Origin of the sequence: Allobosea sp. MMO-172 (assembly GCF_037147855.1) — a bacterium.
Classification (GTDB): domain Bacteria; phylum Pseudomonadota; class Alphaproteobacteria; order Rhizobiales; family Beijerinckiaceae; genus Allobosea.
This window is the reverse complement of sequence record NZ_JBBCUM010000013.1, coordinates 1-171,827: the sequence shown is the minus strand read 5'-3', so window position 1 is coordinate 171,827 and position 171,827 is coordinate 1. Positions and strand designations below refer to the sequence as shown.

General features: G+C 67.1%; 152 protein-coding genes, 4 tRNA genes, 2 pseudogenes and 2 riboswitches. Of the genes and pseudogenes, 83 read left to right on the top strand and 75 right to left on the bottom strand.

Features of this window, described 5'->3' with window-relative positions; all coding sequences use genetic code 11:
* Positions 1-123: 123 nt before the first annotated feature.
* The 3 genes from WFK61_RS19270 to WFK61_RS19260 form a co-directional block, all read right to left on the bottom strand.
* Positions 124-510, bottom strand: a complete 387-nt coding sequence (locus WFK61_RS19270; RefSeq protein WP_336813698.1) for a porin family protein — start codon at positions 508-510, stop codon at positions 124-126.
* Between the two features lie 139 nt (positions 511-649).
* On the bottom strand, positions 650-1,744 hold the full coding sequence (locus tag WFK61_RS19265; RefSeq protein WP_336813697.1) for a TRAP transporter substrate-binding protein: 1,095 nt from the start codon (positions 1,742-1,744) through the stop codon (positions 650-652).
* Positions 1,745-1,994: 250 nt separating this feature from the next.
* Positions 1,995-3,080, bottom strand: coding sequence for a TRAP transporter substrate-binding protein (locus tag WFK61_RS19260; protein ID WP_336813696.1), 1,086 nt, complete (start codon positions 3,078-3,080; stop codon positions 1,995-1,997).
* Between the two features lie 188 nt (positions 3,081-3,268).
* Here WFK61_RS19260 and WFK61_RS19255 point away from each other — a divergent pair, with 188 nt between their 5' ends.
* The 3 genes from WFK61_RS19255 to WFK61_RS19245 are packed head-to-tail and all read left to right on the top strand — an operon-like array spanning position 3,269 to position 5,629.
* Positions 3,269-3,781 carry a GNAT family N-acetyltransferase gene (locus tag WFK61_RS19255; RefSeq protein WP_336813695.1) on the top strand — a complete coding sequence of 171 codons (513 nt, stop codon included), beginning with the start codon at positions 3,269-3,271 and terminating at the stop codon, positions 3,779-3,781.
* A gap of 22 nt (positions 3,782-3,803) precedes the next feature.
* A complete protein-coding gene (speB, locus tag WFK61_RS19250; protein ID WP_336813694.1) occupies positions 3,804-4,856 on the top strand; it encodes an agmatinase in 1,053 nt (350 codons plus the stop codon).
* A complete protein-coding gene (locus WFK61_RS19245) occupies positions 4,853-5,629 on the top strand; it encodes a hypothetical protein (RefSeq protein ID WP_336813693.1) in 777 nt (258 codons plus the stop codon). The genes speB and WFK61_RS19245 overlap by 4 nt, the downstream gene beginning before the upstream one ends.
* An 18-nt stretch (positions 5,630-5,647) precedes the next feature.
* Here the strand turns inward: WFK61_RS19245 and WFK61_RS19240 are convergent, their stop codons facing one another.
* On the bottom strand, positions 5,648-6,322 hold the full coding sequence (locus tag WFK61_RS19240; RefSeq protein WP_336813692.1) for a spermidine synthase family protein: 675 nt from the start codon (positions 6,320-6,322) through the stop codon (positions 5,648-5,650).
* Positions 6,323-6,501: 179 nt separating this feature from the next.
* On the opposite strand from WFK61_RS19240, the gene WFK61_RS19235 reads away from it, so the two are divergent.
* From WFK61_RS19235 to WFK61_RS19220, 4 genes are all read left to right on the top strand, one after another.
* Entirely contained in the window at positions 6,502-7,704 is a 1,203-nt protein-coding gene (locus tag WFK61_RS19235; RefSeq protein WP_336813691.1) for an MFS transporter, read from the top strand.
* Positions 7,705-7,905: 201 nt separating this feature from the next.
* A complete protein-coding gene (locus WFK61_RS19230; protein WP_336813690.1) occupies positions 7,906-8,679 on the top strand; it encodes a transporter substrate-binding domain-containing protein in 774 nt (257 codons plus the stop codon).
* 65 nt (positions 8,680-8,744) lie between these two features.
* Positions 8,745-9,455 carry an ABC transporter permease gene (locus WFK61_RS19225; protein ID WP_336813689.1) on the top strand — a complete coding sequence of 237 codons (711 nt, stop codon included), beginning with the start codon at positions 8,745-8,747 and terminating at the stop codon, positions 9,453-9,455.
* Positions 9,452-10,168 carry an ABC transporter permease gene (locus WFK61_RS19220; protein WP_336813688.1) on the top strand — a complete coding sequence of 239 codons (717 nt, stop codon included), beginning with the start codon at positions 9,452-9,454 and terminating at the stop codon, positions 10,166-10,168. Before WFK61_RS19225 ends, WFK61_RS19220 begins: the two co-directional genes overlap by 4 nt.
* A gap of 7 nt (positions 10,169-10,175) precedes the next feature.
* On the opposite strand, the gene map is transcribed toward WFK61_RS19220, so the two are convergent.
* Positions 10,176-10,928 carry a type I methionyl aminopeptidase gene (gene map / locus WFK61_RS19215; protein ID WP_336813687.1) on the bottom strand — a complete coding sequence of 251 codons (753 nt, stop codon included), beginning with the start codon at positions 10,926-10,928 and terminating at the stop codon, positions 10,176-10,178.
* Positions 10,929-11,062: 134 nt separating this feature from the next.
* Between map and WFK61_RS19210 the strand changes: the two genes are divergently transcribed.
* Positions 11,063-11,929: an NAD(P)-dependent oxidoreductase gene (locus tag WFK61_RS19210; RefSeq protein WP_336813686.1), complete on the top strand. Its 867-nt coding sequence runs from the start codon at positions 11,063-11,065 to the stop codon at positions 11,927-11,929.
* Between the two features lie 21 nt (positions 11,930-11,950).
* Here WFK61_RS19210 and WFK61_RS19205 read toward each other — a convergent pair whose 3' ends face one another.
* Genes WFK61_RS19205 through solA form a run of 3 tightly spaced genes read right to left on the bottom strand, consistent with a single transcriptional unit; the run spans position 11,951 to position 15,205 of the window.
* Positions 11,951-13,141, bottom strand: a complete 1,191-nt coding sequence (locus tag WFK61_RS19205; RefSeq protein WP_336813685.1) for a multidrug effflux MFS transporter — start codon at positions 13,139-13,141, stop codon at positions 11,951-11,953.
* Entirely contained in the window at positions 13,138-14,040 is a 903-nt protein-coding gene (locus tag WFK61_RS19200) for a DMT family transporter (RefSeq protein WP_336813684.1), read from the bottom strand. The genes WFK61_RS19205 and WFK61_RS19200 overlap by 4 nt, the downstream gene beginning before the upstream one ends.
* A 25-nt stretch (positions 14,041-14,065) precedes the next feature.
* Positions 14,066-15,205: an N-methyl-L-tryptophan oxidase gene (solA, locus tag WFK61_RS19195; protein WP_336813683.1), complete on the bottom strand. Its 1,140-nt coding sequence runs from the start codon at positions 15,203-15,205 to the stop codon at positions 14,066-14,068.
* A 207-nt stretch (positions 15,206-15,412) separates the two neighbouring features.
* On the opposite strand from solA, the gene WFK61_RS19190 reads away from it, so the two are divergent.
* On the top strand, positions 15,413-17,137 hold the full coding sequence (locus WFK61_RS19190; protein ID WP_336813682.1) for a methyl-accepting chemotaxis protein: 1,725 nt from the start codon (positions 15,413-15,415) through the stop codon (positions 17,135-17,137).
* Positions 17,138-17,388: 251 nt separating this feature from the next.
* Here the strand turns inward: WFK61_RS19190 and moaA are convergent, their stop codons facing one another.
* Positions 17,389-18,402, bottom strand: a complete 1,014-nt coding sequence (gene moaA, locus WFK61_RS19185) for a GTP 3',8-cyclase MoaA (RefSeq protein WP_336813704.1) — start codon at positions 18,400-18,402, stop codon at positions 17,389-17,391.
* A 160-nt stretch (positions 18,403-18,562) separates the two neighbouring features.
* On the opposite strand from moaA, the gene WFK61_RS19180 reads away from it, so the two are divergent.
* Entirely contained in the window at positions 18,563-18,925 is a 363-nt protein-coding gene (locus tag WFK61_RS19180) for a gamma-butyrobetaine hydroxylase family protein (RefSeq protein WP_336813681.1), read from the top strand.
* A gap of 10 nt (positions 18,926-18,935) precedes the next feature.
* On the opposite strand, the gene kynU is transcribed toward WFK61_RS19180, so the two are convergent.
* From kynU to WFK61_RS19165, 3 genes are all read right to left on the bottom strand, one after another.
* Positions 18,936-20,192: a kynureninase gene (gene kynU / locus WFK61_RS19175; RefSeq protein ID WP_442896332.1), complete on the bottom strand. Its 1,257-nt coding sequence runs from the start codon at positions 20,190-20,192 to the stop codon at positions 18,936-18,938.
* A 170-nt stretch (positions 20,193-20,362) separates the two neighbouring features.
* Complete coding sequence (locus tag WFK61_RS19170; protein WP_336813679.1) at positions 20,363-20,941, bottom strand: L,D-transpeptidase; 579 nt, start codon at positions 20,939-20,941, stop codon at positions 20,363-20,365.
* 178 nt (positions 20,942-21,119) lie between these two features.
* The gene (locus WFK61_RS19165; protein ID WP_442896331.1) at positions 21,120-22,052 is read right to left on the bottom strand and encodes a lytic transglycosylase domain-containing protein; all 933 of its coding nucleotides are present in this window, start codon (positions 22,050-22,052) and stop codon (positions 21,120-21,122) included.
* Between the two features lie 157 nt (positions 22,053-22,209).
* Between WFK61_RS19165 and WFK61_RS19160 the strand changes: the two genes are divergently transcribed.
* Entirely contained in the window at positions 22,210-23,268 is a 1,059-nt protein-coding gene (locus tag WFK61_RS19160; protein ID WP_336813677.1) for a hypothetical protein, read from the top strand.
* 559 nt (positions 23,269-23,827) lie between these two features.
* Here the strand turns inward: WFK61_RS19160 and WFK61_RS19155 are convergent.
* From WFK61_RS19155 to gph, 3 genes are all read right to left on the bottom strand, one after another.
* Positions 23,828-24,880 (bottom strand): acyltransferase family protein, encoded by a 1,053-nt coding sequence (locus WFK61_RS19155; protein WP_336813676.1) that lies wholly within the window; start codon positions 24,878-24,880, stop codon positions 23,828-23,830.
* Between the two features lie 447 nt (positions 24,881-25,327).
* A tRNA-Val gene (locus tag WFK61_RS19150) sits at positions 25,328-25,402 on the bottom strand.
* Positions 25,403-25,430: 28 nt separating this feature from the next.
* Entirely contained in the window at positions 25,431-26,129 is a 699-nt protein-coding gene (gph, locus tag WFK61_RS19145; protein ID WP_336813675.1) for a phosphoglycolate phosphatase, read from the bottom strand.
* A gap of 168 nt (positions 26,130-26,297) precedes the next feature.
* Between gph and WFK61_RS19140 the strand changes: the two genes are divergently transcribed.
* From WFK61_RS19140 to WFK61_RS19130, 3 genes are all read left to right on the top strand, one after another.
* Positions 26,298-26,654, top strand: a complete 357-nt coding sequence (locus WFK61_RS19140; protein ID WP_336813703.1) for a hypothetical protein — start codon at positions 26,298-26,300, stop codon at positions 26,652-26,654.
* Positions 26,655-26,763: 109 nt separating this feature from the next.
* Entirely contained in the window at positions 26,764-27,465 is a 702-nt protein-coding gene (rpiA, locus tag WFK61_RS19135) for a ribose-5-phosphate isomerase RpiA (protein WP_336813674.1), read from the top strand.
* A 111-nt stretch (positions 27,466-27,576) separates the two neighbouring features.
* Positions 27,577-28,074 (top strand): DUF2059 domain-containing protein, encoded by a 498-nt coding sequence (locus WFK61_RS19130; RefSeq protein ID WP_336813673.1) that lies wholly within the window; start codon positions 27,577-27,579, stop codon positions 28,072-28,074.
* Between the two features lie 85 nt (positions 28,075-28,159).
* On the opposite strand, the gene WFK61_RS19125 is transcribed toward WFK61_RS19130, so the two are convergent.
* Positions 28,160-29,590: an APC family permease gene (locus WFK61_RS19125; RefSeq protein ID WP_336813672.1), complete on the bottom strand. Its 1,431-nt coding sequence runs from the start codon at positions 29,588-29,590 to the stop codon at positions 28,160-28,162.
* Between the two features lie 174 nt (positions 29,591-29,764).
* On the opposite strand from WFK61_RS19125, the gene WFK61_RS19120 reads away from it, so the two are divergent.
* Positions 29,765-30,808 carry an SDR family oxidoreductase gene (locus WFK61_RS19120; protein ID WP_336813671.1) on the top strand — a complete coding sequence of 348 codons (1,044 nt, stop codon included), beginning with the start codon at positions 29,765-29,767 and terminating at the stop codon, positions 30,806-30,808.
* On the opposite strand, the gene WFK61_RS19115 is transcribed toward WFK61_RS19120, so the two are convergent.
* From WFK61_RS19115 to WFK61_RS19105, 3 genes are all read right to left on the bottom strand, one after another.
* A complete protein-coding gene (locus WFK61_RS19115; RefSeq protein WP_336813670.1) occupies positions 30,789-32,288 on the bottom strand; it encodes a tripartite tricarboxylate transporter permease in 1,500 nt (499 codons plus the stop codon). The two genes, WFK61_RS19120 and WFK61_RS19115, sit on opposite strands and share 20 nt — an antisense overlap.
* Positions 32,289-32,301: 13 nt before the next feature.
* Positions 32,302-32,781, bottom strand: coding sequence for a tripartite tricarboxylate transporter TctB family protein (locus WFK61_RS19110; protein WP_336813669.1), 480 nt, complete (start codon positions 32,779-32,781; stop codon positions 32,302-32,304).
* A 99-nt stretch (positions 32,782-32,880) separates the two neighbouring features.
* A complete protein-coding gene (locus WFK61_RS19105; RefSeq protein WP_336813668.1) occupies positions 32,881-33,846 on the bottom strand; it encodes a Bug family tripartite tricarboxylate transporter substrate binding protein in 966 nt (321 codons plus the stop codon).
* Positions 33,847-34,072: 226 nt separating this feature from the next.
* Here WFK61_RS19105 and WFK61_RS19100 point away from each other — a divergent pair, with 226 nt between their 5' ends.
* The 3 genes from WFK61_RS19100 to WFK61_RS19090 all read left to right on the top strand — a co-directional run bounded on the left by WFK61_RS19100 (position 34,073) and on the right by WFK61_RS19090 (position 38,346).
* Positions 34,073-35,344 (top strand): O-antigen ligase family protein, encoded by a 1,272-nt coding sequence (locus WFK61_RS19100; RefSeq protein WP_336813667.1) that lies wholly within the window; start codon positions 34,073-34,075, stop codon positions 35,342-35,344.
* Positions 35,337-36,707: a glutathione-disulfide reductase gene (gene gor / locus WFK61_RS19095; RefSeq protein WP_336813666.1), complete on the top strand. Its 1,371-nt coding sequence runs from the start codon at positions 35,337-35,339 to the stop codon at positions 36,705-36,707. The genes WFK61_RS19100 and gor overlap by 8 nt, the downstream gene beginning before the upstream one ends.
* A 253-nt stretch (positions 36,708-36,960) precedes the next feature.
* Positions 36,961-38,346 carry a class II 3-deoxy-7-phosphoheptulonate synthase gene (locus tag WFK61_RS19090; RefSeq protein WP_336813665.1) on the top strand — a complete coding sequence of 462 codons (1,386 nt, stop codon included), beginning with the start codon at positions 36,961-36,963 and terminating at the stop codon, positions 38,344-38,346.
* An 82-nt stretch (positions 38,347-38,428) separates the two neighbouring features.
* Here the strand turns inward: WFK61_RS19090 and WFK61_RS19085 are convergent, their stop codons facing one another.
* Positions 38,429-39,373 carry an outer membrane protein gene (locus tag WFK61_RS19085; protein WP_336813664.1) on the bottom strand — a complete coding sequence of 315 codons (945 nt, stop codon included), beginning with the start codon at positions 39,371-39,373 and terminating at the stop codon, positions 38,429-38,431.
* A gap of 152 nt (positions 39,374-39,525) precedes the next feature.
* Between WFK61_RS19085 and gltX the strand changes: the two genes are divergently transcribed.
* The gene (gene gltX / locus WFK61_RS19080) at positions 39,526-40,866 is read left to right on the top strand and encodes a glutamate--tRNA ligase (RefSeq protein ID WP_336813663.1); all 1,341 of its coding nucleotides are present in this window, start codon (positions 39,526-39,528) and stop codon (positions 40,864-40,866) included.
* A 122-nt stretch (positions 40,867-40,988) separates the two neighbouring features.
* Here the strand turns inward: gltX and WFK61_RS19075 are convergent, their stop codons facing one another.
* Both WFK61_RS19075 and WFK61_RS19070 read right to left on the bottom strand, forming a co-directional pair.
* The gene (locus WFK61_RS19075) at positions 40,989-42,314 is read right to left on the bottom strand and encodes an MFS transporter (protein ID WP_336813662.1); all 1,326 of its coding nucleotides are present in this window, start codon (positions 42,312-42,314) and stop codon (positions 40,989-40,991) included.
* A 188-nt stretch (positions 42,315-42,502) separates the two neighbouring features.
* Positions 42,503-43,657, bottom strand: a complete 1,155-nt coding sequence (locus WFK61_RS19070) for a DUF2865 domain-containing protein (protein ID WP_336813661.1) — start codon at positions 43,655-43,657, stop codon at positions 42,503-42,505.
* 278 nt (positions 43,658-43,935) lie between these two features.
* Here WFK61_RS19070 and WFK61_RS19065 point away from each other — a divergent pair, with 278 nt between their 5' ends.
* Positions 43,936-44,886: a phosphoribosylaminoimidazolesuccinocarboxamide synthase gene (locus WFK61_RS19065; RefSeq protein ID WP_336813660.1), complete on the top strand. Its 951-nt coding sequence runs from the start codon at positions 43,936-43,938 to the stop codon at positions 44,884-44,886.
* Positions 44,887-45,010: 124 nt separating this feature from the next.
* Here the strand turns inward: WFK61_RS19065 and WFK61_RS19060 are convergent, their stop codons facing one another.
* Both WFK61_RS19060 and WFK61_RS19055 read right to left on the bottom strand, forming a co-directional pair.
* The gene (locus tag WFK61_RS19060) at positions 45,011-45,508 is read right to left on the bottom strand and encodes a MarR family winged helix-turn-helix transcriptional regulator (RefSeq protein ID WP_336813659.1); all 498 of its coding nucleotides are present in this window, start codon (positions 45,506-45,508) and stop codon (positions 45,011-45,013) included.
* Positions 45,509-45,530: 22 nt separating this feature from the next.
* Positions 45,531-46,616 (bottom strand): TRAP transporter substrate-binding protein, encoded by a 1,086-nt coding sequence (locus tag WFK61_RS19055; protein WP_336813658.1) that lies wholly within the window; start codon positions 46,614-46,616, stop codon positions 45,531-45,533.
* 62 nt (positions 46,617-46,678) lie between these two features.
* On the opposite strand from WFK61_RS19055, the gene WFK61_RS19050 reads away from it, so the two are divergent.
* Positions 46,679-47,689: a fumarylacetoacetate hydrolase family protein gene (locus WFK61_RS19050; RefSeq protein ID WP_336813657.1), complete on the top strand. Its 1,011-nt coding sequence runs from the start codon at positions 46,679-46,681 to the stop codon at positions 47,687-47,689.
* An 85-nt stretch (positions 47,690-47,774) separates the two neighbouring features.
* On the top strand, positions 47,775-48,308 hold the full coding sequence (locus tag WFK61_RS19045) for a hypothetical protein (protein ID WP_336813656.1): 534 nt from the start codon (positions 47,775-47,777) through the stop codon (positions 48,306-48,308).
* On the opposite strand, the gene WFK61_RS19040 is transcribed toward WFK61_RS19045, so the two are convergent.
* Positions 48,289-48,903 (bottom strand): GNAT family N-acetyltransferase, encoded by a 615-nt coding sequence (locus tag WFK61_RS19040; RefSeq protein ID WP_336813655.1) that lies wholly within the window; start codon positions 48,901-48,903, stop codon positions 48,289-48,291. The two genes, WFK61_RS19045 and WFK61_RS19040, sit on opposite strands and share 20 nt — an antisense overlap.
* A 111-nt stretch (positions 48,904-49,014) precedes the next feature.
* On the opposite strand from WFK61_RS19040, the gene WFK61_RS19035 reads away from it, so the two are divergent.
* Both WFK61_RS19035 and WFK61_RS19030 read left to right on the top strand, forming a co-directional pair.
* Positions 49,015-49,479 (top strand): CreA family protein, encoded by a 465-nt coding sequence (locus WFK61_RS19035; protein ID WP_336813702.1) that lies wholly within the window; start codon positions 49,015-49,017, stop codon positions 49,477-49,479.
* Positions 49,479-50,156, top strand: coding sequence for a hypothetical protein (locus WFK61_RS19030; protein ID WP_336813654.1), 678 nt, complete (start codon positions 49,479-49,481; stop codon positions 50,154-50,156). Before WFK61_RS19035 ends, WFK61_RS19030 begins: the two co-directional genes overlap by 1 nt.
* Here WFK61_RS19030 and WFK61_RS19025 read toward each other — a convergent pair.
* A complete protein-coding gene (locus tag WFK61_RS19025; protein WP_336813653.1) occupies positions 50,140-50,469 on the bottom strand; it encodes a hypothetical protein in 330 nt (109 codons plus the stop codon). The two genes, WFK61_RS19030 and WFK61_RS19025, sit on opposite strands and share 17 nt — an antisense overlap.
* 329 nt (positions 50,470-50,798) lie before the next feature.
* Between WFK61_RS19025 and cysS the strand changes: the two genes are divergently transcribed.
* From cysS to cimA, 3 genes are all read left to right on the top strand, one after another.
* Positions 50,799-52,259 carry a cysteine--tRNA ligase gene (gene cysS, locus WFK61_RS19020; RefSeq protein WP_336813652.1) on the top strand — a complete coding sequence of 487 codons (1,461 nt, stop codon included), beginning with the start codon at positions 50,799-50,801 and terminating at the stop codon, positions 52,257-52,259.
* Positions 52,256-52,873: a hypothetical protein gene (locus WFK61_RS19015; RefSeq protein WP_336813651.1), complete on the top strand. Its 618-nt coding sequence runs from the start codon at positions 52,256-52,258 to the stop codon at positions 52,871-52,873. Before cysS ends, WFK61_RS19015 begins: the two co-directional genes overlap by 4 nt.
* Positions 52,874-52,976: 103 nt before the next feature.
* On the top strand, positions 52,977-54,575 hold the full coding sequence (gene cimA, locus WFK61_RS19010) for a citramalate synthase (RefSeq protein ID WP_336813650.1): 1,599 nt from the start codon (positions 52,977-52,979) through the stop codon (positions 54,573-54,575).
* Positions 54,576-54,731: 156 nt separating this feature from the next.
* Here cimA and WFK61_RS19005 read toward each other — a convergent pair whose 3' ends face one another.
* Entirely contained in the window at positions 54,732-55,070 is a 339-nt protein-coding gene (locus WFK61_RS19005) for a hypothetical protein (RefSeq protein WP_336813649.1), read from the bottom strand.
* A gap of 166 nt (positions 55,071-55,236) precedes the next feature.
* On the opposite strand from WFK61_RS19005, the gene WFK61_RS19000 reads away from it, so the two are divergent.
* The 4 genes from WFK61_RS19000 to WFK61_RS18985 all read left to right on the top strand — a co-directional run bounded on the left by WFK61_RS19000 (position 55,237) and on the right by WFK61_RS18985 (position 59,658).
* Positions 55,237-57,147, top strand: a complete 1,911-nt coding sequence (locus WFK61_RS19000) for an ABCB family ABC transporter ATP-binding protein/permease (RefSeq protein ID WP_336813648.1) — start codon at positions 55,237-55,239, stop codon at positions 57,145-57,147.
* Between the two features lie 168 nt (positions 57,148-57,315).
* A complete protein-coding gene (locus tag WFK61_RS18995) occupies positions 57,316-57,735 on the top strand; it encodes a hypothetical protein (protein ID WP_336813647.1) in 420 nt (139 codons plus the stop codon).
* Between the two features lie 101 nt (positions 57,736-57,836).
* Positions 57,837-58,595: a phosphatidylserine decarboxylase gene (locus tag WFK61_RS18990; RefSeq protein ID WP_336813646.1), complete on the top strand. Its 759-nt coding sequence runs from the start codon at positions 57,837-57,839 to the stop codon at positions 58,593-58,595.
* Between the two features lie 220 nt (positions 58,596-58,815).
* Entirely contained in the window at positions 58,816-59,658 is an 843-nt protein-coding gene (locus tag WFK61_RS18985) for a CDP-alcohol phosphatidyltransferase family protein (RefSeq protein WP_336813645.1), read from the top strand.
* A gap of 14 nt (positions 59,659-59,672) precedes the next feature.
* Here the strand turns inward: WFK61_RS18985 and WFK61_RS18980 are convergent, their stop codons facing one another.
* Positions 59,673-60,056, bottom strand: a complete 384-nt coding sequence (locus WFK61_RS18980; RefSeq protein ID WP_336813644.1) for a hypothetical protein — start codon at positions 60,054-60,056, stop codon at positions 59,673-59,675.
* 294 nt (positions 60,057-60,350) lie between these two features.
* Here WFK61_RS18980 and WFK61_RS18975 point away from each other — a divergent pair, with 294 nt between their 5' ends.
* The 6 genes from WFK61_RS18975 to WFK61_RS18950 all read left to right on the top strand — a co-directional run bounded on the left by WFK61_RS18975 (position 60,351) and on the right by WFK61_RS18950 (position 65,307).
* Complete coding sequence (locus WFK61_RS18975) at positions 60,351-60,959, top strand: Maf-like protein (RefSeq protein WP_336813643.1); 609 nt, start codon at positions 60,351-60,353, stop codon at positions 60,957-60,959.
* A gap of 82 nt (positions 60,960-61,041) precedes the next feature.
* Complete coding sequence (locus WFK61_RS18970; RefSeq protein ID WP_336813642.1) at positions 61,042-61,863, top strand: SDR family NAD(P)-dependent oxidoreductase; 822 nt, start codon at positions 61,042-61,044, stop codon at positions 61,861-61,863.
* The gene (gene yacG, locus WFK61_RS18965; protein ID WP_336813641.1) at positions 61,856-62,062 is read left to right on the top strand and encodes a DNA gyrase inhibitor YacG; all 207 of its coding nucleotides are present in this window, start codon (positions 61,856-61,858) and stop codon (positions 62,060-62,062) included. The genes WFK61_RS18970 and yacG overlap by 8 nt, the downstream gene beginning before the upstream one ends.
* A gap of 107 nt (positions 62,063-62,169) precedes the next feature.
* Positions 62,170-63,231 carry a Dyp-type peroxidase gene (locus tag WFK61_RS18960; protein ID WP_336813640.1) on the top strand — a complete coding sequence of 354 codons (1,062 nt, stop codon included), beginning with the start codon at positions 62,170-62,172 and terminating at the stop codon, positions 63,229-63,231.
* Positions 63,224-64,030 carry a family 1 encapsulin nanocompartment shell protein gene (locus WFK61_RS18955; protein ID WP_336813639.1) on the top strand — a complete coding sequence of 269 codons (807 nt, stop codon included), beginning with the start codon at positions 63,224-63,226 and terminating at the stop codon, positions 64,028-64,030. Before WFK61_RS18960 ends, WFK61_RS18955 begins: the two co-directional genes overlap by 8 nt.
* A complete protein-coding gene (locus WFK61_RS18950; RefSeq protein WP_336813638.1) occupies positions 64,027-65,307 on the top strand; it encodes an NAD(P)/FAD-dependent oxidoreductase in 1,281 nt (426 codons plus the stop codon). Before WFK61_RS18955 ends, WFK61_RS18950 begins: the two co-directional genes overlap by 4 nt.
* Positions 65,308-65,379: 72 nt before the next feature.
* Here the strand turns inward: WFK61_RS18950 and WFK61_RS18945 are convergent.
* Positions 65,380-65,455 (bottom strand) — tRNA-Phe (locus tag WFK61_RS18945).
* Between the two features lie 166 nt (positions 65,456-65,621).
* Positions 65,622-65,948 (bottom strand): hypothetical protein, encoded by a 327-nt coding sequence (locus WFK61_RS18940; protein ID WP_336813637.1) that lies wholly within the window; start codon positions 65,946-65,948, stop codon positions 65,622-65,624.
* Positions 65,949-66,394: 446 nt separating this feature from the next.
* On the opposite strand from WFK61_RS18940, the gene selD reads away from it, so the two are divergent.
* Positions 66,395-67,468 (top strand): selenide, water dikinase SelD, encoded by a 1,074-nt coding sequence (gene selD, locus WFK61_RS18935; RefSeq protein ID WP_336813636.1) that lies wholly within the window; start codon positions 66,395-66,397, stop codon positions 67,466-67,468.
* Between the two features lie 6 nt (positions 67,469-67,474).
* Here selD and WFK61_RS18930 read toward each other — a convergent pair whose 3' ends face one another.
* From WFK61_RS18930 to WFK61_RS18880, 11 genes and pseudogenes are all read right to left on the bottom strand, one after another.
* Positions 67,475-67,858: a hypothetical protein gene (locus WFK61_RS18930; RefSeq protein ID WP_336813635.1), complete on the bottom strand. Its 384-nt coding sequence runs from the start codon at positions 67,856-67,858 to the stop codon at positions 67,475-67,477.
* Positions 67,845-68,309 carry a hypothetical protein gene (locus tag WFK61_RS18925; RefSeq protein ID WP_336813634.1) on the bottom strand — a complete coding sequence of 155 codons (465 nt, stop codon included), beginning with the start codon at positions 68,307-68,309 and terminating at the stop codon, positions 67,845-67,847. Before WFK61_RS18925 ends, WFK61_RS18930 begins: the two co-directional genes overlap by 14 nt.
* Before the next feature lie 16 nt (positions 68,310-68,325).
* Positions 68,326-68,421: transfer RNA gene (locus WFK61_RS18920), tRNA-Sec, on the bottom strand.
* Between the two features lie 105 nt (positions 68,422-68,526).
* A pseudogene (selB, locus tag WFK61_RS18915) lies at positions 68,527-70,341 on the bottom strand (selenocysteine-specific translation elongation factor); the annotation flags it as partial.
* Complete coding sequence (locus WFK61_RS18910; RefSeq protein ID WP_336813633.1) at positions 70,338-71,087, bottom strand: tetratricopeptide repeat protein; 750 nt, start codon at positions 71,085-71,087, stop codon at positions 70,338-70,340. The pseudogene selB and the gene WFK61_RS18910, both read right to left, overlap by 4 nt.
* Positions 71,074-72,480, bottom strand: a complete 1,407-nt coding sequence (gene selA / locus WFK61_RS18905) for an L-seryl-tRNA(Sec) selenium transferase (RefSeq protein WP_336813632.1) — start codon at positions 72,478-72,480, stop codon at positions 71,074-71,076. Before selA ends, WFK61_RS18910 begins: the two co-directional genes overlap by 14 nt.
* Before the next feature lie 175 nt (positions 72,481-72,655).
* Complete coding sequence (gene fdhE / locus WFK61_RS18900) at positions 72,656-73,576, bottom strand: formate dehydrogenase accessory protein FdhE (protein ID WP_336813631.1); 921 nt, start codon at positions 73,574-73,576, stop codon at positions 72,656-72,658.
* A 70-nt stretch (positions 73,577-73,646) separates the two neighbouring features.
* Positions 73,647-74,342, bottom strand: coding sequence for a formate dehydrogenase subunit gamma (locus tag WFK61_RS18895; RefSeq protein ID WP_336813630.1), 696 nt, complete (start codon positions 74,340-74,342; stop codon positions 73,647-73,649).
* Complete coding sequence (gene fdxH, locus WFK61_RS18890; protein WP_336813629.1) at positions 74,326-75,246, bottom strand: formate dehydrogenase subunit beta; 921 nt, start codon at positions 75,244-75,246, stop codon at positions 74,326-74,328. Before fdxH ends, WFK61_RS18895 begins: the two co-directional genes overlap by 17 nt.
* A gap of 10 nt (positions 75,247-75,256) precedes the next feature.
* On the bottom strand, positions 75,257-78,340 hold the full coding sequence (gene fdnG, locus WFK61_RS18885; protein WP_336813628.1) for a formate dehydrogenase-N subunit alpha: 3,084 nt from the start codon (positions 78,338-78,340) through the stop codon (positions 75,257-75,259).
* Positions 78,341-78,498: 158 nt separating this feature from the next.
* Entirely contained in the window at positions 78,499-79,536 is a 1,038-nt protein-coding gene (locus WFK61_RS18880; RefSeq protein ID WP_336813627.1) for a LacI family DNA-binding transcriptional regulator, read from the bottom strand.
* A 169-nt stretch (positions 79,537-79,705) separates the two neighbouring features.
* Between WFK61_RS18880 and WFK61_RS18875 the strand changes: the two genes are divergently transcribed.
* From WFK61_RS18875 to WFK61_RS18855, 5 genes are read left to right on the top strand one after another with little or no spacing between them, the layout of a single operon-like run.
* On the top strand, positions 79,706-80,983 hold the full coding sequence (locus tag WFK61_RS18875) for an ABC transporter substrate-binding protein (protein WP_336813626.1): 1,278 nt from the start codon (positions 79,706-79,708) through the stop codon (positions 80,981-80,983).
* Between the two features lie 4 nt (positions 80,984-80,987).
* Entirely contained in the window at positions 80,988-82,010 is a 1,023-nt protein-coding gene (locus tag WFK61_RS18870; RefSeq protein WP_442896328.1) for a carbohydrate ABC transporter permease, read from the top strand.
* Positions 82,007-83,059, top strand: a complete 1,053-nt coding sequence (locus tag WFK61_RS18865; RefSeq protein ID WP_336813625.1) for a carbohydrate ABC transporter permease — start codon at positions 82,007-82,009, stop codon at positions 83,057-83,059. Before WFK61_RS18870 ends, WFK61_RS18865 begins: the two co-directional genes overlap by 4 nt.
* On the top strand, positions 83,059-84,126 hold the full coding sequence (locus tag WFK61_RS18860) for an ABC transporter ATP-binding protein (protein WP_336813624.1): 1,068 nt from the start codon (positions 83,059-83,061) through the stop codon (positions 84,124-84,126). Before WFK61_RS18865 ends, WFK61_RS18860 begins: the two co-directional genes overlap by 1 nt.
* Before the next feature lie 20 nt (positions 84,127-84,146).
* Positions 84,147-86,438: a glycoside hydrolase family 31 protein gene (locus tag WFK61_RS18855; protein ID WP_336813623.1), complete on the top strand. Its 2,292-nt coding sequence runs from the start codon at positions 84,147-84,149 to the stop codon at positions 86,436-86,438.
* A 19-nt stretch (positions 86,439-86,457) separates the two neighbouring features.
* Here WFK61_RS18855 and WFK61_RS18850 read toward each other — a convergent pair whose 3' ends face one another.
* From WFK61_RS18850 to WFK61_RS18835, 4 genes are all read right to left on the bottom strand, one after another.
* On the bottom strand, positions 86,458-87,738 hold the full coding sequence (locus WFK61_RS18850) for a TRAP transporter large permease (RefSeq protein WP_336813622.1): 1,281 nt from the start codon (positions 87,736-87,738) through the stop codon (positions 86,458-86,460).
* Entirely contained in the window at positions 87,735-88,304 is a 570-nt protein-coding gene (locus WFK61_RS18845) for a TRAP transporter small permease (protein ID WP_336813621.1), read from the bottom strand. The genes WFK61_RS18850 and WFK61_RS18845 overlap by 4 nt, the downstream gene beginning before the upstream one ends.
* Positions 88,305-88,404: 100 nt before the next feature.
* Positions 88,405-89,418 (bottom strand): TRAP transporter substrate-binding protein, encoded by a 1,014-nt coding sequence (locus WFK61_RS18840; RefSeq protein ID WP_336813620.1) that lies wholly within the window; start codon positions 89,416-89,418, stop codon positions 88,405-88,407.
* Between the two features lie 95 nt (positions 89,419-89,513).
* A complete protein-coding gene (locus tag WFK61_RS18835; protein WP_336813619.1) occupies positions 89,514-90,524 on the bottom strand; it encodes a DctP family TRAP transporter solute-binding subunit in 1,011 nt (336 codons plus the stop codon).
* Positions 90,525-90,656: 132 nt separating this feature from the next.
* On the opposite strand from WFK61_RS18835, the gene WFK61_RS18830 reads away from it, so the two are divergent.
* From WFK61_RS18830 to WFK61_RS18820, 3 genes are all read left to right on the top strand, one after another.
* Complete coding sequence (locus tag WFK61_RS18830; RefSeq protein ID WP_336813618.1) at positions 90,657-91,415, top strand: FadR/GntR family transcriptional regulator; 759 nt, start codon at positions 90,657-90,659, stop codon at positions 91,413-91,415.
* A 2-nt stretch (positions 91,416-91,417) separates the two neighbouring features.
* A complete protein-coding gene (locus tag WFK61_RS18825) occupies positions 91,418-92,182 on the top strand; it encodes an SDR family oxidoreductase (protein WP_336813617.1) in 765 nt (254 codons plus the stop codon).
* 71 nt (positions 92,183-92,253) lie between these two features.
* Positions 92,254-93,453 (top strand): mandelate racemase/muconate lactonizing enzyme family protein, encoded by a 1,200-nt coding sequence (locus tag WFK61_RS18820; RefSeq protein ID WP_336813616.1) that lies wholly within the window; start codon positions 92,254-92,256, stop codon positions 93,451-93,453.
* 73 nt (positions 93,454-93,526) lie between these two features.
* Here the strand turns inward: WFK61_RS18820 and WFK61_RS18815 are convergent, their stop codons facing one another.
* Positions 93,527-94,858 carry a dicarboxylate/amino acid:cation symporter gene (locus tag WFK61_RS18815; protein WP_336813615.1) on the bottom strand — a complete coding sequence of 444 codons (1,332 nt, stop codon included), beginning with the start codon at positions 94,856-94,858 and terminating at the stop codon, positions 93,527-93,529.
* 207 nt (positions 94,859-95,065) lie between these two features.
* Here WFK61_RS18815 and WFK61_RS18810 point away from each other — a divergent pair, with 207 nt between their 5' ends.
* Together WFK61_RS18810 and WFK61_RS18805 are read left to right on the top strand one after the other, a co-directional pair.
* A complete protein-coding gene (locus WFK61_RS18810) occupies positions 95,066-96,886 on the top strand; it encodes a sensor histidine kinase (protein ID WP_336813614.1) in 1,821 nt (606 codons plus the stop codon).
* Positions 96,883-98,250, top strand: coding sequence for a sigma-54-dependent transcriptional regulator (locus WFK61_RS18805; protein ID WP_336813613.1), 1,368 nt, complete (start codon positions 96,883-96,885; stop codon positions 98,248-98,250). The genes WFK61_RS18810 and WFK61_RS18805 overlap by 4 nt, the downstream gene beginning before the upstream one ends.
* A 176-nt stretch (positions 98,251-98,426) precedes the next feature.
* On the opposite strand, the gene WFK61_RS18800 is transcribed toward WFK61_RS18805, so the two are convergent.
* Together WFK61_RS18800 and WFK61_RS18795 are read right to left on the bottom strand one after the other, a co-directional pair.
* Complete coding sequence (locus WFK61_RS18800) at positions 98,427-99,623, bottom strand: mandelate racemase/muconate lactonizing enzyme family protein (RefSeq protein WP_336813612.1); 1,197 nt, start codon at positions 99,621-99,623, stop codon at positions 98,427-98,429.
* Positions 99,620-100,378, bottom strand: a complete 759-nt coding sequence (locus WFK61_RS18795) for a GntR family transcriptional regulator (RefSeq protein WP_336813611.1) — start codon at positions 100,376-100,378, stop codon at positions 99,620-99,622. Before WFK61_RS18795 ends, WFK61_RS18800 begins: the two co-directional genes overlap by 4 nt.
* Positions 100,379-100,457: 79 nt before the next feature.
* Here WFK61_RS18795 and WFK61_RS18790 point away from each other — a divergent pair, with 79 nt between their 5' ends.
* The 9 genes from WFK61_RS18790 (at position 100,458) to WFK61_RS18750 (ending at position 111,100) form a co-directional block, all read left to right on the top strand.
* Positions 100,458-101,489, top strand: a complete 1,032-nt coding sequence (locus WFK61_RS18790; RefSeq protein ID WP_336813610.1) for a succinylglutamate desuccinylase/aspartoacylase family protein — start codon at positions 100,458-100,460, stop codon at positions 101,487-101,489.
* A gap of 56 nt (positions 101,490-101,545) precedes the next feature.
* On the top strand, positions 101,546-103,084 hold the full coding sequence (locus tag WFK61_RS18785) for an ABC transporter substrate-binding protein (protein ID WP_336813609.1): 1,539 nt from the start codon (positions 101,546-101,548) through the stop codon (positions 103,082-103,084).
* Between the two features lie 210 nt (positions 103,085-103,294).
* Positions 103,295-104,239 carry an ABC transporter permease gene (locus WFK61_RS18780; RefSeq protein WP_336813608.1) on the top strand — a complete coding sequence of 315 codons (945 nt, stop codon included), beginning with the start codon at positions 103,295-103,297 and terminating at the stop codon, positions 104,237-104,239.
* A complete protein-coding gene (locus WFK61_RS18775; protein ID WP_336813607.1) occupies positions 104,239-105,087 on the top strand; it encodes an ABC transporter permease in 849 nt (282 codons plus the stop codon). The genes WFK61_RS18780 and WFK61_RS18775 overlap by 1 nt, the downstream gene beginning before the upstream one ends.
* A gap of 18 nt (positions 105,088-105,105) precedes the next feature.
* Positions 105,106-106,593, top strand: a complete 1,488-nt coding sequence (locus tag WFK61_RS18770) for a M81 family metallopeptidase (protein ID WP_336813606.1) — start codon at positions 105,106-105,108, stop codon at positions 106,591-106,593.
* 11 nt (positions 106,594-106,604) lie between these two features.
* Positions 106,605-107,783, top strand: a complete 1,179-nt coding sequence (locus WFK61_RS18765) for a mandelate racemase/muconate lactonizing enzyme family protein (protein WP_336813605.1) — start codon at positions 106,605-106,607, stop codon at positions 107,781-107,783.
* A gap of 35 nt (positions 107,784-107,818) precedes the next feature.
* Positions 107,819-108,030, top strand: a riboswitch (cobalamin riboswitch).
* A 213-nt stretch (positions 108,031-108,243) separates the two neighbouring features.
* Positions 108,244-109,281, top strand: a complete 1,038-nt coding sequence (locus WFK61_RS18760) for an ABC transporter substrate-binding protein (protein WP_336813604.1) — start codon at positions 108,244-108,246, stop codon at positions 109,279-109,281.
* A complete protein-coding gene (locus tag WFK61_RS18755; RefSeq protein WP_336813603.1) occupies positions 109,278-110,321 on the top strand; it encodes a FecCD family ABC transporter permease in 1,044 nt (347 codons plus the stop codon). Before WFK61_RS18760 ends, WFK61_RS18755 begins: the two co-directional genes overlap by 4 nt.
* Positions 110,318-111,100 carry an ABC transporter ATP-binding protein gene (locus WFK61_RS18750; protein WP_336813602.1) on the top strand — a complete coding sequence of 261 codons (783 nt, stop codon included), beginning with the start codon at positions 110,318-110,320 and terminating at the stop codon, positions 111,098-111,100. The genes WFK61_RS18755 and WFK61_RS18750 overlap by 4 nt, the downstream gene beginning before the upstream one ends.
* A 10-nt stretch (positions 111,101-111,110) precedes the next feature.
* Here the strand turns inward: WFK61_RS18750 and ltaE are convergent, their stop codons facing one another.
* The 5 genes from ltaE to WFK61_RS18725 form a co-directional block, all read right to left on the bottom strand.
* Positions 111,111-112,139, bottom strand: coding sequence for a low-specificity L-threonine aldolase (gene ltaE, locus WFK61_RS18745; RefSeq protein ID WP_336813601.1), 1,029 nt, complete (start codon positions 112,137-112,139; stop codon positions 111,111-111,113).
* Between the two features lie 79 nt (positions 112,140-112,218).
* Entirely contained in the window at positions 112,219-113,598 is a 1,380-nt protein-coding gene (locus WFK61_RS18740; RefSeq protein ID WP_336813600.1) for an L-serine ammonia-lyase, read from the bottom strand.
* Positions 113,599-113,797: 199 nt separating this feature from the next.
* The gene (locus WFK61_RS18735; protein WP_336813700.1) at positions 113,798-114,457 is read right to left on the bottom strand and encodes an alpha/beta hydrolase family protein; all 660 of its coding nucleotides are present in this window, start codon (positions 114,455-114,457) and stop codon (positions 113,798-113,800) included.
* Positions 114,454-115,926 carry a protein adenylyltransferase SelO gene (locus WFK61_RS18730; RefSeq protein ID WP_336813599.1) on the bottom strand — a complete coding sequence of 491 codons (1,473 nt, stop codon included), beginning with the start codon at positions 115,924-115,926 and terminating at the stop codon, positions 114,454-114,456. Before WFK61_RS18730 ends, WFK61_RS18735 begins: the two co-directional genes overlap by 4 nt.
* Before the next feature lie 266 nt (positions 115,927-116,192).
* Positions 116,193-116,283: transfer RNA gene (locus WFK61_RS18725), tRNA-Ser, on the bottom strand.
* A gap of 213 nt (positions 116,284-116,496) precedes the next feature.
* Positions 116,497-116,599, top strand: a riboswitch (TPP riboswitch).
* A 78-nt stretch (positions 116,600-116,677) separates the two neighbouring features.
* On the opposite strand from WFK61_RS18725, the gene thiO reads away from it, so the two are divergent.
* From thiO to WFK61_RS18705, 4 genes are read left to right on the top strand one after another with little or no spacing between them, the layout of a single operon-like run.
* Positions 116,678-117,673, top strand: a complete 996-nt coding sequence (thiO, locus tag WFK61_RS18720; RefSeq protein WP_336813699.1) for a glycine oxidase ThiO — start codon at positions 116,678-116,680, stop codon at positions 117,671-117,673.
* On the top strand, positions 117,657-117,854 hold the full coding sequence (gene thiS / locus WFK61_RS18715; RefSeq protein ID WP_336813598.1) for a sulfur carrier protein ThiS: 198 nt from the start codon (positions 117,657-117,659) through the stop codon (positions 117,852-117,854). Before thiO ends, thiS begins: the two co-directional genes overlap by 17 nt.
* 1 nt (position 117,855) lies before the next feature.
* Positions 117,856-118,626, top strand: a complete 771-nt coding sequence (locus tag WFK61_RS18710) for a thiazole synthase (RefSeq protein ID WP_336813597.1) — start codon at positions 117,856-117,858, stop codon at positions 118,624-118,626.
* A 14-nt stretch (positions 118,627-118,640) separates the two neighbouring features.
* Positions 118,641-119,255, top strand: a complete 615-nt coding sequence (locus tag WFK61_RS18705) for a thiamine phosphate synthase (RefSeq protein WP_336813596.1) — start codon at positions 118,641-118,643, stop codon at positions 119,253-119,255.
* 147 nt (positions 119,256-119,402) lie between these two features.
* Here WFK61_RS18705 and WFK61_RS18700 read toward each other — a convergent pair whose 3' ends face one another.
* The 3 genes from WFK61_RS18700 to WFK61_RS18690 all read right to left on the bottom strand — a co-directional run bounded on the left by WFK61_RS18700 (position 119,403) and on the right by WFK61_RS18690 (position 122,595).
* Complete coding sequence (locus tag WFK61_RS18700) at positions 119,403-119,717, bottom strand: Rdx family protein (protein ID WP_336813595.1); 315 nt, start codon at positions 119,715-119,717, stop codon at positions 119,403-119,405.
* Positions 119,718-119,852: 135 nt separating this feature from the next.
* Positions 119,853-121,346 carry a carboxypeptidase M32 gene (locus WFK61_RS18695; RefSeq protein ID WP_336813594.1) on the bottom strand — a complete coding sequence of 498 codons (1,494 nt, stop codon included), beginning with the start codon at positions 121,344-121,346 and terminating at the stop codon, positions 119,853-119,855.
* Positions 121,347-121,503: 157 nt separating this feature from the next.
* Positions 121,504-122,595 (bottom strand): NADH:flavin oxidoreductase/NADH oxidase, encoded by a 1,092-nt coding sequence (locus tag WFK61_RS18690; RefSeq protein WP_336813593.1) that lies wholly within the window; start codon positions 122,593-122,595, stop codon positions 121,504-121,506.
* A gap of 174 nt (positions 122,596-122,769) precedes the next feature.
* On the opposite strand from WFK61_RS18690, the gene WFK61_RS18685 reads away from it, so the two are divergent.
* The 4 genes from WFK61_RS18685 (at position 122,770) to WFK61_RS18670 (ending at position 128,478) form a co-directional block, all read left to right on the top strand.
* The gene (locus WFK61_RS18685; RefSeq protein WP_336813592.1) at positions 122,770-123,561 is read left to right on the top strand and encodes an enoyl-CoA hydratase/isomerase family protein; all 792 of its coding nucleotides are present in this window, start codon (positions 122,770-122,772) and stop codon (positions 123,559-123,561) included.
* Between the two features lie 109 nt (positions 123,562-123,670).
* Positions 123,671-124,141 (top strand): MarR family winged helix-turn-helix transcriptional regulator, encoded by a 471-nt coding sequence (locus tag WFK61_RS18680; protein ID WP_336813591.1) that lies wholly within the window; start codon positions 123,671-123,673, stop codon positions 124,139-124,141.
* Between the two features lie 15 nt (positions 124,142-124,156).
* On the top strand, positions 124,157-125,350 hold the full coding sequence (locus WFK61_RS18675; protein WP_336813590.1) for an efflux RND transporter periplasmic adaptor subunit: 1,194 nt from the start codon (positions 124,157-124,159) through the stop codon (positions 125,348-125,350).
* Positions 125,347-128,478 (top strand): efflux RND transporter permease subunit, encoded by a 3,132-nt coding sequence (locus WFK61_RS18670; protein ID WP_336813589.1) that lies wholly within the window; start codon positions 125,347-125,349, stop codon positions 128,476-128,478. The genes WFK61_RS18675 and WFK61_RS18670 overlap by 4 nt, the downstream gene beginning before the upstream one ends.
* A 591-nt stretch (positions 128,479-129,069) precedes the next feature.
* Here the strand turns inward: WFK61_RS18670 and WFK61_RS18665 are convergent.
* Positions 129,070-129,375, bottom strand: a pseudogene (locus WFK61_RS18665) (winged helix-turn-helix domain-containing protein); the annotation flags it as partial.
* Positions 129,376-129,537: 162 nt separating this feature from the next.
* Between WFK61_RS18665 and WFK61_RS18660 the strand changes: the two are divergent.
* Positions 129,538-129,810, top strand: a complete 273-nt coding sequence (locus tag WFK61_RS18660; protein ID WP_336813588.1) for a hypothetical protein — start codon at positions 129,538-129,540, stop codon at positions 129,808-129,810.
* Between the two features lie 115 nt (positions 129,811-129,925).
* On the top strand, positions 129,926-130,711 hold the full coding sequence (locus tag WFK61_RS18655; protein WP_336813587.1) for an ADYC domain-containing protein: 786 nt from the start codon (positions 129,926-129,928) through the stop codon (positions 130,709-130,711).
* Between the two features lie 56 nt (positions 130,712-130,767).
* Here WFK61_RS18655 and WFK61_RS18650 read toward each other — a convergent pair whose 3' ends face one another.
* Positions 130,768-132,006 carry an aspartate kinase gene (locus WFK61_RS18650; RefSeq protein WP_336813586.1) on the bottom strand — a complete coding sequence of 413 codons (1,239 nt, stop codon included), beginning with the start codon at positions 132,004-132,006 and terminating at the stop codon, positions 130,768-130,770.
* Between the two features lie 134 nt (positions 132,007-132,140).
* On the opposite strand from WFK61_RS18650, the gene ubiG reads away from it, so the two are divergent.
* The gene (gene ubiG / locus WFK61_RS18645) at positions 132,141-132,902 is read left to right on the top strand and encodes a bifunctional 2-polyprenyl-6-hydroxyphenol methylase/3-demethylubiquinol 3-O-methyltransferase UbiG (protein ID WP_336813585.1); all 762 of its coding nucleotides are present in this window, start codon (positions 132,141-132,143) and stop codon (positions 132,900-132,902) included.
* A 224-nt stretch (positions 132,903-133,126) separates the two neighbouring features.
* On the opposite strand, the gene WFK61_RS18640 is transcribed toward ubiG, so the two are convergent.
* Positions 133,127-133,582 carry a MarR family winged helix-turn-helix transcriptional regulator gene (locus WFK61_RS18640; protein WP_336813584.1) on the bottom strand — a complete coding sequence of 152 codons (456 nt, stop codon included), beginning with the start codon at positions 133,580-133,582 and terminating at the stop codon, positions 133,127-133,129.
* Positions 133,583-133,649: 67 nt separating this feature from the next.
* Between WFK61_RS18640 and WFK61_RS18635 the strand changes: the two genes are divergently transcribed.
* Entirely contained in the window at positions 133,650-134,582 is a 933-nt protein-coding gene (locus tag WFK61_RS18635; protein WP_336813583.1) for a PLP-dependent cysteine synthase family protein, read from the top strand.
* A 3-nt stretch (positions 134,583-134,585) separates the two neighbouring features.
* Here the strand turns inward: WFK61_RS18635 and WFK61_RS18630 are convergent, their stop codons facing one another.
* A complete protein-coding gene (locus WFK61_RS18630; protein WP_336813582.1) occupies positions 134,586-134,846 on the bottom strand; it encodes a hypothetical protein in 261 nt (86 codons plus the stop codon).
* Between the two features lie 4 nt (positions 134,847-134,850).
* On the opposite strand from WFK61_RS18630, the gene WFK61_RS18625 reads away from it, so the two are divergent.
* Together WFK61_RS18625 and ccrA are read left to right on the top strand one after the other, a co-directional pair.
* The gene (locus WFK61_RS18625) at positions 134,851-135,039 is read left to right on the top strand and encodes a hypothetical protein (RefSeq protein WP_336813581.1); all 189 of its coding nucleotides are present in this window, start codon (positions 134,851-134,853) and stop codon (positions 135,037-135,039) included.
* A 106-nt stretch (positions 135,040-135,145) separates the two neighbouring features.
* Positions 135,146-136,417 (top strand): crotonyl-CoA carboxylase/reductase, encoded by a 1,272-nt coding sequence (gene ccrA / locus WFK61_RS18620; RefSeq protein WP_336813580.1) that lies wholly within the window; start codon positions 135,146-135,148, stop codon positions 136,415-136,417.
* Between the two features lie 6 nt (positions 136,418-136,423).
* Here the strand turns inward: ccrA and WFK61_RS18615 are convergent, their stop codons facing one another.
* Positions 136,424-137,974 carry a methyl-accepting chemotaxis protein gene (locus tag WFK61_RS18615; RefSeq protein ID WP_336813579.1) on the bottom strand — a complete coding sequence of 517 codons (1,551 nt, stop codon included), beginning with the start codon at positions 137,972-137,974 and terminating at the stop codon, positions 136,424-136,426.
* A gap of 218 nt (positions 137,975-138,192) precedes the next feature.
* On the opposite strand from WFK61_RS18615, the gene WFK61_RS18610 reads away from it, so the two are divergent.
* The 4 genes from WFK61_RS18610 (at position 138,193) to WFK61_RS18595 (ending at position 142,429) form a co-directional block, all read left to right on the top strand.
* Positions 138,193-138,852 carry a glutathione S-transferase family protein gene (locus tag WFK61_RS18610; protein WP_336813578.1) on the top strand — a complete coding sequence of 220 codons (660 nt, stop codon included), beginning with the start codon at positions 138,193-138,195 and terminating at the stop codon, positions 138,850-138,852.
* 102 nt (positions 138,853-138,954) lie between these two features.
* Positions 138,955-139,836 carry a DMT family transporter gene (locus WFK61_RS18605; RefSeq protein ID WP_336813577.1) on the top strand — a complete coding sequence of 294 codons (882 nt, stop codon included), beginning with the start codon at positions 138,955-138,957 and terminating at the stop codon, positions 139,834-139,836.
* An 80-nt stretch (positions 139,837-139,916) separates the two neighbouring features.
* Entirely contained in the window at positions 139,917-141,593 is a 1,677-nt protein-coding gene (locus WFK61_RS18600) for an acyl-CoA dehydrogenase family protein (RefSeq protein ID WP_336813576.1), read from the top strand.
* A 101-nt stretch (positions 141,594-141,694) separates the two neighbouring features.
* Complete coding sequence (locus tag WFK61_RS18595) at positions 141,695-142,429, top strand: SIMPL domain-containing protein (RefSeq protein ID WP_336813575.1); 735 nt, start codon at positions 141,695-141,697, stop codon at positions 142,427-142,429.
* 10 nt (positions 142,430-142,439) lie between these two features.
* Here the strand turns inward: WFK61_RS18595 and WFK61_RS18590 are convergent, their stop codons facing one another.
* From WFK61_RS18590 to WFK61_RS18580, 3 genes are read right to left on the bottom strand one after another with little or no spacing between them, the layout of a single operon-like run.
* A complete protein-coding gene (locus WFK61_RS18590) occupies positions 142,440-143,345 on the bottom strand; it encodes a hypothetical protein (protein ID WP_336813574.1) in 906 nt (301 codons plus the stop codon).
* Entirely contained in the window at positions 143,342-144,382 is a 1,041-nt protein-coding gene (locus tag WFK61_RS18585; RefSeq protein ID WP_336813573.1) for an aspartate carbamoyltransferase, read from the bottom strand. The genes WFK61_RS18590 and WFK61_RS18585 overlap by 4 nt, the downstream gene beginning before the upstream one ends.
* Before the next feature lie 48 nt (positions 144,383-144,430).
* On the bottom strand, positions 144,431-145,948 hold the full coding sequence (locus WFK61_RS18580) for a putative bifunctional diguanylate cyclase/phosphodiesterase (protein WP_336813572.1): 1,518 nt from the start codon (positions 145,946-145,948) through the stop codon (positions 144,431-144,433).
* 148 nt (positions 145,949-146,096) lie between these two features.
* Here WFK61_RS18580 and WFK61_RS18575 point away from each other — a divergent pair, with 148 nt between their 5' ends.
* Entirely contained in the window at positions 146,097-146,927 is an 831-nt protein-coding gene (locus tag WFK61_RS18575; RefSeq protein ID WP_336813571.1) for an MFS transporter, read from the top strand.
* Here WFK61_RS18575 and WFK61_RS18570 read toward each other — a convergent pair.
* The 6 genes from WFK61_RS18570 to WFK61_RS18545 all read right to left on the bottom strand — a co-directional run bounded on the left by WFK61_RS18570 (position 146,917) and on the right by WFK61_RS18545 (position 152,786).
* Positions 146,917-148,041 (bottom strand): zinc-dependent alcohol dehydrogenase family protein, encoded by a 1,125-nt coding sequence (locus WFK61_RS18570; protein ID WP_336813570.1) that lies wholly within the window; start codon positions 148,039-148,041, stop codon positions 146,917-146,919. The two genes, WFK61_RS18575 and WFK61_RS18570, sit on opposite strands and share 11 nt — an antisense overlap.
* A gap of 76 nt (positions 148,042-148,117) precedes the next feature.
* Positions 148,118-148,855, bottom strand: coding sequence for an ABC transporter ATP-binding protein (locus tag WFK61_RS18565; protein ID WP_336813569.1), 738 nt, complete (start codon positions 148,853-148,855; stop codon positions 148,118-148,120).
* An 11-nt stretch (positions 148,856-148,866) separates the two neighbouring features.
* Positions 148,867-149,610, bottom strand: a complete 744-nt coding sequence (locus tag WFK61_RS18560; RefSeq protein ID WP_336813568.1) for an ABC transporter ATP-binding protein — start codon at positions 149,608-149,610, stop codon at positions 148,867-148,869.
* On the bottom strand, positions 149,607-150,611 hold the full coding sequence (locus tag WFK61_RS18555; protein ID WP_336813567.1) for a branched-chain amino acid ABC transporter permease: 1,005 nt from the start codon (positions 150,609-150,611) through the stop codon (positions 149,607-149,609). Before WFK61_RS18555 ends, WFK61_RS18560 begins: the two co-directional genes overlap by 4 nt.
* A complete protein-coding gene (locus WFK61_RS18550; protein ID WP_336813566.1) occupies positions 150,608-151,486 on the bottom strand; it encodes a branched-chain amino acid ABC transporter permease in 879 nt (292 codons plus the stop codon). The genes WFK61_RS18555 and WFK61_RS18550 overlap by 4 nt, the downstream gene beginning before the upstream one ends.
* Positions 151,487-151,649: 163 nt before the next feature.
* Positions 151,650-152,786: an ABC transporter substrate-binding protein gene (locus WFK61_RS18545; protein ID WP_336813565.1), complete on the bottom strand. Its 1,137-nt coding sequence runs from the start codon at positions 152,784-152,786 to the stop codon at positions 151,650-151,652.
* 246 nt (positions 152,787-153,032) lie between these two features.
* Here WFK61_RS18545 and WFK61_RS18540 point away from each other — a divergent pair, with 246 nt between their 5' ends.
* Positions 153,033-154,298: an alkyl sulfatase dimerization domain-containing protein gene (locus tag WFK61_RS18540; RefSeq protein WP_336813564.1), complete on the top strand. Its 1,266-nt coding sequence runs from the start codon at positions 153,033-153,035 to the stop codon at positions 154,296-154,298.
* A 177-nt stretch (positions 154,299-154,475) separates the two neighbouring features.
* On the opposite strand, the gene WFK61_RS18535 is transcribed toward WFK61_RS18540, so the two are convergent.
* On the bottom strand, positions 154,476-154,988 hold the full coding sequence (locus tag WFK61_RS18535) for a DUF4142 domain-containing protein (protein WP_336813563.1): 513 nt from the start codon (positions 154,986-154,988) through the stop codon (positions 154,476-154,478).
* A 147-nt stretch (positions 154,989-155,135) separates the two neighbouring features.
* Between WFK61_RS18535 and WFK61_RS18530 the strand changes: the two genes are divergently transcribed.
* From WFK61_RS18530 to WFK61_RS18505, 6 genes are all read left to right on the top strand, one after another.
* Complete coding sequence (locus tag WFK61_RS18530) at positions 155,136-155,891, top strand: hypothetical protein (RefSeq protein ID WP_336813562.1); 756 nt, start codon at positions 155,136-155,138, stop codon at positions 155,889-155,891.
* Between the two features lie 105 nt (positions 155,892-155,996).
* Positions 155,997-158,009, top strand: a complete 2,013-nt coding sequence (locus WFK61_RS18525; protein WP_336813561.1) for an autotransporter assembly complex protein TamA — start codon at positions 155,997-155,999, stop codon at positions 158,007-158,009.
* Positions 158,009-162,325 (top strand): translocation/assembly module TamB domain-containing protein, encoded by a 4,317-nt coding sequence (locus WFK61_RS18520; RefSeq protein ID WP_336813560.1) that lies wholly within the window; start codon positions 158,009-158,011, stop codon positions 162,323-162,325. Before WFK61_RS18525 ends, WFK61_RS18520 begins: the two co-directional genes overlap by 1 nt.
* A gap of 406 nt (positions 162,326-162,731) precedes the next feature.
* Complete coding sequence (locus WFK61_RS18515; protein ID WP_336813559.1) at positions 162,732-164,210, top strand: porin; 1,479 nt, start codon at positions 162,732-162,734, stop codon at positions 164,208-164,210.
* Between the two features lie 268 nt (positions 164,211-164,478).
* Positions 164,479-166,782 (top strand): OmpA family protein, encoded by a 2,304-nt coding sequence (locus WFK61_RS18510; protein WP_336813558.1) that lies wholly within the window; start codon positions 164,479-164,481, stop codon positions 166,780-166,782.
* 9 nt (positions 166,783-166,791) lie between these two features.
* Positions 166,792-167,559, top strand: a complete 768-nt coding sequence (locus tag WFK61_RS18505) for a hypothetical protein (protein ID WP_336813557.1) — start codon at positions 166,792-166,794, stop codon at positions 167,557-167,559.
* Between the two features lie 171 nt (positions 167,560-167,730).
* Here the strand turns inward: WFK61_RS18505 and WFK61_RS18500 are convergent, their stop codons facing one another.
* The 4 genes from WFK61_RS18500 to WFK61_RS18485 all read right to left on the bottom strand — a co-directional run bounded on the left by WFK61_RS18500 (position 167,731) and on the right by WFK61_RS18485 (position 171,596).
* Positions 167,731-168,624, bottom strand: a complete 894-nt coding sequence (locus WFK61_RS18500; RefSeq protein WP_336813556.1) for an alpha/beta fold hydrolase — start codon at positions 168,622-168,624, stop codon at positions 167,731-167,733.
* Between the two features lie 86 nt (positions 168,625-168,710).
* Entirely contained in the window at positions 168,711-169,136 is a 426-nt protein-coding gene (locus WFK61_RS18495; RefSeq protein ID WP_336813555.1) for a MarR family winged helix-turn-helix transcriptional regulator, read from the bottom strand.
* Between the two features lie 13 nt (positions 169,137-169,149).
* The gene (locus WFK61_RS18490) at positions 169,150-170,445 is read right to left on the bottom strand and encodes an MFS transporter (protein ID WP_336813554.1); all 1,296 of its coding nucleotides are present in this window, start codon (positions 170,443-170,445) and stop codon (positions 169,150-169,152) included.
* Positions 170,442-171,596: an amidohydrolase gene (locus tag WFK61_RS18485; RefSeq protein ID WP_336813553.1), complete on the bottom strand. Its 1,155-nt coding sequence runs from the start codon at positions 171,594-171,596 to the stop codon at positions 170,442-170,444. Before WFK61_RS18485 ends, WFK61_RS18490 begins: the two co-directional genes overlap by 4 nt.
* Positions 171,597-171,827 lie beyond the last annotated feature (231 nt).

The following is a 171,827-nucleotide window of genomic DNA, read 5'->3' as shown; positions in this document are numbered from 1 at the left end:
CAAGCGCCAGAAAAAGCCAATCGTCGCTATCGTCGCCATCATGCGACGCATCATCGTCGTCGCAAACGCAAGGCTCAGAGACGCTAAATACTGAGTTGATGACAAGGGTGGCTCTGGCTGTTTTCAGTAGCGGAAGGGGCCGGAATCGAGCCCGCGATTGACCTGTCCGCGCACGCTCACCACGGAGCGAACCGGGCCGAGCGCGGTCTGGCCACGGCTTTCGAGATAGACCATCCCGTCGGCCCGGCTGCCATAGCCGCTACGGGAACTCTTGCCGAACTCGGCGCGAACGGCCCCGCCAGCCCGCACGCAGAAGGTCGAGCCTTCCAGACGAACGAAGCCGGCGCCGTATTCGGGGCAGGGGCGGGCGGCTGCTGTGCCCGGCTTGGGCGCGGGTTTCGCCAGGGCTTCGTACGGTGCGCCCTTGCGCGGCACTGGCTCGCCGATCGACTGCGCTGTCGCTGCCGTCGCAAGGCCGGTCAGGAACAGGGCAAGGGCGATGCGGAGCATGACGGGATTCCGTGGCGATGGTCGTTGCTACTGAGCCAGCAAGGCGCAGTTGTGGCAAGGCCGGCGTCGCACATACGGCAACAGAAAAACCCCGGCTTGCGCCGGGGTGAGTATCCCTCGCGCGACGGGCTCCGTTGGATCAGAGCTGGTTCGTAATGCGCGAGCGGATCATGAAATTGTCGAAGGTGTATTCGGCGATCTGGAACCAGAGATAGGCATCGCCGCGGAAGGCCGACATCGAATCGTAGATCTTCTTGAAATCCGGATTCTTGGCGGAGGTTTCGGCATAGACCTCCTTCGAGGCCTTCAGGCAGGCTTCGAGGATTTCCGGCGAGAACGGCCGCAATTGCGCGCCGCCGGCGACGAGTCGCTTCAGCGCGGCAGGATTGCGCGCATCGTATTTCGCCTGCATGTCGATATTGGCGTGCGCTGCCGCGGTGGTGAGTAGCGACTTGTAGACCTTCGGCAGCTCGTCCCATTTCTTCGTGTTGATGAAGAAATGCAGCGAGGCGCCGCCTTCCCACCAGCCGGGATAGTAGTAGTAGGGCGCGACCTTGTTGAAGCCGAGCTTCTCGTCATCGGCCGGGCCGACCCATTCGGCTGCGTCGATCGTGCCCTTTTCGAGGGCCGGATAGATGTCGCCGCCGCCGATCTGCTGCGGCACCACGCCGAGCTTGCTCATCACCTGCCCGGCGAAGCCGCCGATGCGCATCTTGATGCCCTGCAGGTCGGCTGGCGTCTTGATCTCCTTGCGGAACCAGCCGCCCATCTGGCAGCCGGTATTGCCGCCCGGCAGCGCATAGATATTGGCCTTCTTGTAGAACTCGTTCAGCAGCTCGTTGCCACCGCCATGGTAGAACCAGGCGTTCTGCTGGCGGGCGTTCAACCCGAACGGCACGGCGGTGCCGAAGGCGAAGGTCGGGTCCTTGCCGACATAGTAATAGGAGGCGGTGTGGCACATCTCGACCGTGCCGTTGGTGACCGCATCCGCCGCCTGCAGGGCCGGCACGATCTCGCCGGCCGCGAAGACCTGAATCTGGAACTTGCCGTCCGTCGCCTCCGAAACCGCTTTTGCCAGCACCTCGGACGCGCCGTAGATCGTGTCGAGCGATTTCGGGAAGGACGATGTGACGCGCCATTTCACTTCGGGCATGGATTGCGCGATTGCCGGGCTCGCTATCGCCCCCGCGGCCGCCCCGGCCCCAGCAACCTTCAAAAAGTGACGACGCTTCATCAAATCCGCCCTCCCTCAAAGGCAATGCGCGCCGGTTTTCCGGTCGTCGCGAACGGCTGAGAGCAAAGCAGGTCTGTTGGCCGACGCAAGAGTCATTTGCATGGCAATCATGCAATTTCGTCATGAGTCGGCGCCGGAGTTTGAATTTCACAGATCGATGATGTGAGAGCCGGGACGTTGCCGGACCCCGAAATGCAACAAGGCCCGGCTTTCGCCGGGCCTTGCATCGTCGAGCGATATCGCGCTGCGCTCAGCGAGCGCGGGTGCGGACCTGGAAGACGTCGAAGCTGAGCTCGGCGACCTGCCACCAGAGATACTGGTCGGAGCGGAAGGCGGCCATGGTCTCGATGGCCTTCTTGAAGTCCGGGTTCTTGGCCGAGATTTCGGCATAGAGCTCGTTCGAGGCCTTGAGGCTCGCTTCCATCACGTCCTGCGGGAACGGGCGCAGTTGCGTGCCGGCCGCGACCAGGCGCTTCAGCGCCGGCGGGTTCACGACGTCGTAGCGCGCGGCCATCTGCGTGTTGGCATAGGTGCAGGCGGCGGTCAGCGCGGCCTGATAGGCCTTCGGCAACGAGTTCCATTTCTCCAGGTTGACGAAGGCATGGACGGTCGGGCCGCCCTCCCAGAAGCCCGGATAGTAATAGTAGGGCGCGACTTTGGCGAAGCCGAGCTTCTCGTCGTCATAGGGGCCGACCCACTCGGCGCCGTCGATCGTGCCCTTCTCGAGCGCCGGGTAGATGTCGCCGCCGCCGAGCTGCTGCGGCACGACGCCGAGCTTCTGCAGGACCGAGCCGGCGATGCCCCCGATGCGCATCTTCAGGCCTTGGAGATCAGCGAGCGACTTGATCTCCTTGCGGAACCAGCCGCCCATCTGCGCGCCGGTATTGCCGCAGGGCAGACCGTAGGCGTTGAACTTCTTGTAGAATTCGTTGAACAGCTCGTTGCCGCCGTTCTGGAACAGCCAAGCGTTCTGCATACGGGCATTGAGTCCGAACGGCACCGAGGCGGCGACGGCGAAGGTCGGATCCTTGCCGACATAGTAATACGAGACGGTATGGGCCATCTCGACGGTGTTGTTCGTGACCGCGTCGAGCGCCTGCAGCGCGGGGACGATTTCGCCGGCCGCGAAGACCTGGATCTGGAATTTGCCGTCGGTCAGCTCGGAGACCATCTTGGCCATGATCTCGGCGCCGGCATAGATCGTGTCGAGCGACTTCGGGAAGCTCGACGCCAGGCGCCACTTGATCTCCGGGTTCGACTGGGCGACGGCCGGCATGGCGACGGCGGTCGCGGCGGCACCGGCCGCAGCGGTCTGGATAAACTGACGACGCTTCATCTAGGGACTCTCCTCGGATGTCTGGCGGGTGCGGGCGTTTCGAAACAGCTTCTGCCGCCCGGCGTTCAGAATCGGGTTGTAGCGAATGGATTTTCGAAGCGCGAGGGATTTCATCGTCGATTCTTGCGACTTTCGGCTAGTTCGCGCCCATGCCTTGGCGCCTCTCTGCACGGGTGGTTAAAGCGGCCATGATCGAGACCGCGAATCTCAGCCTGCGCCGCCCCGAGATCGGCGATCTCGACGCGATCCACGCGATGCGTAGCGAGCCCGACGTCATCCGTTTCCTCGGTGGCCGCCCGCTCAATCGCGAGGAGGCCTGGCATCGCCTGACCCGCATCGTCGGCCACTGGGCCTTGCGCGGCTACGGCATGTTCGCCGTCGTCGAGAAAAGCAGTGGTGCCCTGGTCGGCGAAGTCGGCCTGTTCGACGGCTGCCGGGGCCTTTCTCCCGATTTCGACAATGCGCCAGAGGCCGGATGGATCCTGGCGAGCGCCGCGCATGGCAAGGGCTATGCGGGGGAGGCGGCGGCCGCGGCCCATCGCTGGTTCGCCGCGACCCATGGCGACAGGCGCAGCGTCTGCATCATAGCACCCGAAAACCATGCCTCCTTCCGCGTGGCCCATAAGCTCGGCTACAAGAGCTTCGGACAGGTCGAGTATCAGAACGGGCCGGTGGTGATGCTCGAGCGCATCCCCGGCTGAAGGGCGTGAAGCGGAGGCCGGGATGGATCAGGACAGGCTCGCGAAGCTGCGGCAGCGATATGCCGGCGCCGGAGGCGGCGACATTCACGATCCACATTTCGCGCGGGTGGCCGCGGCCCAGTTCACCGGCGACAAGCGCAAATGGCCCTTCGCCGATGTCGCGACCTTCGTCGGCGCGCCCTATCGTCCCGATGCGCTGACGGCGCCCGCACTCGGCGGCCTCGATGTCGCGATCATCGGCGTGCCCATGGATCTCGGCGTGACCAACCGCGCCGGCGCGCGCCTCGGCCCGCGCGCCGTCCGCGCGATCGAGCGCATGGGGCCGATGGACCATGCGCTCGGCACCGCGCCCTTCACCATGCTCAAGGCGGCCGATATCGGCGACGTGCCGTTCCGCTCGCGCTATTCGCTGGAGAGCTGCCACGAGGATATCGAGGCGGCTTTCAGGACGATCGTCGAGGCCGGCGTCTCGCCGCTCGCCGTGGGCGGCGACCACTCGATCACCTATTCGATCCTGAAGGCCGTTGGCGCCAAGCGGCCGGTCGGCATGGTGCATATCGACGCCCATTGCGACACCTCCGGCCCTTATGAGGGCTCGAAGTTCCATCATGGCGGGCCGTTCCGGCAGGCGGTGCTCGATGGCGTGCTCGATCCCGAGCGCGTGATCCAGATCGGCATCCGCGGCGGCGCCGAATATCTCTGGGAGTTCTCCTACGAGTCCGGCATGACCGTGATCCATGCCAACGAGGTCGACGATCTCGGCCTCGACGCCGTCATCGCCAAGGCGCTAGCCGTCATCGGCGACGGGCCGACCTATGTTTCGTTCGACGTCGATTCGCTTGATCCGGGTTTCGCTCCGGGCACGGGCACGCCGGAAGTCGGCGGCTTGAGCCCGCGTGAGGCGCTGGCGATCCTGCGGGCGCTGAAGGGACGCGACATCGTCGCCGCGGATGTCGTAGAAGTCGCCCCGCAATATGACGCGACCAGCAACACGGCGCAGTGCGCGGCGCAGGTGCTCTTCACCGAGCTCTGCCTGCTGGCTGAAGCGCGCGCTTCGGGAAAAGGAAGACCATGATTCGGATTCGATCGATTGTGCAGGCCGCCGCGCTGGGCGCGCTCTGCCTGCTGGCTCCCGCTGCGCGGGCCGAAGTGCCGGCCAACGGCAAGGCCTATATGGACGCTGCGTACGAATCCGTTGAGTCGCTGTTCAAGCTGTATGATGGCAGGCCGAGCCTGCCGCGGCTGTCGGACCCGGTCGATGGCAAGGTGCTGGCTGATGTCTGGAACGTGCCGGCCATCCTCGGCAAGCCGCCTTATGGCGCTGCCGACCTTCCGATTCTGGCGGAGATCGTCCAGAAGCAGGCCGGCATTCTGCAGGCCTATGCGCTGTTCTCGCCGCCCGGCCGGAAGGAACCTGATCAGGCGGCGAACGCCGTTGAGTTCCAGGATGAATTGACCCGGACGCGCGTCTTCCTGCTTCAGGCGGCGGGCGGGGCGCTTTCGGCGATCAACGACTTCTCCGCCAGGCTGAAGGACGAGGACAAGACCGAAGCCCGCGCAAGAGGGCTGCGGGAGATGCGGGTCGGCCTGCAGGAGATCGTCGTCGGCTCGGCGCTGGCGCTGCGCGCGCCCGAACTGCGCGATGCGAACCGCCAGCTGATCGCGCAGGCCTTCGCCGACAACGCCGCCGGTATTGCTTCCGCCCTGGCTCCGCCGGACCGCAATGCGCTCGTCTCTGCGCTCCAGCAGGTCAGGCCGTCGCTGAAGCCGGAGGCGCAGAAGGCGATCTCGGATTTCGCGACTGCCGTGGCGGCCGCGCCCTGCGAGGGCTTCTGCCTCGTCAACTGAGCCGCGCGGCCGCGGCTTTCAGGGCCGCGTCGCCAGCCAGATCACATGGCGCGCGCCTCCGCCCGTGCGGCGGGCGCGTGCGGTCACCTCCTCGGTGGCGAATCCCGCCTGTCGCAAGCGCCGCGTGAAACCGTGGTCGGATCCTGAGGACCAGACCGCCAGAATGCCGCCCGGCCGCAGCGCGGCCTTGGCGGCGTGGAGCCCCGCCGCCCCATAGAGCTGGTCGTTGCCGGCGACGGTCAGCCCTTCCGGGCCGTTATCGACATCGAGCAGGATCGCGTCGTAACGCCCCTTGCCGGCCGTGATCGCCGTGGCCACGTCGGTCACGCTGACTTGTACGCGGGAATCATCGAGGCAGCCGGCGAAGACCGCGGCCATCGGGCCCCGTGCCCAGGTGACCACGGCTGGAATGAGTTCCGCCACCTCCACTTGCGCATCGTCAGGCAGATGGGCGAGCGCGGCCCGCAGCGTGAAGCCCATGCCGAGCCCGCCGATCAGGATGTGCGGCCGCCGACGCTCCCTCAGCCTGTCGCAGACCAAGGTCGCCAGCGCCTCTTCCGAGCCGCTGAGGCGGCTGTTCATCAGCTCGTTGCTGCCGAGCATGATCGAGAACTCGCTGCCGCGCTGTTTCAGCCGGAGGTCGCCGCTGCCATCCGGCAGGGCTGCCGTATCAAGGGTGGTCCAGGGTATCACGTCGTTCTCACCTGTCTGGGACGCCGCCTTATAGCGCATTCGGCGCGAACGCTCGGAAGCCAAAACGATATGCGTTGATTGCATGAAATATCGCCGCGGGCGTCGTTGATCGTTCGATGGTGCATGGCTATTTCATGTTGCGACGCAGCAATGTCGCTGCCCTTCCGTGAAAGCCCGCTATGACGCTCGCCGCGAATGATCGCAGCCTGGACGCATCCGCGTCCGCCCATGCGCCTGTCTCGACCGGGCTCGTGCTGTTCGCGCTCGCGATGGGTGGCTTCGCCATCGGCACCACCGAGTTCGCCTCGATGAGCCTGCTGCCCTATTTCTCGGCCGGGCTCGGCATCGACGAGTCGACGGCGGGCCATGTCATCAGCATCTATGCGCTCGGCGTGGTCGTCGGCGCGCCCCTGATCGCCGTGCTGGCGGCCCGCATCCCGCGCCGCACGCTGCTGATCGGCCTGATGGGCGTCTTCGCGCTCGGCAATGCGCTGAGCGCGCTCGCCCCGACCTATCACTGGATGCTGGCCTTCCGCTTCCTGAGCGGCCTGCCGCACGGTGCCTATTTCGGCGTCGCGGCGCTGGTCGCGGCCTCGCTCTCGGCGCCGAATCGCCGGGCGCAGTCGGTCGCGCGGGTCATGCTTGGCCTGACGGTCGCGACGATTCTCGGCGTTCCCGTCGCGAGCTGGATGGGGCAGGTGCTGGGTTGGCGATCCGGCTTCGCCATCGTCGCCGGCCTTGCCCTGCTGACGGTCGTACTGATCGCCCTGTTCGCGCCGCGAGACACGGTTCAGCCCAGCGCAAGCCCGTTGCGGGAGCTCGGCGCGCTGAAGCGCCGGCAGGTCTGGCTGACGCTGGCGACCGGCGCGATCGGCTTCGGCGGCCTTTTCGCGGTCTATACCTATGTCGCCTCGGCGCTGATGGCGGTGACCGGGGTCTCGCCCGCCTTCGTCCCGGTTGTGCTCGCGATCTTCGGTCTGGGGCTGACCGCGGGCACGCTCGTCGCCGGCTGGGCTGCCGACCGGGCGCTCGTCCCCGCGACGGCGGCGATGCTGCTCTGGAGCGCCTTCTGGCTGGCGGCCTTTCCCTTCGCCGCCGGCAATATCTGGGCGGTCTCGCTGGTGATCTTCATGATCGGCAGCGGCGGCGGCCTCGGCGCCATGCTCCAGACCCGCCTGATGGACGTCGCCGACGACGCGCAGACTTTGGCGGCGGCACTCAACCACAGCGCCTTCAACACCGCGAATGCCCTCGGCCCCTGGCTCGGCGGTATGGCGATCGCCGCCGGCTTCGGCTGGACTTCGACCGGCTGGGTCGGCGCGGCGCTGGCGCTGGGCGGCCTCGCGATCTGGATCGTCGCGGTGATCGACGCCCGCCGCTGAGCCGGGAGGCGGCCTTTCCGCCTCGGATCGAACCTCTGCTTCTTGGGGCGCGTCGCGGCGACAGCCGCGTGTTTGGGCGTGCAAGCCGCTAAAAGCTGCGCCGCTCCCTCTTGCGAGCGGGGCGAAACTGCGCCCAATCTGTCGCGACAGAACCGGACCGGGACAACAGCAAGACCGGCCGGCTGAATCTGCGGAGGTCCCATGAAGAGTTTCGTTCGTTTCATCGCGGCGGCGGCGTTGACGGTTGCCGGCGCGACAGGGGCGCTCGCCCAGGCCAAGGAGTGGAAGGAGATCCGGATCGGCACGGAAGGCGCCTATCCGCCCTACAACAACCTGAACGCCAAGAAGGAGCTCGAGGGCTTCGAGATCGATTACGGCAACCTGCTCTGCGAGAAGATGAAGGTGAAATGCACCTGGGTCGTGCAGGACTGGGATGGCATCATCCCGGCGCTTCAGGCGAACAAATATGACGTCATCTTCGCCGGCATGAACGCCACCGAGGAGCGCAAGAAGCAGGTCGATTTCACCGCGGTCTACAGCAAGACCCCGATCTGGATGATCGGCCCGAAGAACACCAAGTCGGACGACATCTCGCCGGCCGCCCTCAAGGGCAAGTCGATCGGCGCGCAGGGCTCGACGATCCACGCCAACTATGTCGAGAAGTTCTACAAGGACTCGACCGCGCGCCTCTATCCGACCCAGGAAGAGGCCAATCTCGACCTGCTCAACGGCCGCCTCGACTACATCGTCGCCGACGCGCTCGCGCTGGCCGATTTCCTCAAGGGCAAGGGCAAGGATTGCTGCAAGAAGATCGCCGAGGTGAAGCGCGACGACGCCATCCACGGCGCCGGCGTCGCCGGTGCGGTCCGCAAGTCGGATGCGGCGCTGAAGGACATGATCAGCAAGGCCATCGCCGAGACCATGGCCGACGGCTCGCACAAGAAGCTCGAGGACAAGTGGTTCAAGTACGAGTGATCTGACGCCGCCTGCCGGCCCGTTTCGGGCCGGCAGGCTTTATCTCCTCGCGCGCCGGCACTCCCATGTTCGAAAAATTCGCTCTGCTTGGCTTCGGAGCCGGCGGCTGGGGCTGGGCCCTGCTGCAAGGCGCCGCCAACACCATTTCCGTCGCGCTCGCGACCTTGCCGTTCGGCCTCGCGCTCGGCCTCGTCATCGCGCTGTGGAAGCGTTCCGACTATGTGATCCTGCGCGCGCTGGCGACGATCTACACCACCGTCTTTCGCGGCGTGCCGGAGCTGCTGACGCTCTACATCATCTATTTCGGTATCCAGGTGCTGGTGCAGAAGGTCTGGACCGGCTTCTCGATCCCGCCTTTCGTCGCCGGCATGGTCGCGCTCGGCCTCGTGCTCGCCGCCTTCTCCAGCGAGGTCTGGGTCGGCGCGCTGAACTCGATCCAGAAGGGCCAGCGCGAGGCCGCCGCTGCGCTCGGCCTCTCGAAGGGGCAGGCTTTCCGCCTCGTCGTCTTCCCGCAGCTGATCCGTGTGGCGCTGCCAGGCCTGGGCAATAACTGGATGGTCCTGCTGAAGGAGACCTCGCTGATCTCGGTGATCACGCTGCAGGACATCATGTTCATCGCGACGCGGGCGAATGTCGTGACCAAGGAGCCGTTCCTGTTCTTCGGCACGGCGATGCTGCTCTATTTCTTCTTCTCGCTGGTCTCCGCCTGGGGCATCGAGAAGCTGGAGCAGCGCACCAATCGCGGCCAGGCCGCCTTCGGCGGAGCGACGCGATGAACTGGTGCGAATATCCCGGCGCCTGGCTCGGCAGCGAGGTCCTGCAGAACTACGGCTGCCGCATGGCGAGCGGCCTCTGGGTCACCTTCGAGCTGGTCGCGATCTCGGTCGCCATCGGCTTCTTTCTGGCGCTCGGCCTTGCCGTGACCCGGCTTTACGGCCCGCGCTGGGCGCGCATGGCGGTCAGCGGCTACACCACCTTCCTGCGCGGCACGCCGCTGCTCTGCCAGCTCTTCCTCATCTATTACGGGCTCGGCCAGTTCCGCGAGTTCTGGCAGGATATCGGCCTGTGGTGGTTCTTCCGCGAGCCGTTCTACTGCGCGGCCTTCACCTTCACGATCAACACGGCCGCCTATCAGGCCGAGATTCTGCGCGGCGCCATCCAGTCGGTCCCGCGCGGGCAGTTCGAGGGCGCGCTCTCGCTCGGCCTGCATCGCTGGTCGACCCTGCGCCTCGTCGTGCTGCCGCAGGCGATGATCCTGGCTTTGCGCCCGCTCGGCAACGAGCTGATCGTGATGATCAAGTCGAGCGCGATCGTCTCGCTGGTGACGCTATTCGACCTGATGGGCGCAACGCGGCTGGCTTTTGCCCGCTCTTTCGATCTCACGATCTATCTCTATGCCGCGCTGATCTATCTCGTGCTGGTCGAGATCATCCGCCGCGTCTGGGACAGGCTGGAGATCAGGCTGAGCCGCCACATGGCGCTGCGCTGACCCGGCCTCAGCCGGGCAGCGTCAGCACCACGGCGCCGCGCGGCGTGGCGACGACGGTGTGCTCGTACTGGACGGTGGGCGCGCAAGGGTCGCTGTAGAGCGTCCAGCGGTCACCGTCTGTGTTCTCTGCCCAGTCCGCGCCCAGCGACAGGAACGGCTCGACGGTGAAGACGAGCCCGTTCGTCATCGTCCGGCGCTCGCTGCGGTCGGGCCAGGTCGCGATTTCCGTCGGCTCCTCATGGAGGGAGCGACCGACACCGTGGCTCGCGAGATTGCGCACGAGCGTATAGCCGTTCTTCGCGGCGAAGCGCCCGACAGCCTGTCCGATGCCGGCCAGCGGCTTGCCGGCGCCGACCTGCCCGATGCCGGCCCAGAGCGCCCGCCGGCCGTCGCGGCAGAGGCGGTCGAGCTTCGGCCTGACCGGCGGCACGGCGAAGGACGCGCCGGTATCCGCGAAGAAGCCGTTCTTCTCGGCGGAGACATCGATATTGACGAGATCGCCAGCAAGGATGTGCCGCTCGCCGGGAATGCCGTGGGCGATCTCCTCGTTGACGCTGATGCAGGTCGCACCGGGGAACTCATAGGCCAGTTCCGGGGCAGGGCGCGCGCCATGGCGTTCGAGATAGCCGCGGCCGATCGCATCGAGCTCGGCCGTGGTCATGCCGGGCTCGATCGCCTTGCCCATGACCGCGAGCGTGCGGGCCACGATGCCGCCGATCTCCTTCAGCGCCTGCAATTCGTCGTCGTTGGATATGGTCATGGGTTGGAGCTAAGCCGCCGGCGTCATGCCTGCAAGGGAAAAGCCGCATGGGCGGATGGCGTGCAATCGCCTTCCCCGCCCGGCGCGTGCACGCTAAAGCGGGATCATCTTCGGAGAAATAGCGGGAGTTCGGCATGGCCAAAGTCGCATTCATCGGTCTCGGCGTGATGGGGTTCCCCATGGCCGGCCATCTCAAGGCCAAGGGTCATGAGGTCACCGTCTACAACCGTAACCCGACGAAGGCGCAGGAATGGGTCTCCCGCCATGGCGGCGTCTCGGCGCCGACTCCGGCCGATGCGGCCAAGGGCCAGGAGATCGTGTTCTGCTGCGTCGGCAATGACGACGACCTGCGCTCGGTGACGATCGGCGAGAACGGCGCCTTCGCCGGCATGGAGAAGGGCGCGGTCTTCGTCGACCACACCACGGCCTCCGCCAATGTCGCGCGCGAGCTCTATGAGGCCGCCAAGCAGGGCGGCTTCGGCTTCGTCGATGCGCCCGTCTCCGGCGGGCAGGCCGGTGCCGAGAACGGCGTGCTGACCGTGATGTGCGGCGGCGAGCCCGAGACCTATGCCCGCGTCGAGCCGGTGATCGCGAGCTTCGCGCGCATGTGCAAGTTGATGGGCCCGGCCGGCTCCGGACAGCTCACCAAGATGGTCAACCAGATCTGCATCGCCGGCCTCGTCCAGGGTCTGTCCGAGGGCGTCCATTTCGCCAAGCGCGCCGGGCTCGATGTCGAGACCATGCTCGAGGTCATCTCCAAGGGGGCCGCCGGCTCCTGGCAGATGGAGAACCGCGGCAAGACCATGAACCAGAACAAGTTCGATTTCGGCTTCGCCGTCGACTGGATGCGCAAGGATCTCGGCATCGTCCTCGACGAGGCTCGCCGCAACGGCGCGCAGCTCCCGGTCACCGCGCTGGTCGACCAGTTCTATGCCGAGGTCCAGAAGATGGGCGGCAATCGCTGGGATACGTCCAGCCTGATCGCCCGCCTCGAAGGCTGAGATCGTGCCGGCCCAGCGCGCTCAGGCCGCCGGGTCGGGACGCTTCCGCACGAAATAGACGGCGGCGAGGCCCGCCGTCGTCAGAAGCCAGACGAACAGGTTCATCGATTGCGGCCAGAGCGTCACCAGCCAGCTGATCAGCACGGTGAGTATCGCGCTGAAGCCGAGCTGGGTCGCGCCCAGTAGCCCGGCCGCTGAGCCCGCCAGTTCAGGGCGGGCCGACAGCGCCTCGGCCGTCGCACCGGGGATCGTCATGCCGTTGCCGACCGCGTTCAGGGCCAGCGGCAGGAACAGCGTCAGCGGCGACCACCAGGGCGAGAACGACAGGGCGAGCGCCGCCGCGGTCCCGATGAAGGAGATCACCAGGCCCCGCCGCACCATCGTCTGCGTGCCGATGCGCACTGCCAGCCGCGACATCATGAAATTGCCGACCATGTAGCCGAGCGCGTTCAGGATGAAATAGGTGCCGTAGACGTCCGAGCCGCGCCCCATCGTCTCGACGACGATATAGGGCGTCGCGGCGATGAAGACGAAGAAGGCGGACGAAGCCGACGAGCCCGCCGCGACGTTCAGCATGAAGTCGCGGTTGCGCACCAGTTCCGGAAAGACCCGGAAGATGCCGAGCAGCGAGCTTTGCTGGCCGAGATTGGGCGCCGTCTCCGGCAGGCGCGCCAGCGTGAAGACGAGCACGGCGGCGCCGAACAGCGTCATGAACCAGAAAATCGCGCGCCAGCCGAAGGCGGTCTCGATCTGGCCGCCGAGCCAGGGCGCGATCATCGGCGCCACCACCATCACCATGGTGACGGTGGCGATCTGGCTCGCGGCATGGTCGCGGTCGGCGGTGTCGCGGATGATGGCGCGCGACAGTGCGAAGACCGCGCCACCGCCGGCGCCTTCCAGCACGCGCGCAAGCAGCAGGATATGCGTCGTGGGGGCGAGTGCACCGAGCACCGAGCCCAGCACGAACAGGGCGGTGCCGGCATTGACGCAGGGGCGGCGCCCGAAGCGGTCGGAGAGCGGTCCGATTACCAACTGGGTCAACGCGACGGCGACGAGGAACAGTGTCAGCGTGAGCTGGATCGTGGCGTAGTTCGAGGAAAAATGCCGGGCCAGCGCCGGTGTGGCCGGTGCCAGCAGGTTGAGCGCGATCGGCTGCAGTGCCGAGATCGCGACCAGGATCGCCAGCGTGGGCTTGACCGCAGCCCCGGTCACGCCGCGGGCTTTCGGGTGAGCTTCAGATTGGAATCGGGCCGCACGCGCTGCCTGTGCATGGTGTAGAGCCCGCTGCCGACGATCAGCGCGACGCCGATGAAGGCGAAAAGGTCCGGCACGTCGCCCCAGACGGCATAGCCGAGCACGGTCGCGAAGACGATGATGGCGTAGCGATATTGCGAAATCACGCCGACATCGGTGCGCCGGAAGGCGCTGATGATGAAGAAGGTGCCGACCGTGACGAGGATGGCGGCGAGCGCGACATAGACCGTTTGGATGCGCCAGATCGGCAGCCACTCCTCGGTGAAGCCGTAGGCGACGGCGACGATGCCGACGAGGACCGTCGTGGTCAGCGACACCACGGTGGAGGGCACGTCGTCGCCGATGGTGCGGGTCGTCAGGTCGCGGGCCGCGACGAGGAAGGTGCTGATCACGGCGACGATGGCGGCGGCATTGAAGGATTCGGCGCCCGGCCGCACCACGAAGAGCACGCCGACGAAGCCGACGGTCAGCGCGACCGCCCGCCGCCAGCCGACGGTCTCGATGCGCAGCAGCACCGCCAGCGCCACGATGAGCAGAGGCGAGGCCATGTTGATCGCGGTGAGGTTGGCGAGCGGCATGAGCCCCAGCGACCAGCCGAAGGTCAGCGCGCCGAAGGCCTCCAGAATGCCCCGTTGCAGCACGCGCGGGCGGAAGGCGAGGCGCAGCCGGTCGCCCTCGCGCGCCAGCAGGACGAGCGCGAAACCGACCACGACCGCGAAGCCGGTCCTGAGCGCGATCGCCTGCCCGGCCGGGTAGGTTTCGCGGGCGAGCTTCATGAAGACGTCGTTGACGACGAAAAGCGACATCGCCACGAGCATGAAGATGATGCCGCGGCGGTTTTCGGCTGCACTGGCCAAGATGTTTGATCCGGTTGGGTAGGCTTCAGGCCGGCAGGCGCGACAGCGAGAACGGCTTCAGGTCGAAGGGAGACTGCCCGACGGTCGAGAGGTCGGCGAGAATCTCACCTATCGCGCTCGCGAACTTGAAGCCATGCCCCGAGCAGGCCGAGGCGAAGACCGCCTGCGGCACCCCCGGCACCGTGTCGATGATGAAGCCCTCGTCCGGCGAGACCGTGTAGACGCAGCCCTTCACCGTCAGCGGCTCGCCGGCGGCATCGGGAATGTAGCGCGACAGGCATTCGCGGATGCGGGCGACCTGGTTGTCGCTCGGCGTCCGGTCGGGGTTGCGCGGATCCATCGGCTCGCGCCCGAAATGCGGGCCGCCGAGCTTGAAGCCCGGGTGCTCGTAGAGCGGGAACCCGTAGAAATTGCCTTCCTCGACGCTGAGGATGAAGACCGGGAAGGCGCCTTCGCGGAAGAGCTCCGGCCGGCGCGTCGTGAACCAGCCGATCGCCTGCTTCACCGTGTTGACCTGCTTGGCCAGCGCCGGCACCGCGTCGGCGATCCAGCCGCCCGAGGTGATGACGAGGCGCCCGGCCGAATAGGTGCCGCGCTCGGTGCGCACGATCACGCCGCCCTGCGCCGTGGGCGTCCAGTCGAGCAGGGGCTCGTTGGTGCGGATCTCGGCGCCGCGCGATTGCGCCAGCCCGACATGGGCATAGATCGCCTTCTCCGAGGCGACGAAACCGCCATCCGGCTGCCACAGGCCGATATGCCCTTCCGGCAGCTGGAAGGCCGGGAAGCGCCGCGTCACCTCCGCGCCTTCCAGGACTTCATGGGTCAAGCCGTGGTCGAGGCAGGATTGCAGCGAGGATTCGACCGGCCCGCCGCCTTTCGGGGCGAGGTCGAGCGAACCCGTGACATGGAGCAGCTTCATGCCGGCCTGCTCGCCGGTCTGCGCCCAGAGCTCGTGCGCCCGCTTCACGATCGGCACGTAATGCGAGCCCTCGAAATAGGCGAGGCGGATGATGCGGGTCAGGCCGTGGGACGAACCCATTGCATGGCCGAGATCGAAGCGCTCCAGCCCGAGCACCTTCAGCCCGCGCTGCGCCAGATGCCAGCAGGCGGCGGACCCCATGGCGCCGACACCGGCGACGATGACGTCATAGCTGTGCTGGCTCATGGCTGCCTGTCCCGATGGCGTGTGGGATCCAGCCATACAGGGGCCGGCGGCGGGGGTCCAATGCGTCTCCGGCAAGGGCGACGTGCGGCGGCGTGGAAGCCTTTGTTAACGGGCCGCGACCATAACCGGACGCAAGGCTTGACCTATGGTGAGACTGGGCTGGGGATGCGAGGCAGGATACGACGCTGGCTGGGCGCCGGACATGCGGTGGAGGACATCCCCGCGGCGCTGCTGCCGGTGGCGGAGGCCACGCCCCGGCCCGCCGCGATCCAGCCCTATGACCCCTCCGCCCATGATGCCGTCGACGATATCGAGCGCGACATCCTGCTCGCGATGCAGCGGCTGACGAAGGAGCTGGGCGAGGTCGAGCAGCGCTCGGCCGAATCCGAGAGCGGTTCGCGCACGATCCTTGAGAATGCCGGCAGCATGCGCATGGCCGTCGGTGCCGCGAGTGAGAACGCTTCCGCGCTTGCCGCCGCGACCCATCAGGTCTCGCAGGCGGCCGAGCAGGTCGACGGCGCGATGGTCGATGTCCGCGACAAGCTCGACGCCGCCGTGTCGCGCGCCGGCGAGGCGGCGCTGATGCTGGATGGCCTCGCCGTCGCGACGGGCGAGATCAGGGGCATCGTCGATTCGATCGCCGAGATCGCGCGCCAGACCAATCTTCTCGCGCTCAACGCCGCGATCGAGGCCGCGCGTGCCGGCGAGGCCGGGCGCGGCTTCGGCGTCGTCGCGCATGAAGTGAAATCCCTGTCCGTCGAGGTCAGCGAGGCCGTCGGCCATATTCGCGAGCGGGTCGACCGCTTGACACGAGCCGCCCAGGGTTCGACCGGCATCGTCAACGACACCTTGCAGATCGTGCGCGACGTCAACCCGATCATGGCGACGATCGGGCGCGCTTCGCAGGAGCAGGCGAGCTCGACGGCGGAGCTCTCGCGCAATGCGCGGGAGGCGGCGCTTTTCGTCGAGGGCGTCGCCCGACGCGCCGACGAGATCGACCGCATCGCCCATGAGACGGTTGCGGAAAGCGAGCGCGCCCGGCGGGCGACGCAGAAGGGCAGCCGCCTCGTCGGCAACATGCTCAGGCGCTTCAAGCCGGTGCTGCGCCATTCGGCCTTCGCCGACCGGCGCCGCTTCGACCGCTTCCCGACGGCGCGCAAGGCGCATCTCGTCATCGGCAGCATCGATATTCCAGGCCGGCTGGTCGATCTCGGCCGCGGCGGCGCCTTGCTGGCCGGCTCGTCCCAGGCGCGGTTGCCGACCGGCGGCGCCGGCGTGGTCACGATCGAGGGGCTGCCGCCGCTGCCGTGCCGCATGACCGGCACCAGCGATCTGGGCCTGCACCTCGCCTTCGCCGGCGATGCCGCCGCCGGATGCGGCGCGCTGGCGGGAATGATCGAGGAGATCGAACGCTCCTATCGCCCGCTGATCGAGCGCGCCCAGGATTTCGCCCGCGAACTCGCGAGCGCGATGGAGCAGGCGATCGAGCGCGGGCAGCTCTCGGAGAACGATCTCTTCGATCTGCGCTACGTTCCGGTGCTCGACAGCGAGCCGAGGCAGTATCTCAGCCCCAGCCTGCCGGCGCTGGAAGCCGTGCTACCGCCGTTGCTGGCCGGCACGCTCGCGGCCGATCCGCGTCTGGTCTTCGCCCTGCCGAGCGACCGCAACGGCTATGTGCCGGTTCATCACCCCGCCTGGTCCCAGGCGCCGCGCGCCGGCGATCCCGCCTGGAACGCGGCCTATGCCCGCAACCGGCGCATCATCGACAGCCGCGCGGGCCTCAGCGCCGGCCGTTCGATCCGGCCCTTCCTCGTCCAGCTCAGCCGGCATGAGAGCGAGGACGGCCACAGCGAATTGCTGAGTGAAGTCAACGCGCCGCTGCGCGTCCGCGGGCGTCACTGGGGCGGCGTGCGGATGGGCTATCGGCTCTGAGCGAGCCTTATCGCGCCTGACGGCTTGATCCGGGCCGCTTGCGTCATCCCGCGCGCGCTGCGGCGCACGGTGCCGCTGCGCAGATGCGGGACCGTTCTGCGAAGGGGCGCCTTCTCGTCATGCGGTCCGGTGTCTGCGGCGCATCGCTGCGCGCTGCACCGCGCACGGGATGACAGCGCGCCTTGCGGCCTGTCTCAGCCCGGCGCTCCTCAGGATGAGGGCTCAGATGGACCGAGCCCGTTCCAGCTGGCTCAACCGCCGGTGACGCTCATGTGCCGGCCGACGGCCGGGCCGGAATGGCGGCGGTCGATGATGAAATCGTGCCCCTTCGGCTTGCGCGCGATTGCTTCGTCCATGGCGCGGAAGAGCAGCGCGTCGTCCTGCGAGGCCCGGACCGGCGCGCGCAGGTCGGCGGCGTCCTCCTGCCCCAGGCACATGTAGAGCGTGCCGGTGCAGGTCAGGCGCACGCGGTTGCAGCTCTCGCAGAAATTATGGGTCAGCGGGGTGATGAAGCCGACGAGCCCGCCGGTCTCCTTGACGCGGACATAGCGCGCCGGCCCGCCGGTGCGATAGGGATCGTCGACCAGCGTATACTTGTCCATCAGGCGCCCGCGCACGACCGAGAGCGGCAGGTACTGGTCGACGCGGCCCACCTCGATCTCGCCCATCGGCATGACCTCGATCAGGGTCAGGTCCATGCCGAGCCCGTGCGACCAGAGCATCAGATGCTCGATCTCGTCGTCGTTGACGCCCTTCAGCGCCACCGCGTTGATCTTGACCCGCATGCCGGCCTTACGCGCCGCCTCGATGCCGGCAAGCACGACCTTCAGGTCGCCCCGGCGGGTGATCTCGCGGAACTTGTCGGGATCGAGCGTGTCGATCGAGACGTTGATGCGGCGCACGCCATAGCCGGCGAGCTCGTCGGCATAGCGATGCAAAAGCGAGCCGTTGGTCGTCAGCGTCAATTCGTCCAGCGCGCCCGAGGTGAGATGGCGCGAGAGCGAGCGGAACAGGCTCATGATGTCGCGGCGCACCAGCGGCTCGCCGCCGGTCAGGCGCAGCTTGCGGGTGCCGCGCGCGACGAAGGCGCTGGCGATCCGGTCGAGCTCCTCCAGCGTCAGCAGTTCGTTGCGCGGCAGGAATTTCATGTCCTCGGACATGCAATAGACGCAGCGGAAATCGCAGCGATCCGTCACCGAGATGCGCAGGTAGGAAATCTTGCGGCCGAACGGGTCGACCAAAGGCGACCGCGTCAGCGGCTTCATGTCGTCGAGCAGCACGTCTGCCTCACGTTCCCGCATTGTGGAGCGGCCGGTCCGCGCAGGATGCGGGCGCGCCTTCACATTGCTATAGCATGACATTGGCACTGCGCCCGTGAAGGTCAAGCGCCTGTTCATGGCAGCCTGCGAAGGACGAATACCGCCCATGTCATCCTGGCCGACCGAACTGCGCCTCTCCAAGGACCGCCGGACCCTGCATGTCGCCTTCGAGGACGGAGCGAGCTTCGCATTATCGGCCGAACTTCTGCGCGTCGAAAGCCCCTCCGCCGAGGTCCAGGGCCATCACCCCAGCCAGAAGACGATCGTACCGGGCAAGGCCGAGGTCGAGATCCTCCGGGTCGAGCCGGTCGGCCATTATGCGGTCAGGCTCGGCTTCGACGACATGCACGAGACCGGCATCTACGCCTGGGACTACCTGCGCGAGCTCGGCGAGCAGGGCGAGGAGAAGATGCGCGCCTATCTCGCGGCGCTGGCCGAGAAGGGCCTGTCGCGCGAGCGGAAGCGCTGAGCCGCGCCCGTCAGGTAACAGCGCGACGCTTTGTATAACGCTCGTCGCGCCACAATCCGCCGGTCAGGACCTCGTTGAAGGCCTCGGCGGCGCGCTGTACGTCCGCATAGCCGAGATAGGCTGGCGCGAAGCCGAAGCGCATCGTGTCAGGCGCCCGGAAGTCGCCGATCACGCCGCGCGCGATCAAGGCCTGGATCACGGCAAACCCGTTCTCGAAAGCGATCGAGACCTGGCTGCCGCGCGTGGCAGGGTCGCGCGGCGTCACGATCGTGGCGCCACGGGCGCGGCAGGCAGGTTCGACCAGCTCCATGAACAGATCGGTCAGGGCGAGGCTCTTGGCCCGCAGGGCGGAGAGCGGGACGTCCTCGATCGCGCCGAGCCCGGCATCGAGCACGCGCATCGAAAGGATCGGCTGGGTACCGCAGAGCAGGCGCTGGATGCCGCCGGCCGGCCGATAGCCGCGCTCGAAAGCGAAGGGCGCGGCATGGCCCCACCAACCCGAGAGCGGTTGGGAGAGGGCGTCGTGGTGGCGGGTCGCCGCATAGATGAAGGCCGGCGCGCCGGGGCCGCAGTTCAGGTACTTATAGGTGCAGCCGACCGCGAGATCGGCCTCGGCTCCATCGAGATCGACCGGGATGACCCCTGCGCTGTGGCAGAGGTCCCAGACCACAACCGCTCCCTTGTCATGGACCAATCGGGTCAGTGCCGCCATGTCGCGCAAGGCGCCGGTCTTGTAGTCGACATGGTTGACCAGCACGGCCGCAGTATTCTCGTCGATCAGGTCTTCGATCCGCGCGGCATCGACGCCTTCGAGCTTCAGGACGAGACCCGGCCGCCCGGCGACGACGCCTTCGGCGACATAGAGATCGGTCGGGAAGCTGCCGCCTTCGGCGACGATCGCGTTTCGACCGGGGCGCAGCGCCAGAGCGGCATGCAGGGCCTTGTAGATGTTCACGGAAACCGAGTCGCAGGCCACTGTCTGGCCGGGCGCGGCGCCGATCAGGCGGCCGAGCCGGTCTCCGAGCGTGCCGACCAGTGCGAACCAGCCGGCATCGTTCCAGCTCTTCACCAGCCCTTCCGCCCATTCCTGCCGCATGGCGGCCTCCATGTCGCGGAAGGCGGCGACCGGCGCAGGGCCAAGCGAATTGCCGGCGAGATAGATCATGCCGGCGGGAACATGAAAGCGCTCGCGCAGATGCCGCAGCGGGTCCGCTGCATCGCGCCGCGTCATCTCTTCGGTCAACGCTGCCGTGTCGAGCGATGCCAGGCTCATTCGTACCCCCGCCTTAGCCGTAAGCCGTGCCGGCCGTACCCCTGATACGGAGCCGGCTCGGCAGCCTAGTCAGGCATCGGCGCCGCGTCCAAGCGGTTGACGCCGCGCCAACGAAAAAAGGCCGGCGTCGCCGCCGGCCTTTTCATCGGAACGTTCTTGCAGGCTCAGCGCGCGACGACGACGCGGGTGCCGACCTTGGCGCGTTCGTAAAGATCGATCACGTCCTCGTTGAGCATGCGGATGCAGCCCGAGGAGACCGCCTGGCCGATCGTCTCCGGCTCGTTCGAGCCGTGGATGCGGTAGAGGGTCGAGCCGAGATAGAGCGCGCGGGCGCCCATCGGGTTGTCCGGGCCGCCCGGCATGAAGCGCGGCAGGTCGGGCCGGCGCTTCAGCATCTGGGCCGGCGGCGTCCAGGTCGGCCATTCCTGCTTGCGCGAGATGGTCTGGGTGCCCGCCCAGTCGAAGCCGGGGCGGCCGACGCCGACGCCGTAGCGCATCGCCTTGCCGTCCGGCATCACGTAGTACAGGCGGCGCTCGGCCGAATCGATCACGATCGTGCCCGGGCTGTGCTTCGTCGAGTAGTTGACGACCTCACGCGGAATGGCGGTGGCCTGCGCCTTGGCCGGGTCCACGTACTGGACGAGCGGCTGGCGGGTCAGAGGGTCGATTTCGGCTCGGGCGGCGGAGCCCAGAGCGAGCAGGCCAAGGCCGGCGAGCAAGGCCAGACGGGTGGAGCGGATCATCGGAGGAACCTCGGGCGGGTCGGGACGGCTGGTCGCGAAAATGACGCAGAAAAGTCAACGTCTCCTCAACGTCCTGTCAGCTTCCCCAGGGTCGTGCAATCCAGCCGCAATCACATCGCCGGGAGCGATCGAGCTTTGCCGTGCTGCGTTGCGCGCATGCAACATCGCCTGCGGGCGTTCAGCTCCGCAGCACGACGCAGGCTCCGCGATCGGCCTGAATACGCCGGCATAAGGCGATGGCCTCGGCCCGCGTCGCGGCGGGCAGGCGAACCCGGTAGAAGGCGCGGGTGCCGCGGCTGCGCAGGCGCGTGCCGATCACCATCGGCGGCAGCGCCCCGATGATGGCGCGGTGGCGCGCGCCGGCCCGCTGGAACGTGGCGAGCGCCCGCGCCTTCGAGAAATTGCCGGCAAGCTGCACGCCCCAGGGCGCGAAGGGCGCTTCCGCGATCGCCGGAAGGGCAGGGCGCGACTGCCGGATCGCCACCAGGGTGGGCGCGCAACTCGCTTGCGGATCGCCGGCGCGCGTGGCCGGCGGCATGGGCGGCGAACGCCCGTCGCCATTGGCCCGGTCGATCGCCTCATCCGCCCAGTCTTCCGCAGACCGGCCGGTGATGGCGAGAACGTAGTTCTCGGTCTCGCTCGGCAAGAAGCGCGTCTGCCCGGCCTTGCGCGCGGCAAGCCAGCCCGCGACGCGGTTCGGTCCGCCGTTATAGGCCGCGGCCGCAAGTCCCCAGTTGCCGAAGCGGTCACGCAGCTCCGCCAGGAAATGCGCGGCCTTGGGCACGGCCTGTTCGGGGTCGAAGGGATCGATGAGGCCGCGCTCGCGCGCCGTGCCGGGCATGAACTGCGCGACGCCCTGCGCACCAGCCGGGCTCGTGACGCCCGGTCGGAAGCTCGATTCCTGGAAGATCAGTCGCGTTAGGAAGGCGGCAGGCACGCCCTGCGCCCTAGCCGCATCGTCGATCAGCCGGCAGAGCGCATCCTGGATGCCCGACGAGGCCGGCAGCGGTTCCTCTGCCGCCACAGCCGGAGCAGATTGCAGCGCGACGGCGAGCAGCAGCGTCGCGAGCCCTTTCGGCAAACGGAGCGAGGGAAGGAAGCGGCCGGGCATCATCGGTCTTCTCTGCCATGTTCGGTGGCTTGCGGCCATGTGGCGCGCCTTTCGCGTTGTGACGAGGCGCTGGCCTGTGCGATGAGGACGCCGCGCTGCCGCCGGCTTGCCGGTGGTGGCGCCTCGGTTGAATGGCGCATCGGAGCGGAAGGCCGGAATGGCGAAGGCCTGGATCAAGTGGTCGCGATGGTTCGTGGTGGCGGCAGCCGTCGGCGCCGCCCTGCTCTTTGCCTTCGTCGCGGTGCTCGATCCCTTCGGCATGCGCGTCCATGCCGGGCAGGAGCCGCGGCCGATCATGGATATCAACCAGCGCTTCATGTATCCGCAGCTCGTCCGCTCGGGGCGCTTCGATGCGGCGGTGATCGGCACCTCGACGATGCGCCTGCTCGACCCGCAAGTGCTCTCGCGCGGCCTCGATGCCCGCTTCGCCAATCTGGCGATGAATGCCGCGACGCCCTGGGAGCAGACGCAGATGGCGCGGCTCGTGCGGGAGCATGTCCGGGCACCGAAGCAGCTGATCTGGGGCATCGACATGACCTGGTGCGAGGCGGATGCGACCAGCGAGGCCAAGCGCGTGACGCCGCGCCCGGTGCCGGCCTGGTTCACCCGCGAGGTCGGCTGGAGCGACTGGCCCAGGCTGCTCAACCTGACCAATCTGGAGATCGCCGGCCGGCTCATGGCCCATCGGCTCGGCTGGTCGCCCGAGCGTATCCGCGGCGACGGGTACGAGGTCTTCACGCCGCCGGAGGCGAGCTACGACCTCGCCCGGGCGCGCTGGCACATCTATGAGGGTCGTAACGGCACGGTTTCCGATTTCGCGCCGCTGTCGCCACCCGTTTCGGTCTCTCCGGCCGAGAGTGCGGGCTGGCGTTTCCCGGCCCTGTCATGGCTGGAGGAAAGCATCGCCGCCTTTCCGAAGACGACGCAGGTAATGCTGGTGCTGCCGCCCGCGCATCTGGCGACCTATCCGCGCGAGGGCTCGGCCGGCTGGCAGCGCTATGCCCGCTGCAAGGCGGAGGTTGTCGCGCTCGCTCGCCGCCATGGTGCGACGGTCGTCGACTATGCCCATGCCTCGCCGATCACGACGCAGGACGCCAATTACTGGGACCAGCTGCATTTCCGGCTGGCGGTCGCGGCCCGTTTCGGCGAGGAGCTCGCCCGGATTGGCAAGGGCGGCGCGCCGCAGGACGATGGCGCGGCGGTCGTGCTGCGCTGACATTGCTTGCAGGCGCTGTGGCGTAGCCGACTTCGCGGAATGCCCAAAGCGGCCATCATGGCCGATGTCGTGGCCGGCTCGCCTTTCGTTCTCTTAATCTGCGCGTAACCGGCCCGCGCGGCTCTCTCGGCTAAAGCCCGTTCACTCGCCTCGGAATGGGCCAGCAGAACATGGCACTCGGCGCGATGCGGGCTGGCACCCGCGGGAAGGGAGCGCACCGTTGGGAGGCGGTTGCGTTCCCTTCCCCCCACAGGCTCGCATGGGGAGGGAACAAGCAGCCACTGCACCAGTCGACGATCCGAGCGACGCTGCACGGAGCCTTGCCCGTTGACCCGTCGGTTGAACCACGGTTTCTGGCGGACACGGCGCTCGCTGAGCGCAACAGAGCGCTCGACGGCGCGAAAACTGACCTCAGGGGGATGAAGGCCTTCGGGGCAACACGGCGGTCGCGAACCTGCCTGCCGATGCCGATCGCCGTGGGCTCTGAAAGCCAAGGAACATGGATCACCCGGATCCGAGCTCGTCACGCCATGTCGATCCAATGCTCAACGGACATTCTCTAGGCGGAGGCCATCTTGATATCGTGCTTCGACTCGACCTTAGCTCGCCACCTCTGGCCCGGTCGCTCGATCAGGTAATAAGTCAGAGCAGAGATCGCGATGGTCAGGGCGGATGTCGCAAGAAAATTTGGAAAAGGCGTCAAACTGAAATTTGATACAACAATACCGTTTAGCGGCAAATGAGCCAAGTAAATTCCATAACTCCAAAGACCTAGGTATTGAATCGGTCTGCTGCAAAGGACGGATCTTGATATTATATTATTTGAATCTGTCGTTGAGGTTATAATTATGAACGAAATCGAAGAGAATAAAACAAGGGCGTCGATACGAAGGAATTTAAAGGCACCAGGCTTGATGGCGTATGCGACTAATATCGCAGCCGAAGCAGCCCATGCTGCATAGCTTTGCCATGGCTTCGGATTCCATGTTTGCTTCAATCGGTATGCGAGCATGCCCAGAGAAAAGCTAAATGCGTAAGGGATTGGGCTCCAATGAAGCCTCAATAAGCTCGTTTTATCGCCGCTGAGTGCAGCCAGGAATTGAAAAATCAAGTGCAGCGTTAAAGCTAAAAGCGTGATCAAGCATAAGGTAGGTAAGCGTCTCGCCCAAATCAAAACGGCTGGGATCAGGAGATAGTAAAATATTTCGATAGGAATCGTCCATTCGATTCCAATAATGGAGTTTGCTACCTGTATATCCAAAAAGCTTAGGAACGTCACATGCATAAGAATGCTGTAAGCGCTCGCGCCGCCGCTCCATAAAATACAGACAGATAGCCAGAAAAAATACAGTGGAACTATCCGGCGCAGTCTCTTCACAAGGTAGTATTGGTAGGAGTTGCTGCTCTCAAACGACTGGCTTACAGCGAATCCTGAAATAACGAAAAAGACGTATACGCCGGCGCTGCCGGAATCGGCCAGTCTGCTTCCGATTACGCCAAACGAACGCAGCCCTGCTCCGCCCGTGTGTATCATCACGACAGCGAGTGCAGCAAACGCCCGGAGCCCGGTGATAAAGTTCGTATCTTTGTAGCGCAGCTCCGGCGAATTCATTCTCTGCGCCTTGTCGATCTGAAGTCACTCTCCGTACTTTTACAGGGCAGCTTGGTCAACATGCCGGAGATGCACTCCAGTATCGTTATGCCTCGCTGAGGACAAAGGCATGTCATCAGAATCTTGAGCGAGGCCTTTTCAGGCTCGTTGGCGGCTTCCGCCTGAGCCGCGGTGAGATCGTGGATCGGTTGCTGCGGTCCGGATGGCGAACTCGATTGGGATCTCGTTATAGCGCACCGCCCGCTGAACTCATGGCCGGGCCGGATCCGCTGGGCGCCACGCTCGAATGAGGTCGCTTCGCCTTCGGAGGCTAAGGAAGCCAGTTCCTGCAGTCGGCTTTTTCGTGCGCGGCAAATGTCAGGCGTGGGAACATTGTAGTCGGGTGCCGATCCGAAGTCGGGCATGCCAACCCATTGGAGCGAATAGCGCTTTAATGTCAGGGGGGGATGGTGGGCGATACAGGGATCGAACCTGTGACCCCTCCCGTGTGAAGGGAGTGCTCTACCGCTGAGCTAATCGCCCGGACCCGGCCTCTCCTAGTCGGCGCGCCTCATGCCGTCAAGGACGTGCGGGGAGGAGATTTGAAGACGCGGTCGACCGCATCGGCCAGCTCGTCGAAATGCTGGATGACGAAATCCGGCTCCAGCGTCTCGATCGGCACGTCGGTATAGCCGAAGGGCACGCAGATCGAGGGGATGCCGGCGGCGCGGGCGGTCGCGATATCCGTGCGGGAATCGCCGATCATCACGGCCCGTGCCGGATCGGCCTTCGCGGCCTCGATCGTCAGCGTGAGATGGCGTGGATCGGGCTTGAAATAAGGGAAGCTGTCGCGCCCGGCCACCGCCGCGAAACGGCTGGAGATGCCGAAATGCTCGAGGATCAGCCGCGTATGCAGGATCGGCTTGTTGGTGCAGACCGCGAGTGCGTAGCCTTGCCCGGCGAGCACGTCGAGCGCGCCGAGCACGCCGTCATAGAGATGGCTGCTGCCGGCCGAATCCTCCGCATAGATCACCATGAATTCCTCGAAGAGCCGCTCCAGCTTCTCCGAGTCGAGCGGCTGGCCCGAGGCCTTGAAGCCGCGCTCGATCAGGACGCGCACGCCGGCGCCGACGAGCTCGCGCGCCCGTTCGAGCGGCAACGCTGCCAGGCCTTCGCGCACCAGGATCAGGTTGAGGACGCGCATGATGTCCGGCGCGGTCTCGGCGAGGGTTCCGTCGAGATCGAAAACGACGATCGGGGGCAGACTCATGGTCGAAACCTTCGGGATGATTCGCGCGGGCAGGATTCGGTTAAAGGTCGTCGCGGCCGGGCTGGCAAGTCCCGCGCGTGCGCCTCCCCAAATTTGCCGCGCGAGATGGTATCGTGCGCGCGATTCGTCGCGCGGCCGGCGGCAGGGAAGATCATCATGTCGAATTTCATGGGAAGACGGGCTGGAATCGCAGCGCTGCTGCTTGCGATGGCGGGGCCGGCCTGGGCCGGGCCTTTCGAGTTCGCGCCCGCGCCGCAGACCGATCTCAACCGCGTCTATCGGATCGACAAGGCGACGGGCGAGGTCGGAGCCTGCCAGTTCCAGCTCAAGGAGGGCGGCGTCGGCCTGACCGTCTGCTTCCCGTCGGGCGAGGGGGCAGGTCCCCAGGCGCCGAGCGATTACGGCCTGATGCCGTCGCGCCATGAGAAGGAGGGCGGCATTTTCCGGGTCAATATCCGCACCGGCGAGATGAGCATCTGCTACGTCTTCGACGACAAGACGGTGTGCACGCCCCAGACGAAATGACGCCGGGAGGCCTCCGCGCGCTGGACTCGCTGGCGTCGCCGGGGCAGGAGAGCGCCGTCGTCCGGCTTGGGCGGCAGGCGTTTTCCACAAGCTGAGCCGGACGAACCCCATGAATGCCGACGATCTGAAGAAGCAGGCCGCTGCGCGCGCGCTCGAACTCGTGCGGCCGGGCATGCGGCTCGGTCTCGGCACCGGCTCGACGGCGAAGCATTTCGTCGATCTGCTCGGCGCCAAGGTCGCGGAGGGATTCGAGGTGCTCTGCGTCTCCACCTCCGAGGCGACGCAGGCTCAGGCGGTTTCGCTGGGCATCCCGATGTCGACTCTCGAAGAGACGCCGGAGCTCGATCTCACCGTCGATGGGGCTGACGAGGTCGACCCGCAGCTGCGCCTGATCAAGGGCGGTGGCGCGGCCCTGCTGCGCGAAAAGATCGTCGCGGCCGCTTCCGCGCGCATGATCGTGATCGCCGATGACGGCAAGCTGGTACAGACGCTCGGTCGCTTCCCGCTGCCGATCGAGGTCGTGCCCTTCGGGCTGGAAGCGACGCGCCGGGCTGTGGCTGCCGCCATCGCCGCCTCCGGCGCGGAAGGCCGGCTATCGCTGCGCCAGAAGCCGGACGGCACGACGCTGGTCACCGATGGCGGCCATTACATCCTCGACGCCCATCTCGGCACGATCGAGCGTCCGGAATTGCTGGCGCAGGCGCTGAACATCGTGCCCGGCGTCGTCGAGCACGGCCTGTTCATCGGGCTGGCCGCTGGCGCCATCCTGGCGGGGGCCGATGGCCTCAAGCTCATCGGCAGGATCGAATGATTCCATTCCGGCGCAATCCACGCTAAGGAACGCGCCACAATGACCGGTCCGGCATGGTCGACAGCGCAAACGCGCTTCGGCCATGGCCAGCTGATAAAGGGGTTTCAACGTATGATCCGTCGTTCTCTCGTCCGGGCGGCCTTTGGTCTGGCGCTCGTCTGCGCTGCTCCCGCCTTCGCTCAGGCTCCGGCGCTGACGCCGAGCCACTTGCAGGTGGCGCGCGAGGTCGTCGACGTGACTGGCGTCACGGCGAACATCACGAATATCTTCAACGAGTTCGAGGCGAGCGCGCAGGGCCTGCTCGCGACCCGGCCGGAGGCCAAGAAGGATGCCGATGCCGTCCTCGCGGCCCTGAAGCCGGAAGCCGAGAAGCGCGCCGACGAGATGGCCAAGACGGCGACCGAGATCTTCGCCCGGAAGATGAGCGAGGCGGATCTCAAGGACGTCGCCGCCTTCTTCAAGTCCCCGGTCGGCCAGCGCTACAATGCCTTGCGCCGCGAGGCGATGGACGATCTCCTGACCGTCCTGCAGCCCTGGGTGGTTCAGACCAGCCAGTACCTGTTCGACCGCTTCTCGCAGGAAATGCGCAAGCGCGGCCACAACCTGTGAGCCGACGCGCTACTTGAGCGTCAGGTTATGAGAATGGGCCGGCGAGCGATCGCCGGCCCTTTTTCTTTGGGAGCACCGGCTGCGGTCAGTTCACGGGGCCGCGACCGCCGATATCCTCCATCCGCGGGTCGCCGAGCGCGGTGCCGGTCTTGCGGTTGACGATGACCGTGACCACCCAGAGCAGCACGCCGACGCCGATCAGCACGCCGGCGATCGTGTACTGGACCGAGGCGCGCCCGGTCCACGGCCCAGCCAGGAAGGCGCAGGAGAGGGCACCGATGATCGGCAGGAAGGTGGGCGTGCGGAAATGCGCATGGTCGACCGTGTCCTTGCGCAGCACCAGCACGGCGATGTTCACCACGGTGAAGACGCAGAGCAGCAGCAGCGCGGTCGTGCCGCCGAGCGCCGGCACCTCGCCGACGAAGGTGATCAGCGCAAAGGCGAGCAGGCTGGTGAAGCCGATCGCGACATAGGGCGTGCGCCGCGTCGCATGGACCTTGCCAAGAATGGGCGGCAGCACATGCTCGCGGCTCATGCCATAGACCAGCCGGCTCGCCATCAGCATGTTGATCAGCGCGCTGTTGGCGACCGCGAACATGGTGATGAAGCCGAAGATCCAGATCGGGAAATTCGGCGCGCCGGCCTGCACGACCTTGAGCAGCGGCGTCTCGCCTTCCCCGAGCTGCTCGGGCGGAACGAGCGTGATCGCCGAGACCGAGACCAGTACATAGATCACGCCGGTGATGAACAGGCCGGCGAGCAGGATCTTGGGGAAGATGCGGCTCGGATCCTTGGTCTCCTCGGCCATATTGACCGAGTCCTCGAAGCCGACCATGGCGAAGAAGGCCAGCGTCGTCGCCGCGATGACCGGCCAGAACACGCCGCCATCAGCCGTCGTCTTGAACTGCATGACGCGCGAGACATCGCCCTGTCCGGCCGCGATCGCCATCATGCCGATGGTGATGATGATAAGCAGGCCGGTGAGCTCGACGCAGGTCAGCACGACATTGGCCTTCACGCTCTCGCCGACGCCGCGCAGGTTCACGATCGCGACGATCGCCATGAAACCGAGCCCGATCAGCGTGATGCCGATGCCGCCGGACAAGCCCAGCCCGAAGGCGTTGGACATGTTGGCCGCGAAGGCGCGCGAGGCTGTCGAGGCCGAGGTTATCCCTGAGCACATCACCGCGAAGGCGACGATGAAGGTGATGAAATGCACGCCGAAGGCCTTGTGCGTATAGAGCGCGGCGCCGGCGGCCTGCGGATATTTCGTGACGAGTTCGAGATAGCTGAAAGCGGTCACCATCGCGACGGCGAAGGCGACGAGAAAGGGCAGCCAGACGACACCGCCGACCTGGTTCGCGACCTGTCCGGTGAGGGCGTAGATGCCCGTGCCCAGGATGTCTCCGACGATGAAGAGCAGCAGCAGCCATGGCCCCATGACGCGGTGCAGGCTGGGTTCTGCGGCGGCGGGTTGGCCGGTGCCGGCCTGCACGCCAAGCGTGGTATCGCTCATCGATAGCCTCCCTCTGCCGCGGCATCGCTGCCGATGCCGGCTCTGGGACAACACAGTTCCGCCGTAATTGTTCACCGGCCGGCCTGCTCTATCCAGCGGTCTGCTGCGCTCTGGCATCATGCCGAAACCGGCGCTATGGCCGAACGGTCGAAGTGGACGATCGGAGCCGGCAGCATGACTCGTGACCTTGTTCTGGTGACCGGAGGCTCGGGCTTCCTCGCGGGGCATTGCATCCTGTCGCTGCTGAAGGCGGGCTATGACGTCCGCACGACGCTGCGCGATCCGGCGCGCGAGGGCGCGCTCCGGGCCGCGCTGCGCGGCGCCGGGATGGATGCGGGCGGCCGGTTGCAGGTCGCCGTTGCCGATCTGATGCGCGACGAGGGCTGGGACGAGGCGGCGGCCGGCTGCGCCTATGCCCTCCACGTCGCGTCGCCGCTTGCCGCTGCGGCCCCGAAAGACGAGGACGAGCTGATCCGTCCGGCGCGAGAGGGCACGCTGCGCGTGCTTCGTGCCGCGCATCGGGCCGGGGTGAAGCGTGTCGTCCTGACCTCTTCCTTCGCCGCGATCGGCTATGGCCGGGTGGTGAAGCGCCCCTATGACGAGCGCGACTGGACGAATGCCGCCGCGCCCGATCTTGCTGCCTACCCGAAATCCAAGACGCTGGCCGAGCGTGCCGCCTGGGAGTTCGTCGATGGCGAAGGGCAGGGGCTGGAGTTGGCGGTCGTCAACCCCGTCGGCATCTTCGGGCCGCTGCTCGGGCCGGATCTCTCGGCCTCGATCCTGCTGGTCAAGACCATGCTGGAGGGGAGGCTCTGGGCGGTGCCGCGCCTGATGTTCGGTGTGGTCGACGTGCGCGATGTCGCCGACCTGCACCTGCGCGCCATGACCGATGCGGCGGCGGCCGGCGAGCGCTTCCTGGCGACGGCCGGCGATTTCATGACGATGCAGGCGATCGCCCAGGCGCTGAAGGACGGCCTCGGCGCGAGTGCCGAGCGGGTCTCGACCCGCGTGCTGCCGGATTGGCTGGTGCGCTTCGCCGCGCGCTTCAGCGCGACGGCGCGTCAGGCGGCGACGCCGGAGCTCGGCCGCAGCAAGACGGCGACGAGCGCCAAGGCGCAGGCCATGCTGGGCTGGCAGCCGCGTCCGGCGAAGGAGGCTCTCGTCGCCACCGGCGAGAGCCTCGTCCGGCTCGGACTGGTCAGTCCTCGGCGGCCTTGAACTTGTTCAGCCCCTTCATCGCGAAGGGCGCGACCAGCGCGACGAAGGCGATGCCGAGCAGGGTCGCCGAGATCGGGTTCTCCAGCAGGATCATCGGATCGCCGAGGCTGATCTGGAGCGCGCGGCGCAATTGCTGCTCCGCCATCGGTCCGAGGATCAGGCCCACCACCATCGGCGCGACCGGGTAGTCGTAGCGGCGCATCAGGTAGCCGAGGAAGCCGAACAGGAAGAGCATGGTGAGCTCGACCGGCGAACCGTTGACCGCGAGCGTGCCCATTGTCGCGAAGACGAGGATGCCGGCATAGAGCCAGGGCTGCGGGATCGCCAGCAGCCTAACCCAGAGCCCGATGAGCGGCAGGTTCAGGATCACCAGCATGACGTTGGCGATGAACAGCGAGGCGATCAGGCCCCAGACCAGATCGGGCTTCTCGGCGAAGAGCAGCGGGCCGGGATTGAGCCCGTATTGCTGGAAGCCGGCGAGCATGATCGCGGCTGTCGCCGAAGTTGGCAGGCCGAGCGTCAGGAGCGGCACCAGCGTGCCAGCCGCCGAGGCGTTGTTGGCCGCTTCCGGCCCGGCGACGCCCTCGATCGCGCCCTTGCCGAACTCCTCCGGGTATTTGCAGAGCTTGCGCTCGGTCGAATAGCTCAGGAAGGTCGGAACCTCGGCGCCGCCGGCCGGCAGCGCGCCGATCGGGAAGCCGAAAGCGGTGCCGCGCAGCCAGGGCGCCCAGGAACGCTTCCAGTCTTCCTTCGTCATCCACAGGGAGCCCTTGATCGGGATGATCTCCTCGGGATCGCGGGCACGCTTGGAGGCGACGTAGAAGGCCTCGCCCACCGCGAACAGGCCGACGGCCAGCGTGGTGACCTCGATGCCGTTGAGCAGTTCCGGCACGCCGAAGGTCAGGCGCGCCTGTCCGGTCAGCTTGTCGATGCCGATGAGGCCGAGCGCGATGCCGAGGAACAGGCTGGTGAGGCCACGCAAAGGCGAGTCGCCGAAGGTCGCCGAGACCGTGACGAAGGCGACGATCATCAGCGCGAAATAGTCCCAGGGGCCGAACTTCACCGCGATCTGGACGAGCCAGGGCGCGAGGAAGGCGAGCCCGATCGTCGCGATCAGGCCGGCGACGAAGGAGCCGATCGCCGAGGTCGCGAGGGCAGGGCCGCCGCGGCCGGCCTTGGCCATCTTGGAACCTTCGAGCGCTGTGGCGAGCGAGGCGCTTTCGCCGGGCGCGTTGAGCAGGATCGCGGTGGTCGAGCCGCCATACATGCCGCCATAGTAGATGCCGGCGAACATGATCAGCGATCCCGCCGGATCGAGCTTGAAGGTCACCGGCAGCAGCAGCGCGACGGTCAGCGCCGGGCCGATGCCCGGCAGCACGCCGACGGCCGTGCCGAGGAACACGCCGATCAGGCAGAACATCAGCTTGGAGGGCTCGAGCGCGACGCCGAAGCCGGATAACAGGGAGAGCAGGGTATCCATGGTCGGGCTCTCCTCAGAGGAACAGGCGCTCGAGCGGACCCGACGGCAGGATCAGCGTCAGGAGCTTGGCGAAGACGAGGTAGATGACGAGGCCGAGCACGAAGCCGATCACGAAGTCGACAGCCAGGGCTTGGCGGCCCATGCCGCGGGCGGTGCAGGCGAAGACCACGGCGATGGCGATGATGAAGCCGCCGCCGAGTCCGATGCAGGCAATCAGGAAGATCAGTCCGCCGGCGATCCAGAGCAGGGCGGGGTTGTCGGCCTCTTCCGGCTGCGGCAACCCTTCGCGGAACGCGACCACGAAATGCGAGAGCCCGAGGATGACGAGCCCGGCTGCCACGACATAAGGCATCGCGGTCGGGCCGACGCCGTAATTCGAGGTGATGGTCTGCTGCGAGGCGTCATAGCCGACGAGGACGGCGACGATCAGCAGCAGGACGCCAACCACCAGGGCGGGCTTGTTGGCACCTTGCGTGCGCGTGTCGTTGGTCATGGGCGTTCCCGCAGTCGTGTCCGGCGCTTTTAGGCGCTTCTGGCGGTTGGAAAAGGGGCCGGTTTCCCGGCCCCCGCATATTTTGGCGTTTCGGCTGGCTTACTTCACCAGGCCGACTTCGGTCATGACCTTGGAGACGCGCTCGATCTCGGCCTTCAGGAAGGCGTCGAAGGCGGCGCCGGCGAGGAAGGAATCATCCCAGCCGCGAGCCTTGAGGATCTCCTGCCACTCCTTCGACTTGACCATCTTCTCGACCGTGTCGATCAGGGCCTTGGTCTGCTCGGCCGAGAGGCCGGGAGGGGCGACGACCGAGCGCCAGTTCAGCAGCTCGAGATCGATGCCCTGCTCCTTGAGCGTGGGCGCGTCCGGGGCGTTGTCGAGGCGCTTCGACGAGGAGACTGCGAGCACGCGCAGCTTGCCGGCCTTGATCTGGCCTTCGAACTCGCCATAGCCGGAGACGCCGGCCGTGACGCGCCCGCCGAGCATGGCTGCAAGCGCTTCGCCGCCGCCCGAGAACGGGATGTAGTTGATCTTCTTGGCATCGGCGCCGACGGCCTGCGCGAACAGCGCGGCGAGGATGTGGTCCGTGCCGCCGGCCGAGCCGCCGGCCCAGGTCACCTTGGCCGGGTCGGCCTTCAGGCGCTCGGCCAGATCCTTGGCGGTCTTGAGCGGCGATTCCGTCGGGACGACGATGACCTCGGCCTCGGCGGTGAGGCGCGCGATCGGCGTGACCTGGGTCAGGTTGACCGGCGACTTGTTGAGCAGGATGGCGCCGACCATGACGAAGCCGTTGACCATCAGCTGGTGGCCGTCGCCCTTGGCGCCGATCAGCTGGGCGAGGCCGATGGTGCCGCCCGCGCCGGTAACGTTGTTGACCTGCACGCTCTTGACGATGCCGGCCGAGGTCAGCGCCTGCTGCATCGAGCGGGCCGTGCCGTCCCAGCCGCCGCCCGGCGCCGCGGGGGCCATGATCTTCAATTCGTTGAGCTGGGCGAAGGCGCCCGTCGAGAGGGCAGCCAGCGCCACCGCCGTCAGGGCCGTACGCTTCAGGATGGATGTCAGCATGAATTCCTCCGCTTGCGGGCATTGCCGCGGGTTTCTTAAAGGCCGCTCGCCTGTGGCAGCTTGCCGCGCCGGTCGTCAATTGCGCCTGATTGCATAATCGGAAGTCAAGAATTTTCGGTCGAGGCGCTTGTTGACGACAGAATCTACACCGTTCGTTCTACGACTGTAGCACCGCTCCCATGACAACACGCTGGCGGCGCTTCCTGCGATCGCGTAAGCGCAAGCCATGAGCCAGCCGCGTCTCGCCGATCGCCACGATTCCGCGCCGAACCGCGGGGAGGTGCCGTCGCGCCTGATTGCGATCGGTGTGGCTGCGATGGTGCTGATGCCGCTGGCGATGTGGCTGGCCAACCGCTCGGCGACGCTCGTGCTCGGCCTCGCGGTCATCCCCTTCGTCGCCGCTGCCTTCGCGTCGGGCCAGGCGGGTGCGTTCGCCGGGCGGGCGCGGCGCCTGTTCGCGACGCCGCTCGGCCTGGCGGTGGCGGCTTTCCTCGGCTGGGCCCTCGTCTCGATCCTGTGGAGCCACCGGCCGGGAGCGTCCTTGCGGGCCTGGGGCGAGCTCGTGCTGCCGATCGTCTTCGCTCTCGCCATTGCCGTCTCAGGCCAGTTCCGGCCGCGCCCCGCCTGGCTGCGCGCGCTCGCGCTGGCGATCATCCTCGCCTGCCTGCTGGTGATGTTCGAGCTTGCCTCCGGGCTTTCGCAGCGGGCGGCACTCGGGGTCGGCAAGCTGATGGGCTTCGTCTTCAACCGCCCTGTGATCACCGCGCTCGTTCTGGCCATTCCGGTGATTCACGGGCTGTGGAACCTGCCGGGCGCGCGCCGCTCCGACCGCATCCTCGCGGTGGTTCTGGCCCTTGCCGTCGCTGTTCTGACTTTGCGCTCGGAAAGCGCCTCGGCCCGGCTCGGTGTCGCTGTCTGCGCCCTCTGCTGGGGGCTGTCGGCGCTCTGGCCGCGCCTGACGCTGACGGCTGCAGGGTGCGGCTTTCTCCTCGCCATGATCGTGGCGCCCGTGCTCGGCATCGCCGCCCAGAACTGGCTGCCCTCGCTGATCCTGAACCGCTTCACCGTGATGACCGGGCAGGCCCGCATCGATATCTGGCACAGTTTCGGAGAGGTCGCGCGGGCAAGGCCGCTGGCCGGCGCCGGCTTCGGGACCTCGGCCAGCATGCAGGATCATCCGGTGGCCGTGGAGGTCGCCCCCGCGCATCGCCAGCTTCTCGGGGCGGGCCATCCGCACGACATGCCCCTGCAGGCCTGGGCCGAGACCGGGGCGGTCGGAGCGGGCATCCTCATCGTGGCGGGCCTGCTGTTGTTGATGCGCCTGCGCCACCTGCCGGCGCGGGAGATGGCGCCGCGCCTTGCGCTGTTTGTCGCCGCCTTCGCGATTTCCGTCGTCGGGCACGGCGCCTGGCAGGGCTGGTGGATTGCCGTTCTGGGGGCTGCGGTGCTCTGGTTCGGTCCGGGCGCTGCTACGCCCCAGGGAGAAGACCATGTCTGAATTCGATGTCGATCTCTTCGTCATCGGTGCCGGTTCGGGCGGCACGCGCGCCGCGCGCATCGCCGCCGGCCATGGTGCCCGCGTCATGATCGCCGAGGAAGACCGCATTGGCGGCACCTGCGTCATCCGCGGCTGCGTGCCGAAGAAGCTCTTCGTCTACGCCAGCCGCTTCGCCGAGGATTTCGAGGATGCCGCCGGCTTCGGCTGGACCTTGCCGCAGGCGCCGGTCTTCGACTGGGCGACCCTGCGCGATGCGGTGGCCAACGAGGTCACCCGTCTCTCCGGGCTCTATCGCAAGGGGCTGGAGGGCGCCAAGGTCACGATCCGCGAGGAGCGCGCGGTCGTCGAGGGGCCGCATCAGGTCCGGCTGGTGAAGAGCGGCGAGGTGATCCGCGCCCGGCATATCCTCGTTGCGACCGGCGGCTGGCCGTCCTTCGACCCGCCGATCCCCGGCGGTGAGCTCGGCATCTCCTCCAACGAGGTCTTCAATCTGCCGGCGCTGCCGAAGCGCCTTCTGGTCGTCGGTGGCGGCTATATCGCGCTGGAATTCGCCAGCCTGTTCGCAAGGCTCGGCGTTGCGGTGACGGTCCTGCACCGGGGTGACAATATCCTGCGCGGCTTCGACGAGGATATCCGCACCCGGCTGCGCGACGCGCTCGTCCATGCCGGCATTACCTTGCGGCTCGGCTGCACGATCGACCGGATCGAGGAGCTAGCCGACGGCACCCGCCGCGCCCATTGCGCCAAGGGCGAGCCGATCGATGCCGATGTCATCCTCGTCGCCACCGGCCGCCGGCCCAATACGAAGGGGCTCGGCCTCGAGAGCGCCGGCGTCGCGATGGGGCCGCTCGGCGAGATCAAGGTCGATGCCGCCTCGGCCAGCAGCGTGCCTTCCATCCACGCCGTGGGCGATGTCACCAACCGGGTCAATCTGACGCCGGTCGCGATCCGCGAGGGCCATGCCTTCGCCGACTCGACCTTCGGCGGCCGCAACTGGACGGTGGATCATGCCACCATCGCCTCGGCCGTCTTCACCACGCCGGAGGTGGGCACGGTCGGTCTGTCGGAAGCGCAGGCGGTGGCCGCCGGCCATGAGGTCAAGGTCTTCGAATCCGGCTTCCGCCCGATGAAGGCGACGATCTCCGGTCGTCAGGAGCGCATCTACATGAAGCTCGTCGTCGATGCGCGATCGGACAAGGTGCTCGGCGTTCACATTCTCGGGCACGACGCCGGCGAGATCGTCCAGGCGGTCGGGATCGCGGTCACGATGGGCGCGACCAAGGCCGATTTCGACCGCACCGTCGCGCTGCATCCGAGCGCGGCCGAGGAACTGGTGACCATGCGTACGCCGCGCGTGGGCTAGCGGCATCCGCGTCGAACGAGCCTGTGAGGCGCTTGAATCAGGATGGCAGGCCGTTGCCGCGGTACAGCGCGGCGGCGGTTACCCTGTCGCTGAAGATCGCCATTCGTGATGCGTCCGTGGAATGGAAGGGTGGCCTGCCGCAAGGGCTTCCGCCAGACGGTGGCCATTCCCACTTCATGGGTGTATAGCCGCCCCTTCGCGCTACCAAGAGGTTAACGATGCGCGATCTCACAGTCAGGAGCACGTAAGTCCCATGTCCGAGCGGTGGACGCCAGAGAGCTGGAGGGCCAAGCCCGTCCAGCAGATTCCGGAATATCCGGACCAGGCAGCCTTGAAGGCGGTCGAGCAGCAGCTCGCCGGCTTCCCGCCGCTCGTTTTTGCAGGCGAGGCGCGCAAGCTCAAACGGGCGTTGAGCAAGGTCGCCGCCGGTGAAGCCTTCCTGCTGCAGGGGGGCGATTGCGCCGAGAGCTTCGCCGAGCATTCGGCCGACAATATCCGCGATTTCTTCCGTCTGTTCCTGCAGATGGCGGTCGTCCTGACCTTCGCCGGCGGCTCGCCGGTGGTGAAGGTCGGCCGTATCGCCGGCCAGTTCGCCAAGCCGCGTTCGGCTCCGACCGAGACGATCGGCGGCGTCGAGTTGCCGAGCTACAAGGGCGATATCGTCAACGACAACGAGTTCACGGCCGAGGCGCGCATCCCCGATCCGCGCCGCCAGCTCGAGGGCTATCGCCAGTCGGCGGCGACGCTGAACCTGATCCGCGCTTTCGCGACCGGCGGCTACGCCAATCTCGACAACGCGCATCGCTGGATGCTCGGCTTCGTCAAGGATAGCCCGCAGTCGCATCGCTACCAGGAGGTGGCCGAGCGCATCACCGAGGCGCTGGAATTCATGCGCGCCATCGGCATCGACCCGGAGACCCATCCGGAGATGCGCACGACCGACTTCTACACCAGCCACGAGGCGCTGCTGCTCGGCTACGAGCAGGCGATGACGCGGACGGATTCGACCACTGGCGAATGGTACGACACTTCCGGGCACATGCTCTGGATCGGTGATCGCACGCGCCAGATCGACCACGCCCATGTCGAGTTCTTCCGCGGCATCAAGAACCCGATCGGCCTGAAATGCGGCCCCTCGACCACGGTCGATGGCCTGCTCAAGCTGATCGACGTGCTCGATCCGCAGAACCAGGCGGGCCGCCTGACGCTGATCGCGCGTTTCGGCGCCGACAAGGTCTTCGATCATCTGCCGGCGCTGGTCCGGGCGACGAAGCGGGAAGGCCGCAATGTCGTCTGGTCCTGCGATCCGATGCACGGCAACACGGTCAAGGCCGCCAGCGGCTACAAGACCCGGCCCTTCGATCTGATCCTGGGCGAGGTGAAGAACTTCTTCGCTGTCCATGAGGCCGAGGGCACCCATGCCGGCGGCCTGCATCTGGAGATGACCGGCAAGAACGTCACCGAATGCACCGGTGGCGCGCGCGGGATGACGGATGCGGACCTCAACGACCGCTACCACACCTTCTGCGACCCGCGCCTCAACGCGGAGCAGGCGCTGGAACTCGCCTTCATCGTCGCCGAGCTGGTCAAGCGCCAGCGCGCCGGCCGGGCACGGCCCGAGGTCGAGGCGGCCGAGTAAGGCGTCTCGCCTTCGCCGGAAAACAAGAAGGGCCGGTGCGATCCGCACCGGCCCTTTTCGTTTCAAGCTGTGGATGCTTGCATCAGAACTTGAGACCCGCACCGACGCGGGCGGTGTCGATGACAGCGTTCACGCCCTTGTATTCGCTGAAGTAAATGCGGTTGTACTCTGCGCGGAACAGAATGTTGTCGCCAATCAGCGCGTCGATGCCGGCGCCAAACACGATGCCCGGAACGTAGCCGGACGAAATCTGCGTCGCTCCCGCCGAGGCGGTACCGTCCGGTCGGGCAATCGTATTGAAGCCTGCAAAGGTCGTGCGGGTTATCGCGCCGTTCACGAGGGCGGTATTGTAGCTCGAATAGTTCTCGATCGTCTGGTGCGCCTGCCCCATCGCGGCGTTGGTCGAGACGCGGCCGACGGCGAGGCCGATATTGGCGAAGGGCATGAAATTGCCGAGTGCATAGCCTGCCCGGGCCTTCAGCATGACCAGATCGTCGATCTTGTTGGTCGTGTGTCCGCCTACCGCAATCGCCGTCAGCGTATTGAGCGGCTCGGTCGATGGAGATGACTGGACCGTGGTCGCGAAGAGATTCTGGAACACCGCCCCGTTCGAGCCGCGCTGATCTGTCTGGATGTTGAGGCGCAGATACTCGGCTTCGACACCGAGAATGGCGTCGCCGAAGGCGGTGTTGTAGCCAATGAACCCGCCGAAATTGACCTTGTCCTTGCTCGCTTTACCGAAATTGTAGAGGCCGGTGCCCGCATCTCTGACGACGGCGTTCCCAAATGCCTCGCTGGTGAGCGTCCGGGATTGCTTTGCAGCATCGAACTCCCCGGCCACATAGCCAGCGCTTCCACCGAAGTAGAAGCCGCCCCAGTTCGGCGCGCCGAAGGAGGGGGCCGGCGGTGCGTCCTCGATCTGCGAGCCACGCAGCACCGGATAATCGGCGGCGAGCGCAGGGGCGGCGAGAGCCGTGGCGGCGATAGCGATAAGTCCGATGCCTGGCGCGATGGAACGGATGCGCATCCTGATCTCCCCGAGCGGCGGTCCGGTTCCACCCGGTTCAACCCGCTCTGGGTCCAATTCATGCCTTGGTAACCCTAATGTCGGGTTAACGATGCGGAATTCCGCTGCGGCGCCGGATTGTCGCCTGCCGGCAAACGCGCCATAAGCCGGCCATGACATCGCCTCTGGTTCGCTTCGCGCCGTCGCCCACCGGCTATCTCCATATCGGCAACGCCCGGCCGGCGCTGTTCAACTGGCTGTTCGCCCGCCGGCATGGCGGCCGCTTCCTGCTGCGCTACGACGACACCGATATCGCCCGCTCGAAAGCGGAATATGCCGATGCCATCGCCGAGGATCTGGGCTGGCTCGGCATCGCGCCCGATCAGGTGATCAAGCAGTCGCAACGGCTGGCGATCTATGATGCCGCCGCCGATCGCCTGCGTGGGGCAGGGCGGCTCTATGCCTGCTACGAGACGGCCGACGAGCTGGATCGCCGCCGCAAGCGCCAGCTCGCCCGCGGCTTGCCGCCGATCTACGACCGCGCCGCGCTGAAGCTCACCGACGAGCAGAAGGCGGCCTTCGCGGCGGAGGGGCGCAAGCCGCATTGGCGCTTCCTGCTGGAAGCGCGCGAGGTCGCCTGGGACGATCTCGTACGCGGCGCCTCCCATGTCGACTGCGCTTCGCTGTCGGACCCGGTTCTGGTGCGCGAGGACGGCAGCTATCTCTACACGCTGCCCTCCGTGGTCGACGATATCGAGACCGGCGTGACCCATGTCATTCGCGGCGAGGACCACGTCACCAACACCGCGGTGCAGGCGCAGATCTTCGAGGCGCTCGGTGCGAGCCTGCCCGCCTTCGGCCACCACAACCTGTTGACGACCGCGAGTGGCGAGGGGCTGTCCAAGCGCCTCGGCCATCTCTCCCTGCGCGGCCTGCGCGAGACCGGCGTCGAGGCGCTGGCCGTGGCGGCGCTGGCGACGCTGGTCGGCACCTCCGACGCAGTCCGCCCGGTCGCGAGCCTCGACGAGCTCGCAGGCCTCGTCGAGCTTGCCCATGTCTCGCGCGCGCCGGCCAAGTTCGACGAGCACGAGCTGGAGACGCTGAGCGCCCGCACGCTGCATCAGTTGCCGCTCGCGGTGGTGGAGGATCGGCTGAAGGCGCTGGGCGTCCCGGCCGACGAGGCGTTCTGGCAGGCCGTGCGCGGCAATCTCGCCAAGCTGGATGAGGGGGCCCAGTGGTGGCGCGTGGTGCAGGGGCCGCTCGCGCCGGTGATCGCCGATGCCGGCTTTGCCGCGACGGCGGCAGGATTGCTGCCGGACGAGCCCTTCGATGCCACGACCTGGAAGAGCTGGACGCAAGCCGTTGCGGCGGCCACGGGCGCCAAGGGCAAGGCGCTGTTCATGCCGCTGCGCCAGGCCCTGACCGGGCTCGACCATGGCCCGGAACTGGCGGCATTGCTGCCGCTGATCGGGCGCGAGAAGGCGCTCAGGCGGCTGGCCGGCGAGGGCGCTTGACGACTCTCACCCCGTCATGCTCGCCCTTGTGGCGAGTATCCGCGTCTTGAACACCGCATTGGATGAAGGAAGACGTGGATGGTCGGGACAAGCCCGACCATGACGTGTGAAGTAGCCGTGCCTCACTCATGCCGCTCCATCGCCGAGGCGTGCTTGGTGTCGCGCATGGTCGCGTAGACCAGGAACGACAGGAAGATGACGCCGGCGAGGTAGTAGTAGAACCACTGCTCGTGGCCCTGCTGCTTGAAGAACAGCGCGATGGCAGGCGCGGTGCCGCCGAAGATCGAGACCGTGACGGCATAGGGCACGGCGACGCCGGTGGCGCGGATCGCGGTCGGGAACAGTTCCGCCTTCACCACGGCATTGATCGAGGTGTAGCCGGCCGTGAAGATCCAGGCACCGCAGATCAGCAGGAAGGCGGTGAAGGCCGATTTGGTGTCGGCCAGCGCCGTCAGGATCGGAACGGTCAGGAGCGAGCCCGCCAATCCGAAGAAGATCAGCATCGGCTTGCGGCCGATCCTGTCCGAGATCATGCCGTAGATCGGCTGCAGCACCGCCGCGAAGATCAGGGAGCCCGCGATCACATAGGTCGTGGTCATATCGGAGAGGCCGACCGTCTGCCTGACGAAGGTCTGCATGTAGGTGGTGAAGGTGTAGAAGGCCGCCGTGCCGCCAGCGGTGAGTCCCACCACGATCGCGACCTCGCGCGGATATTTCAGCAGGCCCCTGAGCGAGCTTTCCTTCTTTTTCATCGTCGCCTTGGCGGCTTCGAAGGATTCGGTCTCGTGCATGTGCCGGCGCATCAGCATGGCGGTGACGGCGAGCATCGCGCCGATGACGAAGGGGATGCGCCAGCCCCATTCCACCAGCTGCTCATGCGTCAGGAAGACGTTCTGGAGCAGGAGCAGCACGAGGATCGCGGTAAGCTGCCCGCCGATCAGCGTCACGTACTGGAAGCTGGAATAGAAGCCGCGATGCTCTGGATCGGCGATCTCCGAGAGATAGGTCGCGCTCGCCCCGTATTCGCCGCCGAGGCTGAGGCCCTCGATGATGCGCGCCAGCGCCAGCAGGGCAGGCGCCGCGAAGCCGATCGTCGCATAGGTCGGCGTCACCGCGATGATCAGCGAGCCGAAGCACATCATCACGACGGACACGGTCAGCGACAGGCGCCGCCCGTAACGGTCGGCGAGGTGACCGAAGAGCCAGCCGCCGATCGGCCGCACGATAAAGCCGGCCGCGAACAATGTCGCGGCGTTGAGCTGCTGCACCACCGGATCATGCGAGGGGAAGAAGGCCGGCGCGAAATAGAGCGCGAAGGCCGTGTAGGCGTAGAAATCGTACCACTCGACGAGATTGCCGACCGAGCCGATGAAGATCGCTTTCAGGCGGCGTTTGGCGTCGTCGAACTGGATGGGATGGGCGGGAGGTGTCGCAGTCGTGTCTGACATGGCGGCCTTCTGAGCTGGGGAGCGTCAGAAGCGGGCGCGCGGCACGATGAAGCCGTGGGACGGGTCTGGCGGCCTCCCGGAGGCGGCTTGGATGGCCTCTTATGCGGCCGTTGCGGCCATGCGTCCAGAAGTGATCGCGTCGTTCTCGATTGGTCTTCCATGCGTAATGTGCATGGAACTTTTTTGCGTCAGGGTCGCGCGACCTGCGGGCTCAGATTCGGCGCGAGGTTGGGCGCGACGATCCGCACCGTCCGGCGCTCGCCGGTCGAGCTCTGCGATTCGCTCTTCAGCCCGTCCTTCTTGTCGAGCACCTTCTCGCCGACGATATCGGGGCCGACGCCGGCCGACTCGGTACCTGCCGTCGGCGAATCCTCGGACGGCATCGGCTTCTCGTCAGGCACGGCCGGAACCGGCGCTGGGGCAGGCGCGGGGGCCGCGGTGGCGCCCTTGCGCTTGGGATCGGCCTTCGGGCGCGAGAGTTCGGCCGCGCGCTGCTCGGTCAGGATGACGTCGCCCTTGCGCTTGTCGAGCAGGTATTCGGCATCCTTGAGGGCCGCCGACCAGCTCTGTCCCTGGCCGCGGCAGGTGCAGGCGGCATCGAAGCTGCGGGTGTATTTCCCCGCATTGGCCAGCGAGGAATAGGGCTGGCCGGTCGAACGGGAGGCGGAATTCTGGATGTCACCGCCCGTGCTCATGCCATAAGCCAGTGTCTCTGTGCCGGGGCAGAGCGCTTGGCACATCTCGTCGCCATTGCCGGCATTGTTGGCGAGCGGGAAGAAATAGCCGTCGCAGGTGCGCACGCAGACGGTCTGCGGGCCGCCGAGGCGCGGCTTCGCCGGTTCGACCGGCTGTTCCGGATCGAGCTCGGGCAGGGTCGAATCGAGCGTGCCGGGCGCGGGGTCGCGCCCGAAGATCGTGTCGAAGAAGCCGCGCGGCTGCGCCCGGCAATTGTTGTTGATCGCGGCGATGAGCTGGGCCCGGCGCTGCTCGAGGCCGCCGCCCTGCGCCTGGCGCTGCAGCGCGCCGTATTGATTCTGCAGCTGGCCGAGCTGCTGGCGGATGAAGTTGCACTGCGGCGGCGGCGAATCGAAGAAGCTGAAGCCGCGGTCGCAACCCATGGAGCGGTACTGGTTGCTCAGTTGCGCAAGCTGGGCGCCGACGCGCTGGGCGGCTTGCGCCGCGCGCGGATCGGCGCCGCTCTGGCCCTGCAGGCTGTCCAGCTCGGCGCGCCAGGCGTTGCAGGATGCCGACTGCGCGAGCGCGGTGCCACCGAGGGCCGCCAGCATCACGAGGGCCATGCCGAAGCGTCTGGTAAGTCGCAGCATCATCGCAGGTCGGGTCACGTCATCCATAGTCGCGCCGGCGGGCCGGCTCTGTTCGCAAACTGTGGTCTAGAACACCCGCCAAACACGACGGAACTATGGAGCGGAGCCGCGCCTCTCGCAGGCCGCGCGGGTGCTCCATCGCGAGGGCATCGCATGCCACATCCGGCCGGGCGCAGCAATCCGGGGACGCATGCGCCGCGCCGGTGGTGGAAAACTTCCGATCTGGTTAGAAGACCTGCGGCAGCGGCCCGTCCGCGCCGGCCTTCCGTGCAGCGCCAATGAGGCAAGTTCCGCCCATGTCCGACTATCTGCCTCTTCACGAAGCCGTCATCCCGGAGCTGCCGAACTACTATCGCGGCAAGGTCCGCGAGAATTACGATCTGCCCGACAACCGTCGCATCCTGATCTCGACCGACCGGCTTTCGGCCTTCGACCGCGCGATCGCCTCGATCCCGCTGAAGGGCCAGGTGCTGACGCAGACGGCGCGCTACTGGTTCGAGCAGACGGCCGATATCTGCCCCAACCATGTCCTGGAATATCCGGACCCGAACGTCGTCGTCGGCAAGCGGCTGGAGATCCTGCCCGTCGAGATGGTGGTGCGCGGCTATCTCGCCGGCACGACCGGCACCTCGATCCTGACCATGTACAAGCAGGGCCGGCGCGAGATGTACGGCATGACACTGCCGGACGGCCTGCGCGACAACGAGGCGCTGCCGCAGGCGATCATCACCCCGACCAGCAAGGCCTTCGACGGCGGCCATGACGAGCCGCTCTCGGCCGCGCAGATCGTCGGCGAGGGCCTGCTGACCCAGGCCCAGTGGGACACGGTCTCGGCCTATGCGCTGGCGCTCTTCGCCCGCGGCCAGAAGCTCGCCCGCGAACGCGGCCTGATCCTCGCCGACACGAAATACGAGTTCGGCACCGATGCCGAGGGCAATATCGTGCTGGCCGACGAGATTCATACGCCGGATTCAAGCCGCTACTGGTTCGCCGAAAGCTACCCCGAGCGCTTCGCCGCCGGAGGCAAGCCGGAATCCTTCGACAAGGACTTCGTGCGCAACTGGGTCGTCGCCCGCTGCGACCCCTATACGCAGGACCTGCCGCCGATCCCACAGGAGCTGATCGACGAGACCTCCGCGGTCTATGTCCGGGCCTTTGAGGCGATCACCGGCACCGCCTTCGCCCATCCGCCGAAAGGCGAGGACCCGGCGCAGCGTATCCGTCGCAATCTGGCGAAGTATTTCTAAGCCACACTCGTCGTTCTCGGGCGGAGCGAAGCGCAGACCCGAGAAACTCAGGCAGAAAGAAGCTCCAGAGCTTCCGTGTCATGAGATGCTCGGGTCAAGCCCGAGCATGACGGCCGCTACCCGCTCAGGCCCCGTCTTCCTCGCGGTAATTGCCGGCGAGGTGCCGGCCGCGCTCGGTCAGCGTCGAGAGCACGCGCTCGAACACCTTGAGTTCGTCGGGCGCGATGCCCTCGATCCAGCGCGCCTCGAAGCCGAGCGCCAGCGGCACGATCTGGTCGTAGATGCGCTTGCCCGCCGCGGTCAGCGTCACGAAGGATTCGCGGCGGTCCTGCCGGTTCTCCGTGCGCGAGACGAGGCCGCGCTTCTCCAGCTCGCCGACGGCGCGCGAGACCTTGGTCTTGTGCATCTGGGCGAGCTCGCCGATGTCGCGCGAGGTCAGCTTGCCGAATTCGCCGAGCTGCGCCACCACGCGCCATTCCGGGATGCCGATCCCGAAATGCTCGCCATAGATGCGGCCGAGCGCGCGGCCGCCGAGCGTGCCGACGACATTGAGGCGATAGGGCAGGAAGCGCTCCAGATGGAGCGCCTTGGCATCGGGATCGGCGGGCGGTTTCGTCGTCATGGCGATTTGAGGAAGGCGCGCCTCAGCGCGCCTTCAGCCTGTTCATGAAGGAGTCGTAGGACAGTTCTGCCACCTGCCACCAGAGCAGGTTCTCGCCGCGGAAGGCGACCATCGAATCGTAGCCCTTCTTGAAGTCCGCGCTCTTGGCGCTGGTCTCGGCATAGTACTCCTCGGCCGCCTTCAGCGCCGCTTCCATCACCGGCAGCGGGAAGCCGCGCAACTGCGCGCCCTGCGCCACCAGCCGGCGCAGGCCGCCCGGATTGACCGCGTCGTACTTCGCCAGCATCCAGTTATTGGCCGCCTCGCAGGCATGCTGGACGATCGCCTGGTAGTGCTTCGGCAGCTTGTTCCAGGCGTCCTTGCCGATGATGAGATGCAGCATCGCGCCGCCCTCCCACCAGCCGGGATAGTAGTAGTATTTGGCGACGCGAATGAAGCCGAGCTTCTCGTCATCATAGGGGCCGACGAACTCGGCCGCGTCGATCGCGCCGCGCTCCAGCGCCGGGTAGACGTCGCCGGGCGCGATCTGGGTCGGCACCACGCCGAGCTTCGAGAGCACCGCGCCGCCCATGCCGCCGATGCGGAATTTCAGGCCCTTGAGGTCGTCGATGCTCTTGAGCTCGTTGCGGAAGAAGCCGCCCATCTGGCAGCCGGAATTGCCGCAGGGAATCGAATAGGCGTTGAAGCGGTCGAGCACGCCGTTCACGATCTGCTCGCCGCCGCCGAAGAACCACCAGCTATGCTGCTGGCGGGCGTTGAGGCCGAACGGGATGCCGGTGCCGAGACCCAGCGTCGGGTCCTTGCCGATATAGAAATAGGTCGGCGAATGCGCGCATTCGACCGTGCCGGACGAGACCGCATCGAGCGCCTGCAGGCCGGGTACGATCTCGCCGGGCGCGAAGACCTGGATCTCGAACTTCCCGTCGGTGGCCTCGGAGACATATTTCGAGAACTGCTGCGCCGTGCCGAAAATCGTGTCGAGCGACTTCGGGAAGCTCGACGTCAGGCGCCATTTCACCTCGGGCTGCGACTGCGCGACCGCCGGCATCGCGACCGCCGTCGCGGCGGCGGCCAGCGCCCCCGATTTCAAAAAGCTGCGACGTTCCATATGGTTTCCTCCCGAGGGATTGTTATGCCCTTATTGGCGCGTCCGGGAAGGAATGAAAAGACATGAAGCTCGCCTCGCTCGCGCATGGCCGTGACGGCCGTCTCGTCGTCGTTTCGCGGGATCTCACCCGCGCCACAGATGCCTTCCCCGTCGTACCGACGCTGCAGGCGGCGCTCGACGACTGGGAGCGGAATGCGCCGCGCCTGGCCGATCTCGCCGAGGGGCTGGAGCATGGCTCGGTCCCGTCCTTCCGCTTCCATGAGCATGACTGCGCCGCGCCGCTGCCGCGCGCCTATCAGTGGCTCGACGGCTCGGCTTACGTGAACCATGTCGACCTCGTCCGGAAGGCGCGGGGAGCGACCATGCCGGAGAGCTTCTGGACCGACCCGCTGATGTATCAGGGCGGCAGCGATGCATCGCTCGGTCCGCGTCAGGCCGTGCAGGCCCGCAGCGAGGAGGACGGCATCGATTTCGAGGCCGAGATCGCGGTCGTCACCGGCGACGTGCCGATGGGCGCGAGTCGCGACGAGGCGCTCGGAGCGATCCGCCTCGTCATGCTCGTCAACGATGTAAGCTTGCGGAACCGGATTCCCGGCGAACTCGCGAAAGGCTTTGGCTTCGTCCAGTCGAAGCCGTCCTCGGCCTATTCCCCGGTGGCGGTGACACCGGAGGAACTGGGCAATGCCTGGCGTGACGGCCGTCTGCATCTGCCGCTGCTGGCGCAGGTCAACGGCACGCTCTTCGGCAAGCCCGATGCCGGCACCGACATGACCTTCGATTTCGGCACGCTGATCGCACATGCCGCCGCGACGCGCCGCCTTTCGGCCGGCACCATCATCGGCGCCGGCACGGTCTCGAATCGCGATGCCGATGGCGGCCCGGGCCGGCCTGTGGCGGAAGGCGGGCAGGGTTATGCCTGCATCGCCGAGCAGCGCATGGTCGAGACGATCCGGGGTGGCGGACCCAAGACGCCGTTCCTGCGCTTCGGCGACACCATCCGCATCGAAATGAAGGATGCAACGGGGCATTCGATCTTCGGCGCGATCGAGCAGGAAATCCTGCCGCTGGGCTGATCGGCGTCCCGGCTGCCCCGTCTTGGCGGCAGCCGGGCGGCCGGATAACCTCACGCCCCAAGCCAGACGCGAGAACCGAGACGCCATGACCGAGACCGTGCCGTTCTATTCCACCGCCATTCCGCTGGCCTTCTTCATCTGGGGGCCGGTGCTGGTGGTGGTGCTGTTCTGGGCGGTCGGCCTCTGGTCGAACCGGCAGGGCGTGCCGCGCATGCTCGAGGGCGACTGGGACGGCTACACTATCGCCGATGTCGAGAAGCTCTTCACGATCTACGGCGAGGACAAGCGCGCCCGCTATCGCAACCGCGTGCTGCCGGCGGATGTCGCTTGCGCCTTCACCTACGCGATCGTGGGCGCACTGATCGTCGCCGGCCTTGGACTGCGCGGCCAGCCCTGGTGGGTCGCGGCGCTCTGTGGCGGTGGCTGGCTGCTTGGGGGGCTCTGCGACGTTGCCGAGAATTTCGCGCTGGCGCGCATGCTTGACCGCTATCCGCAGGTCGATGGCGGCAATGTCGCCTTCGCCAGCACGATGACGCGGCTGAAGCTCGTCCTCTTCGCGCTCGGCGTGATCGGCGCGCTCGCCGCCGCCTATCTCGTCTTCAAGCCGCTGGCGGGTTGAGGCCACGCCACGCTTCGCCGGTCAGGCGAAAGCGCGTGGCGATCACCGCGGGATCGCCGATCAGGATCGTCGGGTCCATCGGCGCAGGCTGGAAACCCAGCCGTTCGGCCAGACGCAGCGAGGCCAGATTGAGCGGATGCGTGGTCACGGCGACGCTCGCCAGCGCGAGCGTCTCGAAACCATGCCGCAGCAGGCGCGCCGCGGTTTCCCGCGCATAACCTTGGCCCCAGTTTGCGACCGTGAAGCGGTAGCTCAGCTGGACGTCCTCGGCCGCATCGCCATCGGGGATGAGCCCGACATAACCGAGGAAGGCATCGGGCTCGGCCTTCGCGAATACGGACCAGTAGCCCAGCCCGCGCCCGACATGGTTGAAGCTGCGCGCCGCGACGGCATCGCGCTTCATCGCGGGGTCGCCGACGGCGGCGATATGCTTCATCACCTGCGGATCGGCATTCATGCTGACGATGGCGTCGAGGTCCGCGAGGCTTCGCGGGCGCAGCAGCAGCCTATCGCTCTCCAGTCCCGGCAGCATGGTGTGGTTCGTCCCGGTCGTGATCCGCAGATCGATGGTGTGCGGTGCAAAGCTCTGGTGCACTGCCGTTCGGCTTCCCATATCCTGACCGGCGCCAAGCTGGAACGCGCCTGGAGAATGGGAATGCTGCTTAGTCGTTGGGTCCTGGCCGCGCTGGCCCTCACCCTGTCGGGAATGATGCTGTCGCCGGCCTCGGCGCAGGAAGACCTGATCTTCAGGAAATCCACGGTCTGGAAGATGCTGACGCCGAACGACAAGCTCGCCGTCTACGGCGTCGACGATCCCATCGTCGAGGGCGTTGCCTGCCATTACACCGTGCCCGAGAAGGGCGGCGTCTCCGGCATGTTCGGACTGGCCGAGGAGGTCTCCGAGGTCTCGCTCGCCTGCCGCCAGATCGGCCCGATCAAGTTCAAGGAAAAGGCGGACCAGGGCGATGTCGTCTTCCGCGAGCGCCGTTCGCTGGTCTGGAAGAAGATGCAGATCGTCCGCGGCTGCGATGCCAAGCGCAACGTGCTGGTCTATCTCGTCTATACCGACAAGCTGATCGACGGTTCGCCGCAGAACTCGACCTCGACCGTTCCGATCATGCCCTGGGGCACCTCGGGCGAGCCGCCGAAATGCTCGGAATGGATTAAGTAGTGGGCGGGGCGGTTGTCGCCTCGCCGCGTCGGTTCATCCTTCAGGCGCTGGACCCGGCTACGGGCTGCCCCATTTTGGAAGCGATGCTTCGGCTCGACGATCTCGCCGGCTTGCGAAGCCTGATCGGTGGCGATGCCGAAGACGATCCGGATATCGAGCGGAACTACGAATTCGATACCGAGGACTTGCCGGCTTTATGGGCATTCGCGGGTTTCGCGTTTCCCCAGGGCATAGGCACGATCCGCCTCCAGGCATGGCACCCGCTCCGGAGCGTTCCCTATCTCGTCCATACCGGTTTCGAGCTTGCCTTGATGCTGGAGGGACGAAAGCCGCTTTCGGCATTTTCCGACACCGGCCCGGGCGAGTGGCTCGATGATTATCTGATGCCATTCGGCCGATATGTGAGCGAGGGGCGCATTCTACGCAGAGTCGTTGAGAGGGTGTTTCCCGCAAGGCCGAGCAAGAACCTGCGAGAATTGCGCTTGCGCCACATCTTCTTCGCGCTGCCGGGAGAAGAGTGGCGGGTCGACAGTTATCTCGCGATGCTGGGCGCGATGGAGGAAACGGGCTGGACTGAGGTGCTCGAACGCCGCCAGGGAGAGTTGTTGGGCTATCTCGACTGGCAGCGCGACTGGTGGGAGACGCAGCGCAAGGACGCTCTTACTCGCCGCAGGTGATGCTGAGCGGCTGCTCGGCCGCCTGGGCCGGGCTCGGCTTCGTCACCGAGCCGGTGAAGTCCTCGCGGTTGGCGACGCCGAAGGCGACCGCCTTGCCGAAGCCTTGCGACTCGCACCAGGCATTGGCGACGATCTTGCCGCATTCGGCCTTGGTCGAGATGCAGTCGGCGACGCCGTAGCCGTCGCTGGCGGGGATCAGGAAGGTGCGCGGCTCGTTGGCGGCCGCGACCGAGCGGCTGGTCGGCATGACCGACAGCGAAATGCCGGCGATGGCGATCCCGAACAGTCCGACGAGAGCCACGGCGCGGCGCATGAATTCTGATTCCTGATGGGTTGCGGGCGCAGAACCCGCGAATCGGGAGGATGGTTCCGGCCGGTTAAATTTGAATGAACCGCGGCAATCTTGAGGCAATGCTGCATTGCAGCAATCGGGCGCCCTCTTGACGGAAAGCCCGCGGAAAGGCAATCAGTTCCGATCATGACGCGAGCCGCCATCAACAGCACTTGCATTATTTGCCGCTAGCTTTCGCTGGCCGGCTGCTCACGTCCTCGTCCTGAAAAACGAACCGACAAAAGCGCCCCCGGCCAGCGGCCAGGTCGCCCTTTCGTATTTCGCCGTTCGTTTCCCAGGATTTAGCCCCGATGTCGCCGACCCTGAGGCTCTACAACACGCTGACGCGGACGAAGCAGGACTTCGCGCCGATCGATTCGTCGAATGTCCGCATGTATGTCTGCGGCCCGACGGTCTACGACTACGCCCATATCGGCAATGCCCGCCCGGTCATCGTCTTCGACGTGCTCTACCGGCTGCTGCGCCATATCTACGGCGCCGATCACGTCACCTACGCCCGCAACCTCACGGACGTCGACGACAAGATCAACGCCCGCGCGGCGCGTGATTATCCCGGCCTGCCGCTGAACGAGGCGATTGCGAAGGTCACCGAGACGACGACGGCGCAGTTCCATGCCGATATCGACGCGCTCGGCACGCTGAGGCCGACGACGGAGCCCCGCGCCACCGAGCATATCGAGGAGATGAAGGCGATCATCGAGCGCCTGATCGCGCGCGGCGTCGCCTATGTCGCCGAGGAACACGTGCTCTTCCACGTTCCGGCCGTCGCCCATCTCGTCAAGGCGCCGAAATACGGCACGCTCGCCCGCCGCTCGCTCGACGAGATGCTGGCCGGCGCCCGCGTCGATGTCGCGCCCTATAAGCGCGACGCCATGGATTTCGTGCTGTGGAAGCCGAGCCGCGACGGCATCGATCCCGGCTGGCCGTCGCCGGCCGGCATCGCCACGCCCGGCCGCCCGGGCTGGCATATCGAGTGCTCGGCCATGTCGATGGCGAAGCTGCTGACGCCCTTCGGCGGCGGGCTTTCCTGCGACGATCCCGAGAAGAACGTCTTCGACATCCATGGCGGCGGCATCGATCTCGTCTTCCCACACCACGAGAACGAGATCGCGCAGTCCTGCTGCGCCTTCGGCGCCGCGGAAGGGCAGCCGCTGATGGCGAATATCTGGATGCATAACGGCTTCCTGCAGGTCGAAGGCGAGAAGATGTCGAAGTCGCTCGGCAACTTCGTCACCATCAACGAGCTGCTGGAAACGGATGTGTTCGGCGGCCGCAAATGGCCGGGGGAGGTGCTGCGCCTTGCGATGCTCAAAACCCATTACCGCCAGCCGATCGACTGGACGGTGAAGGCGCTGGAGGAGGCGGAGAAGACGCTTCAGGACTGGGCGGAAGCCGCGCAGGGCTCGAAGGCATCCCAGCCTTCGGTCGAGCTGCTCGACGCGCTGGCGGATGATCTCAACACCGCCCGCGTGCTGGCCGAGCTGCATGCCCTGCGCAAGGCGGGCGACCTGCCGGCACTGCTGGCCGGCCTCGACCTGCTCGGCATCGCCCTGCCGGAGGTGGCAGCTCCCGCCGTCGTTGCGCCCGAGGTGGAACGCCTGATCGCCGCCCGCCTCGACGCCCGCCGCGCGAAGAACTTCGCCGAGTCCGATCTCCTCCGCGACGAGCTCGCCGCGATGGGCATCGCCCTCAAGGACGGCAAGGACCCTGCCACCGGCGAGCCGACGACGACCTGGGAGATGAAGCGATGATGACGCGCGCCTCGCGGGAGCCGATCGTCATTGCCGATGCCGGGCCGCTCCTGCGTCTGGCGGCGGCCGGCCTCCTGCCGATGCTGGTGCGGCTCAACCGTCGCATCGTCCTCGTCGACCGGGTCGAGGACGAGCTGGTCGGTGACGAGAGCAAGCCATATGCGGCCGAGATCCGGCGTTGGATCGCGGAGGAGGGCGATGCGTTGATGCGTGTGCCCACCATCGTCGGCGAGGGCATTGCGGCGCTGCGTGCCCGTGCCCGTACACCGGAGGAGGATGCTCGCCTGAAATCGGGGCTGCGCAATTCGGGCGAGCTCGCCTTGCGTGAATTCGTCGATCATTGGCGGCCGGACGATGTGTCTTCGGCTGTCGTGCTCTACGAGGATCGCAAGGTCCCGGGCCTGTTCCTGGAAATCGACTACCCCGTCACATTGATGACGACCCGCGCTTTCGTGCGCACGGTCTCCTCCTGGGGCATCAATGTCGATGCGCCGGCGGCGCTTGAAGCGGTCGCCTCCCTCTACGATCTCAAGCCGGCGATGATTGGCGAGATCGATCCCGAAACTCCTGTCGATCTGCGGCGGCTTCCGGCTCCGCTGGATGAAAAGCCATGACTTCGAAGATTCGCCCGGCGGGCTCGCTCTCCTTCGCCATCAAGCTGGTCATGCTGGCGATGGTCGTGCCGCGCGTCGTCCGCTTCAAATTGAGGCGGGAGCGATGAGCGCGGCACGCGTCCATCTCTTCGACACGACGCTGCGCGACGGCGCCCAGACTACGGGCGTCGACTTCTCGCTCGACGACAAGCGCGCGGTGGCGAGCCTGCTTGACCGGCTCGGCGTCGATTATGTCGAGGGCGGCTATCCCGGCGCCAATCCGCTGGATACCGCCTTCTTCGAGCAGAAGGCGACCAAGCAGGCGAAATTCGCCGCCTTCGGCATGACCAAGCGGGCAGGGCGCTCGGCCGCCAACGATCCCGGCATCGCCGCGTTGCTGGAGGCCAAGGCCGACGCCATCGTCTTCGTCGCCAAGAGCTGGGACTATCACGTCCATGTCGCCTTGGAGATTTCGCTGGAGGAGAACCTCGCCGGCATCCGCGAGAGCGTCGAAGCCGCGAAGGCCGCCGGCCGCGAGGTGATGCTCGACTGCGAGCATTTCTTCGACGGCTACAAGGCCAATCCCGACTACGCGCTCGCCTGCGCCCGCACGGCCTATGAGGCCGGCGCCCGCTGGGTCGTGCTCTGCGACACCAATGGCGGCACGCTGCCGGACGAGGTCGGCGCGATCGTGCGCGAGGTCGCCAAGACCGTGCCGGGCGATCATCTCGGCATCCACGCCCATGACGATTGCGGGTGCGCCGTCGCCAATTCGCTGGCCGCCGTCGAGGCCGGTGCGCGTCAGATTCAGGGCACGCTCAACGGTCTGGGCGAGCGCTGCGGCAATGCCAATCTCGTCACGCTGATCGGCGCGCTGAAGCTCAAGGAGCGCTATCGCGGCCGCTTCGAGCTCGGCGTCAGCGAGGACCAGCTCGGCGAATTGACCCATGTCTCGCGCGCGCTCGACGAGATGCTGAATCGCGCCCCGAACCGGCACGCGCCCTTCGTCGGCGCCTCGGCCTTCGCCACCAAGGCCGGCATCCACGCCTCGGCCGTGCTGAAGGATCCGCGCACCTACGAGCATGTCGCGCCGGAAGCGACCGGCAACACCCGCAAGGTCCTGATCTCCGATCAGGGCGGGAAGTCGAACCTCGTCGCCGAATTGGAGCGCATCGGCGTCACGCTCGGCCGCGACGACCCGCGGCTCAACCGCGTGCTGCAGGAGGTCAAGGACAAGGAGGCGCAGGGCTATGCCTTCGAGGGCGCCGACGCCTCGTTCTTCCTGCTGGTGAAGCGCATCCTCGGCGAAGTCCCGGATTATTTCGCGGTCGAGCGTTTCGCCGTGAATGTCGAGCGCCGCTACAATGCGCTCGGCGAACTCGTCACCTTCTCCGAGGCGATCGTGAAGGTGAAGGTCGGTGACGACCTGCTGATCTCCGCTGCCGAGGGCGATGCCGGCCCGGTCAACGCGCTGGATATCGCGCTGCGCAAGGATCTCGGCCGCTACCAGTCGCTGATCGGCGGCTTGCGCCTCGTGGATTACAAGGTCCGCATCTTCCAGGGCGGCACCGATGCCGTCACGCGCGTGCTGATCGAGTCGGGCGACGAGACCGGCGAGCGCTGGACCACGGTCGGCGTCAGCGCCAACATCATCGATGCCTCATTCCAGGCACTGGTCGACTCGATCACCTACAAGCTGGTCAAGGCCGGTGCGACGGCTTGAGAACCTTCCCGCCGAAAACGCTCGTCATCCCGGGCGGAGCGAAGCGCAGACCCGGGATCCATGCCTGAACCTTTGCCGGAAAGGTTCCGGCATGGATCCCGGATCGGCGCGGCTTCGCCGCTTGTCCGGGATGACGGGGTGGGAGGTGTTAGGTCCTCACTCCGTCAGGCGGATGACGCGATCCTTGCACAGGTCCATATCGGCGTCGCTTTCCGCTTCGTCGTCGAACCGCGCCTGCACCGTATAGGCGCAGCCCTGAGGCTTGTTGAGCTTGAGTGCGACGCTCTTGCCCGGCGCCAGCGGCTTGGCGAGCTTGGCGACGAGGCGGGGCTGGTCGCCCGGCGTCGCGATCGCGAAATTGCTGAGCGGCACGGTGCGCTGGTTGGTGATCGTGATCTGCGGATGCGGCCGGGAATTCTGCGCCGTGGCGGGTAGAGCGAGGAGGAGGGCGGCGGCGATGCCGAGCCCGGAGGCGACAAGCTGTTGAGCCTTCATGGTGTTTCCTTCCCTGATGGCGGGCGTCGAGCGCCAGGGTCGGGATCAGATACCCGTCATAGGGCGATGGCAAGGCAGCTTTCGGGCAGCCCGCCGCATGCTCCCCACGCAACGACATTCTCCGGCAATGGCGCTATATGAACGCGCCAACTGGAATCGTTTGAAAATGTCCGCGCCGTCAGCGCCGCCCCCGGCGCCGAGCTTCCATCGCTCTGCCGTCATCCAGCCGGGTTCCGGCTTCTTCGCCACCTTCCACGCGCTCTGGCCTTATCTCTGGCCGGCGGAGCGTGGCGATCTGCGCGGCCGCGTCGTCGCGGCCTTCGCGCTCATGGTGTGCGGGCGGCTCGTGCTGATGGGCGTGCCTTTCACCTTCAAATGGGTGACGGACGCGCTGGCCGGCACCTATTCGAATCTGGAGAAATGGCTGCCCTGGCTCGTGGGTGCGCCGCTGGCTCTGACGGTGCTTTACGGCCTTGCCCGCGTTGGCGCGGCCGCCTTCGTCCAGATGCGCGACGCCATCTTCGCGCCGGTCTTCATGCATGCGGTGCGCACGCTCGCGCTCCAGACCTTCGGTCACCTCCACCACCTCTCGCTGCGCTTCCATCTGGAGCGCAAAACCGGCGGGCTCACCCGCGTGCTGGAGCGTGGGCGCAACGGCATCGAGGAGATGGTGCGCCTCGGCCTCAACCAGCTCGTGCCGGTCATCATCGAGGTCGCGCTGATCATCGCCGTGCTGCTCTATTTGTTCGACTGGCGCTACGTCGTCGTGCTGGTCACGATGGTCACGGCCTACATGACCTACACCATCAAGGCGACGGAGTGGCGCATCGCCATCCGCTCGGCGATGAACGAGTCGGATACCGACGCCAACGCCAAGGCGATCGACTCGCTGCTGAACTACGAGACGGTGAAGTATTTTGGCGCCGAGGCCCGCGAGACCGCGCGCTACGACCAGTCGATGGCGCGCTACGAGCGCAACTCGATCAAGTCCTACACCTCGCTCGCCTGGCTGAATTTCGGGCAGGCCGCGATCTTCGCGGTGGGGCTGACGCTGTCTATGGTGATGGCGGTGCGCGGCTTCCAGGCCGGCACCAACACGGTCGGCGACCTCATCCTGATCAACGCCATGCTGATCCAGCTTTACCTGCCGTTGAATTTCATGGGCACGGTCTATCGCGAGATCAAGCAGGCGACGCTCGACATCGCCCAGATGTTTTCGCTGATCGGCCGCGATCCCGAGATTCAGGACAAGCCCGGTGCAAAGCCACTGGCGGTCCCGGCCGGCGAGGTCGCCTTCGAGGACGTGCATTTCGCCTATGTGCCGGAGCGGCCGATCCTGCGCGGCGTCTCGTTTAAGGTCCTGCCGGGGCAGACCGTCGCCATCGTCGGCCCGTCCGGCGCCGGCAAATCGACGATCTCGCGCCTGCTCTTCCGCTTCTATGAGCCGCAAGGAGGCCGCATCCTGATCGATGGCCAGCCGATCGCCGATGTCCAGCAGGTCTCGCTGCGCGCCGCCATCGGCATGGTCCCGCAGGACACGGTGCTGTTCAACGACACCATCGAGTACAACATCCTCTACGGCCGCCCCGAGGCGACGACGGCCGAGGTCGAGGAGGCCGCGCGCCTTGCCCAGATCGACCGCTTCATCCGCCTGCTGCCGGAAGGCTATGCGACCTCGGTCGGCGAGCGCGGCCTGAAGCTCTCGGGCGGCGAGAAGCAGCGCGTCGCCATCGCCCGCACCATCCTGAAGGGCCCGCCGGTGCTCGTCCTCGACGAGGCGACCTCGGCGCTTGATTCCTTCACCGAGAAGGAAATCCAGGACGCGCTCGATCGGGTCAGCGAGGGCCGCACGACGCTGGTCATCGCCCATCGGCTCTCGACCGTGGTCAATGCCGATGAGATCATCGTGCTCGACAAGGGCCAAATCGTCGAGCGTGGCCATCATCGCGATCTCCTCGCCGCTGACGGCGTCTATGCCGCGATGTGGAACCGCCAGCGCGAGGTCGACGAGGCCAAGGCCACACTCCAGCGCGCGACCGAGGCCGAGGGCGAGAGCGTCCGGGTAACGCTGACCTAAAAGCTGGGCCGGCACGCGCCGGCCAGTTTGAAACCGCTCGCAACTGCGATCTGTTTCCTGCATGCTGCCCCGGCAAGGTGAAGCTGGGGGGCTGCCATGTTCGATCCGACCACGTTCGTAGGTTTCCACACTTGGTTGAGCCTGATCGCTATCGTGGCCGGATTTCCGGTGACCGCCGGGCTGCTCCAGGGGCACACGCGGCCGGGCTGGACCGGAATCTTCCTGTCCACGGCCTTCGCCACGAGCACGACCGGCTTCGGCTTTCCGTTCAACGGCGTGCTGCCCTCCCATATCGTCGGCGCGATCCATATCGTGCTGGTCGCGATCGCGGCCTACGCGCTCTATGGACGACGGCTTGAAGGCAGCTGGCGCCGCGTCTACGCGATCATGGCCGTGCTCTCCTTCTACCTGCTGGTCTTCGTGCTCGTCGCGCAGCTCTTCGGCAAGGTTCCGGCCCTGCATGCGCTGGCGCCGACGCAGTCCGAGCCGCCCTTCGGCATCGCTCAGGGCATCGTCCTCGTCGTCTTCGCCCTGCTGACCTGGAAGGCGGCGGTTCGCTTCGTCCAGGTGCCGCACCGGGCAGCCTGACCGGGACGGCTGCGACATCGCGCCGTCCACCGGCGCGCACCGGGGCTTTCCCTTCGCGCCGGAACCTCCTAAATCAGCGCAACGCTCGCTGCCGGCCTTCGGTGGCGACCAAGCCATTCCCGTGCGCCCGGCGCCGGCAGCCCAACGGAAACCGCCTCATGTCTCTCGTCGATTCCGTCCGCAAGGTGATCGTGCCCATCCACAAGGAGGGCTATGTCTTCATCGCGATCGGCCTCGTGTCGACGATCATCCTCGCCAATCTCTGGTCGCCCTTCGGCTGGATCGGCGCGATCATCACGATCTGGATCTGCTACTTCTTCCGCGATCCGATCCGCGTCACGCCGCAACGCGAGGGGTTGGTGATCTCGCCCGCCGATGGCCGCATCAGCCAGATCGCGCAGTCGCTGCCGCCGCCGGAGCTTGAGCTGCCGGCGGAGCCGATGACCCGCATCTCGATCTTCATGAACGTCTTCGACTGCCATGTGAACCGCGCCCCCGTGCCCGGCCGCATCGCCAAGATCGCCTATACGCCCGGCCTCTTCCTCAATGCCGAGCTCGACAAGGCGAGCGATGACAACGAGCGCAACGCGCTGGCGATCGAGACCAAGTCCGGCATCGTCGGTGTCGTCCAGATCGCCGGCCTGATCGCGCGCCGCATCGTGCCCTTCGTCAAGGAAGGCGATGTGCTCGGCACCGGCGAGCGCTTTGGCCTGATCCGCTTCGGCTCGCGCGTCGACGTCTACCTGCCGTCCCATGTCGTGCCGCTGGTCGGCGAGGGCCAGACCGCGATCGCCGGCGAGACCGTGCTCGCCGATCTGACTGGCAACGAGCCGGTGGCGCGCAGCTTCCGCGATATCTGAGGAAGAGTGTCATCCCGTGCGCGCTGCGGCATGCGAATGCCGCTGCGCAGACACGGGATCGCCCGCCGAATGGGGCGCCCATCCTCGACGCTGCCGACAAGAACCCCTTCTCCGGATGACGATCCCGCATCTGTGCCGCGGCACTGCGCGCCGCAGCGCGTGCGGGATGACATGTGTCGGTGCCTAGCCTGCGCCCCCAAAACCGCGTATTCCGGCTGACATGAGCGACCTGTTCCCTCCCTTCGAGCCCGAGCGCGCCGAATCCAAGCGTGCCCGTTTCAAGCCGATTCCTTTCCGGCTGCTGGCGCCGAACGTCATCACGCTGCTTGCGCTTTGCCTCGGCCTCACCGCGATGCGCCTTATCGTGGAGGGCAAGCTCGAAACGGCGACGATCTGCATCCTGATTGCGGCGGCACTTGACGGTGTCGACGGCCGTCTGGCCCGCATGCTCAAGGGCACTTCGCGCTTCGGCGCCGAGCTCGATTCGCTCTCCGATTTCGTCAATTTCGGCGTCGCCACCGGCTACGTCCTGTGGATCTTCGTCCTGCACGACCTGAAGTCGTTCGGCTGGATCATCGTGCTGACCCTCGCCTGTGCCATGGCGCTGCGTCTCGCGCGCTTCAATGTGATGATCGACGATCCCGATCGTCCGGAATGGCAGAAGAACTTCTTCGTCGGCATGCCGGCCCCGGCCGGTGCGATCACGGCCATGTTGCCGGTCTATCTGCACATGATCGGCGTGCCCGTGCAGGAATACGGCGCGCTCTTCGTCGGCATCTACATCCTGTTCATCGCCTTCCTGACGATCTCGCGTATCCCCTGCTATGCCGGCAAGACGCTCGGCACGCGTGTTCCGCGCAATCAGGTGCTGCCGATCTTCGTTGCCGTGGTGATCGTCGCCGGCCTGCTCTTCGCCTACACCTTCGAGGTGCTGGCGGTCGTCGTGATCGCCTATCTCGCGCTGATTCCCGTCAGCGTCGCGCGTTACCGCAAGCTGGAGCGCGAGCATGCGCAGCAGGCGTCGTTGCCCGTGACGGAAGCCGCGCCTGAAAGCCAGGGCTGATCGTCAGTTGAGCCTTAGCGGCGATAGCCGCTGAGGCGCGCCGCATTGGCGCGGGTGCGCCGGGCGAAGGGCTCCAGCGTGCTGTCGGCAGCCTTGACTGCCGCCGTCGCCAGATCGACCTGCCCGAGCGGGTTGAGCGCGAGACCCCACCAGAAGGCCGCCGTCGCCTGCGTGGCGGCGAAGCTGCTCTCAAGCACGGCAGAGACCTTTTCCGTCACGGCCTTGGTCGCCTCGCGCTGGCCGCGGCTGTCACCGAAGGCGCCCTTCATCAGCAGCGGCATCCGCATCGCGATGGTCAGTCCGGCCTCCGCCTGCATCGACATCAGGCGGGCCGCGAGAACCTGCGCCTCCGCCCCGGTCGCAAGGGCGGAGCCCGTCGATTTGCGCGTGCGGGCCATGAGGGAAACTCCGGTAGATCGGCGCCACCAGAGAGCGGAGCGCCGAGGGGAGGGAAGTCTGCCGTCAACGGCGCGGCTTGGCAATGCCTGGTATACCAGTGCCCCGCATGGATTTCAGGCAGCCGGGCCGGGTGCTCAAATGGGGAGCACTCAGCCGGCTTCGCGTTTCCGGGTGGATTTATCGGGCTGCCGAAATGCTCTAAAGGCTGATCCGGTACCGATCCCGGCGCCCCAATCCTGTCGAGCAGCCTGTTGAGCCTTTTCTCCTCTCCCAAGCATCCCGGCTGGCGGCCGATGCTCGTTCTCGCATCGGCCTCGCCGCGCCGCCTCGCACTGCTGGAGCAGGCCGGGCTGAAGCCGGACGCGCTTCTGCCTGCCGATCTCGATGAGACGCCACTAAAGGGCGAGCGCCCGCGCGATCTCGCCCGCCGGCTGGCGCGCGAGAAGGCGCAGGCCGCGCGCGAGGGCGCCAGGGCGCGGGCCGACCTCGAAGGCTGCTATGTTCTCGCCGCCGACACGGTGGTCGCCGTCGGCCGGCGCATTCTCCCCAAGGCCGAGATCGTCGATGAGGCGGCGGCCTGCCTGCGTCTGCTCTCGGGCCGCGCGCATCGCGTCTATACCGGCGTCGCGCTGGTGACGCCCTCGGGTGCGATCCGGGATCGGATCGTCGAGACGCGCCTGCGTTTCAAGCGCCTCTCCACCGAGGATATCGAGACCTATCTCGCCTCCGGCGAATGGCGCGGCAAGGCCGGCGGCTATGCCGTGCAGGGCATTGCCGGCTCCTTCGTCGTCAAGCTCGTCGGCTCCTACACGGGCGTGGTCGGCCTGCCGCTCTACGAGACGGTCAATCTCCTGGGCGGCGAAGGCTTCCCCATCCGCTTCGGCTGGATGAACGCAGCCTGACACGGCGCCGATGCGGGTTGCCTGATCGCGCCTCGCGGCTGATCTTGCGGCCGGGAAACGCGTCGATGAGAGGGAAGCTGAGATGACGGGACGTCTGAGCGGCAAGGTCGCGATCGTGGCCGGGGCGGGGTCGATCGGGCCGGGCTGGGGCAATGGCAAGGCGACGGCGACGATCTTCGCTCGCGAGGGTGCAAGGGTCGTCTGCGCCGATATCAACCGCGACGCGGCCGAGGAGACCGCCGGCATCATCCGCAACGAGGGCGGCGAGGCTTTCGCCCTGCAGGCGGATGTGACGAAGGCGGAGCAGGTCGCCGGGCTCGTCGGCCAGGCGCTCGGCCGCTATGGCCGCATCGACATCCTCGACAACAATGTCGGCATCGCCGAGGTCGGCAGCGTCGTCGATCTCTCCGAGGAGGTTTGGGAGCGCGTCTTCCGGGTTAATCTCACCGGCGCCTTCCTGGCGATGAAGCACGTCATCCCGGTGATGCAGCGCCAGTTCGAGGAGACGGGCGAGGGCGGATCGATCATCAACATCTCGTCGATCGCCTCGATCCGCCATACCGGCGTACCCTATGCCAGCTATTCCGCGACCAAGGCGGCGCTGAACCAGCTCACCCGCACGACCGCCGTACAATATGCGCCGCAGAAGATCCGCGTGAACGCGATCCTGCCCGGCCTGATGAAGACGCCGATGGTCGAGCACTCCGCCGGCCTGGCCGACGTCTACGGCAAGGGCGATGTCGATGCGATGTGGGCCGCCCGCGCGGCGCAGGTCCCGATGGGGCATATGGGCGAGGCCTGGGACGTGGCCAATGCCGCGCTCTTCCTCGCCAGCGACGAGGCCCGCTACGTCACCGGCATCGAGCTCGTCGTCGATGGAGGAATCACGCTCAAATATGACTGACAACGACAACGCCCCGCCGGCCCCGAAGCCCTGTCCGATTTGCGGCAAGCCGGCGGTCGCGCGCTTCAAGCCGTTCTGCTCCTCGCGCTGCGCCGATATCGACCTCGGCCGCTGGCTCAAGGGCAGCTACGTCATTCCCGGCGAACCCATCGACGAGGCGGAAGAAGGCGCGCCGCAGCAGCGCGAGCGCGAGGACTGAAGCGCCACGACATGGATTGAGTTCCACCCCCGCGTCGGTGCAAGCTGGGGCGCCTGCCCGGCACCGGACGGCTGCAGGCTCGCGTCAAGGCTATCGAACGGTCGTCCATGGACACAGACACGCCCACCATCGTCTCGCAGCCGGTCGCAGCGGGGCTGACGCGTTCGGCGATCTTCCTGGTCGTGACGGTCAACCCCGGTAGCGATGCCGAGGCAGCAGTGCGCGGCCTCTGCGCCGACCTCTCCTCGCTGCTCAGGGCCGTCGGCTTCCGCGATCTTCAGGGCAACCTGTCCTGCGTCATGGGCATCGGCTCGCAGGCCTGGGATCGTCTCTTCGACGGGCCGCGGCCGAAGGAATTGCACCCGTTCCGGGAGATCCGCGGCGTGCATCACGCCGTCTCGACGCCGGGCGACATCCTCTTCCATATCCGCTCGAGCAGCCGGATGGACCTCTGCTTCGAGCTTGCCAAGCAGATCATGATCCGGCTCGAAGGCGCCGTGACCACGGTCGATGAGGTTCATGGCTTCGGCTATTTCGACGACCGCGACCTGATCGGCTTCGTCGATGGCACCGAGAATCCGAACGGGTCGGACGCTGTCGCGGCGACCCTGATCGGCGACGAGGATGCCGCCTTCACGGGCGGCAGCTATGTCATCGTCCAGAAATACCTGCACGACATCGCGCGCTGGGACAAAGTGCCGGTCGAGGAACAGGAGAACATCGTCGGCCGTTACAAGCTCTCCGATATCGAGCAGCCCGATGCGGTGAAGAAGCCTTATGCCCACAATGTCCTGACCAGCATCACCGAGGATGGCGAGCCGGTGGACATCCTGCGCGTCAACATGCCCTTCGGCCAGGCCGGCACGGGCGAGGCGGGCACCTATTTCATCGGCTATTCGCGCAATCCCCGCCGGATCGAGCGCATGCTGGAAAACATGTTCGTGGGCTCGCCGCCGGGCAATTACGACCGGCTGCTCGATTTCAGCCGCGCCGTCACGGGCTCGCTGTTCTTCGTGCCGAGCGCGACCTTCCTGGATGGCGTGACCCCGGAGAAGGCTGCATCGGCACAGGCATCCGTAACGCCCGAGCCGGCGTCACCTCCACCCCGTTTCCCGGGCGACGGCTCGCTCGGCATCGGCTCCCTGAAGAAAGAGGCAGGCCATGAATAATCTGCATCGGGAGCTCGCTCCCATCTCGGACGCTGCCTGGGCGCAGATCGAGGAGGAGGCTTCGCGAACGCTGAAGCGCTATCTCGCGGCGCGCCGCATCGTCGACGTGGACGGACCGAAGGGGACGGCTTTCTCGGCCGTCGGGACGGGGCATACGCGCCCGATAGAGGCGCCGGGCGAGGGCATCCGCTCGCTGCTGCGCCAGGCCCAGCCGCTGGTCGAACTGCGTGTGCCCTTCACGCTGACGCGCGAGGCGATCGACGATGTCGAGCGCGGCTCGGACGATTCCGACTGGCAACCGCTGAAGGATGCCGCGAAGACGATCGCCTTCGCCGAGGACCGCGCCGTCTTCGAGGGCTATGCCGCGGCCGGGATCACCGGGCTGCGCGAGGGCAGCAGCAACGCCGCCGTGCCCTTGCCGACCGATCTCGACGATTATCCCGAGGCGGTCGCCAGGGCCCTGAACGACCTCAAGCTCGCCGGTTGCAACGGCCCCTATGCGCTGGTGCTGGGGGAGGATGCCTACCGGGCCGCATGCGGCGGGAACGAGGAGGGCTATCCGATCTTTCACCATCTGGAGCGCATCGTCGATGGCGGGGTGATCTGGGCGCCGGCGATCGAGGGCGGCTTCCTCGTGACCACGCGCGGTGGCGATTTCGAGCTCGATCTCGGCCAGGACATCTCGATCGGCTACCTCGCCCACACCGCGACGACGGTCGAACTTTATCTGCAGGAGAGCTTCACCTTCCGCATGCTCACCTCCGAGGCGGCGGTCGCGCTGACCCCGAAGGGTCGATGACGGCCGCAGCGGCACATCACGTCGTCATCGTCGGCGCCGGCTTCGGCGGTCTCGAAGCCGCGCGCAATCTCGCCGGCGCGCCGGTCCGGATCACCATGATCGACCAGCGCAACCATCACCTGTTCCAGCCGCTGCTCTATCAGGTCGCGACCGCCTCGCTGCCGACCTCGGAGATCGCCTGGCCGATCCGCTTTCTGCTGCGCGGCCACAAGAACGTCACGACCCTGCTCGGCACGGTCACCGGCGTCGACCGGACGAACCGGCAGGTGCTGCTGGAGGGCGAGCGCCCGATCGGCTTCGACACGCTGATCCTCGCCACCGGCGCCCGCCATTCCTATTTCGGCCATGACGAGTGGGAGCCCTATGCGCCGGGCGTGAAGACGTTGGAGGATGCGACGCGCATCCGGCGCCGCATCCTCTCGGCCTTCGAGCAGGCGGAATGGGAGACCGATCCGGCGCGCCGCGCCGAATGGCTGACCTTCGTGATCATCGGGGCGGGGCCGACCGGCGTCGAGCTCGCCGGCACCATCGCCGAGCTGGCGCATGACACGCTGCGCGGCGATTTCCGCAATATCGATACGCGCAGTGCCCGCGTGATCCTGGTCGAGGCCGGTCCGCGCATCCTCGCCGGCTTCACCGAGGATCTCTCGGCCTATGCCGGCCGGGCGCTGGAGCGTCTCGGCGTCGAGGTCAGGCTGGGGCAGCCGGTCTCCGAATGCCGCGCTGACGGCATCGTGCTCGGCGGCGAGTTCCTGCCTGCCCGGACCACTCTCTGGGCGGCAGGCGTCGCGGCCTCGCCCGCGGCGGAATGGCTGGAGGCGCCGGCCGACCGGGCGGGCCGCCTCCGCGTCGAGCCCGATCTGACGGCACCCGGCGAGCCCGATATCTTCGTGATCGGTGACACCGCCCTTGTCGCCGGCGCGGATGGCAGGCCGGTGCCCGGCGTGGCGCCGGCGGCCAAGCAGCAGGGGCGCTATGTCGCCGACCTCATCAAGACGCGGCTGCAGGGCAAGCCGGCTCCGGCGCCCTTCGCCTACCGGAATGCCGGCAATCTCGCGACGATCGGCAAGCGCGCGGCCATCGTCGATTTCGGCTGGATCAAGCTGCGCGGGCGCCTGGCCTGGTGGATCTGGGGCATCGCCCACATCTTCTTCCTGATCGGCCTGCGCAACCGCCTCGCCGTCGCGCTCAACTGGCTCTGGATCTATGTCAGCGGCCACCGCAGCGCCCGGCTCATCACGCAGCGCGATTCGGCAGGCTCCCGCGAGACGCGCTGAAGCGTTGCCTGCGCCCGTCGGATGCGAAGCATTCAGGTTCTCAGGAGCTATCGGCGTTCAGGGGAAAAGGAGTGGTGCCCAGGGACGGAGTCGAACCGCCGACACTGCGATTTTCAGTCGCATGCTCTACCAACTGAGCTACCTGGGCGAACCGGGAGCGGCGCGGGGCCGTCCGTGTTGGTGGGGGCGATATAGAGGCAGGCGCTCGGCCTGTCCAGTCACTTCAGCCGGCTTTCTTCATCGCGGCGCCAACTGCGCCCGAACCTGTGGATGGAAACATCCGCTCTTGAGCCCGCGCGTCGCGCGAATGCGCCTCAGGACGCTGCTGCGTGGCGCGCTTCGCAATGCCCGAGCACGGCGGCCAGGCGGTCGATGGCTGTCAGCGCCGCATGCCGGGCCCGCTCCGATTCGGCGATCGCCGCCTGGCTGTAGAGCAGCCGGGCGAAGCCGATCGTGGTGTTCATCACCTGGAACGAGGCCTCCTGCAGCTCACTCGACGCTCGCAGCACGTCGTGAAGATGCGCGACATGGATCTCCGCGCTTTCCTGCAGGGCCTTGGCGTTGAGAACGCCGGCCTTGAGTACGTCGGCGCGCAGCGTCTCGATGTCGCGCGCGACCAGATCCTGAATACAGTCAGCCATCGCCGCTCCTTCAAAGGAGGTTGCCCCGGTCAGCCAGAAGCCAGAATACCATCGACGCGTTCAGGCGACAGCGGGAAGGCTGCCCTTTGGTTAGCCGGTCCTTTCTGGAAGCGGGAAGGCGCGCAGAAAAGCCGCCCATTTTTCCGAAGCCCGGGCGATTGGCGTCTTGATCGAAGCGGACAGGTTCGGCCGGCAGACGCGGTTCGGCTTGAGTTTCGATCCGCATGACAGGTGGCCCCGTCGAGACAGACCGGATCGCGCCGGCGTCCGTGCGAAACGCGGCGTTGACGCCGCCCGCCGATGCGGGAACGATGGGGCATGCTTGCTGCTGCGGCTCCCGCGTGCCGGGGTCCTTTTCGGCTGGGACGATGGTGTGAACGCATTCGTGTGAGCACTCCCGCTTTGCCGCAGAGCCGCTCCTTCCGGCTTCCGTGGAGATTGTGACGATGAACCAGACGAATCCGCTCGCGGCGGAGGCGGATGTGCCGCTGCGTCTCACCAGCCTGGCCCATGGCGGCGGTTGCGGCTGCAAGCTGGCGCCGGCCGTGCTCCAGCAATTGCTCGCCGGGCATCCGGCCGCCGGCCCCTACGCCCAGCTCCTCGTCGGCACCGAGACCGGCGACGATGCCGCCGTCTGGCAGGTCGATGACGAGACCTGCGTCGTTGCGACCACCGATTTCTTCATGCCGGTCGTCGACGATCCCCGCGATTTCGGCCGCATCGCCGCGACCAACGCGATCTCGGACGTCTACGCGATGGGCGGCAAGCCGATCATGGCGCTGGCGATCCTCGGCATGCCGCTCGACAAATTGCCGCTCGAAGTGACCCGCGAGATATTGAAGGGCGGCGCCTCGATCTGCGCCGAGGCCGGCATTCCGGTCGCGGGCGGGCATTCGATCGACGCGCCCGAGCCGATCTACGGGCTCGCGGTCATCGGCCTCCTCAAGCCATCGAACCTGCGCCGCAACAGCGGGGCCAGGCCCGGCGACGCGCTGATCCTGACCAAGGGGCTGGGCGTCGGCATCTATTCCGCCGCCTTCAAGAAGGGCGAACTCTCCGCCGCCGCCTATGACGAGATGATCGCCTCGACGACGCTGCTGAACCGCATCGGTGCGGAGCTGGCGCAGGACGAGACCGTTCATGCCATCACCGATGTCACCGGCTTCGGCATTCTCGGCCATGGCCTCGAAATGGCGCGCGGCTCGGAGGTCACGCTGACGCTCCGGCTCGCCGACCTGCCGTTCCTGTCGCAGGCCGAGCGCCTGGCGCAGGAGGGCAGGGTGACCGGCGCCTCCCATCGCAACTGGGCGAGCTATGGCGAGGGCGCTGTCCTGCCTGCGGGGCTGCCGGACTGGCAGCGCCATCTGCTGACCGATCCACAGACCTCGGGCGGACTGCTGGTCTCCTGCGCGGCGGAGCGGGCCGAGGCGGTGCTCGCGCAGATCAGGGCGGCGGGCTATCCGGCGGCGCGGATCATCGGCGCGGTCGAGGCCGGGCCGGCGCGGGTCGTGGTGAGTTGAGGCGCATCACCGCGTCTCCTGCACCTCTAGATTCCGGCCCCAGACATCGAAGAAGGCGCCCTTGTTGAGGGTCAGCCGGTCCTCGCGCAGCGCCGCTTCCAGCTCGCGCAGGCGGTTGCGGGCGGTCGCGTCGGGCACGAGCCCGCCATCGTCGTCGCGGGTCGGGAAGAAGGCGGCTCCGTCCCAGCCGACGCCGGCGCTGCGCAGCATCAGCACGATATCGCCCCAGTCGATCTCGTTGCCGACGACATGGACGAAGGTGGAGCGCAGCGGCTCGACCTTGGGTTCGGCGATCTTCACCAGCACGATCAGCGCCGTGAACGGGCCCTTGCGGAAGAGCTTGCCGAGCCAGCGGTCGAAATCGGTGCCCAGCCCCCTAGAAGTCGACACGCGGCGTCTCGGGCATGTAGCGGTCGAACAGGGCGTAGAAATCGCTGCCGGTCTCGGCGCCGTACCAGTCTTCGAAGGCGGCGAGGGCCTCCTGCACGGCGTCCGGGCTGTCGCGGTCATCGGCCATGGCGGCCTGGAGGGCTTCGAAGACGTGCGTCAGCCGCGTCAGGACCGTGTCCTGCCGTGGCCCGATCTCGTCCCAGCCCAGCGACTGCGCGACGATGAGCCGGGTACGTGCGATCGCTTCGCTCGGCTCCTCGGCTGTCGCGAGGGTCGTGCTTGCCTGTCGCAGCAGATTGAGCCGCCGGAAGGCCCGGCTGCGGGCCTGTGCGAGGGCCTCGATCTGCCCTGCGGCCTCACGGCGATAGGCATCCTCGGCCTCGCGCGCGGCTTCCGCTGCCTCTTCGAAGCGGGCGATCAGGTCGATGGCGGCTGTTTCGGCGTCCGTCATGCGACCCTCAGTGAACTGGCGGAAGAGAATGGGAGTCGAACCCACCAGAGACCGTCTGACGGCCCCTCCCGGATTTGAAGTCCGGACGCCCCACCGGGGACGTTTCTCCTCCATCGCTCAAGCCGGGCGGCGGGCCGAACAGGTCGAGCCGCCGCCGGTTGATGCGTCTCAGGTCGCCGCGGCGGATGGTGACGCCGTGGCGATCGAAGAACTCGAGAATCTGGATAGCGACCTTTCGGCCGTTGTCGAGCCTGTCGCGGAACTGGGCGGCATTGAAGCCGGCCGGATGCAGCGCCGCAAGCTCGGCCGATAGGCCGGCCATCTCGGCCAGCGTGTCGCGCAGGAAGAAATGATCGAGCGCGACCTCATGGACATCGCCGCGCCGGCCGGCGAGCCGCAGCAGGCGCCGGATTTCCTCCTCGGGCCGCCCGAGCAGATGGCCGATATCGCGCACGCGGGGCGGGCGGAAGCGCTCGTTCTCCGCGATCAGCGGCAGAACCCTGGTCCAGAGCGCCTCGTCCTCCGGCAGGAGCCGGGCTTCATGGCCCGGCCGCCTGAGCCATGACCCGGCCGGCACCAGCACGCCGTCATCCTCGAACCGGGCGAGCGCCTGCCGGAACAGCGGCGCCGGCCAGCGCGGCGCGATGGCGAAGCGCAACCGCGCCAGCCCGATGCCCGGCAGGTCCGGGTGCTCGGCGTGGAAGGCGTCGAGCCTCTCGGTCGCGGCCTGCGCCAATGCCTGCCAATGCGCGGGCAGCAGCGCGAGCGGGCCGACCCTGGCGAGGCCGAGCCGGTTCGTCAGGTTTTCCGTCGCACCGGGGCCGAGCGCGCGGTCGCGGACGAAGCCATCGAGATCGGCGTGATAGGGCGGCACCGAGAGCAGGGCGTGCAGGGCCTCCACCGGATTTGGCAGGCCGAGCGCTGCGAGTTGCGTCAGGCGTTCCGGGCTGCGGCGCCGGCGTTCCGGCGCGCGCAGGTCGAGGAAGCGCCCGCCGCCGAGCGTGCGCGAGGCGCTGGCATCGCGCAGCACGAAACGGTCCAGCGTCGCGGCCGCAAGGGGGGCGTCGAGCACGAGCTGGATCAGGCCATCTGTGCCGGCAGCGATCTCGTCGCCGAGCAGGACGATGCGCGCTCCGATTTCCGCAGCAGCATGGTGCAGCCGCACCGGCTGCCACATCGTCAGCGCCTTCTCGCCGGGCAACAGCGCCACCTCCGCATCGATCCGCGTCGTCGGAGCATGGAGCGCCGGCGCCAGCACCATGTCGCCGTGCTGCACGGCATCCTTGGTGATGCCGGGACCAGCGAGATTGAGCGCGCAGCGCTCGCCGGCGATGCCACGCTCGGCCGGGCGGTTCTGGGCATGGATCGAGCGCACCCGCGCCGGCAGGCCGCTGGGGGAAACGATCACGCTGTCGCCGACTGCCACGCTGCCGGACAGGACGGTCCCCGTCACCACTGTCCCGGCGCCCTGCAAGGTGAAGCAGCGATCGACCGCGAGCCGGAAGGCGCCGTCGCCTTGCCGCGCCTGTGCATCCCGTGCGCGCGCCGCAAGCAGATCGGCGAGCGCCGGCAGGCCTTCTCCGGTCAGCGTCGAGACGGGCAGCATCGGCGCCCCAGCGAAAGGGCCCGGCGCCAGCAGCGCCGCGATCTCGCCCTCGACCACCTCGATCCGTCCGGCATCGACCAGATCGGCCTTGGTGATCGCGACGACGGCCTCACTGATGCCGAGCAGGCGGGCGATGGCGACATGCTCGCGCGTCTGGGGCATCACGCCGTCATCGGCCGCGACGACCAGCAGCAGGAGGTCGATGCCGGCGGCGCCGGCCAGCATCGTGTGGACGAATTTCTCATGGCCGGGCACGTCGATGAAGCCGACGACCGAGCCGTCGGCTTGAGGCCAATAGGCGAAGCCGAGCGCGATCGAGATGCCGCGCGCCTTCTCCTCCTTCAATCGGTCGGTATCGACGCCGGTCAATCGCCGGACCAGCGAGGTCTTGCCGTGATCGATATGGCCGGCCGTGCCGATGATCATGGCGCGCTCTCTGCAGGAGAGATGGCTGCGCGCGCGGCCTTGATGAAGGGCGCCGCGAGCGGGCTGCCCTTGCCTTCGGCGCCCAGCAATAGCGCCAGCGCGCGTTTCGCATCGGCCGGCACGCCTTGGCCGAGCAGCGTCGCGGCGCCAAGCATGGCCTCCGAATCCGGGTCCCCGGCTGCCATGCCGCGCTGCCACCATTGCGCGGCCGTGTCGGCATCGCGTTCCACGCCCAAGGCATCGTGATGCATCATGCCGAGCCGGGTCATGCTGGTGGCGACGCCGGCCTCGGCGGCGGCCTGCGCCCAGCGCAGCGCTTCGGTCCGGTCGGCCAGGTCGCCGCGTTCCAGCAGCATCCAGGACAGCATGTCCTGCGCGGGAGCATCGCCCTGCTCGGCGGCGAGCCGATAGAGCCGCATCGCCTCGGCATCGCTCTGCTCGATGCCTTCGCCCTTGAAATGCAGAGCCGCGAGATTGCGCTGCCCGACCGGGTCGCCGCTTTCGGCGGACAGGCTCAGCCAGCGCAACGCCAGGGCCGGGTCGCGCTCGACGCCGAGCCCCTCGGCGAAACAGGCGCCGATATTGTTCTGCGCCCGTCCGACGCCGGCATGGGCGAGCGGCCCCCAGAGCGCGAGCGCGGCCGCATGGTCGTCGCGTTCGACCGCCGCCGTGGCCTGCGCCATCGTCGCGGCGACATCGTCATCGGCGGCCTCGTTGCGGCCGAACAGGCGCTCAAGCCAGCGCATCGGGGGATCCGGGTTTCAGGGCGTCGAGCTGGCCTGCGAACAGCTTCTCGTCCTCCAGGCAGCGCAGGTCGAAGACCAGCGCGCCCTGTGCGATCCGTCCGATCACCGGCACCGGCACGGCGCGGAAGGCCGCCGCCAGCTTCTCGACGGCGGAGCCGGCCGCCTTGCCGGCCGGGCGCAGTGCAAGCCCCGCGCTTGGCAGCGTCTCCAGCGGCAGGGCACCGGAGCCGATCTGGCTGGCGCAATCGATGGTCTCGACGATCCAGCCCAGGCCGACCGCAGCCGTGACCTTCGGCTGAAGGCGCTCGGCCAGAGTGCGCAGGTCTGCGGCGGAGCGCGTGAACAGCCTGAGCGTCGGCAGGCGCTGCGCCAGCCGGTCGGGGTCGCGATAGAGCCTAAGCGTGGCCTCCAGCGCCGCGAGCCGGAGCTTGTCGAGACGCAGCGCCCGCTTCAGCGGGTTCTTCGCCAGCTTCGCGATCAAATCCTTCCGGCCGGCGACGATGCCGGCCTGCGGCCCGCCGAGCAATTTGTCGCCGGAGAAGGTGACGAGATCGGCGCCGCCCTTCAGCGCATCCTGAACCGTCTTTTCCTTGCGCAGGCCCCAGCGCGACAGGTCGATCAGCGTGCCCGAGCCGAGATCGTCGACGAACGGCAACTCATGCTGGCGCGCGAGCTTCGCGATCTCTGCGGGCTCGACCTCGGCGGTGAAGCCCTGCACCACGTAATTCGAGGTGTGGACCTTCATCAGCAGGCCGGTTTCGGGGCCGATCGCCTCGGCATAATCCTTGAGATGCGTGCGATTGGTCGTGCCGATCTCGCGCAAGGTCGCGCCGGCCCGCGCCATGATATCCGGCATGCGGAAGGCGCCGCCGATCTCGATCAGTTCGCCGCGCGAGACGATGGCCTCCCGCCCTCTGGCGAGAGTGTTCAGCACCAGCAGCACGGCCGAGGCGTTGTTGTTGACGAGAATCGCATCCTCGGCCCTGGTCAATTCCCGCACGAGATCGCGGACATGCGCGTCGCGCTCGCCGCGCTGACCGGCCTCGACGACGTATTCGAGATTGGTCGGCGCACGCATTGCGGCGACCACAGCCTCGATCGCCTCCTCGGCCAGCAGCGCGCGGCCGAGATTGGTATGCAGCACGGTGCCGGTGAGGTTGATCACCGGGCGCTGCGAGGGGCGCTCGCGCTCTTCAAGCCTGTCCAGCGCCATGCGGCCGACCTGCTCGACGGAGGCGACGGCCGACTGTCCATCGGTGCGCAGGCGCTCGATCGCCTGCCGGATGGCCTCGGTCGAAGCCGCTCGCCCGTGCCGCGCGATGGCGAGCTCGCCATTGGCGCTGCGCAACACCGTATCGACCGATGGCGGACGAAAGCGTTCGGGCTTGTTCATCAGGCTCCCTCCGGGAGACGCTTGATCTCACTTGTCGTCGGGCTCGGAAACACGGCCGTCATCCCGGGCCTGCCCCGGGATCCATCGTAGAGTTTTGGAGCTCTTCGATGGATCCCGGATCTCCGCTTCGCTCCGTCCGGGATGACGGTGGTGGTTCTCCGGCAATCCGGCAATCTCAATATCCGAGCAGGAATGGGTTCACCCCCGCGCGCCGCCAGCCGGCTTCCGTCACCAGCAAATCGAGCCCCAGGCTCGCGACATCGTCGGCCACGGCCTCCAGCTCCGGCGCCTTGCGGCGGTTCAGGATCTTCACATAGGTCCGGCATTCGTCGCAGGTCTCGGCCTTGATCGTGTCGGCGATCCCTTCGATCTCGTGATAGGCGATGCCCTTGGTCGAACCGCAGGAGACGCATTTCACCCGGACATGGTTCCACTGCGCCGCGCAGAGCGAGCACTGGACATAGCGCACGCCCTCGACATGGAGGTCGGCGACCACCGCGCTCGCCACGGGCGGCCCGCCGCAGCAGGGGCAGACGCCGTCGGCGACCGGCTGGGGCAGGGCGGGATCGAGCAGGGCGCTACGCCCCGCCGCGACGACTTGCAGCGCGGCGGCGGCGAAGATGTGCTCGGCGACGGCTTCCACGGGCACGGCGTCGGCCAGCACGGCGGCGAACATCGCTTGCCGCACCTCCGGGCCCGCTGCGACGGCGCGGGCGAGGGCCTCACGCGCCAGATCCGGCATGGCGACATCGGCGAGCAGAATCGCAAGCCGGTCGAAGGCCTCGGAAACGGCGGGATCGGCCGCAAGCTCTTCGCGCGGCAGCAGCGGCATGGCATTGCCGGCGCGCATCCTGAGGTCGCCGGGGGAGGGCATGTCGGGGGCGCCGATCGTTGCCGTAAGCACCGCCTGCGCCTGGCTCACACCGCCGAGGAAGGCGAGATAGGCTTCGAGCTGATGGCCGAGCGCGAGCGCGGCGAACCGCGCCGCCCGCCGGTCGAACAGCGTCGCAGGGTCCGGCAGGCGCACGAAAGGCGGCTTGTCGCGCTCGGCAATGCCGACTTCTTCGAGGGCTGCGAAGCCCGGATCGTCACTCATCTGGTGTCCTCTCGAACCGCACGGGTCACGGGAGGCGGCGCGGCCGGGGCCGCACCGCAGGCCATCGAATTCATTCGGCCGGGCCGGGGCTATGGCGGCGCGGCGGCGTCTGGCGTTCGTCGATCACGCCCTCCCGCGCCTCCTGCCGCAGCCAGAGCCGGTGGTGGCGGAAGGCCCAGCCGCCCGTCACCTTGCCTTCTGTCATGGCGCTGATCGTGCCACGGACATAGAAGCCGGCATAGATATGGACGATGACGACGAGCAGCATCGCGATCGCCGCCAGCGCATGCACGATATGGCCGAGGCGCTGCTGCTCGATGGTGAAGCTCGCGCCGAAATACTCGTACCAGATCACGATGCCCGTTCCGAACAGGACGAGGATCAGGAGCGTCATCAGCCAGAAGACGATCTTCTGGGCGCCGTTATACTTGCCGATCTCGGGCAGGTTCTCCTCGCGGCCCGACATCACCTCGCCGATATGGTGCATCCACTGCGTGTCGACCTTCGTCCAGAAATTGTACCTGACCATCTGGACGAACAGGATCGCGAAACTCGCGAGCAGCACGACGCCGATCCAGGGATGCAGAGCCCGCGTGTTGGAGCCGCCGCCGAACAGGCTCGACAGGAAGAACAGAGACGGGTGGAACAGCGCGGCCCCGCTCAGCGTGAGCAGAATCAGCGAGATCGCGGTGACCCAGTGATTGACGCGCACGCGGCCGGGATAGCGGTCGACGGTCGTGCGCTCCTCTTCACGCCTGACGGCCACGGGAAGCCTCCTCGTCGATCAGATGCTCGGCCTCGCGATCCTCCGCGCGGCTGACATCGTTGCGTCGCGCCACCGTCGCATGGACGAAGGCGAAGGCGGCGGCGAAGCCCACGACCGCCATGCCGGCATATTTGGTCAATCCCTTCCAGAGCTCGACGACCTGGCTGATGCGCGGGTTGTTCGGCAGGTTGGCATAGAGCTGCGGCTGGTCGGCGTGATGCAGGACATACATCACATGCGTGCCGCCGACGCCGGGCGGGTCGTAGATGCCGGCATTCTTGAAGCCGCGCGACTTCAGGTCGGTGATGCGGCCCTGGGCATGGTCGAGCATCGCCTGCTTGGTGCCGAACACGATCGCGCCGGTCGGGCAGGCCTTGGCGCAGGCCGGAGCCTGACCGACCGAGACCCGATCCGAGCAGAGCGTGCACTTATAGGCCTTGTGATCGGCCTTGCTGATGCGCGGGATATTGAAGGGACAGCCCTTCACGCAATAGCCGCAGCCGATGCAGTTCTCCGAGACGAAATCGACGATGCCGTTATTGTATTGCACGATCGCGCCGGGGGAGGGGCAGGCCTTGAGGCAGCCCGGGTCGGCGCAATGCATGCAGCCGTCCTTGCGGATAAGCCATTCGAGATTGCCGCTGTCCGGGTTCTCCCATTCGGTGAACCGCATCAGCGTCCAGGTGTTCTCCGTCAGGTCGTGCGGGTTGTCGTAAACGCCCCGGTTGATCCCGATTTCCTCGCGCAGATTGTTCCACTCGAGGCAGGCCGCCTGGCATGCCTTGCAGCCGATGCATTTGGAGACGTCGATGAGCTTCGCCACCTCGAAATCGTGGCGGACATCCGGCGGCCGGAAGGTGGTCGCCGAGATGCGGGCGAAGTCCTGACTTTGCAATCCTGCCATTGGACCCTCCCTAGCTCGTCGCCGGACCGTTGGACGGCTCGACATTCACCAGGAACGCCTTGAACTCGGGCGTCTCGATGTTGGCGTCGCCGACGAACGGGGTGAGGCTGTTGGGGCCGAAACCCTTCCTGGCCGCACCGGTGAAGCCCCAGTGGAGCGGGATGCCGACGACATGGACGGTCTTGCCGTCGCAGATCAGCGGCTTGATGCGCTTCGTCACCACCGCCTTGGCATAGACCGTGCCGCGGGCCGAGGAGACCTTCACCCAGCCGCCCTTCTGGATGTTCTTCTCCGCGGCCAGCTGCTCGCTGATCTCGACGAAGAACTCCGGCTGGAGCACCGCATTCACCCAGACATGCTTGGTCCAGTAATGGAAGTGCTCGGTCAGGCGGTAAGAGGTCGCCGCGTAGGGGAACTTGTCGGAGGTTCCGAGCGCGGCGAGGTCGTCCTTGAAGATGCGCGCGGCGGGATTGCCGCGGATCTTGGGCGCCATGACATTGGCGACCGGGCTTTCGAACGGCTCGTAATGGGCCGGGAAGGGGCCGTCCTTCATCATGCCGCGCGAGAACAGCCGCGCCGTTCCCTCGGGATTCATGATGAACGGGCCGACATCCTGCGGCTTGGCCGTGGGCGCGATGTCCGGCACGTCGTAGCCGGTCCAGGCCGCGCCGTTCCACTCGATCAGCTTGCGCTTGGGATCCCAGGGCTTGCCGTCGATATCGGCCGAGGCGCGGTTGTAGAGGATGCGCCGGTTGGCCGGCCAGGAGAACGCCCAGTTGGAATAGGCGCCGGTATTGGCCGGGTCGCTGGTGTCGCGCCGGGCCATCATGTTGCCCCGCTCGGTCCAGCTGCCGGCATAGATCCAGCAGCCGCAGGCCGTCGAGCCGTCGTCGCGCAATTGCCCGAAGGTATCAACCTGCTTGCCTCTCTCCAGCAGCACCTTGGTCGGATCGACCGGATCGGTCACCGTCGAGACGACATAGCCGTTCATCTCCTTGGCCATCTCGTCCGGCTGCGGATCGTCAGGCAGGCGATAGGGCCAGTGGAGATTGAGGATCGGGTCCGGGAAGGCCCCGCCCTCCTTGGCGTAGAGCGCGCGCAGGCGCTGGTGGATCTGCGCCATGATCCAGGTGTCCGGCTTGGCCTCGCCCGGAGGTTCCTGCCCCGGCCAGTGCCATTGCAGCCAGCGGCCGGAATTGACCAGCGAGCCTTCGTCCTCGGCGAAGCAGGTCGTCGGCAGCTCGAAGACCTCGGTCTGGATCGACTCAGGTCTGACGTCGTTATGGACGCCTTCGTCCTTCCAGAACCGCGCGGTTTCGGTCTGCAGCGGGTCCATCACCACCAGGAATTTCAGCTTCGACAGCGATGCCGAGACCTTGCCGCGATTGGACAGGGAGAGCAGCGGGTTGAAGCCCTGGCAGAAATAGCCGTTCACCTTGCCCTGGTGCATCATGTCGAAGTACCGGAGCATGTCGTAGCCGGGCACGTCGAGCTTCGGCAGCCACTGATAGGCGAAGTCGTTTTCCGGCGTCGCGGCCTTGCCCCACATCGACTTCAGGAAGCTCACCATGAACTTCTTGTAGTTCTGCCAGTAGCTCATCTGGTTCGGCCGCAGCGGCTTGAAGCCGCGCGTCGACATGTAGGTCTGGAAATCGACCTCCCTGTCGGTTCCCAGCGTGAGATAGCCCGGGATCAGGTTCGACATCAGGCCAATATCGGTCAGACCCTGGATGTTGGAGTGCCCGCGCAGCGCGTTCATGCCGCCGCCGCGCACGCCGATATTGCCGAGCAGCAACTGCAGCATCGCCATCGAGCGGATGTTCTGCGAGCCCTTGGAATGCTGCGTCCAGCCGAGCGCGTACATCGAGGTCATGACCTTGTCGCGCGCGGAGGTCTCCGAGATCATCTTGCAGATCGCCAGGAACTTGTCCTTCGGCGTGCCGCAGATGCGCTCGACCATCTCCGGCGTATAGGCCGCGATGTGCTTCTTCAGGAGCTGATAGACTGAGCGCGGGTGCTGCAGCGTCTCGTCGACCTGGACATAGCCGTCCGGCCCGAGCTCGTATTCCCAGCTCGAACGGTCATAGTCGCGCTTGGCCTCGTCATAGCCGGTGAACAGGCCGTCCTGATAGCCGAAGCCCTCCTTCACGATATAGGGCGCGTTGGTGAAGGCGCGCACGTAGTCGTGCTGGATCTTGTCGTTGTCGATGCAGTACTTCATCGCCCCGAGCAGGAAGGCGATGTCGGTGCCTTGCCGGATCGGGGCATAGAAATCCGCGACCGAGGCCGAGCGCGTGAAGCGCGGATCGACGACGATCAGCTTGGCGCCACGCTGGGCTTTCGCCTCAGTGACCCATTTGAAGCCGCACGGATGTGCTTCGGCGGCATTGCCGCCCATGATGATGACGAGGTCGGTGTTCTTGATGTCCGTCCAGGAGTTGGTCATCGCACCGCGACCGAATGTTGGGGCCAGACTGGCCACCGTCGGTCCGTGTCAAACGCGCGCCTGGTTGTCGAACGCCAGTATCCCGGTGCTTCGCACGACCTTGTAGGTCAGGAAGGCCGTCTCGTTGGTGGTGGCCGAAGCGGCCAGGAAGCCCGTGGTCAGCCAGCGGTTGACCGTGACGCCGTCCTGGTTCTTGGCGACGAAGTTCTTGTCGCGATCGTCCTTCATCAGCCGCGCGATGCGGTCGAGCGCCTCGTTCCAGCTGATCTGCCGGAAGGCCTTCTCGCCCGGGGCGCGATATTGCGGCACCTTGGTGCGGGTCTCGGAATGGACGAAATCGAGGAGGGCGGAGCCCTTCGGGCAGAGCGTGCCGCGATTGGTCGGATGGTCCGGGTCGCCCTCGATATGGATGACCGCCGGATGGGCGTTCTTCGACTTGTCGCCCAGGCTGTACATGATGACGCCGCAGGCGACGGAACAGTACGGACAGGTATTTCGTGTTTCCGTGGTGCGCGCCAGCTTGAAGGGCCGCACGGCCTGGGCAAGTGCCTCTTCGGCACCGCCAAACCCAAGCGCGGCGACGGCAGAACCGGCGACACCCGCACCTGCGGCTTTCAGAAACTGGCGACGCGAGAGCTCATGCAGCATCTCAACCTCCCAGGCAACGACGAAGCGTCGTTCGATTTGGAATAGTGAAACTCTAGACAGGGGGCGTCAAGGCGCGGCCCTCGCCGCCGGGCGGGCGGGTTCTTAGACTTTCGATCTACGATTGATGCGGCCTTGGGGAGTTCGCCGCAGCGACGCGGTCAGGCGCGAGGGGCTGGCGCCGAAGCGGCCGGAAGGGGCTCATGGGCCACGTTGATATCGGCGGCCGCGCTGCCGCCCCAGGCCGATGCAAGCTGGGCGACGACATGCCGGCCGAAGCTCTCATAGGGAATGCGGATCGAGGTCAGCCAGGGCGCGATCCAGTGGTTGATGGCGTTGCCGTCGATGCCGACGAGGGTGCTGCGTTCGGGGATGGCGATGCCGGCTTCCGTGGCGCGGCGATAGGCGCCATAGGCGATCATGTCGCTGACGCAGAGCGCCCCGTCGGGCCAGCCGAAGCTCTCCTCCAGGCTCTTCGCGGCGGCGTAGCCGATCTCGATATGCGACAGGCCGGGCGCGCTCGCCTGGCGGATATCGGCCTCCGGCAAGCCCTGCGCGACGAGCCGGCGGATGAAGCCCTCGGCGCGTTCGGCGGTGCTGGAGGCGTTCTGCGTCGCCATCAGCACGGCCGGGCGCTTGATGCCCTGCGCCAGCAGGTGGTCGGCGGCGTCGGCGCCGGCCTTGCGGTTGTCGATGCCGACATAGGCGCCGCCGCCGAGCGGATTGCGCCGTGCGACGAAGACCATCGGGTCGCCGCGCGACAGCGTATCGGCAAGGCCGGCGCTGGCGACGGCGCTGACCATGACGTAACCCGCGACGAACTGGTCGCGCATCGCGCGCAAGTAGTCGTCCTGCAGGTCGGCGCGGTCATGCGTGTCGCAGAGGATCATGACGTAGCCGGCGTCACGCAGCGCCGCCTCGGTCGAGACCGCGATTGCCGCCATCGCGGGATTGTCGAGATTGGGTGAAAGCATCGCGACCACCCGGCTGGCCCGGCGCTTCAGTGCGCGCCCCACCGGATTGGGCCGGTAGCCGAGCTGCACGATCGCCTGCTCGACGCGGGCGATCGTTTCGGCTGAGGCCCGCCCGCTCTTGCCGTTGACGATGCGTGAGACGGTCGCGACCGAGACGCCGGTCTCCCGTGCGACCGTCGCCAGCGAAACGCCGTCCTTCGGCGGTCTTGCGGCCTTTGCCGTCATGGCCCTCCCCAAGGTGCCGCGCCAATCCGGTGAATTCGAAGCCGGCTCAAAAAACTGTCGTGCAGCCATGCCGGTTCGCCTGCCCGTTGACAAGTAAGGCAAACGTTTGCCTTAGTGATTGTCAAGGTGCTCGATGAGGCGCCGTGACCGCTACAGGGATGGAACGCAGATGCAGGGGAAGCACTGGATTTCCGCGCTCGCGCTGACGGCTGGCCTCGCCATGGGCGGCGCGGCCTTCGCCCAGACGACGGTACGCATCGCCTGGTATTCCGACGGCAACGAGGGCGAGGTCGTCTCGGACCTGCTCAAGCGCTTCGAGGCCCAGAACAAGGACATCAAGGTCGTTCTCGACCAGGTGCCCTACAAGGCGATCACCGAGAACCTGCCGGTGCAGCTCGCGTCGGGGCAGGGGCCGGACATCGCCCGCGTCGTCGATCTCGGTGGCATCGCCCGTTATGCGCTCGACATGCGGCCCTATCTCAAGGATGCCGCCTACTGGGAGAAGAATTTCGGGCCCTTCCTGCCCTGGATGCGCCCTGAAGGCGATTCCAGCGCGATCACCGGCTTCATGACGCAGCTCACCGTCACCGGCCCCTTCGTCAACAAGACGCTGTTCGAGCAGGCCGGCATCGCCATGCCCGGCGCCAAGGCGACCTGGGAGGACTGGGGCAAGGCGGCGAAGGACGTCGCCGCCAAGGTGCAGGCGCCGTTTCCGCTGGCGATGGACCGTTCAGGCCACCGCTTCTTCTCGGTCGCAGTCTCGGAAGGCGCCAAGGTCTTTGACGACAAGGGCGAGCCGGCCGTGATCGACGAGGGTTTCAAGCGCGCCGCGAAGCGGGTCTATGACTGGCACCAGAGCGGCGTGATGAAGAAGGAGCTCTGGGGCTCCGTCTCCGGCACGGCCTATCGCGGTGCCAATGACGAGTTCAAGAACGCCCAGGTGGTGCTCTACCATTCCGGCTCCTGGCAGATCGCCCAGTTCGACAAGACGGTCGGCGATGCCTTCGACTGGGTCGCGGTTCCCTCTCCCTGCGGCGCCGGCAATTGCTCGGGCATGCCGGGCGGCGCCGGCCTCGTCGCGATCAAGACGACCAAGAGCCCGGAAGCCGTCGCCAAGGTGATGGATTATCTGGCGAGCGAGCCGGTGCTGAGCGAGTTCTATGCCCGCTCGCTCTTCGTGCCCGGTCATCTCGGCATCGCCGCCAAGGGGCTCGACTACAAGGATGCCAGCCCCCCGGCCAAGGCCGCGCTGAAGGTCTTCTCGGATCAGGTCGCCGAGCTTTCGCCGGTCGCCTACAAGCTGCAGGGCTATGTCAACAACCGCGTTATCTTCAATGCGGTGATCAGCCGGCTCGGGCAGGCGATCTCGGGCGAGGGCACGCTCGACGATGCCTTCAAGCGGATCGAATCCGACGTCGCCCAGCAGATCGCCGAGCGCAAGAAGTAAGGCCGTGGCCTCCGCCGAGACAAAGCCGCAGCGGGAACGCGCGGGCGCCGCCGGCCTTCTCGCCGCGCCGCTCGCGCTCCTGATGCGCCTCGTCGACGGGCCGATGCGGGCGCTCCAGCGCCTGATCGGCGAGCGGCGGATGGCCTATGTCTTCATCCTGCCGAACCTCGCCTTCTTCTCGCTCTTCGTCTTCCTGCCGCTGATCATCAATGTGATCTTCTCGGTGACGGGCGGGGCAGGGCTCTTCCCAAGCGAGCGGCCTTTCGTCGGGGCGCAGCAATACGGCTATCTCTTCGATTGCGGCTCCTTCCTCGACCCGTCCTCCTGTCGCGAGGACCATTTCTGGCGCGGCGTTGCCAACACCGCCCGCTTCACCGTCTTTCAGGTCACGGCGATGGTGCTGTTCTCGCTGCTGACCGCGATCGTCCTGAACATGAAAATCCGGGCACGCGGCTTCTTCCGCGCCGTCTATTTCTTCCCGGTGCTGCTCTCGCCGGTGGTGGTGGCGCTGACCTGGAAATGGATCCTCCAGCGCGATGGCCTGCTCAATGCCGCGATCATTTCCATCGGCGGCGAGCGCATCCTGTTCCTGGTCGATCCCAGCTGGGCGATGTTCTGGATCGTCTTCGTCTCGGTCTGGGCCCATATGGGCTTCTACACGCTGATCCTGCTCGCCGGCCTTCAGGCGATCCCCGCCGATCTCTACGAGGCGGCCGAGATGGATGCGACGCCGCGCTGGCGCGTGTTCTGGCGCATCACCTTGCCGCTGCTCTGGCCGAACATGATCGTCGTGATCGTGCTGGCGCTGATCAAGGGCGTGCAGACCTTCGACGAGGTTTTCGTGCTGACCGGCGGCGGCCCGGGCACGGCGACGCTGATGATCGTGCACTACATCTATGAGACGGCCTTCGCCAATCAGGTCCAGAATTTCGGTCTGGCGGCAGCGGCCTCCGTCGTGCTCGGCGTGGTGCTGTTCGCGCTGACGCTGGCCCAGCTCGCGGCGAGCCGCCGCAAGGGGGCCGCATGAGCCTCGTCAGCCGCATGATGACTGCTAGGCGCAAGCCCGGCCGCTGGCATTGGACCGATATCGCGGCCTATGCCTATCTCGCGCTCGGCGTCGTCCTGATGTTCGGCCCGGTGCTTTGGCTCGGCCTGTCCTCGTTCAAGACGCAGGCCGGGTTGCTCGAATTCCCGCCCTCGCTGCTGCCGATGTCGCAGAAGGAGGTGGCGGTGCCCGGCCAGGCGCAGAAGCTGCCGCTCTTCGAAGTCGAGATGCCTGATGGCTCGAAGCGTGTGCTGGCGCAGGTCCGGCGCATCGGCATCCAGGCGCAGATGGTCGATCCCGAGAAGCCCGGCGAGACGGTCCGTGTTCCCATCGACAAGCGCACGCCTGTCCGCGAGTTCAAGCTCGCGACGGAGAATTATACCGAGCCGTTGGAACGCTTCGCCTTCACGCGCTTCCTCTGGAACTCGGTCTTCGTCACGCTGGTCGCGACGATCATCACGCTGATCATCAACTCGATGGCGGCCTATGCGCTCTCGATCTACGAATTCAAAGGCAAGACGGCCGTGATGCTGATGGTCATCGGCACGCTGATGATCCCGATCACCATCATCCTCGTGCCGGTCTATCTCGTCATCACCAAGCTCGGCCTCGTCAATTCGCTCTGGGCCGTAATCCTGCCCGGCGCCGCGACGCCGACCGGCGTCTTCCTGCTGCGGCAGTACATGCTGACCCTGCCGCGCGACCTGATCGAGGCCGCCCGCATGGACAAGGCCTCGGAGTGGCAGATCTACTGGCGCATCGTCATGCCGCTCGCCATGCCGGCTTTGGCTGTGCTCGCGATCTTCTCGATCATGTGGCGCTGGAACGAATTCCTCTGGCCGCTCGCGGTGCTGACCAAGACGGAATCCTACACGCTCCAGATCGGCCTCAACGCCTTCCAGGGCGAGCTGCAGACGCAGTGGCACTACCTGCTCGCGATGACGGTCGTGACGCTGCTGCCGGTCGCGCTGGTCTTCGTCTTCCTGCAGCGTTTCATCACCACCGGCATCGCCAATACGGGAATGAAATAATGGCCGGCCTGAAGCTTTCCGGGGTCCGCAAGGCCTATGGCGCGACGACGGTGCTGCACGGCATCGATCTCGACGTCGCCGATGGCGAGTTCGTCGTCTTCGTCGGCCCCTCCGGCTGCGGCAAGTCGACCTTGCTGCGCTCGATCGCGGGGCTGGAGGAGATCACCGGCGGCACGATCGCGATCGACGGTACCGATGCGACCCGTCTGCCCGCTTCCGAGCGGGGGCTCGCGATGGTGTTCCAGTCCTACGCGCTCTATCCGCATATGACCGTCCGGGCGAACATGGCCTTCGCGCTGGAGAACATGGGGTTCAAGCGCGACGAGATCGACCGGCGCGTGCAGCGCGCCGCCACGATGCTGCGCCTCACCGATTATCTCGAGCGCAAGCCCAAGGCCCTTTCGGGCGGCCAGCGCCAGCGCGTTGCCATCGGCCGCGCCATCGTGCGCGATCCCAAGATCTTCCTGTTCGACGAGCCGCTCTCGAACCTCGACGCGGAACTCCGCGTCGCGACCCGCAAGGAGCTCGCGGCGCTGCATGCCGAGCTCGGTGGCACGATGATCTACGTCACCCACGATCAGGTCGAGGCGATGACGCTGGCCGACCGCATCGTCGTGCTTCAGGGCGGGCGGATCGAACAGGTCGGCACGCCGCTCGAACTCTACAACCGCCCCGACAATCTCTTCGTCGCCGGCTTCATCGGCTCGCCGCGCATGAACCTCTTGCCGGGCCGCGTGGTCGCTACCGGCAAGGTCGCATTGGGCGAGGGCGGTCACGAGGTCGCCTGCGCCACCGGCAGCCTCGCCGCCGGCAGCAAGGTCACGCTCGGCATCCGCCCCGAACATCTCGCGCTGGCGCTGGAAGGTCAGGGGTTGCCACTCGCGATCGATCTCGTCGAGCGGCTCGGCGGCGAGAGCTACCTTTACGGGACCGCCGCCGATTTGCCCCAGATCACGCTCCGGCTCGACGGCCAGAGCGAGCATGAGCGCGGCCACAGCGTCGCGCTCGCCTTCCCGCAGCAGAGCCTGCACCTGTTCGACGAAACGGGCCGGGCGATCCGGCCTTAACGATTGCCGAGAGAGATTCCATGAAAGCCCTCAGCCAAGGCCGCTATCTCGGCCGCGATGGCGAAGCCGCCCTGTTCGATCTCGGGCTCGGCCATACGCTTATCGTGCGCATCCTCGAAGGCGATATCGGCCGCGTCACGCTGAAGCCGCAAGACGGCTACCGGCTCGATCGCGGCTGGTCGATCGCACCTGGCGGGCTGGAGCCGCCTTATGAAGGGCGCCCGCGCGACAGCCTCGACGGCTTCGCCTGCCCAAGGACGGATATCCGGGCGGACGCCGACAAGGTCGCCGTCGCAGCGGGGGGGCTGACCGCCGAAGTCACGCTCTCGCCCTTCGGTATCGCCTGGCGCCGCGCCGGCGAGGACAAGCCCTTCCTGCAGGACCGCACGACACAGGCCTATCTGGTCTCACCGCGCACCGGCGCGCTCGCCCATTTCATGGCGCGGGACTACGCGGAACGCCATTACGGGCTCGGCGACAAGGCCGGCCCGCTCGATCGCACTGGCCGCCGCTTCGCCATCGATGCCGTCGACCCCTGCGGCTTCGACGCCGAATTGTCGGATCCGCTCTACAAGATGCTGCCCTTCTTCATCGTCGATGGGCCGGCGGGGGCTCACGGCATCTATTACGACAACCTCTCGACCGGCAGCGTCGATTTCGGCTGCACGCTCGACAACTATCACGGCCTGTTTCGCTCCTGGAAAGGCGATGACGGCGACCTCGATTACTATGTGATGGCTGGCCCAACCGTACCGGACGTGGTCAAGCGCTTCTCCTGGCTGACCGGCGGGCAGGCTTTCGCGCCGCTCTGGTCCTTCGGCTTCGGCGTCACCTCGATGGCGATCGCCGATGCGCCCGATGCCGATGCCCGCATCAGCGACTTCATCGGCAAGCTCACGACGCATCGCATCCCCTGCGATAGCTTCCATTTCGGCTCGGGCTATACCCAGATCGGCCACCGCCGCTACGCCTTCAACTGGAACCGGGACAAGTTCCCCGATCCGAAGGCGACGATGCAGCGCCTGAACGATGTCGGCATCTTCACGGTTGCGAACCTCAAGCCCTGCCTGCTCGACGACCATCCGCGCCTGCAAGAGGCGCTCGACGGCGACTTCCTCGTTCGCGACGGCGACAGCGGCAAGCCGGCCGTCGCGCAGTTCTGGGACGGGCTCGGCTTCCATCTCGACTACACCAACCCGAAGGGCCGGGCCTGGTGGCGCGACGGCATCGAGACCGCGCTGCTCGACTATGGCTTCACCACCGTCTGGAACGACAACAACGAATACGAGATCTGGGACGAGGACGCGCACTGCGACGGCGACGGTCGCCCGTTCCGGCAGGCTTTGGCGCGCCCGGCCCAGCCGCTGTTGATGACCAAGCTCTCATACGAGGCGCAGGCCGATCGCCAGCCCGGCAAGCGCCAATATGCGATCACGCGCGGCGGCTGCGCCGGCATCTCGCGCTACGCCCAGACCTGGTCGGGCGACAACGAGACCGCCTGGAAGACGCTGCGCTACAACCTGACGCAAGGCCTCAACATGAGCCTGTCGGGCATGTTCTCGATCGGCCACGATGTCGGCGGCTTCCACGGCCCGACGCCCGGCCCCGAGCTCTTCGCGCGCTTCAACGAGTTCTGCTCGCTCTGGCCGCGCATGGTCATGAATTCCTGGAACGATGACGGGGTCGTCAACCTGCCTTGGATGTACCCGGAGATGGTGCCGCAGGTGCGCGAGGCGATCTCGCTGCGCTACCGGCTGATGCCCTATCTCTACACGCTGATGTGGCGCGCCAGCCGCGACGGCACCCCGGCGATCCGCCCGTTGCTCTGGGATTTCCCGCAGGATGCTACCGCCGTGAAGACCGACGACGCCTTCATGCTCGGGCCGGACGTGCTGGTTGCGCCGGTGCTGGAAGAGGGCGCGCGTGAGCGCAGCGTCTACCTGCCGGTCCATGCAGGCGGCTGGTATGATTGGCATACGGGTCAGCATTTCGACGGTGGCGCGGTCGTGACGGTTGCAGCCCCGCTCGGCCGCCTGCCCGTCTTCGTCCGGGCCGGCGCGCTGATCCCGCTCGGCAATCCCGAGGGCATCGACGATCTCCGCGAGATCCTGGTCTGCGGCCTCGTCGAGGGGGCGACCGGAGAGCTCTACGAGGATGACGGCGACACCGCCGACTGGCGCGGCGCTGGGGCGACCGTCATCCGCTTCAGCGTGAAGGACGGCGAGATCGCGGTCGATCAGGAAGGGGATTGCGATCCGTTCTTCGACCGTATCGCGATCCGCAACATCGCCATGGGAGCGGGGGCGAACTAGCCCCCGCGCATCGCTCGTCTCAGCGCGACATCATCTGCAGCGGCCACATCACGATCTGCGGGAAGATCACCAGCAGGGCGAGCACGATGAGCTGGGCGACCATGAAGGGCGTCACGCCCTTGATCACGCCGGTCATCGGCACCTTGGCGACGCCGCAGACCACGTTCAGCACGGTGCCGACCGGCGGCGTCACCAGGCCGATGGCGTTGTTCATGATGAACAGCACGCCGAAATAGACCGGATCGATGCCGGCCTGCTTGACCACCGGCATCAGCACCGGGGTCAGGATCAGCACCGTCGGCGTGAAGTCTAGCGCCGTGCCGACGATGAAGACCATGACCATCAGGATGGCCATCAGCAGGGTCTTGTTCTCCATGAAGGGCGCGACCATGTCGGCGACCTGCTGGGGAATGTTGGCCGTGGTGATCAGCCAGGCGGAAACGCCGGCCGCCGCGACCAGGAACATGATGACGGCGGTGGTCTCGGCCGCCCGGTACATCAGGCCGAACAGGTCGGGGATCTTGATTTCGCGATAGATGAAGACGCCGACGAAGAGCGAATAGGCGGCGGCGATGACCGCAGCCTCGGTCGGGGTGAACCAGCCGACCTTGAGGCCGCCGATGATGACCAGGGGCAGCACCAGCGCCCAGCCGGCATTGCGGGTTTCGACCAGCCGCTCGCGCATGCTGCGCTTGGGCTCGACGCGCGGGTTGTCGCGCTTGATGCTCCAGCGCCAGGCCAGCATGATCGCGATGCCCATCATCACGCCCGGCACGATGCCGGCGATGAACAGCTTGGTGATCGAGACGCCGCCGGTGACGCCGAAGATGATCATGCCGATCGAGGGCGGGATCACCGGCGCGATGATGCCGCCGCAGGCGATCAGGCCGCAGGAGCGGTTGATGTCGTAGCCGGCATTGCGCATCAGCGGCACGAGCACGGAGGCGAGCGCTGCCGTGTCGGCGACGGCCGAGCCTGAGAGCGAGGCCATGATGACCGCGGCGATGACCGCGACATAGCCGAGGCCGCCGCGGATATGGCCGATCCAGGCCATCGCCATGGTGATGATCCGGCGCGTCATGCCGCCGGCATTCATCAGCTCGCCGGCCAGCATGAAGAAGGGCACGGCCAGCAGCGGGAAGGAGTTGGCGCCGTCCCACATGTTCTGGATGATGATCTGCGGGTCCGAGATGCCCATGTAGAGCATCATGGCGAGGCCGCAGCCGATCAGCGCGAAGGCGACCGGCATGCCCAGCGCCATCAGGCCGAGCAGCGACGTGATGAAAACGAAAACGATCACGGCTTGGCTCCCTGCGCCTTCATGTCGCGCTCGGCTTCGAGGCCCTCGGCCATTCCCTCCTCGTGCACGTCGATCAGCTCGTCGTCGGCAACCTGCCCCAGCGCGAGGCGGATCAGGTTCGACAGGCAGATCAGCGCGATCGCGGCGCCGGTGACATAGCTCACGCCATAGACCCAGATCATGCTGAGCTGCGCGACCGGCGAGGAATTGCCGGCGATGATGTCGTGCTGGAGATAGGTGCCGTAGAAGATGAACAGCGCGCAGATCAGCATGATGACCTGGCTGATCGCCCAGCAGACTTTGCGGCCGAGGATGGGCAACGCCTGGACCACCATGTCGACGCCGAGATGGCTGCGCCGATGCAGGCCGATGATGCCGCCGAGGAAGGTCATCCAGACGAAGGCGAAACGCGGGATTTCCTCGGACAGGTCGATGCCGGTGTTGAAGAAGATCCGCAGCATCACGTTGCCGAAGACCATGACCAGCATCACGGCCATGCAGATCACGAGAATGACCTCGATCAGGCGGTAGAAACCGTCCGTCGCGGTCTTGAGCAGGCTGGTCATCGGTCACCTCGCCGGCGGCACTTTGGAAGGGGATCGCCGGCTCGGCGCCGGTATCTGGAAAAGGACAGCCGGCCGCTCGGGCCGGCTGTCGTCGCGTGCCTTACTTGGCGGCGCGGGCCTTTTCGATCTCGGCGACGAAGCCGTTCACGAACTCCTCGCCGATCTGGCCCTTGAACTTGTCGACCACCGGCTGGACCTTGGCCTGCACCTTGCGCAGGTCGTCGGCCGAGACCGTGTCGACGGACACGCCGGCTTCCTTGAACTTGGTGATCACGTCGCGGTCGCCCTCGTCGAGCAGCTTGCGCTGCAGCAGGCCGGCCTCGGTCGCGGCCTTCTGGACGCCGGCCTTGTCGGCGGCCGAGAGCGTGTCCCAGAACTTCTTGGAGGCGACCAGCGCCACCGGCGTGTAGACGTGGTTGGTAATGGAGATGTGCTTCTGCACCTCCTGCATCTTGTTCGCCCACATGTGCTGGAGCGGGTTCTCCTGGCCGTCGAGCGCCTTGACCTCGAGTGCGGTGAACACCTCCGAGAAGGCCATCGGCACGGCATTGGCGCCGATCGACTTCCAGGTGTCGAGCGCGACCGGGTTCGCCATCACGCGCAGCTTCAGGCCGTTGACGTCCTCGGCCGTCTTCACGGCGCGGCGGCTGTTCGAGAGATTGCGGAAGCCCATGCCGGTCCAGGTCAGGCCGACGAGGCCGCTCGGCTCGATCTTGTCGAAGATCTTCTTGACCGAGGCGCCGTCGAGGACCGCGTAGACCTCCTTCTCGTTCTGGAACAGGAAGGGCAGGTCCCAGACCTGGACTTCCTTCACGCGGGTCGAGAGCGGCGCGAGCGTGCCGATGTAGAATTCCTGCGTGCCGGCCTGCGTCGCCTGGAGCTGCTTCTCGTCGCTGCCGAGCATGGCCGAGTGGAACGCCTGAATCTTGACGTTGCCATTGGTGTAGGTGCTGGCGAGTTCCGCGAACTTGGCGACGGCGGTCGCCTGCGGATGGGTGTCGGGCATCGCATGGCCGATCTTGGCCTTGACCTCGGCCATAGCGGCCGTCGAGCCCAGCAGGGCCGCAGCCAGCGCGGCGATGAAAGCGAAGCGTGTCGGGTGGGTGTTGGTCACGATACTCGTCTCCGGAACAGTTGCTGCGGATGTGTCATCGAACGAAGGCAGGCTCAACCGCCCGGCGGCGTTTTCCACCGCCGAGGGCAGGGGGCTCATTTCCGGTGCTTCTTGATCTCGGCGTAGAAGTCGTTGACGAAGGTGGCGCCGATCGTCTCGGTATTCTTCTCGATCACCGGCTGGATCGCCTTGCGGATGGCGTCGAGTTCGGCCGCCGGCATCTCGGTGGTCGCCATGCCCTTGGCCTTGAGCTCGCCGAGCACCTCGCCCGCCTCGCGCAGCTCCGCCTCGCGCTGGAAGGTGCGGGTCGTCTCGGCCGCCTTCTGCACGGCCGCCTGCTGCTCGGGCGAAAGCGAAGCCCAGAACTTCTTCGAGGCGACGAGCGCGACCGGCGTGTAGACGTGGTTGGTGACGGTCAGGTACTTCTGCACCTCGAACATCTTGTTCGCGTACATGTCGACGAACGGGTGCTCGTAGCCGTCGAGCGCCTTTGTCTCCAGGGCGGTGTAGACCTCGGTAAACGCCATCGGTACGGCGTTCATGCCCATGGCATTGAAGCTCGCCAGCGCCATCGGGCTCTGCATGACGCGGACCTTGAGGCCCTTCATGTCGGCGAGCGTGGCGATCGGCCGCTTGCTGTTCGAAAGGTTGCGGAAGGCGCCGCCCGACCAGGCCAGGCCCTGCAGGTTCATGTCGGCCAGCCCGTCCAGCAGGCGCTTGCCGGCGGGGCCGTCGAGCACGGCGGCGGCCTCGGCATCGGTCGCGAACAGGAACGGGAAATCGAAGATCTGCAGCTCTTTCTTGCGCGCCGCGATCGGCGAGAGCGCGCCCATGTAGAAATCGATCGTGCCGGCCTGCGTCGCGATCAGCATCTTCTCCTCGGAGCCGAGCGCGGCATTGCCGAAGACATCGATCTTGACGCTGCCATTCGTCGCCTTGGCGACCTCTTCCGCGAAGCGGCGCATCGCGGTGGCGCGTGGATGCGAGTCGGCGAAGGAGTGGCCGAGCTTGGCGGTCTTCACGTTCTGCGCGCTGGCCGGCGCGAGACCTGTGGCGGCAAGCGCCGCTCCGGCAGCGAGCAGCGTCCGGCGGGTTCCGTTGAACATGGCGGGCCTTCCCTGTGCTTGGCGCGCTTTGTCGCTCTGGGGGCGGGCGCCGTTGCGGCACCCATAACGCGGCAGAAGTCAGGTTGTCAAACAACTGACAACGTGACAATGATGACCCAGCAGGAACCCGCCATGCAGCTCTCATCCATCGGATCACGCCCCAATCTCGCGAGCGACGCCGCCACCGCGCTGGCGACCTCGATCCGTTCGGGCGCCTTGCAGCCGGGCGCGCGTTTGCCTTCCGAGACGGAGCTGGCCCGCCAGCTCGGTGTCAGCCGGCCGGTGGTGCGCGAGGCGATCGCCTATCTGAAGGCCGACGGCATCGTCGAAAGTCGACGCGGGCTGGGGCTCTTCGTCAATCAGCAGGATTACCTGCGGCTGCGCCGCGCCGAGATCGCGGCCTCCGAGCAGTCGATCCTGCAATTCCTGGAATTCCGCCTCGGGCTGGAAGTCGAGGCGGCGCAACTGGCCTCGCTACGCCATACGCCGGAGGATCTCGCCCGGATGGACGCGGCCGAGGCTGCTCTGAACGCCGCCGACGATGCGGGGGAGGACAGTGCCGCGCATGACCTCGCGCTGCATCTCGCCATCGCCACGGCGGCGCATAATCCGCTCTTCCTGACCGTGCTCCAGTTCGTCTCCAGCCCGCTGCTCAACTCGATCCGCAGCATGCGCGACAAGGATCGCGGCGAGGATTCCAACATCGCGATCCGCCGCGCCGACCATGCCGCCATCCTCGGCCGCATCCGCGCCCGCGACCCGGCCGGCGCCGGCGAGGCGATGCGCAAGCATATCGGCGAATCCTATCGCCGCTACGCTGCTCAGCTTGCCGCGAGCGGCACGGTGCCGGCCCATCCGGCCATCCAGTCCACGCCCAAACAGGACGCTTGAGCTTGACCTCTCCCTTCGATCTCTCGGGGCGCACCGCGCTCGTGACCGGTTCCTCGCGCGGGCTCGGCCGTGCCATGGCTGAAGGGCTTGCGGCCGCGGGCGCGAGCATCATCCTCAACGGCGCCGATGCCGGCCGCCTCTCCGAGGCGGTCGCCGCGATGAACGCGGCCGGCCACACCGCGCGCGGACTCAATTTCGACGTGACGGACGAGCAGGCCGTCGTCGCCGCTTTCGCCGCGCTCGATGCCGAGGGTGTCGCGGTCGACATCCTCGTCAACAATGCCGGCATCCAGTTCCGCAAGCCGATGCTGGAGCTGGAAACGGCCGACTGGCGCCGCGTGCTCGACACCAACCTGACCAGCGCCTTCGTGGTCGGTCGCGAGGCGGCCCGCCGCATGGCCAAGCGCGGTCATGGCAAGGTCATCAACATCGGCTCGCTGACCAGCGAACTCGCCCGTGCGACCGTCGCGCCCTACACGGTGGCGAAAGGCGGCATCAAGATGCTGACCAAGGCCATGGCGGCCGAATGGGGCGAGCTCGGCATCCAGGCCAACGCCATCGGCCCCGGCTACATGCTCACCGACATGAATCAGGCACTGATCGACAACCCTGCCTTCGATGCCTGGGTGAAGGGTCGCACGCCGGCCCGCCGCTGGGGCCGCCCGGACGAACTCGCCGGCACCTGCGTCTACCTCGCCTCCTCGGCGTCCGACTATGTCAGCGGCCAGATCATCTATGTCGACGGCGGCATGATCTCGGTGCTGTGAGCCCCCCGATAACCGACAAGCGGCGAGGGGCTTCGCGCCTGCTCGCGACAGATTGAACAGGACGAAACGCCATGAAGATCACCGCCATCGAAACCCTGCGCGCCGAGGAGTTCGGCAATGTGCTCTGGGTCCGCGTTCACACCGATTCCGGCCATATCGGGCTCGGCGAGACCTTCTACGGCGCGGCTTCGGTCGAGGCGCATATCCATGACACGCTGGCCGGCCGTCTGCTTGGCAAGAACCCGCTGCATATCGAGGCGCTGCATCGCGAGATGACCAATCTGCCGATGGCGCAGTCCTCGACCGGCGCGGAATCCCGCGCGACCTCGGCGATCGACATCGCGCTCTGGGACCATTTCGGCAAGGTCTGCGGCCTGCCGGTGCATCAGATGCTCGGCGGCCTCTGCCGCGACAAGCAGCGCATCTACAACACCTGCGCCGGCACCCGTTACGTTCGTTCGAGCAACATCAAGCCGGTCTCGAACTGGAGCCTGGGCGACGAGGGCAGCCCCTATGAGGATCTCGACGGCTTCATGAACCGCGCCGATGCGCTGGCCGAGAACCTGCTGGAGCAGGGCATCACCGCCATGAAGATCTGGCCGTTCGATCCGCCTGCGATCGAGAACCAGGGCCTCTACATCACCGCCGAGCAGATGAAGAAGGCCGTCGAGCCCTTTGAAAAGATTCGCAAGGCCGTCGGCGACAAGATGGAGATCATGGTCGAGTTCCACTCGCTCTGGAACCTGCCGACCGCCAAGCAGATCGCCCGCGTGCTCGAGCCCTACAAGCCGACCTGGTACGAAGACCCGATCCGCATGAACTCGCCGCAGGCGCTCGCCGAATACGCCCGCTCGACCGATGTCTGGGTCTGCGCCAGTGAGACGCTGGGCTCGCGCTGGCCCTACAAGGACATGCTGGAGCGCGACGCCGCCCATGTCGTGATGGTCGATCTCTGTTGGACCGGCGGCCTGACCGAGGGCCGCAAGATCGCGGCGCTGGCCGAGACCTGGCACCGCCCCTTCGCGCCGCATGACTGCATCGGCCCGGTCGGCTTCGTCGCGGCGGTCCACACCTCCTTCAGCCAGCCGAACACGCTGATCCAGGAATCGGTGCGCGCCTTCTATCGCGGCTGGTATCTGGAGCTGGTCACCGAGATGCCGCGCATCGAGAACGGCTATGTCTACCCGATGGAAGCGCCGGGCCTCGGCGTCGACCTGCTGCCGGCCGTCTACGAGCGCTCCGACCTGACCGTGCGCCGTTCGACGCTCTGAAATCGCAGCGTTCTGAAACACAAAAGCCGCCGCCGGGATGCCGGCGGCGGCTTTCTGTTTGGCGTTGTCCGGCTTATTCGGCCGGGGCCATCAGCGGCTCGTCGAGGAAGTCCGGCAGCTCGCCGGCCAGCGCGGCCTTCAGGCGGTTCTCGTCGAGCTCGCCTTCCCAGCGCGCCACCACGACCGTGGCGACGGCATTGCCGATGAAGTTGGTGACCGCGCGGCATTCCGACATGAAGCGGTCGATGCCGAGGATCAGCGCCATGCCCGCGACCGGCACGGCCGGGACGACGGAGAGCGTGGCGGCGAGCGTGATGAAGCCGGCCCCGGTGATGCCGGCCGCGCCCTTCGAGGACAGCATCGCCACGAGCAGCAGCAGGATCTGATCACCGAGCGGCAGGTGGATATCCATCGCCTGCGCGATGAACAGCGCCGCCAGCGTCATGTAGATATTGGTGCCGTCGAGATTGAAGGAATAGCCGGTCGGGATGACGAGCCCGACGACCGAGCGCTTGCAGCCGGCGGCTTCCATCTTCTCCATCAGGCTCGGCAGCGCCGCTTCCGAGGAGGAGGTGCCGATGACGAGCAGGATCTCGTCCTTGATGTAGCGGATCAGCGCCAGGATCGAGAAGCCGTTATAGCGGGCGACGGCGCCGAGCACGACCAGCACGAAGACCGCCGCCGTGATGTAGAAGGTCAGGATCAGGAAGGCGAGGTTGGCGACCGAGCCGATGCCGTAGCGGCCGATGGTGAAGGCCATCGCGCCGAAGGCGCCGATGGGGGCGGCCTTCATCAGGATCGCGACCAGCTTGAAGATCGGGGTCGAGAGCGCCTGCAGGAAATCGAGCACCGGCTTGCCGCGCTCGCCGACCATGGCCAGCGACAGGCCGAACAGCACCGAGAAGAACAGCACCTGCAGGATGTCGCCCGAGGCGAAGGCGCCGACGATCGTTTCCGGGATGATGTTCTGCAGGAAGCCGACGATGCTCGTGTCATGCGCCTTGGCGGCGTAGCCCTGCACGGCCTTGGCGTCGAGGCTGGCGGGATTGATGTGCAGGCCGGCGCCGGGCTGGATCAGGTTGCCGATGACGAGGCCGACGATCAGCGCCAGCGTCGAGAAGCAGAGGAAATAGATCATCGCCTTGCCGGCGACGCGCCCGACCTTCTTCATGTCGGTCATCCCGGCGATGCCGGTCGAGACCGTCAGGAAGATCACCGGCGCGATGATCATCTTCACCAGCTTGATGAAAGAATCGCCGAGCGGCTTCAGGGCGGCGCCCTGTTCCGGCCAGAAATGGCCGAGCAGGATGCCCGCCGCGATGGCGAACAGCACCTGCACATAGAGATGCTGGTAAAACTTCTTCGGGCGCGCCGGCTGAGCGGGCGCGATGATCGGGGTCGCCATGTTCTGCTCCTTGGGTCGGCGGTCGTCTTGGTTTTGTTCGAAACCGCTGTCCCTCTTTCGCAACCCGCGTGCCAACCGATCTCAATTAAGGAAATCAAGTGAAATCAATGAGTTGCGATTTCCGGCGGAATCAGTTTGCGAAGGCGCCGAGCGGGTTTCCGCACGCGGCCTCTTGATTTGTGCGGAATTCCGCACAACGACTGAGAGATGAGCCGTTCCGGGCGCGATCCATGGAAGAATGCCGCGACGCAGCGCTGGCTGGTCTTCGGGCTGGTCGTGGCGGCGCTGGCCGTCGCCTCGCTCTTCGCGGCCGGCGAGATCGGTCGCAGCCGCGCCATCGCCGCGACCGAAAGTCGGGCAACCGATGGCGGCACGCTGGCGCTGGCGATTCTGCGCGGCGAGCTGGAGAAGCAGCGTGCGCTTCCCGTCATCCTGGCCCGTGATCCCGATGTCCGGCAGGCCCTGACCGGCGGCAGCCGCCATGGGCTCGACCTCAAGCTGGAGGCGATCGCGAAGGAGGCCCGCACGGCTGTGATCTATCTGCTCGGCCCGGACGGTGTCGCGATCGCGGCCAGCAACTGGAACGAGCCGACGAGCTTCGTCGGCAGCGACTACAGCTTCCGCGACTATTTCAGGGGCGCCGTTGCCAATGGCGCAGCCGAGCAATTCGCGCTCGGCACGGTCAGCCAGCGCCCCGGCCTCTACATCACCCGGCGGATCGAGGAGGGCGGCCGCAGCCTCGGCGTCATCGTCGTCAAGGCCGAGTTCGACCGCGTCGAGGCGGATTGGCGCGCGCTCGGCGGGCAGACCTATGTCGTCGACAAGCGTGGCGTCGTGCTGCTTTCGACGGTGGAGGACTGGCGCTTCCGCGTCGAGGCGCCGCTCGATGCGGCGACCGCGGCCGCGATCCGGGATTCGCTCCAGTTCGGCACCGCGCCGCTGACCTTGCTGCCGCTGCAGGAGCGCGGCGATCTCGTTCAGGGCACAGGCGCCTTCGCCGGCCGCTATGTCCGCATCCGCCAGCCGGTCGCGACGACGGACTGGCTCCTGGAAGTGCTCCAACCCGTCGATGCCGCGATCACGGCGGGGCGCTCGCAATCGCAGGCGCTGGCCGCGCTGCTGCTCATGCCGGGGGCAGCGCTCGCCGGCTTCGCGCTCTATCGCCGCCAGCGCAATCTCGCCCGGCAGGAGGCCGACGCCCGCTCCAAGGCCGAGCTGGAGGAACGCGTCGCCGAGCGCACGGCGGAGCTTGCCGGTGCCAATGAACGCCTCGTCGCCGAGATGGCCAAGCGCACCCGCGCGCAGGAACGTCTCTCCAATCTCCGTGAGGAACTGGCCAAGGCCAACCGCCTCGCGACGCTCGGCCAGATCACGGCAGGCGTCGCCCATGAGGTCAACCAGCCGCTCGCGGCCTTGCGCACCTATGCCGAAAATGCCCGCACCTTCCTCAAGCGCGCCGAATCTGCGGATGCCGACGGGGCGCTGGTTAGGATCGTCTCGCTGACGGACCGGATCGGCGCGATCACCGAGGCTTTGCGCGGCTTCGCCCGCCGCAGCAAGGAGCCCTTGGCCCCGGTCCCGATCGGCACGATCATCGATGGCGCCCTGACCCTGCTCGAAGGCCCCTTGCGCCAGGCGGCCGTGGCCCCGCTCGTCACCACCCCGCCGGAACCGGTCCATGTCATCGCCCGCCCGATCGAGCTGGAGCAGGTCTTCGTCAACCTGTTGCGCAATGCCATCGAGGCGTTGATGGAAGGCGGGCAGGGCGGAGAGCCTGCGCTGGCGATCACGGTCACCCCGAAGGACGAGCGGGTCGAGATCGTGATCACGGATCGCGGCCCCGGCCTGTCCGAGCAGGCGCTGGCACAGCTTTTCACCCCGTTCAGCACCTCGAAGCCCAAGGGGCTCGGTCTCGGGCTGGTGATCTCGCAGGACATGATCGTCTCCTTCGGCGGCACCTTGACCGCGACGAGCGCGCCCGGCGCCGGCGCCAGCTTCGTCATCACTCTCGAAAGGGCGGCGGCATGAGCGATTCCGCAGGCTCCGTCGCCGCGATCGAGGTCTCCTTCGTCGATGACGATCCCGACCTGCGCGACGCCAATGTCCAGGCACTGCGCCTCGCGGGCTTCCGGGCGGTGGCGCTGCCGTCCGGGGAGGCCGCGCTGGAGCGGATCGGGCCGGATTACGCGGGCATCGTCGTCACCGATATCCGCATGCCCGGCATGGACGGGATCGAACTGTTCCGGCGCTTGCGGGAGCTCGATCCCGATATCCCGGTGATCATGATCTCCGGCCATGCCGATATCGCCACCGCCGTCGGCGCGATGAGCGAGGGCGCCTATGACTTCATCGCCAAGCCCTATGCCGGCGAGCGTCTCGTGGAGACGCTCCGGCGTGCCGCTGAGAAGCGCGCGCTCGTCCTGGAGAACCGGCGGTTGCGGGCGCTGGCCGAACAGGGCGAGGAGGAGACCGCACTGATCGGCGAGACCGCCGCGATCACGCGCCTGCGCCAGACCATCCGCGAACTCGCCGATGTCGATGTCGACGTGCTCGTGCTCGGCGAGACCGGCACCGGCAAGGAGGTCGTCGCCAGCCTGCTGCACCGGCTCGGCCGCCGTCGTGACAAGCCTTTCGTCGCGCTGAATTGCGGTGCGCTGCCCGACAGCGTCATCGAGAGCGAATTGTTCGGCTACGAGCCCGGCGCCTTCACCGGCGCGCAGAAGAAGCGGATCGGCCGCATCGAGCATTCCAGCGGCGGGACGCTCTTCCTCGACGAGCTGGAGAGCATGCCGCCCTCGGCCCAGGTCAAGCTGCTGCGCGTGCTGGAGATGCGCGAGATCGCGCCGCTCGGCTCGAACGACCTTCGCCGCGTCGATCTCCGCGTCGTGGCCGCGACCAAGGCCGATCTCGGCGACCCCGCCCAGCGACGCGATTTTCGCGAGGACCTCTATTATCGGCTCAACGTCGTGGCGCTGCGCATTCCGCCATTGCGCGAACGCCGGCGCGACATTCCGCTGCTCTTCACGCGCTTTCTGGCCCGCGCGGCGGAAAAGTATCGCCGGCCGGTGCCGACGCTGGATCGCGCCGTCGAGCGCCATCTGGTCGAGAACGACTGGCCGGGCAATGTCCGCGAACTCGTCCATTTCGCCGAGCGGGTTGCGCTCGGCCTGTCCGGCGACCTGCCGGCGCAGCCCAACCGCTTCGATACCCCGGTCGCCAGCCTGCCGGATCGCCTCAACGCAATCGAGGCCAACCTGATCCGCGAGGCGCTGGAGGCCAATCGCGGCGATGTCCGCGCGACGCTGGAGATGCTCGGCATCCCCCGCAAGACCTTCTACGACAAGCTCACCCGCCACGGCATCGACCGCGCCGCCTATGCGATAGCGGAGTGAATTGGTCGCAATAACCTGCCGACTATTTTCGGAAACACGCGGGTCATCCCGGGCTTGACCCGGGATCCATTCCGGAACGCTTCCGATTAAGGTTCAGGCATGGATCCCGGATCTCCGCTACGCTCCGTCCGGGATGACCCGTGCTTCATTAGGAACGCCGTCAGTTCCCCCAGCCGTCACATGAACAGCGCTTGCGGGTCCGGCGTATACCGCCCGAGCTTGTCGCGATCGATCGTGACGCCGAGCCCCGGCAGGTCGGGAATCGTCAGCCAGCCCTCGGCGTCGAGCGCGAAGGGCCTGGCCAGGATGCCGTCGACATAAGGACTGCCGCCGATGAACTCGACGAGATCGGCATCGGGGAAGGCGCAGGCCATCTGCAGGTCGGCGGCGAGGCCGAGCGCCGTGTTCCAGCCATGGCCGACATATTTGATGCCGAGATCATAGGCCATCCAGGCGATGCGGCGCTGCTCCGAGATGCCGCCGACCTTGGTGACGTCGGGCTGGACGATGTCGAGCGCGCCGGTGGTCAGCCAGGGAATGAAGCTCTGGCGCCGGGTCAGGACCTCGCAGCCGGCAATCGGCACGGGCGAGGAGCGGCGCAACTCGCGATAATCGTCGATGGCATCCGGCCTGACCGGCTCCTCGAACCAGCCGACTTCGTAATCGGCCAGCATCTCTGCGGTGCGCTTGGCCCATTTCAGCCCATGCGGCCAGAGCGCGTCGCTGGCGCCGGCATCGACGAAGAGCTTGGACTTCTCGCCCGCCGCCTCGCGTGCCGCACGCACGATCGCCTCGTCGAGCTTGACGTCGAGCGCCCGGCCGAACGGGCCCCAGCCGATCTTGAAGGCGCTGAAGCCCTTGTTGCGATAGCTCGCGACGACATCCCGCATTGCATCAGGCTCTTCCATCAGCAGCGAGCAATAAGGCTGCACGCGCTCGCGATAGCGCCCGCCGAGCAGGCGCCCGACGCTGAGGCCTGTCGCCTGGCCGAGAATGTCCCAGAGCGCGATGTCGATGCCGCTGATCGTGTGGGTCAGCGTGCCGCCGCGCCCCATCCAGAAGGTGTTCTGGTGCAGCTTCTCGCTGACGAAATCGGGGGAGAGCGCGTCCGCGCCGAGGAAGAGCGGTTCCAGCACCTTCAGGCCGGCCTGCACGAGGCGGCCATCGGTGAAGACGCTGCCATAGCCGGTCAGGCCCTGGTCGGTATGCACCGCGATCAGCGCATGGATCGAATCCTCCGGCCGGATTTCGGCCGACCAGCCGCCTTTCGGGCTCTCGCCGAAGAGGGGGGCCGCCTCGATGCGGGTGATGCGGAAGGGCGGGAGCCCCGCCGCCCGGCCGGCCGCGCGCGTCTGGATGGGCTGGTCGTTCACGGCAAATCCCTTTCCTTGCGGCGCTGGGCGACGATGGCCTCGTAATCCATCGCGTGGTTCATGACGGTGATATGCTCGTCGAGCGTGCGCGTGATCACCGCGATATCGCCGGCCTCGAAGGCCGCGAGCAGGTCGACATGCTCCTCGACCACGCCGGCCATCGGCTTGCCGAAGGTGGCAAGGCCGAAGATGATCGTGCATTGCGGCGCCAGCGTCTCCCACAGGTCGAAGGTGACGCTGTTGCCGCCGAGCCGGCAGAGCGCGCGATGGAAGCCGGTATCGGCGACCGCGACGCCATAGGCGCTGCCGCGCGCTGCCATCAGCTCCATTTCGGCGACGGCTGCGCGCAATTCGTCGAGATGGGAGCCGCGGTTGCGGCCGGCGGCGACGGCACGCACGACCGCGCTCGCTTCGAGCGCGATCCGCGCCTCGATCAAGTCCGAGACCCGTTCGTTCGTCACGGGGCGGAGCCGGATGCCCTTGTAGGGTTCGCTGACCACCACGCCCTGGCTTTCGAGCAGGCGCAGCGCCTCGCGCACCGGCACGCGGCTGACCCCGAGCTTGCGGGCGAGATCGACCTCGACGATCCGGTCGCCCGGCAGGATCAGCCCCGCGGCAGCCCCGGCGATGATCGCCTCGATGGCATGGTCGACGAGTGTCTGCGGTTGCAAGGGCTGCCAGTCGGGGCCCGAGCCTTTCGCACGCTCCTGCGCCACTGCTTCGGTTGCCCGCACTCGCTCGCCCGTATCCGTCATTCGGCTTTCCGCCCTTCGCTTGACAGGTCGTATGATCGTATACAATCATACGAAACGCAAGAGCGAGGAGGGGTTCGCTATGGCGTCGGAAAGCCGGGTTCGGTGCGAGATCGACTTTGAAGCTTCGGGGAGGCAGGCCGGCTATCTGCGGGCGCCCTTGTCGCGCAACACCTCCGGCTGGGGTGTGGTCGAAATCCCCGTGATCAGCGTGAAGAACGGCTCCGGCCCGACCATCCTGTTCACCGGCGGCGTCCATGGCGATGAATACGAGGGTCAGATCGCGGTCTCGCGCCTCGCCCGCAGCCTCGATCCGGCCAAGGTGCAGGGGCGGCTGATCATGATCCCGGCGCTCAACATGCCGGCCGTGCTCAACGACACACGGCTTTCGCCGGTCGACAATCGCGACATGAACCGCTGCTTCCCGGGCAATCCGCGCGGCACCTTCTCCGAGATGTTGGCGCATTTCGTCGATAGCGTGGTGCTGCCGCTGGTCGATATCTCCGTCGATCTCCACACGGCCGGGCATTCCGGCGACTCGGCGCTCTCGACCAACATGCACTATGTCGCCGACGCTGCCCTGCGCGAGCGCACCATGGCGGCGGCTGCAGCCTTCGGCGCGCCCTACAATGTCGTGTTCTGGGGCGTGGACGAGGGCGCGACGCTGACCTCCTCGGTCGAGCGCCGCGGCATCCTCTCGCTCGGCACCGAGCTCGGCGGCTGGGGGCGGGTCAATGTCGAGGGCGTGCGCATCGCCGACCGGGCACTGACCAACATCCTCAAGCATTTCGGCCTGATGGACGGCAAGCCGGACACGACGCAGCGCGACGGCTCGCCCGGCACCCGCCACATGATGGTGCGCGACGCCGCCGGCTATTCCTTCGCGCCGGCCGGCGGCTTGTTCGAGCCGCGCAACGTCGTCGGCGATCTCTGCCGGGCGGGCGATCTCGCGGGCTACCTGCATTTCGTCGAGGACGTCGACCGCGACCCGCTGGAGGTGCGCTATCGCCGCGACGGCGTGCTCTGGATGTCGGCGGGGCCGGGCCGCGTCCAGCGCGGCGACGCGGTTGCCGTGCTGATGGAGGATTACGACGCGGTGCGCGCCGCCGCCTGAAGGAAACTACGCCTGACCACAACGTGCCTGACCATCAATCCTGAGGGGACAAGAACATGGCAAAGCACATCATCTTCGGCGCCGCGCTCGCGGCGGCGCTCATGCTGGGAGGGGCGCAGTCCGCGCTCGCCCAGCGCAAGGGCGGCGACGTCGTCATCGGCATCAGCCAAGCGCCGCCCTCGCTCGATGCGCAGATCACCTCGGCGCAGGCCTCGCGCAACGTCACGCTCCACATCTTCGAGACGCTCTATGCCCGCGACGAGAACGCCAAGCCGGTGCCGGAACTGGCCGAGGGCGTGACGGTCTCGCCCGACGGCAAGACCTATGTCTTCCCAATCCGCAAGGACGTGACCTTCCATAACGGCAAGAAGCTCGATGCGGCGGATGTCGTCGCCTCGCTGGAGCGCTACCGCAAGGTTGGCGCCTCGCCGGCGCTGGTCGCGGCCATCGACACGATCAAGGCGAGCGGCGAGCACGAGGTCACGGTCACGCTGAAACAGGCGCAGTCGACCTTCCTCGACAATCTCTCCTCGCCGCGCGCGCCGATCGCGATCTATCCGGCGAGCGAGGCCGCCAAGGAGGCCGGCAAGATCGAAGTCATCGGCACCGGTCCCTACAAGTTCGTCGAGTACAGGCCGGACAGCCACGTCAAGCTGACGCGCTATGACGGTTATGCGCCCAATCCGAAGGGCACCGGCCGCGACGGCTTCGCCGGCAAGAAGGAAGCTTTCCTCGATACCGTGACCTTCCGCTTCATGCCGGAAGGCGGCGCTCGCACGGCTGCGCTCGAAGCCGGCCAGATCCAGTTCAACGAGACCGTCGACGGCCCGACCGCGAAGCGGCTGGGCACCGACAACCGCTTCACCATCCACAAGGTGATGCCGTTCGGCCTGCAGGTCATCAAGTTCAATCAGGCCCAGGCCCCGGCCAATGACGTGAACTTCCGCCTCGCCGTCCAGGCGGCGCTCGACATGGAGGAGATCATGGCGATCTCCTATGCCGACATCTACCAGATGGACCCGAGCTGGCTCTATCCGGGTGCGGCCTTCCATTCGACCGTCGGCAGCGACAAGTACAACAAGTCCGACATCAAGCTCGCCAAGGAGCTGCTCGCCAAATCCTCCTACAAGGGCGGCAAGATCACCTTCATCACCGATAACCTGCGCCCCAATGTCGATACCGCGACGCTGGTCCAGCAGAAGCTGAAGGAGATCGGCGTCGAGGTCGATATCGCCGTCTCCGACTGGCCGACCGTCTCGAAGATCGGCTTCACCCCGACCGGCTGGACCTTCTGGACGCATGGCTTCGGCATCGAGCCCTATGAGGGGCCGGGCTCGGTGATGGCGCCCTGGGTCAACGGCCTCTCGCAGCAGGCGAAGGACCCGGAGATCGACCGCATCGCCGCCGCCTTCAACGCCGAGATGGACGAAGCCAAGCGCAAGGCCCTCTTCGACGCCTTCCAGAAGCACATGTACGACGCGGCCATCGCGATGAAGGCCGGCAATTACGGTGTCTTCCAGGCCTCGACGGCCAAGCTCAAGAACTTCAAGCCCTATCGCATCCCGCGCATGTGGGGCGTCTGGCTGGAGCCTTGAGCCTGTGTGGTCGATGCCGGCCGCCACCAGCCTCGACCACCAACACAACAACGGCGTCATCCCCGACAAGCGGCGCAGCCGCGCTGATCCGGGATCCATGCCTGAGCCTTCATCGGAAGTGCGCCGGCATGGATCCCGGGTCTCCCTTCGGTCGCCCGGGATGACCCGCACTTGTCTCGATGAACTGTTGGCGCTCGGAAGGAGGGCGGCATGGGACATTTCCTGATCCGCCGGCTCGCGGGCGCCTTTCTCGTGCTCGTCCTGGTCTCGCTGATGTCCTTCGCGCTGATCTGGCTGGTGCCGGGCGATCCGGCGGCGGCCTTTCTCGACGCCTCAGCGACGCCGGAGCAGGTCGCCAAGCTGCGCAGCGCGCTTGGGCTCGATCTCTCGCTGCCGCAGCAGATGTTCGGCTGGTACGGGCGCATCCTCAGCGGCGATCTCGGCCAGTCGATCCTGCTCAACCGTTCGGTGACGGCGGCCCTGATCGAGCGCCTGCCGGTCACGCTCTCGCTGGCGGCGCTGGCGCTGGCCTTCGCCGTGTTCTTCGGCGTCGCCGCCGGCATCGTCGCGGCGGTCAATCACAACCGCTGGCCCGATCAGGCAGTGATGACCACGGCGCTGCTGGGGCTTTCTGTTCCGGATTTCTGGCTCGGCCTCGTTATGGTGCTGGTCTTCGCGGTCTCGCTCGGCTGGCTGCCGAGCGGTGGCTTCACGCCTTTCATGGAATCGCCGGGCCAATGGCTGCGCGGCATGGTCCTGCCGGCGCTGACGCTGGGGCTGGTTCAGGTCGGCTTCATCGCCCGCATGGCGCGCGCCTCGATGCTGGACACGCTGAGCCAGGACTATGTCCGCACCGCCGATGCCAAGGGGCTGGCCAAGCTCCATGTCGTCCTGCGCCACGCGCTGCCCAACGCGATGATCCCGATCCTCACCGTCATCGGCATTGTCTCAGGCGCTCTGCTGGGCGGCGCCGTCATCGTCGAGCAGGTCTTCTCCATCCCCGGTATCGGCCGCCTGATCGTCGGAGCCATCGCCTCGCGCGATTTCCCGGTGCTGCAAGGCGGCCTGCTCTTCCTCGCGGTCGTCTATCTCGCGATCAACCTCGTCGTCGACATCCTCTACGCCGTGGTCGATCCGCGGGTGAGGCTGGCCTGATGCAGGGCACGCCACTCGTCGGCCGCGCCCTCTGGGGACGCCTGCTGCGCAACCGCTCCTTCGTGATCGGGGCCGTGCTGGTGTTCGTGATGGTCGCGGTCGCGCTCGCCGCCGACTGGCTGACGCCCTTCGATCCGCTCAAGAGCAATGTCCGCGCCCGCCTTGCCGCGCCCAGCGCCGCGCACTGGTTCGGCACCGATCATTTCGGGCGCGACATCCTCTCGCGCGTGATGATCGGCGCCCGCATCTCGCTCGCCATCGGCGCCTTCACGGTGGTGCTGGCCGGCATCGCCGGCACGCTCTGCGGCGCCATCGCCGGCTATTTCTACCATCTCGACCAGCCGATCATGCGGATCATGGACGCGCTGATGGCGTTCCCCTCGATCGTGCTCGCCATGGTCGTCTCTGCGGTGCTCGGCGCCTCGCTCACCAATGTCGTGATCGCACTCGCCATCGCGACGACGCCGCATACGGCCCGCATCGTCCGCGCCTCGGTGCTGATCGAGAAGGAGCAGGAATATATCGCTGCGGCCCGCTCGATCGGCGTCGGCGAATGGACCATTCTGTTCAAGCATGTGCTGCGCAACGTCGCCGGCCCGCTGATCGTGCGCCTGACCTATGTCTTCGCCATCGCGGTGCTGGCCGAGGCCGCGCTCTCATTCGTCGGTGCCGGCCCGCCGCCGCCGGCCGCCTCCTTCGGCTCGATCATCGCCCAGGGGCGCGATTTCATGCGCGAGGCGCCCTGGATCACGGTGTTTCCGGGCCTCGCGATCATCGCCTGCGTGCTCGGCCTCAACCTGCTCGGCGACGGCCTGCGCGACGTGCTCGACCCACGCCTGAAATTCTGAACTCGCTGGAGCCGCCCGATGAAGCGCATCCTGATCGCCGACTGCAAGCAGGAGATCTCCTCCTTCAACCCGCTGCCATCGCATTACGAGAACTTCCTGATCCACCATGGCGACGGTCTCTACGTCCAGCGCGGCCAGAACCAGGAGCTGGGCGGCGCGCTCGCGGTCTTCGAGGCGAGGCCCGATATCGAGATCGTGCCGACGATCTGCGCACGCTCCGGCAGCGCCGGCCTGCTTTCGGCCAAAGGCTGGAAGAAGCTCTCGGAGGAAATCCTCGCCGCGATCTTCGCCAGGCTCGATCGCATCGACGGCATCTATGTCTCGCTGCATGGCGCGATGGGTGCCGATGGCGAGCTCGATCCCGAAGGTTACCTGCTGGAGAAGCTGCGCGAGCGCGTCGGCCCGGAGATGCCGATCGTCATCTCGCTCGACCTCCACGGCATCCTGACCGACCGGATGCTGCGCAATGTCGACGGTTTCGCGATCTACTGGACCTATCCCCATGTCGACTTCGCCGATACCGGCCGGCGCGCTGCCGAGCTGCTGTTGAAGCTGATGGCCGGCGGCATCAGGCCCGTCGCCGCCCGCGTCGTCATTCCCGCTCTGGTGCGCGGCGACGAGCTCATCACCAAGACCGGCTGCTATGGCGAGCTTCTGGCCGAATGCCGCCGGCTGGAGGAGGAGGGGCGGGCGCTCGCGGCCGGCATCATGATCGGCAATCCCTTCACCGATGTCCCCGAACTCTGCTCGCAGGTGCTGATCCTCACCGATGGCGACAACGCGACGGCCGAGCGCGAGGCGATCCGGCTCGCCGAGGAATTCTGGCCCTTGCGCTTCCGCATGCAGGGCAAGCTCGTGCCGCTGGATCGCGCCATCCCTCAGGCGCGCAGCATCGACGGCCCGGTGATCTTCACCGATGCCGCCGATGCGACCTCGTCCGGCGCCTCTGGAGACAGCAACCTGATCCTCGCCGCCTTGCGCGCGGCCGGCTACGGCAAGCGGGTCTTGGCCCAGATCGTCGACGCCCCGGCCGCCACCGCCGCGCATAAGGCCGGTGTCGGCGCGACGATCGAGGTCGCGCTCGGCGGCTCGATCGATCCGGCGCGCTTCCCGCCGATGCAGGTCAAGGCCAAGGTCAAATTGCTCTCGGACGGCGAGGCGGCGCTGGAGACGATGAAGGCGCCGCTCAGCGCGGGACCTACCGCCGTGCTGACCTGGGACAATGTCACAGTCGTCGTCATGAGCCGCTCGGTCAGCCTGTTCGACCGCGCGATGTACTACGCCAACGGCATCGACCCGACCGATTTCGACCTGATCGTGGTGAAGTCGCCCCACACCGAGTTCCACATGTTCGACCAGTGGTGCGCGCGGAACTTCAACATCGACGCGCCCGGCGCGACCTCCGCGAACCTGAAAAGCCTTGGCCACACCATCTGCGCCCGGCCGATCTATCCGCTCGACGAGGGCGTCACCTTCGCGCCCCGCGCCACGATCTACGAACTGTGAGGAGAAGACCTGTGCCCAGGATCGAGGCCGTCGATTTCTTCTATCTCGCCATGCCCGTCGTCACCGACGAGGCCGATGGCAGCCAGGATGCTTTGCTGGTCAGGGTCGCCGCCGGCGGCCATGTCGGCTGGGGCGAATGCGAGGCGGCGCCGCTGCCCTCCATCGCCGCCTTCATCTGCCCGATGTCGCATGGCGTCTGCCGGCCGGTCGCCGATTCAGTGCTCGGCCAGAATCTGGAAAGCGCGGAGGATATCGCCCGCATCGCCGCTGCGGTCGCCTATAACTCGATGGACCTGCTGCAGGCGCCGCATACCTTCTCCGGCGTCGAGATGGCGCTCTGGGACATCCTCGGCAAGATGCGCTCCGAGCCGGTCTGGCGCCTGCTCGGCTATGCAAAGAGCCATCCGAAGACACCCTATGCCTCGGTCCTGTTCGGCGACACGGCGCAGGAAACCCTCGAACGCGCCCGCGATGCCCGCAGCCGCAGCTTCCGCGCCGCCAAGTTCGGCTGGGGGCCGATCGGCCGGGGCAGTGTCGCGGCCGATGCCGAGCATTTCGTCGCCGCCCGCGAGGGGCTGGGGCAGGACGGCATCCTGCTGGTCGATACCGGCCAGATCTTCATCGAGGATGTCGAACGCGCCGCCGCCCGCCTGCCTGCGATGGAAAAGGCGAATGTGCTCTGGTTCGAGGAGCCGTTCCACGCCAGTGCGCTCGAAGCCTATGGCGCGCTCGCCAGGCGCAGCGGCAAGGTCCGGCTGGCTGGCGGGGAGGGCGCCCATAACGAGTCGATGGCGCGGCAGCTCATCGAGTATGGCGGTATCGGCTATGTCCAGATCGATTGCGGCCGCATCGGCGGCATCGGCCCGTCCAAGGCCGTGGCGGATTACGCGGTCGCCAAGGGCGTGACCTTCGTCAACCACACCTTCACCTCGCATCTGGCGCTCTCGGCCTCGCTCCAGCCCTATGCCGGCTTGGCCGGCCATGAGATCTGCGAATATCCGGCGATGCCGAAGCCGCTCGCGACGGCGATCTCCGCCAATCATCTGGAGCGCGACGCGAACGGGCAGGTCGCGGCGCCCGATGCGCCGGGCCTCGGCATCGCGGTCGCGACCACGGCGCTGCGTGGCTATCTGCAAGAGGTCGAGATTTCGGTCGGCGGCAAGCGGCTCTACAGCACGCCGAGCCTCTGACGCGATGTCCGCTTGACGGCGCGCCGCGCCCTTATAGGGTGTGCGCCGATCGAGGTTCTCCGGTTTGCTCCCGGAGCTAAGAGGGAATTCGGTGAGATGCGACCCGCATCAAAGCCGAGGCTGCCCCCGCAACTGTAAGCGGCGAGCTCTCCCCCCATCGTCCACTGGCGCCCGACGCGCCGGGAAGGCCGGGCGGAAGCGGCATTGACCCGCGAGCCAGGAGACCTGCCCCGGTCGTCGAAGACGTCTTTCGGACGGGGTGTTCCGGAGCTGTGTGTCGATGGCGGTCCGCGTGACCGGCCCTCCGTCTCACATGCCCAAGCTGCCCCGGCCGTCATCTCGGGGAGCGATGAAGTCCATGTTCACGAAGACCACCACACAGGCCGCTCAGGGCGGCTTGACGGCTGCCTGCCGCACACCCTATCAGAAATGCAACATTGTTGCATCTCGGATGATCTCGATGCCGGCTGCGCGCCCGTTCAATTCCTTGCTCCGTCTCTCGGCAGCCGCGTTTTTCGGCGTTCTGGCGGCTGGTGTGGCCACTGCGGCGCCCACGAAATATCCGCTGACCCTTGAGAATTGCCGCGAAACGATCACCTTCAACGCCGCGCCCAAGCGCGTCGTCGCGATCGGCCAGACCCAGACGGAAATCCTCTACGCGCTCGGCCTCGGCGACCGCGTCGTCGGCACGGCGGTCTGGTTCTCGCCGGTGGCCAGGCCCTATGAGGCCGTCAATGCCAAGGTGAAGCGCCTTGCCGACAACGACCCGAGCTTCGAGGCCGTGCTGGCGCAGGAGCCCGATCTCGTCACCGCGATGTTCGAATGGCATGTCGGGCCCAACGGCATCGTCGGCAAGCGCGACCAGTTCGCCAAGGTCAAGGTGCCGGCCTACGTCTCCCCGACCGATTGCGTCGGCAAGGACAATTCCGGCGCCGGCGACGGCGTGCGCACCCAGATGTTCACGATGGATCTGGTCTATCGCAACATCCGCGAGTTCGGCGAAATCTTCGACGTCGCCGACCGGGCCGAGAAGCTCGTCGCCGAGCTCAAGGCGCGCGAGGACAAGGCCGTCGAGCAGGTCGCGAAGCTCAAGGCGCAGGACGTGCCGGTCGTCGTCTGGTTCTCCAGCAAGGACATCAAGGGCGACGGTTTCATGGCCGGCAAGAACGGCGTGCCTGCCTATATCCTGTCCAAGCTCGGCGCCCGCAACATCATCGCGACCAATGAGGAATGGCCGCTGGTCGGCTGGGAGAGTATCGCCGCCGCCAACCCGGCCGTGATCGTCACCGTGAAGATGGATCGGCGCCGCTTCCCGGCCGACGATATCGAGAAGAAGCTGGAGTTCTTGAAGACCGACCCGGTCGCCAGCAAGCTCGATGCGGTCAGGAACAACCGCGTCGTCATCATGGATGTCGGCGCGACCCGCGCCGGGCTCGACACGGTCGACGGCATCGAGACCCTCGCCAAGGCGATCGCCGGTTTCGGTATCTCGCGTTGAGCCACGCCGCCCACGGGCCGAACTGGCCGGCGCGGATCGCGATCGCGCTGGCCTCGCTGCTGGCGCTGATCCTTTCGGTCGCGCTGGCAGTGACGATCGGCGAGATGCGCATTCCGCTGGACACGGCGCTGAAGGCGCTCGGCAATGGGTTGTTCGATCTCGACTTTCCCGTCAGCGCGATCCAGCAGGGCGTGATCTTCGATTATCGCCTGAGCCGCGCGCTGATGGCTGGGTTATGCGGCGGCGCGCTCGCCCTGTCGGGCGCGATCCTGCAGGCGTTGCTGCGCAATCCCTTGGCGGAGCCCTATATCCTCGGCATCTCGGCCGGCGCCTCGACCGGCGCCGTCGCGGTGCTGATCCTTGGCATCAGCATCGGCGGCGCGGTGCTCTCGGTCTCGGCCGGCGCCTTCATCGGCTCCTGCGCCGCGCTTGTCGTCGTCGCCCTGCTGGCGGCAGGGGCGGGCGGGGCGAGCGATCGCGTGATCCTCGCCGGCGTCGCCACCTCGCAGCTCTTCAACGCCGCGACCGCGACGATCGTCACGACGCTCGCCAGCGCCGAGCAGGCGCGCGGCGTCATGTTCTGGCTGCTCGGCAATTTCGGCGGCGTGCGCTGGCCCGACATCTGGATGGCGGCGCCGGTCGCCTTCATCGGCTTCGGCATCTGCATGCTGCACGCCAAGGCGCTCGATGCCTTCGCCTTCGGCGTCGACGCCGCGGCCTCGCTCGGCGTCGCGGTCACGCGGGTCAAGGTCGTGCTCTTCGCTACCACGGCGGTGATGACGGCGGTGATGGTGTCGATCGTCGGCACGGTCGGCTTCGTCGGGCTGATCATCCCTCATGCCGCGCGCTTTCTCGTCGGCTCCGGCCATGCCCGCCTGCTGCCGGCCTGCCTCGTCATCGGCGCGATCTTCATGATCCTCGCGGACATCCTCTCCCGCATCCTGATCCCGCAGCAGATTCTGCCAATCGGCGTGGTGACGGCGCTGTTCGGCGCGCCGGTCTTCGCGCTCATCCTCTATCGCGCCCGGAGGCCGGCATGACGCTCGCGACCCGCGAGGTTCGCTGGGGTGCCGGCGGCCGGATCATCGTCGATGGCGTGACGCTGGAAGCCGCGCCCGGCCGGGTGCTCGGCCTGATCGGCCCCAACGGCTCCGGCAAGTCGAGCCTGCTCCGGTTGCTCTGCCGGTTGCGCAATGTCGCGAGCGGTGTCGTCACGCTCGACGGCAACGACATCGCCGCCGTGCCGCGCCGTGAGCTCGCCCGCCGCCTCGCTTTCGTCGAACAGCAGGCGACGACGGACATCCAGCTCTCCGTCTGCGATGTCGTCCGCCTCGGCCGCACGCCGCATCGCGCCGCGCTTGCCTCCTGGAACGATGCCGACGAGGCCGCGGTCAACGAAGCGCTGGCGCGGGTCGGCCTCACCGAGCGCCACGACCAGTTCTGGCACACGCTCTCAGGCGGCGAGCGCCAGCGTGTCCACATTGCCCGCGCGCTCGCGCAGGAGCCGAGCGAGCTGATCCTCGACGAGCCGACCAATCATCTCGACATCCAGCACCAGCTCTCGATCCTGAGCCTGGTCCGCCGCCTCGGCATCACCTGCATCATGGCGTTGCACGATCTCAACCTCGCCGCCATGTTCTGCGACGAGATTGCGCTATTGCATGATGGCCGGCTCCAGGCAGCAGGTGCGCCCGAGGACGTGCTGACCGCCGAGGCGATCCAGCGCATCTTTGGCGTCGCGGTCTCGATCCGCCCGGGAGCTTCCGGGCGGCGTCACATCGAATACCTGATCGAGGCCGAGCCGCGGAAAGGCGGTTGAGTTTGAGCCTCTACTCCGCAGCCTGCCGCTTGTCGAAGAAGCGCTCGCACGCCTCGGCGACGCGCGCGACGGAGGCGTCGTCCACGTCGAGATGGGTCACCCAGCGCAAGGTGCCGTAACGCCCGCTGACGGCGATGCCGCGCTCGCGCAGGAATGCGGCGAACGCTGCGGTATCGAGCGCCTTCGGCGCCATGAACACCATATTGGTGCGGGCAGGTCCGGCTCCGAGTTCCGGAAAGCGTCCCAGCACTTCGGCGAGTGCCGCAGCGCGCCGGTGATCCTCGCCAAGCCTGATGACATTGTGTTCCAGCGCGTAGATCGCGGCCGCCGCGATCACGCCGGTCTGGCGCATGCCGCCGCCGAGCATCTTGCGGATGCGGCGGGCTTTCGCGATGAAATCCTTCGGGCCGACGAGGATGGAGCCGATCGGCGCACCCAGCCCCTTGGACAGGCAGAGCGACACCGTGTCGAACTGCCCGGCGATCCAGCTGGCGTCGCGATTGCTCGCCGCTGCCGCGTTCATCAGGCGGGCGCCGTCGAGATGGGTGGCGAGCCCGCGCGAACGGGCGAGCCCGGTCGCGGCCTCCAGGTAGGCATCGGGCAGGACGAGGCCGTTGAAGGTGTTCTCCAGCGCCAGGAGCCGCGTCATCGCGAAGTGGAAGTCGTTCGGTTTGATCGCATTGGCGATGGCGTCGAGCGCGATCGTGCCGTCCGGCTCGTTGGGCAGGGGCTGCGGCTGGATCGAGCCGAGCACGGCCGCGCCGCCGCCTTCCAGCCGATAGGTATGCGCCATCTGGCCGACGATATATTCCTCGCCGCGCTCGCAATGGGCCATCAGCCCGGCGAGATTGGCCTGCGTGCCGGTGGGGAAGAACAGGGCGGCTTCCTTGCCGAGCCGCTCGGCGGTCATGGCTTCCAGCCGCTTGGTCGTCAGGCAATCGTCATAGACGGCGTCGCCAACCTCTGCCGCCGCCATGGCGGCGCGCATCCCGTCGCCGGGGCGCGTCACCGTATCCGAGCGGAAATCATCCACGATCATCGATCCGATCCTTGCGGGCTGTATGGCCACACTACCCGGCACGCGCCCGCGCCATCATGCAAAATTGACGGGGGAGGGCTCAGCATTCCGGCAGGTTGACCGCGAGCCCGCCGAGGCTGGTTTCCTTGAAGCGCTCGTTCATGGCTTCGCCGGTCTGGCGCATCGCTTCGATGCAGTTGTCCAGCGGCATGAAATGCGAGCCGTCGCCGCGCAGCGCCAGCGATGCGGCTGCGACCGCTTTGATCGCGCCGATGCCGTTGCGCTCGATGCAGGGCACCTGGACGAGACCGGCAGCAGGGTCGCAGGTCATGCCGAGATGGTGCTCCAGCGCGATCTCGGCCGCATTCTCGATCTGGGCGGGAGTGCCGCCGAGCACGGCGCAGAGCCCGGCCGCGGCCATCGCGGCGGCGGAGCCGACCTCGCCCTGGCAGCCGGCCTCGGCCCCGGAGATCGAGGCATTGTGCTTGATCAGCCCGCCGATCGCCGCCGCTGTTAGCAGGAAATCGGCGACCTTCTCCGGTTCGGCGCCGACGCAATGGTCGAGATAGTAGCGCAGCACGGCCGGCACGACGCCGGCGGCGCCGTTGGTCGGCGAGGTCACGACCCGGCCGCCGGCCGCGTTCTCCTCGTTCACCGCCATGGCATAGACGCTGAGCCAATCCGTCGAGGCATGCGGCTGGGCGCGGTTGGCGAGCTTTTCCGCCGCCAGCTGCTGATGGATGCGCGCCGCTCGGCGCCGCACGCGCAGGCCGCCGGGCAGTTCACCCTCCTGGCTCATGCCGCGTTCGATGCAGTCGTTCATTACCGACCAGAGCCGGGCGAGGCCGTTCTCGACCTCTTCCGGTGACTGGCGGTGGATCTCGTTGGCGCGCTTCATCTCCGCGATGGAAAGGCCGCTTTCCCGGGCCATGCGCAGCATCGATGCCGCATTGGCGAACGGGTAGGGCCAGGAGGCGGCTTCCGTCGTTGCGGCCGGCGCCTCGCGCTCCTGCGCCGTCACCACGAAGCCGCCGCCGATCGAGTAATAGGTCTCGGACAGGAGTTCCGTCCCGGCGGAATCGCGGGCGCTGAAGACGAGCCCGTTGGCATGGCCGGGCAGGGGCGGCCCGTAGTCGAAGACGATGTCCGTCGCGGGGTCGAAGACCAGCGGCGGCAAGCCGTCATGGCGCAGGAGATGGCTGCGGCCGAGCTCGTCGAGCTGACGTTCGGCGGCATCGAAATCGAAGGCGGCCGGCGTCCAGCCGAGCAGGCCGAGCGCCACGGCGCGGTCCGTGGCATGGCCCTTTCCGGTGAAGGCGAGCGAGCCGTAGAGCGTCGCGCGGACGGCCGCGGCGCGGTCGCGCGACGGGTCCTGTCGCAGCAGCGCGAGGAAATGCCCCGCCGCCGTCATCGGTCCCATCGTATGCGAGGACGACGGACCGATGCCGATTTTGAAGACGTCGAATACGCTCAGGAACATTCCCGCCCCCTGTCGAACCGTTTTTTATGCGGAGTGCGAAACCCGGAAGGATTTCGTCACGCCGTCACGCTTTGGATCGCCTGCATCCGAGCCCAGGCCATCGCCTATTTCGATGGCATGACGGGCGGTGAAAGGGAATGTCCGAGCGGGGCGCTTGTCGTCACATCTCTTTTGCCGGGACAAGCGCTGCGCCGCCGCTTCACGCACTGTCGGCCGGATACGCGCCGAGCTTTCCGGCCCAGCCGCGGACGGCCCCGGCCATGGTCCCGAGATGATCGGCGGCGGAGAAGCCGGATATCCGCTTGCGCGGCTTCAGGTCGTGATCGCCGTCTTCCAGCCAGAGCAGATCGATGGCTGGCGAAAGCGCGTAGGTCGAGACCTCCTCGCGGGTGCCGAATTCGTCGCGCGTGCCCTGCACGATCAGGGCCGGCGTCTTCAGATCGGCGAGATGCGCGGTTCGCAATTGCCCGGGCTTGCCGGGCGGATGGAAGGGATAGCCGAGGCAGAGCAGGCCCTGGATCCGTCCGGCATCCAACAGGGAATCGGCCACCATGCTGGCGACGCGCCCACCCATCGACTTGCCGCCGATGACGAGCGTGCCCCTGGCGCCGAGCGCCTCGATCGCGGCGAGATATTCCGGATTGAGCTTCTCGGCCTTTGGCGGCGGTGTGCGTGCGGTTCCGGTTCGCCTTGCCGCCATGTAGCCGAACTCGAAGCGTGCGACGCGAAAGCCGGCCCCGGCCAGCGCCTTGGCCGCCGCCGTCATCGATGCCGAGTCCATCGGCGCGCCGGCTCCGTGCGCCAGCAGGATCGTGATTGCGGCCTGCTCGGGGCCATCGAACAGGAACATCGGCTTCAGGTCCCGCAGAACGTCGCCAGCACGCGCTCATGCAAGGCCGGTGGCCGCGCATAATCCTCACGGCCGGGCTGGATGTCGAACGGCCGGGCGAGGACCTCCAGCAGCGTCTCGAACGGCGCAAGATCGTTGCGCTCGACGGCGGCCTCGATCACCGCCTCGACCTGATGGTTGCGCGGGATATAGAGCGGGTTGGCGCTGAGCATCGCAGCTTGCCGCGCCTCCGCCGGCGCCGCCTCTCGCAGCAGGCGCTGGCGCCATCGCTCTTCCCAGGCGTCGAAGGCGGAAGGATTGGCGAAGAGGCTGCGACAGGCATCGGCATCTCCCGCCGGGCCGGCGGCCTCGCTCAGCCGGCGGAAGACCAGCGTGAAATCGGCTTCGCCCTGCTGCATCGCCTCAAGCAGCGTCCTGATGAGATCGACATCCTCCGCTTCCTCGGACGCAAGGCCGAGCTTCCGGCGGAGCCCGGCGATCAGATGGGTCTGGAATTGCGGATCGAACCGGTCGATCGCCTCCTGCGCGATCGCCACGGCCTTGTCCTGGTCCTGCGCCAGCAACGGCAGCAGCGTCTCGGCGAAGCGGGTCAGGTTCCAGCGGGCGATCGGCGGCTGATTGGCATAGGCATAGCGGCCGCGCTCGTCGATCGAGCTGAACACGGTCGTCGGGTGATAGGTGTCCATGAAGGCGCAGGGGCCGTAATCGATGGTTTCGCCGGCGATCGACATGTTGTCCGTGTTCATCACGCCGTGAATGAAGCCGATCGTCATCCATTGCGCGATGAGCGCGGCCTGCGCGGCGATCACTGCTTCCAGCAGGGCGAGGTAGCGCCCGTCGCCCGTGCAGGCTGGATAGTGCCGGATGATGACATGGTCGGCGAGCAGGCGCAGGCCCTCGTGATCGCCCCGCGCGGCGAAGAACTGGAAGGTGCCGATCCGGATATGGCTGGAGGCGACGCGGGTCAGCACGGCACCGGGCAGCAGCGTCTCGCGCCGGACGGAATCGCCCGTCAGGACGACGGCCAGCGCCCGCGTCGTCGGCACGCCGAGCGTCGCCATCGCCTCGCTGACGATATACTCGCGCAGCACCGGGCCCAGCGCGGCACGGCCATCGCCCCGGCGCGAGAACGGGGTCGGGCCCGCGCCCTTGAGCTGGATATCCTGGCGCCTGCCGTTCCGGTCGACGATCTCGCCCAGCAGGATGGCGCGCCCGTCGCCGAGCTGCGGGCTGAAGCCGCCGAACTGGTGCCCGGCATAAGCCGTGGCGATCGAAGCGGCGCCCACGGGGACGTCATTGCCGGCCAGCATCGCCACGCCGTCCGGGCTCTTCAGCCAACCCGCGTCGAGCCCGAGCTGCGCCGCCAGCGGCTCGTTCAGCCGCAGCAGCCGCGGCGCGGGAACCGGCGTCGGGGCGACCGTGGCGTAGAAGCGCTCAGGCAGGCGCGCATAGGAATTGTCGAAGGGGATCGCGACCATCGACCATAGATATACCCGGCAGGCCACGGCGCAACATCGAGGAGATTGAGGCGGACGTGGTGAACTGGCGGTGCGCTCGCCCCTGGAAGTCCGCGACGGCAAGCGTACGATTCTTTTCCTTCCGGCGGACTTTTGAACCGGGTCTGCGCCGGCGTGGATGCTCCTCAGCCCCGTGGCGGGTCGGGTGCTGCGGCAATCAGGACGCGCAGCTGACGCAGCTTAAGCCGTTGGGCTCTCGGCAGAAATCGCAAAGGCGGGAAAAGGAGTGGCGGAGACGGAGGGATTCGAACCCTCGATACCCTTGTGGGGTATGCTCATTTAGCAAACGAGTGCCTTCAGCCTCTCGGCCACGTCTCCGGCGAGAGGCTCTATGCCCGATTGCCGAGGCGTTTGACAAGCCTCGTCGGCAACTTCCTTCTCACTGTCTGTGCATGCGTGTGGTCTGCACGAGCGATCCCTCCCGTGTGAAGGGAGGGCGCAACCGGTTTCCCTCGTGCTAGGGCGGCATCTTCCGCAAAGGAGCTGTGCGCCGGCTTGCCTTGCCCCTCTGCCCGGCAGCCACTAGATTGGGCCCGTCCGTTGGGGTGCCGAGAGGCTGAGAGGCGCGGGTTTGCGCCAACCCATCGTACCTGATCCGGGTAATGCCGGCGAAGGGAACGGTCTTCGGCTCGCAGATATTCCGCTCGTGCCCCAGGCCGCTGCCTTTCCGGGAGCAGGGAAGAGCATGACGGCGCAACGCCTTCAGTCAGGCTTGAATGTCGCGGTGGTCGGCGCCGGCGTGGTCGGTTTGGCCTGCGCCACCGAATTGCTGGCGCGCGGCGCCAGCGTGACCGTCCATGAGCGCGGCCCCCACATCGGCGCCGCCGCCTGTTCCTGGTATGCCGGCGGCATGCTGGCGCCCTGGTGCGAGGGCGAGAGTGCCGAGGAGCCTGTGATCCGGCTTGGCCAGCAGGCGGCCGCCTGGTGGGAGCGCCATGCCGGCGGCGTCGCCCGCAACGGCACGCTCGTCGTCGCACCCAGCCGGGATCGTTCGGAATTGCGCCGCTTCGGCCAGCGCACCAGCCATTTCGAGGAGATCGACGGCGAGGCCATCGCCGGTCTGGAGCCCGACCTCGCCGGACGATTCTCGCGTGGGCTGTTCTTTGGCGGGGAGGGACATCTCGACCCCCGCCGCGCGGTCGCTGCGCTCGCCGAGCGGCTCATCGCCAACGGCGCCGTCATTCAGTTCAACAGTGCCGCCGAGCCCAGCGATCTCGATGCCGATATCGTGCTCGATTGCCGGGGACTGGCGGCGCGCGATGTCCTACCGGATCTGCGCGGCGTCAAGGGCGAGATGCTGCTGCTGCGCAGCGACGATATCAGCCTGTCGCGGCCGGTCCGGCTGCTGCATCCGCGCATCCCGCTCTATATCGTGCCGCGCGCGGATGGGCTGTTCATGGTCGGCGCGACGATGATCGAGAGTGGCGAGCGCCGCCGCATTTCCGCCCGCGCCATGCTGGAACTGCTCGGCGCGGCCTATGCGCTGCATCCGGCCTTCGCCGAGGCAGAAATCGTCGAGATCGGCACCGATGCCCGCCCGGCTTTCCCCGACAATCTGCCGCGGCTGACGCGTCGCGGCCGGGTGATCCATGTCAACGGGCTCTATCGCCACGGCTTTCTGCTCAGCCCCGCCATGGCGCGGATGGCGGCCGATGCCGTGCTGAACCCGCAAGCTAGACCGGAGATGCTGCATGACCTTGCTGCTTAACGGCGCGCCGCAGGAGATCGTGGCCAGGACGCTGGCCGAGGCGCTGGCCGAACTGGGCTATGGCGGCCGCATCGTCGCCACCGCGGTGAACGGTGATTTCGTGCCGGCCCGCAAGCGCGCCGAGACAGCCCTGAACGAGGGCGACCGCATCGAGATCGTCGCACCGATGCAGGGAGGTTGAGATGGCATCCTTCTACGGCTTCGAGCCCGAGAACCCGCTTTTCCTCGGCACGGCGCAATATCCGTCGCCGGCGATCCTCGCCGAGGCGGTGAAGCGCTCCGGTACCGAGGTCGTCACCGTCTCGCTGCGCCGGGAATCGTCAGGCGGTGCCGGTCAGGCTTTCTGGGCGCTGATCCGCGAGCTCGGCGTCAAGGTCCTGCCGAACACGGCCGGCTGCCACACCGTCAAGGAGGCGGTCACCACCGCGCAGATGGCGCGCGAGGTCTTCGGCACCGACTGGATCAAGCTCGAGGTGATCGGCGAGGACGATACGCTCCAGCCGGATGTGATCGCGCTGGTCGAAGCCGCGCGCATCCTCGCTGACGACGGCTTCAAGGTCTTTCCCTACACCACCGAGGATCTCGTTGTCGGCGGGCGTTTGCTCGATGCCGGCTGCGAGGTGCTGATGCCCTGGGGCGCGCCGATCGGATCGGGCAGGGGGCTCAACAATCCCTATGGCCTGCGCAGCATGCGCCAGCATTTCCCGGATGTGCCGCTCGTCGTCGATGCGGGCATCGGCCTGCCCTCCCATGCCGCGCAGGCGATGGAGATGGGTTATGACGGCATTCTGCTCAACACCGCCGTCGCCAAGGCCGGCGATCCCGCCGCGATGGCCGAGGCCTTCGCGCTCGCCATCCGCGCCGGCCGGCAGGCTTTCGCCGCGCAGCCGATCGAGGCGCGTGACATGGCCGCTCCCTCCACGCCCGTCATGGGCAAAGCCTTCCTCGCCTGAAGGGCATGTCTCGCATGAAGCTCGACCCGTTCTATCCCATCTTCGACAGTGCCGATTGGCTGGAGCGGATGCTGCCGCTTGGCGTCAAGCTGGTGCAGTTGCGCGTCAAGGATCGTCCCGAGACCGAGGTCGCCCGCGAGATCGCCCGGGCGAAGACGCTCTGTGCTGCGGCCGGCTGCGTGCTCGTCGTCAACGACTACTGGAAGCTCGCCATCGCCGAGGGCTGCGACTTCATCCATCTCGGCCAGGAGGATCTCGACGACGCCGATCTCGATGCGATCCGCAAGGCCGGCCTGAAGCTCGGCATCAGCAGCCATGACGAACCCGAGCTGGAGCGCGCGCTGGCGGCGAAGCCGGACTATGTCGCGCTCGGCCCGGTCTATCCGACGATCCTGAAACAGATGCGCTTCGGTCCGCAGGGCCTGGAGCGGCTGGGCGAATGGAAGCGCCGCATCGGCGACCTGCCGCTGGTCGGCATCGGCGGCATCTCGCTGGAGCGGGCGCCGGGCGTGTTCGAGGCCGGCGCCGACATCGTCGCGGCGGTGACCGATATCACCTTGAACGCCGATCCCGAGGGACGGCTGAAGGCCTGGATCGCGGCGACGCGGAAGCACGGGGCCACAGCCTGAACGCTGTCATCCCGGGCGCAGCGAAGCGGAGACCCGGGATCCATTCCGGAGCGCTTCCGAAATGGGTTCCGGCATGGATCCCGGATCGGCGCGGCTTCGCCGCTTGTCCGGGATGACCACGCAGTATTGTGATGGTGGAGAGTGCTCTCAGCTCTCCGCCTCGGCCGACATCGTGTGGCCGTCGACATGGCCGAGGCTGCGCTCGGGGTCGAGGCGGTCGCGCACGCGCTGCTTCAGCACCTTGGAATCCGGGAAGCCGCCATCGGCCTTGCGGTCCCAGATCAGCTCGCCGTCGTATTGGATCTGGAAGATGCCGCCGGTGCGCGGGATCAGCGCGACCTCGCCGAGGTCCTGCCCGAAGGTCGAGAGCAGTTCCTGCCCGAGCCAAGCCGAGCGCAGCATCCAGTTGCATAGCGAGCAATAGGTGATGGCGATGCGGGGGGCGGGCTTGGTCTGGGGCATGATCGGTTACCGAAGCGGGAGGTCGTCTCCGACATCCCGCTTCGCGTGTCCCGATGCAAGCCTGAAAGCTGCATGGCCGATCGGCAATCGGCTATGGCTTAAGTTTTTGTTTCGACTAAATAAAATCAAGATCGCTCAGACTTCGTCGATGTAGCGTCGGCGCAGGTGCGCCTTGAATACCGAGGCGTCGAGCGGCCGGCCGGTGGCTTCGGTCAGCAGGTCGTCGGTCGAGAGCAGTGCGCCCTTGCCATGGATATTGGCGCGCAGCCAGCCGACCAGCGGGCTGAAATCGCCCTTGCCGATGCCGGGCAGTATCGAGGCCTCGGCCTTGCAGGCGGCCTCGAAGATCTGGGCCGCGGTCATGGCGCCCAGCGTATAGGTCGGGAAATAGCCCCAGCCGCCGGACGGCCAGTGGATGTCCTGCAGGCAGCCGAGCCGGTCGTTCGGCACGGTGACGCCGAGCAGGGACTTCATCCCGGCATTCCAGGCGGCCGGCAGCTCGGCGAGCGGCATCTCGTCGGCGATCAGCGCCTTTTCCAGCCGGTAGCGCAGGATGACATGGGCGGGGTAGGTGACCTCGTCGGCATCGACGCGGATGAAGCCGGGCTCGACGCGGGTATAGCGATGCCACATCGCCGTGCTGTCCCAGGCCGGGCCGGTCCCGCCGAAGCTCTCGCGCATCAACGGCGCTGCATAGGTGAGGAACTGACGCGAACGGCAGGCCTGCATCTCCATCAGCAGCGACTGGCTTTCATGCAGGCTCATGCCGCGCGCGGCGCCGACCGGCTGGTTGAGATAGCCTTGCGGCCGGCCCTGCTCGTAGAGCGCGTGGCCGGTCTCGTGCAGCACGCCCATTAGTGCCTTGGTGAAATCGGCCTCGTCATAGCGCGTGGTGATGCGGACATCGTTGTCGGCGCCGCCGCAGAACGGATGGGTCGAGATATCGAGCCGGCCGCGCTCGAAATCATAGCCGAGCGCCGCCATGAACTTGAGGCCGAGCGCCCGCTGCGTCTCCGTGGCGAAGGGGCCTTCCAGCGCCGCCAGGGCGGGCCGGCGGGCCTGCACGGCAAGCGCTTCCTGCGTGAAGCCCGGCAGGAAGGCGGCGAGATCGTCGAACAGCGCGTCGATCTTGGCCGCGCGACCGCCGGGCTCGTAATCGTTGAGCAGGGCGTCATAGGGCGAGAGGCCGAGCTTCTCGCCCTTGGCCCGGCCGATCTGGCGCTGCAGGTTCAGCACCTCGGCGAGATAGGGCAGGAGCCCGGCGAAATCGGCATCGGCCCGCGCCTGCCGCCAGCGCATCTCGCAGGCCGAGACCGCCTTGCTCGACGCTTCCACCAATTCGGAAGGCAGGGCGGTATCGACAGTCCAGACGCGCCGGATCTCGCGCAGGTTCGCCTTCTCCCAGGCGCCGAGGCTGCTGTCGTTCTCGGCTTCGGCGAGCCAGTCGCCGATGCGGGCATCGGTCGAGAGGCCGTGGCGCATGACGTGGAGCAGGGCCATGCTCTCGGCCCGCGTCTCGGCCGCCCCCTTTGGCATCATCACGTCGTTGTCCCATTGCAGGATGCCGACGGCGTTCGACAGCGCGGCGATGCGGCCGAAATGGACGGAGAGGTCGGAATAGGCGGTCATGTCTCAGCGGCTCCGGCGATTCTGTCGAGCTTCATAACGTACGCCGTCATCCCGGGCGACCGCAGGGAGACTCGGGATCCATGCCCGAACGATTCAGGCATGGATCCCGGATCTTCGCTTCGCTCCGTCCGGGATGACCTGGAACAGCGTTGCGAATTCAGGCGAACAGCTTGGAATACTGGCGCGGCTGCGAGCGCAGATACTGGTTCGGCGCCTTGACGGTGGCGCCGAGCTGGGCGGCAGCGTGCCAGGGCCAGCGCGGGTTGTAGAGGATGCCGCGCGCCAATGCGACGAAGTCGGCCTCGCCCGTGCCGATGATCGCCTCGGCCTGCTCGGCCTCGGTGATCAGGCCAACCGCCATGGTGGTGATGCCTGTCGCCTGCTTCACGGCCCGCGCCAGCGGCACCTGATAGCTCGGGCCGAGCGGGATCTTCTGCTGGGCCGAGAGCCCGCCGCCGGACATGTCGATGAAATCGGCGCCGCGTGCCTTGGCAGCCTGGGAGAAGGCGATGCTCTGCTCGATATCCCAGCCACCCTCGACCCAGTCCGTGCCGGAGATGCGGAAGCCGACCGGATAGCCCGCCGGCACCACGGCCCGCACCGCATCGAGCACTGCGAGCGGGAAGCGCATCCGGCTCTCCAGCGAGCCGCCATATTCGTCCTCGCGCTTGTTCGAGAACGGCGAGAGGAACTGGTGCATCAGGTAGCCATGCGCGCCATGGAGCTCGATCGCGGCGAAGCCGAGCCGCACGGCCCGGCGGGCCGAATCCGCGAAAGCCTCGATCAATCGGCCGATATCGTCGCGGGTGAGAGCGCGCGGCGGCCGTGGGTAGTTTTCGAAGCCGAGCTCGGAGGGGCCCTCGACCGTCCAGCCGCCCTGATCTAGGCCTAGCTGGCCGCCGCCTTTCCAGGGCTGGGCGACAGAGGCCTTGCGGCCGGCATGGGCGAGCTGGATCGCGATCGGCATGTCCGACCAGCGGCGGGCCGAATCGAGCGCCTTGCCGAGCGCGGCCTCCGTCTCGTCGGACCAGAGCCCGAGATCGAACGGGCTGATCCGGCCATCGGGCTCGACGGCCGTCGCCTCGATGATCAGGAGACCGGCGCCCGAAAGCGCGAGATGCCCGAGATGGATGGTATGCCAGTCGCTGGCGCAACCATCCTGCGCCGAATACTGGCACATCGGGGCGATGACGATGCGGTTGGCAAGCGTGAGGCCGCCAAGCTGATAGGGGCTGAAGAGCTGGCTCATGGGGGACAAGTCTCGGAAGGGGCAGGTTTCCCGTGCAGTCTAGAAGCCGCCCCGTGGCCAAGGCCAGTGGCCCTCGCGCAAACGCGATGCCCGATGCGTGCAGATGCACCTCGCGATGCCGGCGACCCCGGTGCTAGCCTCGGGGGTGACAGCCCGCGCTTCCCGGAGACCGCCATGCCTGACGCTTCCGATTCGGTTCAGCTCACCCGTGACGGCGGCGTCGCCATCCTGACGCTCAACCGGCCGGCGGTGCTGAACGCCATCGACGCGCCGATGGCCGAGCTCTTCCTCACGCAGGTCAGGGCAATCACGGCCAGCAGCGACGTGCGCGCTATCTTGCTGCAAGGCAATGGCCGGGCCTTCTGCGCCGGCGGCGACGTCTCGCAATTCCTCGCCAGCGACGACATCGCGGCCGGCATCGAGGCGATCATGGCGCCGCTCCACGAGGCGCTGTGCCTGATCGATGCGCTGCCGCAGCCCTCGGTCGCCTGCCTGCAGGGCGCGATCGCGGGCGGCGGATTCAGCCTCGCGCTCGCTTGCGATCTCGCGGTTGCCGCCGACGATGCCCGCTTCACCATGGCCTATGCCCGGATCGGCGCAACGCCCGATCTCGGTGGCACCTACCGGCTCGCCCGGCTCGTCGGCCAGCGCAAGGCGCGCGAGATCGCGTTGCTGGCGGAAACTTTCGGGGCCGAGGAGGCGCTGAAGATCGGCCTCGTCAACCGTGTCGTACCCGCCCCCCAGGCCCGCGACGAGGCCCTGGCAATGGCCCGCAAGCTCGCGGCGGGCCCGACCGGCGCGTATGGCCGCATCCGCAGCTTGCTGGCGGAGGCTCCCGATGCCGATCTCGCTGACCATCTCGATGCCGAGCGCGACGCCTTCCGCGAGACGACGGCGACCGCCGATTTCCGCGAGGGCGTGACGGCCTTTCTGGAGAAGCGCTCCGCGGCCTTCACCGGCCGGTGAGGGGCGCAGCCGCAGCGCCTCTTCACCATCGCGTGCGTTGCACAATCCGCTCCTGAAAATGCCGTAATCGGACATATGATAAGCAGGCTTACGATTGGGAGGCCTGCGAATGAAGCGACCCTTGCGGCGGGAACTGGTTTTCCAGCTGGTTGAAACCTCGCGGCTGCTTCGGACCTATGTCGAGCAGCGCGCCCGCCAGCACGGCACGACGCGGGCGCAATGGGGCGTGATGTCCCGGCTGCGGCGTCAGGAGGGGCTGAACCAGGCCTCGCTCGCCGAGCAGATGGACCTTCAGCCGATTTCGCTCGCCCGCCTGCTCGATCGCTTGCAGAGCCAGAACCTGATCGAGCGGCGCGAGGACCCGGCTGACCGGCGTGCCTATCGTCTCTTTCTCACGCCGGAGGGCCGGGCGCTGGTCGACGGCCTCGATGCTGTCCGCACCGAGATCGCCGACGAGATTCTCGGCGAGGCCGAGGAGGCCGCGATCCAGTCCGCCCTCGGCACGCTCTCCACGATCCGTGAGCAGATCCGCACCCGATCCGAAGACAAGGCACCGGCCTCTGCCGGCAACGCAGCCTGAGCGAGTGGAAAGACGATGAAGCGTTCAGGATTGATCATCGGCGTCGTTGCCATCGGCCTTGCAGCCGGCGGAGCCTGGTACTGGCATTCGCGCGCGCCTGAGGCCACGCATGCGGCCCGTGGCGGGCGGGGCGAGGGCGCTCCGGTCGCCGTGGTGTCCGCTGCGGCGATCCAGGCCGATTTCCCGGTGCGCAAGCATGCGATCGGCTTCGTCGAGACGCCGGCGAGCGTGCTCGTGCGCTCCCGCATCGACAGCCAGATCATGGCCCTGCACGTCACCGACGGGCAGTTCGTCAAGGCCGGTGACCTGCTCTTCACCCTCGACGATCGCGACATCAAGGCCCAGATCGCCAAGGACGAGGCGATGCTGGCGCGCGATGAGGCGACCCATACCCGCAACCTCGCCGATCTCGACCGCTACAGACAGCTCTTCGCCCGCAATGCCGGCACGCAGGCGCAGGTCGATCAGGCAACCGCCGACGAGCGCAGCTCCGCCGCCTCGATCCAGGCCGATCATGCGACGCTCGACGCCGACCGGCTCAAGCTGAGCTACACCCGCATCACCGCGCCGATCGACGGGCGCATCGGCACCGTGCAGGTCACGCCCGGCAATCTCGTCAACGCCAGCGCCAACAGCAGCGGCACCGGCCTCCTGACCATCACCCAGATGAAGCCCTTGCGCGTCTCCTTCGCCATGCCGGAGGGCGAATTGCCGACCCTGCAGGGCGCGCTTGCCGCCGCGAAGCCTGTTCCGGTGACCGCGCGCGTACCCAATGCCGTCCGTACGGCGGCCGAGGGCAAGCTCAATTTCGTCGATTCCACCGTCGACATCACCTCCGGCACGATCACCGCCAAGGCCGCCTTCGCCAATGACGATCTCAGCCTCTGGCCGGGGCAATATGTCGATGTCGAGATCATCCCGGAGACGCTGGCGGGCGTGACGGTGATCCCGACCGTCGCGGTCCAGACCGGCCAGAAGGGGCCCTATGTCTTCGTCGTGAAGCCGGATTCCACGGTCGATCTCCGGCAGATCAAGGTCGCGCTCAGCGATGGCGAGCGCACCGCCGTCACTGAGGGTATCGCGCCGGGCGAGCGTGTCGTCACCGACGGCCAGATGCGCCTGAAGCAGGGCACCAGGGTGCGCGAGCGCGCGGCTACCGGCGAGAAGCCGGCGCAGGCGACGCCGGTTGCGGAGGGCGCACGCTCATGAACGTCTCCTCCTTCTGCATCCGCCACCCCGTCGCAACCATTCTGATGTCGGTCTCGCTGGTGCTGGCGGGGCTCTTCGCCTGGCGTTTCCTGCCGGTCGCGGCGCTGCCGCGCGCCGAGTTCCCGGTCGTCAACGTCTCCGCGCAATTGCCCGGCGCCTCGCCCGACACCATGGCGACCTCGGTCGCGACGCCGCTGATCAAGCAGTTCGCCACCATCGCCGGCATCGATTCGATCTCGACCACGAACTCGCAGGGCTCGACCTCGATCGCGATCCAGTTCGTGCTGAACCGCGATATCGATGCGGCCGCCGCCGACGTTCAGGCGGCGATCGCCCGCACGCAGCGGCAATTGCCGATCGAGATGACGACCCAGCCGAGTTACCGCAAGGTGAACCCGGCGGATGCGCCGATCATCCTCATGGCGCTGAAGAGCGACGTCGTGCCGCTCTCGCAGCTCGACGCCTTCGCCCAGCAGGTGATCTCGCCGGCGCTCTCGACCGTGGACGGCGTCGCGCAGGTGCTGATCTGGGGCAGCCAGAAATACGCCGTGCGCATCCAGATCGATCCGACCGCGCTCGCCGCGCGCGGCATCGGCCTCGACGAATTGCAGCAGGCGATCACCGCGACCAATGCCAACACGCCGGTCGGCACCATCCAGAACTCGGCCCAGCAGCTGACCATCCAGGCGAAGACGCAGCTCGCCGATGCCGCCCAGTTCGCCAATGTCATCATCACCACGCGCTCGGGCAAGCCGGTCCGGCTCGGCGACGTCGCCAAGGTGATCGACTCCGTCGAGAACACGCAGACCCGCAGCACCTATGACGGCACGCCCGCGATCGTGCTCGCCGTCCAGCGCCAGCCCGACGCCAACACCGTCGAGGTGGTCGATCGCGTCAAGGCGATGATCCCGGCCTTCGAGGACCAGTTGCCGGCGGCCGCCTCGCTCTCGCTGCTCAACGACCGTTCGACCTCGATCCGCCAGGCGGTCGAGGACGTGCAGTTCACGCTGCTGCTGACCATCGCGCTGGTGGTGATGGTGATCTTCGTCTTCCTGCGTCGAGTCGCCGCGACCTTCATCCCGGCCGTCGCGGTGCCGATCTCGATCATCGCCACGCTGGCGGTGATGTACCTGCTCAATTTCTCGATCGACAACATCTCGCTGCTGGGGCTCACGCTATCGGTCGGCCTCGTCGTCGACGATGCCATCGTCATGCTCGAGAACATCGTCCGGCACATGGAGGAGGACGGCCTCTCGGCCTACGATGCCGCCCTCAAGGGCGCGGGCGAGATCGGCTTCACCATCATCTCGATCTCGCTCTCGCTGGTGGCGGTCTTCATCCCCGTGCTGCTGATGGGCGGCGTCATCGGCCGCATCTTCAACGAGTTCGCGGTGGTGGTGACGGTTTCGATCCTGGCTTCCGCCTTCGTCTCGCTGACGCTGACGCCGATGCTCTGCTCGCGCCTGCTTTCGGGCTATTCCGAGCACCACAAGGAGAACGCGCTCGGCCGCTGGCTGGAAAAGGGCTTCGACAAGCTGCTCGCGGGCTATGACGCAGGCCTGAAACTCTGCCTGCGTTTCCAGCCATTGATGCTGCTCGCCTTCTTCCTGACCATGGCGGGCACGGTCTGGCTGCTCCAGACCACGCCGAAGGGCTTCTTCCCGCAGGAGGATATCGGCCAGCTCCAGGTCTCGACCGAGGCGCGGCAGGACATCTCCTTCGACGCGATGCAGAAGCTCCAGGCCGAAGTGGCTCAGGTCTTCCGCAAGTCCCCCTATGTCGCCCATGTCGCCTCGACCGTCGGCGGCAATGGCGGCGGTGGCAGCGCGCTCAATGCCGGCCGTCTTTTCGTCGAGCTGAAGCCGCTCGACGAGCGGCCCCATATCCAGGCCGTGCTGGCCTCGCTCCGGCGCGATCTCGCACAGGTGGCGGGCATCAGCACCTACATGACCCCCGTCCAGAACCTGCGCATCGGCGCCCGCTCCTCGAAGAGCCAGTATCAGCTCGTCGTGCAGGGGCTCGATCAGCAGCAGATGAACGGCTGGGCCGTGCGCCTTGCCGACGCGATGAGCCGCGACCGCTCGACCTTCGTCGACGTCACCACCGACCTGCAGGACAACGCCCTGCAGGCGACCGTCGTCGTCGATCGCGACAAGGCCAATGCGCTCGGCATCGGCTCCGACATCCTGCGCTCGACGCTCTATTCCGGCTTCGGCGTCCGGCAGGTCTCGACGATCTACACCGCCGGCGACAGCTACAATGTCGTCGTCGAGTTCAATCCGAACGAGCACTGGACGCCGGAGCGCCTCAACGCGATCCGCATTCGCACCAAATCGGGTACGCTGGTGCCGCTTGGCGCCATCGCCCGGATCGAGCGCACGGCCGGCCAGCTCACCGTCAATCAGCTCGGCCAGCTCCCGGCGGTGACGATCTCCTACAACCTGCCGGCCGGCGTCGCTCTCGGTGACAGCGTCAACCGCATCGAGGCGATCAAGGACGAACTCGGCCTGCCCAGGTCGATCTCGACCACGCTCGCCGGCACGGCCAAGACCTTCCAGGATTCGCTCGCCAATCAGGGCCTGCTGATCGCCGGCGCGATCCTGACGATCTATATCGTGCTCGGCATCCTCTACGAGAGTTTCATCCACCCGCTGACGATCCTGACCGGCCTGCCATCGGCGGCGGTCGGCGCGCTCGGCGCACTCAGGCTCTTCGATCTCGAGCTCTCGGTCATCGCCATCATCGGGCTCCTGATGCTGATCGGCATCGTCAAGAAGAACGCGATCATGATGATCGACGTGGCGCTGGTGCTCAGGCGCGAGGGCAAGAGCGCGCAGGAGGCGATCCACCAGGCCTGCGTGATGCGTTTCCGGCCGATCCTGATGACGACGCTGGCGGCGCTGATGGGCACCTTGCCGATCGCGCTTGGCGCGGGCGCGAGCGCGGAACTCCGCCAGCCGCTCGGCATCGCCGTGGTCGGCGGGCTGATGATCTCTCAGGTACTGACGCTGTTCATCACGCCCGTCCTGTTCCTCTACATGGACAGGCTCTCGGAGGGGCTGGTGAAGCTCGGGGGCACCATCCGCGGCACGAAGCAGGCGCCGCCGGTCACGCATCCGGCGGAGTGAGCGGCTCGGAGTCTCGTATCAGGGCAAGCGCGCCAGCAGCGGTGTCATCACGACCGCATGCTCCTCTGCCAGCCGCAGGTCCCGCTCGACCCGTTCGAAATCGGGATGGCCCGGCTCCATCGTCTCGCCCTGGACGTCGCTGTGTTCCGGCGAGGCCAGCTCGATCGCTACGGCGCTGATCACCGGCTGGTAGAAGGATTTCGGATAGCCATGCGTCAGCAGCACGCCGCGCAGCTTGCGCGTGCCCGATGAGGTTGCCCGCTTCTCCGGCACGTTGACCATCGCCGCCCGGACCTCGCCCTCGTCGATCGAGAGCAGGGTCATCAGCACCCGGTCGAGATGCATGTGGATCTCGCCCGCATAATGGGTGATCTGCTCGACGCCGCCATCCGAAACGTAGCGCAGCCGCTCGTCGAAGGAGAGCGCGCCGAGCGCATCGTTCCAGCGGATATCGAGAACCGAGCGTGTGATCTTCTTCCCGGTGAGGAAGGAGCGCCGGTAACAGAAGTAGCGGCCTTCGATATAGGCGAACTCGCCCTTGCCGTAGCCGCCATAGCGGGATGACGGGTGGGAGGCGGTGGCAGCGCCTTCCTCGACGACCTCGGCCACGAAGCGGAAGCCCTTGCGCGGCACCGTCCGGATGAGGCGCTGCTCCTCGCCGCTGTCGCCGACGGCTTTGCGGGCGGCGTTGACACGGCTGGTCAGCGAGGATTCGGAGACGATGCGCCCGCCCCATACGGCGTCGAGCAGGTCTTCCTTGCTCACCATCCGGTCGCGATGGCGGACCAGGTGCAGCAGCAGGTCGAACACCTGCGGCTCGATCGCGACCGGAACTCCGGCCCGGCTGAGCTCGCGCCGGCCGGCATCGAGCGCGAACGCGCCAAAGACAAATCGCATCCGCCCCCCTGCGTCGCGAAGCCCCGATTCTCCTCACGGAAAAATCAAGGAAATCTCAAGCAGAATCCAAGCTCGCCTTCAAGCATTCCGCTCCGTCATCAGGCATTCCCCTCGCATCGGACGGCAAGCACGCCGCCGCTCAGTTTCAAGGGGGAAATCACCATGTTCGCCAAGACCTTCGCCGCTGCCGCCACCGCCGCCATCGTTGCCGGCATCTTCGCCACGCCTGCGGAAGCGGTGCGGCTGCGCACCCAGCCCAACGGCATCGCCATCAACGGTCTCCAGCTCAACGGCTCGCGGGTCAACGGCCTCGCCCTCAACGGCTTTATGAAGAACGGGCTCGGCCTCAACGGCCGTTCCTGGCAGGGCACCTCGGTCCGCGGCGCGGCCGAGGCCGAGACGCTCTCGCTGATCGCGGTCGAGCTGGCCGACTGAGCCTTTCCGCCGAGAGCGGGCTTCTGCCTCCCTCCCGCCGTCGGAAGGGGGGCAAAGGCCGTTTGCATCGCGGTCGGCATCGGCCAGGATCATCCGGAAACCCGTCGGGGCCTCCATGCGCTTTCTCATCCTCGCTCTCGTGTTGTTCGCCGGCCCGGTTCTCGCACAGGGGCGCCAGGTCACGGCGATCGAAGCGCGCGACGGCGCCTTCCGGGTGACGCTGGCCGATGGCGGCGTCCGTGAGCGCGAGGCCTTGACGGGCATGGTGCTGGTCTATGCCGGGGGTGAGCGGCGCATTCGCGTGCGTGTCGCCGGCATCCGGCCTGACCCGACCGATCCGGCCGGGCGCAGGCTGCTGCACGATTTCCGCGACGACGCGACGGGCGAGCCGTTCTGCCAGGCGGCCCCCGACGGCACGCGCGAGGGCTTCCCCATCGCCGGCCGCGCCGATGCCGCCGGTATGCTGTTCGCGGCGGAGCCCGGCGCGTTCGAGATCGTCTGCACCGCCGGCGCGCAAGGCAAATGCGTGCGCTTCGGCTACGCGCCCTGGCTCGTCCAGCCTGACGGGCGGCCGATGACGGAACTCTACAATGCCTGCATCCGCATGGTCCGGGCCGATTATTGCGGCATGGGCGAGGCGACGACGCGCGACGGCATGAATATCGACCTCTACGACATCCACGAGACCCAGACGCCGGAACTCGCTCCCGAGCAGAGTTTCGAGGCGGCCTGGGGGCCGGGTGGGGCGGTCTGCGTCGCCCATGTCCGGGTCAAGGAGAACACCTCGCTGGAGCGGCTGGCCAAGACCTGCCCGCGCCTGGTCGGCAAGCTCGGTCCGGCCTGCACGGAAGCGGCTGCGCGCGCCGCTGGGGCGCGCCTGTTCAACCGCTCGGCGCCTTAAGGGCTATCGGATCTTCCTGCGCCCTGTCGGCGAGCGCAGGCTGAGCACGACCTCTCTCAGGCGGCATCCAGCCCGTAGAGCGAGTGCAGCGTGCGCACCGCGAGCTCGGTATAGGCCGAGTCGATCAGCACCGAGAACTTGATCTCGGAGGTCGTGATCGCGCGGATGTTGATGCCCTTCTCGGCCAGCGCCCGGAAGGCGCGCGCCGCGACGCCCGCATGCGAGCGCATGCCGACGCCGATCGCCGAGATCTTCACCACGTCGGTCGCGCCCTGGATCTCCTGATAGGAGATCGTGTCGTGCTTGCTCTCGAGCAGCGTCCTGGCGCGCTCGTAATCGGCGGTCGGCACGGTGAAGGTGATGTCGGTCGTCGCCTGATCGTCCGAGACGACCTGGATGATCATGTCGACATTGATATTGGCATCGGCGAGCGGGCCGAAGATCGCCGCGGCGACGCCGGGCTTGTCGGCCACGCGGCGGAGGGTGATCTGGGCTTCGTCCCGGGAGAAGGCGATGCCGGTGACGATCTGCTGTTCCACGATGTCGTCCTCGTCGCAGATGAGGGTGCCAGGATTGGGGTTTTCGGGGTCGTCGAAGGAGGAGCGCACATAGGTCGGCACGCGCTGGGTCATGGCGATCTCGACCGAGCGCACCTGCAGCACCTTGGAGCCGAGCGAGGCCATTTCGAGCATTTCCTCGAAGGAGACCTTGTCCATGCGCCGGGCCTTGGGCACCACGCGCGGGTCGGTGGTGTAGACGCCGTCGACATCGGTGTAGATGTCGCAACGATCGGCCTTGAGGCCGGCGGCGAGCGCGACCGCGCTGGTATCGGAACCGCCGCGGCCGAGCGTGACGATGCGATGCGTGCGCGGGTTCATGCCCTGGAAACCGGAGCAGACCGCGATCTCGCGATTGCGGTCGAAGCCGGCGACGATGCCGGCACCGTCGACGCTCTCGATCCGGGCCGAGCCATGCGCGTCCGAGCCGTAGAGCGGGATCTGCCAACCCTGCCAGGAGCGCGCCGGCAGGCCCATCTCCTGCAGCACGATCGCCATCAGGCCGGAGGTGACCTGCTCGCCCGAGGCGACGACGGTGTCGTACTCGGCCTGGTCGAACATCGGCGCGGCTTCCTTGCACCACGCGACGAGTTCGTTGGTCTTGCCCGACATGGCAGACACCACGACCGCGACTTCGTGCCCGGCGTCGAACTCGCGTTTGACGTGGCGCGCCGCGTTCTTGATGCGCTCGACAGTGGCGACTGAGGTGCCGCCGAATTTCATCACCAGACGGGCCATGACGGTCTTTTCGATAGCTGCCCCGGCTTGGGGCCGGGTCGAAACGTCGCCCTCGCTCTTGCGGCGGGGCGGGTGTAGATGACGGGCGACAGGCGCGGTGTCAATGCGGCATCGCATAAGCGAAGGACCGGTTCATGGCGGCTGCGACCCAGCGCACAGGCTCGACGATCGACCCGGCCGAGGTCGCCCGCTTCGATGCGATCGCCCGCGACTGGTGGGATCCGAAGGGGCCCATGGCCGTCCTGCACAAGTTCAATCCGGTCCGGTTGGCCTATGTCCGCGACGAGGCCTGCGCCCGTTTCGGCCGCGATCCGAAGACGATGCGGGCGCTCGATGGCCTGAGCCTGGTCGATATCGGCTGCGGCGGCGGCGTGCTGTCCGAGCCGCTCGCGCGGCTGGGCGCCGAGGTCACGGGTCTCGATCCGGCTCCGACCAACATCGCCGTCGCGCGCGCCCATGCCGAGAAGAGCGGGCTTTCGATCGATTATCGCGAGGAGACGATCGAGGCGGTCGTCGAAGCCGGCAAGCGCTTCGACATCGTGCTCGCCATGGAGGTCGTCGAGCATGTCGCCGATGTCGAGGCCTTCGTCGCGGCCTGCTGCGCGGCGGTGAAGCCGGACGGCCTGCTGGTGATGGCGACGCTCAACCGCACGCTGAAATCCTATGCGCTTGCGATCGTCGGCGCCGAATATGTCCTGCGCTGGCTGCCGAAGGGCACGCATGACTGGGAGAAGTTCGTGACGCCGGCCGAGCTTGGCGGCGCCATCGAGAGCAACGGCTTCGCGATCGGCACGCAGACCGGCGTCGTCTTCAACCCGCTGACCGGCCGCTGGAGCGCCTCGCGCGACATGGATGTGAACTACATGCTCGCTGCCAGCCGCAACGGTCAGGTCTAGGTTTCGAGGACAGTTGAGCGCCCTGATTTCGCGACACTCGATTGTCATTCCGGGGCGCGCCAACGGCGCGAACCCGGAACCCACGACCGGGTGAGACATCGGGTGTTCGGTTGCGAATGGCGCGCCCGGTCGTGGGTTCCGGGTTCTTCGCTCTGCGAAGCCCCGGAATGACAATCGTTGTGCTGGTCAGTAACGATCGAGCAATCGTCCAATCTATCTGACGCTCATTCCTTCTGCCCGCCCAGCTTCTCGCTCGCAGCGTTGATCCGCTGCAGCAGATCGGCTGGGAACAGCTCGGCAATCCCCGCCTGTGCGTCTCGCCAGGCCGGCAGCGCGCCCTGAAGGCGCCTGAGCCCTTCCTCCGTCAGCCAGACCGCGCGGCGGCGCAGGTCCTTCTCGACCGCTGCGATCTCGATCAGCCCGTCGCGCTCCAGCCCTCGCAGATTGCGTGACAGGGTCGAGGGATCGAGCCCGGCCTGCTCGGCGAGGGCCGCCATGCGGTCGTCCTCGTTCGTCGCGATCACCGCCATGAGCCCGAGCTGGGCGACGCTCAGGCCGCTGTCCTGCAACGTCTCTTCATAGAACTGCGTGATCCGCCGCGCGGCTTGCCGGATGGCCAGGCCGGCGCAGCCGGCGGCCAGCACCCGTATGTCGTCCCGCAATCCGCGCTGTTCCTTCATGGCGAATCGGAATTTACATGTAGATACAATGATTGCATATACATCTAATTGCTGCCCGGGAGTTGCCATGCCCATCGACATTCTCAGCCGCATCGGCGGCACCACGCTGCTACCATTGCGCCGGATCGTGCCCGCAAATGGCTCGCGGATCCTCCTGAAGATCGAGAGCGAGAACCCGACCGGCAGCATGAAGGACCGGATGGCGCTCGCTATGATCGAGGCGGCCGAACGCGACGGGCGGCTGAAGCCGGGCGGCAGCGTCGTCGAATATACCGGCGGCAGCACCGGCGTTTCGCTCGCGCAGGTCTGCGCGGTGAAGGGCTATCGCCTGCATATCGTCACCTCGGACGCTTTCGCCCGCGAGAAGCTCACTCATATGCGTCTGCTCGGGGCCGAACTGACGATCATCCCGAGCGAATCCGGCCGCATGACCGAGAAGCTGACCAAGGACATGATCGAGGCCGCCCGCGTCATCGCGGCGGAGACGGGAGCCTTCTGGACCGACCAGATGCGCAATACCGACCAGCTCGCGGCCTATGACCGGCTGGCGGACGAGATCTGGGAACAGACCGGCGGCCGGATCGACGGCTTCGTCCAGAGCGTCGGGACGGCTGCATCGCTGCGCGGGACCGGCGAGGCGCTGCTCAGGCGCGATCACAAGATCGCCTTGATGGCGGTCGAGCCGGCTGAATCCGCCGTGCTGTCGGGCGGCCCGACCGGCGCGCACAAGATCGACGGCATCGGCGCCGGCTATGTCGTGCCGCTCTGGCGGGCCGATCTCGTCGATGCGATCGAGCCGGTCTCGACGGCCGAGGCGACCGCGATGGCGCTGCGTCTGGCGCGGGAGGAGGGGCTGTTCGCGGGTACCTCCACCGGCGGCAATATCACGGCCGCATTGCGTCTGGCCGAGCGCCTCGGCCCCGGGGCGACCATCGTCACGCTGATGTGCGATACCGGGATGAAATACCTGAACAGCTTCGGTGCGAGGCTCGACGGCTGAAGCTCAGGGGCGGATGACCGCGAGCCCGATCAGCAGCAACAGGCCGGAGCCCGTCGCGATGCCGGCGCGCACGGCCTCGGCCGGAAACCGCGTCGGGATGCCGTAGCGGTTCCAGAGCCAGGCGCCGGCGAAGGCGCCGAGCAGCAGGATGCCGGTGTTGAACATCACGCCGAAGCCGGCATCCTTGAGCAGGACATCGCCGAACCAGCCGAGCAGCATGGCGCCGAGCACGATCATCGTGACGAGCAGAAACACGGACAGCATGGGCATGTCGGGCACGCCGACCATCTTCAGCAGACCGGGCATCGGTTCTCCTTGGAGCATCGGCCCGAAAGGGGAGGAGCGGCTTTCGGAAGAAGCCGATGCAAATCAGAAGCTCGCGCAGGCCGTCAGCATCGTGGCAAACGATGAAGAAAGCGCAAGCGCCGGAAAGAAAGTGTTTTGCGCTGCGGTGTGATTCCTTAGGTTAATGGCGCAGCGCAGCATATGGTGCATGATCGGCGTCCCAGTCCGATGCAGAGCTCCGGGCCGGGCAACGACGGAAGAGAGCAGGGGAGACGACCATGTCCAAGTCGCAGGCCGCCGTGAAGCCGCTCAAGGATCTCTATGAGCTCGATGAGCTGCCGCCGCTCGGCCATGTCCCGGAAAAGATGTACGCTTGGGCGATCCGGCGCGAGCGCCATGGGGCGCCGCAGGACTCGTTCCATGTCGAGGTCGTGCCGACATGGTCGATCGGCGAGGAGGAGGTGCTGCTCCTCGTGATGGCTGGAGGCGTCAACTACAACGGGATCTGGGCCGGCCTCGGCCAGCCGATCTCGCCCTTCGATGTCCACAAGGCGCCCTTCCACGTCGCCGGCTCCGATGCTTCGGGCATCGTCTGGGCCGTCGGCTCCAAGGTGAAGCGCTGGAAGGTCGGCGACGAGGTCATCGTCCATTGCAATCAGGACGATGGCGACGACGAGGAGTGCAATGGCGGCGACCCGATGTTCTCGTCGACCCAACGCATCTGGGGCTACGAGACGCCGGACGGCTCCTTCGCCCAATTCTGCCGGGTGCAGTCGCGCCAGCTCATGCACAAGCCCAAGCACCTCGCCTGGGAGGAGGCCGCCTGTTACACGCTGACGCTGGCCACCGCCTATCGCATGCTGTTCGGCCACGCCCCGCACACGATCAAGCCCGGCGACAACGTCCTCGTCTGGGGCGCCTCGGGCGGCCTCGGCGTCTTCGGCGTGCAGCTCTGCGCGGCCTCCGGTGCCAACGCCATCGGCGTGATCTCGGATGAGACCAAGCGCGACTATGTGCTCGGCCTCGGCGCCAAGGGCGTCATCAACCGCAAGGATTTCAACTGCTGGGGCCAGATGCCCAAGGTCAACTCGCCCGAGTACAACGAGTGGACCAAGGAGGCCCGCAAGTTCGGCAAGGCGATCTGGGACATCACCGGCAAGAAGGATGTCGATATCGTCTTCGAGCATCCGGGCGAGGCGACCTTCCCGGTCTCCTGCCTCGTCGCCAAGCGCGGCGGCATGGTAGTGTTCTGCGCCGGCACCTCGGGCTTCAACATCACCTTCGACGCCCGCTATGTCTGGATGCGGCAGAAACGCGTGCAAGGCTCGCATTTCGCCCATCTCAAGCAGGCCAGCGCGGCCAACCAGTTCGTGATCGACCGCCGCATCGACCCCTGCATGTCCGAGGTCTTCCCCTGGGACAAGATCCCGCTCGCCCATCACAAGATGTGGAAGAACGAGCATGCGCCGGGCAACATGTCGGTGCTGGTCTATGCCCCGCGCACGGGCCTCAGGACCTATGAGGATGTCGCCGAGGCGCTGGCGGGCTAAGGCCGTTCAGGCGGCGCGCCCGCCGGCATTCGCCGCTTCCATGCGGCGCAGGAAACCGTCGACCGAGGTGGCGAGCGATCCGGCCACCTCGGCCATCACTTCAGCTGCCTGCCGGGCCTTCCCGATCTCGGCCTTGGTCGCGCCCACCGCGTTATAGGCTTCTTCGACGCGTTCGGTCGCCTGGCGGCTGTGATCCGCAGCGGAATCGATATTGCTCGACATGGCGGCGGTCGCGGTTCGTTGCTCCTCGACGGCGGACACGATGGCATGCGTGACGTCGTGGACGTCGAGCACGGCCTGGCGGATCGCCTCGATCGAGCGCGTGACATTCCCGGCCGAGGCGTCGATCGCGCCGATCCGGGCGATGATCTCGTTGCTGGCCTCGGCGGTCTGCGCAGCCAGCCCCTTGACCTCGGCGGCGACGACCGAGAAGCCGCGCCCCGCCTCGCCGGCGCGCGCCGCCTCGATCGTCGCGTTCAGGGCAAGCAGGTTGGTGCGCCCGGCGATGGCCTGGATCATCTCGACGATGCCGGTGATGCCCTGCATCACCGCCGAGAGCTGGGCGATATCGCTCATCGCCGTCGCGCTGATCGAGACGGTCTCGCTGATCACTGCGCCGGCGCGATAGGTCCGCTCGCCGATCAGGGCGATCGCATCGTTGAGATGCCCGGTGCCGGCGGCAATGGCGTCGATTTCCCCGGTGGCGCTCGCGGCGGCGCTGCGGGCCGCGCCCGCCTGGCTCGCGGTCGTTTCCGCCGTGCCGGAGAGCGAGGCGGTGCTGGCCGCGATGCCGCGGGTCTCGCGCCGCACCACATCCTGGAAGCCTGCCATCGACTGGCGGAAGGCGGTGACGACTTCCATGAGTTCCTGATGCCGCCGGCTCGTCTCGTCGCGCTCCGCCAGGGCATCGTGCTGGAGCCGGGTGCGCTCCCGGCTGCTTTCGATCGCGGCATTGCGGCCGCGCACCGCGTCTGCCAGCGTCGCGCCATAGGCCGTGACGTGGCGGGTCATGAACACGAGATAGAGCGCGAGCAGCACTGCGGCCGTCGCGGCGGTCTCGAGGGAATGCTGTGCGAAGGCGAGGGTGCAGGTCGCGGCGAGCGTGATGCCGTAGATCAGGGCCGCGCGCGGCACGACGACGAAGCGGGTCATGCCGCTCGCGATCATGCCGGTGATGACGAGGCCGATCGCGATGTTCTCGCGGGCATCGACGGTCGGGCCGGCAATCCAGGGCAGCGCGCCCCAGATCAGCCCGAGAATGGGCGCGCGCAGATGCACGATCCGCATCGGCCAGGGCGAGCGCTCGTGCAGGCGGCTGCGCCAGGCGGCGATGTCGAGCCCCATCGACAGCGAATAGGCCAGCGTGACCGTCACCCAGCCGATCAGCACGGGCATCCGGTCCGGGCGCCACAGCATCGCCGCCACGGCGACCACGGCAGCAAAATTCAGGATGGCCGAAGCCAGCGCATTACGCGCGAAAGTCGCGAAGCCTTCATGCTCGCTGTCGAGCAGTTCGGCGCTTTCGGCAGGGAGAGGGAGAGAATCGCTGGACATCATCGACAAACGTTGATCGCAGGCGACATTGCGCCGGGTGCCTTGAGGATTGGTTGACGAAGCGGAAGGGGGTGCTTCGGATTTCGTTAACGGTTGCGGCGGTCGCCTGGTCGGCGCCTGTCCATTCCAAAGCGGCCCCGAAACAGATCATAAATCCGATTGCAAAATGCAATCGGTATGGCTATGCAGAGCTCCATTCAGGCGCATGCAGGAGATGGCCCGTGTCGCTCACGCTCTATGCCCATCCGTTCTCGTCGTATTGTCAAAAAGTGCTGGTGGCGCTCTACGAGAACGCGACGCCGTTCATCTATCGCCAGCTCGGCCCCGAAGACCCAGAGGCCGGTGGCGAATGGGCCAAGCTCTGGCCGCTAAAGAAAATGCCGGTGCTCGTCGACGGTGAGACGCCTGTCTTCGAGTCGAGCGTGATCATCGAGCATCTCGACCTGTTCCATCCGGGAGCCGCCCGGCTAGTGCCGGCCGATGCGAAGCAGGCGCTCGGCGTGCGGATGATGGACCGGGTCTTCGACAACTACGTGATGACGCCGATGCAGGCGGTCGTGTTCGACCATCTGCGCCCGGCCGGTGATCGTGATCCCTATGGTGTCGCGAAGGCGCGCGAAAAGCTGCAGGATGCCTATCGCTGGCTGGATGGCGCGCTCGCGGGCCAGCACTGGGCCTGCGGCGACGATTTCAGCTTGGCCGATTGCGCCGCGGCGCCGTCGCTCTTCTATGCCGACTGGGTCCATGAGATCGATGAGGCATTCGGCAACCTGCGTGCCTACCGGGCCCGGCTGCTGGCGCGGCCCTCCTTCGCGCGCGCCGTCGAGGAGGCGAGGCCCTTCCGCAAGCTGTTTCCGCCGGGCGCGCCCGACCGCGAGTGAGGCGCGCATCCCCGGCGGAAGCATGGGGAGGGCGCGTTCCTGCGCTGTCAGGCGCTGCGTATCGGCGCTAGAGACGATCAGGTCCGGCGGTTTCAGGTTCCGATGTCCTCGCCTTTCATCCTGCGCGCGATCCCGCTCGTCTTCACCTTCCTCTGGTCCACGGGCTGGATCGTGGCCGGCTATTCGGCCCGCTATGCCGATGCCCTGACCTTCCTGATCGTGCGCTTCGCCAGCGCGGCGCTCATCGTCTCGCTGCTGGCGCTGGCGACCGGCGCGCCCTGGCCGGAAGGGTGGCGCGCGCTGCGCAATGCCGCGATCTCCGGCATCCTGCTGCATGGCATCTATCTTGGCGGCGTCTGGTGGGCGGTGCGCCATGGCCTGCCTGCCGGCATTTCCGGCCTCATCGCCGGCTTGCAGCCGGTGCTGACGGCCCTTTTCGCCCCCGCGCTGCTGGGTGAGCGCATCTCCCCGATCCGCTGGCTCGGCATCGTCTGCGGTTTCGTCGGCATCGCGCTGGTGTTGCAACCGCAACTGGCCGGGGTCGCGCCTGCCGCGCTCTGGGGCGTGCTCGGGCCGATCCTGATCAACGTGATCGGCATGTTCTCGGTGACCTTCGGCTCGTTCTACCAGAAGGCCCATGTCTCCACCGGCGACCTGCGCACGGTCACCGCGATCCAGTACATCGCCGCCTGCCTCGTCCTCCTGCCATTCGCCTATGCCTTGGAGCCGATGCGGATCGAGTGGAACCTGACCATGTGGCTGGTGCTGGGCTGGTCGGCGGTCGTGCTCTCGCTTGGTGGCATCGGGCTGTATTTCTACATGCTCCGGCGCGGCGAGGTCTCGCGCATCGCGACCTTCCTCTATCTCGTGCCGGCAGCGGTCGCCGTCGAGGCTTGGCTGCTCTTCGGGGAGACGCTGACGCCGCTGCAGATCGGCGGCATGGCAGTGACCATCCTCGGCGTCGTCCTCGCCAGTCGCAAATAGGCTTCTCCCCAAAAAGGAGGGTTTCGGTTTCCCGCGATCTCCCCTTATGCTGCGTCGCAACAAAGGGAGGGTCGAAGACCATGAACGCCAATATGGCCGCAAAGGCTGAGCATCGCGCGGATGCGGTTGAACTGATTTCGGCGGCGCTCCCCGGTCTGGAGACCTTGTTCAAGGAGGCCGTTGCCGCGGTGCGGCAGAAGGTGCTCGTCGATGGCCGTATTTCGTCGGCCCGGCTGGAAGCCGAGCAGCACGCCGCCCACGGCCTGTCCTGGCTAGCGACCTATGTCACGGCCTTGCGCGAGCTCGCCGCCTATGGCGAGCGCCTGCGCGCCGAGGATCGCTACGGCGCCGTCGAGGACTATGCGCTGCGCATCGGCGCCGGCGAATACGCCGCCCAGATTTTCGGCGGTATCCCGATGAGCCAGGGCGAGATTCTCCGCCTGCCGGCGCTCGGCCTGTCGCAGAAAGCGGTCGCCGCCGCCTGCTCGGACGCGGTCGATGCCCTCATCGCCGACGGCAACACGCCGGAGAACCGCGCCCGCTTCGTCGCGCTCTTCAGCCAGGACCAGGGTGCCGCCAGCATCGGCGATACCGGCCTCGACGAGACGCTGGAAGCGATCCGCTCGGAGATGCGCCGCTTCTGCGCTGCCGAAGTGACGCCGCATGCCCATGAATGGCATCTGGAGAACGAGTACATCCCGATGCCGGTGGTCGAGAAGATGGCCGAACTCGGCGTCTTCGGCCTGACCATCCCCGAGGAATTCGGCGGCATGGGGCTGTCGAAAGTCTCGATGTGCGTCGTCTCGGAGGAATTGTCGCGCGGCTATATCGGCGTCGGCTCGCTCGGCACCCGTTCGGAGATCGCGGCCGAGCTGATCCTCTGCGGCGGCACCGACGCGCAGAAAGAACATTGGCTGCCGAAGATCGCCTCGGGCGAGGTTCTGCCGACCGCGGTCTTCACCGAGCCTAATACCGGCTCCGACCTCGCCTCATTGCGGACCAAGGCGGTGAAGGAAGGCGATGTCTGGAAGGTCCATGGCAACAAGACCTGGATCACCCATCCCGTCCGCGCCGACATCATGACGCTGCTGGTGCGCACCGATCCGTCCGAGCCCGGCTACAAGGGCCTCTCGATGCTGATCGCCGAGAAGCCGCGCGGCAGCGATGCCGATCCGTTCCCGGTCGAGGGGCTCACCGGTGGCGAGATCGAGGTCCTCGGCTATCGCGGCATGAAGGAATACGAACTCGCCTTCGACGGCTTCGAGGTGAAGGGTGAGAATCTGCTCGGCGGCGTGCCCGGCCAGGGCTTCAAGCAGCTCATGCAGACTTTCGAGGCGGCGCGCATCCAGACGGCGGCCCGCGCCATCGGCGTGGCGCAATCGGCCTTCGATCTCGGCTTGCGCTATGCGCAGGAGCGCATCCAGTTTGGCAAGCCACTGATCGCCTTCCCGCGCGTCGCCGACAAGCTCGCGATGATGGCGGCCGAGATCCTGATCGCCCGCCAGCTCACCTATTTTGCCGCCCGCGAGAAGGATGCCGACCGGCGCTGCGATCTCGAAGCCGGCATGGCCAAGCTCTTGGGCGCTCGCGTCGCCTGGGCGGCGGCCGACAACGCCCTGCAGATCCATGGCGGCAACGGCTTCGCGCTGGAATATCCGGTGAGCCGCGTGCTCTGCGACGCCCGCATCCTCAACATTTTCGAGGGCGCGGCCGAGATCCAGGCGCAGGTTATCGCGCGGCGATTGGTCGAGGAGTAAGCGTCGCGACGGCCTGTCGCGTCGCATCGTGATAATTTCGACAAGATGTCCGGGCTCGGATGCGGCGCCGGCCGATGGAGGCCGGGTCAACAGGAGACATCATGTCGAATCGCCTTGCCTTTGCTCTGGCCGGAACCGTGCTCGTCGGCGCGGCGGCCTTGCTGTCCGTCCCCGCCGCAGCCCAGCAAAGCCCGGCGCAGCCCAGCCCGCGCATCAGCGTGACCGGGGAGGGCGAGGTGAATGTCGCGCCGGACATGGCGATCCTGAACCTCACCGTCCTGCGCGAGGCCGAGACGGCGCGCGCCGCGCTCTCCGCCAATAACGAAGCGATGAAGCAGGTGCTGGCTGCGCTGAAGGAAGCCGGCGTCGCCGAGCGCGACCTTCAGACCTCGGGCCTCAGCATCCAGCCGCGCTATGCCCAGCCGAGCAAGGATCGCAGCGGTGAGCCGAAGATCGCGGGCTACAGCGTCAGCAACGCGCTGACCGTCCGGGTCCGCAATCTCGCCGATGCTGGCGGCATCCTCGACAAGGCGGTCGGGCTCGGCGTCAATCAGGGCGGCGGCATCGCCTTCGTCAAGGACGACATGAAGCCGACCCTGACCGAGGCGCGCAAGCGCGCGGTCGCCGATGCGGTGGCCCGCGCCAGGACCCTGGCCGAGGCGGCGGACGTCAAGCTTGGCAAGATCCTCTCGATCGAGGAACAGTCGGTCATGGCGCGCCCGATGCCCTATGGCGGTGCCGTGCGCATGGCTGCCAGCGATGCGGCCGTGCCGCTGGCCAGCGGCGAGAATACCTACCGGACGCAGGTCAACGTGATCTTCGAGATCACGCCCTGATCGTCTGAACTCAGGCGCGCCCGGCTCGTTCCGGGCGCAGCTTTGCAGCCACTGACACCGGCAGGCTCGTAATGACGACGCCGCAGAGCACCCAGAGCCCCGGCAGCCAAAGCTCTGCCGGCGGCAGTTCCGCCAGCAGCAGATAGGCTGCCAGCGTGATCAATGGCACGCGCAGCGTGTCGGCGCTGCAAAGCTGGAGCGGCGAAGCGTGGCGAGAGGCATTGGCGAGCGCCGCCTGCGAGACGAAGCCGCCGACGATGAGCGCGAGCACTGCGCCGCCGATGATCGCGAACTCGGGCAGCGCGAAGGCCAGCCGATAGGGCTGCGATGGCGGCGACCATTGTTCCGGCACGAAGAGCCAGAGCAGCAGATAGAGCGGCAACTGGATCGCGTGCATCAGCAGCACGATCGAGAGCGTGCTGCGCTGCGCCGCCAGCCGCGCCAGCATCAGGTTGGTGGTGGTCAGGACCGCGACGGCGCCGATGGCGATGGCAAGATCGCGATTGGGCACGGCGTTCAGCCTGAACACCAGGAGCCCGATCCCGGTTGCGAGCACGGCAAGCCCGACCGTCGCGCCGGTTCCGGGCCGGCGGCGCAGCACGAGGAAGAGCAGCACGGCCGCGAAGAGCGGGCCCGAGAACTCGATCGTGGTGACCAGCGCGAGCGGCAGATGCGCCAGGCTCCAGATCAGGGCGAGCGAGCCGGCAAGATGCAGGACGCTGCGGGCGACATCTTCGCGCAATTTGGGAGGCAGGACGTTGCGGCGCTGTTCGGGCTCGCCCGCCCAGACGGCGGCGCCAGCGATGGCGAGGCTGCCGACCGAGCGCAGAAGGCCGATTTCGATGACGGTGAGATAGCCGGAGAGCAGGCGGATAGAGACGGCGATCGCGAGATAGGACGCGAGATAGGCGCTCATCCACCCGAGGAAGACCGGAAACCCTCTGCCTGTCCCGTCCAGGGGATTCCCAGCAGCATGCGCTCCAGGATGGCCATTCGCATCGGTACGGACAGCTGGACCTGGCGGAAATAGCCTGCGTTCGGGAGGCTGTCGCATGAGGTGTCGAGCTCCGAGAAGCGCGGAAGAGGGTTGAGGATCAACGTGTCTGAGCGGGCGTCGAGAACCTTGCGGGCAGTCAGGGTGAAGGGTTCGCTCTCTTTTTCCTTGTCGACCGCCTCGTTGCCGAGGGAGGCGTGGGCGAATTTGCTCATGTCCTGCATCTGGATGCTGAGGACATCGTGGTCGAGGGTGTGGCGGATGTCGTGCACGAGGCCGACCTGCGTGCCGAGATCGGCAAGGACATTCATCGCCTCGCGCATCGCCGGATTGATCGGCACATCCGGCAGGCAGCACAGCGTGAAGCGCTTCGGCGGCGAGAGGCGCAGCATCTTTACGAAGGAGATCGCGAAGCGCGCCCGCGAATCGCTCGACAGCGCGATGCTGAGAGACTCGAGTGGGCCGCGCATCTGCCGGATTGCGAAGATGTCGACCAGGGCCTGGGTCGGATGCTCGTCGGCGCCGTTGCCGGCATTGATCACCGGCAGGTAGCTCAGGCGTCCGACGCGATAGGGCATGTCCTCCATATGCGAGCGCACGATCAGCAGGTCGCTGTAGAGCTCGACGGTATGGATGTGGTCCTCGATCGATTCGCCGGTCGCCGTGCCCATCCGGCTGCGATCGGTGTCATAGGCGTCGATCGACTGATGGCCGAGCCGCGCGGCCGCCGTCTGGAAGCCGAGGCGGGTGCGCGTGCTGCGCTGGTCGAACAGGGTGGCGATCACCTTCGGGCGGCGGCGCGGGGCGGGCGGCTGCTCGGGCAGGGGCAGGCCGGCCTTCTCCAGTTCCTCCTCGTGCAGATGCCGCTCGGCGCGCTCGATGATGTCGTCGAGGTCGAAACGCGAGACGGCATCGGCGCTCAGCAGATCCTTTCCGCTCGGATAGTTCGGGCGTTGCATCAGCTGCCTCTGGCCTCCGGCTCGCGCGGTCGTCTGCGTCCGGGGCGTTCAGGCAACCTGGCTGAAGCGGCCCGGCTTGCGCGAGCCGGAGCGCGAGCGCGCCGACCCCATCCGCCCCGTGGGAACACGGTTGCCGATCATGGGCAGCAAATCGGCCGCTGTCATCGGCCGGGCGAAGATATAGCCCTGAATGCCGTGGACGGCGTGCTTTTCGATGACGGTGAGCTGCTCCTGCGTCTCCACGCCCTCGACGATCAGGCGCAGCTTCAGGTCATGCGCGAGCTGGGCGATCGCGTTCATCAGCGAATCCGCCTTGCGCGAGGTGCCGATCTCCTGGGTGAAGGCCTGGTCGATCTTGATCGTGTCGATCGGCAGATGCGCGAGATAGCTGAGCGAGGAATAGCCCGTGCCGAAATCGTCGAGCGCAATCCGCACGCCGAGCTCACGCAGCGCCACGAGGCGCGAGACGACATGGTCGGGGTCGTCGATCAGCGAGCTCTCGGTGATCTCGATCGTCAGTCGCTGGGGCTCGATGCCGCTCATCCTGAGCAGGGCCTCGACGACGCCGACGATGTCGTGGCCATGGTCGAACTGGCGGGCCGAGACATTGACGCTGACGCCGACGCTGCGCGGCCAGGACAGGGCCGAGCGGATCGCTTCGCCGAGCACCCAGGAGCCCAGCACGGTGATGAGCCCGGTCCGTTCGGCGAGCGGGATGAAGATCTCGGGGCTGACCATGCCGCGGCGCGGATGGCGCCAGCGCAGCAGCGCCTCCGCCATGGTCGCCGTGCCGGAGCGCGGGTTGTAGATCGGCTGGAAATGCAGCTCGAACTCGCCGCGGCGGATCGCGTCGCGCAGTTCGGTTTCGAGCGCCACGCCGTCCTCATGTTCGTTGCGGATCGCGTCGGTATACATGACGAAGCGGTTCCTCCCGTCGAGCTTGGCCCGGTAGAGGGCGATGTCGACGCATTTCAGGGCCTCGTCGATCGAGGCGGCGCAGCCGGCGGGCGCGATGCCCATGCTGGCTGTGGCGGTGATATGGCGCCCGCCGATGACGCGCTGGCCGGCCAGCATCATGACGAGACGCGCGGCAAGCGCGCTCGCGCCCTCGGCATCGCGCGAGGTCGCGACCATGAACTCGTCGCCGCCCGTGCGCGCCGCGATGTCGCCGACGCCGAGCTCGGCGATCAGCGTCTCGCTGAAGCCCTGCAGCAGCGCATCGCCGATATCGTGGCCGAGGCTGTCATTGATGCTCTTGAAGCGGTCGATATCGATCGAGATCAGCGTCACCGCCCGGCCGGAGGCGGCCATCTGCCGGATTTCGCGCATGAAGCCGCGGCGATTGTAGAGGCTGGTGATCGTGTCGTTGACAGCCAGATGCTCCAGCTCGCGCATCGTGCGCAGCCGGGCGAGGAAGATCTGGTGGATCACCTGGGCGCTGGAGAAGGTCAGGACGGTGGTGAGCAGGACCGAAAGCCCGATCACCAGATAGGCGGGGTCGCGCGTCCAGAGCAGCGCCAGCGTGAATGGCGTCGCCGCCGCCAGTACCTGCACGCGGGTGATCACCGGCCGCGAGCTGTTGCGCCCGGAAATGCCGGCGAGATAGCCGATGGTCTGGGCGATCGCGAGCGCTGCGACTGGCTCGTAGGTGTAGCGCAGGATGGCATAGCTGCCGAAGGCCGAGATCAGGGCGGCGGTCGACCAGGCACCCGGCGTGGCACTGCCCTCGATCTATACGCTCGCCGCCGCGGTCGCCCCGGCTGGGCGCGAGAGCGACACGATCGGCATCGTGCTATCGGGCTGGACGCTGAGCATGGTCGCGGGCGTCTCGCTCTCGGCGGTGCTGGCCGACAGCATCGGCTGGCGCTTCGTCTATGGCTTTGCCGCTGCGGCCAGTGCACTCGCGCTTCTGGTCGCGCAGGCGATGAAGCTCCAAGGCACGCCGGTTGCGGCCACGACCTCATCGCCACTGGCTGCGTTGCGCGTGCCCGGCGTCGTGCCGCTGCTGATCGCCTGCGCCGGATTCATGGCCTCGTTCTATGGCGTCTACGCCTATATCGGCGACCACCTGCATCGCGTGCTCGGTCTCCCGCTCAGCGCCAACGGCCTGCTTGCCTTGACCTATGGCCTCGGTTTCGGCGCAGCCGCCTTCCTCGATGGCCTGATCGACCGCTTCGATGCCGGGCGCTTCCTGCCGGCGATGTTCCTGGCGGTGGCCTGCGTCTATCTCGGCATGGGTGTGGCCAGCGGCAGCTATGTGTTGATGCTGGCGGCGGTGTTCTTCTGGGGCCTCGCCAATCATTTCGGGCTGAACGTGCTGATCATGCGCCTAGGCGCGCTCGATCCCGCTCGCCGCGGCGCCGTGATGGGGCTCAACAGCGGCGTGACCTATCTCGCGCTCTTCGTCGGAACGGCCTCGTTCGGCGCGCTCTACACGGCGACCGAATTCGCCATCCTGCCGATCGCCGCAGCGGGGCTGATGCTGCTGGCCGCGTTCTCGGCGAGCCTTGCCCGCCCGAGTAATGCGCCGCGCGTCACATCCTGACGATGTGGCGGATCGTGCGGCCTTCGTGCAAGGCGTCGAAACCCTCGTTGATCTCGTCGAGGCTGCCCGAGCTGGTCCAGAGCTTGTCCACCGCCAATCGTCCGCGCTGGTAGAGCTCGATGAAGCGCGGGATGTCGCGCGAGGGCACGCAGGAGCCGACATAGGACCCCTTCAGCGTCCGCTCCTCGGCGACCAGCCTGACCGGCGAGAGCGACAGCGTGTGGGCGGGGTTGGCGAGGCCGGCGGTCGTCGTCGTGCCGCCGCGCCGTGTGATCTGGTAGGCGAGATCGAGCGCCTTGACCGAGCCGGCCATCTCCAGTCCGTGATCGACACCGCCGTTGGTCGCCAGCCGGATCGCTTCGATCACGTCCGGCGTATCGGCCTTGAAGGCATCGGTCGCGCCGAGTGCCAGCGCGAGGTCGAGCTTGTCCTGCGCGAGATCGACCGCGATCACCCGTGAGGCGCCGCAGGCGATCGCGCCGAGCAGGGCCGAGAGCCCGACGCCGCCGAGCCCGACGACGGCCACCGTCTCGCCGGCCTTGATCCGCGCCGTGTTAACGGCGGCGCCGACGCCGGTCAGCACGGCGCAGCCGAAGAGCGCCGCAATCTCGTGCGGGATATCGGCCTCGATCTTGACCAGCGAGCGGCGCGAGATCACCGCATGCTCGGCGAAGGCCGAGACGCCGATATGGTGATGTACCGGCTGGCCATGCGTCGAGAGCCGCCGCCCGCCGTTGAGCATCTCGCCCCGCCCATTGGCGGCGTTGCCGGGCTCGCACAGGGCAGGGCGCCCTTCGGCGCAGGGCGCGCAATGCCCGCAGGACGGCACGAACACCATCACGACGCGATCGCCGGGCTTGAGATCGTCGACGCCTTCGCCGGTCTCGACAACCTCGCCGGCCGCTTCATGGCCGAGCACCATCGGCACCGGGCGAAGACGATTGCCGTCGATCACCGAGAGGTCGGAATGGCACAGGCCCGCGGCGCGGACACGGACGAGCACCTCGTCGCGACCGGGCGGAGCGAGGTCGAGCTCTTCGATCCGTAGCGGGCGGCTCTGCGCATAGGGTGCCGCAACCGGGCTGGCGTTCAGGACGGCGGCGCGAATCTTCATAGGTGGGCTCCGGTCTCGGTATCCGCCGCCATCCCGACAGGAGAGGGCGCCGCTGTCAAAGCCTGACGCTGCGCCGTCAGGCCGCGTCGGTCAGCGTGCCGCCGAGGAAGAGCTGGCCGATGCGCGGATCGGCGAGGATATCCGCCGCCGGCCCCTGCATGCGGGTGCGGCCAAGTTCGAGCACCAGCCCTTCGTCGGAAATCTCCAGCGCCGAGCGGGCATTCTGCTCGACCATCAGGATCGAGACGCCTTTGGCGCGAAGATCCCTGAGGATGCCGAAGGTCTCCTGCACCATCAGGGGCGAGAGGCCGATCGAGGGCTCGTCGATCAGCACGAGCTTGGGGTCGAGCAGCAGGCCGCGCACGATCTCGAGCTGCTTCTGCTCGCCGCCGGAGAGTGTCGAGGCCTGCTGGTCGGCCTTGCGACGCAGCGCCGGGAAGCGGTCGAGCGCCGCTTCCAGCCGTTGCGGCATGTCGGTGATGCCCGAGCCGGCGGCGACCGTGCCGAGCTCGATATTGTGGCGCACCGAAAGCTCGGGGAAGATGTTGCGCCCCTGCGGCACGTAGCAGATGCCGGCTTCGAGCAGCTTGCGCTGGCTCCAGCCGGTAATGTCTCGCCCGTCGCAGCGGATGTGGCCTTCGCGCAGCTTGAGCAGGCCGAAGATCGCCTTGAACACGGTCGATTTGCCGGCGCCGTTCGGCCCGATCACGGTGGTGATCGCGCCGCGCTTCACGGCAAACGAGGTGCCATTCAGGATGGTCATGGCGCCATAGCCGCCGACCACGCCGTCGAGTTCGAGGATGGGGGTGGTCATCACCATGCTCCTCAGTGCCCCAGATAGGCTTCGATCACGGCCGGATTGGCGCGGACCTCGGTCGGAGTGCCTTCGGCAAGCACCTTGCCCTCGGCCAGCACGATCACGCGTGTGCAGAGCGACATCACGAAATCCATGTTGTGCTCGATCACGACGAAGGTCGCGCCCTGTTCGGCATTGATCGCACGCAGGCGCTCCTTGAGGTCGCCGAGCATGGTCAGGTTGACGCCGCCGGCGGGCTCGTCGAGCAGCACGAGGCGCGGTCCCGCCATGAAGGCCATTGCCGCGTCGAGCAGCTTCTGCTGGCCATAGGACAAACCGCCGGCCTTGGCGTCCGCGAGATGGCCGAGCTTGAAGAAGCCGATCATCTGCTCGGCCTTCTCCGACAGCCCGGCGTCGCGCGCGCCGAACAGGCGGCCGAGCATCGAGCCCTGATGCTCCTGCCCGGCGAGGATCAGGTTCTCGCGCACCGAGAGTTCCGGGAAGACCTGCAGCAGCTGGAAGGTGCGGCTGACGCCGAGCCGGTTGAGCGCGGACGGGCGCATGTTGGTGACATCGCGGCCATCGAGCTTCACCGCGCCTTGCGTCGGTTCGAGCTGGCCGAGGATGCAGTTGAACAGGGTCGACTTGCCGCAGCCATTCGGCCCGATGATGCCGAGGATCTCGCCTTCGTTGACCGAGAAGGAAACCCCGTTCACGGCCTTGATGCCGCCGAAGGCCTTGTGCAGGTCGTGGACTTCGAGGACCGGGCTCATCGCGCGCCTCCGGTCTTGCGCCGGAGCGCATTCCAGCTGCGTTCGATCAGGCCGCTGACGCCCTGCGGGCAGATGACCAGCAGGGCCAGGACGATCGCAGCGAAGAGGATCAGGTAGAGCGAGCCGGCGAAGCGCAGCCATTCCGGCAGCACCACGCCGAGCAGTGCGCCGACGAAGGGGCCGAAGAGATAGCCGGCCCCGCCCGCGACCACCATCAGCAGCAGGAACAGGCTCTGCGACAACGAGAAGGGCGAGGGGTCGATGAACTCGACCAGCGGCGCATAGAGCGCGCCCGCGAAGCCGCCATAGGCCGAGCCGATGGCGAAGGCGAGCAGCGTGTAAGCGCGGGTATCGATGCCGAGGCTCGCGGCCCTGACCGGATTCTCGCGCAGCGCCGTGAAAGCGCGGCCCCAGGGCGAGCGGATCAGCCACCACAGCTTGAGCGACAGGATCAGCGTGACCAGGACGACGAAGCGGTGGAATTCCAGCGCGCCGAACAGCTTGATGCCGAAGAAATCAGGCCGGTTGATGTTGGAGATGCCGAAAACGCCGCCGGTCAGCCACTGCTCGTTGCGCAGAACGAGCCAGATCAGCGTCGAGAAGGCGAGCGTCACGAAGGCGAGGTAATGCGTGCGGACACGCAAGGCCGGGAAGCCGAGCAGCAGGCCGACCGCGAAGGTCAGCAGGCCCGACAAGGCGAAGGCGGCATACCAATTCACCCCGTATTTCGTGGTCAGGATCGCGGTGGTGTAGGCGCCGAGCCCCATGAAGGCGGCCTGCGCCAATGAGGTCTGGCCGGCATAGCCGAGCGTCAGGTTGAGCCCCATCACCCCGATGCTCATGACGAGCCAGAGCGAGAGCACATAAGTGCCGTAGCGGCCCATCCCGACCGGCGCGAACCAGAGGACGACGGCGCCGAGGATGAGCCCGATCAACGCCGCATCGATGCGGCCCGTGGCGCGGCGCGGCGCCGCGGAATTCTGGACGGCGGAGGCGCTCATACGCGGCGCTCCTCCTTGCGGCCCATCAGCCCTTCCGGCTTGATCAGGATGATGGCGACGAGCAGCACCAGCGGCACGGCCAGCCGGTACTGGGTCGAGATGTAGGCGGCGGCGAGCGAATCCGCGACGCCGATCAGGATGCCGCCGACCAGTGCGCCGCGCACCTGGTTGAAGCCGCCGACGATGGCGGCGATGAAGGCGAAGAGCCCGATGGTCTCGCCATTCGAGAATTTCGCCAGATAGATCGGCGAGATCAAAAGCGAGGCGACGACCGCGAGAGCGGCGTTGAGCAGGAAGGTCAGCAGCACCATCCGCTCGACGGGGATGCCGAGGATGCGCGCGACGGTCGGGTTCTGCGCCGTCGCCTGCATCTGCCGGCCGAGCCGCGTGCCGCCGACGAACCATTGCAGCAGGCCGATCGCGGCGAAGGCGACGACGATGATCGCGAGATGCTGCAGCGAGATCGACGCGCCGAGCAGATTGACCATGTCGGTCGGCACCAGCGAGGGGAAGCTCTGCGCCTCCGCCGAGAAGCCGTCCTTGGCGCCTTCCTTCATCACGATCGAGAGCGCCATGGTCGCGATAGCGAGCGGCAGCACGCCATGCTTGATCATCGGATCGACGACCACGAGCTTGAAGCCGGCGCCGAAGATCAGCAGGAAGGCCGCGATGCCGAGCAGGCCGCCGGCCCAGAGCGGCAGGCCGAACAGCTTGACCGCGAGCAGGATCAGCACGGCCGGCAGCATGACGAATTCGCCCTGGGCGAAGTTGATCGTCTGCGATGTCTGCCAGACCAGCGTGAAGCCGATCGCGGCGAGCGCATAGATCGAGCCCGTGGCGATGCCGGCGATGAGATAGGCGATGAATTCGGCCATGCGATATGCGCTCGGTTGGAGAGCGTTTCGTGTTCAATCAGCGCACGTCATCCCGGACGCAGCGAAGCGGAGCTCCGGGATCCATCGTAGAACGCGGCGCCTTTCGATGGATCCCGGGTCGAGCGCTGCTCGCCCGGGATGACGTCGAGTACGGACAGGCTGCTTACGGCTTGATCCGCGGCAGGGTGGTGTTGATCACCTGCTTGCCGTTGACGACTTCGGCCAGGAAGCTCTCGCGGTCGAGGTCGCCGTTCTGCTCGATCACGGTGTCGATCATGATGCCGGGCTCCTCGCTCGCCTTGATGGTCGCGCCGCGCAGCGTGTCGGCGAGGCCCTTCTTGTCGAGCTTCTTCTGCTTCTCGGTCGCCCATTTCACCATGAAGACGGCCATATAGCCCTTCACGCCGTTATGGTCGGAGGCGAAGCCGTATTTCTCGCGGTAGCGCTTGCCGAATTCCTGCAGGGCCGGGATCGGCGCGTCGGTCGAGAGGCCGACATGGCCCTTCGCGCCGTTGGCGGCGTCGCCGGCCAGTTCCAGCACGCGGGCGCCGAGCAGGGTCGTCTCGCCGATCATCGGCTTGGCGATGCCCTGTTGCTTGGCGGCGCGCAGGAAGCGGGCGCTCTCCTCCTCGTTCAGATAGACGAAGACGGCATCGGCATTGGCGTTCTTCACCTTGATCGCATCGGCGGTGAAATCGGCCTGACCCTGCTCGGTCGAGACATCGACGGCCACCTTGATGCCGGCCTTCTCGAGCTCGGGCAGGATGGCGTCGCGGCCGCCCTTGCCGAAGTCGTTATTGACCCAGACCACGGCGATCGAGCCGGCCTTGACGGTGTCCTTCAGGTATTTGGCGATCTTCGGCATCGCCGCCGTCTGGCTCAGCGAGGTCCGGAAGATGTAGGGGTTGCCCTGCTTGGTGAAGCCGGCCGCCTCGCCACCGACGATCTGGGCGACTTCGGCGCGCTGCGAGATCTGCATGGAGGCGCCGATCGGGCCGGAGAAGATCGGCCCGAGGATGGCATAGGCGCCCTCGTCGATGCCGCGCTGCAGGGCGGCGCGGGTGTTACCCGGATTGGTCTGCGTGTCGTAATGGACGATCTCGACCTGTTTGCCGAGGATGCCGCCCTTCGCGTTGATGTCGGCGGCGGCCATGTCGGCGCCGTTCTTCCAGTTGGTGCCGGCGGCGGCGCCCGCACCCGACAATTCGATGACGTCGACCAGCTTGATCTTGTCCTGCGCCTGCGCGGGCAGGCTGAGCGCGGCGCCGAGCGCGGCGGCCATGACCCAAAGCGATTTCATTCCCTGACTCCTCCGGACGTTTCTTGTTCACACGCGCGGTCTTGGTAGCCGCGGCGCCCGCACGCTTCTTGCCGGGCTTTGGGCCGCGATGTCCAGAGGCGAAGGGGCTTGGCGGGGCTGGGGTTTTCGCTTTGCCGGGGATGATGCCGGCCGAGCCGCTGACGCCTGCTGTCAGCAGGCGTCCGAACCGGCCTGTCGCGGGCGATCGATGGTGCTAAACAGGGGCACTTCGCCGGAGGATGCCGCATGACACAGGACCCGCTATTCGAGCGCCTCTGGGAGGGCAGCGCGGCGATGGAGGAGTGGACCGCGTCGGTCTCGCACGGCGCGATCACGCAGGTGGACGACAACATCATCACCGTCCACACGACCTATTTCTGCGGCAGCGTCACGGCGATCCGTACGCGCGAAGGCCTCGTCCTGATCGATACCGCCAAGCCCGATACCGCCAGACAGACGCTCGAAATCATCCGCTCCTGGGACGACGGCCCGATCCATACCGTGATCTTCACCCACGGCCATATCGACCATACCAGCGGCATCAAGGTGATCGACGAGGAGGCGGATGCGCGCGGGTGTCCGCGCCCGCGCATCGTCGCCCACCGCAATGTCGCCCGGCGCATGCAGCGCTATGTCGACTCTCACGGCTTCAACAGCCTCGTGCAGAGTCAGCAGTTCAACATGCCCGGCTATGTCTACCCGATCGGCCAGCGCCGCCCGGACGAGGTCTATGACGACACCCTGTCGCTGACGATCGGCGGGGAACGGCTGGAACTCTTCCACGGCCGCGGCGAGACCGACGACGCGACCTTCATCTGGCTGCCGGAGCGGCGCGTGCTGGCAAGCGGCGATTTCGTGATCTGGGTGTTTCCCAACGCCGGCAACCCGCGCAAGGTCCAGCGCTATGCGGCCGAATGGGCGCAGGCGTTGCGGCGGATGCAAGACCTCCAGCCGGAGATCCTGATACCCGGCCACGGCCCCGTCGTCTTCGGGGCGGAGCGGGTGGCGCGGATGCTGAGCGACGGCGCCGAGGCGCTGGAGCATCTCGTCCGCGAGACGCTCGCGCTGATGAATGCGGGCGCGGGGCTCGAAGACGTCCTCAGCAAGGTCAGAGTGCCCGCGAGCTATCTCGCCAAGCCTTATCTGCTGCCGAAATACGACGATCCTGAATTCCTCGTCCGCGGCATCTACCATTTCTATGCCGGCTGGTTCGATGGCAACGCGGCCCATCTGAAGCCCGCCCGTACGGCTGAACTTGCGGCTGAATTGGCCAGTCTCGCCGGCGGTGCCCGCAAGCTGGCCGAGCGCGCCGAGGCTCTGGCGGGGCAGGGGCAGGGACGTCTCGCGGTGGCGCTGGCGGAGCTGGCGGCCGCGGCCGTGCCGGACGACCCCGCGCTTCAGGCGATCCGCGCGGCGACGCTGCGCAAGCTGATCGACGGCGAATCCTCGCTCATGGGCAAGGCCTTCCTCGCTGTCTACGAACGCGAGGCCGAGGGGCGCTCGAAGGCCTGATGGTGGCCCATTTTGTCATTCCGGGGCTTCGCGCAGCGAAGAACCCGGAACCCACGACCGGGTGAACGGCCAACAACCGCGCATCGAGCGTCTCACCCAGTCGTGGGTTCCGGGTTCGCACCTCCGGTGCGCCCCGGAATGACAATCGTCTTGGCCTCGCGAAGAGGTGGCTACCCCCTAAGGCGCGACCGGCAACTCCTGCGACTTGCGATCGAGCTCGCGGAACACCGGCAGCGACTGCGTGGCGAAGCGCTTCAGCTCGGCGTCGTCGCCCTCGCTGGCATAGCGCTCCATCAGCAACGCGGCTTCGTGATGCGTGCTGCGCTGGGCTTCGACATAGGCCCGGTCGAAGGCCGCGCCCTGCTTGTCGTTGAGATCGCGCAGCAGGTCGAGGCGGCGCCCGTCCGGCCGGTCGGGCAGGGCGATGTCCGAGCGCTTGGCGACGATGCGGCGCAGGCCGCTGGTCGCCGCGCCTTGCTCGCTGGTCAGTGCATGCGCGAAGTCCTTGATCGCGGGCGAGCTGCTCTTGTGCAAGGCCAGCGTCGCCGATTCGATCCCGAACATCTGGGCGATCGCCGTCTGGCGCACGAATTCATGCGCTGGAACCGGCGCTTGCGCCTGCGCTGCCGAGCCGAGCAGGACGAGGCCGGCAAAGCCGCGCAGCAACGCCCGCCGAGAATGATGAAGCATCTGGGTCATGCTCGGGGAACGGAGAAGCCGCGGCGAGGTTCCATGCGCCGCAATCCGGCGCCGGTGCGTTCAGCCGCCTTGTTCCACCTGTCCTGCTGCGATAGCAGGGGCGGGTACGCTTGCCCGTCCGGATGCAGAGGAAATTCCATGCCGACCACTGTCGAGACCGTGCGCGATGCGCTGGTAAAGGCCCGCCGCGAGCGTTCGCTGGCCGAGATCGCGAGCCTGCCGGTGCCGGCGACCCTGTCCGACGGCTTGAAGGCGCAGGCGGGGGTGGGCAAGGCGCTGGGTCTTCCCGAACTCGGCTGGAAGGTCGGCATCGCCGAGGACGGCACGGCGGTCGCCGGCCTGATGCCCGGCCCCTGGCTGGCGCCCGGCGAGGTCTATGACGGCGCGATCGGCGCCGAATTGCGCATCGAGATCGAGATTGCGCTCCGGCTCGCCCGCGACGTGCCGTTCCGTCCGGGTCAGCCCTGGTCGCGTGCTGAATTGCTCGCCTGCTGTGACAAGGCTTATCTCGGCATCGAGATCGTCGAGAGCCGTCTCGCCAACTGGGCCGGCAACGTCGCTTTCCCGCTCTGGCTCGCCGATGCGATGGGCCATGGCGGCTATCTGATCGGGCCGGAGCTCGATATCGCCGTGCTGGACGATCTCAGCGGTCTCGGCTGCTTCATCTCGCTCAACGGCGTGACCATCTACGATCAGCCCGCCGTGCACGGAAACGGCGATCCGATGACGCCCTTCCTTGCCTGGGCGAACCGCCAGAACGACGATCTCGGCAGCCTGAAGGCCGGCCAGATCATCACCACCGGCAGCCTTTGCGGCGGCGTGCTCTCGCCCGGAAAGGGCGAGATCGTGACGAGGCTTTCCCCGCTCGCCACCGTGACCTTAACCCTTCGTTAGAAGGAACGTTCGAGTCCTTGAGCATTGCACGAGCCTGTCGCCTGCCTATGATGGCGGCGGGCCTGGGCATGATTTCGAGTGTGGCGGGGGTTGCTTGGAGGGTGGATGCGGTTCTGGCGTAGGGCAGGGCATGCGGTCGCGCTGAGCGGCGGCTGTGCGTTTGCCACACTGCTGAGCCTGCAGGCTGAACCTGCCCGGGCTTTCGATCTGTCGTCGCTGGATGTGTTCGGTCTTTTTACCAAGAAGGACGAGCCGCCGGCGCCGAGCCCGTCCGCCTTGCCCTATAAGCTGGAATTCGATCTCGGCGAGGCCGATAACGCCAAGGCGCTGACGCGCTCGCTGCAGGACGCGTCCCTGCTTTATCGCCTGCGTCAGGACGCCCCGCCCGATGGCGAATCCCTGTCGCGCCGGATGGCGACCGATCTCAACCCGATGCTGGATGCGCTCTGGTCGCAGGGCTATTTCAACGCCGACGTCTCGCTGGTCGTCGATGGCGTGCCGCTCAGGATCGGGGCCGAGCCGAACGCGACGCTGGTGCGGACGCTGGAAGCGCATCGCAACCGTGAGGCCGTGCCGATCACGGTCGTGGCCCGGCCGGGCAAGGTCTTCGGCCTGCGCAAGATCGATGTCGTAGAGCGCGACGAGTCAGGTCCGCCGGCGATCGCCGATCCGCTGAAGGTATCGAGGCTGAAGGAAGGCGACGCAGCCACTACGGCGGCGTTGAAGGCTGCGCAGGCGGCTCTGGTCGATTACATGCGCGCCCAGTCGCGCCCGCTTGCCAGGATCGTCGAGCTGCGGCCCGTCGTCGACCATGCAGCCGGCATCATGGACGTAACCTATGTCCTTGCGCCCGGCCCGCTCGCCGGCTTCGGCGACATCACAATCGGGCAGACCGACGAGATCCCGCCCGAGGTCGTCCGCTCCTTCATCTATCTCGAGCCGGGCGATCCCTATTCGCCGAAGGCACTCGCCGATACCCGCAAATCGATTGCTACGATCCCCGCCGTCGGCTCCGTCCGCATCCGCGAGGACGATAAGCTCGACCGCTCCGGCAACCTGCCGATCTTCGTCGACGTGACCGAGCGGCCCAAGCGCCTGCTCGGCTTCTCCGCGCGCTATTCGACCGTCGACGGCCCGGCGGTGAAGACCTACTGGGAGCACCGCAACCTGTTCGGCGGGGCCGAGCGCTTGCGGCTGGAGGCCAGCGTCTTCTTCGCGCCACGCATCGACGGCAGCAAGCTCCAGCGCTTCGGCGACTTCAAGGAATCCGATCTCGGCGGCCGCTTCGCCGTCAGCTTCATGAAGCCGGCGCTGGGGGGCAGCCGCAACGACTGGCTGCTCGATGGCGTCGCGACGCGCGAGCGCGTCGGCCTCAACCGCTATGGCGGCTACACCGCCCGCTACGGTAACGTCACGACTGCCATCCGCCATCGCTTCAGCGACACCTTCTCGATTCAGGGCGGCATCGAGGTCGAGCGTGGCCAGACCAGTGATGTGCTCGGGCAGGTCGACTACACGCTGGTCGGCATTCCGCTCTCGGTGAAATACGATTCCACCGACAACCTGCTCGACCCGACGCGCGGCTATCGTGCGACGGCCTCGTTCACGCCCTACCCGACCTTCCTCGGTTCGACGGTCGGCATCTACCAGACCAAGGCGAGCGTCTCCGCCTATTACGCGCTCGACGAGGATGCCCGTTACGTGCTCGCCGGCCGCATCGGCTTCGGCTCGATCTCGGGGGCCAGCCTCGACGAGATTCCGGCGACGCGGCGCTTCTATGCCGGCGGCGGCGGCTCGGTGCGCGGCTATGCCTATCGCAGCCTCTCGCCGCTGGGGCCGGTCGGCCGCGTCACCGGCGGGCGCAGCCTGCTGGAGGCCTCGGTCGAGGCCCGCATCAAGATCACCGACACGATTGGCATCGTGCCGTTCTTCGACGCCGGAACGGCCTTCGAATCGAGCCTGCCGGACGGCAAGCAGAAGCTGCAGATGGCCGCAGGCCTGGGCCTGCGCTATTATACCGGCATCGGGCCGATCCGGGTCGATGTCGCCGCGCCGCTCAATCCGCGCAAGGGCGACAAGCCGGTCGCGCTCTATGTCAGCATCGGGCAGGCCTTCTGATGCGCCGGCTCCTCACCATTCCGCGCCTCGCGCTTTTCGCCTCGCTGCTGACTGCGGGCTTCCTGTTCTCGGCGCATTTCGGCGGCTTCGCCCAGAACGCCCAGACCGATCGCGGCGTCATTGCCGATCTCATCTCCAAGGCGCTGTCGAGCGATTCCAGCCAGGTCTCGATCGGACAGGTCAATGGAGCGCTCTCCTCCGATGTCGAGATCCGCGACATCGTGCTCTCGGATCGCGATGGCGCCTGGCTGCGTCTCGACCGCGTCCGCCTGATCTGGACGCGCAGCGCCCTGCTTCTGCGCCGCCTCGATGTCGACCGGCTGGAGATCGGCAAGCTCGAAATCCTGCGCAAGCCCGCGCCGCAGCCGGCCGGCGCGACGCCCCCGAGCAACGAGCCGATCCTGCCCGAATTGCCGCTCAAGGTGATCATCAGGGCGCTCCAGCTCAACGAACTGGCGCTGGGCCAACCCGTTCTCGGCGTCGCTGCCCGCCTGAGCGCCAGCGGTGCCGCGCGGTTGGGGCCGCCCAACGAGGGGCTCGACCTCAAGCTCGAGGCGAAGCGGCTCGACATGGGCGGGCTCTTCAACGTCACCCTGTCCTTCGTGCCGGAAAGCACGCGCCTGCAGCTCGCAGCCAAGCTCGATGAGCCGGAGGGCGGCCTGATCTCGAAGGTTGCCGGCCTGCCGGGCGAACCGCCGGTCAAGCTCGACCTTACCGGCGATGGCCCGCTCGACGCCTTCCGCTCCAGCCTAGTCTTCACCGCCGGCCCGACGATCGGTGCCGACGGCTCCGCGACGCTTTCACGCTCGGGAGCCGAGCGCCAGCTCGCCCTCGCGCTCGATGCCCGCATCGAAGGACTGATGCCCGCGCCGGTGGCCCCGGTCTTCGCCGGCTCGACCCGGCTGGACGGCTCGATCGGCCTTCGTGACGATAGCGGCGTCGATATCCGCAATCTCGCGCTGGTCTCGGCATTGGCGCGTCTCGACGTGCTCGGCCGCTATAACGCGGACAAGACCCTGGACCTGCGCGTCACGGCCGCCTCGCGCCCCAATGCGGACGGCCGCACGGTCGCTTCCGGCACCGAGATCGGCAAGCTCGCCTTCGATGCGACGATCCGCGGCCCTGTCGCTGGCCCGACCATCGCGGCGACGCTCGATGCCCGCGAGGCCAAGCTCCCGGCCGGTCAATTCGGCAAGGTCGCGCTCGCCTTCAATGCGACGCCCACCGGCACGATCGGCGAACCCGGCACCCGTATCACCTTGACCTCCGACGGTGAGGCCAGCGGGATCGTTCTGGCCGACAAGGCTCTGGCGCGCGCGGTCGGCGACAAGGTCACATTCACCTTGCGCGGCACCGGCAATGATGACGCTACCGCCGATTTCGAGACGCTGCGCCTCGCTCTCTCCGGCGTCGAGCTGGACTACAAGGGCAAGCTCGGCCAGGCGCGCATGCTCGGCCAGCTCAAGGCCGTACTGCCCGATCTCGCCCGCTTGAGCGGCCTCGCCGGGCGCCCGCTCGGGGGCAGGGCGGATATCACCGCCGATCTCGACGCGACGCCGCGCGCCAACAATTACACCGCGACGCTCGCCGGCAAGGCCGAGCGCCTTGCGACCGGCGATGCCGCCCTCGACCGCCTGCTGGCCGGCAATCTCACTCTCGCGGGGCGCGTCAATGCGCTCGCCGGCGACTACACGGTGACCGGCCTGCGCGTCGCCGGTCAGCACGCGGCCTTCACCGCGGATGGCGCGATCGGCCAGCAGCAATCGGACCTGAAGCTCGCGCTCAGCCTGCCCGACCTCAAGCGCGCCGATCCGCGCCTCTCCGGTCGCGGCGACGTCACCGCGCAGATCACCGGCCCGCAGAACAAGCTGGACGCCGCGGCCCGCATCGCCGTCGCCAACGCGACTGCGCTTAGCCGGCCGATCCCGCGCCTGACCATCGACGCCGTCGCGAAGGACCTGCAGGGCGCGCTCGATGCCAGCGTCACGCTGGCCGGCGAGGTCGATTCCAAGCCGGCGACCGGCTCGCTGCGCCTTGCGCGCCAGCCTGACGACAGCTGGAACCTCTCGACGCTCGATTTCGCCCTCGGCTCCGTCCGCCTGAATGGCGGCCTGACGCTCGACACGGCGAGCCGCGCGGCCGGCCGCCTCACGCTCGCCGCCCGCAATCTCGACGATCTCTCGGCGCTGGCGCTGACCAGGCTCGGCGGACAGCTCGATGCCGATATCGTGCTCGCGGCGCCGGAAGGCCGCCAGGATATCGACCTGACCGCCCGCGGCTCGCGCCTGGTCGGCCCGTCCTTCACCATCGACAAGCTCGATGCCCGCGCCAACGCTCGCGATATCCATGGCCGCCCGATGCTCGATGCGGCGATTGCGATCGATCGCGCCGTCGCGGCCGGTGAGGCGATCAGCGGCATCCGCTTCGATTCGAAAGGCGCGCCCGATGCCAGCGCCTTCACGCTCAGCGCCAATGCCCGCGGCTTCGCGTTGAAGGGCGCCGGCCGCCTCGTTCCGGGTGAGCCCTTGAAACTGGAGCTCGCCTCCTTCGACGCCCGTCGCGATGGCCGCGCGATCACGCTCGCCAATCCCGCCGCGTTCAGCTTCCCGGCTTCCGGCGTCGAAATCGCCAATCTCGCGCTGCTGATCGACAAGGGGCGGGTGACGCTCGACGGCCGCGCTGGCGAGACGCTCGACCTGCGCTTCGCCGCACGCGACGTTCCGCTGTCCGCCGCGAGCATCGCCGTGCCCAGCCTCAAGCTCGGCGGCACGCTGAATGCCGAGGCGCAGGTCAAGGGCCGGCTCGGCGATCTCTCGGGCCCGTGGAAGCTCAGGATCGCGCAGCTCGTCACGCCCGAGACCCGTCAGGCCGGCCTGCCGGCGGTCGAGATCCAGGGTGAGGGCACGCTCAAGGGCGATGCCGCCGGCATCTCCGCCACCGTGAACGCCGGCAAGGGGGCCAGCCTGACGGTGCGCGGCACCGCGCCGCTCAACGCCACCGGCCCGCTCGACCTCTCCGCTCAGGGGCGCGTCGATGCCGCGCTGGCCAACACCATGCTGGCGGCCGGCGGCCAGCGCGTCACGGGCGCGGTCGCCCTCGACATGCGCGCCGGCGGAACCGCCGCCGCTCCGCGCCTCAGCGGCAACGCGACCTTGACGGGCGGCAGCTTCATCGACGCCCTGCAAGGCATTCGCTTCAATGCCATCGAGGCGCGCATAGCCGCCAATGGCGACAACCTGACGATCGAGCGCGCCTCCGCCCAGACGCCGAACGGCGGCACGATCTCCGCGAGCGGGCAGGTCAGGGTCGATCCGGCCGCGGGCTTCCCCGGCAATATCCGCATTCGCGGCGACCGCGCGCAGCTCGTCTCCAGCGGGTTGGTGACCGCCGTGGCGGGGCTGAATCTCGAGATCACTGGGCCGTTGGCGCAGCGCCCGCGCCTCGGCGGCCGAATCGATATCGCTTCGCTCGAAGTCTCGGTGCCGGATCGCCTGCCGTCGACTCTTCGGCCGGTGGACGGCATCAAGCATGTGAACGCGCGGGGCGCCGCCGCCGCTCGCCTCGCTGCCGCGCGCAAGGCGCAGCAGGCCAGGGGCCGCGGCCGTGCCGCCCCGGCCTTCGATGCGACGCTCGCCTTGACGGTCTCCGCTCCCAACAAGGTCTTCATTCGCGGTCGCGGCATCGATGCCGAGCTCGGCGGCGAGATTCGCGTCGGCGGCACCTCGTCGGCGCCGGCGCTCGACGGTGGCTTCGAACTGCGCCGCGGCCGGCTCAGCGTGCTGACCCAGCGTCTCGATTTCAGCCGCGGCCGGCTGACCTTCGCCGGCGGGCTGATTCCCGAGCTCGACTTCATCGCCCAGACCAGCGCCGGCGACGTTACCGCCCGGATCATCATCAGCGGCCCGGCCGACCAGCCGGTCTTCGCGTTCACCTCGCAACCCGAGCTACCGCCCGACGAAGTGCTGTCGCGGCTGCTCTTCGCCCGTGCTTCGGGCTCGCTCTCGCCCTTCCAGGCGCTCCAGCTCGCTCAAGCGGCGGCGCAGTTCGCCGGTGGTGGCGGCGACGACACCTTCGAGCGGCTGCGCCGGTCGCTGGGCGTCGATAATCTCGACATCCAGATGGGCGCGGGCGGGCCGACCGTCGGAGCCTCGCGCTATATCAGCGACAATATCTCTGTCGGGGTGAAGGTCGGCGCAAAGCCGGAGGATAGCGGCGTCTCGGTCGGCATCGACGTGACCAAGCGCCTGAAGCTCCAGGCCGAGACCGGAGCGGACGGCAGCGCCGCGGTCGGTGTCGGGGCGGAATGGGAATACTGAGCCGGTTTCCCGCGGGAATCGCTGTCTGACGAGATTCGGCGCGATTCCGCTTCTTCCCGGCGCGATTCCTCGCCTTCGCAAGGCAAAAAACGCTTGTGCGGTGCCGTTGCGGTTAATGCTTGGTGAATTTCGGCAGTCAAAGCGTGGCTCGCCTGCAACACCGGTTTCCAAAGCACCCCATTCACAGGTCCGAGAGGTGGATCGAGGTTGATCGGCGAGGCGGCTTTCGTATGGTGGGAATGCGTCGGGACGTTCCCGGTCGCTGTTTTTCGCCTTCGCCTCCGAAATAGGTCGAAGACGCAGGCGAAAGACCGGGAACAGGCAGGTTCTGCGATCAGGCTAGAAAGCTTGGGGCGGGGGGCAGGCTGAAGCCCGAGGGTCTCGAAACTCTTTTGGAGGTTACCAAATGAAGCTCGTCAAGAGCCTCCTCCTCGGTTCCGCCGCCGGCATCGCCGCGGTCGCCGGGGCTCAGGCCGCCGACCTTCCTTCGCGGAAGGCCGCTCCGGTCGAATACGTTCGTGTCTGCTCCGCTTTTGGCGCCGGCTTCTTCTACATCCCCGGCACCGACACCTGCCTTCGCGTTGGTGGTCGTGTCCGCGCCGAGTACACCTTCGGTGAGCGCTGGAGCGCTGGTCAGGACTCGTTCGGTACCCGCGCTCGCGGCCGTATCTACATCGACGCCCGTAACCAGACCGCTTACGGCACCCTGCGCACCTTCGTGCGTTACGACCTGACGACCAGCACCGGTTCCTACCGCTACAACGGCACGAATGCTGGCGCCAACCGCATGAACGGCGTCAACGGTGCCAACGATGAAGCCGCTGCTCTCGATAGCGCCTTCGTCCAGCTCGGCCCGCTGACCGCTGGTAAGATTCAGTCGTTCTACTCATTCTACGCGAACGACTACGGCTTCCAGGTTCTGCGCACCTCGGACCGCCAGGTCAACGTGCTCGCCTACACCGCCACCTTCGGCGGCGGCTTCAGCGCCACGATCTCGCTCGAAGACCCGAAGACCACGGGCCGTCGCGGTACCTCTCAGTTCATCGAGCCCACCACTGGCCTGCGTAATCGCACTGCCTATCAGGGCACGACCTATCCTGACGTCGTTGCGTCGCTGCGCGTCGATCAGGGTTGGGGCTCGGCTCAGCTGTCGGGCGCTATCGGTGACCGTAGCACCTATAGCTCGCCTTATCTCCGTCAGGACCCCACCCTGAACGCGGCTGATACGCTCGGGTCGGTGGTTAACGGCGTTAGCGGCACTGGCCGCAAGAAGAACGACATGGGCTGGGCCATCCAGGGTGGCGTGAAGATCAACCTGCCGATGCTCGCTGCTGGCGATGCCATCTTCCTGCAGGCTGGTTACGCCGACGGCGCGATCGAGTATCTCGGCTGGAACGGCACCGCTGGCATCGGCTACGGCCGCCTGCCGGCCTACGGGCCGGTCAACTTCGGCCGCAACGCTGCGGGCAACCTGAAGTCGACCACGGGCTACAACCTCGTCGCGGCTCTGCGTCACTACTGGACTCCGTCTGTCCGTTCGGACTTCCTGGCCTCGTACTCGGCGCTTTCGACCAACGACTTCGACGTTGCCGCTACGGTCGGTATCGGCGATCAGCGCAACTTCAACCCGAAGGAGCTGCTGCTCGGCGCCAACCTGGTGTGGTCGCCGGTCGCCGGCCTCGATATCGGTGTCGAAGTGCTCTACTCGCGCGTGGAGTACGGCCGTCGCATCATGGACGCCAAGACCGGCGCTCTGAATGCAGCCGCCACTGGTGTTGCGGGTATCGGCGGTGCCAACGCGGCTCTCGCAGGCTACAGCATGGTCCGTTCGATCAAGTCGGACGACGCCTGGACCGGCCGTCTGCGCATCCAGCGCGACTTCTGATCGGTCTCCGATCTCTGGTCAGGAAGCCCCGGGGAAACCCGGGGCTTCTTTTTTATGTGGGTTGTTCCCGCTTCGCGGTTGACGCAGACCCGCTGCCCGGCCTGATTTGGCCTGAGCGTTCCTGTCGCGATCCCGCCGGGATTCGATGCCGGGCGTTCGTTGGATCGATATCTGCGGATCGCTCGACAAGCCGTTGAGATAACAAGGGCGATCCTGCTCAGCGGACACCGTGCCTTGCCAAGGGGCGGCACGGGGAGGGGGCTTGTACATGTCTCAGCCGGCGCGTTGGCTTTGGGGGCTGATCCCACTCGGCTTGTTGTGGGGAGCCGGAAATCTCGCGCTCGACTCTGCCATCCAGCGCGATGTCGGCCAGCGCGCCGAGCAAGCCGTGGCTGCCGTGGCCGGTACCACGCCGGGCGCGCGTCCGGTCGTGGCGCAGGTCGAGGGCCGCGACGTCACCATCGGCGGCGAAGTCCTGTCCTCCGATGGCGCGAGCAAGGCCATGGCGCGGCTGCATGGCGAGTTCGGCGTGCGCAGGACGCTCGGCGGGCTCTCGCAGGTCGTCGCCCAGAAGCCCTATTCCTGGTTCGCCAGCCGTCAGTCGGACAGCGTGACGCTTGGCGGCTTCGTGCCGGATCTCGAAACCGCCGCCGCGAACATGGCCGTGGCTACGGCGGCTTTGCCCGGCGTTCGGATCGATGATCGTCAGGCCGTCGCCTTTGGTGCGCCCGAAGGCTTCGCGGCCATGGCGGTGGCGATGCTGGCCGAATTGCCGAAACTGGCCACCGGCCGGGTCACGCTCGATGACGGGCGCTTCTGCATCGAGGGCAAAGCTGCCGATTCCGATGCCTTTCTGTCGCTCGAAGCGTCGATGACGCAGGCCGAACGGCCAGGCTATCGCGCCGTCAAATGCGATCTCGAACCGCCGACCGTGACGCCCTACCGCTGGAGCGCCGAGCAGGAGGCTGGCTCCGGGCCGGTGCTGCGCGGTTTCTATCCCGATCAGAATGCACGCAGCCAGATTCTGGCGGCGGCGCGGCAGGCCTTCGGGGCCGGTGCCGCCCTTCGCGACGAGATGAAGCCTGCGCTCGGCGCGCCCTCGGCCTTCCTCACGAAGGTCGTGCGTGCCCTCGGCGACCTGTCCCGGCTGCGGCAGGGGAAGGCCGAGCTCAACGGCGACGGTTATGCACTCGCCGGGAAGGGGCCGGAGACCTACGAAGCATGCCAGGCCCTGCGCCTGCAGATCGCCCAGCTGGACGGTCCGGATTCGGTCGCGCAGGCTGCGATCGAATGCCCTCCGGCGCCGCCGCCCGTGCCTGTCGTCGTTCCGATTCCGGAGGTGCCGGGGCTGGTTCTGCATGATGTGCTGCCGGCCCCTGCCTCGCCGCAAGTACCGACGCCCGCTCCCTCCGCAAACTCTCCGGTCGTCGCTCAGCGCCCTGCGGTACCGGTGCCGCTGGAATGGAGTGCGGCTCGCGGCGAAGGTGGCTTGCGGCTGAACGGGAAGCTACCCGACGAGGCGACGCGCGCCGATATTCTATCCGCCGCGCGCGCGCGCTTTGCCGGTGTGGCGGTCGAGGACCGCATGGCGGTTGAGCCGGCGCTGCGGTCCGAACTCGACCTGCGCGCGACCGCCGCCTTTGCGCTCGATGCGCTGACGAAGCTCAAGGCCGGCTCGGTGACGCTCCGCGACAAGGCCTTCGCGATCGCCGGCGAGGCGGCGGATGCGGCGAGTCTGGCTGCCTTGCAGGAGCTTCTCGCACGAAATGCTCCGGCGGGGCTGGCGCTGTCCAGCCTGCCGGAGAGCGTCGTCGTGCGGCCTTACGGGCTATCGCTCTCCGCTGATCGGACGGGAGGGCGGATATCGGGATATCTTCCCGATCAGGCGACACAGGCAGCCCTGCGGGTCTTGATCGGCGAAACCCCGCTGAAGGATCGTTTCGAAGACACGACCACGCTGGTTCCGGGTGCTCCAGCGGGCTTTGCGGAAGCGGCCCGTGCCGTCCTGGCCGATCTGCTGCGCCTCGATCTCGGCTCCGCTTCGGTGGTGGACGACCGGGTGACGCTGCGCGGCCTGACCTGCCGCGACCTGATCAAGAGCGAGGTTGAAACCAGTGCCGCCACCGGCCTGCCGCAAGGCTTCAAGGCCGACGCGGTCGTGGGCCTGCGCCAGACTGGCTGCGTCGTCGATCCGCCGGCGAGCTGCCAGAACGATCTCGACGGTTTGACCAAGCGCAACACTGTCCTGTTCGGCCAGGGAACCTCGGTGGTCGATCTCGATGCCACGACCGAGCGCGTAATCGGCGAGGCCGCCGCCATCCTCAAGAAATGCCCGGGCTCCCCGGTCGTGATCGAAGGGCATGCCAATCGCGACGGCGAGAGGCGCGGCTTCGACAATATGGACCTGTCGTTGCGCCGCGCGCTGCGCGTGCGCGACGAGTTGGCGCGGCGCGGCATCGAGCCCGGTCAGCTCGCCGTCAAGGGCTATGGCAGCACCCGCCCGCTCGTGCCGAACGAAGCGTCGGAAGCACGGGCGATGAACCGCCGCGTGCAGTTCACCGTGACGAAATAGGAGGCTGACATGCTCTATCTTGCCAGCCAGTTCGTCTGGTTCCTGCTTGCCGCCTTCGGTCTCGGCTTCGCTATGGGCTGGATCAGCCATGACGGCGGCAAGGCGCGGCTCTGGAGCGGTGCGTGGACCGTGGTCGCGGCGCTCTGGGGCGCTGGCGCTGCCCTGACCTGGCTCCAGTTCCTGAATGGTATGGCCGCGACCTGGGTCGAGACGGCGCTGCTGTTCACGGGGGCCTATTGGGTCGGTTGCGTCGCCGCGTCGCTGCTGCGCAAGCCCGGGAGCGTGCAGGCCGGAAGCGACGCCGTGAAGGCGCCGCAGGCATCCGTTGCAGCAACGTCTTCGCCGGTGACGCCGCCCGCGGAAACCAAGGCGCAACTGCCCCCGGTCGAGAACGAGGCGGAATTGCCCGGCCAGCGCCCGGCCGGGCTCGTCACGGCCCGCGACGACACGCCGGACGACCTCAAGCTGATCAAGGGCATCGGCCGCCAGAACGAGGGGCGCCTGCACGGCCTCGGCATCTGGCATTTCGAGCAGATCGCCGGCTGGACGGCGGAGAATGTCGAGTGGGTTGGCGGTTATCTCGCCTTTCCCGGCCGGATCGAGCGCGAGGACTGGGTCGGGCAGGCCAAGCTTCTGGCGGCAGGAACCGAGACGGAGTTCGCCAGGCGGGCCAAGGCCGGCGAGGTCGAAACCTCGCGCAACGACGGCACGGCGGGGCAAGGCAATGTCGCCGAGATCGTCGAGGACAAGACCGAGGTGAAGCGTTCGAAGTCTTGAGCGGCTGACAGGAAACTCCAGCCCTCATCCTGAGGAGGCCCGGAAGGGCCGTCTCGAAGGATGTTCCAGATGCCTCCGCAGCCTCCTGGAACATCCTTCGAGACGCCATTTCTGACGAAACGGCTCCTCAGGATGAGGGCTGAGGGAATTCCAGTCAGATTTTGAACCGGATCAGCCGGCGCGGCGCTCGGCCCGGGCGACCAGCTTGGCGATCCGCCGGATCATGTCCTTGCTGCCGAGCAATGGGGCATGGCCCTGTCCGGGCGCGGTATGGGTTTCGCAATCGGGATGGCGCTCCGCCATCTCCTCCAGCGTCTTTTCCGCCAGAAGGTCGGAATTGGCGCCGCGGATCGCCAGCATGGGCACAGCCTTGAGCGCGTCGAAATAGGGCCAGAGCACCGGCAGCGGCGCCTCGAGATCGAGCTCCTCCAGCACCTTCATCAGCCGGACGTCGTAGTCGGGCTTCAGCGCACCGTCGCGATCGGTCCAGGTCCGGCGCGCCATCACCTCCCACTCGGCCTCGCCGAGGATCGGGAATTGCTGGTCCGAGAGCCGCTTCAGGATCTCAGCGCCTTCCTGGAAGCTGCGCGGCACCGGCAGCTTGCCGACATAGCCGCGGATGCGCAGCAGGCCGCGCGCGTCGATCACCGGGCCGACATCGTTGAAGACGACGCCGCGGATCAGGGCCGGCCGCGCGGCGCCCAGCGCCATGGTCAGCAGGCCGCCGCGCGAGGTGCCGACGAAGACCGCCTGCTCGATGCCACCAGCGACCAGCACCTGGATGAGGTCGTCGAGCTCGACGCGGATATCGTAGTTCTTCCAGTTCTTGTCGTATTCGGACAGGCCCCGGCCGCGATAGTCGAGCGCCAGGACGCGGCGCGGCCTGGTCTCGTCCCCGGCAAGCGCCAGCGCCACTTCATGGAAGTCGGCGGCGGTGCGGGCGAAGCCGGGCAGGCAGATCACCGGCAGCGTCGTCGCCGCGAGCGGACCGTAATCGCGATAATGCAGCTTCAGTCCGTCGCTGGCGCTGACGAAGCGGGAGATGAAACCGGATTCGGACGTCATGGCGGACTCGGAAAAGGCGGGCGCGGCGGGAGCGCACCTAACCATGGCTGCGCCGGGCATGAAAGCCGGCTTGCAGGGCCCCTGATTCAGGAAGTGCCCCAGCGGCGCAGCTTGGCGAGGCAGTGGTTGAACTGGGCAAGTTCCTCCGGCGTCAGCACCGACAGGAAATCGCGCTCCATCTCCTCGCCCAGCTGGTCGGCCTGCTCGCGGATGGCCTCGCCCTGAGCCGTCAGGTGCAGGGCGACGCGCCGCGCATCGGCGCTTTCCAGCTCGCGCTGGACGAGGCCGGCATCGACCAGCTTGCGCAGATGCTTCGAGACCAGCGTCTGCTCGATGAAGGTCGCCTCGGACAAGGTCCGCGACGAGAGTCCCGGCTGGTCGCCGATGGCTCGCAGCACCCGCAATTCGCGGATATTGAGCCCGAGCCGCTCCTTGTAGGCCTGTGAGGCCTTCGCCATCGCGGTCTGGCTCAGTTGGTCGAGCCGGAAGGTCAGGAACGGGTCGCGGGCCATCTTGCTCCCTTGCTCAGCCTTGCGTCCGCGCCCGGTTCGCCAGGCTCAGGGCGAGCAGCGAGATGGCCGTGCAGGCGAGGAGGTAATAGGACGGAACCATGTCCGAGCCCGTCTTCGCCACCAGCCAGGTCAGGGTGAAGGGCGCGAGGCCGCCGAACATCAGCACCACGACATTGTAGGCGATCGACATGCCGGTCGAGCGCACCTGCGTCGGGAACATGCCGGCGAGCAGGCCGGGCGTCGGTGCCCAGATCGCGGCGATCGACAAGGCGCAGACCGCCTGCGCGATCAGCAGCCGCTCGAAGCTCGGCTCCGTGACGACATAGGCCAGCAGCGGATAGGAGAGCAGTGCGAAGCTCAGCATGCCCAGGAGCCAGATGCGGAAGGCGCTCCAGCGGTCGGCGAGATGCCCCATGAGCGGCACGAAGATGAAGAGCAGGATGCCGCCGATCAGCGAGCTCAGCATGGCGCTGGTGAAGGGCAGCTTGAGCTGACGGATGACATAGCCAGGCAGGAAGATGAACCAGACATAGTTCGAGGCCGTGCCGGGGATCATGATGCCGAAGCAGCGCAGCAGCGCGTTGCGATGCTCGGACAGGACGGTGCGGAACGGCGTCTGGCCGGCGCTCTGCTTGGTGTCCTTCTCGTATTCCGGGGATTCGTCGACGAAGCGGCGGATATAGAAGCCGAGCGGCGTGATCAGCGAGCCCAGCAGGAAGGGAATGCGCCAGCCCCAGCCCTGCAGGGCTTCCGGCGTCAGCAGCGTCGCCAGCGCGTAGCCGGAGAAGGCGGCGAGCGCGAGTGCCAGCGCCTGCGAGCACATCTGGAAGCTGCCGAACATCATCTTGCGGCCGGGCGGGGCGTATTCGACCAGCATGGCGGTGGCCGAGGCGAATTCGGCGCCGACCGAGATGCCCTGCAGGATGCGGGCGATGATGATGAGAATGGGCGCGAGGATGCCGATCGTCGCATAGCTCGGCGTCAGGCCGATCAGCACGGTCGAGAAGCCCATGATCAGGATCATCACCGTCAGGATCGGCTTGCGGCCGAAGCGGTCGGCATAGGTCGAGAGCAGCACGCCGCCGACCGGGCGGACGAGGAAGGAGATCGCGAAGGTCGCCGCCGTCAGCAGGGCCGAGACCAGCGGATCGGAGGTCGGGAAGAAGACCTGCGCGATCACGGTGGCGAAGAAGCCGTAGACCAGGAAGTCGTACCATTCGAGCCCGTTGCCGATCACCGAGGAGATGACGGCGCGGCGGATCATCGAGGGGGAGCGCGGCTCGGCGCTCGGGATCGCGGCGGCGGTCATGCGTTGGCTCCGGTCTGGCGCTCGACGAGGCGGCACAGGATGCTGGCGCCGATGGGCAGCAGGCGGTCGTCGAAATCGAAGGTCGGGTGGTGGCACATCGCGCCGGGCTGGCCGAGGAAGATGTAGGCGCCCGGCCATTGCCGCAGCATCAGCGCGAAATCGTCGGAGAAGGGCAGGGGCGTCAGATCGGTCTGCACATTGGCTTCGCCGAGCACCTGCCCAGCCGCTGCGGCCGCAGCCGCGGCGGCGCGCGGGTCGTTGAGACAGGGCGGACAGCTCGCCTTCTTCGTGCAGGTGATCGTGCAGCCCGACATCAGCGCCAGGCCGCGGCAGGCCGCATCGAGCTTGTCGATGATGCGGGCCTCGGTCTCGGGATTGTAGGTGCGGATCGTGCCGCTGAGCTCGGCCGAGTCGGGAATGATGTTGGAGGCCGTGCCGGCGACGAGCTTGCCGAGGCTGATCACGGCGGGCTGCATCGGGTCGACATGGCGGCCGACCATCGACGAGATTTCGGTCGCGAGCCGCGCCGCCACCTGCAGCGGGTCGTCGGTCGTATGGGGCGCCGCGCCATGGCCGCCCTTGCCCTTGATCGTGATCTCGAACACGGTCGTGCCACTCAGCGTCGGGCCGGGGCGCACGGCGGCGGTGCCTTCCTCGTAGAGCGGGATGGTGTGGAGCGCGTAGACCTCGGAGCAGGGAAAGCGCTCGAACAGCCCGTCCGCGATCATCCGCTCGGCGCCCTGGCCGATTTCTTCGGCCGGCTGGAAGATCAGGTGGACCTTGCCGCGCTTCGGCGGGTTGGCGGCGAGATGGCGCGCCGCGGCCAGCAGCATCACCGTATGGCCGTCATGGCCGCAGCCGTGGAACTTGTCCTTGGTGGTGGAGCGGTAGTCGAGCCCGGTATCCTCCTCCATCGGCAGCGCGTCCATGTCGGCGCGCAGGCCGATGGTCGGCCCATCAGCGGCGCCCTTGATAACGCCGACGAGCCCGGTGCCGCCAAGCCCGCGATGAACCTCGATGCCGAAGGAGGCGAGTGTCTTCGCGACGAAGTCCGAGGTTCGGAATTCCTGGAAGGCGATTTCGGGATGAGCGTGAAGGTCGCGGCGCCAAGCCTCAAGCGTGGGCGCGAAATCGGCAATGTCCTGCAGCATCGAAATTCCTCCGCTGCCCCGCAGAGGTAATTGAAAATTTCAAATATTGCAATCGGCAGGGAAGATCGTTGCTGGAGGGGCAATTGCAGTTGTCATTCCGCGGCGCACCGGAGGTGCGAACCCGGAACCCACGACTGGGTGAGACGCTCGATGCGCGGTTGTTGGCCGTTCACCCGGTCGTGGGTTCCGGGTTCGCGCCTGCGGCGCCCCCCGGAATTGTCTGTTTGAGTT

Bases quoted from the DNA above. Each gene is read 5' to 3' on its own strand.
- WFK61_RS19270 (WP_336813698.1), bottom strand. From the start codon at position 510: ATGCTCCGCATCGCCCTTGCCCTGTTCCTGACCGGCCTTGCGACGGCA.
- WFK61_RS19265 (WP_336813697.1), bottom strand. From the start codon at position 1,744: ATGAAGCGTCGTCACTTTTTGAAGGTTGCTGGGGCCGGGGCGGCCGCG.
- WFK61_RS19260 (WP_336813696.1), bottom strand. From the start codon at position 3,080: ATGAAGCGTCGTCAGTTTATCCAGACCGCTGCGGCCGGTGCCGCCGCG.
- WFK61_RS19255 (WP_336813695.1), top strand. From the start codon at position 3,269: ATGATCGAGACCGCGAATCTCAGCCTGCGCCGCCCCGAGATCGGCGAT.
- speB (WP_336813694.1), top strand. From the start codon at position 3,804: ATGGATCAGGACAGGCTCGCGAAGCTGCGGCAGCGATATGCCGGCGCC.
- WFK61_RS19245 (WP_336813693.1), top strand. From the start codon at position 4,853: ATGATTCGGATTCGATCGATTGTGCAGGCCGCCGCGCTGGGCGCGCTC.
- WFK61_RS19235 (WP_336813691.1), top strand. From the start codon at position 6,502: ATGACGCTCGCCGCGAATGATCGCAGCCTGGACGCATCCGCGTCCGCC.
- WFK61_RS19230 (WP_336813690.1), top strand. From the start codon at position 7,906: ATGAAGAGTTTCGTTCGTTTCATCGCGGCGGCGGCGTTGACGGTTGCC.
- WFK61_RS19225 (WP_336813689.1), top strand. From the start codon at position 8,745: ATGTTCGAAAAATTCGCTCTGCTTGGCTTCGGAGCCGGCGGCTGGGGC.
- WFK61_RS19220 (WP_336813688.1), top strand. From the start codon at position 9,452: ATGAACTGGTGCGAATATCCCGGCGCCTGGCTCGGCAGCGAGGTCCTG.
- map (WP_336813687.1), bottom strand. From the start codon at position 10,928: ATGACCATATCCAACGACGACGAATTGCAGGCGCTGAAGGAGATCGGC.
- WFK61_RS19210 (WP_336813686.1), top strand. From the start codon at position 11,063: ATGGCCAAAGTCGCATTCATCGGTCTCGGCGTGATGGGGTTCCCCATG.
- solA (WP_336813683.1), bottom strand. From the start codon at position 15,205: ATGAGCCAGCACAGCTATGACGTCATCGTCGCCGGTGTCGGCGCCATG.
- moaA (WP_336813704.1), bottom strand. From the start codon at position 18,402: ATGAAGCCGCTGACGCGGTCGCCTTTGGTCGACCCGTTCGGCCGCAAG.
- WFK61_RS19180 (WP_336813681.1), top strand. From the start codon at position 18,563: ATGTCATCCTGGCCGACCGAACTGCGCCTCTCCAAGGACCGCCGGACC.
- WFK61_RS19170 (WP_336813679.1), bottom strand. From the start codon at position 20,941: ATGATCCGCTCCACCCGTCTGGCCTTGCTCGCCGGCCTTGGCCTGCTC.
- WFK61_RS19165 (WP_442896331.1), bottom strand. From the start codon at position 22,052: ATGCCCGGCCGCTTCCTTCCCTCGCTCCGTTTGCCGAAAGGGCTCGCG.
- WFK61_RS19160 (WP_336813677.1), top strand. From the start codon at position 22,210: ATGGCGAAGGCCTGGATCAAGTGGTCGCGATGGTTCGTGGTGGCGGCA.
- WFK61_RS19155 (WP_336813676.1), bottom strand. From the start codon at position 24,880: ATGAATTCGCCGGAGCTGCGCTACAAAGATACGAACTTTATCACCGGG.
- gph (WP_336813675.1), bottom strand. From the start codon at position 26,129: ATGAGTCTGCCCCCGATCGTCGTTTTCGATCTCGACGGAACCCTCGCC.
- WFK61_RS19140 (WP_336813703.1), top strand. From the start codon at position 26,298: ATGGGAAGACGGGCTGGAATCGCAGCGCTGCTGCTTGCGATGGCGGGG.
- rpiA (WP_336813674.1), top strand. From the start codon at position 26,764: ATGAATGCCGACGATCTGAAGAAGCAGGCCGCTGCGCGCGCGCTCGAA.
- WFK61_RS19130 (WP_336813673.1), top strand. From the start codon at position 27,577: ATGATCCGTCGTTCTCTCGTCCGGGCGGCCTTTGGTCTGGCGCTCGTC.
- WFK61_RS19125 (WP_336813672.1), bottom strand. From the start codon at position 29,590: ATGAGCGATACCACGCTTGGCGTGCAGGCCGGCACCGGCCAACCCGCC.
- WFK61_RS19120 (WP_336813671.1), top strand. From the start codon at position 29,765: ATGACTCGTGACCTTGTTCTGGTGACCGGAGGCTCGGGCTTCCTCGCG.
- WFK61_RS19115 (WP_336813670.1), bottom strand. From the start codon at position 32,288: ATGGATACCCTGCTCTCCCTGTTATCCGGCTTCGGCGTCGCGCTCGAG.
- WFK61_RS19110 (WP_336813669.1), bottom strand. From the start codon at position 32,781: ATGACCAACGACACGCGCACGCAAGGTGCCAACAAGCCCGCCCTGGTG.
- WFK61_RS19105 (WP_336813668.1), bottom strand. From the start codon at position 33,846: ATGCTGACATCCATCCTGAAGCGTACGGCCCTGACGGCGGTGGCGCTG.
- WFK61_RS19100 (WP_336813667.1), top strand. From the start codon at position 34,073: ATGAGCCAGCCGCGTCTCGCCGATCGCCACGATTCCGCGCCGAACCGC.
- gor (WP_336813666.1), top strand. From the start codon at position 35,337: ATGTCTGAATTCGATGTCGATCTCTTCGTCATCGGTGCCGGTTCGGGC.
- WFK61_RS19090 (WP_336813665.1), top strand. From the start codon at position 36,961: ATGTCCGAGCGGTGGACGCCAGAGAGCTGGAGGGCCAAGCCCGTCCAG.
- WFK61_RS19085 (WP_336813664.1), bottom strand. From the start codon at position 39,373: ATGCGCATCCGTTCCATCGCGCCAGGCATCGGACTTATCGCTATCGCC.
- gltX (WP_336813663.1), top strand. From the start codon at position 39,526: ATGACATCGCCTCTGGTTCGCTTCGCGCCGTCGCCCACCGGCTATCTC.
- WFK61_RS19075 (WP_336813662.1), bottom strand. From the start codon at position 42,314: ATGTCAGACACGACTGCGACACCTCCCGCCCATCCCATCCAGTTCGAC.
- WFK61_RS19065 (WP_336813660.1), top strand. From the start codon at position 43,936: ATGTCCGACTATCTGCCTCTTCACGAAGCCGTCATCCCGGAGCTGCCG.
- WFK61_RS19060 (WP_336813659.1), bottom strand. From the start codon at position 45,508: ATGACGACGAAACCGCCCGCCGATCCCGATGCCAAGGCGCTCCATCTG.
- WFK61_RS19055 (WP_336813658.1), bottom strand. From the start codon at position 46,616: ATGGAACGTCGCAGCTTTTTGAAATCGGGGGCGCTGGCCGCCGCCGCG.
- WFK61_RS19050 (WP_336813657.1), top strand. From the start codon at position 46,679: ATGAAGCTCGCCTCGCTCGCGCATGGCCGTGACGGCCGTCTCGTCGTC.
- WFK61_RS19045 (WP_336813656.1), top strand. From the start codon at position 47,775: ATGACCGAGACCGTGCCGTTCTATTCCACCGCCATTCCGCTGGCCTTC.
- WFK61_RS19035 (WP_336813702.1), top strand. From the start codon at position 49,015: ATGATGCTGTCGCCGGCCTCGGCGCAGGAAGACCTGATCTTCAGGAAA.
- WFK61_RS19025 (WP_336813653.1), bottom strand. From the start codon at position 50,469: ATGCGCCGCGCCGTGGCTCTCGTCGGACTGTTCGGGATCGCCATCGCC.
- cysS (WP_336813652.1), top strand. From the start codon at position 50,799: ATGTCGCCGACCCTGAGGCTCTACAACACGCTGACGCGGACGAAGCAG.
- WFK61_RS19015 (WP_336813651.1), top strand. From the start codon at position 52,256: ATGATGACGCGCGCCTCGCGGGAGCCGATCGTCATTGCCGATGCCGGG.
- cimA (WP_336813650.1), top strand. From the start codon at position 52,977: ATGAGCGCGGCACGCGTCCATCTCTTCGACACGACGCTGCGCGACGGC.
- WFK61_RS19005 (WP_336813649.1), bottom strand. From the start codon at position 55,070: ATGAAGGCTCAACAGCTTGTCGCCTCCGGGCTCGGCATCGCCGCCGCC.
- WFK61_RS19000 (WP_336813648.1), top strand. From the start codon at position 55,237: ATGTCCGCGCCGTCAGCGCCGCCCCCGGCGCCGAGCTTCCATCGCTCT.
- WFK61_RS18985 (WP_336813645.1), top strand. From the start codon at position 58,816: ATGAGCGACCTGTTCCCTCCCTTCGAGCCCGAGCGCGCCGAATCCAAG.
- WFK61_RS18980 (WP_336813644.1), bottom strand. From the start codon at position 60,056: ATGGCCCGCACGCGCAAATCGACGGGCTCCGCCCTTGCGACCGGGGCG.
- WFK61_RS18975 (WP_336813643.1), top strand. From the start codon at position 60,351: ATGCTCGTTCTCGCATCGGCCTCGCCGCGCCGCCTCGCACTGCTGGAG.
- WFK61_RS18970 (WP_336813642.1), top strand. From the start codon at position 61,042: ATGACGGGACGTCTGAGCGGCAAGGTCGCGATCGTGGCCGGGGCGGGG.
- yacG (WP_336813641.1), top strand. From the start codon at position 61,856: ATGACTGACAACGACAACGCCCCGCCGGCCCCGAAGCCCTGTCCGATT.
- WFK61_RS18960 (WP_336813640.1), top strand. From the start codon at position 62,170: ATGGACACAGACACGCCCACCATCGTCTCGCAGCCGGTCGCAGCGGGG.
- WFK61_RS18955 (WP_336813639.1), top strand. From the start codon at position 63,224: ATGAATAATCTGCATCGGGAGCTCGCTCCCATCTCGGACGCTGCCTGG.
- WFK61_RS18950 (WP_336813638.1), top strand. From the start codon at position 64,027: ATGACGGCCGCAGCGGCACATCACGTCGTCATCGTCGGCGCCGGCTTC.
- WFK61_RS18940 (WP_336813637.1), bottom strand. From the start codon at position 65,948: ATGGCTGACTGTATTCAGGATCTGGTCGCGCGCGACATCGAGACGCTG.
- selD (WP_336813636.1), top strand. From the start codon at position 66,395: ATGAACCAGACGAATCCGCTCGCGGCGGAGGCGGATGTGCCGCTGCGT.
- WFK61_RS18925 (WP_336813634.1), bottom strand. From the start codon at position 68,309: ATGACGGACGCCGAAACAGCCGCCATCGACCTGATCGCCCGCTTCGAA.
- WFK61_RS18910 (WP_336813633.1), bottom strand. From the start codon at position 71,087: ATGCGCTGGCTTGAGCGCCTGTTCGGCCGCAACGAGGCCGCCGATGAC.
- selA (WP_336813632.1), bottom strand. From the start codon at position 72,480: ATGAACAAGCCCGAACGCTTTCGTCCGCCATCGGTCGATACGGTGTTG.
- fdhE (WP_336813631.1), bottom strand. From the start codon at position 73,576: ATGAGTGACGATCCGGGCTTCGCAGCCCTCGAAGAAGTCGGCATTGCC.
- fdxH (WP_336813629.1), bottom strand. From the start codon at position 75,246: ATGGCAGGATTGCAAAGTCAGGACTTCGCCCGCATCTCGGCGACCACC.
- WFK61_RS18880 (WP_336813627.1), bottom strand. From the start codon at position 79,536: ATGACGGCAAAGGCCGCAAGACCGCCGAAGGACGGCGTTTCGCTGGCG.
- WFK61_RS18875 (WP_336813626.1), top strand. From the start codon at position 79,706: ATGCAGGGGAAGCACTGGATTTCCGCGCTCGCGCTGACGGCTGGCCTC.
- WFK61_RS18865 (WP_336813625.1), top strand. From the start codon at position 82,007: ATGAGCCTCGTCAGCCGCATGATGACTGCTAGGCGCAAGCCCGGCCGC.
- WFK61_RS18860 (WP_336813624.1), top strand. From the start codon at position 83,059: ATGGCCGGCCTGAAGCTTTCCGGGGTCCGCAAGGCCTATGGCGCGACG.
- WFK61_RS18855 (WP_336813623.1), top strand. From the start codon at position 84,147: ATGAAAGCCCTCAGCCAAGGCCGCTATCTCGGCCGCGATGGCGAAGCC.
- WFK61_RS18845 (WP_336813621.1), bottom strand. From the start codon at position 88,304: ATGACCAGCCTGCTCAAGACCGCGACGGACGGTTTCTACCGCCTGATC.
- WFK61_RS18835 (WP_336813619.1), bottom strand. From the start codon at position 90,524: ATGTTCAACGGAACCCGCCGGACGCTGCTCGCTGCCGGAGCGGCGCTT.
- WFK61_RS18830 (WP_336813618.1), top strand. From the start codon at position 90,657: ATGCAGCTCTCATCCATCGGATCACGCCCCAATCTCGCGAGCGACGCC.
- WFK61_RS18820 (WP_336813616.1), top strand. From the start codon at position 92,254: ATGAAGATCACCGCCATCGAAACCCTGCGCGCCGAGGAGTTCGGCAAT.
- WFK61_RS18815 (WP_336813615.1), bottom strand. From the start codon at position 94,858: ATGGCGACCCCGATCATCGCGCCCGCTCAGCCGGCGCGCCCGAAGAAG.
- WFK61_RS18810 (WP_336813614.1), top strand. From the start codon at position 95,066: ATGAGCCGTTCCGGGCGCGATCCATGGAAGAATGCCGCGACGCAGCGC.
- WFK61_RS18805 (WP_336813613.1), top strand. From the start codon at position 96,883: ATGAGCGATTCCGCAGGCTCCGTCGCCGCGATCGAGGTCTCCTTCGTC.
- WFK61_RS18795 (WP_336813611.1), bottom strand. From the start codon at position 100,378: ATGACGGATACGGGCGAGCGAGTGCGGGCAACCGAAGCAGTGGCGCAG.
- WFK61_RS18790 (WP_336813610.1), top strand. From the start codon at position 100,458: ATGGCGTCGGAAAGCCGGGTTCGGTGCGAGATCGACTTTGAAGCTTCG.
- WFK61_RS18785 (WP_336813609.1), top strand. From the start codon at position 101,546: ATGGCAAAGCACATCATCTTCGGCGCCGCGCTCGCGGCGGCGCTCATG.
- WFK61_RS18780 (WP_336813608.1), top strand. From the start codon at position 103,295: ATGGGACATTTCCTGATCCGCCGGCTCGCGGGCGCCTTTCTCGTGCTC.
- WFK61_RS18775 (WP_336813607.1), top strand. From the start codon at position 104,239: ATGCAGGGCACGCCACTCGTCGGCCGCGCCCTCTGGGGACGCCTGCTG.
- WFK61_RS18770 (WP_336813606.1), top strand. From the start codon at position 105,106: ATGAAGCGCATCCTGATCGCCGACTGCAAGCAGGAGATCTCCTCCTTC.
- WFK61_RS18760 (WP_336813604.1), top strand. From the start codon at position 108,244: ATGCCGGCTGCGCGCCCGTTCAATTCCTTGCTCCGTCTCTCGGCAGCC.
- WFK61_RS18750 (WP_336813602.1), top strand. From the start codon at position 110,318: ATGACGCTCGCGACCCGCGAGGTTCGCTGGGGTGCCGGCGGCCGGATC.
- ltaE (WP_336813601.1), bottom strand. From the start codon at position 112,139: ATGATCGTGGATGATTTCCGCTCGGATACGGTGACGCGCCCCGGCGAC.
- WFK61_RS18740 (WP_336813600.1), bottom strand. From the start codon at position 113,598: ATGTTCCTGAGCGTATTCGACGTCTTCAAAATCGGCATCGGTCCGTCG.
- WFK61_RS18730 (WP_336813599.1), bottom strand. From the start codon at position 115,926: ATGGTCGCGATCCCCTTCGACAATTCCTATGCGCGCCTGCCTGAGCGC.
- thiS (WP_336813598.1), top strand. From the start codon at position 117,657: ATGACCTTGCTGCTTAACGGCGCGCCGCAGGAGATCGTGGCCAGGACG.
- WFK61_RS18710 (WP_336813597.1), top strand. From the start codon at position 117,856: ATGGCATCCTTCTACGGCTTCGAGCCCGAGAACCCGCTTTTCCTCGGC.
- WFK61_RS18705 (WP_336813596.1), top strand. From the start codon at position 118,641: ATGAAGCTCGACCCGTTCTATCCCATCTTCGACAGTGCCGATTGGCTG.
- WFK61_RS18700 (WP_336813595.1), bottom strand. From the start codon at position 119,717: ATGCCCCAGACCAAGCCCGCCCCCCGCATCGCCATCACCTATTGCTCG.
- WFK61_RS18695 (WP_336813594.1), bottom strand. From the start codon at position 121,346: ATGACCGCCTATTCCGACCTCTCCGTCCATTTCGGCCGCATCGCCGCG.
- WFK61_RS18690 (WP_336813593.1), bottom strand. From the start codon at position 122,595: ATGAGCCAGCTCTTCAGCCCCTATCAGCTTGGCGGCCTCACGCTTGCC.
- WFK61_RS18685 (WP_336813592.1), top strand. From the start codon at position 122,770: ATGCCTGACGCTTCCGATTCGGTTCAGCTCACCCGTGACGGCGGCGTC.
- WFK61_RS18680 (WP_336813591.1), top strand. From the start codon at position 123,671: ATGAAGCGACCCTTGCGGCGGGAACTGGTTTTCCAGCTGGTTGAAACC.
- WFK61_RS18675 (WP_336813590.1), top strand. From the start codon at position 124,157: ATGAAGCGTTCAGGATTGATCATCGGCGTCGTTGCCATCGGCCTTGCA.
- WFK61_RS18670 (WP_336813589.1), top strand. From the start codon at position 125,347: ATGAACGTCTCCTCCTTCTGCATCCGCCACCCCGTCGCAACCATTCTG.
- WFK61_RS18660 (WP_336813588.1), top strand. From the start codon at position 129,538: ATGTTCGCCAAGACCTTCGCCGCTGCCGCCACCGCCGCCATCGTTGCC.
- WFK61_RS18655 (WP_336813587.1), top strand. From the start codon at position 129,926: ATGCGCTTTCTCATCCTCGCTCTCGTGTTGTTCGCCGGCCCGGTTCTC.
- WFK61_RS18650 (WP_336813586.1), bottom strand. From the start codon at position 132,006: ATGGCCCGTCTGGTGATGAAATTCGGCGGCACCTCAGTCGCCACTGTC.
- ubiG (WP_336813585.1), top strand. From the start codon at position 132,141: ATGGCGGCTGCGACCCAGCGCACAGGCTCGACGATCGACCCGGCCGAG.
- WFK61_RS18640 (WP_336813584.1), bottom strand. From the start codon at position 133,582: ATGAAGGAACAGCGCGGATTGCGGGACGACATACGGGTGCTGGCCGCC.
- WFK61_RS18635 (WP_336813583.1), top strand. From the start codon at position 133,650: ATGCCCATCGACATTCTCAGCCGCATCGGCGGCACCACGCTGCTACCA.
- WFK61_RS18630 (WP_336813582.1), bottom strand. From the start codon at position 134,846: ATGCTGTCCGTGTTTCTGCTCGTCACGATGATCGTGCTCGGCGCCATG.
- WFK61_RS18625 (WP_336813581.1), top strand. From the start codon at position 134,851: ATGTCGGGCACGCCGACCATCTTCAGCAGACCGGGCATCGGTTCTCCT.
- ccrA (WP_336813580.1), top strand. From the start codon at position 135,146: ATGTCCAAGTCGCAGGCCGCCGTGAAGCCGCTCAAGGATCTCTATGAG.
- WFK61_RS18615 (WP_336813579.1), bottom strand. From the start codon at position 137,974: ATGATGTCCAGCGATTCTCTCCCTCTCCCTGCCGAAAGCGCCGAACTG.
- WFK61_RS18605 (WP_336813577.1), top strand. From the start codon at position 138,955: ATGTCCTCGCCTTTCATCCTGCGCGCGATCCCGCTCGTCTTCACCTTC.
- WFK61_RS18600 (WP_336813576.1), top strand. From the start codon at position 139,917: ATGAACGCCAATATGGCCGCAAAGGCTGAGCATCGCGCGGATGCGGTT.
- WFK61_RS18595 (WP_336813575.1), top strand. From the start codon at position 141,695: ATGTCGAATCGCCTTGCCTTTGCTCTGGCCGGAACCGTGCTCGTCGGC.
- WFK61_RS18590 (WP_336813574.1), bottom strand. From the start codon at position 143,345: ATGAGCGCCTATCTCGCGTCCTATCTCGCGATCGCCGTCTCTATCCGC.
- WFK61_RS18585 (WP_336813573.1), bottom strand. From the start codon at position 144,382: ATGCAACGCCCGAACTATCCGAGCGGAAAGGATCTGCTGAGCGCCGAT.
- WFK61_RS18570 (WP_336813570.1), bottom strand. From the start codon at position 148,041: ATGAAGATTCGCGCCGCCGTCCTGAACGCCAGCCCGGTTGCGGCACCC.
- WFK61_RS18565 (WP_336813569.1), bottom strand. From the start codon at position 148,855: ATGACCACCCCCATCCTCGAACTCGACGGCGTGGTCGGCGGCTATGGC.
- WFK61_RS18560 (WP_336813568.1), bottom strand. From the start codon at position 149,610: ATGAGCCCGGTCCTCGAAGTCCACGACCTGCACAAGGCCTTCGGCGGC.
- WFK61_RS18555 (WP_336813567.1), bottom strand. From the start codon at position 150,611: ATGAGCGCCTCCGCCGTCCAGAATTCCGCGGCGCCGCGCCGCGCCACG.
- WFK61_RS18550 (WP_336813566.1), bottom strand. From the start codon at position 151,486: ATGGCCGAATTCATCGCCTATCTCATCGCCGGCATCGCCACGGGCTCG.
- WFK61_RS18545 (WP_336813565.1), bottom strand. From the start codon at position 152,786: ATGAAATCGCTTTGGGTCATGGCCGCCGCGCTCGGCGCCGCGCTCAGC.
- WFK61_RS18540 (WP_336813564.1), top strand. From the start codon at position 153,033: ATGACACAGGACCCGCTATTCGAGCGCCTCTGGGAGGGCAGCGCGGCG.
- WFK61_RS18535 (WP_336813563.1), bottom strand. From the start codon at position 154,988: ATGCTTCATCATTCTCGGCGGGCGTTGCTGCGCGGCTTTGCCGGCCTC.
- WFK61_RS18530 (WP_336813562.1), top strand. From the start codon at position 155,136: ATGCCGACCACTGTCGAGACCGTGCGCGATGCGCTGGTAAAGGCCCGC.
- WFK61_RS18525 (WP_336813561.1), top strand. From the start codon at position 155,997: ATGCGGTTCTGGCGTAGGGCAGGGCATGCGGTCGCGCTGAGCGGCGGC.
- WFK61_RS18520 (WP_336813560.1), top strand. From the start codon at position 158,009: ATGCGCCGGCTCCTCACCATTCCGCGCCTCGCGCTTTTCGCCTCGCTG.
- WFK61_RS18515 (WP_336813559.1), top strand. From the start codon at position 162,732: ATGAAGCTCGTCAAGAGCCTCCTCCTCGGTTCCGCCGCCGGCATCGCC.
- WFK61_RS18510 (WP_336813558.1), top strand. From the start codon at position 164,479: ATGTCTCAGCCGGCGCGTTGGCTTTGGGGGCTGATCCCACTCGGCTTG.
- WFK61_RS18505 (WP_336813557.1), top strand. From the start codon at position 166,792: ATGCTCTATCTTGCCAGCCAGTTCGTCTGGTTCCTGCTTGCCGCCTTC.
- WFK61_RS18500 (WP_336813556.1), bottom strand. From the start codon at position 168,624: ATGACGTCCGAATCCGGTTTCATCTCCCGCTTCGTCAGCGCCAGCGAC.
- WFK61_RS18495 (WP_336813555.1), bottom strand. From the start codon at position 169,136: ATGGCCCGCGACCCGTTCCTGACCTTCCGGCTCGACCAACTGAGCCAG.
- WFK61_RS18490 (WP_336813554.1), bottom strand. From the start codon at position 170,445: ATGACCGCCGCCGCGATCCCGAGCGCCGAGCCGCGCTCCCCCTCGATG.
- WFK61_RS18485 (WP_336813553.1), bottom strand. From the start codon at position 171,596: ATGCTGCAGGACATTGCCGATTTCGCGCCCACGCTTGAGGCTTGGCGC.